The organism is Curtobacterium sp. 1310, from assembly GCF_017834105.1.
Taxonomy (GTDB): domain Bacteria; phylum Actinomycetota; class Actinomycetes; order Actinomycetales; family Microbacteriaceae; genus Curtobacterium.
This window is the reverse complement of the sequence record NZ_JAFICY010000001.1, coordinates 1-230,686: the sequence shown is the minus strand read 5'-3', so window position 1 is coordinate 230,686 and position 230,686 is coordinate 1. Positions and strand designations below refer to the sequence as shown.

The following is a 230,686-nucleotide window of genomic DNA, read 5'->3' as shown; positions in this document are numbered from 1 at the left end:
GTACCAGGCACGGCCGGGGGCGATGAGCGCGATCATCGCCACGATGTAGACGACGGCGGCGACGGCGCTCAGCGTGTAGGCGAACGGTGCGAAGGAGAACTTCTCGATGATCTGGACGACGCTGCGCCCGGTCGCCGCGAGGGCGAGGATGCCGTACACGGCGATGAGGACGCGGCCGATGCCGGTCGCGAGGGAGGATCTGTTCGCCACGGCGACGAGTCTACCGACGACGGGTGACGCGCGCGGACGAGCGGGCACCGGCGACGACGGCGGGCTCAGTTCAGCGCGAACCAGATCTGGTACATGCGGTAGACCATCACCGCGACGGTGAACGCTCCGGCACCGAGCACGACCGTGCTCCACTTCGTCCGGTCGATCAGGGCCCACAGGATCGCTGCCGGCGGCACGAGCAGCACCGACACGGCGTACACCCCGAACTCGAGCGCGTTGCCCTGCGGCGGACTGCCGACGGCGGGGAGGACGAGCGAGACCACGCCCTGCGCCAGGAGCAGCAGCTCGATGAGGGCGAGGGACCCGACGGTGTAGTCGTTGGGCTTCCAGCCGAGGAACCCGACGACCACGGCGAACAGCCCGGCGACCACGGCCACCGCCAGCTGCACCCACATGAACCACTCGATCACGCGCGCGCTCCGTCCGTCGTCGTCCCGACGGTCGCCGGGGCCGGGAAGTTGGTGATGACCCGCAACCGACCGCGCCGCACCGAGACGAGGCCGACCAGCCGGTCGTCGTCCTGCGCGACCGCAGCGACCGGTCCGTCGTGGTCGGGGTGCTCGACCGCGACCCGCTTGCCGTCCGTGAGGTCCTTCGCCGCGGCTGCGTCGAGCGTGACGACGTCGAACAGTCGACGCGCGACGTCCGCCGGGCGTGCCAGGGCCGCCGCGACGTCGACCGATTCGTCCTCGAGGTCCACCGCGTCCGCGACGGCGAAGGGGCCGACGGCGGTGCGGCGGAGCGCCGTGAGGTGGGCGCCGGTGCCGAGGGCCGCCCCGACGTCACGCGCGAGCGCCCGGACGTAGGTGCCCGAGGAGCAGTCGACCACGACGTCGAGGTCCACGACGGGGACCGCTGCACCGTCGACGGTGACGGTGTGGTCGTCGCGGCCGGTGACCTCGAAGCGGGACACCGTGACGGTGCGGGAGCGCAGCACGACCTCCTCGCCCTTCCGGGCGAGGTCGTAGGCCCGTCGCCCGTCGACCTTGATCGCACTGACCGTCGAGGGCACCTGGTCGATCACCCCGCGCTGCGCGGCGACCGCACGCTCGATGGCGTCGTCGGACACGTCGGCGTCCGTGACCCCGACGGCTGACGTCGGCGTGCCGTCCGCGTCGTCCGAGTCCGTCCCGACGCCCAGTCGGATCGTCGCCGTGTAGGTCTTCCCGAGTCCGACCAGGTGCGTGAGGAGCCGGGTGGACGGTCCGGCGCCGAGCAGCAGCAGACCGGTCGCCATCGGGTCGAGGGTGCCCGCGTGGCCGATCTTCTTCAGGCCGAGGCGCCGACGTGCGATCGACACCACCCGGTGACTGGAGATGCCCTGCGGCTTGTCGACGAGGAGGATGCCGTCAGGCGGGGTAGCGAGCACCGGACGAGGGTACCAGCGACGTGCGTCAGCCCGACCTGCCCGGTGTGGTCAGCAGGCGTCGTTCCACTCGCGACGGGGGTGGTCCGGGTCCGTCACGTCGAGCACGGCCGAGGCGGCGATCTTGACGTCCGCGCGACGCTCGAGGCGGCCGTCCTCCTGCTCCACCCACAGCGACCAGCGCCAGAGCCCCCGCGGACCCGGTGCGAGCAGTCCCTGCCCGTGCACGACGAGCACGCCCTCCCCCGCCCCGGTCGTGCGGAACGGCGTCACGACGTCGGCGCGGAGGACGTCGAGGTCGGCGGACGGCGCAGCGGCAGCCATCGCGGACACCCCCTGCTGCTGGAAGGCCCCGACGAGCGCCGCGGCGACCCGTTCGAGGTCGGTGCCGTCCTGCCCGTCGATGCCGACGACGGTCCGGTTCGTCCCGACCTGCGCGATCACCTCGCTCGCGATCGCGGCCATCGTGTCGGTCTCCTGCGGTGCCCAGCGTGCCATGCACCCACCGTAGGCTGTCGTGGTGAACGCGAGCGGAGCCTCCCGACCGGCTGTGGAGAACCCGACGGACCGGAGCCGTCCCGACATCGCGTCCCCGCTGGTGGCCTGGTTCCGCGCCGAGGCCCGCGACCTGCCGTGGCGGCGGCCGGGGTTCCCCGCCTGGGGCACGCTGGTGAGCGAGATCATGCTGCAGCAGACGCAGGTCGCGCGGGTCGTCCCCCGTCTGGAGGCGTGGCTCACCCGGTGGCCGACGCCTGCGGACCTCGCGGCGTCACCCCCCGGCGACGCGGTCCGCGCGTGGGACCGGCTCGGCTACCCGAGACGGGCGCTCGCACTGCACGCGGCGGCGACCGTGATCGCCGAGCAGCACGACAACGTGGTCCCGCGCGACGTCGACGCGCTCCTCGCCCTGCCCGGCATCGGTGACTACACCGCCCGCGCCGTGGCGGTGTTCGCGTACGGCGACCGGCACCCCGTGGTCGACGTGAACGTCCGCCGTGTGCTCGCGCGTGCGGTCCTCGGCGAGGGCGAGCCCGGACCGGCGAACGCGAAGCGGGACCTGCCGCTCATGGACTCGGTGCTCCCCGAGGACCGCGACACCGCAGCGGCCACGAACGCCGCGGTGATGGAGCTCGGCGCGCTCGTCTGCACCGCCCGTTCCCCCGCGTGCGACGCGTGCCCGATCGCCGACCGGTGTGCCTGGCGGGCTGCCGGGTACCCGGAGCACGACGGGCCACGGGCGCCGAAGCAGGCGCGCTTCGCCGGCAGCGACCGCCAGGTGCGCGGTCTGGTGATGGCCGAGCTGCGGGCCAGCGACGTGCCCGTCACGCGCGACGAGGTCGACCTGGTGTGGCCGGACGCCGAGCAGCGAGCCCGGGCGCTCGCGTCCCTGCTGCGCGACGGACTCGTGACCGGCGACGACGCGTCCGGGTACCGACTGCCCGACGCTTGACGGCCGTCGGGCCCGCCGCCTGACGCCCCCGTCCGCCCCGTGGCCGCCCGTCGCACTACGACGGCCGCCGGACGGGGTGTCCGGCGGCCGTCGTGGTGCTGCGGCAGGTCAGGCGCGCTCGTCGCGCTCCTCGTCCTCGTCCTCGTCGTGCTTGTACGGGTCGGCATCACCGGCGTACTGTGCGCCGGCCGACGCGGCGCGCACCTGCGCGTCACGCTGCTGCGCCTGGACGAGCAGGTCCTCCATGTGCGCCGACGTCTCGGGCAGGGCGTCCGCGATGAACTCCAGCGACGGGGTGAGCCGCGCCGTGATGTTCTTGCCGACCTCGCTGCGGAGCATCCCGGTCGCGGCCTTGAGCGCGGCGGCCGAGTCGGCACGCTCCTCGTCGGTGCCGTAGACCGTGTAGAACACCGACGCGTGCTGCAGGTCGCCCGTCACGCGGACGTCGGTGATCGTGACGAATCCGAGGCGCGGGTCGCGCAGCCCCTTGTCGAGCCGCCGTGCGACGACTTCCTTGATGCGGTCCGCCATCTTGCGAGCGCGCTGCGGATCGGCCATGGGTGCCTCCTGGGGCAGGGAATCTACTGGTGGAACGGGACGGACCCCGCCCCTCCCGAGGGAGGAGCGGGGTCCAGGATAGCCAGGCGTCAGTCGCGCGGCTTCTCGACGAGCTCGGTGGTCTCGATCTCGTCGCCGATCTGGATGTCGTTGTACTTGCCCAGACCGATACCGGCCTCGAAGTCCGTGCGGACCTCGGTGACGTCGTCCTTGAAGCGACGCAGCGACTCGATGGCCAGGCCGTCGGCGAGCACCACACCGTCACGGATGACGCGCGCCTTGGCGTTGCGCGTGATCGTGCCGGAGCGGACGATGACACCGGCGATGTTGCCGAACTTCGAGGAGCGGAACACCTCGCGGATCTCGGCGACACCCGACTGGACCTCTTCGTACTCGGGCTTGAGCATGCCCTTGAGGGACTGCTCGATGTCCTCGAGTGCGTTGTAGATGACCGAGTAGAAGCGCACGTCGATGCCTTCGCGCGCCGCACGCTCGCGGGCCTTGACGTCCGGGCGGACGTTGAAGCCGACGACGATCGCGTTGTCGATCGTGGCCAGGTCGATGTCCGACTCCGTGATCGCACCCACACCGCGGTGCAGGATGCGGAGCTGGACGCTGTCGTCGACCTCGATGTCCAGGAGCGACTGCTCGAGTGCCTCGACGGCACCGGAGACGTCACCCTTGATGATGAGGTTGAGCGAGTCGACCTTGCCCTCCTCGAGAGCACGGGTGAAGTCCTCGAGCGAGATGCGCTTGCGGGCCTTGGCCAGCTGGGCGTTGCGCTCGGCCGCTTCACGCTTCTCGGCGATCTGGCGGGCCGTGCGGTCCTCCTCCGTGACCAGGAAGGTGTCACCGGCGCGCGGCACCGACGACAGACCCTGCACCTGGACCGGACGGCTCGGCGTCGCGGCCTTGACCGCCACACCGTTCTCGTCCGTCATGGCACGGACGCGACCGTAGGCCGTGCCCGCCACGATGGCGTCGCCGACGTGCAGCGTGCCGGACTGGATGAGCACCGTCGCGACGGAACCGCGACCCTTGTCGAGGCGGGCCTCGATCGCGACACCGCGGGCGTCCTTGTCGGGGTTCGCACGCAGGTCGAGACCGGCGTCCGCCGTGAGCAGCACCGCGTCGAGCAGGTCCTGGATGCCGACGTTGTTGCGCGCCGACACGTCGACGAACATGACGTCGCCGCCGTACTCCTCGGCCACCAGGTTGTACTCGGTGAGCTGCTGCCGGACCTTCGCCGGGTTCGCGCCCTCCTTGTCGATCTTGTTCACCGCGACCACGATCGGCACGTTGGCCGACTGCGCGTGGTTCAGCGCCTCGATCGTCTGGGGCATGATGCCGTCGTCCGCCGCGACCACGAGGATCGCGATGTCCGTCACCTGCGCACCACGGGCACGCATGGCGGTGAAGGCCTCGTGACCCGGGGTGTCGATGAACGTGATCGGACGCTCGATGCCCTCGTGCTCGGTGACGATCTGGTACGCACCGATGTGCTGCGTGATGCCGCCGGCCTCGCCCTCGACCACCTTCGAGTTGCGGATGGCGTCGAGGAGTCGGGTCTTGCCGTGGTCGACGTGACCCATGACGGTGACGACCGGGGGACGCTGCTGCAGGACGGAGTCGTCCTCGTCGGCGTACTCGGCGTCGATGTCGATGTCGAAGCCCTCGAGGAGCTCGCGGTCCTCGTCCTCCGGCGACACGATCTGGATCTTGTAGCCGAGCTCCTCGCCGAGGACCTCGAACGTGGCCTCGTCCAGCGACTCGGTCGCCGTGGCCATCTCACCGAGGTGGAACAGCACGGTCACCAGGTTGCCGGGCATGGCGTCGATCTTGTCCGCGAAGTCCGAGATGCTCGCACCGCGACGGAGTCGCACGACCGTGTTGCCGTCGCCACGAGGGACCTGCACACCGCCGAGCGACGGCGCCTGCCGCATCTCGTACTCGGCGCGCTTCGTCCGCTTCGACTTGCGGGCACGGCTCTTGCCGCCACCGCGACCGAACGCACCGGCGGTACCACCACCGGGGCCACGACCGCGGCCACCGCCACCGGCGGGACGCGGACCGCTGAACGCCGGGCGCGGGAAGCCGCCACCGGCACCACCGGCACCACCCGGACGACCACCGGGGCCGCCACGACCGCCGCCCTGGCCCGGGCGCTGCCCGAAGCCGGGGGCACGGTTCGCCTGACCGGGGCCACCCGGTCGCGGTGCGCCCGGACGGGGCACGCCGGGACGCGGCGGGGCCGGACGCGGGATGCCGTTGCCGCCACCGGCACCGCCGGCGGGACGCTGACCCATGCCCTGGTTGGACGAGTACGGGTTGTTGCCGGGACGCGGCGGGCGCGAGCCCATGCCCTGGCTGGACGCGTAGGGGTTGTTGCCCGGGCGTGCGCCGGGCTTCGGACCGCCGGGCTTGGGACCGGCTGCGGAGCCGGGCTTCGGCGCACCGCCCGGCTTGACGGCGTCGCTCTTCGGAGCGCTCGCGTCGTCGCCGGACTGCTCACCCGACGCTGCCTGCTCGGCAGCGGCGGCCTTCTCGGCAGCCGCGGCCTTCTGTGCAGCCTCGGCCTCGGCCTGGCGCTGCGCGACCGACTTCGGCGCGGCGGGCGTCGGGGTCTCGGCGACGGGCGCCTCGACCTCGGGCTCGGCCTTCGGCGCGGGAGCCGGACGCGCCGGACCCGGACGGGGACCGCCGGGCTTCGGGGCGCCGGACCGCGGGGCAGCGGCCTTCGCGGGAGCGCTCGGGCTCGCCGAGGCCGCAGGCTTCGACGCCGTCGAGGCGCCGTCCGCCTGCAGCGCAGCACGGAGCTTGCGCGCGACGGGGGGTTCCACACTGGAGCTGGGGCCCTTGACGAACTCGCCGAGTTCCTTGAGCTTCTCCATTGCGGTCTTGCTGTCGACACCGAGTTCGGATGCGATCTCGTGTACGCGTGGTTTTGCCACTGTTCTCCTTCACGGGTCCCACCCCGCGAAGGGGGCAGGACTCACTGGATGACGGGTCTCACTTCGAGCCGCTCATCAGTTGTCCATAAGCCGTTCAGCCTGTTCTGTCGTGTCCCGGTGACGCGCCTGCTCTTCGGCGCTGAGCGCCTCGAGGTAGTCACGTACCGCTGACGTGTCCGGTTCACGGTCGAGCCGGAGCGCGCGGCGGTAGGCCCTGCGCTTGACGGCCTGATCGTGTGCTTCGACGGTCGGGGTGAGCCAGGCTCCCCGCCCCGGCATGACTGCCTTCGGGTCCGCCACGACGCGACCGTCGCTCAGGGCGACGACACGGAGGAGGGAGGACCGGGGAGCACGACGACGACTGCCGATGCATGTTCTGACGGGAACCACCATACTCCTTGCCTCCGACCACCGCGATCCGGCGCGCCCGGACGGGCCACGCCACCAGCGAAACGGTGCCGGGCGACGAGCGTCGCCCGACACGGTCGTGTCCTACTCGTCGCCGTCCAGTATGGAGTCCGGCTGGATGTCGATGCGCGCACCGGTCAGCTTCGCGGCGAGACGGGCGTTCTGCCCTTCCTTCCCGATCGCGAGCGACAGCTGGTAGTCCGGCACCAGGGCACGGACCGCCTTCGTCGACGCGTCGAGCACGAACGCGCTCGTGACCTTCGCGGGCGACAGTGCGCTCGCGACGAACGAGGCCAGGTCGGACGAGTAGTCGACGATGTCGATCTTCTCCGCACCGAGCTCGGTCGTCACGGCGCGGACGCGCGCACCGAGCTCGCCGATGCAGGCGCCCTTCGCGTTGACGCCCGGCTCGTTCGCCTTCACCGCGAGCTTGGTGCGGTGCCCGGACTCACGCGCGATCGACGTGATCTCGACCACGCCCGACGCGATCTCGGGGACCTCGAGCGCGAAGAGCTTCCGGACCAGGCCCGGGTGGGTGCGCGAGACCGTGATCTGCGGGCCCTTGGCACCGCGGCCGACGCTCGTGACGTAGACGCGGATGCGGTTGCCGTGCTTGTACTCCTCGCCCGGCACCTGCTCCTCGGGCGGCAGGATCGCCTCGACCGTGCCGAGGTCGACGTGCACCATCTTCGGGTTCGGACCCTGCTGGATCACGCCCGCGACGATGTCGCCCTCCTTGCCACGGAACTGGCCGAGGATCTTGTCGTCGCCGATGTCGCGCAGACGCTGGTTGATGACCTGCTTCGCGGCGAAGGCGGCGATGCGGCCGAAGTCGCTCGGCTGGTCGACGGCCTCGCCGACGACGGTGCCGTCCTCGTCGCGCTCCGGCAAGTAGACGGAGACCTCGCCGGACTTGCGGTCGAGCTCGACACGGGTCTGGGCGTCGACGGGCTCGTCGTTCTCCGCGCGGTGCTTCTGGTACGCCGTCAGGATGGCGGATTCGATGATGCGGACGAGTTCGTCGAACGGGATCTCCCGCTCGCGCTCCATGAGTCGCAGGACTGCGAGGTCGATCTTCACCGAGGTGCCTCCGTGTTCAGCTGAGTCGCTCCTGCGGGTGGAACTGCGCAGAAGTCGGCTACAAGCGTACCCCAGAACCACGAGACGGACCGGAGGCGCGGTGCCGGTCGACACCGCGCCTCCGGTCCGTGGAGGGGTTGCGATCAGATCGCGCGGAGCGCCTCGAGCAGCTCGGCCACCGGGACGTCCCGACGCTCGCCCGAGCGGCGGTCCCAGAGCTCGACCACACCGTCGGCGGCGTTCCGCCCGGCGACGACGACGACCGGGACACCGAGCAGCTCGGCGTCGCGGAGCTTCACGCCCGGGGAGACCTTCGGACGGTCGTCGTACACGACGTCGTACCGCTCGCCCTCGAGGCTGTCGATGAGCGACGCAGCGAGGTCGTACGCGACCTGGTCCTTGCCCGTCGCCACGACGTGGACGTCGAACGGCGCGACCTCCTTCGGCCAGGCCAGGCCCTTCTCGTCGTTGTGCGCCTCGGCCAGGATCGCCATGATGCGCGTCACGCCGATGCCGTACGACCCCATGGTGACCGTCGCGAGCTTGCCGTTCTCGTCCTGCACCTTGAGGTCGAGCGCCTCGGCGTACTTGCGGCCGAGCTGGAAGACGTGACCGATCTCCATGCCGCGGGCGGTCTCGAGCGGGCCGGAGCCGTCCGGAGCGGGGTCGCCCGCACGGACGTCGGACACCTCGGCGACGCCGTCCGCGGCGAAGTCGCGACCCATCACGAGGCCGGAGACGTGGACGCCGCGCTCGTTCGCGCCGGTGATCCAGCTCGTCCCCTCGACCACGCGCGGGTCGACGAGGTAGCGGATGCCCGACGGGCTCGCGGAGCCGAGCACCTGCGGGCCGATGTAGCCCTTCACGAAGACGCCCGGGTGCTTCCGGAAGTCGTCGTCGCCGGCAGCCTCGACCTCGGCCGGTGCGAAGGCGACCTCGGCGCGCTTCAGGTCGACCTCGCGGTCACCGGGCAGTCCGACCACGACGACCTCGCGGGTGCCGTCGAGGTGGGTCAGCGCCAGCACGACGTTCTTCAGCGTGTCGGCAGCGGTCCACGGTGCGCCGTCACGCGGGGCGACCTCGTTCGCGTGGGCGACGAGCGTGTCGATCGTCGGCGTGTCGGCAGCGGGCAGGAGCACGGGCTCGGGCTGCCCCGCGATCGGCAGGGCGTCGGGGACGGGCGTGTTGTACGCCTCGACGTTCGCCGCGTAGCCGCCGGCGCTGCGGACGAAGGTGTCCTCGCCGACGCCGATCGGGTGCAGGAACTCCTCGGACTTCGAGCCGCCCATCGCGCCGGCATCGGCCGCGACGATGACGTACTCGAGGCCCAGGCGGGCGAAGATCTTCTCGTAGGCGTCGCGCATCACCTGGTAGCTGCGGTCGAGCCCCTCGTCGGTGAGGTCGAACGAGTACGCGTCCTTCATCGTGAACTCGCGGCCGCGCAGCAGACCGGCGCGCGGGCGGGCCTCGTCGCGGTACTTGTCCTGGATCTGGAACAGCGTGACGGGCAGGTCCTTGTACGAGCCGTACAGGTCCTTCACGAGGAGCGCGAACATCTCCTCGTGCGTCGGCGCGAGCAGGTAGTCGGAGCCCTTGCGGTCCTGCAGGCGGAACATGCCGTCGCCGTACTCGGTCCAGCGGTCCGTCGCCTCGTAGGGCTCGCGGGGCAGCAGCGCCGGCAGCAGGACCTCCTGCGCACCGGCGGCCACCATCTCCTCGCGGATGATGTCCTCGATCTTGCGCCGCACCCGCAGGCCGAGCGGGAGCCACGCGAAGATGCCCGGGGACTGACGACGGACGTACCCGGCGCGGACGAGCAGCTTGTGGCTCGTCACCTCGGCGTCGGAGGGGTCGTCGCGGAGCGTGCGGAGGAAGAGATGGGAGAGCCGTGTGACCACGGACGCAAGCCTAGCGGCGCGCGTCCGACGACGGCGGCTCAGGTCGTCGTGACGACCTGCGGGGTCCCGGTGGCGGCGTCCGGACCCATCTCGTCGGCGATGCGGTTCGCCTCCGCGATCAGCGTCTGCACGATCTCCCGCTCCGGGACGGTCTTGACGACCTGCCCCTTCACGAAGATCTGTCCCTTGCCGTTGCCGGAGGCCACGCCGAGGTCCGCCTCGCGCGCCTCGCCCGGGCCGTTCACGACGCAGCCCATCACGGCGACGCGCAGGGGCACGGTCATGCCCTCGAGGCCCTTCGTCACGTCGTTGGCCAGCTGGTAGACGTCGACCTGTGCACGGCCGCAGCTCGGGCAGGAGACGATCTCGAGCTTGCGCTCACGCAGGTTGAGCGACTGCAGGATCTGCAGGCCGACCTTGACCTCCTGTGCAGGGGGCGCGGACAGCGAGACGCGGATGGTGTCGCCGATGCCCTCGGCGAGCAGGATGCCGAACGCGGTGGCGCTCTTGATCGTGCCCTGGAACTCCGGCCCGGCCTCGGTGACACCGAGGTGCAGCGGCCAGTCCCCCGCGGCGGCGAGCTGACGGTACGCCTTCACCATGACGATCGGGTCGTTGTGCTTGACCGAGATCTTGAAGTCGTGGAAGTCGTGCTCCTCGAAGAGCGATGCCTCCCACACGGCGGACTCGACGAGCGCCTCGGGCGTGGCCTTGCCGTACTTCTGCAGCAGGCTCGGTTCGAGCGACCCGGCGTTGACACCGATGCGCAGCGACACCCCGGCATCCTTCGCGGCCCGGGCGATCGCACCGACCTGGTCGTCGAACTTCCGGATGTTGCCCGGGTTCACGCGGACGGCGGCGCACCCGGCGTCGATGGCCTGGAAGACGTACTTCGGCTGGAAGTGGATGTCGGCGATGACCGGGATCTGCGACTTCTTGGCGATGATCGGCAGTGCGTCGGCGTCGTCCTGGCTCGGGACGGCGACGCGGACGATGTCGCAGCCGGACGCCGTGAGCTCGGCGATCTGCTGCAGCGTCGCGTTGATGTTCGTCGTCGGCGTCGTCGTCATCGACTGCACGGAGACCGGGGCGTCACCGCCCACGAGGACCTTCCCCACCCGGATCTGCCGCGACTTCCGACGCGGGCTCAGGGTTTCGGGGACTTTCGGCAGACCGAGGTTCACTGCTGGCACGGGTGTGACTCTACGCGCTCCCGGTGACGTCACACCTGGTCGGTGACCAGGTCCGCCCCGCGGTCCACGACCGTGATGAGCGGCCCGTACAGCCGCATGAGCGCGAGGGCACGCTCGTGGTCCTCGTCGCTCGCGCCGGCGCACGCGTCGGCGACGACCGTGACGGTCGCTCCCGCGTCCGCCGCAGCCAGCGCGGTGGACACGACGCAGCAGTCGGTGGACACCCCGGTGAGCACGAGGTGCGGGTGCTCGCCGACGACGGCCCGGAGGCCCGCTCCCCACTTGCCGAACGTCGGCTCGGTGACGACGGGGTCGCCGTGGGCCGTCGCCGCAGCCGAGAAGGGGGCGGTCAGGTCGTACAGGGGGTCGGTGTCGGGCACGAGCGCGAACGACCACTCGCGGTAGTAGGGCACCCACGCGCCCTGCGGGCGCTCGGGCGCGACGAACCGGGTGAACACGGTGCGCCCGGCGAACCGCGGGAGCAGCCGTCGCGTCCCGGCAGCGGCGTCGTCGTACCGCGGTGTCGCCCACGGGCTGTCGCCGGTGAAGACCTCCTGCAGGTCGATCGCGACGAGCCAGGCGTCGGTCGGGACCGTGACGCTCATGCGTCGTGCTCCTGTCGGCGGATCGTCCCCCGCGCCGCGAGCAGCGTGCCGGCGAAGCCGACGACCAGGGCGACGAGGACCCCGAGGTTCGCGTACGCCCAGGCACCCTCGCGGCCGCCGAGGCCGAACGGTCCCAGCAGGTACCCCTGCCAGTTGAGCCACGCGGGCACACCGTACGTGTTCGTGACGAGTCCCCAGCCGAGCACCGTCCCGAGCACGACGAGGGCGATCGCGGCCCAGCGCACGTCCCCGTAGCGACCGCGCACGTCGTCGAGCTCGCCGTCGGCGTAGGCCCGACGCCGCAACACCACGTCGGCGACGAACACCCCGGCCCACGCGGCGATCGGGACGCCGAGCGTGACGAGGAACGCCTGGAACGGCGAGATGAAGTCCTTCGCGAAGAAGACGACGTACACGGCGCCGGCGACCATGAACACGCCGTCGACGCCCGCCGCGACCGGCCGCGGGATCCGCACGCCGGCGCTGAGCAGCGCCAGGCCCGACGAGTAGATGTCGAGCACGGCACCGCCGACGAGTCCGAGGATCGCCACGAGGGCGAACGGCACGAGGAACCAGACCGGCAGGATCGTCGTCAGCGCGCCGATCGGGTCCGCGCCGATCGCGGCGTTCAGGTCCTCCGACGAGCCGGCGAGCAGGACGCCGACGACGACGAGGACCGCGGGCGCCAGGGCGCCGCCGAACGTCGTCCACCAGACCACGCCGCCCGTCGAGGACGTCCGCGGGAGGTACCGCGAGTAGTCCGCCGCCGCGTTGACCCAGCCGAGGCCGAAGCCCGTCATCACGAGCACCAGCGCGCCGATGACGTTCTGCGCGCTGCCCGCCGGCAGGGCGCCGAGGGTGCCGAGGTCGATCGAGGGCACCGCGAGGACCACGTACACGACGGTGAGCACGGCGGTCACGACGGTGATGACGGTCTGCAGCCGCATGATCACGTCGAAGCCCGCGATCCCGGCCCCGACCACCAGGGCCGCCACGACGACGAGGGCGACGAGCTTCGTCACCACACCGTCGTCCCAGCCGAGCTCACGGAACACCGTCGAGGTGGCGAGCACCGCGAGCGACGCCAGTGCGGTCTCCCACCCGACCGTCAGGACCCAGCTGAGGAACGACGGCAGCCGGTTCCCCCGCACGCCGAAGGCCGCGCGGCTCAGCACCATCGTCGGAGCCGACCCCCGCTTGCCCGCGATCGCCACGATGCCGCACAGCAGGAACGAGAAGGCCACCCCGACGACGGACACGATCGTGGCCTGCGCCAGGGAGATGCCGAAGCCGAGGACGAACGAACCGTAGCTCAGCCCGAGCACCGACACGTTGGCGGCGAACCACGGCCAGAACAGCCCGCGCGGGCGCCCCTTCCGGTCGGACTCGGCGATGACGTCGATGCCCTGGCGCTCGACGGCGCGGACCTCTGGCGCGGTGCTCATGCGCCGAGCGTAGTGGGCAGCGCGACCCGCGTGCGCGAGCGGCCGCGCTACCCGAACAGGTTCACGGGACGCACGATGTCGGCGTAGATGAGCAGCGCGCTCATCCCGGCCAGCAGCACCACGACGACCATCGTCAGCGGCATCGACTTCGCCAGGTCGATCGCGCCCGGGTCCGGCTTGCCGACGAGCAGGTACGCACGGCGCTTCACGGCCTCCCACAGCGCACCGGCGATGTGCCCGCCGTCGAGCGGCAGGAGCGGCACCATGTTCAGCACGAACAGGCCGATGTTGAGCGAGGCGAGCAGCCCGAGGATCGTGTACGCCTTGTCGACCACCGGCACGCCGCTCATCGACGAGACCTCGCCGATCGCCCGACCGACGCCGACGACCGACACCGGGCTGTCCTGCGACCGCTCCTGCGCGCCGAAGGCCGCGTTCCAGACGGCGACCAGACGCTGCGGGAGGTCGATGATGAGGTGCGCCGACGCGGCGATCTGCGCCCCGGTCGCGGGCAGCACCGCCGCCGGCGACTGCCGGACCAGCGACTGCCCGATGCTGACACCGACCACGCCCACGCGCTGGGTCTTCGTCGAGCCGTCCGCGTCCTTCGCGACCGTGCCCTGCTCGGTGACGACGTCGCGGGTCGCGAGCTGCGGCGTGACCTCGAGCGTCCGCCGCTGGCCGTCACGCTCCACGACGACGCTGACGCTCTCCCCTGCCGACCGCTGGAACACCCGGGACACCTCGGCGATCGTCGGGTCCTGCTGCCCGTCCACCGCGAGCACGACGTCGCCGTCGCGGATGCCCGCCTGCTTCGCGGGCGATTCGGCATCCCCGGCGGTGCAGGTCGTCGCGCTGCTCGTCGGCAGCACGCAGTCGACGCGCGACGTGAAGGTGGTGGTCGGCGCGCCGAACCCGCACAGCAGCACGCCGAACAGCACGATGCCGATCACCAGGTTCATGGCGGGCCCCGCGACCATGACGATGATCCGCTTCCACGGCGTCAGCCGGTAGAACGCGCGGGAGTCGTCGCCGCCGGAGTCGGCGATCTGCTCCGCGCTGGCCTGGCGGGCGTCCTGCACGAACGCGCCGTACATGCCGGTGTTCGTGATCGCGTTCGGCCGGCCCGATGCACGCGGCTTGAGCATGCCGACCATGGAGATGTACCCGCCGAGCAGGATCGGTCGGATGCCGTACTCGGTCTCCCCCCGTCGGAAGGACCAGATCGCCTTGCCGAAGCCGAGGGAGTACTGCGTGACCTTCACCCCGAAGAGCTTCGCGAACGACAGGTGTCCGAGTTCGTGGAGTCCGATCGAGACCAGCAGGCCGACGATGAAGACGACCACGCCGAGGACGAAGAGGAGCACGGATTCGACGGTCACCGTCAGAGGGTACGGGACCCTTCCCATGACGGAGCCGAACGCGCCCTGAGAGGTCTGCCGTGCCTCCCGGCCGGCCTGGAGGCACGGATCACCGTGGGCGCACCCGTCGCGCGACCGCGCGGCGGGCTCGCGACGCCCGGGTGCGTCAGCGGGCCAGCAGGCGGTCCGCCGTCACGCGCGCCCAGCGCTCCGCCGCCAGGACGCCGTCGAGGGAGGACTCCCCCGCGGTGTGCTCGTCGACGACGCGACGGACGGTGTCGACGATGTCGAGGAAGCCGATCGCACCCGCGTGGAACGCGGCGACCGCCTGCTCGTTCGCCGCGTTGAAGACCGCCGGGAAGGTCCCACCCAGCACGCCCACGTGCTTGGCCAGGTCGACGGCGCCGAACGCCTCGGCGTCGAGCGGTTCGAACGTCCAGGTGCTCGCGGTCGTCCAGTCCAGCGGGACCCCGACGCCGGGCACCCGGTCCGGCCAGGCGAGGCCGAGCGCGATGGGCAGCCGCATGTCCGGCGGTGAGGCCTGGGCGATCGTCGACCCGTCGACGAACTCGACCATCGAGTGCACGATCGACTGGGCGTGCACGGTGACGTCGATGCGGTCGTAGGGCACGCCGAACAGCAGGTGCGCCTCGATGACCTCGAGCCCCTTGTTCACCAGCGTGGCGGAGTTCGTCGTCACCACCAGGCCCATGTCCCACGTCGGATGCGCGAGGGCCTCGGCCGGGGTGACGTCGCGCAGGCTCTCCCGTGAGCGTCCGCGGAACGGTCCGCCGCTGGCCGTGAGCACCAGGCGGCGGACCTCCGCGTCGGAACCGGAGCGCAGCGCCTGCGCGATCGCGGAGTGCTCGCTGTCGACGGGCACGATCTGCCCGGGACGGGCGGCGGCCTGCACGAGCGCACCGCCGACGATCAGGCTCTCCTTGTTCGCCAGGGCGAGCGTCGCACCGGACTCCAGCGCGGCGAGCGTCGGACCCAGGCCGACGGAACCCGTGATGCCGTTGAGCACGACGTCCGCCTCGACGCTCCGGACGAGGCGTTCGGCGTCGGCCGCGCCGAAGGCGGTGTCACGGACGTGGAACCGCTCGGCCTGTTCGGCGACGAGGGCACGGTTCGTGCCGGCGGTCAGGCCGACGACCTCGAAGCGGTCGGGGTTCCGGGCGACGACGTCGAGGGCCTGGGTGCCGATCGAGCCCGTGCTGCCGAGGACGACGATGCGACGCCTGGTCGGCACGGGTCAGCCCTTGGCGAGGACGTCGACGACGAAGACGAGGGAAGCGTCCTTCGGGATGCCCGAGCCCTCGGGCGGGTTCGAGCCGTAGGCGTCCTCGGGCGTGGTCACGATGAGGACCTGGGACCCGACCTTCTGCCCGACGAGCCCGGTGACGAAGCCCTTGATGAGCGAGCCCTCGGAGACGGTGAAGGTGGTCGGAGCACCCTTCGACCACGAGGAGTCGAACTCCTTGCCGTCCGCCAGGGTCACGCCCTTGTACTGCACGAGCGCGGTGTCACCGTTCTCGATCGTCGCGCCGTCGCCCTGCTTGAGGACCTCGACCTCGGTCTTCGACGGGGCCGTCGCACCGGACGGGATCGTGATCTCCGGCTCGCCGCTCGCCTTGTCCTCGACCGTGGGCAGCGACGGGTCCTGCGTCTGCGGCGTGCCCGTCGCCTTCGTCGGGGTCTGCGCGACGACGTCCGCCACGACGACGATCTCGCCGCCGGTGTTGAAGCCGAGCGCCGACGACTCACCGACCACCGCGACGCGGTCCCCGACCTTCGTGCAGGCGAGCAGCGCGCCGAAGCCGGTCCCGCCGACGGAGAGCACCTGCGGGTTCCCCTGGTCGAACCCGACCGCGCCGAGCTTCGAGGCGTCCGAGGCCTTGTAGACGGCGTACGACACCTGGGCGAACTCGCCGCTCTTGAGCGCCTTGCCCGAGCCCTGCACCACCGTGGTGGCCTGCGGGGTCTCCGCGCTGAGGCCCTTGTCGAAGGTGACCTTCGGCGCCTCCGACCCGGCGACCGCGCCGGTGACCGCGATGCGCTTCGACGCCGAGCCCGACTCCGGGCACGACGAGATGGGCGTCGCCGTGGCGCTGGCGGACGCGCTGGGCGAGGCCGAGGCGTCACCCGAGCCGTTCCCGGAGCAGGCGGCGAGTCCGAGCACGACGGCTGGGACGATGGCGATCGGGAGCAGGCGGAGACGCTTCACGAGGCCCTATCCTGCCGCACGCACCTTGGTGGCGGGCGTGTGGTGGACGGGGAACGCCACCGAGCGCGCGATGAAGCACAGGCGGTTCGCCTCGGCGTGGGCTGCCTCGGCGTCCGCGACGCGGTCGGCCTCGAGCACGGTGACGACGGGGCGCAGGGTCACCTCGGTGACCTCGCCGGTGCCGTCGCGGTGCACGTCGAGCGAGGCCGTCGCCGTGTCCTCGTAGCCGACCACGGTGAAGCCCCGCTGCACGGCGACGTACAGGTAGCTCATCATGTGGCACTGGGCGAGGGCGCCGAGCAGCATCTCCTCGGGGTTCCACCGGTCGCGGTCGCCGCGGAACGCGGGGTCCGCCGAGCCGGCGATGGCGTGCTTGCCCGGCGCCGTGACGTCGTGGTCGCGGCCGTAGTCGCGGTAACCGCTCGTCCCGGTGCCGCGGTCACCCGTCCAGCGGACGGAGACCTCGTACGTGTGGTCGGTCACGGTGCGCTCCTTCGGGCGTGCTGCTGGGTGCTGGACGTGGCGCCTGCCGGCCCCTCGCTACGATGACGGCATGACGGTGAGCCACGACGTCCGCACAGACCGCCATCCTCTCACCGCCGAGGGCTCCGTCGAGCTCGCGGTGCTGGACCGGAACGGCTTCGACGAGAGCCGGCACGTCGGTGCCGGCGTCGTCGTCGCGGCCGACGGGACCGTGCTCGACGCCGTCGGCGACGTGACGGCGAGCGTGTACCCCCGCTCCACGATGAAGCCCTTCCAGGCCCTCGCCGTCCGTCGCGCCGGCGCGGTCTTCAGCGACGACGAGCTCGTGCTCACGACGGCGAGTCACGCCGGCACCGCTGCGCACCAGGCCCTCGCGCTGCACATGCTCGAGTCCTTCGACCACGTCGAGTCCGACCTGGGCTGCCCGCCCGACCTGCCGTTCGACCGGGCCACCGCCCGCACCATGGACGGCCCGCGGCGCCTGGCGATGAACTGCTCGGGCAAGCACGCCGGGATGCTCGCCGCGTGCCGGGTGAACGGCTGGGACGAGGCGACCTACCTCGACGTGGCGCACCCGCTGCAGCAGCGGGTCCGGGAGACCGTGGAGGCGTACACCGGCGAGACCGTCGACGTCGTCGGCACGGACGGCTGCGGCGCGCCCGTGTTCCCGCTCACCCTGCAGGGGCTCGCCCGTGGGTTCGCGGGTGTCGTCGCCCGTTCGGACTCGGACACCGCGGCACTCGTGGACGCCGTGCTCGACCACCCGTGGGCGATCGACGGTGTGGGTCGGGCGAACACGGTGACGATCGAACGACTCCGGGTGCTCGCGAAGTTCGGTGCCGAGGGCGTGATGGTGATGGGGCTCCCCGGTGGAGCGGCGGTCGCGGTCAAGACGCTCGACGGGTCGCAGCGTGCCGGGACGCTCGCGGCGCTCACGCTGCTCGAGCGGAACGGCATGGTGGACGCCGCGGGCGTCGCCGACGTGCTGGCCGCCACCGGCGAGCAGGTGCTCGGTGGCGGCGTGCCGGTCGGTGCCGTGCGCGCGGGGGCCGGACTGCGCTGACCGCCGGCTGCCCGACACGGCACGGTCACCCTGCGACGAGCTCGTCGACGGGATCCCCGGCCAGCAGCGGGAGCACGGGCTCGAAGGACGGCGCCACGCCGTCCCCGTCGCCGTCGCCGTCGTTCCACAGCCGGCACCCGTGCCGCGTGACCTCGATGACGCGGTCCCGTCGACGCGGGAGCAGGTGGACGCCGGGGACGAGCACCACGGTCGCCTGCACCCTGCCGAGACCGTCGTGGCGCACGGCGACCGCGGTCCCCGTCGGTGTCGGACGCACGCCGGGCGGCGCTCCGGACTGCGGACCCGCATCGGAGACGATCCGCACGCCGGCGTCCGCGCTCCCCGCCGCACCGGCTGTCCCGTCGATGGCGGACGCGGCGAGCTGGGCGCCGAGCGCATCGAACACCGCCCGCGCGAACGCCCCGGTGCCGACGACGACGACGTGGGACGGCGACCCGGGGTCGGCGCGGATCCGCTCGGCTCGACCGTCGGGTCCTCGTCCGAGCACCAGCCCCTCGACGACGGCGCCGCCGACGCCGACGCCGGAAGCGTGCGGGTCCGGGGTCCACGACGACGCCCCGACGGCGTCGCTCAGCGCGTCGTCTCCGCACACTGCTGGTGCGGCGACTGCTGGTCCGGCGACTGCTGATCCGGAGACTGCTGGTCCGGAGACGGCATCCGTCGGCATGGTCACGACGACCGCGGGCGGAGGATCGGCACCGGTGCCCCGGACCGTCAGGGCGTCGAGCACCGCGCAACTCGCTGCGGCGACGAGCAGCACCGTCCTGGCGACCACCGGGAGGTCGCCGACGACCCCGACGAGCAGCAGCACCACGGCCGAACCGACCAGGCAGCAGCGGGCGACGAGCGGGGACACGGACCGAGACTGACAGCCCCGCGCGTCCGGGTTCGGGCGCACGGGGCTGCTGGTGGAGACCGGGTCGCGGTCGCTGCCCTGTGGAGGAACGGCCGGCTGGCGGTCAGGGCTACTGCACGAGGAAGAACTGCTCCCCGATGTCGACCCGTGCACCGCGCTCCACGCGGTAGCGACGCCCGGCTTCACAGCGGCGGATGCTCCCGTCGATGTGCCGGATCACCGTGCCGTTGCCCGAGTGCCGGTCGGACACCCAGAGGTCGTCGCCGTCACGCCCGAGCTCGAGGTGCGTCTTGGACACCGACTTGCCGGGGTCGTGCACCGTGAGCAGGTCGTCGAACCGCTCGCCCGGCTGCGGTCGAGGCAGCCGGCCCAGCAGGCCCGTACCGTGCACCGCCGTGCGCTCCCCGGTGCTGAAGTGCAGCACGAACGGCGCGTCCGAGGTGGTCTTGACGACGATCCGCGTCTCCTCGACGTCCTCGTCGGGGTCGAGGTCGCCGCTCGACGGCACCGTCGTGGACCCGACGGGCGGGAGGACCGGGCCGGTCGCCCCCGGGATCGGGAGCAGCGGCGCGGCACGCGGGACCGGCGGCAGGTCGGGACCGCCGGCGCCCTGCGCCGAGGACGGCAGGGTCGGCGAAGCGGGAGCAGGCGGGACCGGTCCTCCGTCGTGTGCGCTCCGGTGCCCGCCGGGCGCGGCCCCCTCGTCGTCGGCGAGGTGGCGGCCCGGCCCCGCAGCGGGCTCGTTCGACCGGTCCTCGTGCGCCTGGTCCGCGTCGGGCCGCTCGGCGTCGGGACGTCCAGCGTCGGGCTGTCCGGCGTCGGGCTGTCCGGCGTCGGGCTGTCCGGCATCGTGCTGTCCGGCGTCGGACGCCGCGCCGTCGCGGTGCTCGGTGCCGGACCCGGCGTCCTCGGGGACATCCGCTTGCGACGCGTGGTCCGTGGAGCCCCGCTCGGCGCCGCCGTCCGCGGAACCGGGGTCCGAGGGCTCGTGGTCCACACGGATCTCGTCGTCGGCCGCCCAGTCCGGCCGCGCCAGGGGCAGCGGCACGACGGGCCCGGTGAAGGCAGCCGTCACGGTCGGACGGACGGCGCCGCACTCCGCGCAGAAGATGTCATCGGGTTCGAGGGCGTGGCCGCACACCGGGCAGGTGGCCGGACCGTTCCCCGGAGCGATCAGGGGCGTCGGTGCCGGACGACGGTCGACCAGTGGCTCCACGACGGCGGTGTCGCCGGCACGGGGACGTTCGTCGGCGGACGGCTCATCGATCTGGTCCTCGACCGGCGGCTCGGCTGCCGCGCCTCCGCGGCCCACCCACCACGACGGTCGCGACGGAGCTGCCGTCGGCTGCTGTGCGACGGGCGGCGCCCACACCGGGGCCGTCGGCGGCGCCTCGGGCCCAGCGGACGGTGCCTCGGGCACGGGGGACGGCGTCCCGGAGCCGGACAGGTCCCCCGGGGCCGGCGCGAGACGGGTTCGTTCGGTGTCGGCCTCGTCGTCGGCGGAGGACCCCGTCGGGGACGACGGGTACGCGTCGGGATCGAGGGGCGGCTCCGGCTCCGGCTCCGACGCCCCGGACCGCTCGTCCGTGCGGTGCTGCTCGTGCGTCCACCGGTCGTCCCCGACGCGGTCCGACCGACCCGGATCGACGCCTTCGGGGCGCAGCCACGACGGATCGTCAGCCGGAGCTGCGGGAACGGCCGGGACCACAGGAGCGGACGGTGCGGTGGGGCGAGCGTCCCCGGTCGCGCCGGAGCGCTGCCGGTCCTCGCCGATGAGCCACGCACGGGTCGCGGGGTCGAGCGTCGCCTCGGGCAGCCAGGCCTCGGCGGCGGGATCGGGACGGCGGCCGTGCTGGTCGGGTTGCCGGAGCGGTGGCGGCGGGGTGTCGTCGACGGGCGCAGCCGGCGCGGGCCGACGGTTCGCCGAGACGTTCACCGACCGCCCGCACTCACCGCAGAAGATCGCCCCGTCGGGCAGCATCGAGCCGCAGTGTTCGCATCTGATCACGGTTCGCCTCTGTCCTCACTCGGCCGTCCACGACGCTCGCCGGCCTCCGGCCCATCGTAGTCACCGGCCCCGGGACGCCCCTGGTCGTGGCGATCGGTGCCGGACGGACGCACCGTACCGCTCGGCCTCCGCCGAGTCGCCGGACGGCGTCGACCCCACCACCCGGCGGAGCGGAGGGACCGCAGCGACACGGCCGCCCGCCAGCGCTGGCGCCGCGTGCGGTCATCGGCCAGGCTCGCGATGGCCTCGTCCGTCGCTGACCACATCCGGTCCGCGGTCGCTGCGTCGACCGCCCCGGGTCCGAACACGCTGCGGTCCGCCAGCGCGGCGAGTCCGGTCCCGCCGCGGCCGGGCGCGCCGGCGACCACCTCGCGCCGCGTCGCTGCGCTCGGCACCTCGTGCCCGCGGTCGACCAGCGCGTCCCGGTACTCCTCCCAGGCTCCGGTGACCCGGGCACGCGGTGTCGGGGCGCGGCGTCGTCGACGTCGGCGCAGCCGTTTGCGCAGCAGCACCACCGCGAAGGGCAGGAGGACGAGCGCGAGGAACCCGAGGGTCGCGAGCACCCACGGCAGGGCTGCGAGCAGCACCTGCAGCCACAGCGGCGGGACGGGCGGTGTCTCGCGGTCGCTCTGCGGCGGGGCCTGCTGGTCCTGGTCCTGCTGCTCGACGGGCGGCGGTGGGACGACGGTCTCCGGGCGCGTGACGGGTTGCGGCGTCTGGTCCTGCTCGTCCGGGATCTCGCGGAGGACGGGGTTCGGGTCGAGGGTGACCCACCCCCACTGCGCGGTGTCCACCTCGACCCGCGCGGTCACGTCCGACCCGCGCAGGGTCGTGGCCCCGCCCGACGGACCGGCTGCCGCCGAACCCGGATCCGACGAGGACCTCCGGACGTCGCCGCCCGGGGTGAACCCCATCACCACCCGCGACGGGAACCCGATCTGCCGGGCCATCAGCGCGGCGGCGACCGCGTACTGCTCCTGGTCCCCGATCATGACCGGCGCGGTGAGGAGCTCCTGGATCCGGTCAGCGCCGTGCCCGGACCGGCTGGCCCGGTCGTCGCCGACGCCGTGGCTGACGTACCCGGTGCTGGTGAGCCACCGGACGGCCGCGACGAGCTCCTCGCCGGGCGTCCGTGCGTCCGCGGTCGTCGACTCGACCCGCTCCCGCACCGCGTCCGGCACCCCGGTCGGCGACGGCACGTCGGCGGTCCCGGGACGCGCCGACGCGAGCTGCTCGTCGTCCGGCTGGTCGGGCAGCACGGCCTCGAGGTCGTAGCGCGTGTCCGTCCCCACCCCGCCGACCACCGCACCGGTCGACGTCGCGCGGTCGTAGAAGAAGGACCGGCGATCCTGCTCGGCGTCGGCCCCGCGGAACGTCACCGACTCCAGGTCGCCGACGGTGGGCAACCACACGCCACGGTAGGCGGCGACGTCCACCCCGACGCGCACGTCGCTGCCGCGCACGTCGCCCACGTCCACGGTCGTGGGGACCCGTTCGAAGGTGCCGGAGGCCGAGGACCCGTCGTCGCCACCCACACGGAAGACGACACCGTCGTACGTGTCGAGGGTCGCGATGCGCACGAACCCGCCCTGCGGCAGCCCGGTGACGCGCAGCTGCGGTGCGTCGGCAGCACCTGGTTCCTCGTACGACCGGAACGCGCTGAGCGGGCTCACCTCGTCCCGCGGGTCGAACGGTCGCACGACGTCGGTGCGCGCGACGCTCCGGCCGACCGTCGGCGGGGCGACCGACCCGAGACCGGTCGCGACGACCGCAGCGGCCAGGACCGTCCCGGTGCCGACGAGCGCCGGACGCGCGACGGACCGCCACACCGGCACACGGGCGCCGACGGTCGTCGCCACGGCGACGGCCCGGCGCGCGTGCCGGACCGTGAGCGCCCACACGAGCGCGATCCCGCCGAGGCCGACGGCGGTCGCGACCGACAGGTCCAGACGGCTCGGACCGACCACGACGCCCGCCGCGAAGAGGACGAGCGCCGGGATGCTCGCGGTCTCCGGCCGGGAGGCACGGACCGCCACGGTCACGGCCGTCACCGTGGCGACGAGGGTCGTCACGAAGTACGGGACGAGCAGCGACTCGTAGGACCCGACCGGCAGGCTGACGGTGACCAGCCGCTTCCAGTCGAGCGCGACGCCGGCGAAGAGGTCGACGAGTCCGGGTCCGGTCGGCAGCAGCCCCGCCGACTCCCCCGGGACCGCGGCGGGCACCCCGGTCACGGTGAAGACGGCCACGGTGAGGACACCGACGACCGCCGCCGGCAGCCGACCCAGTGCACCGGTCAGCGCGACCGCGGTGCCCGCGACCACGGCGGTGACGCCGGCGGTCACCATCGACCCGTCCCGGTGGACCGGCCACCAGGCGGTGCTCGCCACGGCGAGCAGGAGCCAGACGACCAGGGTGCCGCCGACCGAGCGGACCGGGGCGCGCCGGCGAGCCGCTCGGCGCGTGGCGCGGCGGCCCCTGGTCGGGCGGTCGAGCGGGGGTGCGGCACTCACGCGGCGGCCGCCGTCCGGTGCAACGCCTGGCGGAGGTCCTCGAGGTAGCCGATGGTCAGGACGGTGAGCCCTGCCACCCGGAGCACCCGGGGCTGGGCCTCCGGTTCGCAGGTGACGGCGACGACCTCGACCCCGACGGGGAGGCGCGTGGCGGCGAGCCGGAGCGCGGGGAGCCCGACCGTGGACCCGATGACCAGGAACGCGACGGAGATGCCGGCCGTGTCGTTCCCGACGATCCGGGCGACCTCCGCGACGGGCAGGCACGCGTCGGACAGCCCGACGGTCGCGAACTCGTCGAGCAGGCGGGTCGGCGTGACGGTGGCGAGCCGGTGCACCGCGTAGGACGGCCGCTTCGCGTACTCCGACGTGCGCTCGGACACCACGACCGAGACGTCCCGTCCGTCGCGGACCGCACGGGCCCCGAGTGACGCGGCGGCGCTCACCGCCAGCTCGAACTCGTCGTCGTCCGCGAACTCGGCCCGACGGCTCGCGAGGGCGACGACCAGGTGCGAGCGTCGGGTGTCCTCGAACTGCCGCACCATGAGCGCGCCGGACTTCGCGGTCGACTTCCAGTGGACCGTGCGCGGGTCGTCGCCCGGGACGTACTCGCGGACGGCGTGGAAGGCGATGTCCGCCGGGGAGAGGTCGGTCGTGGCCTGCCCCTCGAGGTCGCGGACGAGTCCCGTGCTCGTCGACGGGATCGCGATCGTCCGCGGGTGGACGATGACCTGTTCGCGGGCGGTCCACACGACCTCGCGCCGCACCAGCCCCACCGGGTCGGCCCGGACGCCGGTGACCGGTCCGACGTCGAGCACCCCGCGCCGGACCGTCGGCACGGGTACCTGTTCCTCGAACACGCCACCCGGGGCGACGGTCGGCACGGCGACGTCCACGAGTCCGTCGCCGACCGGCAGCTCCACCGTGGTCGGGACCGACGGCAACCGGGCCGGGTTCTCCGCGGTGACCACGACGCCGGCGTCGTCGCCGACCGCCACACGGTGCTGCGGCAGACGCATCCGGACCACGAGCCGGGTCCGCCCGACGAGGGCGACGGCGGCCACGACGGCGAGCACCGCCCCGGCGAAGCCCACGACGACGACCTCGCGCAGACCGAAGCGGTACCCCACGGCGAAGGCGACGACCGTGACGACGGCGACCGTCCAGCCCAGACCGGTGACCACCGCGGCGACCTCGCCCCACAGACGCCGCACGGTCCTCCAGGCCGTCGCCCACGCCTTCGCGACCCCGACGACGGCGTCGGCGGCGACGCCCTCGCGGTCACCGACGAGCCGGGTGCGCACGTTCGTGAGCCCGGCGACCGTCGTCGTCCGCTCGGCGGCGACGAAGCCGCGACGGGACCTCGTGCTGCCGCGTCGCGTCCTGGTGCTGCCGGGACGGCGGTCGGTCACGACGCCGCTCGGTCGGCGGGCGGCGGGGTCTCGACGAGGAGCTGCGCCACGACGCTGGTGGCGCTGACCCCGTCGAACTCCGCCTCGGCGTCGAGCACCAGGCGGTGTGCCAGCACCGGGACGGCCAGGGCCTTGACGTCGTCCGGCGTGACGTAGTGGCGGCCCTGCACGGCGGCGTACACGCGTGCGGCACGGATCAGCCCCATGGCACCGCGGACGCTGACGCCGAGTCGGACCTCGCTCGCGGCGCGGGTCGCGTCGACCAGGCGTGCCACGTAGTCGGCGATCGTCGGGTCGACGTGGACCGTGCGGGCGAGTGCGGCCATCTCGGTCACGGTCGCTGCGGGGACGACGCTCGGCAGCGGCACCGAGGCGGACGGCGCCGACGACGTCTCGAGGATCCGCACGGTGGCCGCGTGGTCCGGGTAGCCGATCGAGGTGCGCACGAGGAACCGGTCCAGCTGGGCCTCGGGCAGGCGGTACGTGCCGGCCTGCTCGATCGGGTTCTGCGTGGCGATGACCATGAACGGGGCGGCCAGGCGGTGGTTCACACCGTCGACGGTCACCGTCGACTCCTCCATCGCCTCGAGGAGCGCGGACTGCGTCTTCGGGCTGGCCCGGTTGATCTCGTCGGCGAGGACGACGTTGGCGAACACCGGCCCGCGGTGGAAGTCGAACTCCTGCGTGCGCTGGTCGTAGACGCTGATGCCGGTGATGTCGCCGGGCAGCAGGTCGGGGGTGAACTGGATCCGGTTGGTCGACCCCTGCACGCTCTGTGCCATCGCACGGGCGAGGCTCGTCTTGCCGGTGCCGGGGACGTCCTCGAGGAGCAGGTGTCCCTCGCTGAGCATGGTCGTCACGGCGAGGCGGATGACGAACGTCTTCCCGAGGAGCACCTGCTCGACGTTGGTCACGATCCGTCCGGCGACGTCGGCGAACCAGGCGGCCTGCTCGGGGGTCATGCTCATGCGGTGGGGTCCTCGTTCTGGTGGTGGGATCGCTGCCGGGTCGTGACCCTAGCCTGCGGAGGAGGTACTCGGGTCGGTGCCGGACGGCGGGTCGGACGCGCCGGCGTCCGGAGTGGTGACGGCGCTGCGTGCACCGACCGGGTCCTGCTGGCCCTGCACCGTGGCCTTGACCCGGATCGAGGAGTACCCGTCGGGAACCGGGTCGCTCGTGGTCCACGGCGCGCCCGTGGCCGGGTTCGTGTCGGAGCAGACCACGGCAAGGGTGCAGTACGAGATCTCGTAGTCATCCGGCTTCGGCAGCAGACGGCCGTTGTTGTCCGGCGGGTTGATCACCGGCGCCTGCCCGACGACCGCGCTGACCACGGTCGCCCGCGTGGTGAACGCGGTGGCGGTCGCCGGGGCGCTCGACGCGCAGTACTGTCCGTCGGTCGCGCACGCGGTGAACACCACGCTCGTCTCGAGCCCGTAGCCTGCCCCCGCCCCGAGCGACGCCGACCCGCTGAAGCGCACGCGGGGACCGCCGCCCACCGAGTAGTAGAGGTAGGGCGTGGACGCCTGCGCGGTGGCGCGGAGGCCGACCGCCCCGTCGGCGTCGGGCCCACCGGCCGGTTCGACCGTGCCCGTCGGGGCGTCGGGCGTCTGGTAGCCCTGCACGCTGGCCGGCTGCGACGCCGTGCAGAAGAGCCCGTTGTCGGCGAGGGCGACGTAGCGGTACTGACTCGTGATGCGGTCGTTCGCGGACGAACCGTTCCAGACCTTCTCGGCTCCGGCGGTCGAGCACCCGGACGGGATCGGGGTGGACGCCGCGTACTTCGCGATGCGCCAACCGGGGGTCCCGCCGGCCCAGTCGGCCTCGGACGCGCTGAGGGCGACCGCGGTCGTCGATCCGTCCGGCTGTCCCGTGGCCGACAGCTCCGGCGTGCCGGGGGCACCGACGGCCGAGCCGGTGGCCGACGCGTCGTTCCACTGCACCGGGCTGCCGTCGCGGTCGGCGGCGTTCCGGGCAGAGACCCGCACCGTGTACTCGGCGCCGCTCTGCGCGCCCGGGAAGGAGGTGCTCGTCGCGGTCCCGACGTTCTTCGTCGCCGACAGTCCCGGCCCCTGGACGGACACGACGTAGTTCGAGACGGACGATCCGCCGTTCGGCGTCGCGACACGGTCCCACGCGACGTCGAGCTGGTCCGGCGTCGCGCTGCTCGGCGTGACGCGCACGCCCTTCGGCGCTGCCGGGACGAAGTCGGCGCTCATCGGCGCGGACTGCGGCGAGGGCTCCGAGTCGCCGACGGCGTTCCGAGCGACGACGGAGAAACGGTACGACGCGGACGGGTCGATGCCCGTCAGGGTGCAGACCGTCGCGGTGCCGCAGTCCTTCGCGACGCCGTTCGTCCCCTGGACCCGGTAACCGGTGATCGGTGCGTTGTTCGCCTGCGGGGTGGCCCACGTCAGCGTCAGCTGGCCACCCTGGAACGTGCCGGTCCGGGTGGGCGCGCCCGGCGCGTCGGGAGCGTCCTGGACGGCGATGGTCACGTCGCCCCAGACGTACCGCGACGGGTCGTCCGTCGCGTCGGCGACCTGGTACTGCAGGTGCGCGTCGACGGGTTGGGCACGGTCGCCGACGGTGACCTGGAGCCGGGACCGGTCGGCACTGGGCGTCACGCTCACACCGGCGGGGAGACCGCCCGAGAGTCCGCGGATGGCGACGACCCGCAGCCGCTGGTCGGGGAACGGGTTCGTCGCCTGGTCGTTCGACAGGACGTCGATGGTCGCGGTCGTGCCACGCTCGACGACCGCCCGGTCCGCCCCGGGCTGCACGAGCGGCCTGGTCGAACCGACGATGCCGACCCGAACCACCCCGGCGCGACCGGCGTTCGCGTCGTCCGACACCCCGATGCCGATCGAGGCCGTCGTGTCCTTCCGGGCGTCCTCCGCCACCGAGATCCGGAGCTGCTGGCCCTGCACGGTCGCGGTGGTGCCGGCGCCCGGGCGGCTGACCACCGAGTACCGGAGCTCCCGGAGGTCGTCCGGGTACGGGTAGTCCGTCAGCTTCGTCAGGTCGAGGGTGCGGGAGTCACCGGGCTGCAGGTCGATCGACGACCCGGTGAACGCCGGCGGCTGGTTCGACCGGGGTGTCACCTTGATCGGGAGCACGAGCGTCGCGACGCGGCCCTTGCCGCCGTTCGCGCTCGACCCGTCGGTGACCTCGAACGAGATCGACGCGTTGCCGTAGTACAGCTTCGAGGACGTGAACTGCAGCGTGGACCGGTCGACGACGAGGTCCTGCCCGTTCGCGTGCGTCGCCTTGACGGTCCCGCGATCGGTGATCTGCGCGGTCCGTCCGTTGGCCGTGACCACGTAGCGGTCGAGCGGGATGCGCACGGTGGCCTCGCTCTTCACGGTCACCGCGCCCACGCTGCGGTCCACCTGCGGCAGGGCGTCGTCGAACCCGGGCACGTGGACGAACCCGTAGGCGACGACGTCGGGGTGGTCGCTCCGGGTGACGGAGAACGGCACGACCTGTGACGCGTCCGTCAACCGGATCTCGATCCGACGGTCGCTCGTGACCCGGGCGGTGTCGCCGTAGCCGTCGACCACCCCGACCTCGAGGCGGGAGGTCGACCCCTCGGCGAAGAAGACGTTCTGCAGGACGTCGACGGTGACGCTCTCGCGACGCAGGATGTCCTGCAGGTCGAGCGTGGTGTCCTCGACCTCGGGACGGAGCGGCGGGGCGTCGCGGTCGACCGTCACCGTCAGGAACGCGGTGCTGGAACCGCCGCTCTCGTTCGTGACGGTGTAGAGCACCGCGAAGTCGCCCTCGGTCGCCGAACGCGGTGGCGTGACCCGGACCTGGCTGCGGTGGAGCACCTCGGCGGTGACCCCCGGGGCGGTCGGCTCGGCCGCGGTGACGGACAGCTGCCCGCCCTCCGGGTCGGAGTCGTTCTGCAGCACGCGCACGGTCACGGACCCACCGGGGCGGATGGTGACGTGGTCGGCCTGGGCGACGGGGTTCGATGCCTGCTCCGCACGGGGGCTGATGCCGACCCGGACCGTGCCGGTCGCGCGGGCACCCAGCGCGTCGACCACCGTGTAGGTGAACTCGTCGGTCCCGGCGGAGTAGTCCCCGGCGTCGTAGGTCAGCGCATCGGCGGTGACGTCGCTGACCGAGCCCTTCTCGGGGTTGTCGCCGACCCCCACGAGCTGCACGGAGTCGCCGTCCGGATCGGTGCCGTTCAACGGCACGGTGATGCGCACCGCCTGCCCCGCGACCGCGCGCGCCGTCACGGTCTTCGGCACCGGCGGGTTGTTCGTCGCGGCGTCACGCTCGCGCACCGAGATCGAGACGGACGCGTCCGCGTACTGCCCGTCCGGACCGTGGACGCGGTAGACCGCGGTGTGGTTGCCGGGTGTGTCCGGGGCGAGGTACCGGAGCCGGTCGCCGGACACGAAGAGCAGCCCGCCGTCACCGGGCACGTTCTGCACGAGCTGCGGGTCGAGCGTCAGCGGCTCGCCCTCCGGCTGGGTGTCGTTCGCCAGCACGTCGATCTCGGCGACGTCGCCGACCCGCACCGTGGCGGAGTCGGACTGCGCGACCGGCGGCTGGATGCGGTCCGGTCGCGGGATCTCGACGACGGTGATCGTCCCGGTGGCGCTGGCCAGACCGTTCGACTCCGTGTACGCGAAGGTCACCGGTGCGTCGAGCGGCGCGGTCAGGGTGACCCGCACGACGTGCTGGTCGAGGATGCTCGCCTCGACCCCGCTACCGCGGCCGGGGCCGTCGAGCGCCGTGACCATGAGCACACCGCCGGCCGGATCGGTGTCCGTCGCGGTGACGTCGGTGTCCTTCGTCGAGAGGGTGGTCACGAACACCGTCTTCGGCGTCGTGATCGGTGGCGTCGAGGCGTCGGGCGGAGCGAGCACGGAGACGCGCACGACGCCGCTCACGGTCTTCGTGCCGTCCGTGACGGTGTACTCGAGCTGGTGGTCCCCCGCTCCGGCCCCCTGGACGCGGAACGTGCCCGCGTCGTAGGACGGGGTGACCGTCAGGCCGCTCGACGAGGAGACGCTGGTGAGCGTGACGGCGCCGTTGCCCCCGCGGACGTGGTCGAGCGGCGTCACCGTGAACGCCTTGCCCGCGTAGCCCTGCACGGCGAACGCGTCGGCGCGCAGCGGCACGCTCCCCTGGGCGGCGACACGCACGGTCATCGATCCGCGGCCGGGGTCGCGGCCGTCGCTCACGACGAGCTGGACGCTGCGGTCACCGGTGCGACCGCTCGCGTTGCGGAAGTCGAGCAGCCCGTCCGGTGTCGTGGAGACGCGGTCGCCGTCCGCCGAGGCGGACTCCAGGTAGACCGGGTCGCCGTCGGGATCGACCCAGTCCGACAGCACGTCGGTGACGACGTGCCCGTTCTGCACGACGTCCGCCGAGGTGCTCCGGACCTGCCGCGGTGGCTCGTTCTCGGACTCGGGGCGGACGGTCACCCGGACGGTCGCGCTGGCCGACCCGCCGTTGCCGTCGGTGATCGTGTACGGGAACGACAGCGTGCCGCTGGCCTCCGCCGTGAGCGAGACCTGGAGCCGCTGGCCGTCACCGACGACGGCGACGCTGCCCTGGCCGTCGGGGACGTCGCCGACCTCGCTGATGACGAGTGGGTCGCCGTTGGGGTCGTAGTCGTTGAGGAGCACGGGCAGGCTGGTCGTGCGACCCGGTCGTGCGCCGAGGTCGTCGTCCACCGCCACGGGCGGCTTCTGCTCCTTGTCCACCTGCGGGTCGTCGTCCGACACCCGTTCCTGCTGCCGCTCGTCGTCCTGGTCGACCAGGTCGGCCCAGTTGTCGATGAGCTGTCCACTGCGGCCGATGGCCCACGACCGCCCACTGCGCGGGTCGTTCGCCACGACGGTGTCGCCGTTGTGCACGATCTGCAGGTCGTCGGCGTCGGCGGTCTGCGCGAGCCGCTGGAGGCCGGTGCCCCGACACGAGTCCATCGCCTGTCCGCCCGCCCACGCGGCGTAGGTGCAGGAGCCGACGACGGTCGGTCGTGCCGCTCGACCCGACACCCGGAGCGCGGTCCGGTCCACCTGACCGGAGGCGGAGACGCGCACCAGCCCGGCCGTACCGGCGACGAGGACCGTGGACGAGGAGTCCGAGGACCGCTGCAGCGCGGGCGATCCACCGACGCGGTCGCCGAGGTCGACGCTGTCCCCGTCGACCGAGAGCTGCCCCGAGGTGCGGTCGAGCACGGCGACGTGGTCCCCGAAGGACGCCACCTGGAACTCGTGGCTGCGGTCGAACCGGACCTCCCACCGCCGCTCGACGGTCAGCTCGGTGCCGACGTCGACGAGGGAGGCGCGGCCGGTGCGCGGCGAGTACACCGCGACCCGCTCGTCGGAGGCGTCGAGGACGGCGTCGGCGCCGAGGCTCAGGTCGGCCTTCGTGGACGCGTCGAAGTCGGACAGCTCGGCCGCCGGGGTCGCCCAGAGCTCGCCCGTGTCGCCGTTCCCGACCACCGCGGTGTCCCCCGCGAAGAAGACCTGCGGCGAGCCCGCCGGCAGCGTCACGGCATCGCCCACGGTGGCGTCGGCGACGTCGACCTTCGCGACGGTGCCCTTCGTGCCGTCCACGCTGTACACCTCGGAGCCGCGCTGCACGACCGAGAGGTCGTCGCTCGGGGTGTCGACGGCGGTGTTGAGCTCGAGCACGCCGGTGTTCGCGCGCCCGACGGCGCCGTACTCCGCCGACGGCACCCAGACGGTGCCGTCCCCCAGGTCGACCCGTTGGGTGTGGTACCCCGTGGACACCACCGCGGCGGTCGCGACGACGGCGCCGACGAGGATCGACGCGCAGGCCGTCACCGCCGCGGAACGGTGCTCGGCGAGGAACGCCCGGATCACCCGGCGCTCCCGATCGTGCCGCACTGTTCGGGACTCGCGGCCCCCGTCCTGCCGTCCCGGTTCACCGCGACCGTGATGCACTGCTCGGTACCGGGGTCCCCGGACACGACGAAGGTGGTGCCGGTCTGCTGGCTCGTCGCGCCGGCCGACGTGATGACGTAGGTGTCCCCGGCACGGAGCCCGGGATCGTCCCAGCTGAAGGACACCGAGTCGCCTCCCCCGCGTGCGGTCACGTCGCGAACCGTCGGGACGGACCCCGTGCCGGCGCGCGTCACGAGCAGGACGCTCACCACGGCGAGGGCCGCGACCACGACGACACCGGCCGCGCCGGCGACCACGAGGGTCGAGCGCTTCCGGCGACGCGCGATCGTCGCCGACCCGGTGCGGTGCACGGTGCCGACGCTCTGGACGCCGACCGACGTCCCGCCCTGCACCGCCCGCCGTGTCCGTCGGCGGGCCGCCACACGCGAGGGTGCCTGCAGTTCCCGCACGACGGTCCGGTCGCCCTCCGACGACGGGGTGGCCACCGCCCACGACTCGACCGCCACGTCGGCCGGGGTCTGCGGGATCCCGAGCTCCGCCTCGACCTGTTGGAGCCCGCGGACGAACTCCATCACGGTGGCGGGACGAGCAGCCGCACGACGGGCCATCGCCGTCGCGAGCAGCCGTTCGAGCGACGGGGGCACGTCGGTCCGGCCGGTCGAACCCACGCCGCCCTTGTCGATCCGGTCCATCAGGTCTGCCGCCGAGTTCCTGCCGCCCGGGACCTCGAACGGAGAGCGCCCCGCGAGCAGCGAGTACACCGTCGCTGCGAGCGAGTAGACCTCGGACTGGACGGAGCCGCGGGACTCGTCCCCCAGCACCTCGGGCGCGGACCACGGGATGGACATGCCCACCGGCTCGTCGGGGTCGGCGCTGCCGATGGTCGCGGCGATGCCGAAGTCGGAGAGGACGGGGCTGCCGTACGCGGTGCGCAGGATGTTCGAGGGCTTCACGTCTCGGTGCAGCACGCCCTCGCGGTGGGCCGTCTCGAGCGCGGAGCCGATGCGGACACCGACGGCCAGGACCTCGGACACGGGGAGCGGCTCGCGTCGGTAGCGCTGGCTGAGCGACGACGAGCACAGCTCCATGACGAGGTAGGGACGGCCGTCGGCCGCGATGCTCGCCTGGAACACCGTGAGGATCGCGGGGTGCGTGCTGAGCCGCGCCATCAGGTTCGCCTCGGCCTGGAACATCTGCCGCACGCGCTCGTCCACGACCTCGTCGAGGAGCACCTTCACCGCCACCTGCCGGCGTGGCATGTCCTGCTCGTAGAGGAAGACGTCGGCGAAGCCCCCGGAGCCGAGGACGTGGACGGGGGTGAACCCGGCGATCACCGGCGGGTCGGACGGCAGGCGTCGAGCCATCAGCGTCGTTCCCTTCCCCGGCCCGCGGCCGGCCCTTCCGTTCGTCGCGGCCAGGCCATTCTACGAAGGGCGATCCGACAGCCGGCGGCCGCGGGCGTCCCTGTGGAGGACGGCCATCCCCCACTTCGGGGGTGGTCGTACGGGTGCGACGCTCAGTGGCGCGGCAGGGTGTCCTCGACGTCGGAGTCCTCCGGTGCGGCGTCGACCTGCACGACCACCACGGTGACGTTGTCACGACCGCCGGCGACCACCGCGTCCCCGACCAGACGTTCCGCCAGTGCCTGTGCCGCGGGCACCCGGGCCGCGATCCGGGCGATGCCGACGTCGCCGAGCTCCTTGGTGAGGCCGTCGGAGCAGACGATGTAACGGTCCCCCGCGCGGAGCGGCAGCGTCCACCAGTCGGGCTCCGGGGGCTCGCCGAAGCCGACTGCCCGCGTGATGACGTTGCTGTCGGGGTGCTGCTCGGCGTCCTCGGCCCGGAGCAGCCCGGCGTCGACCATCTCCTGCACGACCGAGTGGTCGATCGTCACCCGACGGAGCGCGCCGGACTCGATCCGGTAGGTGCGGGAGTCGCCGACGTTGAAGACCAGCGCTGCCGGCTGCCCGTGGGACGCGACGAGTGCGACCCCGGTCACGGTCGTGCCGGCGCCGAGGGCGTTGCCACCGGCAGCGCGCTCGATGTCGGCGGTCGCGAGCAGCAGCGCGCGCTGGATGTCCTGACGGCTGGTGAAGGCACCGGTGGTGACCTGGTCGAGCCGACGGACGACCGCGTCGCTCGCCCGGTCACCCGCGAGGTGTCCGCCCATGCCGTCGGCGACCACGAAGAAGGGTGCGCCGACGAGGTAGCTGTCCTCGTTGTGGTCGCGACGGCGACCGACGTCGGTCGCCGCTCCCCACGAGAGCGTCAGGGGTGTGCCGGCAGCGCCGGGGACGTCGATGGCGTGCTCGGTGGCAGCTCGGCCGAGTTCGGTCACGGTTTCAGGGTCGCTCTCTGGGAGTGGAGGGGCGTGCCGGACGGTGGGTCCGTCACGGGGCCGGCGGGAACGGTGGGAGGCCGTCGTCCGGTCCGGCCCGGAGGTGCGGCGACAGGACCTCGATGACGTTGCCGTCACCGATCTCGACGAGCGTACCCGTCAGGACGACGATCGATGCACCCGCCGTCATCCGGAACGGCGCGGCGCCGGGAGGGCGGACGACGGTCCCGTTCGTCGACCGCAGGTCCGCGACGACGGCGGCCTCGCCCTCGGCGTGCAGCAGCACGTGCGACGACGACACCTGGCCGCTCGGCGACGGGACGGTCACCAGGACCGGCCCGCCGTCGACGACGACGCGCGGCGCGGCGGGCCGACGACCCACCACCAGGGGCCGGTCGAGGCGGACCACCCGGCCGCCGACGCGGACCGACGGGGTCCTACGGACGAGCGGCCCGTCCTCGGCACGTGGTGCTCCCGCTCCGGGCGGCACCACCGGCAGTGGACCACCGGGACGAGCACGCAGGACCGTGTCCTCGTCGGACGGTCCGGCCCCCGGTCGCGCACCGCGCCCGGGCCGGACGACCGTGTCGCCGTAGGGGTCGCCGTACGGATCGTCGTCGAGGGCACCGTCGGCGGCCGCAGCGGCGGCGCCGAGGGCACGGAGGCCGGCGCTCCCCGTGCGGGACGGGTCACGACCTGCGTCGGTCGGCGACGGTCGGGCACCGGGGCGCGCACGGATGACCGTGTCGTCGTCCTCGCGCACCGGTTCCCGCACCATGGTCATCCCACCGTAGACGATCCGGTCGACCCCGTGGGAGTGCCCCACGCCGGTCCGTGGCCGGACCGGACCGCGCGCAGGATCAACCACCCGAACGGGTCGTCCGGTCGGGAGTCGAGGGCGTGCCGGGCGCGGACCTCCGCACGGGCGGACGACCCGAGCGCCCAGGCACACCAGGCGCCCAGCGACAGCGCACCGGCCGCCCCCACCGCGACGTCGCCGCCCGGGGCTCCGTCCGCACGCCAGGTCCGCCATGCCGAGGCACATCGGTCGCCGGCCAGCCGGAGTCGCGCGCGGTCCGGCTCCGGACCCGAGCCGCCGAGCGCGGGCGGCGTCGGATCGTGGAACGGGTCGAACGGCACGACCGTCCGGGGGTCCGGCCGGTCACGCGCGGCCAGGAAGCCGACCAGCGCGAAGCGGGTCGCGAGGGCGCCGCACGCCGTCGCGACCGCGACCGCCTGCGGTCGGGCGAGCGCTTCCGCGGCGCTGCCTCCACCGGTCGCCGCCGGCGGCGCCACGAGGGCGACGCAGGCGGCACGCAGCGTGACCGCGGCGGCGATCTCGCGCGGGTAGCGCACCAGGGTGGGTGGGAGTCCGTGTCTCGTCGAGGTCATGCACGAGATCGTGACGGGAGGAGCGCCTCCAGACCGGCGAGCCCCGACCTGTTTGTGGACGGCCGCGGCTGTCCGGGCGGTTGTGCAGGAGCGAGCGCTGCTCCGCCGTCAGACCCGCGCGGGCTCGAGGCTCTCCGCGACCAGGTCCCAGCCGTCGTCGGTCCGCTCCACCACGACGCCGTGCTCGCCCGCCCACCGCAGGAGCGAGGCCGGGTCGCCGACGTCCGCACCGGTCCGTGCGAGCAGCGCGGTCAGTCGACCCTTCGCCGTCTTGTTCCAGTGGTTGAGCGCTCGACGTCGTCCGCCGCCGTCGACACTGACCACCCGCAGGACGACCGCGTCGTCCAGGGGTCCGAGCGATCGGTAGCCCTCGGAGCGCAGGTCGAGCACGAGACCACCGGTCCGAGCGCCGAGCACGTCGCTGGACGGTCCCGGCCAGTGCTTCGCGAGCCGGAGCGCACCGAGCCTCGAGTCGTGCGAGAGCCGGTACGCCGGGATGTGGTCGCCCGCACCGATCGGTCCGAACATCGCGGACTGGACCAGCACGTGGTCCGTCCACCAGCGACGTGTGGCGTCGTCCGCGCCCGTGGCGTCGAGCGGGTCGTAGAGCACGCCCGTGTAGCGCTCGACCGCCGGCAGAGTCGGCGCGGTGTCGAGCTCGAGATTGCGGAGGCGCTCGGCGACCGACTTCGGTCCGAGCTTGAGGGCCGTCCGTGCCGTGGACTCCTCGGAACTGACGGAGCGGGCCGCGGTGATCACCGCGGCCCGCTCGTCGGCCAGTTCCGGGAAGGACAGCGCACCCAGGTCGAGGGTGCGTGCCGTGTCCCCGCCCTCCCGCTTCGTCTCGGACGGCGGGAGGAGGACGGTCAGTCCGGTCAGGACGCCAGCGCGGCCTGCCGCGCCACGATCGTGACCGTGTCGTGCTCGACCGACAGGAAGCCGTCCTCGGCGTCCGCCGTCACCGTCGAGCCGTCGGCCCGGGTGATGCGGACCTGGCCCTGCGCGAGGGTGGCGAGCAGCGGCTCGTGCCCCGCGAGGATGCCGATCTGGCCCTCCGTCGTGCGTGCCACGACCATGGTGGCGTCGCCCGTCCAGACCTCACGGTCCGCCGAGACGACGCTCACGGTGAGTGCCGCCATGTCAGCGGTTCTCCTTCTGGATCTGCGCCCACTTCTCTTCGACGTCGTTGATGCCACCGACGTTGAAGAAGGCCTGCGTCGCCACGTGGTCGAACTCGCCGTCGGCGATCGCGCGGAAGGACTCGATCGTGTCCTTGAGCGGGACCGTCGAACCCTCGACACCCGTGAACTTCTTGGCCATGTAGGTGTTCTGCGAGAGGAACTGCTGGATGCGACGAGCGCGCTCCACCGTGATCTTGTCCTCTTCGGAGAGCTCGTCGACACCGAGGATCGCGATGATCTCCTGCAGCTCCTTGTTCTTCTGCAGGATCTGCTTGACGCGCGTCGCCGTCTCGTAGTGGTCGGCACCCAGGTACCGGGGGTCCATGATCCGCGACGTGGAGGTCAGCGGGTCGATGGCCGGGTACAGACCCTGCGACGCGATCTCACGCGAGAGCTCGGTCGTGGCGTCGAGGTGCGCGAACGTGGTCGCCGGAGCCGGGTCGGTGTAGTCGTCGGCCGGCACGTAGATCGCCTGCAGCGAGGTGATCGAGTGACCACGCGTCGAGGTGATGCGCTCCTGGAGCACACCCATCTCGTCGGCGAGGTTCGGCTGGTAGCCCACCGCGGACGGCATGCGACCGAGCAGCGTCGAGACCTCGGAGCCGGCCTGCGTGAACCGGAAGATGTTGTCGATGAAGAGGAGCACGTCCTGCTTCTGGACGTCGCGGAAGTACTCCGCCATCGTCAGCGCCGACAGGGCCACGCGCAGACGCGTTCCCGGCGGCTCGTCCATCTGGCCGAACACGAGGGCGGTCTTGTCGAAGACACCCGCCTCTTCCATCTCGCCGATGAGGTCGTTGCCCTCACGGGTGCGCTCGCCGACACCGGCGAACACCGACACACCACCGTGGTCCTGCGCGACGCGCTGGATCATCTCCTGGATGAGGACCGTCTTGCCGACGCCCGCACCACCGAAGAGGCCGATCTTGCCACCCTGCACGTACGGCGTGAGGAGGTCGATCGACTTGATACCGGTCTCGAACATGGTGGTCTTCGACTCGAGCTGGTCGAAGGCCGGGGCCTTGCGGTGGATCGGCCAGCGCTCGGTGATCTCGAGCTTCTCGTCGGTGTTGAGCACGTTGCCCAGCACGTCGAAGACCTTGCCCTTGGTGACGTCGCCGACGGGGACCGAGATCGGGGCGCCCGAGTCACGGACCTCCTGACCACGGACCAGGCCGTCGGTCGGCTTCAGCGAGATGGCGCGGATCAGGTCGTCGCCGAGGTGCTGCGCGACCTCGAGGCCGATCTCCTGCGACGAGTCACCGATGGTGATGGTCGTGTACAGGAGGTTGTACATCTCCGGGATGGCGTCGTGCGGGAACTCGATGTCGACGACGGGACCCGTGACACGGGCGATCCGGCCGACACCGGGCGCCGACGACGTCTCGACCGCGGTGGTGGCGGTGTCGGTCATGGCTGGTGCCTTCCTGAGGGGTTCTGTCCGCGAGCTTCGCGGACCACTACTTCTTCTTCGACGAGAGGGCGTCGGCGCCGCCGACGATCTCGGAGATCTGCTGGGTGATCTCGGCCTGACGCGCGTTGTTCGCGAGACGGGTGAACTCGCTGATGAGCGAGTCGGCGTTGTCACTGGCGGACTTCATGGCCTTCTGCCGGGCGGCGTGCTCGGAAGCGGCCGACTGCAGCATGGCGTTGAAGATGCGGCTCTCGATGTAGACCGGGAGCAGCGCGTCGAGGACGGCGTCCGCATCGGGCTCGAACTCGTAGAGCGGCAGGGGCTCACCGTTCGACGGCTCCTCCACACCCTCGACGACCTCGAGCGGGAGCAGGCGCACGACCTGCGGCTCCTGGGTCGCGAGGCTGATGAACCGGTTGAAGACGATGTGGATCTCGTCCACGCCGCCCTCCGCCGTGTCCTGGAGGAACTTCGACACGACCGCGTCGCCGATCTCCTTCGCCGTCGAGAACTCCGGCTGGTCCGTCCCGCCGATCCACTGCCGCTCGGACGGGCGCTCGCGGAACGCGAAGTACCCGACCGACTTGCGACCGACGAGGTAGAACACGACGTCCTTGCCCTCGCTGCGGAGCAGGGAGGCGAGCTCCTCGCCCTGCTTGAGGACGTTCGAGCTGAACGCGCCGTTCAGGCCGCGGTCCGAGGTGAACAGCACCACGGCTGCGCGGGTCGACGACTCGGGCTCGGTGGTCAGCACGTGGTCGACGTTCGAGAACGTCGCCACGGCCGACACGGCCCGCGTCACGGCCCGCGAGTACGGACCGGACGCGGCCATGCGCGCCTGTGCCTTCTGGATCCGCGACGCCGAGATCAGCTCCATCGCGCGGGTGACCTTCTTCGTGGTCTTCGCCGACTTGATGCGCTGGCGGTAGACCCGGACCTGTGCCGCCATCTAGCGACGACCCTTGACGATCTGCTCCTGGTCGACGTCCTCGGCCTGGGCCGCGTCGAACGACTCCGAGCCGAGCGTCTTGCCGTCGCTCGTCTGGAAGCCCTTCGTGAAGGCGTCGATCTCGCGGTCCATCGCGGCGACGGTCTCGTCGCTGAGCTGGTTCGTCTCACGCAGGGTGGTCAGGACGTCGGAGTTGCGACGCAGGTGCTCGAGCAGCTCGGCCTCGAAGCGGAGCACGTCGGGGACGGGCACCTCGTCGAGCTTGCCGTTCGTGCCGGCCCAGATCGAGACGACCTGCTCCTCGACCGGGTACGGCGAGTACTGCGGCTGCTTGAGGAGCTCCGTCAGGCGCGCACCACGGTCCAGCTGGCGACGCGACGCCTGGTCGAGGTCGGACGCGAACATCGCGAACGCCTCGAGCGAGCGGTACTGCGCGAGCTCGAGCTTGAGCGTGCCGGAGACCTTCTTGATCGACTTGACCTGGGCGTCACCACCCACGCGGGACACCGAGATGCCCACGTCGACGGCCGGACGCTGGTTCGCGTTGAACAGGTCCGACTGCAGGAAGATCTGGCCGTCGGTGATCGAGATCACGTTGGTCGGGATGTAGGCCGAGACGTCGTTCGCCTTGGTCTCGATGATCGGGAGACCCGTCATCGAACCGGCACCGAGGTCGTCGGACAGCTTCGCGCAACGCTCCAGCAGGCGGGAGTGCAGGTAGAAGACGTCACCCGGGTAGGCCTCACGGCCCGGCGGACGACGCAGGAGGAGCGACACCGCACGGTAGGCCTCGGCCTGCTTCGACAGGTCGTCGAAGATGATCAGGACGTGCTTGCCGCCGTACATCCAGTGCTGGCCGATGGCCGAACCGGTGTAGGGGGCGAGGTACTTGAAGCCGGCCGGGTCGGAGGCCGGGGCGGCGACGATGGTGGTGTACTCCATCGCACCGGCGTCCTCGAGCGCACCCTTGACGGAGGCGATCGTGGAGCCCTTCTGGCCGATGGCGACGTAGATGCAGCGGACCTGCTTGTCCTCGTCGCCCGACTCCCAGTTGGCCTTCTGGTTGATGATCGTGTCGATCGCGATGGCCGTCTTGCCGGTCTGGCGGTCACCGATGATCAGCTGACGCTGACCGCGGCCGACGGGGATCATCGCGTCGATGGCCTTGATGCCGGTCTGCAGCGGCTCGTGGACCGACTTGCGGGACATGACGCCCGGGGCCTGGAGCTCGAGGGCACGGCGACCCTCGGCCTGGATCTCGCCGAGACCGTCGATCGGGTTGCCGAGCGGGTCGACCACGCGGCCGAGGAAGCCGTCGCCGACGGGAGCCGAGAGGACCTCGCCGGTGCGGGTGACCTCCTGGCCCTCCTCGATGCCGCCGAACTCGCCGAGCACGATGGCGCCGATCTCGTCCTCGTCGAGGTTCTGCGCGAGACCGAGGGTCCCGTCCTCGAAGCGGATGAGCTCGTTCGCCATGACGCCGGGCAGGCCCTCGACGTGCGCGATGCCGTCGCCCGCGTCGGTGACGTGCCCGACCTCGGCCGTGGAGGCCTTCGTCGGCTCGTAGTTCGAGACGAAGTCCTTCAGGGCATCACGGATCTCATCGGGGCTGATGGTGATGTCTGCCATGGGATTTTCCTTGTTGGTTTCCGGGGCCCTGCGGCTCCGAGAGGGTGATGCTGCCCGTTGAGGGACAGTTCCCGTTGTGGACTTGGAGGGGTCGGCTTCGACGGTACGCTCAGCCGGCCAGCTGGAGCCGGAGCTCCGACAGGCGCGTGGACACCGTGCCGTCGATGACGTCGCCACCGACCTGCACGCGCATCCCGCCGACGACCGCGGGGTCGACGACCTGGTTGACGCTGATGTCCTTGCCGTACCGCTCGCTGATGCCGCGGGCGACGCGAGCCGCCTGACCGTCCGAGAGCGGGGCCGCGGTGGTCACCGTGGCGACGAGCTTGCCGGCCTGGTCGGCCACGATGCGCGAGGCATCGCGGACGATCTCACCGATGCGGCGGCCGCGCGGCTGCTGCACGAGGTGCTCCAGGATCGCGGTGGTCTGCGCCGAGACCTTCGAACCGACGAGCCGCTGGACGAGCGCAGCCTTCTCCGACGGGCTGCCGAGCTTCGTGCCCAGTGCCAGCTCGAGCGCCGCGTCCGAGCGGACGGCGGTCTCGAAGGAGAACAGCTCGGCCTCGATCGACGTCTCCGACGATGCGGTTCCGGCGACGGCGCGGATGCCCGCGTCCTCGACACCCGCGAGCAGGTCCGACGGCGAGGACCAGCGCGAGCCGGCCACCGCGGTCAGCACCGCACGCGTCGCCTCGGACTGACCGGCGAAGACGCGGTCGATGAGGACCTTCTTGCCGACGACGTCCGCGGTCGGGTCCGCCAGCAGTCCGAGCAGCTGGGACGAACCGGCGATCGCACGCCCGGTGGAGAGGATCTCGATGCCCGTGGCGAGGTCGACCGACCCGCCGAGGTCAGCGAGGACCGCCCGCGTGGACGAGAGTGCGGACCGCGTGGCGCTCCGCATGCTCAGCGCTCCCCGGCCGGCTGGCCCTGGGACGCCTCGAGGTCGGCGATGAAGCGGTCGACGACCGCAGCCGACTTCGCGTCGTCCCGCAGGGACTCACCGATCACACCGGAGGCGAGGTCGAGGGCGAGGGTGCCCACCTCGCTCCGCAGCGACTGGAGCGCGCTCTGCCGCTCGGCCTCGATCTGCGCCTGGGCGTTGGCGGTGATGCGTGCTGCATCTGCCTGCGCCTGCTCGCGGACCTCGTTGCCGATCGCGGTCGCGTCGGCACGGGCCTGCTCGCGGATGCGCGAGGCCTCGGCACGCGCGTCGGCGAGCTGCTTGTTGTACTCGTCGAGTGCAGCGGCGGCCTGCTCCTGAGCGGCCTCCGCCTTCTTGATGCCACCCTCGATGGCCTCGGTGCGCTCATCGAGCATCTTCGTGATGCGCGGCGTCACGACGCGCCACATCACGAGGAAGATGATGACGAAGGCCACCGCGGACCACACGATGTCGTACACCGGTGGGATCAGCGGATTGTGGGTCTCCTCCGCCGCGATGATGAGTGCAGTCTGCATCGAGAAGCCTTAGTTGGTGAAGATGAAGTACGTCGCGATACCGATGAAGGCCAGGGCCTCCGTGAAGGCGATACCGATGTACATGAGGGTCGTCAGACGGCCCTGGAGCTCGGGCTGGCGAGCGACGGACTCGATCGTCTTGCCGACGACGATGCCGACGCCGATGGCCGGACCGATCGCAGCGAGGCCGTAGCCAACCGTCGCGATGTTGCCGTTGATCTCCGCGAGAACGGTCGTTGCGTCCACGTGTTTTCCTTTCGAGTGCGGCCCGACGGATGTCGTGCCGTATGGGGGTCAGAAGGGGTCGGTCAGTGCTCGTCAGCCAGCGCGAGCTGGATGTACACAGCGGTCAGCAGCATGAAGACGTACGCCTGCAGCAGCGCGACGAGGATCTCGAAGAAGCTGAACGCGATGCCGAACGCCAGGGTCCCGATGCCGAAGAGCTTGAAGAGGCTCTCGGCGTCGAAGAAGAAGAACCAGGTGGCCGAGAAGAAGAGCACCAGGAGGAGGTGACCCACGACCATGTTCATGAGCAGTCGCAGCGTCAGCGTCACCGGACGGAGCACGAAGGTCGAGACGAGCTCGATCGGCGTCACGATGATGTAGAGCGGCCACGGGACACCGGGCGGGAAGAGCGCGTTGCGGAGGAACGTGCCCGGGTGCTTGCGGAGGCCCGCGTAGATGAACGCGACGTACGCGACGATCGCCAGGATCATCGGCATCGCGATGCGGCTCGTACCGGCGATGTTCATGAACGGGATGAGACCCGTCAGGTTCATGAACAGGACACCGAAGAACACCGTGGCCAGGAGCGGCAGGAAGCGCTTGCCGTCCTTCTCACCGAGGTTGTCGAAGGTGTTGCGGCGGACGACGTCGAACGCGTACTCGATGAAGGCCTGTCCGCGGTTCGGGACGAGCTTCAGGGCACGGGTCCCGACGAACGCGAAGACGAGCAGCACGGCCACCGCGAACAAGCGGATGAGGACGATGCGGTCCATCTCGATCGGGGTCCCGGCGAAGAAGATCGGGTCCGGGAAGAACTCGTTGATCGACGGACCATGGAATTCGGCGGCCTTGCTGCTCCCCGCCGCCACGGTGTTGGCCGCGGCGGTGAGGGACAGGGGAAGAGCGTGGGATAGCAGCGCTGTCTCCTGTGTCGGCGCGCGCACACACGGCACGCGATGGTGGACTTTGTGGAGGCTCGTCCGCTCCGAGCGAGGCTCCGGACGCGGACTTCGAGAAGCCTATCAGGTGCGAGAGGCTTCTCGGGCTCTCAGGGCCGTGGGGTGTCGTTCCCAGGATCGACCGCGTCGCCGGGCAGGTGCACCCCGATCGGGATGCGGGCCTTGGCGACCGCCACCACGTCGATCACGAGCGACCCGACGACGCCCGCGATGATCACCACGGCGAGCACCGGGAAGTCCACCCAGGCGCGGTCGCGCAGTGCGAGCAGGACCACCAGGAAGAGCACGAACTTCAGGATCCACGTCCCCATCACGATCCCGAAGAAGGCGCCCGAGATCATCTGCCCCTTCGACACCCGGAGGGCGACGAGCACCGAGACCGCGGTGAGCCCGAGGAACACCACGCTCAGCACCGCGCCGAGCAGGCCACCGGCGAGTCCCGGCGTCCCGGCGACGACGAGCCCGACGACTCCCCCGACGACGGCCAGGCCGACGGCGAGGAGGGCCGCCCAGAGGAGGATCCGGCGGAACACCGGCCGGACGTGGTCGAGGGCGTTCGGTGCGGTCACGAGGGGTCTCCAGGGATCGTTCGGTCGTTGGCGGCGCGGTCGAGCGGGTCGAGGCTGGCGTCGACGACGGTGTTCGAGCGGGTGGCGGCCTGCGCGGCGAACTCCGCGCGCTTCCGGCCGAGCGGGGCGAAGGTGGCGATCGCGCACACGGTGAAGCCGATCGCGACGACCGTGACCACCCAGTACCACTCGACGAAGAGGAACAGCAGGCACCCGACGGCGACGGTGGCCGTCCACGCGTAGAAGATCAGCACGGCGTGGAAGTGGGAGTGCCCCATGTCGAGCAGACGGTGGTGCAGGTGCTTCCGGTCGGCCGAGAACGGCGACTTGCCCGCGCTGAGCCGACGGGTGACGGCGAGCCCGAAGTCGAGGATCGGCACGATCAGGATCGCGAAGGGCAGCAGGATCGGGATGAACGCCGGCAGCAGGGCCTGGCGTGTCGAGATGACCGCGGGGTCGATGTTGCCCGTCACGGACACGGCGCTCGTGGCCATCAGGAACCCGACGAGCAGCGCGCCGGCGTCGCCCATGAAGAGCTTCGCCGGGTGCCAGTTGAGGACGAGGAACCCCGTGCAGGCACCGACGAGCACCGCCGTGAGCAACGAGGGCAGGTTGAAGAAGAACTCCGTCTGCACGACCACGCGGTTGATGAAGAACGTGTAGAGGAAGAACACGCCGCCGGCGATGATCGCGACCCCGGCGACGAGGCCGTCCAGACCGTCGATGAAGTTGACGGCGTTCATCACGAGCACGACGGCGAGCACGGTGAAGATCAGGCTCATGTAGGACGACCCGACCCCGAGCGTGTTGCCGATCGGCAGCGACACGATCGCCACGCCCTGCCAGGCCAGGATCCCCGCGGCGATGATCTGCCCGGCGAGCTTCGTCATCCAGTCGAGGTCCCAGATGTCGTCGGCGACACCGAGCACCACGATGATCGTCGCACCCGCGAGCACCGCGATCACGCGCCCGGGTTCCGAGAACACGAGCCGGAAGTAGTCGGTCCCCGCGATGGAGGGGAAGAGGAACCAGGCCGCCAGCAGCGACACGATCACGCCGAGGTACATCGCGATCCCGCCGAGCCGCGGTGTGGGCGTGCGGTGCACGTCGCGCTCGCGGACCTTCGGGTACCAGCCGTAGCGCAGGCCGAGCTTCCACACGGCCCAGCTGCAGACGAAGCTCACCACGGCCGCGATGGCCCCGGCGAGCAGGTAGTACTTCACGTGACGAGGTCGGCTCCGACGACCCGGACGATGTCCTCGTCGGCGATCACCCCGTGTCGGACGATCGTCAGCTTCCCGCCGGTCGAGAGGCCGGTCGCGTCGACGATGGTCGACCCGGTCGAGGCGGCGAAGCCGTCGTGCACCGCGAGCGGTCCCCCGTCGAGGTAGACCGACACGCTGTCGCCGAGCATCGACTCGGCCCGGTCCACGTCCATCGCGGCAGGGTCACCGGTCGAGTTCGCGGAGGAGACCGCGAGCGGTCCGACCTCCTGCAGCAGCTCGAGGGCGATGCGCGAGTCCGGCATGCGGAGCGCGACGGTGCCCCGGGTCTCCCCCAGGTCCCAGTCCAGCGACGGTTGCGCGCGCAGGATGACGGTGAGCCCGCCGGGCCAGAACTCGTCGACCAGGTCGCGGACCTGCTGCGGGATCTCGGTCGCCAACGCCTCGAGCGTCGGCGGTCCGGGGATCAGCACCGGGGGCGGCGACTGGCGGGTGCGGCCCTTGGCGTCGAGCAGGCGCTGGACGGCGGTCGCGCTGAAGGCGTCCGCCGCGACGCCGTAGACGGTGTCGGTCGGGACGACGACGAGTTCTCCCCGGCCGAGGGCGGCACGTGCGAGCCGCATCCCGGTCAGGAGCCCGTCGGGGTCGGTGCAGTCGTATCGGGAGGCCATGACTCGACGATGATAGTGCGACACAATGGACGGCATCGTGAACGAGACGCCCGCGCCCCGACTCCTGTTCCTCTTCGACATGGACGACGTGCTCGTCCGGTACGACTGGCGGGTCCGGATGGCGGCCCTCGGCGAGTACACCGGGCACTCCTTCGAGGAGCTCCGCCGACGCTGGTGGGACTGCGGCCACGAGTCCCGTGCCGAGGCCGGGCACTTCCCCGACGGGGACGCCTACCTCGCCGCCTTCGCCGAGGCGATGGGGTGCGCGGTGCCCGAGGCGGACTGGGCGCGCATCCGCGGCGCGGCGATGACCGAGCTGCCCGAGCGCATCGAGGCCGTCCGGATCGCGTCCGAGCACGGCCGTGTCGGCCTGCTCACGAACAACGGTCCGCTCGCGGGCCGGTGGATCGGGAGGTGGGCACCGTCGTTGCCGCCGCTCTTCGGCGAGTACCTGGACACGACGAGCAACTTCGGCGCGCGCAAGCCCGAGCCCGAGGTGTTCGAACGGGCGCTCGCGCACCACGGTGTGCCCGCCGAGCGCGCGTTCTTCGCCGACGACATGCCGGTCAACGTCGAGGCGGCCCGCGTCCTCGGCATCCACGCGGTCCTGGTCGAGGAGCACACCGACCTGCGCAGAGCGGTTCGCGCCTTCGTCGCAGCCCAGCAGCGGGTCGCCACCGCCTGACCCGTCACGTCCGCGACACGCGACGGGCGCGGTTCCTCGCAGCACAGTACCGCTGCGCAGATCCGCCGAGGTCGCGTCGTGCGGGGACCCGGACGACGGCCGGGAGGCCCGGAGCCACCCCGCCTAGCGGGTGGCGGTGGTCGTGCGGTCGCGCCCCGTCAGGTCGACGTGCGTCTCCGGGGACCGGAACCCCCGCCGTGCGAGCACGTCGCGCACGCCGGCGCCCTGCTGCTCGGCGTGCTCGATGACGAGGAGCCCTCCCGGGACGAGGAGCCGCCATGCGGTGTCGGTGAGTGCCCGGACGGCGTCGAGCCCGTCGGGTCCCCCGTACAGCGCGAGCGCCGGGTCGTGGTCGCGGACCTCGGGGTCGACGGGCACCATGTCGTCGGGGACGTACGGCGGGTTCGAGACGACGACCGAGACCGTGCCGTCGAGCTCCGGGAGCGCGTCGGCGAGGTCGCCCTCGACCAGTCGGACGGTGCCGCCGTGCGCGTCGATGTTGCGCCGGGTCCAGGGCAGTGCCTCGGGTGACCGCTCGACCGCGTAGACGACGGCGTTCGGCACCTCGGTGTCCATCGCGACGGCGATCGCTCCGCTGCCGGAGCCGAGGTCGACCGCCACCGGCTCGGGCACCGCGGTCGCACGCAGTGCGTCGATGCCGAACTGCACGACGCCCTCGGTCTCCGGGCGCGGGACGAAGACGCCCGGCCCGACGGACAGCGTCAGCGCCCGGAAGTGCGCCTCGCCCGTGATGTGCTGCAGCGGCTCGCGGGTGGTGCGACGTGCGACGGCGTACCGGAAGCGCTCGACGTGCTCCGCCGAGATGGCGCCGCCCGTCAGGGCACGGGCCTGCACGGCACCCCGCGACGTGTCGGTCGCCCAGGCGAGCAGGAGTTCGGCGTCGACGCGCGGGGTCGGGACACCGTGCGCGACGAGCGCAGCGGTCGCCTCGTCGAGGAGGCGATCCGCTGCGGACGTGGGTCGGCTGTCGGAGGTGATCCGTGCCTCCAGACCGGGCCTAGGCGTCCTGGTCGCCGATGGCGGCCAGGCGTGCCTCTTCGTCCGCCTGGATGGCGGACCGGACGACGGGCTCGAGCGCACCGTTCATCACGCGGTCCAGGTCGTACGCCTTGTACCCGGTGCGGTGGTCCGCGATGCGGTTCTCCGGGAAGTTGTACGTGCGGATGCGCTCCGAACGGTCCATGCCGCGGATCTGCGACTTGCGTGCGTCCGAGGCGATGGCGTCGAGCTCCTCCTGCTGTCGCGCGAGGATGCGGGCACGCAGGACGCGCATGCCGGCCTCACGGTTCTGCAGCTGGGACTTCTCGTTCTGCATCGCCACCGTGATGCCCGTGGGCAGGTGGGTGATGCGGACGGCGGAGTCGGTCGTGTTGACCGACTGCCCGCCGGGGCCGGACGACCGGTAGACGTCGATCTTGAGGTCGTTCTGGTTGATCTGGACCTCCTCGGGCTCGTCCACCTCGGGGAACACCAGCACGCCGGTGGTCGAGGTGTGGATGCGGCCCTGCGACTCGGTCGCCGGAACGCGCTGCACCCGGTGCACACCGCCCTCGTACTTCAGGTGCGCCCAGACGCCCTGGGACGGGTCGGTCGCGTTCGACTTGATCGCGACCTGCACGTCCTTGTAGCCGCCGAGGTCGCTCTCGGTCCGCTCGAGGAGCTCGACCTTCCAGCCCTTCGTCTCGGCGTAGTGCGAGTACATGCGGAGGAGGTCGGCCGCGAAGAGCGCCGACTCCTCACCACCCTCACCGCCCTTGATCTCCATGATGACGTCGCGGCCGTCGTCCGGGTCCCGCGGGATGAGCAGCCGGCGGAGACGCTCCTGGCGCTCCGACAGCTGCTCCTGGAGCGCCGGGACCTCGTCCGCGAACGCCTCGTCCTCGCGGGCGAGCTCCTGGGCGGCGGCGAGGTCGTCCCCCGCCGCCTGCCAGGCCTCGTACGCGGCCTTGATCTGGTTGAGCTCGGCGTACCGCCGGTTCACCTTCTTCGCGCGGGCCGCATCGGCGTGGAGCGCGGGGTCCGACAGCTGCTGCGTCAGGTCCTCGTGTTCCGCCAGCAGCCCGGCCACCGACTCGAACACGCGTTACTCCTGGTGGCCGTCGTGGCGACCGCCGGTCGTGGGGACCGACTTCTGCACCTGGACCAGGAACTCGACGTTCGACTGCGTCTCCTTGAGGTTGCGGAGGACGACGTCGAGCGCCTGCTGCGGGTCGAGCCCGGCGAGGGCACGGCGCAGGCGCCACGTGATCTTGACCTCGTCGGCGGAGAGCAGCTGCTCCTCGCGCCGGGTGCCGGAGGCGTTGATGTCGACGGCCGGGAAGATCCGCTTGTCGGCGAGGTGCCGGTTGAGGCGGAGCTCCATGTTGCCGGTGCCCTTGAACTCCTCGAAGATGACCTCGTCCATCTTGGAGCCGGTCTCGACGAGCGCGGTGGCGAGGATGGTCAGCGAGCCGCCGTCCTCGATGTTGCGCGCAGCGCCGAAGAAGCGCTTCGGCGGGTACAGGGCCGCCGAGTCGACGCCACCGGAGAGCACGCGGCCGGAGGCCGGCGTCGCCAGGTTGTAGGCGCGGCCGAGACGGGTGATCGAGTCGAGGAGCACGACGACGTCGTGGCCCAGCTCGACCAGCCGCTTCGCACGTTCGATGGCGAGCTCGGCGACCGTGGTGTGGTCCTCCGCCGGACGGTCGAAGGTCGAGGCGATGACCTCGCCCTTCACCGAGCGCTGCATGTCGGTGACCTCTTCGGGCCGCTCGTCCACGAGCACGACCATGAGGTGCGCCTCGGGGTTGTTCTTGGCGATCGCGTTGGCGATGGCCTGCAGCACGACGGTCTTGCCGGCCTTGGGCGGCGAGACGATGAGGCCGCGCTGACCCTTGCCGATCGGTGCGACCAGGTCGATGATGCGCGTGCTGAGCTTCGCCGGCTCGGTCTCGAGGCGGAGGCGCTCGTTCGGGTACAGCGGGGTCAGGTCGTGGAACTCGACACGGGCCGCTGCCTCGTCCGCGGTCTGGCCGTTGACCGAGTCCACCTTGACGAGCGCGTTGTACTTCTGGCGCGCCTGCTGCTCGTTGTCGCGCGGCTGCTTGATCGCACCGACGATCGCGTCGCCCTTGCGCAGGTGGTACTTCTTCACCTGGCCGAGGGACACGTAGACGTCGCTCGGTCCCGGCAGGTAGCCGGTCGTGCGGACGAACGCGTAGTTGTCGAGGACGTCGAGGATGCCCGCGATCGGGATGAGGACGTCGTCCTCGGTGATCTCCGGCTCGAACTCGTCGTTCTGACCGCCGCGGCCGCGCTTGCGGTCACGCTGACGACGACCGCGGCCGGCCTCGGCCTCGTCGGCGTGCTGCTGCTGCTGGGCGTTCTGCTGCTGGCCGTTCTGCTTCTGCTGGCCGTTCTGCTTCGGCTGACGGTCGTCCTGCTTCGCGTCGCCGGACTTCTGCTCGTCCTGCTTGCCGTTCTGCTTCTGCTGCTGACCGTTCTGCTGGCCGGCGTTCGCCTGGCCGCCGTTCTGCTGGCCGCCCTGCTGGTCACCGCTCTGCTGTTCGGTGCCCTCGGCGTTCTGCCCGCGGCCACGGCCGCGACCACGGCTGCGACGTCCGCGGCGCGAACCGCCCTCGCCCTGCTGGTCGGCCTGGTCGCCCTGGTCCGTCGCCGAGGTCGGCTGCGCGCCGGTCGCCTCGTCGGTCTCGGGGGCAGCGGCCTGCTCGGCGCCGTCCCGCTGCTGGCCGCCGTCCTGCTGGCCGGCGTCCTGGTTCCCGCGGCGGCCGCGGCGGCGACCGGACTGCGCGGCCTCCTCCGCGTCCTTCTCGGCACGGACCTGGTCGAGCCCCGCGAGCAGGTCCTCGGTGCCGGTGTGCCCGTGGTTCGTGTGCTCCGCGGCCGAGGTCTGCGCGGTGTTCACCGTGCCGGCCGAGGAGGCGCGGCGCGAGCGGCGACCGCGGGGCTCCGGAGCCGACTCCGTCTGGTCGGCTGCGGCGTCGTCGGCGGCCGGCGAGGTCGCCGGTGCGGCCAGCGTCGGCTGCTCGGCGGGGGTCTCCTGCGCCGCGGGTGCGGCCTCCGCGGCGGCGGGTGCCTCGTCGGCCGGCGTCTCGGCAGCGGGGGCGGCGTCGTCGGTCGCGGGGCGCTTGTCCTCGATCGACGCGATGAGGTCGCCCTTGCGGAGCTTCGAGAGCCCCGTGATGCCGAGCGAGGAGGCGATGCGCTGGAGCTCCGGGAGACGGAGCGCGCGCAGGTCGCTGGGGATCTCCACCGGGGTGGAGTCGTTGACGTTCGTCAAGGTCGGTGTTTCCTTTCGAACCGCAGAACGCGGAGAGTTTCCACCGTCCCGGCGCATGGGTGCGCTGCGACCGCCGTTCAGACGACGGACCGGGATTCGGTGATCTGAAAGAGAGTGCCCCCGCGCACCGGACCCTGCGCCAGCGCCGACGGATCCGGTTCGGATCGGTCTGTGCGCCTACGCTGGATCGGCTTCGAGCGCCGAGTGCGGCACCACTGTAGCACCACCGAGGTCCACGGCCAGCATGAGCGCCCGCCAGTCGGACTGCGCGTGTCGCGCCACCAGGTCGGCCGCGGTGAGGCGCTGTGCCGGGTCGCTGCCCAGCACGAGCAGGCTCGGCCCGGCGCCGGAGACCACCGCGGCGAGCCCGTGCTGCCGCAGCAGACCGATCAGTGCATCGGTCTCCGGCATGGCGCTCGCACGGTACGACTGGTGCAGCCGGTCCTCGGTCGCGGCGAGCAGCAGCTCCGGGCTCTGGATGAGGGCGGCGACGAGCAGCGCCGAGCGCGACACGTTGAACGCGGCGTCCTCGTGCGGCACGCTCGCGGGCTGCAGGGACCGCGCGAGCTTCGTCGAGAGCGTCGACGTCGGCACGAAGACCACCGGCGAGACGCCTCGGTGCACCAGCAGGCGCTTGACCGCGGGACCCTCGGCGGTCATCCACGCGATCGTCAGACCACCGAAGAGCGCCGGAGCGACGTTGTCGGGGTGGCCCTCCATCTCGGTGGCCAGGGTGAGCAGGGTCGACGCGTCGAGGTCGACGACCCCTTCGAGCAGGCCGCGGGCCGCCATCAGCCCGGCGACGATGGCGGCGGCCGACGAGCCCATGCCGCGGCCGTGCGCGATCGCGTTCACGGCGTGCAGCTCGAGTCCGGGCTGCTCCACACCGGCGTGCTCGAGGCCACGACGGACGGCCTGCACCACGAGGTTCGACTCGTCGGTGGCGACCTCACCGGCACCGACGCCCTCGACGATCACGGTCGCGCCGGGCTCCGGGCGGACGCGGACGACCACCTCGTCGTAGACCGACAGCGCCAGCCCGAGCGAGTCGAAGCCCGGGCCGAGGTTCGCGGAGGTCGCCGGGACCCGCACACGGACCGCCCGTCCGGCCGGTACAGCGCTGCGGGCGTTCACGCCCTCCCCCGGTCCGGACGAGCGGTCGACGCTCACGCGGAGCCGACCAGTCCGAGCACCTCGGCGACCGACTTCGTGTCGACCGGGACGCTCGTCGGTGCGACCTCGCCGCCGTCCTCCGTGCGGAGGGCCCACTGCGGGTCCTTCAGGCCGTGGCCGGTCACCGTGATGACGACCTTCGCGCCCTGCGGCACGACACCGGCGTCCGCACGCTCGAGCAGCCCGGCGACGCCGATGGCCGACGCGGGCTCGACGAAGACCCCGACCTCGGCGGACAGGATGCGGTGCGCGGCGAGGATGCCCTCGTCGGTGATCGCACCGAAGTAGCCGTCGGTCTCGTCACGCGCCTCGAGCGCGTACTGCCACGACGCCGGGTTGCCGATGCGGATGGCGGAGGCGATGGTGTCCGGGTGGCGGACGACCTCGCCCGAGACGATCGGGGCGGAGCCGGCGGCCTGGAAGCCGAACATGCGCGGCATCCGCGTCGAGCGGCCCGCGGCGACGTCCTCGCGGTAGCCGCGGGAGTACGCGGTGTAGTTGCCCGCGTTGCCGACCGGCAGGAAGTGGAAGTCCGGGGCGTCGCCCAGCACGTCGACGACCTCGAACGCGGCGGTCTTCTGCCCCTCGATGCGGTCGTTGTTCACCGAGTTGACCAGGTGCACCGGGTAGTTGGCGGCGAGGTCGCGCGCGATGTCGAGGCAGTCGTCGAAGTTGCCCTGCACCTGCAGCAGCTGGGCGTCGTGCGCGACGGCCTGGCTGAGCTTGCCCATCGCGATCTTGCCCTCGGGCACGAGCACCGCGGCGGTGATGCCCGCGTGCGTGGCGTAGGCGGCCGCCGAGGCGCTGGTGTTGCCGGTCGACGCGCAGATGACGGCCTTCGCGCCGTGCTCGACGGCCTTCGAGATCGCCATCGTCATGCCGCGGTCCTTGAACGACCCGGTCGGGTTCATGCCCTCGAACTTGACGTACACGTCCGCGCCGGTGCGCTCCGACAGGCGTCGGGCCGGGATGAGCGGCGTGCCGCCCTCGCCGAGGGTGACGACGGGCGTCGCCTCGGTGACGTCGAGACGGTCGGCGTACTCGCGCAGGACTCCCTGCCACTGGTGGGCCATCAGGCTCTCCTTGTTCGGTGTTGTGCAGTCGGGTTGCTGACGGTGCGGGGCTAGGCCCCGACCACCCGCAGGACGCTGGTGATCTCGACGACGACGTCCTCGCCCCGGAGCGCGACGACCGTGGCGGCCAGGTCGGACTCGCGGGCGAGGTGCGTGCCGATGACGAGGTTCGCGGTGCCGGCCGTGCCGTCGCCCGGGTCGGTCGCGGCGGACTGCTCGACGGTCTCGACGCTCACGCCGTGCTTCGCCAGGACGCCGGCGACCGTGGACAGCACGCCGGGGGCGTCGGCCACGTGCAGCGTGATCTGGTAGCGGGTGCGGACCGTGCCGATCGGGAAGACCGGCAGGGCCGACTGGGTCGACTCCGCGATGCCGGGGCCGCCGATGACGTGACGACGGGCGGCGGACACCAGGTCGCCGAGCACGGCCGACGCGGTCTCGACGCCACCGGCACCGGCGCCGTAGAACATCAGGTCGCCGGCGGCCTCGGCCTCGACGAACACGGCGTTCTTCGCCCCGTGCACACTGGCGAGCGGGTGCGACTCCGGCACGAGCGCCGGGTAGACACGGGCGCTGACGCCCTCGACGCCGTCCTCGTCGGTCAGGCGCTCGGCGGTCGCCAGGATCTTCACGACGTAGCCGGCCTTCCGCGCGGCGCGGACCTGCTCGATCGTGACGGCGGTGATGCCCTCGCGGTGCACGGCGGCCAGGGGCACGGAGGTGTGGAACGCGAGCGAGGCCAGGATGGCGGCCTTCTGCGCGGCGTCGTAGCCCTCGACGTCGGCGGTCGGGTCGGCCTCGGCGTACCCGAGCTCCGTGGCGGTCGCGAGGGCCGCCTCGAAGGTCGAGCCCTCACGGTCCATCAGGTCGAGGATGAAGTTCGTCGTGCCGTTGACGATGCCCATGATCCGCTCGATGCGGTCGCCCGCGAGCGAGTCGTGCAGCGGCCGGATGATCGGGATCGCGCCGGCGACCGCGGCCTCGTAGTAGAGCTGTGCGCCGACCTGCTCCGCCGCGGCGAAGAGCTCGGGGCCGTGCGTGGCGAGGAGCGCCTTGTTGCCGGTGACGACGTCCGCACCGGACTGCAGCGCCTGGAGCACCAGCGTGCGCGCGGGCTCGATGCCGCCGATCAGCTCGACGACGATGTCCGCGCCGAGGATGAGCGACTGCGCGTCCGTCGTGAAGAGCTCCTTCGGCAGGTCCACGTCGCGCGGAGCGTCGAGGTCCCGCACCGCGATGCCGACGAGCTCGAGTCCGGCACCCGCGCGCGAGGCCAGCTCGTCGCCGTGCTCGAGGAGCAGGCGCGCCACCTGGGAACCGACGGAGCCGGCTCCGAGCAGCGCGACGCGGACGTTGCGGTATTCGATCATGTGGTGCGCATTCCTGTGGGGCGGGCGGCAGCCCGGTCGGGTCGGGGTCAGCGGCGTCAGCCGGCGACGACCCCCGTGTCGCGGGCGAGCAGGTCGTCGATCGACTCGCCACGGACGAGGATACGGGCTGCGCCGTCCGCGACCGCGACGACCGGCGGACGGCCCACGTGGTTGTAGTTGCTGGCGAGGGACCAGCAGTAGGCACCGGTCGCCGCGACGGCGAGCAGGTCACCGCGGTGCACGTCGCCCGGCAGGTACTCGTCGTTCACGACGATGTCGCCCGACTCGCAGTGCTTGCCGACGACCCGGGTCAGCACCGCCGGGGCGTCCGAGCTGCGGGCGAGCCGGGCCGTGTAGTCGGCGCCGTACAGCGCCGGACGGGCGTTGTCGCTCATGCCGCCGTCGACCGACACGTAGGTGCGAGTAGCCGAGGAGCCGTCCTCGGTCTCCAGCGAGACGGGCTTGACGGTGCCGACGCGGTACAGCGTGGTGCCGGCCGGGCCGACGATGTAGCGACCGGGCTCGACGGCGATCTCCGGGACGGGGATGCCCCGCTCGGTGCAGGCGTCGGCGACGATCGTGGCGAGGGCCTCGGCGACGTCCTCGGGCGCGAACGCCTCGTCGGCCTCGGTGTAGTCGATGCCCCACCCGCCGCCGAGGTTCAGCTCCGGGACCGGACCCGTCGCCACGAGTTCGGCGTGCACGTCCATCAGTCGCCGAGCTGCCTCACGGAACCCGGACTCGTCGAAGATCTGGGACCCGATGTGCGAGTGGAGCCCGACGAAGGCGAGCGACGGCTCTGCCCGGACCGCCGCCGCGGCGGCGACGGCCTCGCTCAGGGGGATGCCGAACTTCTGGTCCTCACGCGCCGTGGCGAGGTACTCGTGCGTCGAGGCGTGCACGCCGCTGTTGATCCGGATGCGCACGCGCTGGACCGTGCCGGCGTCGGCGGCGGCACGCGCGACGCGGCCGATCTCCTCGTGGCTGTCGAGGACGATCGTGCCGAGGCCGACCTCGACCGCGCGGGCGATCTCGGCGTCCGACTTGTCGTTGCCGTGGAAGCCGAGCAGCGCGGGGTCCGCTCCCCCGGCCAGCGCGACGGCGAGCTCACCGGCGGTGCACACGTCCAACCGCAGTCCGGCCTCGGTCATCCACGCGGCGACCTGGGTCGTGAAGAACGCCTTGGCGGCGTAGTACACGTGGGCCCGCGTGCCGATGCGGGCGAACGCCTCGGTGAAGGCCGTGCGGACCCGCGCCGCGCGTGCCTGGACGTCCCGCTCGTCGACGACGTAGAGCGGGGAACCGAACCGGGCGACCAGGTCCGACGCCGCGATGCCGCCGACGGCGAGCTCACCGTCGTCCGTCCGCGTGGCCGAGGCCGGCCAGATCCGCGCGGTCAGCGCGGAGGCGTCGGCGGGGAACCGCAGCCGCGGCGGGGCAAGGGGGTTGGCGCTCACGGGACCCGATCCTACCGAGCCACCACGGGCCTCCAGGCCGGTGTTACGCCCGTCGACCGCGGTGGTGACGCGCCGGGATCGACGGCGTCAGCCGCAGGCGCCGACCGTGCGCAGGCCCTGCTCGGTCAGCGGCAGCGAGTCGGCGGTGACCCGGACGGTGGCCTCGGCGGAGGTCACGTCGACGGACCGGACCCGGAGCTGCTCGGGCAGGAACTGCGCCGTGCAGACCTGCACCGGGACGCCCGTGACGCCGGGGATGCGGTCGACCTTCAGCCCGAGGTCCGAGTTCGTGATGCGGACGCTCTGCGGGGTGATCGTGACGCCACGGCCGTCCTGCTGCGCCACCACGTCGCCGGTGGCCGCGTAGCCGATGTCGTACCCGAGCACCGCGGTCGAACCGGACAGCTCGACGCCGCCGTCGACGAGCCGGAGCCGCTCGAACAGCGGGCTGTACTTGGCCAGGTCCTGCACGCTCGTCGCGGCGAGGGTGACGTGGCCGTCGACGTCGTGCACGTCGCCCTTGCCGTCCACCGGGACGTCGCGAGCGGTGACGTCGGCGGCCAGCGGGACCCCGTCGACGGTCAGCCGGTCCGAGGTGATGTCGACCCGGTCGAGCGTGCCGGCGAGCAGCTGCGGGACGACGATGCCCTCGGCGTGTGCGGTGACCTCGCCGGTGGCGCCCTCCGGGAGGGACTGCTCGACCTGGTCGGCGATGATCCGGTCGACGACGCCCCGGAGCACGAACTCCGCGACGACGACGAGCGCGGCGAGCACGAGCACCAGGACGACGAGGACGACGGGCCAGCGACGGCGCTTCCGGGAGGGCTCGGTGGCGACGGACATGCGTCCCACCCTGCCAGGTGCTCCCCGCAGCCGGCCTGGAGGCGCGGTGTGCGCCCGGTGTGCGCGCTGCGGCGGGCGGGGCGGCGGGGCGCGGCGGCCGGCGGGGCGAGGCGCGGCGGGGCGAGGCGCGGCGGGGCGCGGCGGGGCGAGGCGCGCCGAGGCGGGGCGGGGCGGGGCGCGGTGCGCGGCGCGACGCGGCGCACCGCCCGACGCGGCGCGACGTGCTCGCGCACAAGCAGAAGCACGTCGCGCCACGTGATCACGTGGCGCGACGTGCTTCCGGTTGTGCGGACGCGTGCTGGGCGCGCCGGCGACGAACCATTGAAACGACATCGAACCAGGCGGATCGCCTGGTTCGATGTCGAGAACGTGGTTCGACGCGACGCGACGCGACGCGACGCCGCGCGCCGCGCTACATGCGCTCGGGCGCACTCACCCCGAGGAGGCCGAGGCCGTTGCGGACGACCTGCCCGGTCGCGTCGTTCAGCCACAGGCGCGTGCGGTGCAGGTCCGACACGGCCTCGTCGCCGAGCGGCGTCACCCGGCAGGAGTCGTACCAGCGGTGGTACAGCCCGGCGAGCTGCTCGATGTACCGCGCGATGCGGTGCGGCTCGCGGAGCTCCGCGGCCTGGCGCACCACGCGCGGGTACTCGGCGAGGGCTCCGAGGAGGGCGCTCTCCGTCTCGTGCGTGAGCAGGGACGCGTCGAACGCGGAGCGGTCCACGCCCGAGGCCGCAGCGTTGCGGGCGACCGACTGCGTGCGGGCGTGGGCGTACTGCACGTAGAAGACCGGGTTGTCGTTGGTGCGCTTGGTGAGCAGGTCGAGGTCGATGTCGATCGAGGTGTCGCTCGCGAACCGCACGAGGGCGTAGCGACCGGCGTCGACACCCACGGCGTCGACGAGGTCCTCCATCGACACGATCGTGCCGTTGCGCTTCGACATGCGGAAGGGCTGGCCGTCCTTGAGCAGGTTCACCATCTGGCCGATGAGGATCTCGAGGTTCTTGCCGGGCTCGTCACCGAACGCCGCGCACATCGCCATCATGCGACCGACGTAGCCGTGGTGGTCCGCGCCGAGCATGATGAGGTTGCGCTCGAACCCGCGCTCGCGCTTGTCGAGGTAGTACGCCAGGTCGCCCGCGATGTACGCCGGCTGCCCGTCGGACTTGATCACGACGCGGTCGCGGTCGTCGCCGAAGTCGGTCGTGCGGAGCCAGAGCGCACCCTCGGCCTCGTACATCTTGCCGAGGGACTGCAGCCGCTCGATGGCCCGCTCGACGGCCTTCGACTCGTGCAGCGAGTTCTCGTGGAAGTAGACGTCGAAGTCCACGCCGAAGTCGTGCAGCGAGGACTTGATGTCGGCGAACATGAACTCGACGCCCTCGCGGCGGAACAGCTCCTGCGCCTCGTCGCGCGGCAGGTCGCGCACGTCGGTGCCGGCGGGCAGCGTCGCGATGACCCGCGCGGCGATGTCGCCGATGTAGGCACCGCCGTAGCCGTCCTCCGGCGTGGGCTCCCCCAGCGCCGAGGCGACGAGCGACCGGGCGAAGCGGTCGATCTGTGCGCCGTGGTCGTTGAAGTAGTACTCACGGGTGACGAGGCCGCCCTGCGCCTCGAACACGCGGGCGAGCGAGTCACCGACGGCGGCCCAGCGCACACCGCCCATGTGGATCGGACCGGTCGGGTTCGCGGACACGAACTCGAGGTCGATGGACACGCCCTCGTACAGGTCGCCGTGTCCGAACGCGTCGGCCTGGTCGACGATCGTGCGGGCGATCTCACCGGCGGCGGCGGCCTCGAGCGTGATGTTGATGAAGCCGGGGCCGGCGACGTCGACGGACGCGACGCCGTCGAGCTCGGTCAGCTCGCCGGCGATCTCGGTCGCGAGCTCGCGCGGGTTCGTACCGAGGCGCTTCGCGAGCTGCATCGCCGCGTTCGAGGCCCAGTCGCCGTGCGCACGGTTCTTCGGCCGCTCGAGGGCCACGTGGGACTCCCCGATCGTCACGGTGTCGGACGCGCCTCGTCGCTCGACGATCCCGGTCAGGATCGACAGGTACGCGGCGGAGAGTTCGGCAGGAGTCACGAGGGTCGAGTCTACCGGGACGCCCAGGTGCCTCGCGGGCCGGTGCCGGACGGCGTGCAGCATCATGGCTGGATGACCTCCCGCAGCCGTGTCCGGGCGATCACCGTCGCCCTGCTCTCCGTGTCCGCCGCCGTCGCCCTGGCCGCCTGCACGGGCGGGTCCGACGACGCGGCCCCGAGCGCGAGCGCCACCCCGATCGGCACCGCCGTGCGGCAGACGTGCGCCGAGCTGCTGCCCACGAGCGTCCTCGCCGTCTACGGCAAGACCTTCGAACAGGACACGACCTGGACGCCCGCGAAGGGCACGCCGGCCGCGACGATCGCCCGCCAGCGCGGCCGGGTCTGCCACCTCGTCGCCACCGACGACCCGTCGACGACGATCACGCTCGCCGTGGCGCACCTGCCTGAGAAGTCGCTCACGACGCTCAAGGACGCCCTCTACGAGCGCGGTGGGTCCGTCCCGACCTACCGCGTCGAGGGCTACTACGCGCTGGACGACGGCGTCGGCCGCGCGGACGCCTTCCCGGATCCGTACTGGGTCACCACCGAGTCGACGCTGTACACCGAGCCCGGCGGGGCGCAGCCCGTCGTGGACGCGGTGCGCTCCGTGCTGCTGCCGTCCGCGTCGGCCAGCCCGGCGGGCTGACGGCACCGCAGCCGGACGGGAGGCACGGTGCGGGCCCGTGCCGCGCCTCCCGTCCGACGGCGGTCGCGACACGGACGCGACACGCGCTGTCGGGACCGGCTCGCGTTACCTGCTACGGTTGATCTCACCCACGAGCCCCCATAGCTCAGGGGATAGAGCACTGCCCTCCGGAGGCAGGGGCGGAGGTTCGAATCCTCCTGGGGGCACATCGAGCCCCCGGCGTCAGCGCCGGGGGCTCTCCTCGTGCACGGGGTGCGTCGCCCGGTCCGGGGCCACCCGTTCCGCCTCGGGGTGCACCTCGTCCCAGAGCGCGTCGAGCGACAGTCGGACGACGCTCGCGACCGCGGCGATCGTGGCGAAGGACGGCGTCGCGATGCGACCGGTCTCGATCTTCCGCAGGGTCTCGGGCGACACGCCCGCATCGAGGGCGACGTCGAGGATCGAGCGCTCGCCCCGAGCACGACGGAGCAGTGCGCCGAGCCGGCGACCGCGTTCCAGCTCGGCGGGGCTCAGCGGGAGTCGGACCATGGCGCCGATACTAGTACCGGCCAGACAATACCGGTACGATCATCGGCATGATCGAGATCCTCTCTCCAGCCGAGGTCGACCGGGCCCGCCGCACCGGCGCCCTCGTCGGCACGATCCTGCAGACCCTCCGGGAGCGGACGACGGTCGGCACGAACCTGCTCGAGGTGGACGGGTGGACCCGGACGATGATCGAGGACGCCGGCGCGGTCTCCTGCTACGTCGACTACGCCCCCTCGTTCGGTCGTGGCCCCTTCGGCCACCACGTCTGCACCGCGGTGAACGACGCGGTGCTCCACGGCCTGCCGCACGACCGCGAGCTCGCCGACGGCGACCTGCTCACCCTGGACCTCGCGGTGACCCTGGACGGGATCGCCGCCGACGCGGCGATCAGCTTCGTCGTCGGGCGCGCCGACCCGGCGGACACCGCCCTGATCGACGCCACCGAACGGGCGCTGGCCGCCGGCATCGCCGCCGCGGGCCCCGGCGTCCGGACCGGGGACGTGTCGCACGCCATCGGCGAGGTCCTCACCGCCGCGGGCTACGCCGTGAACACCGAGTTCGGCGGGCACGGCATCGGCTCGACGATGCACCAGGACCCGCACGTGGCGAACACGGGTCGGCCGGGGCGCGGCTACACCCTGCGACCGGGGCTGCTCCTCGCGCTCGAGCCCTGGGTGATGGCGGACACGGACGAGCTCGTCACCGGTCCCGACGGGTGGACGCTGCGGAGCGCGACGGGGGCGAGGACCGCGCACACCGAGCACACCGTCGCGATCACCGAGGACGGCGTCGAGGTGCTCACCCGTCCCGGCAGCTGACGCGGTCGAGGTCGGCCACTGCGCCTCCACGTCAGCGTCTCCGCGCCTCCACGTCAGCGCGAGGCTGAAGCGGTCAGCGCGAGGCTGAAGCGGTCGCCGCGGGCTCAGGCGTGCGTGAGCGCGATGAGCGCGACGTTCATGGTGCTGTAGGCGCCCTCGGAGCGCGTGGCCTGTCGGACCCGGCCCCGGAGGACCTCGTAGCGGCCGTCCTGCTCACGGACGAAGCCGATGACACCGCTCGCCGGTGTCGAGACGCGGTGGTAGCCGTCCTCCAGTGGGACGACCTCGGTGCTCGTCGTACGCTCCATCGCTTTCCCCTTCCGCTCGTCGTCGAACGATGGCCTCCACCATACCCCGGTCCGGGGTACAAGTCCTCCACATGACGGGCGTCGCCGGGGGTCGTCCGAGGATCCACCCGCTGTGTGCGTGCCCTGGATAGCATCGGGGCGACGGCGCCCGTGCGGGGGCCGTCGGGGGCGCAACGTGGGCTCCCGGACGACGGATGGAGGACGGATGCGAGCGGCTCACCACGGATCGCGCACCGACGATGGATCGGCCCCTCGGGCGCTCGGTCGGCACCGCGAAGGCCCCCACGCGGCCGTCCGCGGCGCCCGCTCGGCGATCACACGCGCCGTGGGTCGGATCGGTGCCGTGCTCCTCGCGGCCGGACTCGTGATCACGCCCACCGCAGCAGCCCACGCGACGGACCCGGTCGACCTGGGCGGCGCCTACGTGGTCGACGAGGCCGGTGCCCTCAGCAGCGGTCAGCGGACCCAGGTCGAACGGGCGGTCCAGGACCTCTACGAGCGGACGCAGACGCAGCTCTACGTGGTCTACGTGCCGACCTTCACGAACCCGACCGACCACGCCGCCTGGGGTGACGCCCTGATGGAGCGCAACCAGATCGACTCCGACGCGATCGTGCTCTCCGTGGCGGTCGACGACCGGATCGCCGACATCCAGCAGACGAACGCGACCGCACTGTCGAGCAGCGACGTCGAGTCCGCCTACCAGCAGGACGCCGTCCCGCAGCTGCGGGACGGCGACTGGGCGGGCGCCGCCGTCGCCCTCGCGGACGGACTCGTCTCCTCGCAGGCCCCGCCGGACCTCACCTGGCTGTGGGTCCTGCTGCTCGTGGTCGTCGTCGGTGCGGTCGTCGCCGTCCTGGTGATCCGCACCCGCAACAAGCGACGCACCGCCGAGGCCGCACGAGCGCAGGAGGCGTCCCTCGCCGGGCTCGAGCGCAAGGCGGGCGCGGCGCTGGTCACCATCGACGACGAGCTCCGGACGGCCGAGCAGGAGGTCGGCTTCGCCACGGCACAGTTCGGCGAGGACGCGGCGAAGCCCTTCGCCGAGGCCGTCGCGACCGCGAAGCGGAACGTGCGGCAGGCGTTCTCCTACCAGCAGCAGCTCGACGACGAGGTACCGGACTCCCCGCAGCAGCGCGCGCAGTGGGCGAACCAGATCGTCGCCATCTGCGAGCAGGCCCACGCGTCCATCGACGAGCAGACCGAGGCCTTCGACCACCTGCGGTCCCTCGAGGACGGGGTCGAGGACGCCGCGACCGCCCTCGCCTCCGCGGTCGCGGCAGCCCCGGTCGAGCTCGACGCCGCCCGCCGCGCGCTCGACCGGGTGCGCGGGTCGTACGGCGGCCGGACCCTGGCGACGGTCTCCGACAACGTCGACCAGGCCGACCAGGTCCTCGGCTACGCGACGGAGCGGTCGCAGGCGGCGACCGCGGCCATCGCGTCCGGGGACAAGGGCGAGGCGGTCATCGCCGTGCGCGACGCCCAGCACGCGCTCGCACAGGTGCAGCAGCTGACCGCGAGTGCGACCGGCGCCGAGCGCACCTTCGCCGAGGCGACCGCCCGGGTCCAGGCGATGCGCGCGGACATCGAGGGAGACGTCGCCGCAGCCCGTTCGATGCGGTCCGGCGACCCGGCCCTCGCGGCCGCGGTGACCCGTGCCGGCACCGTCCTCCGCCAGGGCTCCGACCCGCGCGACCCGATCGCCGCCGTCGACGCGCTGACGAAGGCGAACACCGAGATCGACGCCGCACTGGCCGCCGCGCGCGGTGCACAGGAACAGCAGCAGCGGGCACGCCGCGCCCTCGACGACGCCCTGCGCGACGCCCGGGCCCGGATCAGCCAGGCGCGCGACTTCATCTCGCTCCGCCGGGGAGCCGTCGGCACGACGGCCCGGACGCGCCTGTCCGAGGCCGAGCGCGCGCTCGACGACGCGGTCGACCTCGCCACGAGCGACCCCGCCCGCGCCCTCGGGGCTGCACGCGCCGCCGAGCAGTACGCCGCCGCGGCGATGGACGCGGCGAACGACGACATGGGCGGATGGCCCGGGCAGGGCGGCGGCGGCAACGGCGCACAGCTCGGGGGCCTCGTGACCGGGATCGTGCTCGGCGGCCTCCTCGGCGGACGCGGCGGCAGCTACGGGGGCGGCTCCTTCGGCGGTGGGGGCTTCGGCGGCGGCGGGGGCTTCAGCGGCGGCGGGGGCTTCGGCGGAGGCGGGGGCTTCGGCGGAGGCGGCGGCGGGGGCGGCGGGGGCTTCTCCGGCGGCGGCCGCTTCTGACAGCCGACACCACCCCCTCGGGACACACGACCACCAGGACCAGCAGCACCACGAGAGACCTTCCACGAAAGGGAACACAATGGCAAAGCAGACGATTCTCGGCCGGATCTCCTCGCTCATCCGGGCGAACGTGAACCAGCTCATCGACGACGCCGAGGACCCGCAGAAGATGCTGGACCAGCTCGTCCGCGACTACACGAACAACATCGCCGACGCGAAGACGGCGATCGCGCAGACGATCGGCAACCTCCGCCTGCTCGAGCAGGACCACGAGGAGGACAAGCGCGCGGCGACCGAGTGGGGTCAGAAGGCCGCCAACGCCTCGGCCGCCGCCGACAAGTACCGCGCCGAGGGCAAGACCGCGGACGCGGACAAGTTCGACAACCTCGCGAAGATCGCGATCGGCAAGCAGATCGCGGCCGAGCAGGAGGTCAAGGACAACGAGGGCCCGCTCGCCACGCAGAACGAGCAGGTCGAGAAGCTCAAGTCCGGGCTGGCCGGCATGGAGCAGAAGCTCGAACAGCTCAAGGCCAAGCGCGACTCGCTCGTCGCCCGGCAGAAGACCGCCGAGGCGCAGTCCAAGGTCAACGACGCCATCGGCAACATCGACATCACCGATCCGACGAGCGACCTCAACCGCTTCGAGGAGAAGGTCCGCCGCGAGGAGGCGAAGGTCCTCGGGCAGCAGGAACTGCAGTCGTCGAGCCTGGACGCGCAGTTCGAGAGCCTGGAGGACGTGGGTCGCGACGCCGAGGTCGAGGCACGTCTCGCCGCGCTGAAGAACGGCGGGTCCGCGGGTATCTGACGCGGAACTGCGGACGGCGCCGGACCCTGCTGCCAGACTGAGACGATGCAGTTCCTCGTCGTCGGTCAGTGGCAGGGTTCGGCGTCGTCGCGCGCGATGCGCCTCGGCGACGGAGCACAGGCCATCGCAGCCGATCTCCCCCGCGCCGCCACGACCGTCGTCGACGTGCCGGCCGGCGCGGGCGACCGGCTCGAGACCGCCGTCGCCCGGTACACGTCGGTCCGTGTCGTGGCCGACCGCGTCGCCGAGGAGACCGGCGTCTCGAGCGAACCCGTCCTGGTGGTCGGTGGTGACGGGTCGAGCGTGCTCGGCGCCTCCGTGCTCGTGCGTCCGGACACCGCGTTCGTGCGCATCGCCGGATCGAGCGGCTACCGGTCGCTGAACCGCGCACAACCCGTCGCAGCCGAGACCGCCGTCCTGCGCCTGCTCGTCGACCGCCCGGAGGACCTCTTCCCCGACCTGCCGGTCCTGGACCCGGGCAGGGTCGTGCTCGCCGGGGTCCGCGGAGTCGAGGACGCCGAGATCGCCGCCCTCGACCGGGTCGGGATCACCCACCTCGACGTGGACGCGGCGACGCCGGACGCGATCGCGGCCGCGGTCGGGTCCACCGGTGCCGAGCGCGTCTTCGTCCACGTCGACCTCGACGTGCTCGACCCGGCCGAGGTGGACGGACTGCTCGAGCCGGTGCCCTTCGGGCTCGACGCCTCCGGTCTGGTCGAGCGCATCCAGGCCGCGACGCGGGGACGGCGACTCGTCGGGGCCGCGCTGACCGGCTTCGCACCGGTGGATCCCGACCGAGCGGTCGACGACCTGGGCGTGATCCTGCGTGCGGTCGGTGCCCTGACGACCGCGTCCCGCACCGCCTGACCAAGGCTGACCGGTCCTCCGGATCCGCGCCGCGCCGCACACGGCCGACGCCCCGCCGCTCCGCGTAGGTTCGGGAGCATGACGGACTACGACCTCATCGTGATCGGCGCCGGCGCAGTCGGCGAGAACGTGGCGGACTACGCCCACAAGCGCGGCCTGTCGGTCGCCGTGGTCGAGGCCGAACTGGTCGGCGGTGAGTGCTCCTACTGGGCGTGCATGCCGTCGAAGGCGCTCCTCCGCAGCGGCCACGCGGTCGCGGCTGCGAAGCGCGTCGACGGTGCCGCGCAGGCGGTCACCGGGCACGTGGACGCCGCGAAGGTGCTCGCGCGCCGCAACTCCTTCACCTCCGACTACCAGGACGACAGCCAGGTGGCCTGGCTCGAGTCCGCCGACATCGCCCTGATCCGCGGCCACGCCCGCATCACCGGCGAGAAGACCATCGAGGTCGGCGGCGAGACGCACACCGCACGCGCGGCCGTCGCCGTCGTGACCGGTTCGCTGCACCAGCTGCCGGACGTCCCCGGTCTCGCGGACGCGCAGCCGTGGGGCACCCGCGAGGGCACCAGCGCCCAGCAGGTCCCGGAGAGCCTGCTCGTCATCGGCGGCGGCGTCGCCGGCTCCGAGCTCGCGACCGCGTGGGCCTCCCTCGGGTCGAAGGTCACCCTGGTCGCCCGGCACGGGCTGCTCGGCGGCATGGAGCCGTTCGCCGGTGAGCTCGTCGCCGACGCGATGCGGGAGCTCGGTATCGACGTCCGCACCGGTGTCAGCCCGACGCGGGTCGACCGCGACGAGCACGGCCTGGTCACCACGACGCTCGACGACGGCACCACGGTCGTGACGAGCGAGGTCCTCGCGGCGACGGGTCGGAAGGCGCACACCGCCGACCTCGGCCTCGAGTCCGTGGGGCTCACCCCGGGCGACTGGCTGCAGGTCGACGACACGATGCTCGTGCAGGGCACCGACTGGCTCTACGCCGTCGGCGACGTCAACCACCGCGCACTCCTCACCCACCAGGGCAAGTACCAGGCACGCGCCGCCGGCGAGGCCATCGCCGCACGGGCGCAGGGCCGCCCGGTGCACGCGGAGCCCTGGGGCGCCCACGTCGCGACCGCCGACCACGCAGCAGTCCCGCAGGTCACGTTCACCGACCCCGAGGTGGCGAGCATCGGCCTGACCGAGGCCGCGGCACGCGAGCAGGGCATCGACGTCCGCGCGGTCGAGTACGACCTCGGTGCGATCGCCGGTTCGGCGCTGCAGGCCGACGGCTACACCGGCCGTGCGAAGATGGTCGTCGACGAGTCCCGCGGCGTCGTCGTCGGCGTGACCTTCGTCGGACAGGACGTCGCCGAGATGCTCCACGCGGCGACGGTCGCGGTCGTCGGCGAGGTCCCCGTCGACCGGCTCTGGCACGCGGTCCCGGCGTACCCGACGATGAACGAGGTCTGGCTCCGCCTGCTCGAGACCTACGGCCGACCGGAGTAGGGGTGCGCAACCCGCTCCTCGACTCCCCGATCTCGCGCGCCGGTTGGGTGTTCGCCACCGCGGTCGGACTGGCCGTCGGGGTGCCCTTCTCGACCGGGCGGATCCGGGTCGAGGACGGGTTGATCGTGTGCACGGGGCTGCCGCGCTGGGCGTTCCGGCGCGGCGGCACGTGCGTCGGGTCGGTGTACCTGACGCGGGACAACGACGGCCCGCGCGTGCTGCGGCACGAGCGGGTGCACGTGACGCAGTGGCGTCGCTACGGCATGCTCATGCCGCTGCTCTACGCCCTCGCGGGGCGCGACGCCGCCCGCAACCGCTTCGAGGTGGAGGCCGGACTCGAGGACGGCGGCTACCGCTGACCCGGTGACCCACCACCGGACGGGAGGCGCACGGCGGGTCCGCCCCGTGCCTCCCGTCCGTCAGGCGGCCCGTTCCGAGCCACCGAGCGGGCCGGATCCGTCACCCTCGCCGCCTGCACCGACAGATCACGCCCGCTCGACGAACGCGAGCGGCACGTCCTGCCCGCTCGGGGCAGGCAGCACCCGCGCCGAGCCGTCGGCGGTCAGGCGACGCGCCGGCGCGGCACCACCAGGGGTGTCCCGGTCTCCGGGTCGGGCACGACCACGCAGGGCAGTCCGAAGACGTCCTCCACCAGCTCCGAGGTCAGCACCGCGGCCGGCGTGCCCTGTGCCACGATCGCCCCGTCGCGCATCGCCACGAGGTGCGTCGCGTACCGGGCGGCCTGGTTCAGGTCGTGGAGCACCGCCACGACGGTGCGGCCCGCAGCGTGCAGTGCCGAGGCGAGCTCGAGCACGTCGTACTGGTGCGCGATGTCGAGGAACGTCGTCGGCTCGTCGAGCAGGACGATGTCGGTCTCCTGCGCCAGCACCATCGCGATCCACACGCGCTGCCGCTGCCCACCCGAGAGCTCACCGACGCTCCGGTCGGCGAGCGACACGGTGTCGGTCTGCTCCAGTGCGGCCTGCACGGCGGTGCGGTCGGAGCCGGACGACGGGTGCAGCAGGTCCTGGTGCGGGAAGCGGCCGCGGGACACGAGGTCCCGGACGGTGATGCCCTCGGGTGCGACGGGCGTCTGGGGCAGCATGCCGACCCGACGGGCGACGGCTTTCGGGCGGAGCGAGTCGATCGGGGTGCCGTCGAGGAACACCGTGCCGGCGCTCGGCCGGAGGGTGCGGGCGAACGCCTTCAACAGGGTCGACTTGCCGCAGGCGTTCGGACCGACGATCACGGTGAGCTCCCCGTCGGGCACGTCGACGTCGAGCGACGACACCACGGTCCGGTCGTCGTACGCCAGGGTCAGCCCGCGCGCCCCCAAGGCCGTCGTCGGGACGGGACCACCGGCTCGCCCGGACGGCGCCGGGGAGGACGCTGCCGTGTTCAGTGCTCGGCCTTGCCGTGCCGCCAGTACCCCATGAACGCGACCTGCCGACGGTCGAGTCCGACGCCGCGCACGAGGTGTCGGCGGAGCTCCTTCACGCAACCGGCCTCGCCCGCGATCCAGGCGTACACCGGTCGCTCGTCGAGCGCGGCCGGCACGTCCCAGAGCACCTGCTCGTCGACGTCCACGTCGGCCAGGTCCACGGCGCCGCGCACCGGCTCCGCCACCGAGGCGGCCCCGGTCGTGACCGCGGCGGCCCAGGCGTGCACCTGGTCCGTCATCCGGACCCCGTGCGAGGCACCGTTGCGGGCGATCCACCGCACCTCGACACCGGCGGGTGCGGTGACCGGCAGCCGGTCGGCGTCGGTCGGGACCTCGATGAAGACGTGTCCGACGGTCGCCACGTCGAGTGCCTCGAGGATGGCGCAGATCGCGGGAGCGGCGGTCTCGTCCCCGGCGAGCAGGATCCGGGTCGCGCTCCCCGGCGCGAACTCGGCGGCGCCGCTCGGCAGCTCGGCGGGCGAGGACGGCACGGCCGGACCGACGACGCGGAGCTCGTCCCCGACACGGCACGCCGACACCCACCGCGAGGCCGGTCCGGTGTCCCCGTGCGCCACGAAGTCGATGTCGAGCTCGCGGGCGTCCGGACGGAAGGACCGGACGGTGTAGGTGCGCAGCGGGTTCCGCTCGGCGTCGGGCAGTGCGCGCCACGCGCCGTACCAGTCGTCACCGTCGGGCAGGTCGGTGAACCCGTGTCCGGGGATCGGCAGGACGACCTTGATCCGCTGGTCGAGCCCGACCGCGGAGAAGTCCGCGAGCGCGTCACCGGTGAGCGTCACCCGGACGAACGACGGGGTGAGCGCCGACACGGCCGCGACGCGGACGGAGAAGACTCGGTACCGGGCTGCCACGAGGTACGAGTATGGCATGCCTTACCTAAGGCTTCCAGGGTGCAACGGGGTACCCGACGGGGTGCGAGGATCGGACCCGTGCACGAACCCGACGACGAATTCTCGGACCTGGCCGCGCTGGCGGCTGCGAGCGGCGTGACGGAGCCGCTCCGCGCCTCCCGGCAGGTGGTCCGGACCGACGACGGACGCGAGACCGCGGCGATCCGCTGGGACACGGCGGACGGCCGGGAGGCACGGATCACCTACCTGCACGGGCTCGGCATCGACGCGCACAGCTTCGACCAGACCGCGATCGCGGTCGGGCAACCGGCGGTCGCCCTCGACCTGCCCGGGCACGGCCGGTCGTCCTGGCGGGACGACGCCGACTACGGCGCGAGCGCGACGGCTCCGCAGGTGCTGGCCGCGCTCGACGCCCTCGGGGTCCCGCCGGGCGTGGTCGTCGGCCACTCGCTCGGTGCCATCCTCGCCGCCCGCCTGGCCGCGACCTCACCCGAGCGTGTCACCGGCCTGGTGCTCGTGGACATGTCCCCGGACTTCGCGCAGCGCGCCGTCGACCGCATCGCCCGGGCGCTGGAGGACGAGACGCCGTTCGCATCGCTCGACGAGGTCGTCGACCGCGCCGTCGAGGCCCGCGTCGGGGACGACCGCGCGGTGCTCCTCCGCGAGGCCCGGCACACCACCCGGCTCGGCGAGGACGGCCGGCTCGTCCGCCGGCACCACTTCCCCCACCTGCCCTCGGGCCGGACGGCGTCGGTGGGGCGGTTCGCCGACGCGTGGCCCGACCTCGAGGCCCTCGCCGTGCCGGTGCTGCTCGTCCGGGGTGACCGCGGGTACGTCTCGCCGAAGCTGCACGCCGGCTTCACCGAGCGGCTCCCGGACGCCGAGGTCGTGACGGTGACGGCACGGCACGCGGTGCAGAACCAGGCCCCCCTCGAACTGGCGTCGGCGATCCGGGCATGGGGAGCACGGCACCGGTTGTTGCACGAGGTCCAACAACCGTCATCCGGCCCCGAACGCCGGTAACCTCGTGCGAGCGCGCCGCGACGACCGTCGCCCCACGCGCCCGGAAGGAACCCACAACCCATGAGTCCGCTCCTCCCCCGCCGCGGTGGCCGTGCAGCACGCGTCGCCCTGGCCGCCACCGCGGTCGCCGTCGCCTCGGCCCTGACGCTCACCGCCTGCTCGGGCTCCGACAGCAGCAGCGGTGGCGACGACGCCACCGTGCGCGTCGGCCTCGTGCTCGAGCCCACGAGCCTCGACATCCGCACGCAGTCCGGTGCCGCGCTCGACCAGGTGCTCATCGACAACGTGTACCAGGGCCTGGTGGGCCGGACGGCGGACGGGGAGATCCGCGACGTGCTGGCGTCGAAGCACGAGGTCTCGTCGGACGGGAAGACGTACACGTTCACCCTCCGCGACGGCACGACCTTCCAGGACGGCAAGCCCGTCACGGCCGCCGACGTCGTCTGGTCGCTGCAGCAGGCGAAGGACAACGCGTCCTACGTGGACTCCGCCAAGCTGGCGGGCGTCTCGTCGATCAGCTCCCCGTCGGACGGGGTCGTCGAGCTGCAGCTCGAGGCGCCGGACTCCGATCTGCTCTTCAACCTGACCGGCCGCGCCGGACTCGTGCTCGAGCAGGCCGCGACGAACGACCTCTCCGACAGCGCCAACGGCACCGGACCGTACGAGGTGTCGGCGTGGAAGCAGGGCGACTCGCTCACCTTCAGCCGGAACGACGACTACTGGGGCACCGAGCCGAAGGTCGCGAAGATCGTGTTCCGGTACATCACCGACCCGTCGACCGCCGTCAACGCGATGGCCAACGGCGACCTCGACGTGCTGAACCCCGTCGACGGCACCCTGCAGGGCCAGCTGCAGGGCAACCCGGACATCGAGCTGCACCGCGGGAAGACGACCGACAAGTACACGCTCGCCTTCAACGACGCCCAGGCGCCCTTCACCGACGAGCGGGTGCGCCGGGCGATCCGGCAGGCGATCGACCCGAAGGCGCTCATCAAGGCCATCGGCGGCACGGGCGTCGAGCAGGGCGGACCGATCCCCGAGCTCGACCCCGGGTACGAGGACCTGACCGACATCGACGCGTACGACCCCGACAACGCGAAGAAGCTGCTGGCCGAGGCGGGGAAGACCGACCTGGACCTGACCCTCACCTACGCCAACGTCTACCCGGCGACGATCGGTGACGTGCTGAAGTCGCAGCTCGCCGACGTGGGCATCACCCTGAAGGTGGAGCGGGTCGACTTCGCGACGTGGCTCGACCAGGTCTTCACGAAGAAGGACTTCCAGCTCTCGGTGGTCGACCACGTCGAGGCCCGCGACTTCGGCAACTGGGCGAACCCGGACTACTACTTCGGGTACGACAACCGCGAGGTGCAGCGGCTCTACGCGGAGTCGATCGCCGCGACCTCGCAGACCGAGAAGGAACAGGCGCTCCGCAAGGCTGCGCGCATCGTCAGCGAGGACGCCGCCGGCGAGTGGCTGTACACCGCGACGGAGATCACGGCCGTGCGCAAGGGCGTGACCGGGTTCCCGGTCGACGGCGGCAACTCGCGGCTCGACCTGGCCGGACTGGCCGTCCGGTGACCACTGCCCTGCCGGTCGCCGGGCGCAGGTCCGGCGACACGGTCCGGCCGGTCGCCGGGCGCCCGTCCGGCGCTGCGCTCCGGGCTCGCGCCGCCGCCCCCGTAGCATCGGACGCGTGACCCGGTTCCTCGTCGGGCGACTGCTGCTGCTCGTCGTCGGCCTGCTCGTGGCGAGCATCATCGTGTTCGCCACGCTGCGCGTGCTGCCCGGCGACGTCGCGCAGATCGTCGCCGGCACCCAGTCGACGCCGGCCCAGGTCGAGCAGCTCCGGCAGCAGCTCGGCCTCGACCGGCCGGTCGTCGTGCAGTACCTCGACTGGATCGGCGGTGTGCTCCGCGGTGACCTCGGCCGGTCGCTCGTGACGAACGGCGCCGTCGGTCCGGAGATCGCGCAGAAGCTCGCCGTCACGCTGCCGCTCGCGGGGATGTCGCTCGTGGCCGCCCTCGTGCTCGGCGTCCCGCTCGGGGTGCTCGCCGCGGTGCTGCGCCGTCGGGCCGGCGGTGCGGTGATCGGCTTCGTCGCACAGGCGGTCGCGGCGGTCCCCGTGGTCTGGGCCGGCATGCTCCTCATCGCGCTGTTCGCCGTCACGCTGCACTGGCTGCCGACGCAGGGCTTCCCGCTCGACGGGTGGGACGAACCCGGTCGCGCGTTCTCGTCGCTCGTGCTCCCCGCGCTCACCATCGGCGCCGTCGAGGGTGCCGTGATCCTGCGGTTCACCCGCTCCGCCACGCTCACGGTCCTGGACGCCGACCACGTCCGGACCGCGGCGGCGATCGGCCTGACCCGGACGCGGGCGCTCCTGCGGCACGGCCTGCCGTCGGTGGCGCTCACCGTGCTGGCCGTCCTCGGCGTGCAGATCGCCGGCCTGCTGGTGGGGGCCGTCGTCGTCGAGCAGCTCTTCTCGCTCCCGGGGGTCGGACGGATGCTCGTGACCGACGTCGGACGACGCGACGTCACGAAGGTGCAGTCGGAACTCCTCGTGCTCACGAGCCTGGTGCTGGTCGTCGGCTTCGCCGTCGACGTCGTGCACCGTGCGCTCGACCCCCGGCAGCGGGAGGTGGGCGAGTGATCCGCCGTCTGCTCGCCCGACCCACGGGGTGCTTCGCCGTCGTCGTGCTGACGCTCCTCGTCGTGCTCGCCGCGGTGTCCCTCGTGTGGACGCCCCAGGACCCGTTCCGCGCCGACCCCTTCCGGCAGTGGGCGGCACCGAGCCCCGCGCACTGGTTCGGCACCGACGCCGCAGGGCGGGACATCGCGAGCTACCTGCTCGCCGGTACCCGGACGACCGTGCTCGTCGCGGTCGGCTCCGGCGTCGTCGCGAGCCTGGTCGGCATCGTCCTGACGGCGATCGGCTCGCTGACCACGAGGTGGGTCCGCGAGGGCACCGCCGTCCTCCTCGACATCCTCGTCGCGTTCCCCACGCTGCTGACCGCCATGCTCCTGACGGCGGTGTTCGGGGGGTCGCTCGGCGTCGTGGTGGTGAGCGTCGGGCTGTCGTTCGGCGTGACGATCGCCCGCGTCGCGCGTGGTGAGATCCGCCGCATCGCCCGGAGCGACTACGTCGTCGCCGCACGGGCCTCCGGCGTCGGGCCCCTCGGCGTGCTCACCCGCCACCTGGTGCCGAACGCGGCGCCGCTGTTCACCGTGCAGCTCTCGCTCGCGATGGCGACGGCGGTCCTCGCCGAGGCCGGCCTCTCCTACCTCGGCTACGGCGCGGGGTCGGACACGGCGTCGTGGGGCAACCTGCTCGCCGACCTGCAGACGTACATCGGCGTGCACCCGTGGAGCGCGACCTGGCCGGGCGCCGCGATCGCCCTCGTCGTCGCCGCACTCTCGCTGCTCGGCGACGCGGTGCGCGACGCGACCGACCCGCGCCTGACCACCGGCGACCGAGCGGCCACCGGCACGCCGGCTGCAACGGGCACCCCGACCGACGACGACCCGGCCCCCGGCGAGCCGACCGACGACGACCCGGCCACCGACGCCCCGGGCGCAGACCGACGCGCACCGGACGCCACCACGACGACCCCGGGGGTGACGGCGTGAGCGACCACCGGACCGGACGCGACGGTCTCGAGGTGACCGGACTGACGGTCCGCATCGCGGGGCGGACGGTGCTCGACGACGTGACGTTCACCGTGCCTCCCGGCCGACGCGTCGGCGTGATCGGCGCGTCCGGATCCGGCAAGTCGATGACCTCGCTCGCCCTGATGGGCCTCGAACCGACGGGGGCCGAGGTGACCGGGAGCATCCGCCTCGACGGCACCGAGCTCGTGGGGATGCGCGATCGGGACCGGGCGCGCCACCGCGGATCCGGCATCGGCATGGTGTTCCAGGAGCCCGCGACCGCCCTGGACCCGCTCCGCCGGGTCGGTGCGCAGGTGGCGGAACCGCTGCGACTGCACCGTGGGCTGGACCGCCGTGCGGCCGCCACCGCCGCGGTCGCACTCGCCGACGCCGTCGGACTGCCCGACCCCGCCGCGCTGCTCCGCCAGTACCCGCACCAGCTGTCCGGTGGGCAGCGGCAGCGCATCTGCATCGCGATGGCGATGGCCGGCTCCCCCGCCTACCTCGTCGCCGACGAGCCGACGACCGCGCTCGACGTCACCACCGAGGCCCGGATCCTCGAGCTCTTCGAACGGCTCTCGACCGAGCGCGGGACCGGCATGCTCTTCGTGACGCACGACCTCGCGGTGCTCGCCCGCATCGCCGACACCGCCGTCGTCCTCGATCACGGCCGCGTGGTCGAGCAGGCATCGGTGCGGTCGCTGCTCGACGCCCCGCAGCACCCGGCGACGGCGGCCCTCGTCGACGCCGCCCGCGCCACCGCCCGCCGCACCGGAGGCCCCGCATGACCGACGCGCTGCACGCCAGCGGCCTCCACCGCACGTACCGCCTGCCACGCCGTGGCCCCTTCGAACCCGGGCCGGTGCGGACCGCCGTCGACGGGGTCGACCTGACGGTCGCCTCCGGGGCGCGGCTCGGCATCGTCGGTGAGTCCGGTTCCGGCAAGTCGACGCTGGTGCGGCTGCTCGCCGGCCTGGAGGCACCCACCGCGGGCTCCGTGACGGCCGGCGGTCGTCCCGTGGTCGCGTCGGCCTCCGCGGCCGCGATGCGCTGGTTCCGTCGCGAGACCGGGGTGGTGTTCCAGGACCCGTACGCGTCCCTCGACCCGCGGATGCGCGTCGGCGCGATCGTCGCCGAGCCGCTCCGTGCGCTGCAGCTACCGGGTGACCACCGCGCGCTCGTGGCCTCGGTCCTGGAGCGCGTCGACCTGCCCGCCGACGCCGCCGACCGGTACCCGCACGAGTTCTCCGGCGGGCAGCGGCAGCGCATCGCGATCGCCCGTGCGGTGGTGCACTCCCCGCGGATCCTGTTCGGGGACGAGCCGATGAGCGCCCTCGACGTGGTCGTCCGCGCCCGGGTGATCGACCTGTTCCGCTCGCTCGCCGACGACCTCGGGCTGACGCTCGTGCTCGTGTCGCACGACATCGGCGTGGTGCAGCGGCTGTGCGACACCGTGGCGGTGCTCTCCGAGGGGCGGATCGTGGAGCAGGGGCCGGTGTCGCTGCTCGACGACCCGCGCCACCCGGTGACGCGGGCACTGGTGGCCGCGGCGCCGACGCTGCCGTAGGGGCGCGGCGGTCGGCGTCGGCGGTCGGCGTCGTCGGCGGTCATCGTCGGCGGTCGGCGTCGGTGGGGGTCGGTCGGCGGGCGTCGCGCGGGCGGAGTGGGCGATGCGACACTTCCGCTGTCGTACGACGACCACGGTGTCGCTCGGCCCGACAGCCGCGACCGGGCTCCGGTCAGGACGACAGATGCGCTGTCGTACGACGACCACGATGTCGCGCCATCCTCCCGAGCCGCGACATCGCACGCGTCGATCGACGTGCGCATCGTCGCAGTCGCGACGCGCCGACGCCGGTGACCAGTCCGCGTCAGCCCGGCGTCACCACGTCGCCGGGTGCCGCCGCTGCCACCGCAGCCGCCGCTCGAGCTGCGCCCCGATGGCGAGCAGCACGCGCTCCCCGCCCGGCCGTCCGATGAGTTGCACACCCATCGGTAGGCCCGCCCCGTCCGGGTGGTCGTCGTCCGTCACCCCGACCGGCAGCGTGATCGCGGGCAGCCCCGACACGTTCGCCATCGAGGTCCAGGGCGAGTAGGCGCACTGCCGCCGGAAGTCCTCCTCGGGGTCGTCCCCGTACCAGCCGATCGGCCGCGGGGTCAGCGCCAGCGTCGGGGTGAGCACGGCGTCGTACGGCGCGAACGTCCGGATCAGCCCGGCCGAGAACGCGTCGAGCGTCGTCATCGCGTCGAGCACCTGCGTCGCGGTCAGCGCACGTCCGCGCTCCACCAGCCACGACACCAGCGGGGTGAGCGCGGACAGATCGATGCCGGGCACGCGGGGCAGCCCCGCAGCGCCGGACTCCCACGCCACCCGGAACGCCTCGGCGTACGGCAGCCGGGGCATCGCGACGTCCTCGACCCCGTGCCCGACCTCGCCGAGCACCCGCACGGCGGTGTCGACCGCTGCCCGGGCGGCAGGGTCGACCACGACGTCGACGGTGTCGTCCCACGGCGAACCGTCGAGCACGCCGACCACGAACCGCCCCTCGCCGCGCACCGCAGCGGCGGTGAAGGGCCCGTCCCCGACGTCGGGCGTGACCAGCGCGTACGGCGAGGGCTCGGGCAGCCCGGTCGGTGCGACCAGGGCGTCGAGGAGCATCCCGGCGTCGGCGACGTTCCGCGTGATCGGCCCGGCGACGCTCAGCCCGCCGAGGCCGGACCGACCGGGCATCGACGGGACCCGGCCGCGGCTCGGCTTCAGTCCGACGAGACCGGTCGCGGCGGCGGGGATGCGCACCGATCCCCCGCCGTCCGTCCCCACGGCCGCGGGCACGAGTCCGGCGGCGACGGCCACGGCGGTGCCGCTCGACGATCCTCCGGGCGCCCGCGTGGTGTCGTACGGGTTCCGGGTGGTACCGATGCGGGTCTCCGACGACGACGACATGCCGAACTCCGGTGAGGTCGTCTTGCCGAGGCTCACCGTCCCCGCTGCGGCGAGCGCCGCCACCAGGGGGTGGTCGGCGGTCGCGGGTGTCACCGGCAGCGCGGCGGAGCCGTGCCGGGTGGGCACACCGGCGCGGTCGTACAGGTCCTTGTCGGCGGTGGGCAGGCCCCAGAGCGGCCGGGAGGTCGGGAGGAGCGTCCCCAGTCGCGCCGCGTGCTCGCGTGCGGTGTCGGCGGTGACGGCCACGAACGCCCCGAGGGACGGGTCGAGCCGCTCGATGCGGGCGAGGTAGTGCTCGGTCACCTCGAGCGCGGTCGCGTCCCCCCGGCGGATCCAGTCCCAGAGTTCCTGCGCCGAGAGGTGGTGGAGTTCGAACACGGTCCCCGAGCCTAGGCCTGCAGGTGCACGGCGAGCACGTCCCGCACCGTCGTCCAGTCGTGCGGCCCGTAGCGGTCGTTCGCGACGTGGTGGAGCTCGGCCTCGCCGCTGAACATGCTGACGAAGTACTGCATCCCCTGCCAGGCGGGGAACGGCTCCGCGTCGTCGGCCCGCGAGAGCCGTCGTCCGACGCGTGCCATCGCGGAGAGCGTCCCGGAGGTCCCGGCCCACTGCGTGCGGAACCGGGTGCCGGTGAGCCGCGAGAGGGTGTCGGCGACGCGCCGGGCGGTGACCCGGTCGCCGGCGACCTCGACGACCCGCGGTGCGTCGGGGTCGAGGGCGACGCGCGCGGTGACCCAGGCGGTGTCGTCCTTCGTGGTGAAGTCGAGCACCTGGTCCGGGGACGACCAGTACAGGACGGTGTGACGGTCGAACAGGATCATCGGGGCCTGTCCGGTGAGCATGTCGGTGAACGCGCCGTTCAGCACGGAGGTCGCCCGGATCGGTGCGGCGTCCAGTGTCGCGGCGAACTCGCGACGCAGCTCGAAGTTCCGGTTCGTCCCGGGGGTGATCGCGCGGTAGTCGGCCGAGTAGTCCGACGGGACGAACCGCGGGACGTCGGCGTCGACCGCCGCGGCGAGCAGCGCGGTCTGTGCGTCGACGACCACGGAGCGGGTGCCGCTCACCGCCGAGACGACGACGTCGACCCCGGCGAGCGCCGTCACGAGTCCGTCGTGGTCGTCGTAGGCGGCGCTGACGACGGAGACACGGTCGGACCGTGCGGTGAGCCGGTCGGCCGCGGGCCCGGTGGCCGAGCGGCTCAGTGCTCGGATCCGGACGTCGGGGTCGGCCGCGAGGAGCGCGTCGACGATGCGGGAGCCGAGGTCCCCGGTGGCGCCGGCGACGAGGACGGTGGTGCTGGTCATGCACCCGACGCTACGCACGGGCGTCCGGCCCCGTCCGTCACCTGCATCCTTCGGTGGAACTCCCGGTGGTGCATCCCTCCGCCGGTCGTCCCGACGAACGGTCCTCCCTAGCGTCGGTGTCATGACGAACACGACCGAAGTCCGGCCCGGAGCCGGCACCGCTGCACCCCGTGCGACGGGGGTCCGGGGTGTGGTGTCCCGGCACCCGCTCGCCTCCTTCGCCACCCTGGCGCTCGGCCTCAGCTGGCTCGCGTGGGTGCCCTACATCCTGAGCCCGCACGGCCTGGGCGTGTGGGACCTGCACTTCCCGGAGTTCCTCGGCACGGCCCAGTTCACCGGGATCCTGCCCGGCGCGCTCCTCGGCCCGCTCGGCGGTGCGTTCGTGGTGACCGCCCTCGCCGACGGCCGTCCGGGCCTGCGGCGCTGGGTCGGTCGGCTCTGGCGGTGGCGGGTCTCCTGGTACTGGTACGCACTGGCACTGGTCGGCGTCCCGGCGCTCATCGTCCTGACGGGTCTGCCGTTCTCCGGCGGGAACGTCCAGGCGCCGACCGCCCTCGCCCTGCTCGCCCTCGTGCCGGGTCTCGTGGTGCAGCTGTTCACCACCGGCCTGTCGGAGGAGCCCGGCTGGCGCGACTTCGCCCTCCCCCGACTGCAGGACCGCTTCGGACCGCTCGGCGCCGCCGCGGTGCTCGGTCCGCTGTGGGCGCTGTGGCACATGCCGCTGTACCTGTCGGACTGGGGCGGGTGGCCGGACGCGCACTGGTCGGAGCCGGTGGTCTTCGCGCTCTTCACGATCACGTTCAACGTCGTGATGACGTGGGTGTTCAACCGCACCGGCGAGAGCCTGCCGATCGCACTGCTGCTGCACGTCGGCGTGAACAACACGATCTCCACCCTGTGGGCGGACATGTACCCAGGGATGACCGCGGGCACGATGATGCACGGGCTCACGATCGTCTCGACGGTGGCCGCCGCCGTCCTGCTGGTCGCCACCCGGGGCCGGCTCGGGTACGACCGCCGGCCGGGAGGCACGGACCACCTCCCCGCGTCGACCTCCGCCCGCCTCGTAGGATCGAACGATGGCACCCGCTGAAGCGAGTGCGGCTCGCGTCGCCGCCGACCCCCGCACCGCGCGGGAGGTCAACGGCGACCGTCGCCTGCGCCGCACCGACGTCCTGGTCGCGGTCGCCACCGCCGTCGTCTCGCTCGCGCTGCTGCTCGGGCTGCCGCCGCTGGATGCAGCCGATCCGGACACGCTGGGTCGACCGCTCACGTCCCCGGCTGTCGGGAGCCTGCCGTGGATCGTCCTGCTGCTGGGACTCCTCGGGCAGTCCGCGGCGCTGCTGGCCGCACGCCGGGTGCCGCGCGCGGTGCTCGTCGCCGGCGCCGCGGTCCCGGTGGTGGTGGCCGGTCTCATTCCCGGCGGCAGTGACCTGTTCGGCCTGACGGCGCTTCCCGTCGTCGTCGCCGTCGTCCTCGCCGCCGTGCGGGCGCCGCTCGTCCGGCTGTGGCCGGCGCTCGTCGCCGCCGCGGTCCTCGTGACGCTCGGCACCGCCTGGCACTGGGTCGTCCTGAGCGGACTCGACCGGAGTCGACCGTTCCTCCTCGCGCTCGGAGAAGCATTGCCCCAGGGTGTCACGCAGGCCATCGGGGCCGTCGGGCTCCCGCTCGTCGTGGCGCTCGTGGTGCGGTCCCGGCGCGAGGTCCGGGCCGCGAGGGACGCCGAGGTCGCCGCCCGGACCGCGGAGGCCTCCGCCGCGGTCCGCGAGCAGGACGCCCGGGTCGACGCAGCCGTGTCCCGCGAACGAGCGGCCATGGCGCGGGAGCTGCACGACATCGCGGCCCACCACCTGTCCGGGATCGCCCTCATGTCGGCCGTCATCGACCGGCAGATCGACACCGACCCGACCGCGGCGCACGAGGGCGTCCGTCAGGTGCGGGAGCAGAGCACCGCGGTGCTCGAGGACCTCCGTCGCCTGGTCGGCCTGCTGCGGGACGACGCCCCCGCGGAACGTGCCGTCGAGACCGTCGCGGGCATCGTGGACCTGGTCGAGCGTGCCCGGTACCGGTCGGACGTGCGGCTCGAGGTCCTCCGCGGTGCGCACGAGGTCGCCGAGGGCGTCGGGCCCCTGGCGCAGCTCGCGGCCTACCGCACCGCGCAGGAGGCACTGGCGAACGCCGCCCTGCACGCACCCGGCGCCGTCGTCACGGTCACGCTCGACGACCGTGCAGTCGACCACCTGGAGCTGACCGTCGAGAACGCCGCACCCGCGGTGTCCGCGCCGAGCGCGGACGCTCCCGCTGGACCGGGCGAGCCGACCCCGGAGGGTCCGGGAGCAGGCGGCAACGGACTGCGCGGGATGCGTGAGCGGGCGGACCTGGTGGGGGCGCGCCTCCAGACCGGGACCACACCGGACGGCGGCTGGGTCGTGACGCTGCGACTCGGACGCGAGACGCCCGAGGTGACCCGGTGATCCGGGTCCTGGTGGCGGACGACCAGCCGCTCGTCCGGGCGGGGGTGTCGGCGCTCCTGGCGGCCGAACCGGACGTCGAGGTGGTCGGCGTGGCGGCGGACGGCGGCGAGGCCCTCACGCTCGCACGGAGCACGCGGCCGGACGTGGCGGTGCTCGACATCCGGATGCCGGTCCGGAACGGCATCGAGGTGGCGCGGGAGCTCTGCGCTCCTGACGCGGACCCGGCGGTGCCGGTGCTGGTGCTGACGACCTTCGACCTCGACGACCTGGTGTTCGGTGCGCTCGAGGCGGGGGCGTCCGGGTTCCTGCTCAAGGACGCGGAGCCGGACGTCATCGTCGGTGCGGTGCGGCAGGTCGCCGCCGGGAACGGCACGATCGACCAGAGCCTGACGCGGCGGGTGCTGCGGGAGTTCGTGTCGCGGCGGAGCCTGCAGCCGGTGACGGGCGACCGGGCCTCGGAGCTGCTGACCGCGCGGGAGCGGGACGTGCTGCTGCTCCTCGCGCAGGGGATGTCGAACGAGGAGATCGCCGAGGCACTCGTCGTCGAGGTCTCCACGGTGAAGTCGCACCTGGCGCGGATGCTGCCGAAGCTCGGGGTGCGCTCGCGCCTGCAGGCGGTGGTCTGGGCGTACCAGAACCGCGTCGTGGCCGTCCCCGAGGGCTAGGGGGCGGTCACCGCCGTCCGGTGCCCGACGCCCCGTGCAGGGCCGACAGCACGGAGGACCGGACCGCGGCACCGCCGTCGCGGGCCGGGTCGACCAGGACCGCGCGCATCCCCGCGGCACGTGCCCCGGCGACGTCACGCTGCGGGTCGTCGCCGACGAACAGGCACGCGGCGGCCGGCACGCCGAGCTCGTCGGCGACCCGCTCGAACGCGCGTCGGTCCGGCTTGGCCACCCCGATCCGCTCCGACGTGCACACGACGTCGACGAGGTCCGACAGCCCCGTGGCGGCGAGCTTGTCGCGCTGCTGCTCCTCGGTCCCGTTCGTCAGGACACCGACGGGCCGGTCGGCGTCGCGGACCGCGCGCAGGAGCGGAGCACTCCCGGGGAACGGACGCCAGGCGCCCCGGTACGCGGCGAGGTAGCGGCCGAACAGGAGGTCGAGCTCGTGCGGGTCGTGCGGTGGCCGGAGCCCGGCGAGGGGCAGGACCTCGACGAGCCGGGCTCGACGCTGCTCGGCGAAGTCGACCTCCCCGCGTCGCCACCGCTCGAAGTGCCGTTCCTCCGCCTCGGCCCACGCGGCCCGCAGGCGGTCGGTCGCGGCGACACCGAGCGCGCCGAGGAGGTCGTCGACGGCTCGCGCCGCTGCTCCCGCGTGGTCGAACAGGGTGCCGTCGAGGTCGAACACCACGGCACGGACGTCGAGGGTCATCCCCGCACCGCGTCGACGACCCGTCCGACCGCGGCCGCGACGGCCCGCTCGCGCACGGTGGTGTCCTCGTGCTCGGACTCGTGGACGAACGCCGTCGCCCCGCGGGCCGCGCCGCAGAAGTCCACGACGCCGTGCTCGAGCTGCGTCCGCAGTGCCTGCTCGTACCCGTGCCGCTCGTAGACCCCGGCGTCGTCCCCGGCGATCGGCAGCAGGTGCACCGTCAGTCGGCCGAGCCGACGGTCGATGCGCCCGTCCTCGCCGACGCCGAAGGCCCACCCGTTCACGAACACCCGGTCGAGCCAGCCCTTGAGCAGCGCGGGCACCGACCACCACCACACCGGGAACACGAGCACGAGGTGGTCGATCCCGTCGAGGCGCGCCTGTTCGGCCGCGACGTCGGGCGCCGGGTCGGTCCCCGTCCGGTAGGTGTGCCGGTCGGCGGCGGTGAACCGGGGGTCGAAGCCCTCGGCGGCGAGGTCGGCGACCGTGACGGGTCCTGCGCCGGCGGCGTCGAGCGCCGCCTCGAGGCGGTGGGCGACGGCGAGCGTCAGCGAGTCGGGGTCCGGGTGGGCGGTCACGATGAGCGTCGACACGGCTCGATCCTGCCAGCAGCGGGTGCACGGACGCCCCACCGGACGGGAGGCGCGGTGCGGGCCGGCACCGCGCCTCCCGTCCCGGCCGTGGGACGATTGCCGGATGACCGCCACGCTCGTCGCCAAGGACCTCGCCGGCGGGTACGCCGCCCGTACGCTCTTCGAGGGCCTCGACCTCACCGTCGCCCCGGGTGACGTGATCGGCCTGGTCGGTGTGAACGGGGCGGGCAAGTCCACGCTCCTCCGCCTCCTCGCCGGCGTCGACGAGCCCCTCGCCGGGACGGTGTCGACGAACCCGCCGGACGCCTTCGTCGGCTGGCTCCCCCAGGAGCACGAGCGCATCACCGGAGAGTCGGTCGCGGCGTACGTCGCCCGGCGCACGGGCTGCGCCGACGCCACGGCCGACATGGACCGTGCTGCCGAGGCCCTGGGCGACCCGGACGGCGGCGACGCAGCGGCCGACCGGTACTCCACCGCGCTGGAACGCTGGCTGGCGTCCGGTGCCGCCGACCTCGAGGAGCGGCTGCCCGTCGTGCTCGCCGAGCTCGGGCTGGAGGCGACCCCGGACGGCTCCGGCGTCGGCCCGGACTCGCTGATGACCGCGCTGTCCGGCGGACAGGCCGCCCGGGTCGGGCTGGCCGCCCTGCTGCTCTCCCGCTTCGACGTCGTGCTGCTCGACGAGCCGACGAACGACCTCGACCTGGACGGGCTCGACCGACTCGAGCAGTTCGTCCGGGGGCTGCGCGGCGGTGCCGTCATGGTCAGCCACGACCGCGAGTTCCTCGCCCGATCGGTGACCGCCGTGCTCGAGCTCGACCTGGCGCAGTCGTCGCACCGGCTGTTCGGCGGCGGCTACGAGGCGTACCTCGAGGAACGCGAGATCGCCCGGCAGCACAAGCGCGACGCGTACGACGAGTACGCCGCGACGAAGGCCGACCTGGTCTCACGCGCACGGACGCAGCGCGAGTGGTCGAGCCAGGGCGTGCGGAACGCGATGAAGAAGAACCCCGACAACGACAAGATCCGCCGCCGGGCGGCGAGCGAGTCGAGCGAGAAGCAGGCGCAGAAGGTCCGGCAGATGGAGTCGCGCATCGCCCGGCTCGACGAGGTCGAGGAGCCCCGCAAGGAGTGGCAGCTCGCCTTCACCATCGGCAGTGCCCCGCGGTCCTCGGCCGTCGTCGCCACGCTGTCCGACGCCGTCTACGAGCAGGGCGACTTCACCCTCGGGCCGGTGTCGCTGCAGGTCTCCGGTGGCGACCGGATCGGCATCACCGGCCCGAACGGCGCCGGCAAGTCGACCCTGCTCCGCGCCCTGCTCGGCCGGACGGCGCCGACGAGCGGGTCGGCGTCGCTGGGCTCCAGCGTCGCGATCGGCGAGGTCGACCAGGCCCGCGCGGCGTTCACGGGCGAGCAGCCCCTCGCCGCGGCGTTCGAGGAGCTCGTCCCCGAGATGACCACCGCCGACGTCCGGACCCTGCTCGCCAAGTTCGGGCTGAAGGCGGAGCACGTCGGTCGCCCGTCCGCTGCGCTCTCACCCGGTGAGCGGACTCGTGCCGGCCTCGCGCTGCTGCAGGCCCGCGGCGTGAACGTGCTCGTGCTCGACGAGCCGACGAACCACCTCGACCTGGCTGCGATCGAACAGCTCGAGCAGGCCCTGGAGTCCTACGACGGCACCCTGCTGCTCGTCACGCACGACCGGCGGATGCTCGACACCGTCCGACTGGACCGGCGCTGGCGGGTCGAGGCGGGTCGCGTCACCGAGGTGTGACGGGACGGCGGGGAGGCCCGTGGTGGACCCGTCGAGCGTCTCCTGAGACACGCTCACGGCCGCGATCTGGTGAACTGGGTGCGGGAGGGGACACATGCGACGCAGGACCTGGGGCATCACGATCGCCGCGGTGGCGGCAGCGACGCTGGCCGCGGTGGGGATCGGCGCGGCCGTGCAGCAGCCGGGACCGGCGGCCACGACCGCCACACGGGCGACGTCGGTGCCGACCCGGACGGCCACCCCGACGCCGACACCGAGGCCGACGCTGCCCGCGATCCCGGCTGCCGCGTCCGACGCCGAGCTCGCGGCACTCCCCCTGGCGTTCCACGACGCCGTCGTCCCGGAACTCCTCGACGGCAGCACCGTCCGACCGGACAACCAGTGGCAGATCGCCACCCCGAAGCAGCGCCTCGTCGCGCTCTACGCCGCCCCCTCGGCGGATGCGCGCCCGGTCGCCACACTCGCCTCGACGGTCTCCACGATCGAGACGCCCGCAGCGACCGCCGTCTGGGGCCGGTCGGACGGGGAGGACGGCGGCATGGTCCTCGTGTCGACCCCCGCCCGGAACCGCACGCCCGGCGACGGCGGCGACCCGACCGCGCCGAGCGCCACCTTCGCGTGGGCGCGTGCGTCGGACTTCTCGATCGCGTCGGTCGACCGGATGGTCCGCGTGGACGTCGCCGCGTCGACGGTGTCCGTCGTGCACCAGGACGACTCGGTGTCGGCGTCGGAGCCCGCCCGCCTGGGGACCCCGGACGACCCCACACCCACCGCGACCGCGACGTACGTCGAAGCCGCCTACGTCGATGCGCGCGTGACCTACACGCAGGGCAACCCGATCATCCTGACCGGGGCGCACTCGTCACGCATCCCGCAGTACGGCGGCAACGCGGCCCTCACCGCCCTGCACTACTACCCGGACCCGAACGGCAGCTCGCACGGGTGCGTCCGGATCTCCGCGGCGATGACGAAGACGCTGGCAGAGCTGCCGGTCGGGACCGCGATCTGGTTCACCTGACGTCGGTCACCGGTCGGTGGCGAGCCCCAGGCGCTCCACGACGTCGGCGCTCTCCTCGTCGGGCGAGCGCTCGGCCGACACCGTCAGGTGCGCCTCGTCCGGCTGCGGCGGCTCGAGCGTCGCGAGCTGCGAGGCGAACAACGACGTCGGCATGAAGTGCCCGGCCCGTGCGGACATCCGCTGCTCGACGAGGGCGGGGTCGCCGGCGACGTGCACGAACACCACGCCGGGCGCCCGGAGCACGTCGCGGTAGGAGCGCTTCAGCGCCGAGCAGGTGACGACCCCGGGAGCGTCGTCGGCCAGGTGCGACCGGATCCACTCCGCGATCGTCCCGAGCCACGGCCAGCGGTCCTCGTCCGTGAGCGGGGTGCCCTCCTCCATCTTCGCGACGTTGGCGGGCGGGTGCATGTCGTCGCCCTCCGCGAACTCCCACCCGAGCCGCGCTGCGACCGTCGCGGCGAGCGTCGACTTGCCGGAGCCGGAGACCCCCATCACCACGAGGACGCGCGGCTCGGTGCCGTCGGTGCCGACCGGAGCGTCGTCGGTCGCCGCCATCAGAAGAACACCCCCGCGATGAGCACGCCGACCAGACCGATGACCGAGATGAGGCACTCGAGCACCGTCCACGTCTTGAACGTCTGCCCGACCGTGGTGCCGAGGTAGCCCTTGACGAGCCAGAAGCCCGCATCGTTGACGTGCGACAGGAACACCGACCCGGCGCCGATCGCCAGCACGAGCAACGAGGTCTCCGGCGTGGACAGGTCGGCTGCGATCGGCGCCATGATGCCGGCGGCGGTGACGGTCGCGACGGTGGCGGAACCGGTGGCGACGCGGACGAGGGCGGACACCACCCACGCGACGAGCAGGACCGAGATGCCGGACTCCTGCACCGCGTCGGCGATCACCCCGCCGATGCCGGTGTCGATGAGCACCTGCTTGAAGCCACCGCCCGCGCCGACGATGAGCAGCACGCCGGCGACCGGGGGCAGCGCGTCCTCGAGGGACTTCGCCACGGCGCTCCGGTCCATGCCGCCGCCGATCGCGAAGAAGACCATGGCGAAGACGGTGGCGATCCCGATGGCGATCATCGGGGTACCGAGGAAGTCGAGCAGCGACACCCAGCCGCCCGCGGCGTCGGGGGCGACCGCCTCGCGGACCGCCTGGGCGAGCATGAGCACGACCGGCAGCAGGATGCCGACGAGCGCGACGGCGAACGACGGGCTGCGCGGTTCGCTGATGACGCGGGTGAAGTCGCTCTTGCCGTTCGGCAGGGACGCGGTGTCCTTCGTGGCGGGGCCGCGACGTGCCTCCCGGCCGGCGTGCGCGGGGTCCGACGGCCCCGAGCCACCGCTGCCGGACGTGCCGGAACCGCGCGAGCCGAACATGTCCGGTGCGGGGATGTCGACCCAGCGGGCCGCGAAGCGCGCGAAGACGGGACCGGCCAGCACGATCACCGGGATCGCCAGGACGATGCCGAACGCGAGCGTCGTGCCGAGGTTCGCGCCGACCGTCGAGACCGCGACGAGCGGCCCGGGGTGCGGCGGCACGAAGGCGTGCATGGTGGAGAGGCCGACCAGGGCGGGCACCGCGATCTTCATGATCGGGACACCGCTGCGCTTCGCGACCAGCACGATGATCGGGATGAGGAGCACCAGGCCGACCTCGAAGAACATCGGGAGGCCGATCAGCGCGCCGATGAGCGCCATCGTCCACGGCAGCGCAGCCTTCGACGAGCGACGGACGAGGGTGTCGACCACGCGGTCGGCGGCCCCGGAGTCGACGAGCATCCGACCGAACATCGACCCGAGACCGACCAGGATGCCGACGCTCGTCATCGTCGACCCGAAGCCGGTGCCGAAGCTCGTGACCGTCTTGTCGGGCGCCAGACCCGCACCGATCCCGACCCCGAGCGCGCCGATCGTCAGCGCGACGAACGGGTGCACCTTGAGCCAGGTGATCAGCACGATGATGACCACGATGCCGAGCAGCGCCGCGACGATGAGCTGACCGATCGGACCGGACGGGTCGACGGTCTGCGTGCCGCCACCCTCCGCGGCCAGGACCGTGAGGCCGTGCACCGCGTCGGCCGCCGCGGTTCCTCCGGTGGGTGCGTGAGGCATCTGTGCCCCTTCCTGGAGCCGCTGCCTCGCGGCTCCGTCGCCTTCGTGTGCGTGTGCGTGTCGTACGCTCCGGACGGCCGCTCGGCGCGGCCGCCCCCGGGTGTCCGATCGGGCACCCCAATAATCTGATAAATCAGACTGTACAGCGATCTGCCGCGCGGCATCCGCCGTCCGGCGCATTCTGCCGCTTCGATGGAGTCCGCGTCACAGGGACGGGACCGTCACGCGCCGTCCGTCCCGCAGAGCACGACCGGAGGAACGATGACCACCGCCCGCGGCCTCCATGCCCACGTGCTCGAGACCCTCGGCCAGCGCATCGTCGACGGGGTGCTGCCCGCCGGCACCGTCGTCCGACCGGAGCTCGTCGCATCCGAGTCCGGCGTCTCCCGCTCCGTCGTGCGCGAGGCCCTGCGCGTCCTGCAGTCCCTCGGCCTGGTCGAGCCCCGGCAGCGGGTCGGCACGCAGGTGCTCCCCGTGTCGTCGTGGGAGCTCCTGGCGCCGACCGTCATCCGGTGGCGCGGCGCCTCGCCCGCGTACTTCGTGCAGCAGCGGGAGCTGCTCGAGCTCCGTCTCGGGGTCGAACCCGTCGCAGCGGCCCTCGTCGCGGGGAACGCCGGAGCGTCCGACGACACCGGGCTGACCGGCGACACCGGCTCGCCCGGTCAGGCGCTCCTGCTCGCGGCGCGGGACATGCTCGACGCCTGGGGTCGGGAGGACAGTCGCGCCTACCTCGAGGCCGACGTCCGCTTCCACCGCGCACTCCTGACCGGGTCGGGCAACGCCGTGTTCACGCACTTCGCCGGCACCGTCGAGGCACTCCTGCGGACCCGGACGTCGGAGTCGCGGGACACCATCTCCCGCTGGACCCGCGACGCCGCGGTCCGGCACGAGGCGGTGGCGCTCGCCGTGGTCGCCGGGGACGCCGCCGCTGCCGGCGAGGCGGCCACGGCGCTGCTGCGCGTGACCCGTGACGAGTTCATCGCCGAGGCGCCGAGCGCCTGATGCCCGGCGTACCGGGCGGAACCGGGCGGAACCGGGCGTACCTGACGTACCTGACGTACCGGGCGTACCTGGCGGAACCGGGCGTACCTGGCAGAACCGGGCGTACCCGACGTTCCCAGAGCACCAGGGACGCCCGGAACGACCAGCCATCGCACACGTCATGGGAAGGATCGGGCAGCCGGGAGGCTCGCGGCGACCCCGCCACGCGCCTCCCGCCCGGCGCCGCCCGACACCGAAGGGCCCGCACCCGTGCAGGACGCCGCAGGATGCTCGAGACGCCGACCGGGTGGCGAGACGCCGCGATCCGGGCGGCGTCTCGCGCACGTCGAGGGCGCTCCGCGCCGACGCCGGCGTCTCGCGCACGTCGGACACCGCCACGAGGGCGCAGCCTCGGAGCGCTCGCGTCAGCGCCCGGCGCGCGCGAACAACCGTGGGCCGCGCAGGCGCAGCCGCATCGTGACGGTGCCGAGCCAGCGGTCGTACTTGTAGCCGACCTTGCCCATGCGGCCGACCTCCTCGAAGCCGAGTCGCTCGTGCAGCCGGATCGAGGCCTCGGCCTGCCGGTCGGCGATCACGGCGATGACCTCGCGGACGCCGGCGGCACGGCACTCCGCGAGCAGCGCCTCCATGAGAGCCCGTCCGAGACCCTTCCCGCCCGACGCGGCACCGAGGTAGATCGAGTCCTCGACCACGTGGTTCGACCGGTCGCGGGGGTTCCAGGGGTCGACCAGGGCGTAGCCGAGGATCTGCCCCGAGGGGTTCTCGGCGACGAGGAACGGCAGCCCGCGCCGGCGCACCTCGTCGTAGCGCTGCTTCCAGCGGGCGAAGGTGAACGCCGACGGGTCGAAGGTCACCGACGAGTTCCGGACGTAGTGCGTGTGGATCTCGCGCACGTCCGGCAGGTCCCGCGGTTCAGCGGCCCGGATCGTGTACGAGAACGTCGCCTCGGCGGGCACGGGCGCACGCAGGTGTCGCGGCAGGACACGACGGCGCTGGTATTCCTCCTCGAGCACGGTCCGAGCCTACGGGCTGCGATGCGCCCGGGGCCATCGCACCACGAGGGGTGTCAGGCGGGGAGCGTCCAGTCGACCGGGTCGGCACCCTGCTCGCGGAGGAGCGCGTCGACCTGCGAGAACGGCCGGCTGCCGAAGAACCCGCGGGAGGCGCTGAGCGGGGACGGGTGCGCCGACGCCACGACCGGGGTGTCGCCGAGCAACGGGCGGACCGACGCGGCCTGGGCGCCCCACAGGACGGCGACGAGGGGCTTCCCCCGCTCGACGAGCGCACGGACGGCCTGGTCGGTGACGGCCTCCCAGCCCTTGCCGCGGTGGCTGCCGGCGGCACCGGCCTCGACGGTCAGCACCCGGTTGAGCAGGAGCACGCCCTGCTCCGACCACGCCCGCAGGTCGCCGTGCGGCGGGGGCGTCACCCCGAGGTCGTCGTGCAGTTCGCGGTAGATGTTCGCCAGGCTGCGCGGGACCGGTCGCACGTGCGGGTCGACGGCGAAGGACAGTCCGATCGGGTGTCCGGGTGTCGGGTAGGGGTCCTGGCCGACGACGAGCACCTTCACGTCGTCGAACGGCTGCGTGAAGGCACGCAGCACGACGTCACCGGCCGGCAGGTAGTGCCGACCCGCGGCGACCTCGTCGCGGAGCCAGTCGCCCATCCGGTGCACGTCGGCCTCGACCGGTGCGAGGGCCTCGGCCCACCCGGGGTCGACGAGGTCGCGCAGCGGGTGCGGGCGCACGGAGGTCAGGCGCCCATGGTCGCGACGGAGACGGACTCGTCGCCGGCGACCACGCGCCAGACGCTGCCCGTCCCGCGGACCTCGAGCGCACCCTCGCCGACGACCAGCGCGGTGTCCTCGTCGATCGCGAGCCCGGCCGTGACGAACTCCGCCTCGGCCGCCGCGACGAGTCGGGCCAGCGTGCCGGCCTGCACGGCGTGCACGTCGATCGTCAGGTCGACCAGCCCGAGCCCCTCGCGGAGCTCGACCTCGTCGAGGCCCTCGGACGACTCCTGCGGGCAGACCTCGACGCCGCCGATGCGCCACCCGCCCACGAGCGCCCGGTCTGCGGCGACCATCGCGCCGGCGGAGTAGCCGAGGTACGGCAGCCCGTCGGAGACGAGGAGCCGGATCTGGTCGACGATGGGCTGGATCGCGTCGAGGTACGCCGGGGTGACCCCGCCGCCGATCACGAGCGCGTCCACGTCGCTCAGGACCGTCGTTGCGAAGACCTCGCCCGCGCCGACCTCGGTCACCAGGACCTCGGCCTGTCGGGCGCCACCGAGGACCTCGGCGATGTCGGCGGTCGACGACGGGGCGGCACCGGACGGGCCGGCCACGGAGAGCAGGGCGATCCGGGGCACACTCCGACCGACGGCGGCGGAACGCGCGGCGGCCTCGGCCAGGAACGGGGCGGCGACGTCGGCCGCGACGAGGGGCCCCCCGCCGACGAGGTGGATGCTCACGACTCGGCCGTCACCGGGGCGAGGGCGCTCCACGGGAAGGTGATCCACCCGTCGACACGACGCCACACGTGGTCGGGCTCGAGCACGGTGCCGGGCTTCGAGTACAGGCAGGCGCTCCGCACGTCGGCGCCGGCGTTCCGGATGATGTCGACCACCAGGCGCAGGGTGCGGCCGGAGTCGGAGACGTCGTCGACCACGAGGACGCGCTTGCCCGCCAGGCTCGGCGCGTCGAGGGCGGGCGAGAGGATGACCGGCTCGTCGAGACGCTGCTCGACGTCGGTGTAGAACTCGACGTTGATCGAGCCGCACTCCTTGGTGCCGAGCGCGTACGCCACGGCGCCCGCGATGATGAGCCCGCCGCGCGCGACCGCCACGACGACCTCGGGCTCGAAGCCGGACGACAGGACGTCCTTGGCGAGCAGCCGCGCCGCGTCACCGAACTCCAGCCAACCGAGCACCTCGGGCCCGCTCGTCACGGTCACGGTCGAGGGAGCCTGCGCGGCTTGCCCGGGTTCGCTGCTGATCGGCATCCGCCCACGGTACCGGCAGGGAGCCACCCGCCGCGACCCGCGCCCGGACACCGCGCGCGCCGGGACCAGCGCACGGGCCCGCGACCCGCGCCCGGACACCGCGCGCGCCGGCACCGGCACACGGCCCGCCAGCGCGCGTGCCCGGACGGGCGGCGCGCCCGGTGTCAGCTCCGGGGCGTCAACGGCCCGCGGGCGAGCTTGTGCTGTGCCGACTGCGCGACCGGTCGCACCGTCACCAGGTCGAGGTTGACGTGCGCCGGCAGCTCGACCGCGTGCACGACGGCTTCGGCGACGTCCTCGGCGACGAGCGGCCCCGGCACGTCGGTGTACACCGCCTCGGCCTTCTCGCGGTCGCCCCGGAAGCGCGTCAGGGCGAACTCGTCGGTCTTGACGAGCCCGGGCGCGATCTCGACCACGCGCAGCGGCTCGCCGTTCAGCTCGAGCCGCAGGGCGCCGACCAGGGCGTGCTCGGCGAACTTGGCGGCGTTGTACCCGCCGCCGTTCTCGTAGGCCACGTGTCCCGCGGTGCTCGTCACGGTCACGATGTCCGCGACCCCGGCCGTGGCCGCACGGCGCCGGAGCTGCGGCAGCAGGGCGGCGGTGACCCGCTTCGTGCCGATGACGTTCACCTCGAACATGGCGCGCCAGTCCTCCACGTCGGACTCCTCGACGCTCGCCGACCCGAGTGCTCCGCCGGCGTTGTTCACGAGCACGTCCGCGCCGCCGGCCTCGTCCACCCGGGCGGCGAGCGCCGCGACGGCGTCGGCGTCGGTGACGTCCGCGACCAGGAACGACGCCCCGGTCTCCGCGGCGAGCGCCTCGAGCCGGTCCTGACGACGGGCGACGGCGAGCACCTGCCAGCCGCGCTCGCGGAACAGCCGGACGGTGGCGGCACCGATGCCGGAGCTCGCCCCCGTGACGACGGCGAGCCGCTCGGTGGTGTCGGGTCGACCGGTGTCGGGACGTGCTGCCATGGCTTCCTCCAGTGGGTGTCGGCACCACCGTACCGACCCGTCGAGGTCACGATCCGGTAACGTGACCGGCCATGACGACGGACGCCGCTCCCCCCGCGCCCTCGGCTCCGGCGACGCCGCTCGAGCCGGGCCGGCCGCCGCGACGCATCCCGATGTGGGACACGGCTCGGTTCGTCGCCGTCACGCTCGTCGTGATCGGTCACGCGATCCAGCGGCAGACGGCCGGCAGCGAGCACGCCCTCGCGCTCTACACCTTCATCTACGCGTTCCACATGCCCGCGTTCGGCGTCATCAGCGGGTACTTCTCGTCGGCGGCGACCCCGACCGCAGAGCGGATGCGGCGGACCTTCACGGACATCGTGGTGCCGTACATCGTCATGCAGACGATCTGGACGGTGGTGCAGGCGATCGTCGAGGGCGGCAAGGAGTTCAACCCGACGAAGCCGACCTGGACGCTGTGGTTCCTGCTCGCGCTGGGGATCTTCCGGCTGATCCTGCCCTACCTGGCGATCCTGCGGTGGCCGCTCGTCTGGGCCGTGGTGCTCAGCGTCGGCGTCGGGTACCTCGACAACGTCGACTCGACGTTCTCCCTGGGACGCGCGATCAGCCTGCTGCCGTTCTTCCTGCTCGGGTGGCAGGTCAAGCAGTGGGGGGTGTTCGACCGCTGGTACGAGGCCCCCCGCCGGGTCGTGGTCCGTCTCCGCGCGGCCGCGGTCGTCGTCTTCGCGGTGTGGGCGGCCGCGTGCGTGCTGTTCATCCCGCAGTTCAAGGGCTTCGACCTGCACCACTGGTTCTTCTACGACGACTCGTACTCCGGGCTCGGCGAGGACGCCTGGTGGGCCGGCGGTGTCCGCCTCGGCCTGGTGCTGCTCGCCACCGTGCTGACGGCGTCGTTCCTGCTGCTCGTGCCCCGCAGGACGGTCTGGCTCACCCGGTTCGGCGCCGCGACCATGTACGTCTACCTGCTGCACACGTTCGTGCTCTACCCGATCCGTGAGTCCGGCGTCCTGGCCGGGGAGCACTCGGCGTGGCCGTACGTGCTGCTCATGGTCGCCGTGGCGTGCGCGGTGAGCCTGTTCCTCGCGCAACCGTTCGTGCGGCGCGGCATGCGCTGGCTGCTCGAGCCGAACGTCGACTGGCTGTTCCGCCGGGAGCCCGTCGAGCGCTGACCGTTCAGCGGGCGAGTGCCCGGAGCGCGACCACGACCTCGACGAGGAAGTCGTCGACCTCGTCGCAGTCGTACCCGGACTTCATCCGGGTCCGACGGAAGCGCGACGACGCGACGTCCTCCGGGGTCACCGTCCGTGCGCCGGCCAGCCGTCCCGTCGCCGGACGGCCGCCCTGCTCGGCGGCGGCGAACGTCGCCCGCACACGGTCCAGCAGGTCGTCCACGTCGTCCTGCGAGTACCTGTTCCGGAACACCGTCGGCTGGAACTTCCTGTCCGCCACGTCCTGAGCGCGCACGACGCCCCCTCTCGTCCCGTCCGATCCTGCCAGGCGGGGCCGACGCGTCCGGCCGGGAGGCACGGCGCACCGCAGCGCGCCGCTCCCGTCCCTCGGCTGGTCGCGTCGGCTCCACGGACGCGCGCCGCGCACGCGCGTTACGTTGCGAGGCGGCCCCGCTGGTGCCCGCCCCGCCACCTGCGTAGCGTGACGGACGTCGCGACGACGCCCCGGGCCTCCCGGTCGTCCGCGGCGACGCCATGACGGACCGAACCCGACAGGAGCCCCGATGAGCACGAACGACGCAGCCGCCTGGCGGTTCGAGACGACGCAGGTCCACGCCGGCGCGCAGCCGGACCCGACCACCGGCGCACGGGCCACGCCGATTTACAGGACGACGTCGTACGTGTTCGAGAACTCGGACCACGCCCGCGACCTGTTCGCGCTGGCGCAACCGGGCAACATCTACTCGCGGATCATGAACCCGACGAACGACGTCGTCGAGCAGCGCATCGCCGCGCTCGAGGGCGGTACGGGCGCGCTGCTGGTGTCGAGCGGTCAGGCGGCCGAGACGTACGCCGTGCTGAACATCGCGGGGGCCGGTGACCACATCGTCTCGTCGTCGTCGATCTACGGCGGCACGTACAACCTGTTCAAGTACACGCTCGCGAAGCTCGGCATCGAGACGACGTTCGTCGAGGACCAGGACGACCTCGAGGAGTGGCGTCGCGCCGTCCGCCCCAACACGAAGCTCTTCTTCGCCGAGACGATCGGCAACCCGCGGATCAACGTGCTCGACATCGCGGGCGTCAGCAGCGTCGCGCACGAGTCCGGCCTGCCGCTCATCGTCGACAACACGATCGCGACGCCGTTCCTCATCCGGCCGTTCGAGCACGGTGCCGACATCGTGGTGCACTCGGCGACCAAGTTCCTCGGCGGCCACGGCACCGTCATCGGCGGCGTGATCGTCGACGGCGGACGGTTCGCCTGGTCGGAGCACGCCGACCGCTTCCCGGAGTTCAACTCCCCCGACCCCTCGTACCACGGCGCGGTGTTCGCGCAGGCGGTCGGCAACGAGCTCGCCTACGTCGTGAAGGCCCGGGTGCAGCTGCTCCGCGACCTCGGCGCGTCGAACTCGGCGGACACGGCGTTCGCGCTGCTCCAGGGCATCGAGACGCTGTCGCTGCGCATGGAGCGGCACGTGGCGAACGCCCAGGAGATCGCGGAGTGGCTCGACCGGCACCCGGAGGTGGCCTCCGTGTCGTACGCCGGGCTGCCGACGTCGCCCTGGTACGCGGCGGCGAACCGGTACGCGCCGCGCGGTGTCGGTGCCGTGCTGTCGTTCGAGCTCAAGGGCGGGGTGCCGGCCGGCAAGGCGTTCGTCGACGAGCTGCGGCTGTTCTCGCACCTGGCGAACATCGGCGACGTGCGCTCCCTCGTCATCCACCCGGCGTCGACGACGCACTCGCAGCTCACGCCCGAGCAGCAGCTCACCACCGGGGTCACCCCCGGCCTGGTGCGGCTCTCGGTCGGCATCGAGAACGTCGAGGACCTCCGTGCGGACCTCGAGGCGGGGCTCGCGGCGGCGCGGGCCGTCTCGCAGGAGGGCCAGCGGGCGTAGCGCCCCGTCCCGTCCCGTCCCGTCCCGCTCGCAGAACGCAACCTCGGCGGCTCCGCGCAACGCTGTACCGCTGCGCGGAGCCGCCGAGGTTGCGTGTCGCGGACCGGAGCACGCGCCGGTGACGCGCCGGGCATGACGTAACACGGCGGAGGTGGGGCGTGCCTCCCGGCAGACTGGACACGATGGACTGGCAGACGATCCCCGAGGACTCGGTCCCGTCCACCCTCGTGCCCGGGACCGAGCTCGGGACGCTCGGCAAGCCGCCCGTGACCGGCGCCTGGCGTCCCGGCGACCACCCCGGCTCCCGGCGGTTCGCCGCGCTCGGCGAGCAGTGGGTGCGCGGCGGACGGATCCCGTCGGTGCGGGTGGCCTACGAGACGTGGGGCGAGCTGGACGCCGCGCGCAGCAACGCGGTGCTGCTCCTGCACGCCATGACGGGCGACTCGCACGTCACCGGTCCGGCCGGACCCGGGCACCGTACGGCGGGCTGGTGGGGCGACGTCGTCGGACCGGGCCTGGCGATCGACACCGACCGGTGGTTCGTCGTCGCCCCGAACATGCTGGGCGGGTGCCAGGGAACGACCGGCCCGTCCTCGGTCGCGCCGGACGGCGTCGAGTGGGGGTCGCGCTTCCCGTTCGTGACCGCGCGCGACCAGGTCGCGGTCCAGGTGCAGCTCGCCGACGCGCTCGGCATCGACGTCTTCGCCGCCGTCGTCGGCGGCTCGATGGGCGGCATGCACGCGCTCGAGTTCGCGGTGGCGCACCCCTCCCGGGTCGCCCGGCTCGCGGTCCTGGCGTCGACCGCCCAGACCACGGCGGACCAGATCGCCGCGAACTCGCTGCAGCGTGCCGCGATCCAGACCGACCCCGCGTACGCCGGTGGTGACTACTTCGAGGCGGCGGTCGGCGAGGGACCGCACCGCGGGCTGTCGCTCGCGCGGCGGATGGCGCTGATGACCTACCGCGCGCCGGACGAGCTCAACGGGCGGTTCGCGCGGTCGTGGCAGAGCGACGTCTCCCCGCTCGGCGACGACGGCCGGTTCTCGGTCGAGAGCTACCTCGACTTCCACGGCAACCGGTTCACCCGGCGGTTCGACGCCTCGTCGTACGTCGCGCTCACGCACGCGATGGACTCGCACGACGTCGGGGCCGGGCGCGGCGGGGTGACGGCGGCGCTCGCGGCGGTGACCGCCAGGACGCTGGTCGTCGGGGTGTCGAGCGACCGCCTGTTCCCGCTCGAGGACCAGCACCGGATCGCGGCGGGGATCCCCGACACACTGGACGGGGGCCGGGCCGCGGTGCTCGACAGCGAGTTCGGACACGACGGCTTCCTCATCGAGCACGAGGCGGTCGGGGCGCACCTGCGACGGCTGCTCGACTGAACGGCCCGGTACGGGCGCGGTACGGGCGCGGCGCGCCCGGCGCACCCGCGGACCGATCTGTCCACGTCCGCGTGCCGAACACCCCACAACGGGTGGGCCGCGTGGAATGATGGCGACGGGTACCCCGCCCGCGGGGTCCGGCGAACCACCGGACCCGACCGAACCGACGTCACCACCAGGACACCGATGGACTTCATCGCACAGGAACGCGACCGCTTGCTGCGGTCGACGACCCGTGTCGTCGGCATCACCTGCGCCCTGGTCTCCGTCGTCGGCATCGTCAGCTCACTCGCGGTCCCGCTGGTGCCCCTGCTCGGCGCGCTCGCCTGCATCGCGGTGCTCATCGCGGCGCTGCTCGTCTTCGGCACGAACGGGTCGGTGTGGTGGACCGCCCTCGCACTCGCCTCGGGCCTCGGTGCCCTCGCGCTCCTGCTGCTCGGTGCCGACCCCGACGTGCGGCCCGTCGTCGCCAGCGCCGTCGTGCCGCTGGCGGCCGGGTCGTTGTCCGCCCCGCTGATGGCGCAGCGCGGCGCGCCGGTCGGGCTCGCGATGACGATCGTCACCGGAGTCGCGGCCGTGGGCGCCGTCGTCTGGGCATCGGGCGGTCCGCTCTCCGGCCCGACCGCCGGTGTGGTGCTCGGCTGGGTGCTCGTCGCCGTGGTCTCGGTGTGGATCGCGCGCAGCATCCCCCGCGTCGCCCGGCGCATCCAGAGCATCGGCACGGCGCACCGCGCGGAACGGCAGGCGAGCGAGACCGAGGCGCAGCGACGCCAGGGCGCCCGACTGCTGCACGACACCGTGCTCGCCACCCTCACGCTCCTGGCCCACTCCGGGGTCGGCGTGTCCGAGCAGGCGATGCGCGAGCAGGCCGCCGAGGACGCCAGGCTCCTCCGGCACCTGCGACTCGGCGCGACCCCGCAGCCCCAGCAGTCCGGCGACTACTCGCTCACCCGCGTCGAGGAGTCGCCGCTCGGCCAGACCCTCGAGTCCGTCAAGCAGCGCTTCGGCCGGATGGGGCTCGAGGTCAGCTGGCACGGCACCGGTCAGGTCCTGCTGCCGTCGAACGTGCTCGACGCGTTCCTGCTGGCCCTCGGCGAGTGCCTCGAGAACGTCCGGCGCCACGCCGGCGTCGGCGAGGCGCACGTCACGATCGTCCACGACCAGGAGACCGTCCGCGCGATGGTGACCGACGCCGGTGTCGGCTTCGACCTCGACGCGGTGAGCGCGGAGCGCCTCGGCTACAAGGAGAGCGTCGTCAACCGCCTCCGCGAGGTCGGTGGCGACGCCAAGCTCTTCTCCGCCCCGGGATCGGGCACCACCGTCGTCCTGGAGGCTCCCCGATGACCCGCGTCCCCGAGGACACCATCAACCGCGGGCTCCCGGGCGAGACCGTGCAGCCGGCACCGCGCACCCGTCGCGAAGCGCGCGAGCGCTACCGGGGCAGCGAGCGACGGCAGGCCCGCGGGCTCCCCTCGACCTCGACGGGTGCCCGTTCGCTCCGGCAGGCCGCCAAGCCCGGTGCGTCGCTCGGAGCCGGCTACCTCGGCCTCGGCGCCGCGGTCCTCACCGCGATCGAGGCCGTCGCCGGCATCGTCTTCTTCCTGGTCCGGCTGCCGGACTACGCGAACCCGTGGCTGCCCGCCGGCGCCTGGGCGCTGTACCTGGTCGCGGCGATCGGCGTCGGCCTCAGCCTGATGACCTACGGCGAGCGGCTCACCGGCACCGCGTTCGCGCTGATCTGCGCCGTCCTGGCGTGCGTCGTGACACTCGACTTCGTCGGGATCCTCCCCGAGCACGACATCGCGCACACCGCCAGCGCCTCGGTCGCCGCCGGCTTCGCCCTGCTCCCGGTGGCGACGCTCCGGCCCGCGCGCGAGGTCGCCGCCGCCATCGCGGTGCTCGGTCTCGGGTTCGCCGTGATGGCGGCCGTGTCGACGCCGATCACCCCGGCGACCCTGCCGGGCATCGTCTCGCTGCTGGCGCTCGTGGTGGTCCCGCCGTCGATCGCACTGTTCGTGGTGCACCGCTTCCGCCAGCTCGTGCAGCGCGAGCTGGACCGGGTGCTCGTGCAGAGCAACGTCCAGGCGCCGCAGTTCGCCGTCGGGATGCTCGCGTCGGACGAGCTCGCCCGGCTCGACCTGGCCGCCGAGAAGCTCCTCGACGCCGTCGCGAACGGCTCGGACCCGCTGCCGCTCTCGGACGCCTCGGCCTCCGTCGCCGCGTCGCTGGCGACGGAGCTGCGCCTGCACCTCATCGAGGGACGCCGCGAGACGTGGCTGTACCACGCGATCACGGAGTCCGACCACCTCGGGCGCGCCGTCAGCGTGGCCGATCCGCAGTCCCTCGCCGGGCACCTCGGCCCCGCCCAGCGGGACGGCCTGCTGCAGGCCCTGTGGCAGATGGTCGGCGACGGTCGCCCCGCACAGCCGGGTGCCCCCGTCGTCTCGGTCACGCTCGGTCCGATCGGCTCCGACGGGCACCCGGTGTCCGACGAGCGCATGGACGTCCCGATCGTGTTCGAGTCGCGCGGGACCCCGCGCCGACGCCTCGGCCCGACCGCATGGAGCGCCCTGCAGCGCATCGGCCCGTACACCGAGTCGTTCCGCGACGGCGTGCTCCGCGTCGTCTCGCACTGCGTCGTCGATCGACACCCGTCGATGTAGACGGGCGCGAACTGCCGGACACCCGGCCGACATCCCCAGCCCGGACGGTCCCGACACCTAGGATCGGCGTGCACCGCCTTCGAGAAAGGACGCCTGATGGCGACTCCAGAGCAACCGATCCGACTCGCACTGGTCGACGACCACCGGATGCTGCTCGGCGCGCTCACGGAGTGGATCCGCAGCGCCGCCGACGACATCACGCTCGTCGCCGCCGTCACGACCTGGCCGGAGCTCCTGACGAGCCCGGCGTTCCCGGTCGACGTGGTGCTGCTCGACCTCGACCTCAAGGACTCGATCCCGGTCTCGCTGAAGATCTCGACGCTCAAGACCGCCGGCGTGAAGACCGTCGTGATGAGCACGTACTCGGAGCCGAACGTCGTCCGCGAGGCCCTCGGCTCCGGCGCTCTCGGCTACCTCGTGAAGAGCGAGGACGCCGACATGATCGTCGAGGCGATCCGTGCCGCGCAGCGCGGCGAGCAGTACGTCTCCGCCGAGCTCGACCTGGCGATCAACAGCGGCGACGTCGGCGGCGTGCCGAAGCTCAGCGCGCAGGAGCGCCGCGTGATGGCGCTGTACGGCGGTGGCGAGCCCGTCAAGAGCGTCGCCTACCAGCTCGGCATCTCCGAGGAGACCGCGAAGAGCTACCTCAAGCGCATCCGCGAGAAGTACCGCGTCGCGGGCTTCGACGTCGGCACGAAGGTCGCGCTGCGGAAGCGTGCGATCACCGACGGCATCATCGTGCAGGACGGCAGCCCGGTCGGGCTGTAGTCGCTCCACACGACGGACGGGAGGCCCGTGGCGACACCGCCACGGGCCTCCCGTCCGTCGTGTGGGTGCGTCGACTCCGGTCAGACCGTCGGCACCGGCGCGGTGATCGGCCCGGTCGACGGCGACGACGACCGCAGGGCGGAGCGGCGATCCGTCCGCCGTTCGACGCCGTAGCTGACCATCGTCACGAGCAGACCGAGCAGCGCGAGGACGATACCGAGCCACGCGGGGGCCAGGAACCCGAACCCGGCTGCGATGACCGCTCCACCGAGCGCCGCGCCGAGCGAGTTGCCGATGTTGAACGCCGAGTGGTTCAGCGCCGCCGCGATGGTCCGAGCGTCGCCGGCGACGTCCATCAGGCGAGACTGCACCGCCGGCGGGATCGCCGACGAGGTCGCTCCGAGCAGGAACGCGCCGAGGAACACCCCCCAGACCCACTGGGCGGTGAAGACGGTCACGAGCAGGGCGCCGATGAGCGCGAGCATCCCGATGTAGATCGTCCGCTTGACGCTGTGGTCCGCCAGGTGCCCACCGAGGACCCCGCCGACGACCATGCCGAGGCCGACCACGACGAGCACGAGCGGCACCGCGGACTCGGGCAGCCCGGTGACGTTCTGCACGAGCGGCGAGATGTACGAGTAGACGGCGAAGAACCCGCCGAAGCCCACCGCACCGAGCCCCATCACGATCCAGAGCTGCGGCGACCGGAAGGCCCGGAGCTCCCGTCCGACGGTCGCGTGCTCGTCGGCGGCGCTCCGCGGGACGAAGGCCGCGACGGCCAGGAACGTCAGGGCGAAGAGCAGCGAGACGACGCCGTACGCGATGCGCCAGCCGGCGTTCTGCCCGATCCAGGTGATGGCGGGCACGCCGACGACGTTCGCGATCGACAGGCCGAGCATCACCATCGCGATGCCCTTGCCGCGCTTGCCCGGCCCCATGATCTCGCCCGCGACGATCGACGCGATGCCGAAGTACGCACCGTGCGGCAGGCCGGCGACGAAGCGTGCGACGAGCACGAGCCCGAAGTTCGGCAGCACCGCACTCGCGACCGTGGCGACCACGAAACCGACGAGGAGCACGAGGATCAGGCCCTTGCGCGGGAACGTGGCGGAGATCGCCGCGATCGTCGGCGCACCCACCACGACCCCCAGTGCGTAGGCGCTGACGAGCCAGCCGGCGTGCGCGACCCCGGCGGCGGGGTCGGCCGCGTACTGCGCGGGGAGCAGGGCTTCGGCGATGTTCGGCAGCAGGCCCATCGCGACGAACTCGGTCGACCCGATGGCGAAGCCACCGAGGGCGAGGGCGATGAGGGCGAACGCGCGCTGCGTCGGCGTGGTGAGCGTCATGCGACCTGTCTGGATCGGGGGGACGGGGGCGGGAGGACGGAGCCGCGTCCCGGCTCGCTCGCCGGGACATCGACCGGATCGCCACGCCGCACGGCATGCACACGGTCCCGTTCCCGCCGGCACGCGCACGACGGCGGTACGGCGGTCAGACGGCGACGGGGTCGGTCCGTGTTCGGCGTCGAACGGTCCGAGCGCAAGTGCAGCGGCCCGGTCCCAGCAGTGTAGACCGCTCCAAACAGCCGACGGAAGACGACGGGCCGAATCGATTCGACATCAGCCGGACACGCCACTGGGGAGCGAGACCGGCTCCCGCCGGACGAGCCGGCGAGACAGGCGCCGTCGGTGCTCGACGGACCTCAGGCCGCGCGGCGCTCCTCGCGCGCCCCGGCCGACGCCAGCTCGGGCAGCTCGTCGCGGTGCACCCACCCGGACCCGCACTCGGTGCAGCTCGCCCAGGCGTCACCGGTCTGCTCGTCACCGTCGATGACGACCGTCTGCAGGTCGCAGTCGGGGCACCAGCCGTCGTGCATCATCACGCGCTCCTCGTCGTCGTCCGGGTCGTCCCGAGCCACCGGTGCGGCTCGATGCGCACCATGAGACACCCGACCACCGACATCCCGGGGCAGGCGCCTGGCGTGTCCCGCACCTCCCAGCCGGCGTACGATCAGGCCATGGGGTGGTGGATCGTGACCGGCGTCGTCGTGCTCGCTGCAGTCGGGCTGTGGCTGTGGATGCACCACCTCACGGACCTCGGCTCACGCTCGCGGCAGTACGACGGCAGTGATCCCGAGATCGCCGAGGCACTCCGCCAGGCGGAGCGGGACCGCAACAACGGCCGCATGTACCCCTGAGGGCGATCACCCCTGTCTGCCACCAGCACCCCGAGATCGCCGCAACATTTCACCATTGCAAACAGGGATTTTGTGCAGCACCCCCTCCTGATCGCGCTCTTCCATGATCGTGAAGCGGTTCAGACTTCGCGCTGGGACCCAGCCGAGAGGAGCTATAGCGCTCTGGCTACGGGACGACTGGATTTCAATGATGAAAGGTCGGAAGCACTTGCCTCGCCGTGCACTGAACGGTAGAAAATGATGAGATCTGACCAGAGGCGAGACGACAGTACATGGCGCGCACCCCACTTCATGCATACCTAACGAGACCAGGCGAAGCCCTGAGCTCCGCCGTGAGACTCGCGAGCCTTAAACTGACCGCGTCTGCGAACGACAAATTCAAGCTGCCGCTCTACACCTATTCACGCGAGCCCCAGCAGCAGTGGTGGCTACCTTACCTCGGACTGTCCAACACATCGCCACACCCCGAACGCGACGACGAAGCCAAGGCAGGAAGCGTAGTCGACCGCTGCACCGCGCCTGACCTTCATGCGGACACCGGGGGGCGCTCTGTTCTAGGCGCGATCGCCATCGCAGAAGTTGCAAAGCCCGGCGCAAATGGCCGCAGAAGGCAATACGTCATATTCTGCTTCGGGACAGTAACGCATTTGATCAACAAAAGCACGATTGTCCCGGATTTTGGCCTGCTACTGGTCGAGCACTTCGGCTCGCCTGCGGGTATCGTTTCCGCCGATACTCTCGACCCGACCAACATTCGACGGCAGCGAAACCTCCTGCCAACCGAAAGCACTCTCGCTTACGTCGATCCAGAAGTGCAGGAGAGAATCCTGCGAAGGTTGACCAGCCGTGTCTCTGACCAATTTCCCGGGCTGCCGATCCGCGCGACCGGCGCTGCGAGCGTACAGTTCAGCTCGACAGCCCCCGCCACAAAGCTCGAATCCATCGCGGAACACTTGTTCAGGAGCTATCAGAGTGCGGCAAAAGAACCGCGTCCTGACAATGGCGTTCAAATAGTACGCGACCTCAAGCTGGAGCGAGCAGCCGATCGAGCCCTCCTCGCGGAAGTTCGACAAAGCACTCGCTTCTCCGTTCAAGTTCCGGCCATCGGAGGAAGCACCGACGGGAATAGCGTCGCCGACACCAGCGGAGAGTGGCACTCCACCTCGGATCCACTGGACTTCACCTCCTTTGTCGATGAGGCTGAATTGCGATCGAGGAGCAACAGGGCCGTAGAAGTGCTGAAAAGTGTTGAATTGCCGATTCGCACCTCCTCTGGCTATCGGACGCGTAGGCGCCTTTATGACTGCCTGAACGGCACTCTTCAAGTTGAAGGCGAGACGCTAGCGCTAGCGGATGGGTCTTGGTATCGAATCCAAAAGGATCTTTTGAACGACGCCGGCCGCGAATCCAGAGATCGTCAGCTCATCGATAATCGCTACCCTTTGCGATCGGCGCGCGACTATCAGGAAGCCGATTACAACATGAACATGGCGACTCGGGTTGGCGGAATTTGCCTTGACCGCAAATCGATCGCCTCTGGCTCATCTGGAATCGAGCCCTGTGATGTCATTTGGATGGATCGGGACGAGCTCGTACTCACTCATGTGAAAAAAGGGTTCGATTCGAGTGAATTGAGCCATCTCTTCTATCAAGGCCAAGTGGCTGCACTCGCCCTGACACGGGACGCGGGGGCGAGAGCGAAGCTTCAACTTCTCATCGAGAAAGTAGTAGCTTCTAAAACGCTTGGCCTCCCGAAGGTGAAGGCTTCGGACGCATTCGAGCGAGACAACACTTTGCGCCCCGAAGAGAGCCGACGGCGAAAGTTAGTAGGTGCGGACCTTTCGAGCAAGATTGAGCGCCGTATTACGGATCGTCGAATTCGAGTCGATTACTTGATCCTCTCGCGCAGAGACCGTACGCGACAAGAATTGAGTCAACTACCCCTCTTCAGCCAAATCAGCTTCGCGAGAACCTCGCGGCTGTTCTCATTGATGGGTGTGCCGACAACCCTCCGCATCGTGGGGGATCGGAGGGAGTGACGGCGGCACAGTCACTCGCCGAGCGCCGCCTCGAGCCGCTCGAGCTTGCCGTCGATCTCCCCCGTGTGCCCGGGGCGGACGTCGGCCTTGAGCACGAGGGACACCCGGGTGCCGTACGCACCGACGGCCTCGGTGGCGCGCTTGACGACGTCCATGACCTCGTCCCACTCCCCCTCGACCTCGGTGAACATCGACGAGGTGCGGTTCGGCAGACCGGACTCGCGGACGACGCGCACCGCTGCGGCGACCGCGTCGTGCACGGACCCGTCCGACGATGCCGAGGGACCACCGGACGGAGCAACGGAGAACGCGACGATCATGCGTCCATCCTGCCCCGGTCGACTCCCCCGCGCACCGGCGGCTCGGACACCCGCACCGACGAAGGCTCCGGCGAGCGCCGCGCGAGCCGCACCAGCACGACGACCGCCCACACCAGCACGGCGACCTCGAGGACGTTCCGCACGGTGAGCACGAACACCATCCAGGTGTGCACCGCGAGGAGCTCGTCGTAGAACCCCGGGTAGATCACCTGCGTCAGCAGCGCCAGGGGCAGCACCCCGATCGCGACCGGCAGGAAGCGCCGCGCGCTCGGGTACCCGGCGACGAGCCCCCAGACGACGGGCACGGCGTACCACCCGACGTACTGCGGCGACCCGACCTTGTTCACCGCGATCAGCACCGCGACGAACAGCAGCGCGAGGACCGGTGCCACCTCGGTGCGACGGGCGCCCCGCCGGACCGCGAGCAGCGCGAGGACCACGCCGCCGATGACGAGCACGGCCATCAGCGGCGTCGACAGCGCGGCCGCTGCGTGGGTGCCAGCTCCGGACACCTCGAACGTCAGGATCTCGCGGTCGTAGTAGACGGCCGCTCCGGGGGCCCCGAGCGCTGCCGCCCACATGAAGGGTGTCGCGAGCGGGGCCTCGATCTGCAGCGCCCGGTCGCTCTGCTCGGTCACGAAGGACAACAGGTACGGCGCTCCGCCGTAGAGCACGTCGACGAGCACGATCAGCCCGGTCACGACGAGTGCCCCGGTCACGACGGCACTCCGGTGTCCCCGACGCAGCAGCACCAGCACGCCCACCAACGCAGCCGGCCACACCTTCGTCCAGGCCGCTGCGGTGAAGAGCGCCGACGCGACCACCGGACGGGTCACGACGAAGGCGACGCCGACGAGGGCGATCGCGGTGGCCACGGTGTCGATCCGGCCGAGTGCGATGGGTCCGAGCGCGAGCAGGAACACGAGCCACCACCAGACGACCCGCACGCCGAACGCACGGAACCGCCAGAGGAAGGCACAGGCGACGGCGTCGAGCAGCACCATGAGCGCGAGCCAGCCGGTCGCGATCGCCGCGGTGCCGCCGAGGGCCGCAGCGGCCATCGGCACGAGCGCGAAGACCGGGTACACCCAGTCGGAGTCGACCCCGACCCACGAGTGGTCGATCCGCCCGACCTCGATCCACCGTCGGTAGGTGATGGTGACGTCACCCAGCGGCAGGTTCGGCGCGGTCGTGGCGAGCCACCAGAGCACAGCGTGCACCACGACGACGACCACGGCGAGCGAGACGCCCTCGACCCACCGGAACCGCTGCTGCACCGTGCGAGCGTAGCGGGCCGCTCCACAGGCTCTCCTGAGGAGGACGTGTCACCGTTCCCGGGTGAGCACCGACCCGCGCCAGCGTCCCACCACCCGCAAGCCCCTCGTCTGGGCGGGGATCGTCCTGCTCGTCGCGGTGCTCGCCGTCGTCGGCGTCGCCGTCGGCACGAACGTGTACACGTCGAGCGAGAACGCGAAGGCGTCGGCGGCGCCCTCGGTCGCCGCGAGCCGCGCCCCGTCCACGCTCGACACGGCCGACCTGTCCGGCAGCTGGACCGTGGGCGGCGACTCCGAGGCCGGGTACCGCGTGCACGAGGTCCTCAACGGCTCCGACGTCACCGTGACCGGGCGCACGGACAGCGTCACCGGTTCGGCGCGGGTCGACGGCACGACGATCACCGAGGCGACCGTCACGGTGCAGGTCGCCGACATCGCCACGGACTCCGCGCAGCGCGACTCGTACTTCCGCGACTCCGCCCTCGACGTCTCGGCCTTCCCGCAGGCGACCTTCACGCTCACCGGACCGATCACCGACGCCGTCCCGAGCGGCTCGGGCACGACCGAGGTCCGGGCCGACGGGGAGCTCACGCTGCACGGCGTGACGAAGCCGGTCCGCGCCGACCTGCAGATCGGGCTCGACGGCGACGGTGTCGCGGTGTCCGGCACGGTCCCGATCACCTTCTCGGACTTCGGCGTGCAGGCCCCCGACCTCGGCTTCGTGAAGGTCGACGACGCGGGCGCCGTCGAGTTCCTCGTGCACGCCACGCCCGCGTCCTGACGCGTCGGTCGAACGCGACCCGGCCCGGTCACGCGACCCCACGTCCCGACGCGCCCCACCACCGGCCGGGAGGCACGCCGGCAGCCGGCCCCGCGCCTCCCGGCCGGCAGCGGGTCACGTCTCCGACACTGCACGCGTCGATCGACACGCGTCACGTCGGACTGTGCGCCCGCATCGGATGCGAACGCATCCTGCGACACCGCACGCCTCGATCGACGAGCGCGATGTCGCACGCCGGCCCGCCCACGCCCGGCGCCCGCGCCCGCGCCTGCCCGGCCGCGCGCCCTACCCCCGCGCGTCGCCGTCGACGACCAGGTCCCGGACCACGCCGCTCAGCTGCTCGATCAGGGCCGTCATCGTGAACGGACCACCACGCGACGCCCGCCGGGCCGCCACGCCGTGCACGACCGCGGCGGTCGCGGCCAGGTGCGCGAGGTCCGACGGGGACAGCGACGCACCGAACGCCTCCGCAGCGCCCTGCCGTGCGGCGACGAGCGCCCCGAGCACCCCGCCGAGCACGTCCCCCGCGCCGGCCGCCGCGAGCCACGGCGTGGCCGACGACGCCACGAGCCGGACCGACCCGTCCGGTGTCGCCACGTGCGTGTCCGAGCCCTTGAGGAGGACGACGCTGCCGGTCCGTTCCGCCGCGCGCACCGCAGCCGTCGCCGGATCACGCTCGACGGCCTCGCGTGAGGTCTCGAGCACCGGGGCGAGCTCCCCCGCGTGCGGCGTCAGCACCGCCAGCGGTCCGAGGTCGACCAGCGGGATCGCCCCGGCGTCGACGACCACCGGCACGGCGTCGTCCGAGGCGTGCCGGAACGCGTCAGCGGTGGACGGGTCGAGCTCGTCGAGCGAGTCCGCGGAGATCCCGGAGCCGACGAGCCACGCCTGCACGCGACCGACACCCGAGACGACCTCCGGACGGCGGGCGAGCACGTGGTCGGTGGCACGGTCCGGTCCGACGTAGCGGACCATCCCGACGCCGGTGTGCACCGCTGCGTCGACGCCCATCACCGCCGCCCCCGGGTACCGGTCGGAGCCGGCCGCGACGCCGAGCACACCCCGGCGGTACTTGGTCGACTCGCCGTGCGGAGCGGTGGTCCAGGCAGCGGCGTCGGTCGGGGCGAAGGGGGCGAAGTCGTTCACGACCGCCACGTTACGGTGGAGCGCATGAGCCTGTTCCTGCCCGGTCGCGTGGTGGTCTTCGACTACGGCGAGGTGATCAGCCGGACACCGCACGGCGCGTGGGACGCCCTCGTCGCGATGACCGGCGTACCCGCGGACGAGCTGCTGCCGGTGTACCAGGAGCTGCGACACGACCTCGACCGGGGCGACCTCACGGTGCTCGAGTACTGGCGCGCGATCGCGGCGCGGACCGGCCGGCGGTGGAGCCTCACCGAGATCCACCGCTTCTGGGCGGTCGACTTCACGGGCTGGTTCGAGGTGGACCCCGAGGCGCTGGCGATCGTCGAGGAGCTGCACGCCGCCGGGACCCGGCTCGCCCTGCTGTCCAACGCCGGGCGCGACTTCGGCGACCCGTACCGCTGGTCGCCGATGGGCTCGGTGTTCGAGACGGTCGTGGTCAGTGCCGAGGAGCACGTCCTCAAGCCGGACGCATCCGTCTACCGCACGACGTGCGAGCGCCTGGGAATCACGCCCGAGCAGATGGTGTTCGTCGACAACAGGGCCGAGAACGCCGCCGGTGCAGACGCGATCGGGGCGGTCGGCCACCACTTCACGTCGCCGGCCGGACTGCGGACCTTCCTGCAGGACCTGGCGGCACGGACCGACGAAGGAGCACCCGCGTGACGCACGCCCTGTTCGAACCGATCACCATCCGCGACCTGACCGTCCGCAACCGACTCTGGGTCTCCCCGATGTGCCAGTACTCGGTCGAGCAGCAGGACGGCGTCCCGACCCCGTGGCACCTCGTGCACCTCGGCGGGTTCGCCAAGGGCGGCGCGGGCGCCGTCGTCGTCGAGGCCGCCGGCGTCGTGCCCGAGGGTCGGATCAGCCCGCAGGACGTCGGCCTGTGGAACGACGAGCAGCGCGACGCCTTCCGGCCGATCGTCGACTTCCTGCACGCGCAGGGCGCCGCCGCCGGCATCCAGCTCGCACACGCCGGGCGCAAGGCATCGACCCACCGCCCCTGGTCCGAGGCCTCGGGCAGCGTGCCGGAGGCCGAGGGCGGCTGGGCGACGGTCGCTCCGTCGGCCGTGGCCTTCGACGGCTACGCGGTGCCGCGCGAGCTCGAGACCGAGGACATCCGCGTCGTGGCGCTCGCGTTCGCCGCGGCCGCCCGCCGCGCGGTCGAGGCCGGCTTCGACCTGGTCGAGCTGCACGCGGCGCACGGGTACCTCCTCCACCAGTTCCTCTCGCCGCTGAGCAACCACCGCACCGACGCCTACGGCGGCTCGCTCGAGAACCGCGCCCGCGCCCTGCTCGAGACGATCGACGCCGTCCGCGCCGAGGTCGGCGAGGGCTTCCCCGTGGTCGTCCGCTTCTCGGCCACCGACTGGGTCGACGGCGGACTCACGGTGGAGGACACCGTGCAGGTCGCCAGCTGGGCTGCCGAGCACGGCGCCGACCTGGCCGACGTCTCCACCGGCGGCAACGTCGCGAAGGCCCCGATCCCGGTCGGGCCCGGCTACCAGGTGCCCTTCGCGGAGACGGTCAAGCGCGAGGCCGGCATCGGCACCATCGCCGTCGGCATGATCTCCACCGCCTTCCAGGCCGAGCAGGTCGTCGCCACCGGCCAGGCCGACGTCGTCATGGTCGGCCGCGAGTTCCTCCGCGACCCGTCCTTCGCCCTGCGCGCCGCCGCCGAGCTCGGCGTGGCGATCGACTACGAGCCGCAGCAGTACCACCGCGCGCGCGTCACGGCGTAGGCCGGCGCACCCAGCGCACCGCGCGCCTCACGACCGGTCACCGACACCGGCCGGGGGCGCGCGGCGTGCGGGCCGGGAGGCACGGCGCGCTCCCTGTACGTCCTCTCGGCTCCGACGCTGCGCACCCGCTACCATGACTCTCACTGTGGACGATCCTCCGAATTCCGTTTCGCCTTCCCACTCATCCGGCGCTCACTCGGTGAGCAGCCCCGCTTCCCGTGCGTCGGGAGGTGGAGAATGAGTCCCCTCGACATCGTCATGCTGGTCGGCGGCATCCTGCTGACCCTCGGTACCGGTGTCTTCGTCGCCTCGGAGTTCGCGCTCGTGAACCTCGACCGCGCCGAGGTCGAGGCCCGGCGCGACCGCGGCGAGTCCGGCCTGGCACCGGTGATCGCAGCGCTGAAGGTCACGTCGACGCACCTGTCGAGCGCGCAGCTCGGCATCACGCTGACGACCCTGCTGACCGGCTACCTGCTCGAACCCTCGATCGCGACGCTGCTCGAGGCGCCGTTCCTCGCGATGCAGCTGCCCGAGGCACTCGTCGAGACCGTCGGCTCGATCGTGGCGCTCGTCATCGCGACGCTGCTGTCGATGATCCTCGGCGAGCTCGTGCCGAAGAACTTCGCGCTCGCGCTGCCGCTCCAGACCGCGCGGCTCGTCGTGCCGCTGCAGGTCGCCTTCACCACCGTGTTCAAGCCCGCGGTCGCCCTGCTCAACGGCACCGCGAACGCCGTCCTCCGGTCGATGGGCATCGAGCCCCAGGAGGAGCTGTCCGGTGCCCGCAGCGCCGAGGAGCTCAGCTCGCTCCTCCGCCGCTCGGCGTCGGAGGGCTCGCTCGAGCAGGACACCGCGACGCTGCTCCAGCGCACCATCGCGTTCTCCGAGCTCGACGCGAGCGACGTGATGACCCCGCGACCGCGACTGTCGACCATCCGGGTCTCGGAGTCGGCGGAGGACGTCATCGCGCTCGCGCGCCGCACCGGCTTCAGCCGCTTCCCCGTGATCGAGGAGGACGCGGACGACGTCGTCGGCATCGTGCACGTGAAGCAGGCCGTCGCCGTCCCGCGCGAGAAGCGCCCCGAGGTACCGGTCGGCGCACTGATGACCGAGGCCGAGCGCGTCCCCGAGACCATGCCCGGCGACACCCTGCTCGCCGAGGTCCGGAGCCGCGGCTACCAGATGGTGATCGTCGTCGACGAGTACGGCGGCACCGCCGGTGTCGTCACGCTCGAGGACCTCGTCGAGGAGATCGTCGGCGAGGTGTCCGACGAGCACGACCGCGCACGCATCGACGTCGTGCGCTCCCGGAACTGGTTGACCTTCCCAGGACTCCTGCGTCCCGACGAGCTCGAGGACCGCGCCGGCGTGACGGTCCCCGAGGACGGTCCGTACGAGACCGTGGGCGGGTTCATCATGTCCTCCCTCGGACGCCTGCCCGCCGTCGGTGACGAGGTCGCGCTCGACGACGGCGTCTTCCGCGTCGAGCGGTTGGACGGTCGCCGTGTCGACCGCGTCCGCTGGACCCCGACGCACCCCGATCCCGTCCCGACCACCGGCAGCACCGCGACCGCGCAGCGCCCGGCCACCGGGATCATCATCCCCGCCACGAAGGAGGGCTCCCGATGAGCGCCGCGTCCGTCCACGACGGCATGGTCGTCCTCGCCGCCGGTGAGTCCGCGTCGAGCGGCTCCGACTGGTGGGGCATCTTCTGGCTCGTCGTCCTGCTGCTCGGCAACGCGTACTTCGTCGCCGCCGAGTTCGCCGTGATCTCCGCCCGCCGCTCGCAGATCGAGCCGCGCGCCGAGGCCGGGTCGAAGGCGGCCCAGACGACGCTCGCCGCGATGGAGCACGCCACGCGCATGCTCGCCACCACGCAGCTCGGCATCACGGTCTGCTCGCTCCTCATCCTCAACGTGTCCGAGCCGGCCATCCACCACCTGCTCGAGGTCCCGCTCGGACTGACCGGCTGGAGCGTCGAGGTGATCGGCACCGTGGCGTTCGTCTTCACGCTGCTGCTCGTGTCCTTCCTGCACGTCGTGTTCGGCGAGATGGTGCCGAAGAACATCTCGTTCTCGATGCCCGACCGGGCCGCACTGCTGCTCGTCCCGACGCTCTGGTACATCGGCCACGCCCTGCACTGGGTGATCGTCGGCCTGAACGAGACCGCGAACGCCGTGCTCCGTCTGTTCAAGGTCGAGCCGAAGGACGAGGCCGTCAGCGCGTTCACCGTGGAGGAGGTCCAGACGATCGTCGAGCAGTCCCGCCGCGAGGGCACCCTGACGGACGACGGCAAGCTCGCGATGGCGTTCGAGTTCACGGAGAAGAAGGTCAAGGACGTCGCGGTGCCGATGTCCGACCTGGTCACCCTCCCCGAGGACGCCACGCCCGAGGACGTCGAGCGCGCGGTCGCCCAGCGTGGCTTCTCGCGGTACGTGCTCGTCGGCGACGACGGCGACCCGACGGGCTACGTGCACGTCAAGGACGTCATCGACCTGCGTCCGGACGAGTTCGACGTGCCGGTGCCCCCGAAGCGGATCCGGCAGCTCATCTCCCTGTACACGGACATGGACCTCGAGGACGCCCTCGCGACCATGCGTGCGGCGGGCCGTCACGTGGCGCGGGCGTTCGACGCCGAGGGGCGCACGATCGGTGTGCTGTTCCTCGAGGACATCCTCGAGGAACTGGTGGGCACCGTCGAGGACGCGACCCGGCGACGCTGACCGCACCGGACGACGGACGGGAGGCGCGGTGCCAGCTGGCACCGCGCCTCCCGTCCGTCTGTCGGTCCTGGTCGAGACTCGGCCAGGCGGACACGTTCGGGGCGGTGGGACCGCGAAACTGTCCGTGGAACCGAGTCTCGCGCCGACGGCGGCCCGCCGACGGCCGCGCCCCGCGCCGCTACCAGCTCACGGGGAGCGGCTTGCCCTCCTCGTAGCCGGCGGCCGACTGGATGCCGACGAGCGCCCGCTCGGCGAACTCGGTCAACGAGGACGCGCCCGCGTACGTCGCCGAGCTGCGGATGCCGGTGGTGATCATGTCGAGCAGGTCCTCGACGCTCGGCCGCTCCGGGTCGAGGTAGATCGTCGACGACGAGATGCCCTCGGCGAAGAGCGCCTTGCGGGCCCGCTCGTACGGGTCGAGGCGCTCGAAGCGCTCCCGCACGGCCTTCGCCGACGCCATGCCCCAGCTCTCCTTGTAGGCCTTGCCCGCGGCGTCGCGACGGAGCACGCCCGGCGCCTCGAGCGTGCCGGCGAACCACGAACCGATCATGACGGCGGAGGCTCCGGCGGCCAGCGCGAGTGCCACGTCGCGCGGGTAGCGGACGCCGCCGTCGGCCCAGACGTGTGCGCCGAGCGACCGGGCGGCCGCGGCGGTCTCGAGCACGGCGGAGAACTGCGGGCGACCGACGGCCGTCATCATGCGCGTGGTGCACATCGCGCCCGGTCCGACGCCGACCTTGATGATCGTCGCACCGGCGTCGACGAGGTGCGCGACGGCGTCGGCGGTGACGACGTTGCCGGCGACGATCGGCAGGCCGAGACCCAGCGCCGAGACCGTGCGGAGCGCGCGGAGCATGCCCTCCTGGTGGCCGTGCGCGGTGTCGAGCACGAGCACGTCGACCCCGGCGGCGGCCAGGGCCTTCGCCTTCGCGGCGACGTCGCCGTTGATGCCGACCGCGGCGGCGACCCGCAGGCGACCGTCCCCGTCGACGGCGGGCGTGTAGATGTCGGAGCGGATCGCGCTGGTCTGGCTCGTGGTGCCGACGACCCTGCCGTGCCGGACCACGGGCGCGAAGTCGACCTCGGCGGCGGAGAGCACGTCGTACACGTGCCGCGGGGTACCGGCGTCGTCGGCGTCGATGGCCGTCGAGGGTCCGTGCAGCAGGTCACCGATCGTCGCGTCCGCACCCGCGGTGCCGAGCCGGGCGGCGGGCACGCAGCCGAGGTACTCCCCCGCGCCGTCGCGAACCACGACCCCGCGACCTGCCACCGGCAGCAGCTGCTCGAGCGCCTCGGCGACGGTGGTGTCGGCGCGCATGTCGTAGGCGGTGTCGAAGTCGACCGGCTGCGCCTTGACCCAGCGGATCGCGGCGTCGAGGTCCTGCAGGTGCATGTCCTGCGGCAGCACACCGAGCCCACCGCGGCGGGCGAGGGTCGCGGCGAGCCGCGGGCCGGTCACCGAGTTCATGTTCGCGCTGACGATCGGGATCGTGGCGCCCGTGCCGTCGTTCGTGGCGAGGTCCACGTCGAAGCGGCTCGTCACCCCGGACCGACTCGGCACGAGGAAGACGTCGGAGTAGGTCAGGTCGTGCGTCGGCCGCGTCTCGTAGAACCTCATGGGTGCCACTGTACGGCTCCGCAGCCGCGCGGACGCGCGTGCGGGAGGTCTCCCCGGCGCACCGTCGACGCCGGAGCGGGACCCCTGCTGCGCGACACCCGTCGTCGGGTCCACCGGTCCGGTGGGCGGCCCCCGTCCCGACACGCGCGAGCACGGCCGGGAGGCGCGGCGCGCGTCCGACGGTCACCGAACGGTCGGCGCGGAACGGTTAGGCTGGCGGCCAGTGCGGAGCAGGGTTGCCCCGCACGACACACACGAGCATCTATCGACGGAGAGTGGGCGATCGGCTGTGTCGAGCCATCTGACGGGTACGGACGAGACCGCGGGCGAATTCGGGGCGAACGAGTGGCTGGTCGACGAGCTCTACGAGCAGTTCGTCGCCGACAAGGAGTCCGTCGACAAGTCGTGGTGGCCCGTGCTCGAGAGCTACCACCGCTCGCAGACCGGGGGCGACTCCGCCGCCGGCTCGGCGCCCAGCGCACCCGCCCCCGCGCAGTCCTCGTCGCAGTCGACCACGCAGCAGCCCGCCACGGGTGACGCCCCGGGCGAGGCGAAGCCCGCCGGTCCGATCCAGGCGAAGACGACCTCGCGCCAGCCCACCCCGCAGCCGATCCCGGCCGAGGCCAACGACGAGGCCGACGACCACGAGGAGACCCACGAGGACGTGGCGACCCCGCTCCGGGGCATGGCGAAGACGCTGGCCTCGAACATGGACGCCTCGCTCACGGTCCCGACCGCGACCAGCGTCCGGACGATCCCGGCGAAGCTGATGATCGACAACCGCATCGTCGTCAACAACCACCTTCGCCGGGCCCGGGGCGGCAAGATCTCCTTCACTCACCTGATCGGGTGGGCGATGGTGCAGGCGCTCAAGGACTTCCCGAGCCAGAACGTGTTCTACGAGGAGCGCGACGGCAAGCCCTTCGTGGTGGAGCCCGCGCACGTGAACCTCGGCATCGCGATCGACGTCCCGAAGAAGGACGGCACCCGCTCGCTCCTCGTCCCGAGCATCAAGCGCGCCGAGACCCTCACCTTCGGCCAGTTCCTCGCCGCGTACGAGGACCTCGTCAAGCGCGCCCGCGACAACAAGCTCACGCCGGCCGACTTCCAGGGCACGACGATCTCGCTCACCAACCCGGGCGGCATCGGCACCGTGCACTCGGTCCCGCGCCTGACGAAGGGCCAGGGCTCGATCATCGGCGCCGGTGCGCTCGAGTACCCGGCGCAGTTCCAGGGCTCCGCGACGAAGACCCTGGTCGAGCTCGGCGTCGGCAAGACGATCACGCTGACGAGCACCTACGACCACCGGGTCATCCAGGGCGCCGGCTCGGGCGAGTACCTCAAGAAGGTGCACGAGCGACTCATCGGCGAGCACGGGTTCTACGAGGGCATCTTCTCGGCGCTGCGCATCCCCTACAAGCCCATCCAGTGGGCGAACGACATCAACGTCGACCTGGCCCACCGCGTCAACAAGACGTCGCGCGTGCAGGAGCTCATCAACAGCTTCCGCGTGCGCGGGCACCTGATGGCCGACATCGACCCGCTCGAGTACCGGCAGCGCACCCACCCCGACCTCGAGCTCGAGAACCACGGGCTGACGTTCTGGGACCTCGACCGCGAGTTCGTCACGGGCGGCCTCGCCGGCACCACGACGGCACCCCTGCGCGACGTGCTCGGCATCCTGCGCGACGCCTACTGCCGCACCGTCGGTGTCGAGTACATGCACATCCAGGACCCGGAACAGCGCCGCTGGGTGCAGGGCCACATCGAGGTGCCGTACTCGAAGCCGTCGAAGGACGAGCAGCTCCGTGTCCTCGGCAAGCTCAACGAGGCCGAGGCGTTCGAGACCTTCCTGCAGACGAAGTACGTCGGCCAGAAGCGCTTCTCGCTCGAGGGCGGCGAGTCGACCATCGCGTTCCTCGACACCCTCATCCAGCACGCGGCGGGCGCCGGCCTCGACGAGGTCGCCATCGGCATGGCCCACCGCGGCCGCCTCAACGTGCTGACGAACATCGCCGGCAAGACCTACGGGCAGATCTTCCGCGAGTTCGAGGGGTCGTCGCTCCCGGGTTCCGTGTCCGGTCAGGGCTCCGGTGACGTGAAGTACCACGTCGGCACCGAGGGCGTCTTCCGCGCGTCGGACGGCTCGAGCATCCCCGTCACGATCGCCGCGAACCCGTCACACCTCGAGGCCGTCGACGGCGTGCTCGAGGGCATCGTGCGCGCCAAGCAGGACCGCACCCCGCCCGGCACCTTCGGCGTGCTGCCGGTGCTCGTGCACGGCGACGCGGCCATGGCCGGCCAGGGCGTCGTCGTCGAGACGCTGCAGATGTCGCAGCTCCGCGGCTACCGCACGGGTGGCACGGTGCACCTCGTCATCAACAACCAGGTCGGGTTCACCACGCCCCCGGAGTCCGCGCGCAGCTCGGTGTACTCCACCGACGTGGCGAAGACGATCCAGGCGCCGATCTTCCACGTCAACGGGGACGACCCCGAGGCCGTGGCCCGCGTCGCCGAGCTCGCCTTCGCGTACCGCGAGGAGTTCCACCGCGACGTCGTGATCGACCTGGTCTGCTACCGCCGCCGCGGCCACAACGAGGGCGACGACCCCTCGATGACCCAGCCGCTCATGTACAACCTCATCGAGGCGAAGCGCTCCGTCCGCACCCTGTACACCGAGGCCCTCGTCGGTCGCGGCGACATCACGCAGGAGGAGTACGACGAGGCGCACCGCGACTTCCAGGACCGCCTCGAGCGCGCCTTCGCCGAGACCCACGAGGCGCAGACCGGCACGATGCCCGTCATCACGACGGACGACGACGGCGCCGTGGACGGTCTCGAGCGTCCGACGGCCCAGCGTGACGACGCCGAGGTCGAGGTGCACGAGACGGCGATCTCCGAGGAACTCGTCCGGGCCATCGGCGACGCGCACAGCAACCCGCCCGCCGGCTTCTCGATCCACCCGAAGCTGCAGCAGCTCCTCACGAAGCGCACCGAGATGACCCGCTCCGGCGGCATCGACTGGGCGATGGCGGAACTCATGGCGATCGGGTCGGTGCTGGTCGAGGGCAAGCCCGTCCGGCTCGCCGGCCAGGACGCCCGACGCGGCACCTTCGTGCAGCGCCAGGCGGTCTTCCACGACCGGGTGAACGGGCAGGAGTGGCTGCCGCTCGCCAACGTCGCCGAGGACCAGGCCCGCCTGTACATCTACGACTCGCTGCTCAGCGAGTACGCGGCGATGGCGTTCGAGTACGGCTACTCGGTCGAACGTCCCGAGGCCCTCGTGCTGTGGGAGGCGCAGTTCGGCGACTTCGCGAACGGCGCGCAGACCGTCATCGACGAGTTCATCTCGTCCGCCGAGCAGAAGTGGGGACAGCGCTCCGGTCTGGTGCTCCTGCTCCCCCACGGCTACGAGGGTCAGGGGCCGGACCACTCCTCGGCGCGCATCGAGCGGTACCTGCAGCTCTGCGCCGAGGACAACATGATCGTCGCGCGTCCCTCGACGCCGGCGTCGTGGTTCCACCTGCTCCGTCGCCAGGCGTGGGAGCGCCCGCAGAAGCCGCTCGTCGTCTTCACGCCGAAGGCCATGCTCCGCCTCCGCCAGGCGACGAGCCCGGTCGAGGCCTTCACGAACGGCTCCTTCCACGAGGTGCTCGACGACGACCGCGTGACCGACAGGGCCACGGTGCGCCGCGTCGTGCTGCACTCCGGCAAGGTGCACCACGACCTCCGCGCCGAGCTCGACAAGTCCGGCGCGACCGACGTCGCCCTCGTCCGGTTGGAGCAGCTCGCGCCGCTCCCCCTCGACGAGCTGCTCCGGGTGCTCGCGGGCTACCCGCAGGCCGAGGTCGTCTGGGCCCAGGAGGAGCCGGAGAACCAGGGCGCCTGGCCGTTCGTGTGCATGAACCTGTCCCCGCACCTCGACGGCCGTCCGCTCTCCGTGGCCTCGCGCCCGGCGAGTGCCGCACCGGCGACGGGCTCGTCGAAGCGTTCCGCGGGTGAGGCCGCCGACGTCGTCCGCAAGGCACTCGGCTGATCCGCCGCGCCCCCTGACGAACGATGCGCCCCGTGGAGACGGGGCGCATCGTTCGTCAGGGCGCGCATCTCCCGGGCACGCAGACGCACCGACGGCGGCAACAGCAGCGGCGGCCGCACGCGGCACGCAGCAGCACCGACGTGCAGCGCCAGGGGCTGCCCGACGCTACTTCAGCTTCGTGTAGCGGACCCCGGCCTCGTGGTACCCGCGCTTCTGGTAGAACCGGTGCGCGCTGTCCGTCGCGGCGGCCGACACGGCGCTCAGCCGGTGCGCCCCCTGCTCACTCGCCCACGTCTCGAACGTGTCGATGAGCGCGGAACCGGTCCCGAGCCTCCGGGCCGACGGGTCGACCACCAGCAGCAGGAGCTGCGCGGTGGGCTCGTCGCTCGCGTACGACCACGTGACCTGCGCACCCGCCACGGCGACCGCTCGGCCGTCGTCGCCACGGACCAGCCACGTGCGGTGTCCGGCCTCGGGCACGAGCCGTTCCAGCCGTGCACGCATCGCGGACTCGTCAACGACGTGCCCGAGCAGACGGACGAGGGCGGTGACGTCGGCGACGTCCGTGTCGGACCAGGTGGTGATCGACTCGGCGGTGAGGGTCATGGGGCGACCCTACCCAGCGCCGGCGACGTGTGACGACCGCGGACGGTCGCGCCTAGTGCGTCGCCTGCTCCACGCGGATGCGCGCGAGGATCTCGGTCCGGAGCTGGTCCGGCGCGGTCTCGGCGCAGGCGCGCTTCACCGTCTCCATGAGGACGACGCCCACGCGGTGCTCGCTCGTGCAGTCCTCGCAGGACTCCATGTGCTCGCGGATGTCCGCGGCGTCCTCGCGGCAGAGCTCGTCGTGCAGGAACTCCTCGAGCTCGGCCTTGGCCTTCGAGCAGTCGCAGCCGCTCATCGTGCGTCCTTCCCGTCGGTGCGACCAGCGGCCGCAGTCGTCTTCCGGCCCCGCCCGCGCATCGTCGCCGTCGACGCTGCGTCCGGGACGATGCCGGTCTCGCGTGCGTGGTCCGCCAGGAGCCCGCGGAGGAGCCGGCGTCCACGGTGGAGACGGCTCATGACCGTCCCCACGGGGGTCTTCATGATGTCGGCGATCTCCTGGTAGGAGAAGCCCTCGACGTCCGCGAAGTACACGGCCATCCGGAAGTCCTCGGGGATCGACTGGAGCGCGTCCTTCACGGCCGAGGACGGCAGGTGGTCGATCGCGTCGGCCTCGGCGGAACGCGCTGAGACGGACTGCGTGACGCTCTCGGCGCCGCCGAGCTGCCAGTCCTCGAGCTCGTCGATCGTGCCCTGGTACGGGTTCCGCTGGTTCTTGCGGTACGTGTTGATGAACGTGTTCGTGAGGATCCGGTAGAGCCACGCCTTGAGGTTCGTGCCCTGACGGAACTGCCGGAACGCCGCGTACGCCTTGACGAAGGTCTCCTGCACCAGGTCCGACGCGTCGGCCGGGTTGCGGGTCATCCGCATCGCGGCGCCGTAGAGCTGGTCCATGAACGGGAGCGCCTGGTCCTCGAACAGGGAGCGCAGTTCGGCCTCGGACACGGTCTTCTCGTCCGCCGGTTCGGCCTCGGGCTCGAGGGCGTCCGCTTCCTCGGACACCGCGTCGAGCTGCGCCTCGGTCTCCTCGACCAGGTCGTGCGGTGCTGCCTGCGGTTCGTCGGTCGTCATCACGGACGAGTCTAGGCCGAGCCCGCCGAGCGAGCCGTCGATCGTCGTCCGCACGGTCGGCAGTGCCGTCCGTGACCGTTCGAGTGTCGCTGTCGCCAATGGTCCTCCCGCGGTGTTCAGTACCCTGGTGAACCGATGGCCCAGTCGACGCATTCCCAGCAGCCCGATCCCTGGATCGCACCCCTCGCCCGCGGACCCCTGCGCGGCGACGTCGCCCTGCCCGGCTCGAAGTCGCTGACGAACCGGGAGCTGGTCCTCGCGGCGCTGGCCGACGGCCCCTCGACCATCCGGCTCCCCCTGCACTCGCGCGACTCCGCCCTGATGGTCGCCGCGCTCCGGCAGCTCGGCGTCGGGATCGACGAGGTCGTCCCCGCGGACGGCACGGCTCCGAACCCGTACGGGCCGGACCTCCGGATCACACCCGCGCCGATGCACGGCGACGTCGCCGTCGACTGCGGGCTGGCCGGCACCGTGATGCGCTTCCTGCCGCCGCTCGCCGCGCTGGCGACCGGCCCCGTGACGGTCGACGGCGACCCGTACGCGCGGAGGCGACCGATGGGCGCGATCATCCGCGCCCTCGCCGACCTCGGGGTCGACGTGACGGACGACGGCGACGGCGCGATGCCGTTCTCGTTCACCGGCACCGGAGCGGTCCGAGGCGGCCGTCTCGAGATCGACGCGTCGGCATCGTCGCAGTTCGTGTCCGGGCTGCTGCTCTCGGCGCCCCGCTTCGACGAGGGCCTGCACCTCACCCACGTCGGCGAGCGGCTGCCGAGCCTGCCGCACATCGACATGACCGTCGCGGCGCTCCGTGCCCGCGGTGTCCGCGTGGACCAGCCGACCGTCGGCGAGTGGGTGGTGCACCCGGGCCCGATCGCGGCGCGCGACGTCGTCATCGAGCCCGACCTGTCGAACGCCGCGCCGTTCGCGGCGGCTGCGCTCGTCGCGGGCGGCACGGTCCGGATCCGCACCTGGCCGACCGACACGACGCAGGTCGGTGCCGACCTCGAGACGCTCCTGCCCCTGTGGGGCGCGACCGTCACGCGGGACGGCGACGACCTCGTCTTCGACGGCGGTGTCGGGGTGGCGGGTGGAGCCTCCCTGCCGGGTGTGACGCTCGACCTGTCCCGCGGCGGCGAACTCGCACCGGCGCTCGTCGCGCTGTCGGCCCTGGCCGACGGGCCGAGCGAGATCACCGGGATCGGCCACCTGCGTGGCCACGAGACGGACCGCCTCGCCGCGCTCGCGGCGGACGTGAACCGGTCGGGAGGCTCGGTGCAGGAACTCGACGACGGCCTGCGGATCACGCCCGCCCGCCTCCACGGCGGTGGCTGGGCCGCGTACGACGACCACCGGATGGCGACCGCGGGCGCCCTCGTCGGTCTCGTCGTCGACGGCGTCGCCGTCGACGACGTCGGCTGCACGGCGAAGACGCTGCCGCAGTTCCCCGAGCTCTGGGCGGACCTGGTGGCGACCGGTGCGGACCAGGCTGCGGGCCACCGGGACGGGAGCGTGACGCCGTGAGCTGGTGGGACGACGTCGACGGGGACGACACCGACGAGGACGAGCCGTACGGACAGTACGAGTCGAAGGTGCGGATCCGGCCGAACCCGAAGGGCAACCGGCCCCGCACGAAGACCCGTCCGAACTACGACGACGCCCCGACCGGCTGGGTGACGAACGTCGACCGCGGGCGCTTCGGCGTGCTGGTGTCGGCCGGCCAGGACGACGAGCGGGTGATCACGGCGACGAAGGCCCGGGAGCTCGGCAAGAAGTCGGTCGTGACCGGCGACCGCGTGTCGCTCGCCGGGGACGTCTCGGGCGACGCCGGTTCGCTCGCGCGGATCGTCAAGGTCGCCGAGCGGTCGACCCTGCTCCGACGGAGCGCGGACGACAGCGACGAGGTCGAGCGCGTGATCGTCGCGAACGCCGACCAGATGCTGATCGTCGTCGCGGCGGCAGACCCCGAGCCGCGGCCGCGACTCATCGACCGGTACCTCGTCGCGGCGTTCGACGCCGGCCTGGACCCGGTGCTCTGCATCACGAAGACCGACCTGGCCGACCCGGCACCGTTCCTGGCGCACTTCGCCTGCCTGGACCTCCGGATCGTCACGAGCCGGTCGGACGACGTGCCGTTCGACGCCCTGCACGAGGTGCTCGACGACACGGTGACCGTCACGGTCGGGCACTCCGGCGTCGGCAAGTCGACGCTCGTGAACGCCATCACCGGCTCGACCCGCGCGACCGGCGTGGTCAACGCGGTCACCGGTCGCGGGCGGCACACCTCGTCGTCCTCGATCGCGCTGCGCGTCCGTGACGGTGGGTGGATCATCGACACCCCCGGCGTCCGGTCGTTCGGGCTCGGGCACGTGCAGCCGGAGAACGTCTTCCGGGCCTTCGCGGCGCACGCCGTCCCGGTGCGCGAGCCCGCCGACGGCATCCCGCTCGCACAGGCGCACGACTGGGAGATCGTCGACCGCGTGCACGACGGGGAGCTCGGGGCGACCGGCGTCGAGCGGCTCGACTCCTTCCGCGCCCTGCTCACCGGCATGGGTGCGGACGACCCCGGCGCGGACTGACCCGAGGCGGGGGTCGTCCCGCGCGTGGGGACCGTCGCGTGCGTGGTGACCGTCGCGTGCGGCGCGGGTGTACCGTTGCCCCTCGTGCCCGAAGTTGCAGAACACAACACAGCCAGACCCGAACCGGTCCACCACGGTGACCACGCGGCGGAGCACCCGTCGCGAGCCGACCGCCCCACGGCGGCGATGGCGGCGGTCCTGCACCCCGAACACCTCGGACGGTCGCTGCGGTCCTTCGGGTCGCACATCCTCGTGCCGCTGTTCCTGGCGGTCGGGATGAGCCTCGCCTACCTCGGCGCGTTCCACGCCCCGACCCCGCACGAGCTCCCGGTCGGGATCGTCGGCCAGGGCCCGGAGGCCCAGGTGTTCGCCCAGACCGTCACCGACGGCTCCGACGGCCGGCTGGTCGCGCACGTCGTCGACTCGCCGGCCGAGGCCGAACGGCAGGTCCGGGACCGCGACCTCGCCGCCGTGTACGCCCCGGGGACGGACGGCGCCGTGCTCTACGTCTCCACGGCCGCGAGCGAGACCACCGCGACCGCAGCCCAGAAGGTCTTCCTGCCGATCGCGTACGAGCAGCACCTGCCGTTCACCGTGCACGACGTCGTGCCCACCGGTGACGAGGACCCGACCGGCCAGGGACTCTTCTTCCTGCTCGTCGGCCTGAGCGTCGGCGGGTACGCCTCGGCGATCGCCGTCGCCGCGGCGGCCGCGAAGCTCCGCGCGCTCTGGACGGTCGTCGTCGGCGCCGTCACCGCCGGGGTCGTCGCCGGCATCGGTGTCCTGGTCGCCGGACCGCTGTACGGCGTCATCCCGGACCACCGCTGGCAGGTCTTCCTGTTCGCGTGGCTCTACGACGCCGTCATCGTCGCCCTCGGCGTCGGGATGCACCCGCTGCTCGGGCGGTGGACCACCCCGATCCTGACGATGCTCTTCGTGATGCTCAACTTCACGAGCTCCGGCGGGATCTTCCAGCCGTCGTTCCAGCCCGGCTTCTTCGCGGCGCTCAACACGTTCTGGAGCGGCGCGGCCTGGCTCGGCGCCGCGCAGGACCTCGTGTACTTCCCCGGAGCGTCGCTGACCCGGTCGGTGGTCGTGCTCGTGCTGTGGCTGGTCGTCGCGGTGCTGCTCGGTGTCCTCGTGCACGGGCTCGCCGCACACCGGACCCGCATCGCCCGCGAGCGCGCGGTGTCGCGCTACGAGGAGGAGCAGGTCGTCGCGGCCTAGGGCGCTAGCCTGACCTCCGTGGACCTCAGCGCCGACCTGGACTTCGCCCGCTCCCTCGCCGACACCGCCGACGCGATCAGCCTCGAGCGGTTCCGCGCCGCCGACCTGCACGTCACGACGAAGGCCGACAGCACGCACGTCACCGACGCCGACCAGGCGGTCGAGCGTGCCCTGCGCGAGCGCCTGGCGGCCGAGCGCCCGGACGACGCGTTCCTGGGCGAGGAGACGACGGCGGACACCGGCGCCGATGCCCTGAGCGAGGGGCACCGGCAGTGGGTGGTCGACCCGATCGACGGCACCGCGAACTACCTGCGGGGAGTGCCGGTCTGGGCGACCCTCATCGCCCTCGCCGTCGACGGCCGCCCGGTGCTCGGCGTCGTCAGCGCCCCGGCGCTCGGCAAGCGCTGGTGGGCCGCGGAGGGGCTCGGCGCGCACTCGACCGACGGACCCCTGCGGGTCTCCGGCGTCACGGCGCTGTCCGAGGCGAGCCTCAGCTACAACAGCATCCAGCAGTGGGACGAGGACGACCGGCTCGACGCCCTCGTCACCCTGTCCCGCAAGGTCTGGCGCACCCGGGCGTACGGCGACATGTGGTCGTACATGCTCGTCGCCGAGGGGGTCCTCGACGTCGCGGGCGAACCCGACCTCAAGCCGTGGGACATCGCGGCCCTCGTGCCGATCGTCGAGGAGGCGGGCGGCCGCTTCACCTCGCTCGACGGCGACCCGGGCCCGTGGCACGGCAGCGCCCTCGCCACGAACGGGCACGTGCACGACGCCGTCGTGGACGTCATCCGGCGTCCGTAGCCCCTGGTCGTCCCGACAGGGGCGGCACCGGGGCAGGGCGGGCGCTGCGCCGCGGTGTACCCCGCTTGTCCCCTGCGCGCGGCCCCGCCGACGGTGCCGGACCCCCGGACGGGGGCAGGGACCCCCCGGACTGGGGCCAGGCGAGTCGGACACTCTGCTGACGAGCACTTCGGTGGCGTCCGATGGGCGGGTTATCGTGCTCACGACTGATCGGACGCACCGGGTTCCCTAGACCCGGACCGTGTCGGGTCCGTCGTCCATTACTCGTCCGAAAACCCTGACCCGAGGGGTGGTCCAGACGATGACTTCATCGTTCCCAGGCGGAACCGAGTGCACCCTCACTCGTCGTCCGCGTCATCTCACCGACAGCCCTGGTGTGCGCTCCTTCGCCGCCTCGCGTCCGTCCGTCGCCACGGTCCCTGCCCGTGACGCCGACCGGATCCCGTCCGTCGCCGTGGTCTCCCGCCGCGCTGCCGACCGGACGCCCACCGCAGTCTCCGTCCCCGGACCCGGAGGCCGGTGAGTCATGGCACTCACCGGTCGCCGTCTCGAGGTCGACCGGATCGCGACCCTCGCTGTACTCCCTCGTGAGTCCGCGATGGTCGTCGTCGGCGACCCTGGTTCCGGGCGCAGCAGCGTCCTCGACGCGGTCGCTGACCGCGTCTCCCTCCCCGTCGTGCGGGTCGGTGTCAACGGGAGCGAGTCCCGCTGGCCCCTGGCCGGCGTGACCTCCCTGTTCACCGCACTCGACGATCCGCGGGCGACCGCCCACATCGCGCACCTGCTGCAGGCCGGTGGCGCGACGAGCGGGCTCGCCGCCGCGCACGACTTCCTCGAGGCCGTGCAGACCCTGACCCTGCCGCCGACGGTCGTCCTGATCGACGACCTCGACCGGATGGACCGCGAGAGCCAGGAGCTCATCGCGTTCCTGGCGGGTCGGCTCGCCGGCACGGCACTGCGCCTGGTCGCAACGGTCCGGACCGTGCCGTCGGACGGGCCGCTCACGGCCCTCCCCGTGCTGCGGCTCGAGCCGCTGGCCGCCGACGTGTCCCTCGCGCTGGCCCGGTCGATGGCACCGGAGGGCGCGAACGACGGCGTCCTCGCGATCCTCGCCGATGCGACGGGCGGCAACCCCGGTGCGCTCCGCGAGCAGTTCGACATGCTCTCGACCGCCCAGCTGACCGGCACCGAGCCGCTCGTGCTGCCGTTGCGCCCGACCGCCACGACCGAGGCCATCGCGGCGCTGACCCTCGACGTGGTCGAGGGTGCCGCCGACACCGACACCGACACCGACGACGCGGGACGTGGTCTGGACGTCCTCGCCCGGCTGTCCCTCGTGCCGGTCGCCAGGACGACCGGATGGGACCGCGACGCCGTCGACGACCTCGCCGACGCCGGGCTCGTCGTCGTGCGCGGCCAGACCGTCACGGTCCGCGACCCGCTGCTGCGGTCGGCGCTGTACTGGCGGATGTCCGCACGCACCCGGCGCACGCTGCACCGTGAGCTCGCCGTGGCGAGCGCCGAGGCGGACGAGCGCGCCGCCGCGTGGCACCGGAGCTTCGTCGACGACGTCCCCGACGTGGTCGCGCTGCTCGACGCCGCCGCGGGCTACGTCGCCGACGGGGCACCGCACGCCGCGGTCGCCCTGGCCGAGCGTGCCCTGCACGTCGGCTCGGGCGGTGAGGACGAGCGGACGGCACTGCTCGCCGTCACCGAGGCGCTGTTCGCACAGCGTCAGCTCGGGCTCGCCGCGCGCTACCTCACCGCGATGCGCCCGTTCCGGCGCGGGTCGGACGAGGTCCGGCGCCTGCGGGTCCTGTACTCCGTGCAGTACCTGCGCGGCGAGACCGTGCACGCGGACGAGCTCCTCGTGCCCGTGGACGCGGAGGCACCCGAAGCCCCCGCGACCGCCGGGCTCCTGGCGATGGTCGCGAGCTTCCGGGCGGAGACGTGGGACCTCGAGCAGGCCCGCGACCTGCTCGCCCGGGTCGAGCAGCTCGGTCCGGTGATCACCCCGCACACCGCGGAGATCGCCGGCGCCGTGCAGTGCCTCGTCGCTGCGCTCGACGGTTCGCTGCCCGCCGACACGGAGCTCTACGACGGACTCTCGACGGCGCGGCTGATGGCGATGTCCGAACCGGCACTCCTGCTCGTGGCACACGCGCTGAGCCTCGCCGAGCGGTACCGGAGCGCACGTCGCGTCTTCGCGCTCGTCGTCGCCCGCGGGCAGGACACCGAGGCCGTGTGGGTCGAGGGAGCCCGCTACCTGTCCGCCGAGAACGAGCTGCGCTCCGGCAACTTCCGGCAGGCCCTCCGCGCGATCGACGCCTGGGAGGCCGGGAGCGCCCTGTCCGCGCAACGGCTCCGCGAGCCGTCGCGGGCGGTCGCGGTCGCGTGGCGCCACTTCGCCGAGGGTCGTTCGCTCGAGGCGCTCGAGGTGGTGGACCGGTGCCTGGCGCTCCGCTCCACGGTGCTGCTCTGGGGCACCACGGCCCGGCTGCACGCACTCCGCGGGCGTGTGCTGCTGCTCGACGGTCGTGTCGACGAGGCGGTGACCGCCCTCGAGGCGGCGGACGCCGTCGGCCGGTCGCTGCGCAACCCGACCGTGCTGCGGCACCTCGGCGACCTGGTCGAGGGCTACGTGCGCCTCGGCCGGATCGACGACGCCCGGAACGCGACGGCCCGGCTCGCGGCCGACCACCACGCCCGGCCGTCCCGCTGGGGCGCGCTCGTGCTGGCCCGCAGCCTGGCGCTCGTCGCCGACGACGCCACCCGTGAGTCGGCGCGTCGTCGAGCCCTCGAGCTGTTCCAGCCGCACGACTCGCAGTACGAGCGCGCTCGCACCTTCGCCGCCCTGACGGCGGTGGGCACGGACGCCGAGCGGCCCCGCCTCGGCGCCGCCGCCGCGGCCGCGTACGAGGCGGCCGGTCTGCGACGACCGCTGGCGACGCCCGCGCCGACGGCGGTCATGCCGGCCTTCGGCGTGCCGACGTCGCTGCGGTCCGGACCGGTGCTGTCCGCCCCGGTCCCCGGGTCACCGCGGAGCGCCCCGGACGCGTCGGTGGTGCTCACCCAGCTGACCGCGGAGGAGCGCGCCGTGGTGCAGAAGGTGACCGAGGGCTACCGCAACCGCGAGATCGCCTCGTCGCTGTTCATGTCCCAGCGCACCGTGGAGCTGCGCCTGACGCAGATCTACCGGAAGGTCGGTGCGCGCTCGCGCTCGCACCTCGTCGCGCTGCTCACCTGATCGCGCGACCCGCGGACGCAGGGCGACCGCTCGACGGACGGGAGGCCCGGTACCAGCTGGTACCGGGCCTCCCGTCCGTCACGCCCGACGTCGGACCGCGAGCCGGCTTGCGGGAGTCCGCACCGACGACACGTCGGGTCGCACCGCTCGCGCGGTGAACCGCAAGAGCCGCTGCGCGGTGTTGTCCCGGCGGACCCGCCGGGCGAGGCTCGTGGTGCACCGACCGTCGTGCCCTTCCCGGAAGGGCCCGTCCGCGGATCACGACCGTCCGGTACCCGAACCGCCGACCCTCCCGGTCCGCCCCCGCCTGATCCGCGGGTGGATCGGCCGGGCGACGGACCCGGACCCGCGGCAGACCCGGCGGCGGTCGGTGCCGCTCCCCGGCACCGGGCCGGTCCACCACCCGAACGGACACCGTATGTGCGGCATCATCGCGGCGCGCGTCAGCGACGACGTGACCCCCTTCCTGCTCGACGGTCTCGAACGGCTGGAGTACCGGGGGTACGACTCCGTCGGCGTCGCGGTGCGGACCGCCGCCGGTCGGATCGCCACGGTCCGGTCGGTGTCCCGCGTCGCGGACCTGCGGGCGGACCTCGCTGCACGGGCGGCCGCAGTACCGGCAGAGGACGCCTCGACCGGGCTCGGCATCGGGCACACCCGCTGGGCGACCTGCGGGACGGTGCGCGAGGAGAACGCGCACCCGCACGCCGACTGCTCCGGCCGGATCAGCGTCGTGCACAACGGGACCGTCGAGAACGCGGGACGGTTGCGGGCGACGCTCGAGCAGCAGGGGCACGTGTTCCGGTCCGAGGTCGACTCCGAGGTCATCGGGCACCTGGTCGAGCGTGCACTCCGCGTCGATCCCGACCTCGTGCTCGCGGTGCAGATCGCGACCGCGCAACTGCGGGGCTCCTGGGCGATCGTCGTGCTCGACGCCCGGGACGGCCGCATGGTCGCCGCCGCGAACCGGTCGCCCCTCGTCGTCGCACGCTCGGCACGGGGTGACTTCGTCGCGAGCGACGTCGGCACCATCGCCCGGTGGTGCGAGACCTTCGTGCCGCTCCGGGACGGCGACGTCGTCGAGCTCGGCGAGGCGTGGAGCTGGTCGTCGGAGGGCATCGCCGTGCCCGTGCCCTTCCCCACCCCGTCCCCGTTCGCCACGACCGCGCTCGACGTCGACCTCGGCGACCACCCGGACCACACGGCCAAGGAGATCGCCGAACAGCCCCGGGTCGTCGCCGACCTGCTCGAGCGCGTCCGGCAGCGCACGGCGGACGGCAGCACCTGGACGGGGCTCGGGCTGCCGGCGTTCGATCGGCTCGCCGTGGTGGCCTGCGGGACGTCGCTGCACGCCGGCCAGGTCGTCGCCGGCACCGCGCGCACCCTCGGCGGCGTGCCCACCGACATCGTCGTCGCGAGCGAGGTGGACCACGCCGTCCTCGGTCGCGGCACCCTCGTCGTCGCCATCAGCCAGTCCGGGGAGACCGCGGACGTCCTCCGGGCGCTCGACCGGCTCGACGACCGGTACCCGGTCCTGGCGCTGACGGACGACGTGCACTCGTCCCTCGCCCGCCGAGCCGACGCGGTGCTCGCCTGCCACACCGGCCCCGAGGTCGGGCTCGCCGCGACGAAGACCTTCACGGCGCAGGTGGTCGTCGGCGTGACCGCGGTCCTGTCGGCACTGGTCGCCTCGGGCCGGCTCGAGCCGACCCGCGCCGCAGCCCTGGTCGACGAGCTCTCCGGACTGCCCGAGCGGATGGCGGCCGCCGCCGCGGTCGCAGCCGAGCGCATCCCGCTCCTGGCCGCGACGGTCCGGGACGCGCCCGGGTTCCTGTTCGTCGGCCTCGGGCCCGGGCTGCCCTACGCAGCCGAGGGTGCGCTGAAGGTGGAGGAGCTCGCCTACCGGTGGGCACGGTCCTGCCCCGTCGGTGAGCTCAAGCACGGTCCGCTCGCGCTCGTCGACGACGGCACCCCGGTCGTGGTGGTCGACCACGGGGACCCGCGCATCGCCTCCGCCGTCGCCGAGGTCCGGGCCCGCGGCGGCCTCGTCGTCACGATCGGCGGTGCGGGCTCCGACGTACCGGCGATCGCCGACCGCGCGGAGGCCACCGGCCTGGCCTGGGGACGGTCGCTCGCACCCTGGGGTCCGGTCGAGGCGGTCGTGCCCCTGCAGATGCTGGCGCGTGAACTCGCGCTGCAGCTCGGTTGCGCGGTGGACAAGCCCCGCGCCGCCGCGAGGTCGGTGACGGTCGAGTAGCCAGGCACGTGCAGCGCAACCGGGTGACGGTGTTCCTCGTCGTCCTGACCGGCCTCGCGGTCGTCGCGACGGTCGTCGTGGTGGTGCTCGTCGTCGTGGACGCCGTCCACTGACCCGACGGCCCGCGCGGTCAGCGTCCTCTGGGTGGGTGCTGCCATCCTGGCGTCTTGACCGCAGCAGCCCCGCCCCTCGTGTTCGTCGCCGTCCTGGTCGGCGCCGTCCTGCCCGTCGTGCCCCTGGTCGGCCGGGTCGCCCGGATCGCGGCCACCATCGTGCACGAGGTCGGCCACTGCGTCGTCGTGGTGCCGTTCGGCGGACGCATCGACCGGATCGACCTGCACGCCGACGGCTCCGGCGAGGCCTGGGTCCGACTCGGGCGCGTGCCGGCGGCGATCCGCTGGCTGGTCCGGGTCCTCAACCTCTTCGCCGGGTACAGCGCGCCGCTCTGGGCCGGGGTGCTGCTCGTCTCCGGGGTGCTCCAGGGGTCGCGGTGGCTCCCCGTGGTGGTGCTCGCCGTCGTCGGCCTGGTGGCCCTGGCGTTCGTGCGGAACTGGTTCGGCCTGCTCGTCGTGCTCGGCTTCGACGCGCTCGCGCTGTGGGTGGCGGTCCGGCCGTCGGAGGCCACCGTGCTCGTCGTCGCCGCGGTCGGCACCGCGTTCGTGGTGGACGGTCTGCGGTCCCTCGTGCACGTCGCCCGCTGGCTGCTGACCGGCGCCCGGGTGCAGACGGACTTCCACATCGCCGCCGCCGAGATGCGGGTGCCGGCCGTGCTGTGGTTCGTGTTCTTCGTGGCGGTGAACGGTGTGGCGGTGTGGCTCGCCCGGGAGCCGCTCCTCGCCACGTGGGACACCGTCGCCGCCGGGGTGCGCGCACTGTTCTGACCCGGGCCCGAGGTGTCGGCGGGCCGGCGTCGGCAGCCCGGCCGCGCTCCTGCGACATCGCACGCGTCGATCGACCGGTGCGATGTCGAACGATGCACACGCACACGATGCCGGCGCACGAACCGACGTCCCACGCGTCGATCGACACGCGTCTCGTCGCGTACACGTACCCGTCCGCCGTGCCACGATCGTCGGATGCGCCCCGCCGATGCCCTCGCCGCGCTCACCGACGCGCCGTCGCCCGACCGCGAGCGGTTCGTCGGGTTCGTCCGCAGCACCGGGGACGCTGCACTCGACCGGTCCCTCGGCACGGAGCACCTGACGGCGTCGTGCTTCGTGTTCTCGCCCGACCGGTCCCGCGTCCTGCTCTGCCTGCACCGCAAGGGCCGGTTCTGGGTGCAGTTCGGCGGACACCTCGAGCCGCAGGACGCCGACCTGGCCGGGGCGGCTCGGCGCGAGGCCCGCGAGGAGTCCGGCATCGTCGGTCTCGAGCTCGACGACGGCGTCGTGGCCGACCTGGACCGCCACGACCTGCACGGCGGCTTCTCCTGCGCGGCGCACTGGGACGTCGGCTTCGTCGCCACGGCGGACCCATCCACCCGGACGACGGTGAGCCACGAGAGCGAGGACGTCCGGTGGTTCCCGGTCGACAGGCTCCCGGATCCGACCGCCCCGGGACTCCCCCGACGCCTCGCCGCACTGCTCGCCGGAGCAGACACAGACACAGACACAGACACAGACGCAGACGTGAGCACGGCCGCTCCCGCTCGGGGTGGCACCGCCGGCCCGTAACCCGACGCCGCAATGCCCCACCGGCCCGTCCGGCCTGCGAGAGTACCCGCACGACGGACACGCCAGGAGGACCCCATGTCGAACGACGGCCACGGCTTCGCCACCGAGCAGGTGCACGGCGGGTTCCTGCCCGACACCGCACACGGAGCGCGGGTCCCCGCGATCCACATGACCTCGGGCTTCCTCTTCGACGACTTCGAGCAGGCCCGCGAGCGCTTCGCCGGTGCCGACGACGGGTACACCTACACACGGCTGGGCAACCCGACGAACGCCGACGTCGAGCGCCGCGTCGCACTGCTCGAACGGAGCGCCGAGGCGATCCTCGTCGGCAGCGGCCAGGCGGCGGTGACGGTGGCGCTCCTCGGGCTCCTGCAGGCGGGCGACCACGTCGTGAGCGCCCGGAGCATCTACGAGGGCACGAAGGGCCTGCTCCTGCAGAACCTGGCGCGCCTCGGCATCGAGGTCGACTTCGTCGCGGACCAGCGCGACCTCGACGCGTGGGCCCGCGCGGTCCGACCGAACACGAAGCTCTTCTTCGCCGAGACGATCCCCAACCCGAAGAACGACGTCCTCGACATCGCCGGGGTCGCCGACACCGCACACCGGGCGGGTGTACCGCTCGTCGTGGACAACACCCTGGCGACGCCGTACCTGGTGCGCCCGGTCGAGCACGGCGCCGACGTCGTGGTGCACTCCGCGTCGAAGTTCCTCTCCGGGCACGGTGCCGGCCTCGGCGGGCTCGTCGTCGACGGCGGGACCTTCGACTGGGGCCGCACGCCGGAACGCTTCTCCCACCTCACGACGCCGGACCGCGCCCTCGGCGGGCAGAGCTACGTCGAGCGCCACGGCAGCCGGGCCTTCGCGGTGTACGCGCGTGACGTCGTCGCGTCACGGATCGGTCCGACGCCGTCGCCCTTCAACGCCTTCCTGCTGCGTCAGGGCATCGAGACGCTGTCGCTCCGCGTCGAGCGCCACGTCGCGAACGCGCTGGCCGTCGCGTCCTTCCTGGAGCGCCAGCCGGAGGTGACGAGCGTCGACCACGCGGGGCTCGCCTCCAGTCCGTACCACGACCTCGCCCAGCGCTACCTGCCCCGTGGGGCCGGCTCGGTCTTCGCCTTCACGCTCGCCGGTGGCGAGCCGGCCGCCCGCGCCTTCATCGACGCGGTGCAGCTCATCAGTCGGATGACCCACCTGGGTGACGTGCGCTCGCTCGTGCTGCACCCCGCGACCACCACGCACGCCGGCCGCACCGCGGCCGAGCGGGCCGAGCTCGGCATCGGCGACGGCCTGGTCCGGCTGTCCGTCGGCATCGAGGACGTCACCGACCTGCTCGCCGACGTGGAGCGCGGCCTGGCGGCGGTCCGTGCGGCCACCGGACGGGACGGCGACGGCCGGGAGGCCCGCCCCGCCCCCGCCACGGAGGTCGCGGCCCTCGCACGCGCCGTCCCGCAGGCCCACCTCGTCGGGCAGGAGGTCTGACGGTGGGCGACCTGCAGCACTTCGGGTACTTCTTCTCGCGGGGGTTCGGCCCGCAGGCCTGGGGACGGTCCGACTGGGACTGGGGCCACGACTGGACGAAGCCCGACCTGTACCAGCAGTCCGTCCGGGCGCTCGAGCAGGCGGGGATGGACCTCGTGATCGCCGAGGACGCGATCTCCCTCGGCAGTCCGGCGACCCTCGACCTGCGGATCCGGCAGGCGTACGGCGGTCCGAAGCACGACCCGCTGCTGCTCGCGCCGTACCTGTTCGCGGTGACGCAGCACATCGGCATCGCACCGACGGTGAACGCCGGCATCACACCGCCGTACCTCGCCGCGCGGCAGGCCGCGACACTCGCGCACCTGTCCTCGGACCGCTTCGGGCTGAACGTCGTGACCGACACCGGCAGCGCCCGGCACGTCGGTGCGGCACCGCTCCCGCACGACGCCGCGTACGACCGCGCCGAGGAGTGGATCACGCTGCTCCGACGGCTCTGGCACTCGTGGAGCGACGGCTACGTCGGGGACCCGACGGACTGGCACTTCGCCGACGGCGACGCACTCGACGCGTTCCACCACGAGGGCGCGTACTTCACCGCCGACGGCCCGCTCAACGCGCTCCCGCTCGACGCTGACCCGGTCGTGGTCTCCCCCGGCGGATCCGGACGCGGGCTCGGGTTCGCCGGGACGCACTCGGACGTGCAGCTCGCACTCGCACCGTTGACGGCCGAGGCGGTCCGTGCGTACCGGTCCCGGGTGCTGACCGCCGCGGCCGACGCCGGGCGCAGCGCGGACGACCTGCGGGTGCTGTTCGTGCTCAAGCCGGTCCTGGTGCCCTCGGTCGAGGACGCCGAGCGGGTCGTCGCCGCGTCACGACACCCGTCGGATGCCGATCTCCGGGCCGCCGCCGTCGCGTGGTCGAGCGACTCCGAGACGGATCTGCTCGCCCTCGACCTGGACGCACCGATCCCGGACGGGACCTTCGGCGACCACGTGTCCGCGGGCACGGTCCGTGGGCTGGTCGGGGACACGCCGGACGCGCCCCTCCGGGAACTCCTGACCCGGAAGGCCCGGCTCGGGCGGATCAGCGCGCGCGAGGGGTTCGTCGGGACGGCCGAGGAGTTCGCGGACTTCGTGGAGGAGCTCGGGGCGGACGCGGACAACGACGGGTTCATCCTGTCCGGCGACCTGCACCCGGCGCAGGTGTACCGGCTGACGGGCGACCTCGTGCCCGCACTGCGCCGCCGGGGGCTGCTGCGCCGAGAGTACGGCGACGGCGGCCTGCGGGCGAACCTGTTCGACTTCTGACCCGGCCCTACCGCGTGGTCCTACTGCTTCTTGTCGGACTGCTTCTTGTCGGACTGCTTCTTGTCGGACTTCTTCTTGTCGGACTTCTTCTTGTCCTTCTTCTTGCCGGACTTCTTCTTCTTGTCCTTCTTCTTCTTGTCGGACTGCTTCTCGTCCTTGTCCTTGGTCTTCGTGCCCTCGTCCTGCTCGCCGGGCTGTTCCGCCGGGAAGTCGTCGTCGACCACCGTGCGCGAGGCGCGGACACCGGAGGGCGCGATCCCGTCGACCGGCTCGACCACGACGGACGTGCCGGTGTCCGAGAGCACGTCGACCTGCTGTTCCTCGGCCACGGGTGCCAGGGCGTCCTCGACCCGCTCCACCACGAGCTCCGCCCCGTCCTCGGCGAGCCGCAGGAGCGCCTGGGCAGCACGGACCCGCGTGGTGGTCCTCCGTGCGAGCACGTCGGCCCGGGCTCCCTCGAGGAACCCACGCAGCGCCAGCTCCACCGCCGAGCGGCCGCGTGGCGCCGACCGATCGAGGCGGTCGAACTCGCCGGCGATGCCCGCGACGTCGTCCTCGACGTGCTCGTCGCGCACCGACGTCACCAGCGCGGCCACCGCCGACGCTGCCCGTTCGACCGCGGCCGAGCGTTGGTCGAGCACGACGAGCATCTCGAACACGGTGCCGTACGACACCGTCTCGAGGCGCACCGGCTCGGCACCACGACCGCGGACGACGAGCCGTGACCCGGGCGTCGGCAGCCAGGCGACGACGGCGGCGACGGTCGCGACGGACCCCACGATCCGCTCGTACTCCGCCAGTCCCAGACGGTCCTGCTCGCGCAGACGGACTCGGATCGCGATCTCCTGCACCACGTGCTGCCCTCCCGGTCGGGTCGACGCAGGACCAGCCCCGCGCTCGCTCCGGACAGTAGTCCGGGACCCAGGGGGAACGACGAACGCCCCGGCGCCGTCCTGGGGGACGACGACGGGGCGTTCGGGTGGCGATCTCGGTTCGATCAGCGCGACAGCGGCTCGACGGCACGGCGTTGGTGGAGATGGGGGGAATCGAACCCCCGTCCATCGCTGCGGTTCGACGTCTTCTACGGGCGTATCCGGATGAGTCGTTCTGCTCGGCCCCGTCCTTTGCTACCGGCTTCTAGGACGACGGGCCCAGTCTCAGTGCAAGTCCCGCACGGCCCTGAGGCGCAACCGTGCAGCAAGTCCTCTGGATGACGCCGGAACTCAGGTTAGAAGACGATCACCTGGCCGACGGACTTCATGTGCTGGGCTGCTTACGCAGCGAGAGCGAAGTCAGTGCGCTTGGAATTGGCACTTGTTGTTTTCCACGGATCGTTCACGAGATGACCGTGGGTCCTCGGCCCGCTTCCCGTCGGCACACAGGCAATGTCGAAACCGATCATCCCCGTACGGGCCGTGACGTGCGAGCCGCTGTCACGCTGTTGAGTTGCCAATGCTCCCCGTGAGGAGCGGACCCCAGCCTAGCGGGGTGTGCTGGACGACGCCACCGACGTTCGCCGAGGGCTCACCCCGCCGCGCTCACTCGCCGAGGCGGTTGCGCGAGCGCATGGCGCGCTCGGCCTCGCGCTTGTCGGTCTTCTCGCGCAGGGCCTGACGCTTGTCGAACTCGCGCTTGCCCTTGGCGACCGCGATCTCGACCTTCGCGCGGCCGTCGTGGAAGTAGATCTTCATCGGCACGAGCGTGTACCCGCCCTGCGCGGTCTTGTGCGAGATCTTCACGATCTGCTGCTTGTGCAGGAGGAGCTTGCGCTTCCGCCGCGGCGCGTGGTTGTTCCACGTCCCCTCGGTGTACTCGGGGATGTGCACGGAGTCGAGCCAGGCCTCGCCACCGTCGATGAACGCGTAGCCGTCGACGAGTGAGGCCCGCCCCTCGCGGAGGGACTTCACCTCGGTACCCGAGAGCACCATGCCCGCCTCGTACGTGTCCTCGATCAGGTAGTCGTGGCGCGCGCGACGGTTGGTCGCCACGATCTTCTCGCCGCGTTCCTTCGCCATGGTGACTCCCTTCGTGACCGGGCACGAACCCCGGTGCTGCTGCGCAGCCCTACAGCCTAGTGAACACGACGACCGCGGCGCACCTTCCCGGCGCGCCGCGGTGCGCCGGCGACCCGAGGCTCGTGCAGGCGGACACGTTCTTGGCAGGACCACCGCGAAGATGTCCGCCACGGCGAGCCTCGCGCCGGACGATCTACCGCCGCCCGGGCCGGGTCAGACGCGCAGGTACCGGCGGATCGCGATGAGCGCCGAGACCCCGGCCAGGAGCACGCCGATCACGATCACCGCGGGCACGACCACGGCCGCGTCGCTCATGCCGATGAAGGCGGTGCCGGAGAACCGCTGCGCCAGGTAGTTCCGGACGAAGAACCAGACCACCGCGGTGATCGCGCCACCGGCGAGCACCGCTCCGATCGCGGCGGCGATCACCCCCTCGAGCACGAAGGGTGTCTGGATGAACCGGTTCGACGCCCCGACCAGGCGCATGATGCCGAGCTCGCGTCGCCTGCTGAACGCCGAGAGTCGGATGGTGGTCGCGATGAGCAGTACGGCCGCCACGAGCATCAGCGACGCGATGCCGATCGCCGTGTACGACGATGCGTTGAGCAGGTTGAAGATCGGCTGCAGGTACCCGCGCTGGTCGACGACGCTCTGCACGCCGGCGACCTTCGACAGGCTCTCGACGAGCACGTCCGCCTGCGACGGGTTCTTCAGGTTCACCCAGAAGGTCTCGTTGAGGTACTCCGGCTTCACGAACTCGGTCGCGGGCGAGTCCTTGAACTGCTCCTTGAACCGCGTGAACGCCTGGTCCTGGTCCTCGTAGTACGTCTTCTCGATGTACGGCTTCAGGGTGGACGAGTCGAGCTGCGCCTGGACCTGCTCGCGCTGGTCCTCGGTCGCCTTGGCGCCGGTGCAGTTGCCGGTGGTGTCGGTGTCGGTGCACAGGTACACCGCGACCTGCGCCCGGTCGTACCAGTACCCCTTCATCTGGTTGATCTGCATCTGCAGCAGGATCGCCGTGCCCACGAAGGTGAGCGAGATGAAGGTCACCAGGACGACCGAGACCACCATCGACGCGTTGCGCCGCAGGCCCGAGCCGACCTCGGACATGACGAGCCCGAGCCTCATCGGATGAGCCCCGGGATCGTCTGGATGCCGGTCGTGTTCGAGACGCCGGAGCCGCGCTGGATCGGCAGCGCCTGCGTCTGGTACCCGCCGGACTGCTCGTCGCGCAGGACGGTGCCGTTCGAGAGCTCGATGACCCGGCGCTGCATCTGGTTCACGATGCTGGCGTCGTGCGTCGCCATGAGCACGGTGGTGCCTCCCTGGTTGATGCGTTCGAGGAGCGCCATGATGCCCGCCGAGGTGGTCGGGTCGAGGTTGCCGGTGGGCTCGTCGGCCAGCAGGATCGCCGGCTTGTTGACGACCGCACGGGCGATCGCGACGCGCTGCTGCTCACCACCGGAGAGCTCGTGCGGCATCCGGGTGGCCTTGCCGGCCAGGCCGACGAGCTTGAGCACGTCGGTGACGGCCTCGCTGATGAAGCCCTTGCTCTTGCCGATCACCTGGAGCGAGAACGCGACGTTGTCGAAGACGTTCTTGTTCGGCAGGAGCCGGAAGTCCTGGAAGACCACACCGAGGTTGCGGCGGAAGTACGGGACCTTGCGCGACGACAGCGCGCCGAGGCGCTGGCCGAGCACGTGGATCTGCCCGCGGGTCGGCTTCTCCTCCTTGAGCACGAGGCGGAGGAAGCTCGACTTGCCGGAGCCGGACGCGCCGACGAGGAAGACGAACTCACCCTTGAGGATCTCGAGGGAGAGGTCGTCGAGCGCGGGACTCGGGTTGCCCGAGTAGACCTTGGTGACCTGGTCGAATTTGATCATGACCGGATCAGGCTAGGTCGGGTGGGCCGGAAGTCAACCGAGGCGCGCGGCTCGACTCCCCCGCGAGCTCGCTCAGGAATCGTCGCCCTGCTTGCGCCAGCGGATGCCCGCGTTGATGAAGCCGTCCAGGTCCCCGTCGAACACCGACGACGGGTTGTTGACCTCGTGCTCGCTCCGGAGGTCCTTGACCATCTGGTACGGCGCGAGGACGTACGAGCGGATCTGGTCACCCCAGCTCGCCGTGATGTTGCCGGCGAGCTCCTTCTTCTTCGCGTTCTCCTCCTCCTTCTTCAGGAGCAGCAGGCGCGACTGCAGCACGCGCATGGCGGCTGCGCGGTTCTGGATCTGCGACTTCTCGTTCTGCATGGACACGACGGTGCCGGTCGGCAGGTGGGTCAGGCGGACGGCGGAGTCCGTGGTGTTGACCGACTGGCCACCGGGGCCGGAGGACCGGAACACGTCGACCCGGATGTCGTTCTCCGGGATGTCGATGACCGCGGTCTCCGGCATGAGCGGGATGACCTCGACCGCGGCGAACGAGGTCTGGCGCTTGCCCGCGGCACCGAACGGCGACATGCGGACGAGGCGGTGCGTGCCGGCCTCGACCGAGAGCGTGCCGAAGGCGTACGGCGCGTCGACCTCGAACGTCGCGGACTTGATGCCCGCTTCCTCCGCGTAGGAGGTGTCCATGACGGTGGTCTTGAAGCCGTGCTGCTCGGCGTAGCGCAGGTACATGCGGAGGAGCATCTCGGCGAAGTCCGCCGCATCGACACCGCCGGCACCGGCGCGGATCGTGATCACCGCGGGGCGCTCGTCGTACTCGCCGTCGAGGAGGGTCTGCACCTCGAGGTCGCCCATGGTCTTCTGGATGGCCTTGAGCTCGTCCTGCGCCTCGGCCGCGGAGTCGGCGTCGTCGGCCTCGTTCGCCATCTCGACGAGGACCTCGAGGTCGTCGATGCGCTGCTCGGTGTCGGTCATCTTCCGGAGCTCGGCCTGCTTGTGCGAGAGCGCGCTCGTCACCTGCTGCGCGTGCTCGACGTCGTCCCACAGGTCCTGGGCACCCGCCTGCTCGCTCAGTTCGGCGATCTCGCGCTGGAGCCGGTCGACGTCGACGACCGAGCGGATGTTGCCGAAGGTCTCGCGGAGGGCGGACAGCTGCTCGGTGAAGTCAAGTTCGACCATGGTCACCGATCCTACCGGTGCCCACCGGCCGGGAGGCTCGCCGCACTCCGCCGTGTGGGCTCGCGTCCGGCAGGTGGCCGCTGTGGAGGGCCGTGGGGACCTGGTCGCTCAGCGTCCGAGCAGAGGCGTCCGGGACGCCAGGCCGGCTGCACCGGCCCGGGCGACCGCGTCGGGCAGCGCGGCGAGGAAGGCGTCGACGTCGGCCTCGGTCGAGGTGTGCCCGAGCGTGATGCGCAGGGCGCCGCGGGCCTCGTCCTCGGACAGGCCCATGCCGAGCAGCACGTGCGACGCCTCGGGGACGCCGGCCTGGCAGGCGGACCCGGTCGACACGGCGACCCCGGCCGCGTCGAGCAGGAACAGCAGCGAGTCGCCCTCGCACCCGGGGAAGGTGAAGTGGGCGTTGCCGGGGAGCCGGTCGACCGGGTCGCCCATGAGCACGGCGCTCGGGACGCGCTCCAGGACCCCCGCGACGAGCCGGTCGCGCAGGGCCGACGCGTCGTGCAGCCCGGCGTCGGCGGCGACCCCGAAGGCCGCCGCCGCCGGGGCGTCCTGCGTCCCGCTGCGGACCTGTCGCTGCTGGCCACCGCCGTGGATGAGCGGCTCGACCGTCGCACGGCGCCCGAGGACCAGCGCGCCGATCCCGACCGGCCCACCGATCTTGTGCGCCGACACGCTGAGCGCGTCGAGGCCGGAGGCCGCGAACGACACCGGGACCTGCCCGTACGCCGCGACGGCGTCGCTGTGCACCGGCACACCGGCGGCGTGCGCCAGCTCGACGATGCGGTCGACCGGCTGCAGGGTCCCGACCTCGTTGTTCGCCCACAGGAACGTGACCAGGGCGACGTCCGAGGCGTCGGCGAGCCGTGCCTCCAGGCCGACGAGGTCGACGCGACCCTGCGCGTCCAGCGGGACCACGTCGACGACGGCGCCCTCGTGGCGCTCGAGCCACTCAACCGTGTCGACGGTGGCGTGGTGCTCGCCCGCCGGCACGACGATGCGCGGCCGCGGACGGTCCTGCTGCCGCGCCCAGTACAGCCCCTTGACCGCGAGGTTGATGCTCTCGGTGCCGCCGGAGGTGAAGACGACCTCGACCGGCTCCGCGTCGAGCGACCGGGCGACCGCGGCGCGACCGTCCTCGAGCAGCATCTTCGCGCGCTGGCCGGCGCTGTGGATCGACGACGGGTTGCCCACCGTGGCCAGGGCCCGGGTGAACGCGGCGAGCGCCGCGGGCAGGATGGGCGTCGTCGCCGCGTGGTCGAGGTAGACCGGCATGACTGCGCCCCTTCCGTGTGCGTTCACAGGATACCTCCGGCCCCTCGTACCCTGGTCGTCATGCACCGCACCGCGATCGACGAGACCCCCGGCTTCCGCCTCGGTGACGGCGTGCCCCGCTTCTCGGTGCGTTCCGCCTCCGCGACCGCGGTGACCCTCGTGGTCGTCGACGCCGACGGTGTCGAGACCCGCCACGTCCTGTCGCGGACCGACGGCACCGACCGGTGGGCGGCGGAGACGCCGGACGTGCGGCCGGGCGATCGGTACCACCTGCTCGTCGACGGTCCGGACGGACCCCGCCACGCGTTCGACCCCGCGCGACCGCTGCTCGACCCGTACGCGCGTGGCATCGTCCCCGCGGCGACGGCCGCTGGGAGCGGCGGCCCACGGTGGACGAGCGTCGTGGTCGACGATGCCTTCGACTGGGGCGGTGTGCCGAAGCCCGACGTCCCCCTGGACCGGACCGTCGTGTACGAGGCGAACGTCCGCACGCTCACCGCTGCGAACCCCGACGTCCCCGAGCACCTGCGCGGGACGTACGCCGGCGTCGCGCACCCGAGCACCATCGCCCACCTGCGCCGCATCGGCGTGACGACCCTCGAGCTGCTGCCCGTGCACGCGTTCGACACCGAGGCGTGGCTCCGGGACGCCGGTCGCGAGAACGCGTGGGGCTACAACACCCTCGGGTTCTTCGCACCGCACGCGGCCCACGCCTCGTCGGACGCCCGTGCCGCGGGTGCCTCCGCGGTGCTCCGCGAGTTCAAGGGCATGGTGCGACTCCTGCACGAGGCGGGCATCCAGGTGCTGCTCGACGTCGTCTACAACCACACCGCCGAGGAGGGCACCGGCGGACCCACCACCTCGCTGCGCGGCATCGACGGGGCGGGGCGGTACCGCTGGACCGAGGACGGTGCGTCGTACTACGACACCACCGGCTGCGGGAACACGCTCGACACCTCGGTCGAGGCCACCGCGGACATGGTCGTCGAGAGCCTGCGCTACTGGGCGCGCGAGGTGCAGGTCGACGGGTTCCGGTTCGACCTGATGGCGGCGCTCGCCCGCGACGAGCACCACGTGTTCGACCCGGCGCACCCGTTGCTCGAGCGCATCCGGCAGCACCCGGACCTGCAGGACGTGCTCGTCGTCGCCGAGCCGTGGGACGTCGGTCCCGACGGGTGGCGCACGGGGGCGTTCGGCCCCGGCACGAGCGAGTGGAACGACGGGTTCCGGAACACCGTCCGCCAGTTCTGGCTGACCGACGTCGCCGAGGAACGCCGGAACGGCACCCCGCAGGCGGGCATCGGTCGGCTCGCCGAGGCGCTCACCGGGTCCCGCGGCACCTTCGGCCAGGAGCGCGGCCCCCTCGCGAGCGTCAACTTCGTCACGGCCCACGACGGCTTCACGCTGCTCGACCTCGTCTCGCACGACCGCAAGCACAACGAGGCGAACGGCGAGGACGGGCGGGACGGGTCCGACGACAACCGCTCGTTCAACCACGGGATCGAGGGCGACACGGCCGACCGCGGGGTGCGTGCCGCCCGGGGCCGGTCGATGCGGAACCTCGTCGGCACCCTGATGCTCTCGGCGGGCATCCCGATGCTGACCGCCGGCGACGAGCGCAGCAGGACGCAGCACGGCAACAACAACGCCTACGTCGTGTCCGACGACCTGACCGCCGTCGACTGGTCGGACGACGAGGACGCCGAGGCGATGACCGAGGCGGTCGCGGCGCTCACGCGGCTGCGCGCAGCGCACCCGGCGCTCCGGCCGACGCGCTTCGGGGTCGAGGGGCGGGAGACGCCCGGAGCGTCGCGCATGGCGTGGTACGGACCGGACGGGCAGCCGATGACCCCCGAGGGGTGGGACCAACCCATCCACCGGGTCGTGCAGTACTTCGCCGAGTCGACCCCGGAGCACGAGCCGTTCGACCGGGTGCTCGTGGTCGTGCACGGCAGCGGGCGGACGCGGGACCTGACGCTGCCGGCGCGCCAGGACGTGCTCGGGTACCGGTTGGCCTGGTCGAGCGAGAAGCACCGCGACCACGAGCGGCTCCGGCCGGGCGGGCAGGTCTTCACCGCGTACGGCCCCGGCATCCACGTCTTCGAGGTGGCGTAGGGGGGTCGTGGCCCTCCGCGCGCCCGTCCGGGGAAGGAACGGGCGACGGAGCCCGCACGTGCGCGTCCTGCACAGGCCGGGTGACGCGCCCGACACTGCACAGGGAACGCGTTCCGGGGAACGCGAGCGCTCCGGCCGGGTAGCGTCGCCTCCGTGGCCACCGCAGATCGACCCCGCCGACCGAAGATCGGACGCATCCCGATCACCCAGCTCGCGCCGACGACCCCGAACGGGTTCCCGGGCAAGGCGTTCGACGGCGAGGTGATCACGTTCGGCGCGACCGTCTTCCGCGAGGGCCACGGGGTCATCGGCGCCGACCTCGTGCTCGAACGCCCGGACGGCGGCACACGCACCGTGCCGATGCTGCTCGGCGCCCCCGGCACGGACCGCTACGAGGCCACCGTGCAGGTCGACCACGTCGGCGTCTGGACGTGGCACGTCGAGTCGTTCTCCGACGACTGGGCGACGTGGCTGCACGCCGCCCGGCTCAAGATCGCCGCCGGTGTCGACACCGAGGCGACGCTCCTCGACGGCGCCGTCCTGCTCGACCGACTCGCCGCCGAGACCGACTCCAGCGCCGCCGTCCGCGCGGCCGAGCAGCTGCGGGACACCGACCTCGAGCCGACCGAGCGCCTCGCGGCCGTCGACGACCCGCGCATCACGGGTGAGGTCGAGGACTCCCCGCTGACCTCGCTCCGGACGCACTCCCCCACGCAGCTCCTCGACGTCGAGCGGCAGCGCGCGGGCGTCGGCGCCTGGTACGAGTTCTTCCCCCGCAGCGAAGGGGCGAAGAAGAACGCCGACGGCTCGTGGAGGAGCGGCGACTTCCGCACCGCGGCCCGCCGGCTCCCGGCCGTCGCGCGCATGGGCTTCGACGTGGTCTACCTCCCGCCGATCCACCCGATCGGCACCACGGCGCGCAAGGGCCCGAACAACACGCTCACCCCGGGACCGCACGACCCGGGCAGCCCGTGGGCGATCGGTGGTCCCGAGGGTGGGCACGACGCGATCCACCCCGACCTCGGCACCGAGGACGACTTCCGCGTCTTCGTCGAGACGGCGAAGAACAGCGGGATGGAGGTCGCGCTCGACTTCGCACTCCAGTGCTCCCCCGACCACCCGTGGGTGGACCAGCACCCCGAGTGGTTCACGGTCCGGGCGGACGGGTCGATCGCCACGGCCGAGAACCCGCCGAAGCGGTACCAGGACATCTACCCGATCCAGTTCGACAGCGACCCCGAGGGCATCGTCACCGAGGTCCTGCGGGTCCTCGAGCACTGGATCGCGTTCGGGATCCGCATCTTCCGCGTCGACAACCCGCACACCAAGCCGCTCTGGTTCTGGGAACGCGTCATCCGCGAGGTCCGCGACCAGCACCCGGACACGGTGTTCCTCGCCGAGGCCTTCACCCGCCCGGCGATGATGCGCGCCCTGGCCGAGGCCGGGTTCCAGCAGTCGTACACGTACTTCACGTGGCGGAACACGAAGGAGGAGATCGAGGACTACTTCTCCGAGCTCAGCCACGAGACGAGCGCCTACCTGCGCCCGAACCTCTTCGTGAACACCCCCGACATCCTCACCGAGTACCTGCAGTTCGGCGGTCGCGCCGGTTACAAGGTGCGCGCCGCGCTCGCCGCGACCGGGGCGCCGACCTGGGGCATGTACGCCGGGTACGAGCTCTTCGAGGACGTCGCACGCCCGGGGTCCGAGGAGAACATCGACAACGAGAAGTACGAGTACAAGCCGCGCGACTTCGCCCTGGCCGAGGCCGAGGGCGCGAGCCTCGCGCCGTACGTCACGATGCTCAACCGCTTCCGTCAGGCCCACCCCGCGCTGCGTCAGCTCCGGAACCTGCACGTCCACGACGCCGAGGACCCGGCGATCGTCGTCTACTCGAAGCACCTGCCCGCCGAGTTCATCCGGTCGGGCCGCGCGGACACGGTGATCGTCGTCGCGAACGTCGACCCGCACTCGGCGCGCGAGACCACCGTGCACCTCGACCTCGCCGCGCTCGGGCTGCCGAACGAGCAGCCGTTCGTCGTCCGCGACGTCGTCACCGGGCAGCGCTGGGAGTGGGGTTCGTCCAACTACGTCCGCCTCGACGCCTTCCAGGAGCCCGTGCACCTGCTCGTCGTGGAGGGACCCGTCCGATGACCGACAGCGACCCGAAGGGGACCCCGCCGATGGGCTCCGACCGTCCCACCCCCGCCACCCCGGACCGAGGCCAGGGGCCGAGCGTCCCGCCGGTGCCGCCCCCGCCGCCGCCCGTGACCCGCTCCCGTGCCCCGGGCGTGGTCCCGCCGGCCGACCGACCGGCCCCCCGGTACGAGCCACGGGTCTCGGCACCGCACGAGGACCTCCCCGGCGCCGCGCCCGTGGCGAAGGAGACGCCGGACCGCGGGGTCCCGGAGTCGGCGACCCTCGCCGGCGCAGCTCGTGACGGCTCCCCGGCACCGACCGGCCTGGAGCCCACGGACCCGACCGGTCTGTCGGCGGACGGCGCGGACGCACCGCTCTCCGAGGGTGGACGCTCGGCGGCACCGGGAGCGACGGCGACCGCGGCGGACCTCGTCCCAGCACCCGAGTCCGCAGCACCACAGCCCGCGGCACCGCAGCACGCAGCACCGCAGCACGCAGCGCCCGCCGGCGGCTCCGACGTCGCCCCGACCTCGGGAGCGGCTCCCCGGCCGGCGCCGGTCGAGGACTGGCTCCGCCAGCAGGTGGCCGAGGGCCGTTGGTCCCAGCCGCACGACGTGCTCGGTCCGCACCCGGTGGACGGGGGCACGAGCGTGCGCGTCGTCCGGCACCTCGCGACGGCCGTCCGCATCGTGCGCCCCGACGGCGACGACGTCGAACTGACCCACGAGGGCGACGGTCTCTGGGCGGGCGCCACGACCGGCACGCTCGGTCGGTACCGCGTCGAGGCCGACTACGACCTCGACGAGTCCACCGACGCCGACGACGCGACGTGGACCACCGACGACGCCTACCGCTTCGCGCCGACCATCGGCGAGCTCGACCTCCACCTGTTCGGCGAGGGCCGTGACGAGCAGCTCTGGCAGCACCTCGGCGCGCACGTCCGCACCGTCGACGGCGTCGACGGCGTCGCGTTCACCGTGTGGGCACCCCGCGCCACCGCCGTCCGCGTGATCGGGGACTTCGAGGGGTGGGAGGGCCGCACCACCGCGATGCGTCGCCTGAACGACCTCGGCGTGTGGGAGCTCTTCTGGCCCGGCGCCCTCGTCGGGCAGCGGTACAAGTTCCAGATCCTCACCGACTCCGGCTGGGTCGAGCGAGCGGACCCGTTCGCCCGACGCACCGAGGTCCCGCCGCTGACCGCCTCGGTCGTCACCGCCTCCGACCACACGTGGTCCGACGGCGACACCGCCTGGATGGCGCGTCGAGCGCAGACGACGACCCACGATGCGCCGATGAGCGTCTACGAGGTGCACCTCGGATCGTGGCGCCCCGGGCTCTCCTACCGCGAGGCCGCCGATGCGCTCATCGGCCACGTGCAGCACCTCGGGTTCACCCACGTCGAGTTCCTGCCGCTCGCCGAGCACCCGTTCGGTGGCTCGTGGGGCTACCAGGTCACCGGGTACTACGCTCCGACCGCGCGCTTCGGCACGCCGGACGACCTGCGCTACCTGATCGACCGCCTGCACAGCGCCGGCATCGGCGTGATCATGGACTGGGTACCGGGACACTTCCCGAAGGACGAGTGGGCACTCGCGAAGTTCGACGGCTACGCGCTGTTCGAGCACCCGGATCCGCGTCGCGGTGAGCAGCTCGACTGGGGCACCTTCGTGTTCGACTTCGGGCACCCGCAGGTCCGCAACTTCCTGGTGGCGAACGCGCTCTACTGGTTCGAGGAGTTCCACATCGACGGCCTGCGGGTCGACGCCGTGGCCTCGATGCTGTACCTCGACTACTCCCGCACCGAGTGGCTGCCGAACATCCACGGCGGTCGCGAGAACCTCGAGGCGATCTCGTTCCTGCAGGAGACGAACGCCACGGCCTACAAGCGCTACCCCGGCATCGTGATGACCGCCGAGGAGAGCACCTCGTGGCCCGGTGTCACCCAGCCGACGAGCGCCGGCGGGCTCGGCTTCGGCCAGAAGTGGAACATGGGCTGGATGCACGATTCGCTGCAGTACATCGAGCGTGACCCGGCGTACCGCGCGTACCACCACGACGAGATCACGTTCTCGCTGGTCTACGCCTTCAGTGAGCAGTTCACCCTTCCGATCAGCCACGACGAGGTCGTGCACGGGAAGGGCTCGCTCTACGGGAAGATGCCCGGCGACGAGTGGCAGAAGCTCGCGAACGTCCGGGCGTACCTCGCGTTCATGTGGGCGCACCCCGGCAAGCAACTGCTCTTCATGGGCCAGGAGTTCGCCCAGCCGTCGGAGTGGTCCGAGGCCCGGGGGCTGGACTGGTGGCTCCTCGACGATCCGGGACACCTCGGCGTGCAGGACCTCGTGGCGTCGCTGAACCGCGTCTACAAGGAGACCCCGGCGCTGTGGACGCACGACTCCTCGCCCGAGGGCTTCGAGTGGATCGAGGGCGGCGACGCGCCGCACTCGACGCTCGGGTTCCTCCGCAAGGACGGCGACGACCGCCTCGCGGTCTTCGTGAACTTCTCCGGGGTACCCGTCGAGCGCCGGTTCGGGCTGCCCGCTGCGGGCACCTGGCACGAGGTGCTCAACACCGACGCCACGGAGTACGGCGGGTCCGGTGTCGGCAACATGGGTTCGGTCACGGCCGACGAGACGCCGTGGGCCGGCCGCCCGGCCTCGGCCCACCTGGTGGTCCCGCCGCTGGGTGCGGTCTGGCTGCGACTGGCCGACTGACCCCGCCGCCGCGCGGACGCGACCACGGGACGGACGGGAGGCCCGGTGCCAGCTGGCACCGGGCCTCCCGTCCGTCGTCCGCCCGTGTCGTCCGCCCGTGTCGTCCGCGGTGCACGCCGCGCGAGACGCCCCCGAACACAGGAGACGCCCCCGTTCCCGGGGGCGTCTCGTGGTTCCTGCGGCGTCTCGCACTGACGCCGGCGTCTCGCACCGGCCGACGGTGGTGCGTCGATCAGTACAGTGCGCTCGCCAGACGTCGCCGTGCCGCGGCCACACGCGGGTCGTCCACCCCGATCAGCTCGAAGTACTCGACGAGCCGGACGCGCAGCGTCTCACGGTCCGCACCGAACACCGTCGGGACCAGGTCGAGCAGCCGCCCGAAGGCGTCCTCGACGTGCCCTCCGCTGACGTCCAGGTCGGCGACGGCCATCTGTGCCTCGACGTCCTGCGGCGCCGCGGCCGCGGCACTGCGGAGCTCGTCGGCCGTGCGACCGTTCAACCGGTCGAGCAACGAGACCTGCGCGAGCCCGGCGACGGCCATCTGGTCGTTCGGGTCCTGCGCGATCGCGGTCTTGTACTCCTGCACGGCGGCGGCGTAGTCGCCCCGCTCGATGGCGTCGTACGCCGCCTGGTGGTGCGGCGGCAGCGGCTCGGGAGCGGGCTCGCCCTGGGGCTCCGTCTCGGCAGCGCCGTCGACGGTGACCCGACCGGTCACGCCGTTCTGCTCGGCAGCGGCGACGACCTGCTCGAAGACGTCGCGCACCTGCGCCTCGGGCAGCGCGCCGACGAAGAGTCCGAGCGGCCGACCACCGATCACGGCGGCGACGGTCGGGATCGACTGCGCCTGGAACGCCTGCACGAGCTGCGGGTTGGTGTCCGCGTCGACCTTGGCGAGCACCACGCGACCGTCGTACTCCGCGGTCAGCTGCTCGAGGATCGGCGAGAGCTGCTTGCACGGCCCGCACCACTCCGCCCAGATGTCGACGATCACCGGGACGACGGACGAGAGCTGCAGGACGTCCTGGAAGCTCTGGTCGGTGACGTCGATGACGAGCGACGGGACGGTCAGGTCGGCGTCGGGACCGGCACCGGTCGCCGGGACGCCGCCCGGCACGGCACCGGCGCCGGCGCCGCCGGTGCCCGCGGCTGCGCCCGGGCCTCCGGTGGGAGCACCCGCTTGCTGCGTCGGCCGCTGAGCGCGGTCGACGAGGGACGACAGGTCGACGGCTCCGCGGAGACCGGACGGGGTCGGGGGGACGTTGGTCATTGCACCTCACTCGCTGCGGTCAGGCCCTGCGTGAACCCGAGCAGGACCACCTTCTCATCACTGCCGACCGGCGGCACGGAGAACAGCAGCTGGACGCTGTACGTCGCGCTGATCCCCTTCGTGCTCGAGTCGACGCCGGAGAGGGCCTTGACCGCCCCCTCGGTGTTGACCTCGGCGCCGGCCGCGGTCGGGGTCACCTTCTCGACCTCGTCGAGCGAGGCCGACACGAGCGCACCCGCGCCGTCCGTGGCGATCGCCACGGCGCCGTCGTCGGGCACCTCGGACGAGTACTCGATCTTCGCGGTGTCCGGCAGCGACTCGGCCTTCTTGTCCTTGTACGCCTTGCCGATCGTCGAGCGCAGACCGTCGCCGTCGGAGGCGAAGAGCGAGGCGGAGTCGCTGTCGGAGTCCTTCGCCAGCACGTCGCCGTACGCGGCCGCGATGTCGTCGGGCGCGATGCGCAGGAGCTTCGTGTCCCCGGCGAGCCGTGCCGCACCGATCGACGTCGGCGCCAGGCTCGGGATCTCCGCAGCGGCCTCGAGCGACACGTCGTAAGCGACCTTGTAGTCGTCGCGCGCGCTGTCCTGCACCAGGGTGAGGGCCTGCGGAGCGGTCTTCGCGGAGCAGTCCTCGGCGACGACCGTGAAGATCGTGCGCGGCCAGCTGTCGGTCTGCTGCGGGAGTGCCACGCAGACCTGACCGGCCGAGATCGCGGGCGGCGTCTCGACGTCGGTGTCCTTCTCGCGGATCGCGTAGTTCGCCTTGCGGAAGTCGAGGGCGGCCCCGGTGAAGCGGGTCTCGAGCAGCGTCGCGTCACGGTCGGCATCGGCCTTCGACGCGACCTCGGCGACCCGCTCGACGATCCGGCGGATCTGCTGCTCGGTCGCAGCGGTCGGTTCGGTCGAGTCCGCGGCGCCGGTGGCCGAGGCGGTCGGCGTCGGGGTGGCGCCGGAGCCACCGCCCTGCGGCCAGTAGTCCGACGAGCAGCCCGCGAGACCGAGCGCCCCCACGAGCACGATCGGCACGGCCACCAGGGAACGACGGCCACGACGACCGCGGACCGGCACCTGTGCCCCCGCGGCGGCTGCACGACGCGACGCCCGCACGCGCGGCGGACGCGACCCACCGCTGCGGCGACGCGGACCACGACCACGACGCTGGTGCAGGAACGCCCAGACCAGCAGCGCGACGCCACCGACCAGGAAGAGTCCGCCCGCGACGAGGAGCGGACCGACGGAGGGCGTCGCGGTGTCCCGCGGCCAGGTCACCGACACGTCGGTCGGCGCGGCGTCGGACCCGTCGGCGAGCACCACGACCGACACGTCGGCGGGCAACCGGACGGTGAACCGTCCCGCACCGTCCCACTCCTGGTACCAGAGGTCGCTGCCCTTCGGGTCCGGCACGGAGTCGGCCGATCCCGTCGTGCGGCCGACCAGGCGGTCCTGCTCGGCGTCGAAGCGCAGGGTGGTGTGCTTCGCGTCACCGATCCACGCGTCGACGTCGGCGGTCCTGCCGTAGGCCGCGAACACCGTCCCGGAACCCGAGACGTCGATGCGCTGGTACCCGGGGTTCGCGTTGAGCGTCGACCCCGGGATCACGGTCACCGGGGCCGAGGCCGTGCTCGAGGACTCTGCGACGAGCGACGAGGGTGGCGCGAACACGGTGCGCTGCCCGACCGCGAGACCGACGAGCAGCAGACCGATGACGAAACTGACGATCGCCAGGACGAATCGCACGGATCTTCTCCCTACCGCGCCGGGGGTGGGGGGATCGGCGCGCGAATCAGCGCTCCAGGATAGCGAGGCACCCTGGACATCGCATCCCCCACCGCTGTCCACGGGCTCAGTCGGCGCCGGTGGGCCGCCACTAGACTCGTCCGCGGGCCAAGGGCTGGCCCTCCGCCGACCCCCAGGAGCAACACGTGGCGAACGACGAGGCCGAGTTCGGGACCGAGCTGCGCGGGTACCGCCGCGACGAGGTGGACCGCTCGGTGAACGAGCTCCGCCGCGAACTCATCAAGTCGAACACCGACCGCGCCGAGGCCGCCAAGGAGATCCGTCTCCTGCAGGCGCGTGTCGCGGACCTGCAGGGCGAGCTCGACGAGGCCGGCACCCCGACCTACAGCGGGCTCGGCACCCGCCTCGAGTCCACCCTGCGCGTGGCCGAGGAGCAGTCGACACGGCTCATCAGCCAGGCGGACATCGACGCCCAGCGGCTCCGCGCATCGAGTCGGCACGAGGCCGAGCGTCTGCTCCGCGAAGCACGGCAGGAGGCGTCGGAGACCCTCGAGGACGCCCGCTCCCGTGCGACCGACGAGCTCACCCGCGCCCGGGCCGAGTCGTCCGACACGATCGAGCGTGCCCGTGCCGAGGCCGGCCTGCTGACCCAGGACGCCCGCAACGAGGCCGCCGCCGTCCGGGGTGCAGCCGTCACCGAGGCCGCCGAGGTCCGCTCGGTCGCCATCCGCGAGACCGATGCCCTGCGTGCCCGTGTCGAGCGCGAGGTCGCCGAGCTGCGCGAGGACGCGCAGCGCGCGGCCGAGGACGCCCGTCGCGCCGCTGCCGACCTCGACCGTGAGACCGAGCACCGACGCAGTGTGTTCGAGGCCGACCACGCCCGGCGCACCGCGGACCTCGACCGCGAGGAGACCACGCGGCGCGCCGCCCTCGAGCGCGAGGTCGCCGAGGGCCGCGCTGCCTGGCAGCGCGAGCGCGACGAGCAGCGCCGAGCGCACGAGCTCGCGCTCGAGACCGGCCGGGCCGAGCTCGAGTCCGAGGTCGAGCGCGGCCGGGCCGCACTCGAGGCGGAGACCAGCGACCGTCGTCGTGAGCTCGACGCCGAACTCGGTGCCGCCCGCGCACGCTGGGAGCGCGAGGCAGCCGAGGCCCGCACCGCCCTCGACCAGGAGCTCGAGGCCGCCCGTGCGCAGCTCCGTGTCGACGAGGAGCAGACCCGGGCCGAGAACGCACGCCTGGTGGAGGAGACCGCTGCCCGCATCGCCGCGGAACTCGAGGAGCACCGCGCCCGCCTCGAACGCGAGCGCGCCGAGGCCGACGCCGCCGCCGAGCGCGCCGCTCGCGAGCACGCCGACGAGCTCGCTGCGCGCCGCGAGCGGGAGCACGCCGAGGTCGACACCGAGATCGCCGACCGCCGCACGGCCGAGCTCTCCGACCTCGAGGCCGAGCGCACGGCGCTGCAGCAGGAGGTCGACACGGTGCGCGCCGACCTGCAGCAGGAACGCGACGAGGTCCGCACGGCGATCGCCCGAGAACGCGACGAGGCCCGCGCGGCGCTCGAGTCCGAGCTCGCCGCCCGCCGTGACGACGCCGAGCAGGACTACCTGCAGAAGCACCAGGAGACGGTGGCCGAGACGCAGAAGTACCTCGACGAGGCCAACCTGCAGCTCGCCGAGGCGACCCGCCGCGCGTCCGAGGCGCGGGAGCGCGCCGAGCGGCTGCAGCAGGAGGCCGACGACCTCGAGCGTACGAGCACCGCGCAGGCACAGGAACGTGCACGCACCATCGTCAGCGACGCCCAGGAGCGAGTCCACCGGATGATCGCGGAGGCCGAGGAACGGTCGGCCGCGGCGATCGCCGAGTCCGAGGACCGGCTCGCCGCCATCCGCACCGAGCGCGACGCCGTCGCCGGGTACCTGGAGAACCTGCGCGGCGTGCTCACGCACGCCACCGGGCTCCTCGACGAGTCCCCCGTGGCGGCCGGCCGGCCGGCGGACGACGAGGCCCTCGACGAGGACGCCACCGCCCGCTGAGGACGGCATCCGCGACCCGGCCCGGAGGCGCACCGCGCGCCTCCGGGCCGGGTCGCGTCCCCCCGCGCCAGCCGTAACGCTCGCCGCTCACCCGGGACGGTCGGCTCGCGGGGCATGGTCGCCGTCCGGCCCTGACCGGTCGGTGGCGTCAGCCCGGTCGCGACGCCGACCGTGTGGTCAGTCGTCGAGGTGCGTCGGCAGCGGCGCGCTGCCCGGGACCACGAGGTCCGCGACGGCGTCGAGGACCGTGCGGACGTACCGTTCCCCGACCCACAGGTGCTTCGCGCCCGCGACGGGGACGACCCGCACGTTCGGTGCGACGGCGAAGCGGCGGACCGCGTCCTCCGGCTGCAGGAAGTCGTCGTGCTCCGGGACCAGCGCGACGACCGGGACGTCCACGTCCGCCCAGCGTCGGAGCTCGTCGTCCGAGGTCCGGTGCAGCGGGGGCGACAGCAGCACCACGCCGGCGACGTTCCCCGCGGCGACGTGTTCGAGGCCGTGCTTGAGGACGACCTCGGTGCCGAACGACCAGCCGAGGAGCCACGGGGTCGGCAGTCCGCGTGCGACGGTCTCCTGCACGGCGGCGCGGAGGTCGAAGCCCTCGGACTCACCGTCACCGAAGACGCCCTCGGACGTGCCCCGTGGCGAGGTCACCGACCGGAAGTTGAACCGCAGCACCGCGATGTCGGCCAGCGCGGGCAGGCGCGAGGCAGCCTTCTTCAGCACGTGGCTGTCCATGAACCCGTGCGCGGTCGGCAGCGGGTGGAGCGTCACGAGCGTGCCCCGCGCAGGCCGGTCGAGCGGCTCGGCGAGCTCGCCGACGAGGGTGAGGTGGTCGTCCGTCACCAGTTCGATGTCGGTACGTCGGGCGGGGAGCTCGGTGTTCGAGCGGATCTCGGTGCTCATGCGATGCTCCAGCAGTGGTTGTGCCAGTGTCGGCGGGACGCCAGGTCGGCGTCGTCCCCGAGCACACCGTCCGCGCGCCAGACCACCACGTGCGCGACACCCGGCAGCACGGCCATGCCGCAGCCCGGACAGACGTACTCCTTCTGTGCGGACGCCGCGGACACCGGTTGCACGGTGAAGGTACGACCGCGACGGACCTCGGTCCGCCTCCACGAACTCATGAGGCGGTCGAGACCGGTCTCGTCCTCGGTCGGCTCGGGACCACGACCACGGGGTCGCCGCGGTCGGTTGCTGCGCGGCACCCCGGAACTGCCGATCAGTACCAGTTGTAGGACTGGCTGTGGCCCCACGCGCCGCAGGGGGTGCCGTAGACGCCGGAGATGTAGTTGAGACCCCAGGTGATCTGCGTCGCGGGGTTCGTCTGCCAGTCCGCACCGGCCGTGGCCATCTTGCTGCCGGGCAGCGCCTGCGGGATGCCGTAGGCACCGCTCGGGTTGTACGCGTTGACGCGCCAACCCGACTCCTTGTTCCACAGCGACACGAGGCAGTTGAACTGCTCGCTCCCCCAGCCGCGTGCGGCGACCATCTGCTGGGCGATCTCCTGCGCGCTGCCCGGGTTCGGCGTCGCGGCCGTCGCCGCGAGCGTGTTCGACGGCGTGACGGCCGTGCTCTTCGCTGCCGGGTCGGCCTGGTCGTTGGTGGCTTCGGCCGGCTTCTCCTCGACCTTGGGCTTCGGCAGCGTGACGCCGTAGCCGTCGCGCGTCACGTCGAACGCGGCGTACGTGCCGTGTGCCGTGAACTGCTGCGGCTCCACGGGCGCCTTGACGAGCACCGGAGCGACGACGGCGGCCTGGGCGACGTCGGGCTGCATCGGGTTGAACAGCGAGCCGCCGACGAAGCCGAAGACGGCGAAGAACGACAGCGTCGGGATGGTCGCGCGTCCGCGCATGAACGAGTTGAGGGTCCGGGCGGCCTTCGGCTTCGCCGGTGCGGCGACCGCGCGTCGCTGCTGGACGATGCGCGGGTCGGCAGCACCGGTCGGTGCGATCGGTCCGCGGACGAGGACCGGAGCGGTCGCCGGTGCGGCGGACGTCGCGACCGGGGTCGGCGCCGTCACGGGTGCGCCCAGCGGTGTCGACGGCAGCGCTGCCGTCTCGACCCGCGGGGTCTCGTGGAGGACCGAGTGCCCCGTCGTGCGGAGTCGGTCGCGTGCCGCGCGGCGCTCACCGACGACCGGACGGTCGAGGTGCTCGCGGGTACCGCGGTCGGAGCTGAGGTCTGCCGTGTGCCTGCCCATGAGTGGGTCCAGGATAACGGAACGGTCACGGGAAGAGAAGCACCGGTGTCCCGCGCGTCGTCAGCGGACGGCGAGCATGACCTCGACGACCGCGTCGAGCAGCGCGTCCACCTGCGCCTCGCGGTAGCCGCCGTGCTTCGGGCGGAACACCACCGACCGGACCTCGGTCAGGCTGAGCGGCTTGCCGTCGCGGAAGTAGCCCGCCAGCCGCTCCGCGAAGACGTCGACGTCCTTCGGGTGGTAGCCGGTGCCGAGCGGGCTGGTGCGTGCGAACCGCTGCCCGGTGGGACGCTCGAGTCGCGCGACGACGTCCGACGCCTTGGCGCGGGCCTCGGCGTACCAGGCCTTCTGACCCGTCTCGGCGATCTCGCGCTCCCGCTCGCGAGCGGCGAAGGCGTCCTCGAGGCGCTCGAGCGCGGCGTCGACGTGTGCCGTGGAGTAGCCGCCCTTGCGCATGGAGAAGGCGGTCCTGCGGATCTTCGCCGCCTCGATGCCGGGAGCGGTGTCGCCCGCGGTGTACGCACGACGGGCGTCCTCGAGGAACCGCTCGACCTCGTCGACGTCGTACCCGAGGGACTTGCGGTCTGCGGAGGGGAAGGTCGTGGCCACGGCGACATTCTGCCAGCACCGGACCATGGCGCCACCTGGACGCGCGGTCCGACAGGGCGTCGGGCGCTCAGGTCAGTGGACGACCACCAGGAACAACACGTAGGCCACGGCCGCCGACGGCAGGATGCTGTCGATGCGGTCGAGCAGCCCACCGTGCCCGGGCAGGAACGACGAGATGTCCTTGATGCCGAGGTCGCGCTTGATCATCGACTCGGTCAGGTCGCCGAGCGTGGCGGAGCCCGAGATGAGGACACCGAGGACGATGCCGGTCCACCAGGGCAGACCGAGCATGAGCCAGGTCACCACGATGCCGACCAGGATGCTCGCGGCGACCGATCCCGCGAAGCCCTCCCAGGTCTTCTTCGGGCTGATCCGCGGCGCCATCGGGTGCTTGCCGAGGTTGAGCCCGGTGGCGTACGCACCCGTGTCGACGGCGACGACCACCAGGATGAAGGCGATCACCCACAGCTCACCGCGGGGCTGGGCCGAGAGCAGCACGATGCACGCACCGAGCAGGGTGATGTAGGCCTGCACGAACAGGCCGTTCGTCAGGTCGCGGGCGACGTGACCGGCCGGCGGCTTCTCCCGCGCGATCGCGACCTCGACGAGCCGCCAGACCGCGATGAGGACGATGCCGCCGAGGATCGCGAACAGCGCCGCGACCTGCCCTCCGAGGAACGCTGCCGGGACCATGACGACGGCCGCGGCCACGCTCGGGATGCGCGGCACGTCGCGCCCGGCGAACCGCATCGCACTCGCGAGCTCGTAGACGGCCACCCCGAGCAGGAAGGCCGCGACGACCATGAACGCCGGCTTCCAGATGAGGAGCGACCCCAGCATGACGACCGCGAACGCCAGGGCGATGGCGATCGCGGCCGGCAGGTTGCGGCCGGTGCGGGCGGTCAGTGCCTCGTTGCGCGCGCCGAAGTCCGCCTTGCGCTGCTTGAGCTGCGCCTCGAAGTCGGCGCGCGCCGCACGGGCACGGGCATCGAAGTCCTGTCGCAGCCCCTTCTTCGTGGTCGGGGCTGCTCCGGTCGGGCGCGGTTCTGTGGGGCGGTCGCCGCCCGGCTCGGGGAGACGCATCAGACCTCGAGGAGTTCGGCTTCCTTCTTCTTCAGCGCGTCGTCGATCTGGTCGACGTGCTTCTTCGTCAGGGCCTCGAGGTCCTTGTCGCCCCGGGCGATCTCGTCGTCGGAGATCTCACCCTTCAGCGCGTCGAGGTCGTCCTTCGCGCGGCGACGGATGTTCCGGATGACGACCTTGTGGTCCTCACCCTTGCCACGCACGAGCTTCACGAACTCCTTGCGGCGGTCCTGCGTGAGCTCAGGGATCGTCACGCGGACGATCTCGCCGTCGTTCGACGGGCTGGCGCCGAGGTTCGGGAACGTCGCGATCGCGCGTTCGATCTCCTTGAGGGCCGACTTGTCGTACGGCGTGACGATGAGCGTGCGTGCCTCGGGCGTCTGGAGCGACGCGAGCTGCGCGAGCGGCGTCGGGGTGCCGTAGTAGTCGACCGGGATCTTCTGGAAGAGGGCGGCGTTGATGCGTCCGGTACGGACGGTCGCGAAGTCGTCCTTGGCGACGTCGACGGCCTTCGCCATCTTCTCGGTGGCTTCGGTCAGGACATCACTGATCACGGTGGTTCTCCTTCGGTACTGCGTCGAGTCTAGTCAGCGTGCGGGTCAGTTGCTGACGACCGTGCCGATGCGCTCCCCGCGGATGGCGGCCGCGACGTTGCCCTCGCCCTCCATGCCGAAGACGTGCATCGGCATGCCGTTGTCCATGCAGAGCGAGAACGCCGTCGCGTCGACGACCTTCAGGCCCTGCAGCAGGGCGTCCTGGTACGTGACGTGGTGCAGCTTCTCGGCGGTGGCGTCCTTCTTCGGGTCGGCGGTGTACACACCGTCCACGCCGTTCTTGGCCACGAGGACCTCGTGCGCGTCGATCTCGAGCGCACGCTGGGCGGCGACCGTGTCGGTCGAGAAGTACGGCAGGCCCGCACCGGCACCGAAGATCACGATGCGCCCCTTCTCGAGGTGCCGCTCGGCGCGCCGCGGGATGTACGGCTCTGCGACCTGGGTCATGCTGATCGCGGACTGCACCCGGGTCGCCGCTCCGGCCTGCTCCAGGAAGTCCTGGAGCGCGAGCGCGTTCATCACGGTGCCGAGCATGCCCATGTAGTCGGCACGACCGCGGTCCATGCCGCGCTGCGAGAGCTCGGCACCGCGGAAGAAGTTGCCGCCGCCGACCACGATGGCCACCTCGACGTCCTGCGCGGCCTGCGCGATCTCCTTGGCGATGGTGCTGATGACGTCCGGGTTCACCCCGAGGGACCCCGCCCCGAACGCCTCCCCCGACAGCTTCAGCAGGACCCGGCGGCGTCCGGTCTTCTCGTTCGTCATGTGGCGCACCCTTCGTCGAATGTCTCGTGGGAATCTACCCGGCCGCAGCCGGTCCGGCGGAGGAGGTCGTGCCTCCCGGCCGGCTCCGCGCGTGTCGCAGCGCGCAGAAAACGGGGCCCGGAACCGATGTGGTTCCGAGCCCCGTCACGGGTTCGTTACGCGCCGACCTTGACGCGGGCGAAGCCCTGGATCGTCAGACCGGCGTTCTCGGCGGCCTTCGCGACGGACAGCTTGTTGTCCTTCGCGTAGTCCTGCTCGAGGAGCGCGACCTGCTTGCGGTACGCGTTGAGGCGACCCTCGACGATCTTCGGCAGGGCGGCCTCCGGCTTGCCCTCCTCGCGCGTGATCGCCTCGACGGTCGCGCGCTCCTTCTCGATGGCCTCGGCCGGGATCTCGTCGCGGGTCAGGTACGTCGGGTTCGCGAACGCGACGTGCTGGGCGATCGACCGCGCCTCGGCGGCGTCGGAGCCCGCGTAGGCGATGACGACGGCGATCTGCGGCGGCAGGTCCTGGCTGGTCTTGTGCAGGTAGACCTCGAAGGCGTCGCCCTCGACACGGACGACGGTGCGCAGCGCGAGCTTCTCACCCAGCGCGGCGGCGGCCTCGTCGATCGTCTCGGCGACGGTCTTGCCGTCGAGCGGCGCGGCGTTGCCGGCCTCGACGTCGGACGCACCGGCGGCGGCGACCGCGGCCACGACCTTGTCGGCGAGGGTGGTGAACTTCTCGTTCTTCGCGACGAAGTCGGTCTCGCTCGCGAGCTCGACGACGGTGGCGGCGCCACCCTCGGTCGTCGCGACGACGACACCCTCGGAGGTCGCACGGTCGTCGCGCTTGGCGACGGCCTTCGCGCCCTTGATGCGGAGCAGCTCGACGGCCTTGTCGTAGTCGCCGTCGGCCTCGACGAGCGCGTTCTTCGCGTCCATCATGCCGGCCCCGAGGTCCTCACGGAGCTTCTTCACGTCAGCAAGGCTGTAGTTGGCCATTGACTGGAGTCCTTTCTGGACTGGTGTTGTGGAGAGAGAGGGAAGGGGCGCCGAGCCGACCGGCCCGGCGCCCCCGGTGACTACTCGGCCGAGGTGGCTTCGGCGTTCTTGGCCTCGTCGGCGATCGGCTCGCCGATCTCCTTCGCGGCGACCTGCGCGTCGGCGTCGTTCTCCTCGACGGGAGCCTCGGCTGCGGGGGCGGCCTCGGCTGCCGGAGCGGCCTGCGCGCCACCCTGCTCACCGGAGAGGAGCTCCTGCTCCCACTCGGCCAGCGGCTCGGCCGTCTCCTCGTCGCCGCCGTTGTGGCGGGTCTTCAGGCCCTCGGCCGCGGCGTCGGCGACGATGCGGGTCAGGAGACCGACGGAGCGGATCGCGTCGTCGTTGCCCGGGATCGGGTAGGTGATCTCGTCGGGGTCGCAGTTGGTGTCGAGGATGCCGATGACCGGGATCCCGAGCTTCTGCGCCTCGTCGATCGCGAGGTGCTCCTTCTTGGTGTCGACGACCCAGAGCGCGCTCGGGGTCCGCGTGAGGTTGCGGATACCACCGAGGGTCTTGTGGAGCTTGTCCAGCTCGCGCTTCTTGATGAGGAGCTCCTTCTTGGTGAAGCCCTTCGTCGTGTCGTCGAAGTCGATCTCCTCGAGCTCCTTCATGCGCGCGAGGCGCTTGGAGACCGTCTGGAAGTTCGTGAGCAGACCGCCGAGCCAACGCTGGTTGACGTACGGCTGGCCGACGCGGGTCGCCTGCTCGGCGATGGAGCCCTGCGCCTGCTTCTTGGTGCCCACGAAGAGGATCGTGCCACCGTGCGCGACCGTCTCCTTGACGAAGTCGTACGCGCGGTCGATGTAGGCCAGCGACTGCTGCAGGTCGATGATGTGGATGCCCGAGCGCTCCGCGAGGATGAAGCGCTTCACCTTCGGGTTCCACCGACGGGTCTGGTGTCCGAAGTGGACGCCGCTGTCGAGCAGCTGGCGGATGGTGACGACGGCCATGCCGTCCCTCCTTGTTCTCGGCACACGACTGTTCGGCCGTGCGCACGGTTGCGGTTGTGTCGGTCGCGACCGGTGGCCGTGACCCCTGGCGCCCTGTCCGCGCGGCCGCCCGCTCGTGAGAGCAGGACCGGTGGCCGCGGAACGTGTCGTGGCGAGAGCACTGCTGTTGGACGAGCACTGCTGTTGCACGAGCACTGTGGACGCGCGAAGTCAGCGCGCCGGAGCGCGCTGCGGTCGCAATGTTAGCAGGTCCGGACGCCCAGGCCGTCGCCGGACACGACGGAGCCCGGACACGACCGCGCCCGGTACGACGGCGCCCGGACACGACCGTGCCCGGGACACGACCGTGCCCGGGACACGACGGAGCCGGGACGCACGGGAGGCGCGGTGCGGGTCCGACCCGCACCGCGCCTCCCGTCAGGTGGTGACGCCGGTGGACGCTACTTCGCCGACACCGTGTCGCCCTCTGCCGTGATGCCCATTTCCTCGAGGGAGCGGCCCTTCGTCTCCGGGATCTTCGCGATGACGAAGAACAGCGAGAGCAGGGCGAACAGGGCGTAGATGCCGTAGGTCACCGTCAGGTTGAAGCCGGAGAGCACCGGGAACGAGATCGTGACCACGAAGTTCGCGATCCAGTTGGCGGCCGAGCCGACACCGAGCGCGGTCGCGCGGATGCGGTTCGGGAACATCTCGCCGAGCAGGACCCACATGAGCGGACCCCAGGTGGCGCCGAAGGAGACCACGAACAGGTTCGCGAAGATCAGCGCGATGATGCCCCAGGAGCCGGGCAGGCTCGGCGCGCCGTCCACGATCGTGGCCTGCGAGAACGCGATCGCGACCATCGTGAGCGAGACGAACATGCCCGACGAGCCCGCCACGAGCAGCGGCTTCCGGCCGAGCTTGTCCACGGTGAAGATCGCGATGAACGTGACGGCGACGTTGACGATCGACGTGATCGTCGAGATGAGGAACGAGTCGCTCTCCTTGAACCCGACCGCCTGCCAGAGGGTCGTCGAGTAGTAGAAGATCACGTTGATGCCGACGAACTGCTGCAGCACGGCGAGGATGATGCCGACCCAGACGATGGGCTGCAGGCCGAAGCGGTTGCCCCGGATGGAGCCCTTCTTCTCGTTGGCCTCCTTCTTGATGCCGTCCTGGATCTCCTCCAGGCTCGTGTTCACGGTGTCACGCGGGACGATCTTGCCCATGACCTCGCGGGCGTCGTCGGCACGGCCCTTCGAGAGCAGGAAGCGCGGGGACTCCGGCAGGGTGATCGCGAGCACGCCGTAGACGACGGACGGCACGACACCGACGAGGAACATCCAGCGCCAGGCGGCGAGGCCGAGGACCTGCTCCGAGGCGCCACCGGCGGTCACCGCGAAGAGCTGGTCGGAGAGCAGGGCGGCGAAGATGCCGAGCGTGATGGCGAGCTGCTGGAAGGACGCCAGTCGGCCGCGGATCGCCTTCGGGGAGACCTCGGAGATGTACGCGGGGGCGATCACCGACGCGGTACCGATGCCGAGGCCACCGACGAGACGCCAGATGACGAGGTCCCAGGTCGCGAACGCGAAGGCCGAGCCGATCGAGCTGACGAAGAACAGCACCGCTGCCCAGAACATGACGCGCGTCCGGCCCCAGCGGTCGGCCAGGCGACCGGCGAAGTAGGCACCGAAGGCACAGCCGATGAGCGCGGAGGCGACCGCGAAGCCGCTGGCGGCCTCGGACAGGCCGAACTCGCCCTTGATCGCGTCGACGGCTCCGTTGATGACGGAGGAGTCGAATCCGAAGAGGAAGCCGCCGACTGCCGCCGCGATGGCGAACAGGGTGACCTTCCCCTTGAACGCACGGTCCTCGCCGTGCTGGGTGGACGTGTTCGACACGGTGCTCCAGGTTCTTGCCGCCGTGCTGGGTGGCGCACGGTGCCCCGGCGGTCGGCTGGTTCGCCGTCCGAGCGGCGTTGCGTGTTCCGGAGCGGCCCCGACTGTACTCGCTGGCGGCTCGCGGGGCACATCGGGGCGCGGCGGCGCGGCGGCGCGGCGGCGCGGCGGGGCATGCGGGGTTGGACGCGTTCTGGGGTCGCCGTGGATCGCACGGGTTCGCCGACGTTGCACGCGTCGATCGACGCGTGTCGTGTCGCAGCCGGCACCGCGAGAGGACGTGGTGTGGCGCGGCGCCGTCCGACAGCCGTCCCTGCACAGCCCTGGAGGCAGCGGGCACCGTCCCCAGATCGGCCCGCCGCCGCCCGTGCCCGGGCGCGTCTCGACGACCCTCGTCACATGAGACGGTCACCGCTCCTCCCTCGGCCCGGGCGGCCGGGTGGGCTCCTCGTCCTCGCGGTCGCACTCCCGGTCGCACTCGCGGGTCCGCTCGTGGTCGCGCTCGCGAGTGCGCTCCTGTCGGGGCACCCGGCGACGTCCGACGAGGCTGGCCGCTCGGCCGGAACGATCGTGGCGAGCGAGGACGTCGCTCCGGCGCCGTGGGTCTGGCCGACGGGCACGCGCGAGGTGGTCCGACCGTTCGAGGCACCCGCGGACGACTACGCGCCCGGTCACCGCGGCATCGACCTGGCTACGTCCGTCGGTACCCCTGCGGTCGCGGTGGCGGACGGCACGGTGTCGTTCGCCGGGCAGGTCGCCGGCAGGGGCGTCGTGACCATCGACCACGGGGAGGGCCTCGTGAGCACGCTGGACTCCGTCGAACCCTCGGTGGCGACGGGCGACGCCGTCCAGCAGGGGATGGTGGTCGGTGCCGTCACGGTCGGACACTGTCCCGCCGCCGATCCGTGCCTGCACCTCGGCGCACGGGTCGAGGGTCGCTACGTCGATCCACTGCGGTTCCTGTCGCCGGCTGCCTGGCCGGTCCTGCTCCCGGAGTCGGCGTGGCCGGGGTGACGTGCCGGAGGCCGCGAGGCCGCGAGGCCGTGCGGCGGAACGGCGTCGGGACTCCCGCCCGGCCGTTCGCCGTCAAGCGCGGGGGTGCGCCGTTCGGTAGACCTCCCGGAGCCGGGCGGACGAGACGTGCGTGTAGATCTGCGTCGTCCCGAGGCTCGCGTGCCCGAGGAGCTCCTGCACGGCCCGGAGGTCCGCTCCCCCGTCGAGCAGGTGCGTCGCCGCGGTGTGCCGGAAGGTGTGCGGCCCGCTCGGACCCGCGCCCGGCAGGTCTCCGAGCGCTCGAGCGACCACCCGGTACACGCTGCGGACCCCGAGTCGGCCACCCCGGTCGCCGAGGAAGAGCGCGGGCCCGCCGGAGCGCTGCACCTGCTGCTCGGAGGGGACCGGCTGCGGGGAGGTGTCCGACTGCCGGGCGGGGGCCGGTGACCGCTCGGCAGCGCGCGCAGCGAGGACCGGGCGACCCCGTCCGAGCCAGGCCTCGAGCGCGTCCCTTGCGGGCACGCCGAACGGCACCACCCGTTCCTTGCCGCCCTTGCCGAGCACTCGCACGGTCAGGCGGTCTCGGTCGACGTCCTCGACGTCGATGCCGACGAGCTCGCTCACCCGGATCGCCGCGGCGTAGAGCAGTTCGACGACCGCCAGGTCGCGGAGCGCAGCAGGGTCGTCCGTGTCCGCCCGAGCCGCGAGTCCGTCGAGCACCGTCCGGACCTGGTCGGTCGACACGACGCGCGGCAGGTGTCCCGCCCCCTTGGGCGCGCGCAGCCGGGCGCCGGGGTCGGTGTCGAGCAGACCGGTCTCGCTGGCCCAGCGGGTGAACACCCGCACCGACGACGACCGGCGCGCGATCGTGGACCGGGCGAGCCCGCGTCGGTCCGCTTCCCACAGCCAGTCGCGGAGCACCTCGAGACCGAGGTCCGCGGTGGCGGCGATCCCCCGCTCGTCGGCGAACTGCACCAGCTGGTCGAGGTCGTTCGCGTAGGCACGGACGGTCTGGTCGCTCAGACCCCGGGCGCCACGGACGTGGTCGAGGAACGACTCCACCGCCGCCACGAGTCGCCCGTCCGTCTGCTCCGCCACGGGCCCCAGGGTAAGCGTCCGGCGCCGTCACGACCTGGTCCACCCGCCGACGGTGTGCGTGACGAGCCCCTGCAGTTCGGCCAGCGCGAGCGCGTCCGCCACCGCACCCGCCGACATGCCCGAGCGCACGGCGATCTCCTGCTCGCCGAGCGCCCGCCGTCCCAATGCGTCCAGGACCCGGACCACCTCGGGGTCCTGCCGACCACCGATCGGCTCGTCGGCGCACGTCGGCCCACCGTCCCTCGACGGGTGTCCTCGCCCGGATCCGCGTCGTCCGACGACGGCCTCGACGGGGTCGCCCGGACCCACGACGATCTGAGCACGCCCCTGCGCCACGAGACGGTGGCACCCGACCGACGCCGACGACGAGAACGCCCCCGGGACGGCGAACACGGGTCGGCCGAGCTGCGCAGCGTGGTGCGCCGTGTTCAACGCGCCCGAGCGGGCCCCGGCCTCGACCACGACGGTCGCCGCACCCAGCGCCGCGATCAGTCGGTTCCGTGCGAGGAACCGCCACCGTGTCGGCCGGGTACCCGGCGGGGACTCGGCCAGCAGGCTGCCCTGCCGTGCGACGTTCCGCAGCAGTTCGACGTTGCCCGTCGGGTAGAGCTGGTCGATCCCGCCGGCCAGGACCGCCACCGTCGGCGTGCCCGCCGCGACCGCGACCCGGTGCGCGGTCGCGTCGATGCCGTAGGCCCCACCGCTCACCACCGTGCACCCGGCGTCGGCGGCGGCCGAGGCGATCTCCGCGGTCGCCTCGGCCCCTGCGACGGTGTTCGCCCGCGAACCGACGACGGCCAGGGCAGGACCGGAGGCCCGACGCCCCGACCGCGTCCAGAGCACGACGGGCGCGTGCGGCCCGAGGTCGTCGACGCCGGTGGGCCACCCGGCCGTGCCCGGCACGACGAGCCGCGCACCGACCGCGCGCGCCGCCTCGAGCGTCGTCAGGACGTCGACCCGGGCGAGCCGTGGGCGCCAGCGCTCGAGGGCGATCCGCAGCGTGCGGGCGAAGGGTGCCGGGGACTCAGCCCCCGGGACACCCCGGTCGATGCAGGAGTCGAGCAGGCCAACGGGTCCGTCGTCGCACGCCGACCGGACGAGCGCGAACGAGCGCTCGGCCCCGAGTCCCTGGACGAGCATCCCCGCCACCGCGTCCCCCGGCTCCACGACGGCCGACCACGCCACGCGCGCCGCTGCCTCCACCGGGTCCACCGCGTCGGCCACAGCCCGACCGAGGAGCACCGCGACCGTCTCGAGCAGGTCGGGCGCCCCGGTCACAGCGCACTCCGGAGGGCGAGGGCCTCGCGCACGTGCCGTTCGCCCGGCCGGTCGTCCCCCTGCAGGTCCGCGAGCGTCCAGGCGAGGCGCATCGTCCGGTCCCAGCCGCGCATCGTCAGCGTGCCGAGGTCGAGCGCCTGGTCGAGCGCCGTCGTCGCCCGCCGGTCCACCCGCCCGGGGCCGCGGAGCCACGCCCCCGACACCTCGGCGTTCCGGGTCCACCCCGTACCGACGAGCCTGGTGCGCATCGCGTGGCGTGCCGCCTCGACGGTCGCTCGAGCCTGCGCCGTGCTGGGCGTCGTGCCGTCCTCACCGCGGATCAGGCCGGTGGTCACCCGCGGCACGCGCACCCGGATGTCGATGCGGTCGAGCAACGGTCCGGACATGCGGCCGAGGTACCGGCGGACGGTGGCCGGCGCGCACTCGCACGGTTGCCGCATCGAGCCGGCGTTGCCGCACGGACACGGGTTCGCCGCGAGTACGACCTGACAGCGTGCGGGGAACTCGGCGGCCCCGGCGGCCCGGTGCACCGTGATCCGTCCGGACTCCAGGGGCTGTCGCAGTGCGTCGAGCACCGCGCGCGGGAACTCCGGGGCCTCGTCGAGGAACAGCACGCCCTGTGTCGCACGCGAGACGGCGCCCGGTCGGACCGTGCCGGAGCCGCCACCGATGAGGGACACCGCGGACGCCGAGTGGTGCGGGGCCTCCCACGGAGGTCTCGTGGTCCACGATGCGACCCCGTGCCCGGCGACCGACCGGACCGCCGCGACCTCGAGCGCCGCGTCGTCGTCGAGGTCCGGCAGCAGACCCGGCAGCCGTTCCGCGAGCATCGTCTTGCCGGCGCCCGGCGGTCCCACGAGCAGGGCGTGGTGTCCGCCGGCGGCCGCCGCGACGAGGGCACGGACGCCGGTGGGGTTGCCCACGACCTCGGCCAGCTCGGCGACGGGTGATCGCTCGGGGAGGACCGGCGGTGCGGCGACCGGGTCGACCTCGACCGGCGGGAGGAGCGCCCCGGCGTCGATCGCGGCGGCACGGAGCGAGTCCACGGCGCGGACGTCCACACCGCGCACGAACCGGGCCTCCTCGGCGTTCCCCGTGGGGAGCACCACCCGCTCGGCTCCGGCGTCCCGTGCCGCGAGCAGCATCGGCACGACCCCGGGTACGGGCCGGAGTCGCCCGTCGAGCCCGAGCTCCCCGATGTACACGACCCGTTCGCTCACACGGGGCGCGACGTCCGCGCCGGCGAGCACCGCCATGGCGATCGCCAGGTCGAAGCCCGATCCGCGCTTCGGGATCGCCGCCGGCGTCAGGTTGACCGTGATCCGCCGGGCCGGCAGGGGCGCCCCGGCGTTCGCCGCTGCGGCCCGGACCCGCTCTCGGGCCTCGCCCAACGAGGTGTCCGGCAGTCCGATGATGCTGAAGGCGGGCAGCTGGCTCGTCAGGTGCGCCTCGACCTCGATCCGCCGTCCGGTCACGCCGAGCAGGGCGACCGCGGCGGACCGACCGATGCCGGTCACAGGATCCCCGTGAGGTGCTCGATGCCGTGCCGGTCACCGGCCACGTGCACCGCCAGCGCATCGAGACGGACCGCCGGGGCGTGCATGTCGGGATGCGCCGCGAACCACATCGGCACCAGCCGTCGGAGGCGCGCGGTCTTCGCCGTGGTGATCGCCTCGAACGGGTGCCCGGTCGCCGTGCCCGCTCGCGTCTTGACCTCGATGAACACGAGTGTCCGCCCGTGCCAGGCGACCACGTCGACCTCGCCGCGTGCGCACCGCCAGTTCCGTTCCACCAATCGGTACCCGCGCGCCGTGAGCCATTCCACCGCGCGGTCCTCGCCGTACTGCCCCAGTGTTCGTCGTTCCATGTCGTTGCCTCCACCGACGACGATGCGGCAATGCAACCGGCGCCGTCGGTCGGATGGCGGAACTGTGGATGAGCACTCGTGATGGAAATGTTGTGCAGGAATGACGAGACCCCGGATGTCGTCAGGACATCCGGGGTCTCGTGAGGTCGTGCGTCAGTGCGCGGCTGCGTACGCTTCCTGCACCTGGGTCGAGATACGGCCGCGGCTCGAGACCTCGTAACCGTTCTCCTTCGCCCAGTCGCGGATCTTCGCGAGTTCCTCGGAGTTCCCGCGCTTGGGTGCGGACTTCGGCGCGGAACCACTGCTGCCACCGGAACGACGACCGGAGACCTTCCGTGCCGCTGCGACGTAGTCCGAGATCGCTTCGCGGAACTTGTCCACGTTGTCGTCGGACAGGTCGATCTCGTAGTTCGAACCGTCGAACGCGAATTCCACGGTGCGGCCTTCGCCGGCGGCGATGGGCGAATCGTCGAGGTCGTCGACGAGCTGGACGGTGACCTTCTGTGCCATGTCGTGCTCCTGGGTCGAGGGGTGGTGATCCCCGTGACGGTGGGTCACGGGAAAAGCTTCACCACCACCGTAGCGCGACAATTGCGGAAATGTCGTCGGAAGAAGCCCGAGTCGCAATTCCAGTAAAGCTGTGGATCACTCGTCGAGTGCGAGTTCCTTGGGCAGTTCGAGTTCCCGCGACGTGAGTTCCTCGACGTTCACGTCCTTGAACGTGAGGACACGCACGGACTTCACGAACCGGTCGGAACGGTAGACGTCCCACACCCACACGTCGTTCATCGTGAGCTCGAAGTAGAAGTCGTGCTCGGTGTCACGGCGGACGAGGTCGACCTCGTTCGCCAGGTAGAACCGCCGCTCGGTCTCGACCACGTACCGGAACTGCGACACGACGTCGCGGTACTCGCGGTACAGGGCAAGTTCGACCTCGCGGTCGTAGTCGTCGAATTCGTCGTCATCCATCGCCCGCACAGTCTACGGCGAGCCGACCGACGATGGACGACGGGGTGGGTCAGCCGGTGACGGCCAGCTCGTCGAACCCGTCCAGGGCGACGCTCGACGCCTGGTGCAGCCAGCTCTTCCGGTGCAGCGCGTGCGCCCCGACGGACCGGATCCCGTCGTAGTGCGCCGTGGACCCGTACCCCTTGTTCGACGCCCACCCGTAGTGCGGAGCCCCCTCGTGCGCAGCGACCATCAGGGCGTCGCGCTCGACCTTCGCCACCACGGACGCTGCGGCGACGGAGGCGCAGTCGCGGTCCGCCTTCACGCGCACCACGACGTCGAGCGGCCGGGCGGACGGGACCAGTGCTGTGGGGACGGCACGGGACAACCAGTCGAACGAGCCGTCCAGCACCACGACGGCGTCGTCGAGGCACAGCCCGTCGTCGACGAGCGCGCCGAGCGCCGCCGCACCGGCCTGGCCGAGCGCGGGGACGATCCCCTGCTGGTCGACCACGTCCGCCGTCGCCATGCCCACGGCGGTCCGTGCCCACCGTCGGACGACGGGCTCGAGCTCGGTGCGCCGAGCGGCTGACAGCAGTTTCGAGTCGGCGAGCCCCTGGGGCACGCGTCCGATGTCGATCGTCACCGCCGCGACCCCGACGGCCACCGGACCGGCGATCGCCCCACGGCCGACCTCGTCCATGCCGATCACGGTCACGCGACCGGAGCCGAGCAGCTTCTTCTCGACCCGGAGCGATGGCCGGACCGGGGTCACCGGTCCTTCTCCTCCACACCCGCGAACACGTCGGGGTAGTCGTCGAGCCACGTCCAGCGGCTCGTGGGCCACGAGATGACGAACGCCCTGCCGGTGACGTCCGACAGCGGCACGAAGCCCTTCGACGGGGTGTCGCGGTTGTAGCGCGAGTCCTTCGAGTCGTTGCGGTTGTCGCCCATCACCCAGATCGTGCCCTCGGGGACGGTCACCGAGAACGGGTCGGCCGACGCCGGGGCGCCGCTCGGCAGCAGCGTGTACGGCTCCTTGATGGGCACGCCGTTCACGGACATCTGCCCGAGGTCGTTGCAGCACGTGACCTTGTCCCCCGGCAGGCCGATGACCCGCTTGATGAGGTGGTCGTCGCTGTCGCCGGTCCCGAGACCGACCTGGGTGAGGAGCCAGTCGATCGCCTTCGCCGGCTGCGTGGTCGGCGCGACGCCCGGCACGTTCGTGCCGGTCAACCAACCGCCCGGGTCCTTGAAGACCACGACGTCACCGCGCTTGAGCGACACCACGTCCGGCACGAGCTCGTTGACGATCACCCGGTCGTTCACCTGCAGGGTGTTCTCCATCGACTCCGACGGGATGTAGAACGACCGGATCAGGAACGTCTTGACGAGGAACGAGACGAGCAGTGCCGCGAGGAAGATGATGACGAGGTCCCGCAGGAACGTCAGGACGCCGTTGCCCTTGTGCTCAGCCCGTGGGCGGCGTCCCGATCCTTCGGTGGTGTCCGTCATGTCCGCTCTCGTTCACATGCACGCTCGACCAGCGTGCCGACCCACACCCGCACTCGTCGGACGTGGAAGACCCTGCGCTCCGTGGAGCGCGCACAACGGGAAAGCCCCCCGTCGATGCACAACCGTACATCGGCGGGGGGCGTCCAGTGGAACCCGGCTCGCGGGCCCTCACTGTGAAGGCGATCAGGCGTCGCGCTTCTCCTTGATCTTGCGGCGGGCCGCCTTGCCGCGGAGCTCGCGCAGGTAGTAGAGCTTCGCGCGACGGACGTCACCGCGGGTGACGACCTCGATGTGGTCGATGATCGGCGAGTGCACCGGGAACCAGCGCTCGACGCCGACCTGGAAGCTCACCTTGCGGACCTTGAAGGTCTCGCCGAGGCCGTGGCCCTGGCGGGCGATGACGACACCCTGGAACACCTGGACACGCGAGCGCGTGCCTTCGATGATGTTGACGTGCACCTTGATGGTGTCGCCGGGGCGGAAGTCCGGGACGTCGGTGCGCAGGGACGCTGCGTCGACGTGGTCGAGGAGCTGCATGTTCGTTCACTCTCTGCGGACGCGCACGGGTCGCCGCGGATCGGTGTGTGGAAAGAAGTGTGCGTGCCCGGAATCGGCGACTCCCCCGTGGCAGAGTCCAGCCAGGGCACAGCGGTCCATCATGCCACAGGGAAGCCCGCTCGCAAAACGACCAGGATGGACGCATGATCGAACTCCGCACCCCCGCCGAGCTGGAGGGCCTGCGCGCCGCCGGACGGTTCGTCGCCGACGTCCTCGACGAGCTGCTCGAGACCGTCGACGTGGGCGTGAACCTGCTCGACCTCGACCGCGTGGCCGCTCGGATGATCGCCGACCGTGGCGCCGTGAGCTGCTACGTCGACTACCACCCCTCGTTCGGCAACTCCCCCTTCGGCCGGAACCTGTGCACGTCGGTGAACGACGCGGCTCTGCACGGCCTGCCGTACGACCGCGTGCTCGTCGACGGCGACCTCGTCAGCCTGGACTTCGCCGCGAGCGTCGACGGCTGGGTGGCGGACTCCGCCGTCACGGTGCAGGTGGGCACGGCCCGCGACGAGGACCAGCGACTCGTCGGGACGGTCGAGCGCGCGCTGCTGGCCGGCATCGAGCAGTTCCGACCGGGCAACAAGCTCGGCGACGTCTCCTACGCCATCGGCAGGGTGGCGAAGGACGCCGGCTACAGCGTCAACACGCAGTTCGGTGGGCACGGCGTCGGCCGCACGATGCACGGTGACCCGCACGTGCCGAACGACGGCCGCCCCGGCCGCGGCCTGAAGCTCCGCACGGGCCTCGTGGTCGCGATCGAGCCGTGGCTCATGCAGGGCACCGACGAACTCGTGCAGGACGAGGACGGCTGGACGCTGAAGAGCGTCGACGGATCCCGTGCCGCGCACGTCGAGCACACCGTGGCGGTCACCGACGACGGTCCCGAGGTGCTCACCCTGCGACGCGCCCAGCGCACCGAGGCGACCGCCTGACGGCCGGGAGGCGCGGCGCGACCCCGCCCCGCGCCTCCCGTCCGTCCATCCATCCATCCGTCGGGACGCGGGCGCCCTCGTCGCGCGACCTGCCGCTCACGATCCAGCCCGGCGGCACGTCGCGCGACCGGAACGTGCGCCGGCGGCACGTCGTGCGACCGGAACGGCGCGGAGCACCACTGCCGGAGGCGCCGGCACCGCGGCGATGCGGCCGGCGCTACGCGTCGGGCAGCAGGTCCGGGCGGACGCGACGGGTCCGCTCCACCTGCTGCTCGTGCCGCCAGGCGGCGACGCGCGCGTGGTGCCCGCTGAGCAGGACGTCAGGCACCTCGAGGTCCCGCCAGAGGGCCGGCTTCGTGTACGACGGGTACTCGAGCAGGCCGTCCTCGTGGGACTCCTCGACGAGTGACTCCGGGTTGCCGACGACCCCGGGGACGAGACGGCCGACCGCCTCGATCATCGCCATGGCCGCGACCTCGCCGCCGTTCAGCACGTAGTCACCGAGCGAGAGCTCGACGACCGAGCACCGCTCGGCCGCCCACGCGAAGACGCGGGCATCGATGCCCTCGTACCGCCCGCAGGCGAACACGAGGTGGTCGTGCTCGGACGCGAGCGACCGGGCGATCGACTGACGGAAGGGGGTGCCGGCCGGCGTCGGGACGACGAGCGTCGACGAACCGTCCTCGCGCAGGATCGACGAGAGCGCCTGCGCCCACGGCTCGGGCTTCATCACCATGCCCGCGCCACCGCCGTACGGGGTGTCGTCGACCGTGCGGTGCCGGTCGGTCGTCCAGTGCCGCAGGTCGTGCACGTGCACGTCGAGCAGCCCGTCCGAGCGGGCCTTGCCGAGCAGCGAGACGTCGAGGACGGAGAAGAACTCCGGGAAGATCGTGACGATGTCGATGCGCACGATCAGCCCTCGCGGTCGGTCGGTGTGACCGTCTCGGGCCGCGAGGTGTCCTCGGGGTCCTCGAACAGTCCCGTCGGGGGCGTCACCGTGACGGTCCCGGCCGTGATGTCGACCGTCGGCACGATGGCCGAGACGAACGGCACCAGGACCTCGCCGCGGGAGGGGGTGTCGATCGCGAGCAGGTCCTGCGCGGGCAGGTGGTCGACGCGGGCGACCGTGCCGACCTCGACGCCGTCGCGGAGCACGCGCAAGCCGACCAGCTGGTGGTCGTACCAGGCGTCGTCCTCACCGGTCTCGGCGTCGGCGTCCTGCTCGACCCAGAGGATCGCCCGCGCGAGGGACTCAGCGGCAGTGCGGTCCGCGACGCCCTCGAAGAAGGCGACCGGGTGGCCGTTGTACCAGCGGAGCTCGTCGATGGTCAGGGTCTTGCCCGACCACGGCGAGTCCGAGGGGACCTGGAGCGTGAACTCCGCCCCCGGCGTGAACCGACGATCCGGGTCGTCGGTGTAGAGCTCGAGCTTGATGCCGCCCTTGAGCCCGTGCGCCTTCGTGATGCGACCCACCCGGAGTTGGGTCGTCTCCCTAGGAATCGGTGTCGACCACGTCGACCCGCACCCGCTTGCCGTCGGCGAGAGCCGAGACGAGGGTGCGGAGCGCCTTTGCGGTCCGTCCGGCGCGACCGATCACGCGACCGAGGTCCTCGGGGTGCACACGCACCTCGAGGACCTCGCCACGCGCAGAGGTGGAACTGGCGACGCGGACGTCGTCCGGGTGATCGACGATCCCCTTGACGAGGTGCGTCAGCGCAGAGTCGAGCAAGGAATCAGGCCTCGGTCGTCTCTGCGGCGTCGTCGGCCGACTCGGCCGGAGCGGCGGCGGGGGCCGTCTTCTCCGACTTCGGCTTCAGGACGGCCTTCTTGGCGGTGTCCGCGACGAAGGCCTGCTTCGGCTCGGCGACCTTGACGGTGGACTCGGTGTTGCCCTCGCCCTTGAACTTGCCCCAGTCGCCGGTGAGCTTGAGGAGCGCCGCGACCTGCTCGGTCGGCTGCGCGCCGACGCCGAGCCAGTAGAGCGCACGCTCGGACTCGATCTTGATGACCGAGGGCTCCTCGGTCGGGTGGTACTGACCGATCTCCTCGATCACACGACCGTCGCGCTTGGTGCGCGAGTCGGCGACGACGATGCGGTAGTAGGGCGCACGGATCTTGCCGAGACGCTTGAGACGGATCTTGACAGCCACAATTACTCCTGTTGCGTGTTGTTGTGGTTGAACCGGAACCGCGGGCGTGGGGGCACGCGCGGTGGAAGCTCGAAGGAAGTCGCGACCTGCTGGATAGAGGGTCGAGCAGACGCGATTCGACCGTTCATTCTTGCAGGTTTCCGCCGGAGAAGCGAGCCGGGACGCGCCGTGGCCGCCGGGTCGTCACGGTGCGAGGGCGCGCACGGCCTCGATCGCCTCGCTCGTGGCACGGACCGCGTCGACGCTCCTGGCGTCCCGGGCACCGCCGACGACGGCGTACGGCACCCCCGCGGCAGCCAGGCCCGGTGCGAGCCCTCCCCCTGCGACGGCGCCCCCCGACGCGTCCTCGGCCTCGTCGCCCTCGACCGCGGGTGCACGTTCCTGCCCGGCGCACACGACGACGTGGTCGGCCGGTACCGCGGTCTCCCGCCCGTCCTCGTCCCGGATCCAGAGCGTCCCGGGCTCGATGCGCAGGTACTCCTGCACCCCGCCGACCATCCGCACCCCGGCGTCGCGCAGTCGTCCGACCGCCACCCAGCGCGAGGTGATGCCGATCCCCTGGCCGAACTTCCCGGACCGACGGAGCACCGTGACGTCGGCGCCGGGGCGGAGCGTCCGTGCCACCGCGGGAAGCCGTTGCGGGACGTCGCCGACCAGGTCGTCGGCGACGGTGACGTCCCAGCGCGCCGCGAACTCCGCCGCGCGCACCGCCTCGTCGGGCGACTCGACCAGGAAGGCCGCCGTGTCGACCCCGATGCCGCCGCCGCCGACCACCGCGACGGTGCCGGGCGGGACCCCGTCGCGCAGGGCGTCCTCGTAGGACACCACGTGGGGCAGCTCGGCGCCCGGGACGTCCAGCACGCGGGGCACGACCCCTGCCGCGAGCACCACGGCGTCGCTGTCGAGCAGGTCGGCGACGGTGGCGGCACGGCCGGTGTGCACGGTCGCCCCGCGGTCGTCGAGCTCGGCGCGCGCCGCCCGGACGGTCGCGGCGTAGTCCTCCTTGCCGGGGATCGCCGCGGCCAGGGCGAACTGCCCGCCGAGGGCGTCGGTCGCCTCCCACAGCGTCACGGCGTGCCCGCGCCGTGCGGCGTCCACCGCGGCGGCCAGCCCGGCCGGGCCACCGCCGACCACGTCGACGCGCTTCGGCTCGACGGTCGGCCGGAGCGGCATGGTCAGCTCGCGGCCGGCGCGGGGGTTCACGAGGCAGGACACGGGCCGTCCGACGATGGAGTGGTCGAGGCACGCCTGGTTGCAGCCGATGCAGGTGTTCACCAGGTCGAAGCGGCCGTCGAGCGACCGGCGGACGATGTCCGGGTCCGCGAGGAACGGACGGGCGAGCGCGACGGCGTCGACCTGCCCGCCGCGGAGCACCGCCTCGCCGTCGCGCAGGTCGGTCATCCGGTTCGACGCGATCACCTGCACCTCGGGGTGCGCGGACCCGCGGACCACGCCCGCGACCCGCTCGGCGTACGCCAGCCACGCGCCGTGCGGCACCGCTGCCTGCACGGTCGGCGTGCGCGACTCGTGCCAACCGATGCCGACCGAGATGCCGTCGAGGCCCAGCGGCAGCAGGTCGTGCACGAGCGCGTCGACCTCGGCGTCCGTCGTCGACCCGGGCATGAGGTCGGCACCGGACAGCCGGATCGTGACGGCCAGGTCGGGCACGGCGGTGCGGACGGCCCGGACGACCTCGACCGCGAAGCGGCGGCGTCGCTCGGCGTCCCCACCCCAGTCGTCGTCGCGGAGGTTCGTCAGCGGCGACTGGAACTGGTTGACCAGGTAGCCCTCGGACGCCATGATCTCGACGCCGTCGAAGCCGATCGCCGCGGCAGACCGGGCGGCGGCGGCGAAGTCGTCGATCGTCCGGCGGACCTCGGCGTCGGTGAGCGCGACCGGCTGGACCCCGCGCGCCGCCGCCCACGGCAGCGCCGACGGAGCCACCACGCGCTGAGGTCGGCCGTACCGGTCGACCAGGCCGTTCGCGAGGGCGTACCGGCCGGCGTGGAAGAGCTGGGCGAGCACGGCTCCGCCCTCGTCGTGCACGGCCGCGACGGCGACCCGGAACCGTTCGTCCGCGCCCCCGGTGCCGAACACCGCGAAGTCCGGACCACCACGGGCCTCGTCGCTGATCCCGATCCCGCCGGTGACGATGCAGCCGACGCCGCCCGCCGCGCGCTCGCGGTAGAACGCGGCCATCGCGGCACCGCCGTCGTCGAGGACCTCGAGCCCGGTGTGCATCGACCCCATCACCACCCGGTTCCGCAGGTGGAGCGGTCCGAGGTCCCAGGACGAGGAGAGGACTGCGAGGTCGGGCACGGCAACGCTGCTCATGGCGACCACTCTGCCGGACGACGTGCCCGGGACCGAACTCCTTGTGCCGACCCTCCAAGCCGACGGGCAGGATGGCCCCATGGACATCCGCTTCACCGAGTCCCGCCCGTCGACCCTCGGCGTCGAGTGGGAGCTCCCGCTGGTCGACCGCGGCACCGGCGACCTCGCGCCCCGTGCCCCCGCCGTGCTCTCCGCCGTGCAGGAGCGCCTCGGCGATCCCGACCGGGTGACCGAGGAACTCCTCACGAACACCGTCGAGGTGGTCACGGGGGTGCACGACACCGTCGGTGGGGCGACGAGCGAGCTCGCGGGCATCATCGGCGAGGTGATCGACGCCGCCGAACCGCTCGACGCGCAGGTGATGTGCTCCGGCACCCACCCGTTCGCGCAGTGGGACCAGCAGGAGATCACGGCGGACAGCGAGCACTACACCACGCTGATCGACCGCACGCGCTGGTGGGGTCGGCAGATGCTCATCTGGGGCGTGCACGTGCACGTGGGGATCGACGACCGCGACAAGGCGGTCCCGATCATGAACGCGATGCTCGCGTACGTCCCGCACCTGCAGGCGTTCACCGCGTCGAGTCCGTTCTGGGGCGGGACCGACACCGGGTACGCCTCGAACCGCGCCCTCATGTTCCAGCAGCTCCCCACCGGCGGCCTGCCGCCGGGCATCGACGACTGGACCGGCTTCGAGACCGTCGTCGACGACCTGACGAAGACCGGTGTGATCGACGGGTTCAAGGACCTGCGCTGGGACATCCGCCCGTCGCCGGGGTGGGGGACGCTCGAGAACCGCGTCTCCGACGGCATCTCGACCCTCCACGAGGTCGGCGCCGTGACCGCGTTCGTCCAGTGCCTCGTCACCGCGCTCTCGGACCGCCTCGACCGCGGCGAGACGCTGCCGTCGATGCAGCCGTGGTTCATCCGCGAGAACAAGTGGCGCGCGGCCCGATACGGCATGGAGGCCGAGATCATCACCGACGCCGCCGGCCACGAGCGCCTGGTCACCGACGAGGTCCACGACCTGGTCCAGCGGCTCGACCCGATCGCCGACCGTCTGGGCTGCCAGCAGGAGCTGCACCACCTGGACACGATGATCGCCGACGGCGCGTCGTACCAGCGGCAGCTGCGGGTGGCGCAGGAGAACGGCGGGGACCTCCGCGCGGTGGTCCGCCACCTGGTGACGGAGCTGCGGGAGTCGCTCTAGACGACACCACGGAACGGACGGGAGGCCCGGTACCAGCTGGTACCGGGCCTCCCGTCCGTCATGGGTCGCGTCTAGCGGCCGAGGAACTTCTGCAGGCTGGCCAGCTCTTCCTCGGTGGGCGCCTTGCCGCCCTTCGGACCGCCGAGTCCGAGACCGGACCCGGTGGGTGCCTGCTGCTGCGGCTGCGCCGCCGCACCCGACGCGAGCGCCGCGCGCTTGGCGGGGTTGCCGACCTTCTTCTTCTTGGCGCCGCCCTGCTGCTGCTTCTTCTTGCCGCCGTGCATGCCCGGGATCGGCCCCATGCCCGGCATCTGCGGCACGCCACCACGGGCGACGGTGCGCATCATCTTCGCTGCCTGCTCGAAGCGGTTGACGAGCGCGTTGACCTCGGTCACCGTGGTGCCGGAACCCTTCGCGATGCGGAGTCGACGCGAGCCGTTGAGGAGCTTCGGGAGCTCGCGCTCCTGCTTCGTCATCGACTGGATGATCGCCTCGGTCCGGACGATCTCGCTCTCGTCGAAGTTGTCGAGCGCCTCGCGCATGCCCTTGGCGCCCGGGAGCATGCCGAGCATGCCCTTGATCGAGCCGGCCTTGCGGAGCTGCTGCATCTGCGCGAGGAAGTCGTTCAGCGTGAACGAGTCGGTCGCGATCTTCTCGGCGACCTTGCGCGCCTCGTCCTCGTCGAACGCGGACTGCGCCTGCTCGATGAGCGACAGGATGTCGCCGAGGTCGAGGATGCGGCTCGCCATGCGGTCCGGGTGGAACGGCTCGAAGTCGTCGAGCCCCTCGCCCGTGGACGCGAACATGATCGGGCGGCCGGTGACGCTGGCGACCGACAGGGCCGCACCACCGCGGGCGTCGCCGTCGAGCTTGGACAGGACGACACCGGTGAAGTCGACGCCCTCCTGGAAGGCGCGAGCGGTCGCGACGGCGTCCTGACCGATCATCGCGTCGATGACGAACAGGACCTCGTCCGGGTCGACGGCCTTGCGGATGTTCGCCGCCTGCTTCATGAGCTCGGCGTCGACACCGAGTCGACCGGCGGTGTCCACGATGACGGTGTCGTACTGCTGGTCGACCGCGGCCTTGATCGCGTTCTTCGCGACCTTGACCGGGTCGCCGACGCCGTTGCCGGGCTCAGGAGCGAACACGTGCACGCCGGCCTGCTCGCCCACGACCTGGAGCTGCTGCACGGCGTTGGGACGCTGGAGGTCCGCCGCGACGAGCATCGGCGTGTGGCCGTCCTTCTTGAGCCACTTGCCGAGCTTGCCCGCGAGCGTCGTCTTGCCGGCGCCCTGGAGGCCCGCGAGCATGATCACGGTCGGCGGTCGCTTCGCGAACTCGAGTCGGCGCTGCTGGCCGCCGAGGATGCCGACGAGTTCCTCGTTGACGATCTGGACGACCTGCTGCGCGGGGTTGAGCGCCTTGTTGACCTCGTCCGAGAGCGCACGTTCCCGCACCGAGGCGGTGAAGGCCTTGACGACCTCGAGCGCGACGTCCGCGTCGAGCAGGGCCCGGCGGATCTCGCGGACGGTGCCGTCGACGTCGGACGGGGACAGACGACCCTTGCTCCGCAGGTTGCGGAAGGTCTCGGTCAGCCGATCGGAGAGTGAGCCGAATTGTGCCATGGTCCGACGATTCTACAGGGCCACCTCCGACCGCCCCGGACCGCCCACCGCCCGGTTGTTGGACTGCGTCCAGGAACCGGGGTAGCGTGCTCGACGTGCCCCAGCTCGAGATCATCCGCTGGCCCGGGCTCCTCGACTACGAGGAGGGCCTCGCCGTCCAGCGGTCGTTCCACGCCGACGTCGTCGCCGGCCGCTCCCCCGGCGTCGTCGTGCTCTGCGAGCACCCGAGCGTCTACACGGCCGGGCGCCGCACCGAACCCGCTGACCTGCCGACCGACGGGTCCCCGGTCGTCGACGTCGACCGGGGCGGACGCATCACGTGGCACGGGCCGGGGCAGCTCGTGGCCTACCCGATCGTCCGGCTCGCCGACCCGCTCGACGTCGTCGCGTGGGTCCGCGACCTCGAGCAGGTCGTCCTCGACGCGGCGGCCTCGGTCGGGGTCACCGCCGAACGGGTCGACGGGCGCAGCGGTGTCTGGGTACCCCGACCGGGCGGCGGCCCGCACGACAAGGTGGGCGCGATCGGCCTGCACGTCGCCGAGCACGTCTCGAGCCACGGCATCGCGGTCAACTGCGACAACGACCTCGCCCCCTACGGCGCGATCGTCCCGTGCGGCATCGCCGACGCGGGCGTCACCACCCTCAGCCGCGCGACCGGCCGCCACGTCACGGTCGACGAGGTCGCCGCCCTCGTCGGGCCGCGGATCCAGCAGGCGGTCGACGGCATGCACGCCGGTCACCGCATCAGCAGCACCACGCGACAGGAGGTCGCCGCATGACCCTCGCCCCCGACGGCCGCCGCATGCTCCGGGTCGAGGCCCGCAACGCCGCGACACCCATCGAGACGAAGCCCGCCTGGATCAAGACCCGCGCGACGCAGGGCCCGGAGTTCCGGGACCTCTCCGCACTGGTCCGGGACAAGCAGCTGCACACCGTCTGCCAGGAGGCCGGCTGCCCGAACATCTTCGAGTGCTGGGAGGACCGGGAGGCCACCTTCCTGATCGGCGGCTCGCAGTGCACCCGGCGCTGCGACTTCTGCCAGATCGACACCGGCAAGCCGAGCCCGCTCGACCGGGGCGAACCCCGGCGTGTGGCGGACTCGGTCGTGTCGATGGGCCTCAAGTACGCGACCGTGACCGGGGTCGCCCGCGACGACCTCGACGACGGCGGCGCCTGGCTCTACGCGGAGACCATCCGACAGGTCCACGAGCACTCCCCCGGCACCGGCGTCGAGATCCTCGTGCCGGACTTCAACGGCCGCCCCGACCAGCTCGGTCAGGTGTTCGACGCCCGCCCGGAGGTCTTCGCGCACAACGTCGAGACGGTCCCCCGGATCTTCAAGCGCATCCGCCCCGCGTTCCGCTTCGAGCGCTCGCTCGACGTCCTCACGCAGGGCCGCGACGCGGGCCTGGTGACGAAGTCGAACCTCATCCTCGGCATGGGCGAGGAACGGCACGAGGTCGTCGACGCACTCGAGCAGCTGCACGAGGCGGGTACCGACATCATCACGCTGACGCAGTACCTCCGTCCGTCGCCGCGGCACCTGCCCGTCGCGCGGTGGGTGACGCCGGAGGAGTTCGTCGACCTGCGCGAGATCGCCGAGGACATCGGCTTCGCGGGTGTGCTCGCCGGTCCGCTCGTGCGCTCGTCCTACCGGGCGGGCCGGCTGTGGGCGCGCGCCACCGTTGCGCGCGGGGGCACGGTGCCGCCGCACCTCGCCCACCTGCTCGAGGCGACCCCGGGTCGCCAGGCCGTGTAGCGCCGATCCGGCGACCGACGGACGGACGGGAGGCCCGGTACCAGCTGGTACCGGGCCTCCCGTCCGTCCGTGGTCACGTCCGACGTGACCGGCCGACGCTACGCGCGACCGCGGATGCTCCGGAGGAGCCAGCCGATGACCGCCAGCAGGATGAGCACGATGCCCACCCAGAGCAGGAACTTCAGCGCACCGACGAAGATGCCGCTGAAGAGCAGGACGAGGCCGACGATGATCGCGATGATCAGCAGTGCGGGCATGAGGGTCTCCAATCCCTGGAACGAGACCGAGCGGACGCCCGGGCCGAAGCGGACACTACTCGCGAGCCGGCGACGCCGTTCCCCGAGCACGGAGCCCGGCAGCTGCCCCCGGTCGGGGATCCGGCCCCGGGCGGTCCGCGTCGCGGTCCACCGCACGGCTCCGCAGGAACACCACCGCCAGGATCGGCAGCAGGACGATCTGCCCCCAGATCCCGATGGTCTGCGCCTCGTCCGCCCAGGTCCGGGCGGAGACACCCACGGCCTTCAGCGCGAACGAGTGGAACCACCCGACGAAGAGCAGCAGGTTCGCGGTCACGTAGGCCACCACCCACCCGAGGCGGATCCGCACGACGGCGAAGAACGGCGTCAACCAGAGCACGTACTGCAGCGAGTCGACCTTGTTCGTGACGAGGTACGCACACAGCAGCGCCGCGCTCGTCTCGATCCAGGGCATGCGGCCGCGCCGGAGCCCGATGACCAGACCGACGGCGAGCACGGCCAGCACGGCCACGGCGGTCGCCGCCGTCGAGAGCAGGTTGAGTCGGAGCTGGACCTCCGGGCTGCTCTGCGCGGACCACGGCTGCAGCGCCCAGTACCAGACCGACAGGGTGCTCGGGTCGATGTCCCGGGTGCCCTGGAAGCGGATCACGGAGAACCACGACGTGGCGTTGACGAGCACGAACGGCAGGTTCGCGGCGAGGACCACGCCGAGCGCGCCGGCCACCGCCCCGGCGGCACGACGGACCCGGTCCGGCCAGGACGGCCCGGCGTCCACGAGGAGTGCGAGGACGAACGGTGCCACGAACGCGAGCGGGTACAGCTTGAACGCTCCGCCGAGTCCGAACAGCGCGCCCACCACGACGGCACGCCACACGGGCGCACGTCCGGCCGGCCACCGCACCGCGGCGAAGACGCCCGCGGTCGTGCACACCACGGTGAGCAGGTCCCAGTTGTAGAGCGCGTAGAGGAACAGCGGCGGTGTCGCGGCGAAGATCCACGCGCGCCGGCCGGCCATCCGGGCGAGGAGGACGGTCACGACCACCACCACCGGCACGAACGTGAGCGCCGTCACCACGAGGAACCCGCGGCTGGACCCGACCGGCAGGGCGCTGAGCCAGGCCCACAGGCCGGTGAGGGTCGGGTACTCGAGCGTGCCGGGCGGCAGGCCGCGGGTGGTCAGCGGCCCGACGTAGGGGAACACGTGCGATGCGAGGTCGCGGATGCCCCAGAGGCTCAGGGTGTCGCCGAGGCAGGCGTGTCGTGTCACGTACGCCAGGTCGAGACCCTCGCCCGCGCACTGCAGCTTCTGGAACAGGCTCCCGACGGTCAGGCCGACGGCGACCACGCACATCACGACGAGCTCGACGGCGGCGACCCCGCTGGCCGGACGGACGCTGCTGCTGCCGGCGATCGCGCGCGTGTTCACGCGCTCGGCGTGGGCGTCCGCTGCGGCTCCGGCGCTCCGTGCACCACCGACACCTCGTCGTCGCGGTCCACCGCCCGGCTGCGCAGGAACACGACCGCCAGGATCGGGAGCAGGACGATCTGCGCCCAGACACCGATCGACATCGCCTCGTCCGCGTAGGTCCGCACGGTGGTCCCGATCGCCTGCAGGTAGATGTGCCGGAACCACCCGGCGAAGAGCAGCGTGTTCGCGGCCAGGTAGGCGATCACCCAACCGCTGCGGATCCGGACGAACACGAAGAACGGCGCGAGCCAGAGCGCGTACTGCAGCGAGTCCACCTTGTTCGCGACCAGGTAGGCGCAGAGGAGCGCCGCGCTGGTCTCGATCCAGGGCATGCGACCGCGACGGACCCCGAGGACGAACCCGGTGACCAGCACCGCGAGCAGTGCCACCGCCGTCGCTCCGGTCGCCAGCAGGTTCAGCGTGTGCTGGAACGCGGGCGAGTCCTCGGCCGACCACGGCTGGAAGGCGTAGTACCAGACCGAGAGCGTCGCCCCGTCGATGTTCCGGATGCCCTGGTAGCGGATCACGGAGAACCACGACTCGGCGTTGATGAGCACGAACGGCAGGTTGGCCACGAGGACCACGCCCACCGAGCCCACCACCGCACCGAGGGCACGGCGCACGCGATCGCCCCACGACGCGGTCGCGTCGACGAGCAGGGCGAGGACGAACGGCGCGACGAAGACGAGCGGGTACAGCTTGAAGGCACCGCCGAGACCGAACAGCGCACCGACGACGACGGCCCGCCACACCAGCGACCGCCCGGCCGGCCACCAGACCGCCACCGCGATCGCGACGACCGTGCACATCACCGGGAGCAGGTCCCAGTTGTAGAGCGCGTAGAGGAAGAGCGGCGGCGTGGCCGCGAAGAACCACGCCCGGCGTCCGGCGACGCGGGCCAGCGCCACGACGGTGACGACGACCACGGGCACGAAGGTCAGCGCGGTGACCACGAGGAACCCGTGCAGCGAGCTCACCGGCAGCGCGCTCAGCCACGCCCAGATCCCGCTGAGCGTCGGGTACTCGAGGCTCCCCGGCGGCAGCCCGTTCGCGCCGAGCGGCTGCACGTACGGGAACACGTGCGACGCGAGCTCGCGACTGGAGAACAGGCTCACGGTGTCCGCGAAGCAGGCCTTGCGGGTGGCGGTCACGAAGTCGACCCCGGGGGCGGCACACTGCAGCTTGTGCAGCAGGCTGCCGATCGTCAGCCCGACCGCGACCACGCACATCACGACGACCTCGAGCACCGAGACGGTGGCCGGCGGTCGGGTCCCTCGCCCGCCGGTCGTGGACGGCGCGGTCGCGGACGACACCACGGCGCTCAACCGACCAGGTTCTGGACGAAGACGTGCGGGGTGAAGCCGGTGAGGTCGTTGATGCCCTCACCCTGCCCGATGAGCTTGATGGGGATGCCGGTCTTCTCCTGCACGCTGAGCACGAAGCCGGCCTTGGCCGATCCGTCGAGCTTGGTGATGACGAGTCCGGTGACGCCGGCACCCTCGATGAAGGCCTGCGCCTGGGCGAGACCGTTCTGCCCGGTGGTGGCGTCCAGGACGAGCAGCACCTCGGCGATCTCGGTCTGCTTCTCGACGACGCGCTTGATCTTGCCGAGCTCGTCCATCAGGCCGGCCTTGGTGTGCAGTCGGCCGGCGGTGTCGATCACGACGATCTCGGTACCGTCGCGCATGGCCTTCTCGACCGTCTGGTAGGCCACCGAGGCCGGGTCCTGGCCGGGCTGCGCCGGTCGGACGACCTCGACCCCGGCGCGCTGCGCCCACGTCGCGACCTGCTCGACCGCCGCCGCGCGGAACGTGTCCGCCGCGCCGACCACGACCGTGCGGTCGTAGGTCTTGAGGAACTTCGCGAACTTGCCGATCGTCGTGGTCTTGCCGACGCCGTTGACGCCGACGACGAGCACGACCGCCGGGCGGTTGCTGAGCTTGAGGGTCGTGTCGAGCTTCGACAGGCGCTCCTCGAGCACCTCGCGGAGCATGCGCTGCAGGTCGGCGGGGTCCGTCGTGCCGTACCGGTCGACGCGGGCGTGGAGGTCCTCGATGACCTCGTCCGCGATGTCGGGGCCGAAATCCGCACCGATCAACGCGGTCTCGAGATCGTCCCACGTGGTCTCGTCGATGGTCTTCCGCTGGAACAGGCCGCGCAGACGGGTGGACAGTGACCAGGAACTCGCCATGCTCCCAGCTTAGGGCGCGACCAGTGGGCGCTGCGCCCGGTATCCTCGGTTCCTGAAGGGGAGTACTCCCGCGCGGCGCACCCGTCAGTACGGTCTGGGACGATCCAGACCCGGGACGCCGGTCGTGTCCGACCAGTCGGTCGACACGGCGGAGGAGACCTTCAGGCATCGGCGTACCCGCTCCGCGGGACGCCCCGAACCTGAAGGACATCCATTGGACGTTCCCCTCTTCGTCTGGCTCCTCACCATCGCGGGCATCCTCGCGCTGCTGGTGTTCGACTTCTACTCGCACGTGCGGACCCCGCACGTTCCGCACATCAAGGAGTCCGCGTTCTGGTCGGCGTTCTACGTCGGGCTCGCGATCCTGTTCGGTGTCGGGATCCTGGTCTTCGGCGGCGGTCAGGCCGGTGGCGAGTACTTCGCCGGCTGGTTGACCGAGAAGGCCCTGTCGGTCGACAACCTGTTCGTCTTCCTCATCATCATGTCGAGCTTCGCGGTGCCGAAGGAGTTCCAGCAGAAGGTCCTGCTGGTCGGCGTCGCGATCGCCCTCGTCGCCCGAGGCGTCTTCATCGCCCTCGGCGTCACGATCATCGAGAACTTCTCGTGGGTCTTCTACCTGTTCGGCGCGCTGCTGTTCTGGCTCGCCTGGTCGCAGGCGAAGGGCGGCGGGCACGACGAGACCGAGGGCGACTCGAAGCTCATCCGTGTCCTGCGTCGCATCATCCCGACCACGGACGACTACCACGGTGACAAGCTCACGGCCCGTGTCGACGGCAAGCGCCTGTTCACCCCGATGCTGCTCGTCATGGTCGCGATCGGCCTCACCGACGTGCTGTTCGCCCTGGACTCGATCCCCGCGATCTTCGGTCTGACGCAGGACGCGTTCATCGTGTTCACCGCCAACGCGTTCTCCCTGCTGGGTCTGCGTCAGCTGTACTTCCTCATCGCGGGGCTGCTCGAGCGCCTCATCTACCTCGGTCAGGGCCTGGCCGTCATCCTCGCCTTCATCGGCGTCAAGCTCGTCTTCCACGCCATGCACGTCAACGAGCTGCCCTTCATCAACGGCGGCGAGCACATCGAGTGGGCCCCGGAGATCCCGATCTGGTTCTCGCTGAGCTTCATCGCGCTGACGATCGCGGTGGCCACGGCCGCCTCGCTCATCGTCTCGAAGAAGCGCCAGGAGCGCGGCCTGACCCCGACGGGCGAGCCGAAGGAGGCCGTGGAGGCCGACGCGAAGTAGTCGCGACCACGTGGCGGACGGGAGGCGCGGTGCCGGCTGGCACCGCGCCTCCCGTCCGTCTCCGCACCCCGAGACTCGCTCCAGCGGACGGTTTCGCGGTGTCCCCGTCACGAACGTGCCCGCCGAGCCGAGTCTCGCCGTGCGGCCGCAAGCGCGCCAGCGCGGCGCGGGCGCGCTACGCGACGGCCGCGTCCGCGGGCTCGCGCCGCTGCACGCGCTGGCCGACCACGGCGGACACGCCGTCCTGCCGCATCGAGACGCCGTACAGCGCGTCGGCGATCTCCATCGTGCGCTTCTGGTGCGTGATCACGATGAGCTGCGACGACTCCCGCAGTCGCTCGAACACGGTGAGCAGCCGCCCGAGGTTGGCGTCGTCGAGCGCCGCCTCGACCTCGTCCATGATGTAGAACGGCGACGGCCTGGCGGTGAAGATCGCCACGAGCAGGGCCACCGCCGCGAGCGAGCGTTCACCGCCCGACAGGAGCGTCAACCGGTCGATCTTCTTGCCCGCGGGCTTCACCTGGACGTCGAGCCCCGTCGCGAGCATGTCGTCGGGGTCGGTCAGCGTGATCGATCCCGTGCCGCCCGGGAACAGGATCGGGAAGATCACGTCGAACGCGGCCTTCGTGTCGTTGTACGCCGCCTCGAAGATCGTCTGCATCTTCGTGTCGAGCTCCTCGATGATGGTGAGGAGGTCGGTCCGGGTCTTCTGCAGGTCGTCGAGCTGCTCCGCGAGGAAGGCGTGCCGCTGCTCGAGCGCCTGGAACTCCTCGAGCGCGAGGGGGTTCACCTTGCCGAGCCGGCCGAGGTCGCGCTCCGCCGCCGCGAGCCGCTGCTCCTGCTCCGCGCGGACGTACGGCACCGTCTCGACGTCGGCGGGGTCGACCTCGTCGGTGGTGTCGAGCTCGGGCAGCGCCGGACCGCCGGGCAGTGTCGACTCGGCGTCGACGAGCCCGGGCAGGTCGGCGTCGACATCGGCGTCGACATCGGCGACGGCGGTCGTGGCGGCGTCGCCATCGGGAGCGTCCGCATCGGGCGCCGCTGCGGCCTCCGCCGCCGCCCGTGCCCGGTCGGCCTCGCGGTGGCGACGCGCGAGCACCCGTGGGTCGACCAGGACGTCCACCGGCACCGGCACGTCCGGCCCGTACTCCGCGACGAGCACGGCCTCGTTCAGCCCGAGGTCGCTCTGCGCGCGGTCGAGCACGCCGGACACGTGCAGCTTCTTCTCGTAGATCTCCATCTCGAGCGAGTGCACGCCGTCGGTGATGGTCTGCAGCCGCTCGCGGAGCTCGCGCTCCTCGTTGCGGACGACCTGCAGCTCGGTGTTCCGCTTCGTGCGCTCGGCCTCCTCGGTCGCGAGCTGCACCCGGGCCTCGGCGAGCGACCGGTCGACCGCGCCGAGCACGCCCGGCAGGTCGGCGAGCACCCCCTCGGCGACGGCGATCTGTCCGCGCCGGATCACCGCGAGCCGCGCTGCCTCCTCCGCAGCCGCACGCTCCGCCTCGAGCTGCCGCTGCAGACCGGCCGCACGGTTCCGCTCCGACCGGGCCCGCTCCCGCACGGTCTCCACCTGGATGCGCTGCTCGATCTCCGCGGCCCGCGCGGACTCGACGGCGTCCTGCAGCGCCGGGCGCCCGGACGCGTCGACGACGGGTCGCGGTCGCTCCTCGAACCCCCGCAGCGCGTCCTCGGACCCGGCCAGCGCGGCGTCGACCGCCTCGACCGCACCGTCCGTCTCGCCCAGGGCGGCGAGCAGACGTTCCACCTCGGCCGCGGCGTTCTCCGCCCCGGCGCGGACCGCGGCACTGGAGCGGTCGTAGTCGGCGACCGCCGCGGTGTGCGCGCGCAGCGCGCGATCGGCCTCGTCGGCACGGCGGCGCACGTCCTCGACCTCCTGGCGAGCGGCCTGGAGGCCCGTGGCCGCGTCCGCCGCGTCCGCCGCGACCGCGTCACGGCGGGCCTGCGCGTCGTCGCGTTCCGCCACGAGCTCGATGCGGGAGACCGTGCGCGCGCCACCGCCGGTCACCCGGACGGTGCGGACGAGGTCACCCGACCGCGTGACGACCGTCGCGTGCGGGGCGGCGGCGAGCACGGCCTCCAGGTCGACGTCGTCCGCCACCGCGACCAGCGTCGCACGGAGCACCGCGGTGATCGCGGTCGGCCCCTGCACCACGTCGAGGGCGGGACGCACGCCCGGCGGCAGCGACGCGGGGAGCCCCGGCCCGTCGAGCTCCGCGTCCGCGACGACGACGTCCACGCGGCCGAGGTCGGCGCCGCGGGCGTGGGCGACCGTGGCGAGGGCGGTGCCGCGGTCGGTGGCGAGGACCGCGTCGGCGAGCCCGTCCAGCGCTGTGGCGATCGAGGCCTCGAACCCGGGCTCGACCGTCAGCGCGTCGGCGAGGCGACCGAGCACGCCGTCGCGCCGGGCGTCGATCACCGCCTGCGACCCGTCCCGGACGTCGATCGACATGCCGAGGGCCGCGACCCGGGCGTCGAGTGCGTCGCGCTCGCGTTCCAGGGCGTGGAGCCGGTCGCGCAGGGTCTCGCGCGCCGTCTGCGCTGCCTCGAGCCGCTGCCGCGCCGTGTCGTGCGCGGCGGCGAGTGCGTCCGCGTCCACCCCGGCGGATGGGTCGTCCCCGATGTCGTGCAGGGCCGCGGCGGCACGCGCCGATCGGTCCTCGGCCTCGGCCAGTGCCCGGGCCCGCCGTTCGCGGTCCGCGACGACGGAGGCGCGGCGCGACCGCTGCACGTCCACGGCGTTGCGGAGGCGCTGGGCCTCGAGGTCGTGCTGCGAGACGAGCGCGGCCTGCGCGGCGATCTGCTCGTCGAGGGCGTCCAGGCGGGCCCGCGCCTGCTCGACGGCCGCCGCCGCTGCCCCGGACCCGGCTGCCATCTCGGTGGCACGGGCCTCGAGCCGGTCCGCCTCGGCACGGACGCCCTGCACCCGCTCCGGCGCGATCGTGGGGCCCTGCTGCGGCGCGTCGGCCTGCTGGGCGAGGAACATCAGGCGCTGGTTCGCCAGGCTCGACAGCCCGCGGAGCCGCTCCTGCACGCTCTCCAGCCGGTGCACGACGGTCCGGGCGCGGTCGACGGCGTCACCGACCATGCTCTGCTCGACCTGCTGCTGCCGGGCACGGGTCTGGTCGAGGCGCTCCTGCAGGACGATGCGCTCGGACTTCCGGCCCGTCTCGACCTCCTGGTGCTCGTGGAGCTCACGGCGCAGCCGGACGACCTCGTCGGCCAGGAGGCGGGCCTTGGCGTCGCGGGCCACCGCGGCGACGGACTGCGCCTTGCGCGCGACCTCGGCCTGCCGACCGAGCGGCTTCAGCTGCCGACGGATCTCCCCCGCGAGGTCGGACAACCGCGTCAGGTTCGTCTGCATGGCGTCGAGCTTGCGGAGCGTCTTCTCCTTGCGACGCCGGTGCTTGAGGATCCCGGCGGCCTCCTCGATGAAGCCGCGGCGGTCCTCCGGGGTGGCGTGCAGCACCTTGTCGAGCTGGCCCTGCCCGACGATCACGTGCATCTCGCGACCGAGCCCGGTGTCGCTCAGGAGTTCCTGCACGTCGAGCAGCCGACAGTTCTCGCCGTTGATGGCGTACTCGCTGCCACCGTTCCGGAAGAGCGTGCGGGCGATCGTCACCTCGGAGTACTCGATCGGCAGCAGGCCGTCGGTGTTGTCGATGGTCAGGAGCACCTGCGCGCGACCGAGCGGACCGCGCGTCGAGGTGCCTGCGAAGATGACGTCCTCCATCTTGCCGCCGCGGAGGGTCTTCGCGCCCTGCTCCCCCATCACCCAGGCGAGGGCGTCCACCACGTTCGACTTGCCCGAGCCGTTCGGGCCGACGATGCAGGTGACGCCGGGCTCGAACGCGAACGTCGTCGGCTGCGCGAAGGACTTGAACCCCTTGATGGTCAGGCTCTTCAAGTACATGCGGGTCTCCGGGTGCTCGGTTGCGCGTCAGGCTAACGCCTGCGTCGGCGCTGAGCGGGTTGGCACACGGGGCACCGGTGGCTCGACCGGTTCATGAAGGCCTCGCGCACGATGGTCGTGCCGCAGCGCGGGCACGGCTTCCCCTGCTGCCCGTACACCGCGAGACGCTGCGAGAAGTACCCGGACTGCCCGTTCACGTTGACGTACTGCGCGTCGAAGCTCGTCCCGCCGTCCTCGAGGGCACGGGCGAGCACGGTGCGGACCTCGGCCAGGAGCCGGTGCAGGTCGGCCCGCGGCAGGCGGTCGGCCGGACGGTCGAAGTGCAGCTGCGCGGCCCAGAGCGACTCGTCGGCGTAGATGTTGCCGATGCCGCTCACCACGCCCTGGTCGAGCAGGACGCGCTTGATGCCGCTGGAACGCTTCCGCGCCATCGCGACGAAGCGGTCGTCGTCGAACGCGGGGTCGAGCGGGTCCCGGGCGATGTGCGACACCTGGGTCGGGATGCTCCTCCGCCACGGCGCGTCGGGGTCGTGGGCGTCGACCGCACCGGCGGACCCGGCCGGGGCCCCGTCGACGGTCGGCACCATCGCGTCGATCGCCATCGACCCGAAGGTCCGCTGATCGACGAACTCCAGCGCGACCGGCTGCTCGGGACGGCCGTCGCGGTCGGTCCCCGTCGGTTGCACGTCGATCAGGATGCGGCGGTGCCTCGCGGCCGGTCGGTCGCGGCCGAGCAGGACCTGACCGGACATCCCCAGGTGGGTGACGAGTGCCTCGGGTCGGTCGCCGTCGCGCTCGGGGACGAGGGGGAACCACATGAACTTGCCACGACGCACGGCCGCGGCGATCGTGCGGTCGGTCAGGCGTTCGGCGAAGTCCTCGGCCGGGCCGTCGTGCCGGGTGAGTGCGCGGTCGTCGACCACGTCGACGTGCAGCACGCGGGCGCCGCTGACGGCGGGTTCGAGGCCGGCGCGGACGACCTCGACCTCGGGGAGTTCGGGCACGCGGTCAGGCCGCCCGGCCGGAGAGCCGCGTCCACGCCTCGAGCGCGGCGGCCATCTCGGCGGTCTTCTTGCTGGTGCCGGACCCCGTCGACACGTCCTCGCCCTGCAGCACGACCGTCGCGTGGAAGGTCTTGTCGTGGTCGGGGCCCTCTTCGGTCACCCGGTAGGCCGGGTTGCCGAGGGACAGGCTCGCGGCGAGCTCCTGCAGGCTCGTCTTCGGGTCCATGGCGGCGCCGAAGCGGTCCGGGTCGACGAGCAGCGGCTCGACCAGTCGCAGCACCAGGTCCGTCGCGGCGTCGGGGCCCGCGGACAGGAACGTCGCACCGATGACGGCCTCGACCGTGTCGGCCAGGATCGACGCCTTGCCCCGGCCGCCGGTCTGCTCCTCGCCCTTGCCGAGGCGCAGGTAGGAGCCGAGCCCGATCATGCGGGCGATCTCGGCCAGGGCGACCGTCGAGACGAGGCTGGCGCGCCGCTTGGCGAGCTCACCTTCGTCGAGGTCGGGGAACGACCGGAAGAGCTTCACGGTCACGGCCTGGCCGAGGATGGAGTCCCCGAGGAACTCGAGGCGCTCGTTGTGCTTGATGCCCCCGTGCTCGTACGCGTACGAGCGGTGCGTGAGGGCGAGCTGGAGCAGCTCGGCGTCGATCTGGACGTCGAGGATGCCCTGCAGACGAACGACGTCCGGCCCCACGGGGCGGGACCCCGTGGCGCCGGACGTCGCTGTCATGTGGTCCGGTCCGATCAGACGTCGGCGACCTTGCGGCCCTTGTACTCCATGTACAGGGCGGTGCCGGCCGAGTCCTCGACGACCTTCGCGCGGTGCGGGAGGCTGTAGGTGACCTTGCCGTTCTCGATCGTCTTCACGAGCTGGACCGGCGCGGCCTTCCACTGCGAACGACGGGCGTGCGTGTTGGCACGGGACTGCTTGCGCTTGGGAACGGCCATGGTGGTTCTCTTTCGGTTGGTCGGTGGTCAGGGTCGAGGTGCGTCAGGCCGTGCGGCCGTCGCCCTCGGGGCTCTGGGTGGGGGTGCTGTCGTCGGCGTCGGTGCTGTCGGCGTCGGTGCTGTCCGCGTCGGCGCCCCGGAAGCCGCTCAGCGCGGCCCAACGCGGGTCGACGACCTCGCGCGGGGTGACCTCGCCGAGGTCGGCCAGCCGCTCACCCGTGACGGGGTCGAGGCCGGGGCAGTCCGGCCGGCAGACCGGCTGGAACGGCAGCGCCAGCACTACCGCATCTCGAACGACCGGTTCACAATCCACGTGGTCATCGTGAACGAAGAAGTCGAAATCCTCCGAGACATCGTACGCGAACAGCTCGGCGAAGTCGACTTCGACCGGTTCGCTGATGTCGATGAGGCAGCGCGAGCACTCCCCCGTGGCCTCGGCCGAGGCGTGTCCGGAGACCAGGACACCCTCGTGCAGGCCCTCGAGCTTCACGTCGAGCTGCAGCGTGGCGCCTTCGCGCACGGCGATGACGCCGGCGCCCATCGCGTCCGGCACCTCGACGTCGAGCGAGTGCTCGCGCATCTCGCCCGGCCGGTGCGCGAGGTCGCGCACGCGCAGGGCGAAGGGGCTGTTCACGGGGGAAGACACGATCGACGAGTCTACCGCGATCTCCTGCGGACGTCGAGGACGCCCGGGACGCGGCGTGTCAGCGCCCGAGGTGCTCGGCCAGCGCGTCCGCGACGACGACGGGCACGTAGGGCGTCACGTCGCCCCCGAGCGTCGCGACCTGGCGGATGAGGGAGCTCGACACGTGCGCCCGCGACGCCTCGGGCAGCAGGAAGACCGTCTCGACGTCGGCCAGGTGCCGGTTCATGATGGCCATCGGTGTCTCGTACGCGACGTCCTCGCCCGAGCGCACACCCTTCACGAGCACACCCGCACCCACCTGTCGGCAGTAGTCGACCAGCAGGCCGGAGGTCCACTCCCCGACCCGGACGCTGTCCGGTGCCCCGGTCTCGACGAGGGACTGCTCGATCAACCGCACCCGGTCGGCGGCGGCGAACATCGCGGGCTGCTTGTCCGGGTTGTGGACGACGAGCACGTGCACCTCGTCGAACAGCCGCGCGGCACGCCCGATGACGTCGAGGTGCCCGAGGGTCACGGGGTCGAAGGAGCCGGGGACGACGGCGATCTGGGCCATGTCCGTCACGCTACCTGCCGACGGCGTCAGTTCTTCCCGAGGAACGCGGCGTCCGACTCGTCGAGCCGCCGTGCCAGGGCTTCGCGCAGGGCGGGGTGCTCCCGCAGCTCGGGGTCGGGCTCGAGCACGCGTTCGGCCTCTCCCCGGGCGTCGACGATGAGGTCGGCGTGCTCGACGACGCGGAGCAGGTTCAGCGACGACCGGCCGCCGGACTGCCGCTCGCCGAGCACGTCGCCCTCGCGCCGGAGCTCCAGGTCGACGCGGGCGAGCTCGAAGCCGTCGTCGGACGCCGCCACCGCGTCGACGCGCTCGCGTGCGGTCGTCTCGGCCTCGGCCGTCGTCACGAGCAGGCACACCCCGGCGTACTGCCCACGACCGATGCGACCGCGCAGCTGGTGGAGCTGAGAGACCCCGAAGCGGTCGGCGTCGAGCACCGCCATCATCGACGCGTTCGGCACGTCCACGCCGACCTCGATCACGGTCGTCGCGACGAGCACGTCGACGTCGCCGGCCGCGAAGGACGTCATGACGCGGTCCTTCTCGTCCGCGGTCATCCGCCCGTGCAGGACCTCGATCCGTCGGTCCTGCAGGACCGGCATGGCCCGCATCCGCTCGGCCGTCGCGAGCACCGTCGCCGGCGCGCGCTTCGGCGCGTCGTCCTCTGCGGGCTCGGGGCCGCCGTCGTCCTCGGCGTGGGCGTCGTCGATCGCCGGGCAGACCACGAAGGCCTGCCGCCCGTCGGCGAGCTCCTCGGCCATCCGGGTCCAGATGCGCCCCTTCCACCCGGGGTGCTCGGCCAGCCCGACGGCGAAGGTCTCGACCCCGGCACGGCCCGACGGCAGCCCGGTGATGGTGGACACGTCGAGGTCGCCGAACACCGTCATCGCGACGGTGCGCGGGATCGGCGTCGCGGTGAGGACGAGCACGTGGGGTGGGGTCGCGCCCTTCGTCCGCAGGGCCTCTCGCTGCTCGACGCCGAACCGGTGCTGCTCGTCGACCACGACCAGACCGAGCTCCGCGAAGTCGACCCGGTCGCCCAGCAGCGCGTGCGTGCCGACGATGAGCCGTGAGCTGCCGGACGCCGCCGCGAGCAGTGCCCGGCGCCGTTCGTCCGTCGACTGCGAGCCCGTCAGGATGACCGGCCGGAGCTCGGCCGCCAGGTCGGGCCCGAGGAACTTCACGATCGACCGGAGGTGCTGCGCCGCGAGCACCTCGGTCGGGGCGATGAGGGCCGACTGCCCACCGGACTCGGCGACCGTCAGCATCGCCCGGATCGCGACCAGGGTCTTGCCGGAGCCCACCTCGCCCTGCACCAGCCGGTGCATCGGCCAGTCCCCCGCCAGGTCGTGCGCGATCTCGGCCCCCACCGCCTGCTGGTCGTCGGTCAGGGTGAACGGCAGCGAGGCGTCGAAACGCTCGAGGGTCCCGCCGGGCGCCGCCCGACGCGGGGTGGCAGCGGTCGCCCGGGCAGCGATGCGCCGCTGCACGAGGGCGGTCTGCAGCACGAACGCCTCGCGGTAGCGCAGCGCGTCCTGCGCGCGCTTGAAGTCGGCGACCTTCTCCGGACGGTGCAGGAGCTCCAGTGCTCGGCGGAACGGCACCAGGCCGAGTCGCGTTCGCGCGGGTGCCGGGATCGGGTCGGGCACGTCGGGCAGGGTGTCGAGGACGACGGAGATCGCCTTCGCGATCTGCCACGAGGTCAGCGACGCCGTCGCCGGGTAGATCGGGATGGGCTGCCGTGACCAGCGGATCGCCTCTTCGTCCTCGGGGTCCGCCGTCGCGCGGGGGTCGTCGCGGTCGAACAGCTCGTAGTCCGGGTGGGCGAGCTGCCGCGCACCCCGGTAGTCGCCGACCTTGCCGGCGAAGATCCCACGGGCACCGGGCACGAGGTCCTTCGTGCGCCACCCCTGGTTGAAGAAGGTGAGCGTGAGCAGGCCCTTGCCGTCACCGATCTTCGCTTCGAGGATCGAGCCGCGTCGAGCGCGCATGGTCCGTTCGCGCACGTCGATGACCTCGGCCACGATCGTGACCGACTCGCCGATCGCGAGCGAGTCGAGCGCGGTCAGGGCGCCGCGCTCCGCGTACCGCCGGGGTGCGTGCTCGAGGAACTCACCGACGGTGCGGTACCCGAAGGCCTTCTCGATCGCCTTCGCCGTCCGTCCGCCGAGGACCCCGCCCAGCCGGGCGTCGAGGGGCGCGGGGCCGAGGTCGGGCCGCACCGGCGGCGCCTCGGTGTCGGGGGTGTCGGAGGTGACCACGCGACCACGGTACCGGGCCGGTCCGACGCACCGCGCGCCTCCCGTCCGGCCTGTGGAAGCCGTGCACGCCGCTACGGTGGCTGCATGACCCGCATCATCGCCGGCGCCGCCGGTTCCACGACGCTCCGGGTGCCGAAGTCCGGCACCCGGCCGACGAGCGACCGCGTGCGCGAGGCCCTGTTCTCGTCGCTCGGCGCGCGCGGGCTCGTGGAGGGCACCTCGGTCGCGGACCTCTACGCCGGGACGGGCGCGCTCGGGCTCGAGGCGGCGTCCCGCGGGGCGGCGGAGGTCGTGCTCGTCGACCGCGCGTCCGCTGCCGCGCAGGCGTGCCGGGCGAACGCGAAGGCCGTGCAGCAGCGGGTGCCGGGGGTGCGGATCGACGTGCAGCCGCAGCCGGCGCTCGGCTACCTGCGGAGCACGGTGCGGACCTTCGACCTCGTCTTCGTCGACCCGCCGTACGAGGTCGCCGAGCAGGAGATCGCGGACGTGCTCGAGGCACTCGTGCCGCGCCTGACGGCGGGCGCGGTGGTCGTCGTCGAGCGGAGCAAGCGGTCGCCGGAGCCGACGTGGCCGGCCGGGTTGGAGCCCTTCAGCAAGCGCAGCTACGGCGAGACCGTGGCGTGGGAGGCCGTCACCCCGGCCTGACGCGGGGCGTGCGGACGCGGGCGGTCGGACACGGGCGGCCGGGAGGCCCGGCGCGGCTCCGACGGTCAGCCCGCGGCGCCGTCCCAGTCGGCGTACGGGTCCCACCCGGTCGTCGGGACCGGCTCGCCTCCGCGCACCAGGTCCGCGCCGCCGCGGGCGACGACCGCGCCGATGCGCCGGAAGCCGCCCGGCAGCGCCACGCCGGGCGGGAAGGTGGCGAGCAGGCCGTGGTCCTCGCCGCCGTGCAGTGCGAGGTCGTCGGCGCCCGCGACACCGTCGGCATCGAGGTCGAGCGTCACCCGGCTGGCCCGGGCGAGCCGCCCGGCGTCGATCGCCAGCCCGTCGGACAGGTCGAGCATCGCGGTCGCCCCGGCCGTGGCCGCGAGCGGACCGTCGGCGATCGGCGGGACCGGGCGTCGCTGCCGGTCCACGTCGGGGTCGGTGTCCGCGCCGCTCGCGACGGTCGCCGACCGCGAGGGCTCTCCGTGCGCGTCGACGCCGTCGCGGAACAGCCGCGCGAGGCCACGAGCGGCGCGGCCGAGCTCCCCCGAGACCGCGAGGACGTCGCCGGGACGTGCACTCGAGCGGAGCACCGGCGCTCGCCCACCGAGGTCGCCGAACGCCGTCACCGAGACCGTGAACACGGCCGAGGTGGACAGGTCCCCGCCGACCACGCCGCAGCCCGGGGAGAGCGCGTCCACGGCAGCCCGCACCCCGTCCGCGAAGGACTCGAGCACCGCGACGGGAGTCTCCTGCGGCGCGGCCAGGGCGATCACGAGTCCGCTCGGCGTCGCGCCCATCGCTGCGACGTCGGACAGGTTCGTCGCTGCCGCCTTCCACCCGACGTCCGCCGGCGACGACCACGCCCACCGGAAGTCGGGCCCGTGCACCATCATGTCCGTCGTGACGACGAACCGGCCGTCCGGGGCCGCGACGACGGCGCAGTCGTCACCGGGACCGACGTCCGGTGCACCCGCCGGCAGTCGACGGACGATCCGGTCCAGCACGGCGAGCTCCCCCAGCTGTCCCACCGTCGGTCCGGTCCAGGCGTCGTCCATCTCGTCCACGTCCGCAACGGTAGCCTGGACGTCGATGGACACCGTGCGCCGACCCTTCCGCTGGACCGCGATCGCGGGTGTCGCCGTGGCACTCGCCGCCGGGCTGACCGGGTGCACGAACGCCGTGTCGATGGCACCCGCTCCGTCCGCCGACACCGCCGCGTGCGCAGCCGTGCAGGTCCGCCTCCCCACGACCGTCGGGAACGACCTGCCGTTGCGGAACACGAACGCGCAGTCGACGGCCGCGTGGGGCGACCCGGCCGCAGCGCTCTACCACTGCGGCGTCGCGGTGCCGACGGTGTCCGACCTGCCGTGCTTCAGCAAGGGCGGCGTCGACTGGATCCGCGACGACCGCGGGGCGCAGGTCGTCTACACGACCTTCGGCCGGTCCCCGGCGGTGCAGGTCGTCATCGACTCGACGAAGACCACCGACCAGGTCGTGCAGGACCTGTCCGACGTCGTGTCGACGCTGCCGGAGGACGGGCACCGCTGCCTCGACCCCTCGGACGTCCAGGGCTGACGACCGCGTGCGTCGTGCACGGCCTGCTGCACGCGACGCCGGACGTCAGCGGACGGCGACCCGTCCCAGCTCGATGAGCTCGGCGACGAGTTCGCCGTAGGACATCCCGGACGCCGCCCAGCAGCGCGGGTACATCGACAGCGGCGTGAACCCCGGCATGGTGTTGACCTCGTTCACGACGAAGCCGTCGTCGGTCAGGAAGCAGTCCACGCGCGCGAGACCCGCACCGCCGATCGCCTCGAACGCCCGTGCACCGATCGACCGGATCGCGTCGGTCTCGTCGGCGGTCAGGGGCGCGGGGCAGAGGAGCGCCTCGTCGCCGCCCAGGTACTTCGACGCGAAGTCGTAGAAACCGTCCTCCGCCACGACGATCTCGCCCGGCAGGCTCGTGCGCGGGACACCGTCGCGGCCCTCGAGCACCGCGACCTCGACCTCGCGCCCGACGACGCGCGGTTCGACGATCACCTTCGCGTCGTGCTCGAACGCCAGGTCCATCGCGGCCGCGAGCTGCGACGGCTCGTCGACCCGGGACACGCCCATGCTCGACCCGGCGCGGGCCGGCTTCACGAAGAGCGGCCACCCGTGCACCGCGACGGCCTCGGCGACGCCGTCGGGGTCGGCCGACCACTGCCGGCGGAGCACGGTCGTCCAGGGCGCGACCCGCAGCCCGGCGTGCTCGAGCACGGCCTTCGCGGTGTGCTTGTCCATCGCCAGGGCGCTCGCGAGGACGCCGTCGCCGACGTACGGCAGCCCGGCGACCTCGAGGAGCCCCTGGACCGTGCCGTCCTCACCGAACGGACCGTGCAGGATCGGGAACGCCACGTCGACCGCGATCGTCGTGACCGAGCCGTCCGGGTGCGACACGACCAGCTCGTTCGTGGCCGGCGACGTGGGGAACGCCACACGGGTGCCGTTGTCCGGCACGACGGGGAGCGCACCGTCCCGGAGCGCCCACCGTGCCGGGTCGTCGGACTGCAGGGTGAAGGCGCCCTCCTTCGTGATGCCGATCGGCACGACCGCGTAGATCGAGCGATCGACGACGTCCATGATCCCGCCGGCGGTCACGCAGCTGATCTCGTGCTCGCTGGACCGGCCGCCGAACAGCACGGCGACGGTCGTGGGAGCGGGAGCGATCGTGGGCATGGCAGTCCCCTTGGTGGTCGGGACCGGACCGGTCACTCGCCCTGCGGCTCGTCGGTCTCGGTGAGGTGCGGCGCGATGTTGCGCGGGTCGAGCCTACCGGCGAGGACCTCGGCCACCTGGCCGACGATGGGCATGTCGACGCCGTTCGCCGCCGCCAGTTCGAGGATCGGGGCCACCGATGCCAGGCCCTCCGCGGTCTGGTTCATCTGGCGCACGACCTCGTCGAAGCGGTACCCCTGACCGAGCAGGCGGCCGGCCGTGTTGTTCCGCGACAGCGGGGACTGGCAGGTCGCGATCAGGTCGCCGAGGCCGGCGAGCCCGGACAGGGTCGACGGCTGGGCACCGAGCGACACCGCGAAGTCGGTCATCTCGGCGAGCCCGCGGGTGATGATCGACGCCTTGGTGTTCTCGCCGTAGCCGACGCCGTCGACGATGCCGATCGCGACCGCGATGAGGTTCTTCAGCACGCCGCCGAACTCCGTGCCGATGACGTCGGTGTTCGTGAACGAGCGGAAGTACGGGTTCGTGGCGACCGCGGCCACCGCGGTCGCCGTCTCGAGCGACGTCGACGACACGACCGCGGCGGTCGGCTGCCGACGGGCGATCTCGAGCGCCAGGTTCGGTCCGCTCGCGACCGCGATCCGGTCGCGATCGATGCCGAGACCCTCGTGCAGGACCTCGCTCATCCGCAGGCCCGTGGCCTTCTCGACGCCCTTCATCAGGCTCACGACGGGGACGCCCTCGGGCAGCAGCGGCGCGATCGCGGACAGGTTCGACCGGAGCGTCTGCGACGGCACCGACACGTACACCTGCTCGGCGCCGTCGAGCACCGCGGACAGCGACGTCGACGCGGTCAGCGTGCGCGGCAGGTTGATGCCCGGCAGGTAGTCGGAGTTCCGCTTCGTCTCGGTGATCTCCCGTGCGACCTCGGGCCGACGTGCCCAGACGACGGTGTCGGCACCGCCCTCGGCCAGCACCTTCGCGAAGGTGGTCCCCCAGCTGCCCGCACCGATGACGGCGACGCGCGGCTTGTCGGTGGACTGCATGACCACGCGGATGGCTGCGGTGTCGACGGCGCCTGGGGCTGCCACGGCGGGGTCCGGGTGGTCGTCGTGCGGGCGCAGGCCCGAGCGGTCGTCAGTCAAACTTCCCGGTCTCCTTCTGGTCGTTGGCGGCCGGGTCCCACCGGGTCGCCGGTGCCTGCTCGCCACGGAGCTCCTCGAGCAGCTCGGTGATCCGGCGCATGAGCAGGTCGGTCGCCGCCAGCAGGGTCTTCTGGTCGAGCGGCTTCCCGCGGTACGCCGACAGGTCGACCGGGTCGCCGACGATCACGTCGACGCGCGACGGCGGGAACAGCCGGAGCTTCTTCGCGTACCGGCCCATGATCCGCTGCGTGCCCCAGTGGGCCATCGGGATGAGCGGGACGTCGTTCTCGAGCGCGATCCGCACCGCGCCGGTCTTGCCGCGCATGGGCCACAGGTCGGGGTCACGGGTGAGCGTGCCCTCGGGGTAGACGATGATCGCTCCACCCTGCTCGATGACGGACCTGCCGCCGCCGAGCGGGTCGTTCAGGCGCGTGCGGCCGGAACGCTCGACCGGGATCTGCCCCATGCCGGCCATGAGCTTGCCGACGACCGGCACCCGGAAGATCGACGCCTTCGCGAGGAACCGCGGCGCACGGCGGGACAGCCAGACGGCGGTGCCGACCACGAGCGGGTCGATGTTCGTGAAGTGGTTCGGGGCCAGCACGAAGGCGCCGCCCTCCGGCAGGCGCTTCGGTCCGTGCCAGTGGTAGCGGGCGGTGAACCGGAAGACCGGGATCACCACGGACGCCGTGATGCGGAAGGCGGTGTTCAGCTCGCCGCGCCGCCACCGGCGCCCCGGGTTCGGGAGGCCCGTGGTGACGTCGGAGGCGGACGCACGCCGTGCCTCCAGGCCGTCACCCGCGCCGCTCGCCGTGCCGTCGCCGCCCGTCGTGCCCTCCACGCGCCTAGCCCGCGAAGTCGAAGTCGGCGCCGAGCTTGCGCAGCTTCGGGATGAAGTGCTCGTACCCGCGGCTGATGATGCCGACGTTCGTGATGTGCGACTCGCCCTCGGCCGTCAGGGCCGCGATGAGGTGGCTGAAGCCGCCGCGCAGGTCGGGGACGCGGACGTTCGCGGCGTGCAGCGTCGTCGGGCCGGTGATGACCGCGGCCTGCTCGAACGGGCGGCGGGCGACACGGCGGTCGTGCCCGGGCAGCCCCTCCTTGTGCACGACGATGTCGGCACCCATCTCGTTCAGGGCGTCGGTGAAGCCGAAGCGGTTCTCGTACACGGTCTCGTGCACGATGCTCGTGCCCTCGGCCTGGGTCAGCGCGACGACGAGCGGCTGCTGCCAGTCCGTCATGAAGCCGGGGTGGACGTCGGTCTCGACGACGACCGGGCGCAGGGTCTCGCGCTCGCGGTAGAAGCGGATGCCGTCCTCCTGGATGTCGAACCCGCCACCCACCTTGCGGAAGACGTTGAGGAACGTCATGAGGTCCTGCTGGTCGGCACCCTCGACGAAGATGTCGCCGTTGGTGGCGAGCGCGGCGGAGGCCCAGCTCGCGGCCTCGTTGCGGTCGTTGATCGCGCGGTGCGTGTACCCGCGCAGCGACTCGACGCCCTCGATGAAGATCGTGCGGCTCGGCTCGACCGTGACGATCGCGCCCATCTTCTGCAGGATCGCGATGAGGTCCATGATCTCGGGCTCGATCGCCGCGTTGCGGAGCTCGGTGACGCCCTCGGCCAGGACCGACGAGAGCAGGACCTGCTCGGTCGCCCCGACGCTCGGGTACGGCAGTTCGATCTTCGCACCCTTGAGACCGTCCGGGGCCGTGAGGTGGATGCCGTTGAGCTGCTTGTCGACCACGGCACCCATCGCGCGCAGGGCGTCGAGGTGGAAGTCGATCGGACGGTCGCCGATGCGGCAGCCGCCGAGGTCGGGGATGAAGGCCTCGCCGAGCTTGTGCAGCAGCGGACCGCAGAACAGGATCGGGATGCGGCTCGAGCCGGCGTGGGCGTCGATCTCGGCGAAGTGGGCCGACTCGACGTTCGCCGGGTCGAGGATGAGCTCGCCTCGTGCAGGGTCCGTGATCCGCACACCGTGCACCTCGAGCAGGCCGCGGACGACCTTCACGTCGGAGATGTCCGGCACGTCCTTGAGGATCGACGGGGTGTCGCCGAGCAGCGAGGCGACCATCGCCTTGGTCGCGAGGTTCTTCGCGCCGCGGACCTCGATGCGCCCCACGAGCGGCTTGCCGCCCCGGATGACGATCTCGTCCGACTTGAGGCCGACGCGGGCCCCTGCTGCTGCTGCGTCCTGTACGAGGGAGTTCACTACTTCACCGGCAATGTCTTCGGCCGCCATCGGGAGCGGCGGGATTCGAACTCCGTGATCGAGGACTCGTCACGGAGGGTGAGCCCGATGTCGTCGAGCCCTTCCATCAACCGCCAACGAGTGTAGGCGTCGATCTCGAAGGGCACGTCCACCGCGCCGAGCGACACGCGCTGCGCGACCAGGTCGACGGTCGCCTCGATGCCCGGGTTCGCCGCGATCTCGGCCCAGAGTGCCTCGACTTCCGGTTCGGTCACGATCGCGGTGACCAGGCCCTGCTTGCCCGCGTTGCCCTTGAAGATGTCCGCGAAACGACTCGACACCACCACGCGGAAGCCGAAGTCGCGGAGCGCCCAGACCGCGTGCTCGCGGCTCGAGCCGGTCCCGAAGTCCGGGCCGGCGACCAGCACCTGCGCCCCCTGGTAGACGGGCTGGTTCAGCACGAAGTCGGGGTCCTGGCGCCACCCGGCGAACAGGGCGTCCTCGAAGCCGGTCTTCGTGACGCGCTTGAGGTAGACCGCGGGGATGATCTGGTCGGTGTCGACGTTCGAGCGCTGCAGCGGCGCGGCGATCCCGGTGACGGTGGTGATCTTGTCCATCAGTTGGCTCCTTCAGCGGTCGCTGCCGTCGCGGCGGTGTCGTCGGTGACCGTCGCGATCGCGTCGTCGGTCTCCAGGTCCCACGGGCTCGACAGCGTGCCCCGGACCGCGGTGGCGGCGGCGACGAGCGGCGAGACCAGGTGCGTGCGGCCGCCCTTGCCCTGCCGCCCCTCGAAGTTGCGGTTCGAGGTGCTCGCGCACCGCTCCCCCGGTGCGAGCTGGTCGGGGTTCATGCCGAGGCACATCGAGCAGCCGGCGAACCGCCACTCCGCGCCGAAGTCGGTGAAGACCCGGTCCAGCCCCTCGGCCTCGGCCTCGAGCCGGACCCGGGCGGACCCCGGCACGACCATGACCCGCACGCCGTCCGCCTTCTTCCGTCCCCGGATGACCGACGCGAAGGCCCGGAGGTCCTCGATGCGCGAGTTCGTGCAGGACCCCATGAAGACCGCATCGACCGCGATGTCCTTCATCGGTGTGCCGGCCTCGAGGTCCATGTACTCGAGTGCACGCTGCGCGGCGGCCTGGTCGTTCGGGTCGCTGTAGCCCGCGGGGTCCGGGACCGTCTCGGACAGCGACACGCCCTGGCCGGGGTTCGTGCCCCACGTGACGAAGGGCTCGAGCTCGTCCGCGTCGATGAAGACCTCGGCGTCGAAGACGGCGTCGTCGTCGGTCGCCAGCGTGTCCCAGTACGCGACGGCGTCGTCCCAGTCCTGACCGGTCGGCGCGTGGTCGCGGCCCTGCACGTAGTCGTAGGTGGTCTGGTCGGGGGCGACCATGCCGGCGCGGGCACCGGCCTCGATCGACATGTTGCAGATCGTCATGCGCCCCTCCATCGAGAGCGAGCGGATCGCCGAGCCGCGGTACTCCAGCACGTAGCCCTGCCCGCCGCCGGTGCCGATCTTCGCGATCACGGCGAGGATGATGTCCTTCGCCGTGACGCCGGGGCGCAGGGTGCCCTCGACCGTGATCGCCATCGTCCTGAACGGCTTCAGCGGCAGGGTCTGGGTGGCGAGGACGTGCTCGACCTCGCTCGTGCCGATGCCGAACGCCATCGCGCCGAACGCACCGTGGGTCGACGTGTGCGAATCGCCGCACACGACGGTGATGCCGGGCGTCGTCAGGCCGAGCTGCGGGCCGACCACGTGGACGATGCCCTGCTCCTTGTCACCGAGGGAGTGCAGACGGACGCCGAACTCCTCGCAGTTGCGACGCAGGGTCTCGATCTGCGTGCGGCTCGTCGGGTCGGCGATGGGCCGGTCGATCGCGAGGGTCGGGGTGTTGTGGTCCTCGGTCGCGATGGTCAGGTCGAGGCGACGCACCGGGCGGCCGGCCTGGCGGAGGCCGTCGAAGGCCTGCGGGCTCGTGACCTCGTGCACGAGGTGGAGGTCGATGTAGAGGAGGTCCGGGCTCCCGTCCTCGCCCTTGACCACGACGTGGTCGTCCCACACCTTCTCGGCGAGCGTCTTTCCCATCGGCCCGGCCCTTCCTCATCGACGTTGCGGTACCGCTCTCGCGGCTCGGTCCGGCGAGTCTAGCAGGTTGGTATACCAACGCGGGCCGGGACGGACGGGAGGCGCGGTGCGGCGCCGCCACGCGCCTCCCGTCCGGCCGTGGTGCGGTCCGGACGAGGCGACCCGCGTCGGCGACACCCGTCGCGGTGGGAAGATGGTGACGACATGACGACACCTGCGCACTCGACCCGGACCACCAACCTCGAGGGCGCAGCCCGCGCCGCGATCGCCGGCGGCGCACCGCTCGCGCTGCTCATCGCCCTGGGGATGCCGGGATACGCGGCGTTCGCGATGTTCGCCGGGTTCACGGCGATCTTCGGCGCGACCGAGCCGTACCGCCAGCGTGCCGTCACGACCGGCGTCGCCGGTGCGCTCCAGGCGGCGTGCATGCTCGCGGGCATCGGCGTCGCGTTGCTCGGGCACCCGCTGTGGCTGCAGGCGGTCGGGCTCGTGGTGGTGCTCGTCGTCGCCGTGTGCACGCTCACGGCGCTGCAGACGATCCCCGCGCAGCCGATCTTCCCGGTCTTCGCGTTCGTCGTCTCCTCGCTCGTCCCGCTGCGGCCCGCCGACCTGCCGACGGTCCTGCTGATCATCGTCGGCTCGGTCGCGTGGGCGTGGCTCGTGGCGATGTCGGGCGCGGTGCTCCGTCGACTCCTGCACCCGCGGGCACCGCACCGCTTCCGGCCGCTGGCGGCACGCAAGCACCGCACGCTCGACGTCCTGCGCACGCCGGCGCTGCGGGAGACCGTCGCCCTCAACGTCGTCGGCTCCGTCGTGGCCGGAGCGGTCGCCGTCACGATCCCCGGGCTCGGACACCCGTACTGGGCGGTGATCGCTGTGGTGTCGACGCTGCCCGCGCTCCGGCAGCGGCACACGCTGCGTCGCGCCTGGCAGCGGGTGGTCGGCACCGTCGGGGGCACGGTCGTGGCCGTGGGGATCCTGCTGCTCGAGCCGAGCGTCTGGTGGATCGTCGTGATCGCCGTCGTCGGGCAGTTCTTCGCGGAGATCTTCGTCGCGCGGCACTACGCCGTGACCCTGCTGTTCCTCACGCCGCTCGCGCTCGCCGTGTCGTGGCTGAGCCTGCCCGAGGCGCCGGAGCTCCTCGCGCTCGACCGCATCGCGCAGACGCTGCTCGGTGCGCTCGTGAGCGTCGCGCTCCTGGTGGTCGGGCGGTTCGTCGAGCGTCGACGAGGCCGGCCGCTCGGCGCGACGAGCGCGATCCGCACCGTCTGACGCGGCGTCGGCGCGGCGCCGACGCTGCGCGCCGGTGCCGCGCAGCGCCGGTGCCGCGCGCCCTGTCGCGAGCACGTCGCGCCGCGGGAACACGTGGCGCGACGTGCCCCGGGTCGTGCGGGCGCAGGACGCACCAGCGAGCGCGCGCCGGACGGGAGGCGCGTGGTCAGCCCGCACCGCGCCTCCCGACCGCAACCGGGTCGCCTGTCGCGCGCACAGCCGCCAGCACGTCGCGCCGCGGGAACACGTGGCGCGACGTGCCCCGGGTCGTGCAGGCGCAGGACGCGCAAGCGGGCGCGCGTCAGTCGCGCGGGGCGACGTTCCAGGAGTCGATGACGGGGCGGCCGTGCTCGTAGCCGAGCGAGCTCACGGTGGCGGTGCCGAGCTTGAGCACGGCTCCGTCCTGCGGCGCGAGGCGGATCCAGGCGGCACCGAGCGCGCGGAGCACGTGTCCGTGCGCGACCACGATCGCGTCGTCGCCCTCGGCGAGGACCGGACGGACGCGGTTCAGGACCCGCTCGACGCGGACCCGGACCTCGGCGGCGTTCTCACCCGGGGTGTCGCCGGCAGGGACCCCGTCGGTCCAGAGGTCCCACGGGCCGTGCCGCTTGACCTTGATCTGCGGGGTGGTCAGGCCCTCGTACGCGCCGTAGTCCCACTCGTACAGGTCCTCGTCGAGCTCGGGGTCGACGCCGACGAGCGCAGCGGTGTCCCGCGCGCGCTGCAGCGGGCTCGAGAGCGCGAGCGCGAAGGTGCGGTCGGCGAGGTACCGGCCGGCGCGCTTCGCCTGCTCGATGCCCTCGTCGGTGAGCGGGATGTCGGTGCGGCCGGTGTGCTGACCGCTCTTCGACCACTCCGTCTCTCCGTGGCGGACGAGGACGAGTTCGCCGGGGCGTTCCGAGGTCATGTGTTCCTTCCGATGAGCAGGCCGAGCGCGGCTGCGCCGACCGAGACGACGAGCATCCCGAGGCCGTTCAGGACGGCGGTCCGGGTCTTGCCGGATCGGAGGAGCTGCACGGTCTCGACGCTCGCCGTCGAGAACGTCGTGTACCCGCCCATCATGCCCGTCCCGAGCACGGCGACCACCGAGGGGCCGAGGGCGCCGGTCTCCCCGAGCCCGGTGACGAGCCCGAGCACGAGCGATCCCGTGACGTTGATGACGAGCGTGCCGAGCGGGAAGCGTCCGAGCGCGGTGCCGTCCACCCGGGCCTTGACGGTGCCGTCGAGCCAGCAGCGCAGCGCAGCGCCGACCCCGCCGCCGAGGGAGACCAGCAGGAGTCCGAGCAGGGTCACCGGGCACCCCCGCTCCGAGCGCCCCGGGAGCGCCGGGCGCCGGCGACCCACGCTCCCGCTGCCGCGGCGGCCAGCCCGAGCACCACCGACAGCAGCGCGTACCCGGTGCCGGCGCCCCACCGCCCGACGTCGAGCAGCCGGGCGGTGTCGTCGGCGAGGGTCGAGTAGGTCGTGAAACCACCGAGGACGCCCGTGCCGACGAACAGGCGGAGCGCCCGACGTCGGCCGAGGTCCGGACCCGCGTGCGCGAGTGCCTCCAGGAGCACCCCGAGGCAGAACGCTCCGACGACGTTGATGCCGAGGATCGTCCAGCTGATGCCGTCCACCGCGGGGAACGCTGCGGCGAGCGCAGCCCGCACCCCGGTGCCGATCGCACCGCCGAGCGCGACGAGTCCGAGGTACCGCCAGCGACGGTGCGGGGGCCGGTCGGTCGTGCGGGTGTCCACGGACGTCAGTCCACCAGGGCGGCCACACCCTCGACCTCGACGAGCTGGTCGTCGTAGCCGAGGACGGTCACCCCCGTCAGCGTGCTGGGCACGTCGTGGTCCCCCATCGCGGCCCGGACGACCTCCCACGCGGCGACGAGGTCGGCCCGGTCGGACGACGCCACGAGCACGCGGGTGTGCAGGAGGTCGCCGAGTCCGGCGCCGGCCGCGGCGAGCGCCGTCTCGAGGTTGGCCATGCACCGAGCGGCCTGGGCACGGTGGTCCCCCACGGCGACGGTGCGACCCTGCTCGTCGAGCGGGCAGGCCCCGGCGAGGAACACCAGTCGGGCACCGGCAGGCGCGGTGGCGGCGTACGCGTACTCCGCCGCGGAGCTGAGTCGGTCGGAGCGGATGAGCTGCACGGCGCTGGTCACCCTGCCAGCCTGCCACGACCGGACCCGCGGGAGCGTGCCCGCCGCCCGCGGGACCGGCCCGGAGCCGCCCGTGTGAGCGGATCCTCAGCGTGCGACGGGGTTCGCCGTGCGGCCGGCGCGGATGAGCGAGTCGGTCTGCGCCGACAGGTCGACCATCTGCAGGGTGTTCCGCAGCTGCAGCCGGTTGAGGCACGAGTGCTCGAAGTCCGGCACGCGGAGGTCGATCGGCCGCGCCCGTCCCGCCGCGGTGTCGTCCACGCAGGAGCCGACGAGCCGCCAGAAGACCCTGCTCGGCAGGACTCCGTCGTCGTCGAGGATCGCCGCGAGGTACCGGAGCACCCCGTCGAACACGTCGGTGAAGACGCCGAGCGCCGCCTCGTCGTCGTCCACGGGGTGCACGATCCGCTCGATCCCGGCGGGCACCGGGACGTCCCCGACGACCACGACCTCCTCCCCGATGTCCTTCATGAACACGCGGGACACCGCACCGTCGCGCAGCACGAGCACGAGGTTCTCGCCGTGCGGCATGAACAGCAGCTGGTGCTCGGTGAGGCAGTGCACGACGGGGCGGAGGTACGCGTGAAGGTACCGCTCGACCCACGACGCGGCGTCGAGCCCCGACTCCGCGACGAGCGCAGCAGCCACCGACCGCCCCCTCGCGTCCCGGTGGAGCAGCGCCGCCATGGTGATCGGCCGCTCCCCCGGCAGCAGGCGCGGCACCGGGCTCTCCCGCCAGAGCGCCGCGAGCATCTTCCGCTGCGGTGCACCCTGCTGCGCGGACACGGCCCCGATCCGGTGCCAGACGTCCCCCGTGTACCCGATCGCCGCGTGCTCGCGGAGCACCCCGAAGCCGGCGTCGGCCAGGACCGGATCGGACCCCACGAGGTCGGCCACCCAGTCGTTCACCGCGGGCGCGGTCCGCATGTACGCCGGTGACATTCCCCGCAGGAAGCCCATGTTCTGCACGGCGAGCGCCGTCTTCACGTACGACCGCTCCGGCCGGGAACGGTTGAACGCGGTGCGGATCGACTGCTGCGGCTGGTGGTCGTCCGGCCCCTCGCCGAGGTCGACGAGGTCCTGCCGCCCGAGGTCCGGGGCGAACGTCACCGCGATCCGGTGCTGCCACTGCCAGGGGTGCACCGGGAACCACGTGTACTCCGCGGGGTCGAGCCCGCGTCGGTCGAGCACCTCGTGGAAGCGCGCGACCGTCGACGCGTCGAGCTCGGCGTCCCAGTGATGGTGCTCGGACCGGTCCGCGGCGAGCGCCAGGTGCGTGTGCTCACGACGGGCTGCGAGCCACCGGTACCGGAAGCGCCCGCCGGACTCGGGGGCGAACGCGCGGTACTCGTCGAGCCCGAACCCGATCCGCCCGTTCGCGGCGACGAACGCCGGGTGCCCCTCGGTCATCGCGGCCTCGGCGTCCTGGAACCCCGCGACCACGTCGCCGTCCGACCGGCCGCGGGCGAGCTGCGCGGCGGAGGGGCCGCCGCGCCGGTGCTTCGCCGCGGCGCTGGCGAGCGTCGAGGCGATCTCCTCCAGGTACGTCCCGAGGAGGGCGTCGGGGATCCCGAGCTGCTCGTGCAGCGCGAGCACGAGGTCCTGTGCATCGAGCGGCGCCGGGACGCCCGCGCGGCTGCGGGTGAGCGAGGCCTCGTCGACGACCCAGTGCTCGAGCGTGTGCACCCGCGCGCGGAAGCGGTAGGTCGAGTCCCCGGCGTCGAGCACCCAGCCCGCACCGTCGGGCCGTGGGGCGACCAACCGTTCGTGCGTGAACTCCGCGATCGCCTTGGCGACGAGGTGCCGCTCGGCCGGCTCGAGGTGCTCCGGCCGCAGGTGCGCGGCGGGTCCGTCGTCGTCGGGCGTGCCGATCCGGCCGGTGTCCAGGACCGACAGCAGCGCGCGCTTGCCGTCGACGTCGACCTCGCGCAGGACACGGAACCCGACCTCGGCGTTCTTCCGCTGCACCGCCGTGTTGCGCACGTCCGGCTCGACGACGACCCGCTGCGCGCCGAGGGCGTCGCGGCAGTGCTCGACCACCGCTCGCATCACGGCACGTGTCAGCCCGTGGACACGTCCCTCGTCGGGCGGCGGAGCGACGAGCAGGTGCATGCCGACGTCGCCCGGTTCCGCGTCCCACACGTCGGTGAGCAGCACGGCCGCCGGGTCGTAGGTCTCCGCGTACGCGACGGGCTCGCCCTCCCACCGGAGCACCCACCCCGCCTGCGCCGGGTCCTCCTGCACCGAACGGAGGTACGTGCGGACCGCGTCGGTGTCGTGGTCGGACATCGCCCACCACGAGGACGCCGGGGCGGCGAGCCACGCCTGCACGACGGCGGCGTCGCGGTCCGGGACCACCGGGTGGACGGACGGGAGGCCCGTGGTCGCGTCCGCCCGTGCGGCGACGGTCGCCAGGGCGCTCACGACGCGGCCCCGGCGGTCGCGGTCCGACGGGCTGCCGCGGCTGCGGCGCTCGCCGGGGCGTCGGCGACGGGACCGGCCGCAGCGTCCGGCCCGGTGCCGGCCGCAGCGGCCGCTCCGGTGTCGGCAGCAGCGTCCGGAACCGGCCGTCCACCGGGCAGGCCGAACTCCTGGAAGGCGATCCGCTCCTCCAGGCCGTACACGGACCGCCCCGTGACGGAGCGGATGATCGAGGCGTTCCGCCACGCCCCCATCCCGAGGTCGGGGGCGGTCAGACCGTGCGTGTGCTCCTCGGCGTTCTGCACCCAGATCCGTCCGCCGAGGGTGTCGACGTGCAGGTCGCGTGCGACGGCGAACCGACCGCGGTCGTCGCGGCGGACGAGGTGCTCGACCGGGGCGAGGAAGTCCGGGGTCCGCGGTCGGTACCCGGTCGCGAGGACGAGCCGGGCGACCTCGTGCACCGCCTCGGTGCCGAGCTGCGCGTGTCGGAGGGTCAGTCGGAAGCGGTCCCGCTCGGGCAGCCACGCAGCCGCGACGACGCTGGTGTCGGTCCGGAGCGTCGTCGGGACCGGCCCGCGGGCGCTGATCCGGTAGAGCGTGTCGTAGACCTCGTCCACCAGGTCGGCGCTGATGCCCTTGTACAGCCCCCGCTGCTCGCGACCGAGCCGGTCTCGCACCTCGCCGGGCAGGGCGTGGAAGTGGTCGGTGTACTCCGGGCTCGTCATCTCGAGCGTGAGCTTGGTGTCCTCCATCGGGAAGAACCGGGGCGATCGGGTGATCCAGTCGAGGCGGTAGCCGCCGTCGCGGATGCCCTCGAGCAGGTCGCGGTAGACCTCGGCCGCGGACTGCCCGCTCCCGACCACGGCGATCGAGTCGGCGCTCCGGAGCGCGTCACGCGCCGGCAGGTACCCCGCGGAGTGCACGACCGGTCCGTCGAGGTCGCGGAGCGCCTCGGGCACCGCGGGTTCCGTGCCGATGCCGAGCACGACGTGCCGGGCGACGTACCGCTCGGACCCGCTCGGGGTCTCGGCGTGCACGGTGAACAGGTCGGTGTCCTCGTCGTGCTCGACGGCGACGACCCGACGGCCCCAGCGCAGCGTGTCGAGCCGTTCGGCGGCCCAGCGGCAGTAGGCGTCGTACTCCACGCGCAGGGGGTGGAAGTCCTCGCGGATGAAGAAGGGGTAGAGCCGCCCGGTCTCCTTGAGCCAGGCGAGGAACGAGAACGGCGACGTCGGGTCCGCCATGGTCACGAGGTCGGCCAGGAACGGGACCTGGATGGTGGCGTCGTCGAGCATCATGCCGTGGTGCCAGGCGAAGCCGTCGGCCTGGTCGAGGAACACGGCGTCGAGGTCGTCGATCGGGTCGGTCAGGCAGGCGAGCCCGAGGTTGAACGGGCCGATCCCGATCCCGACCAGGTCGAGGACGCGGCCGGCACCGTCGCCGGTGTCGCTGGTCCTGGTGCCGGTGTCGCTGGTCCTGGTGCTGGTGGCGCTGGTGCTGGTGGTGCTGGTGCTGGTGGTCACCGGGTTGCTCCCGTCGTCGTGCCGGCCGTGCTGGGGACGCCGCTGGCGTGCAGGCGCGCCGCGGTGTCGACCACGTGGTCGAGCGCCGCGACGACCTGCGTCGTGCTCGTGGTGGGGTTGAGCAGGGTGAGCTTGCTGCACGGACGGCCGTCGATCACGGTCTTCGCGACGAGCACCCGCCCCTCGGCGAGCAGGGCCGCGCGCAGCGGCGCGACGAGTGCGTCGGCCTCGGCGTCCGACACCCCGTCCGGCTGCCAGCGGAAGAGCACCGTGCTCAGCTGCGTCGGCGCGACGAGCACCAGGTCCGGGTGTGCCGCGACGTGCTCGTGCACCCGCTCCGTGACGTCGAGCACCGCGTCGAAGGCCCGTCCGATCGCCTCGGCGCCGCTCGCCCGGAGGGTCGCCCAGAGCTTGAGGGCGTCGAACCGCCGGGTGGTCTGCAGGGACTTGTCGACCTGGTTCGGCTCGTCGGCGTCCTCGGGGTTGAGGTAGTCCGCGTGCCACGAGGCCCGGCGGAGGTCCTCCGGGTCCCGCACGAGCAGCGCGCTCGACGACACCGGCTGGAAGAACGACTTGTGGAAGTCCGCGGTGACGCTCCGCGCTCGTCCGATGCCGGCGAGCAGGTGTCGGCGGGTCGGGGACACGAGCAGGCCACAGCCGTACGCGGCGTCGACGTGCAACCAGACGTCCTCGAGGTCGCAGACGTCGGCGATCGCCTCGAGCGGGTCGATGCAGCCGCGGTCGGTCGTGCCCGCGGTCGCGACGACGGCCGCGGGCGTCCGGCCCTCGCGCCGGGCGTCGGCGATCGCGTGTGCGAGGGCGTCCGGTCGCATCCGGCCGGCTGCGTCGGCGGCGACGTCGACCACGGCACGTTCCGGCAGGCCGAGCAGCATCGCGGACTTCCGGACGCTGAAGTGGCTCGACGCGGTGGCGAATACGACGAGGTCGTCGAGTGCCGGCGAGCGGTGCGCACGGTCTCCCGCGCGGAGCGGTGCGGTCGCGGCCTGGCGCGCCAGGAGCAGGGCGTGCAGGTTCGACTGGGTCCCACCCGAGGTGAAGACCCCGTCCCCCGTCGGGAAGCCGATCGCGTCCGTGACCCACCGGACCGTCCGACGTTCGATCTCGGTGCCGATCCGCGACTGGTCCCAGGTGTCGACCGACGGGTTGACCGCCGCGAGGACCGCCTCGGCAGCGACCGCGGGCACCGCCACCGGACAGTTGAGGTGCGCGAGGTACCCGGGGTCGTGGAACCAGACGGCCTCCGCGGTGAAGAGGTCGTCGACCTCGGCGACGGCGGCCTCCGCCGACCCGAGCGGTCGGTCGAGGTCGACCGCCGCGACACGCTGCCGGAGGACGGCGGCGGGCGTGTCGGTGGTCGGCGCGGTGACGGCCGCGAGTCGGTCGGCGGTCCGGTCGACCGCGCCCCGGACGACCCTGCGGTACCGGTCGGAGCGGTCGGACGTGAGGAGTTCGAGCAATGGCGTGGAGCTGTTCACGTTAGGTAAGGCTAACCTCACTCCTCCGCGGAACGGAAGCCACACCCGGGGGAAGACCGGTCGTTCTGTCGCGCTCGGCCCGCCCCGGCCTGCCCCGGTACGCTCACCGGGTGACCTGCCCTCCGTCCGCCGCCGACGCCGACGCGGACGCGACCGCCGATGCAGTCGCGACCGTCGACGCCGTCGCGACCGTCGCCGTCATCGGCGCGGGGCAGGCCGGGCTGTCGGTCGCGCACCACCTGCGCCGACGCGGGTTCCGCGCCGTGTCCGGCGCCGGGGACCGCGGCGGGCCGGCCGGCAGGACCGTCGTCGTGCTCGACGCGAACCAGCGGCCAGGAGGCGCGTGGCAGCACCGGTGGGCGTCGCTGCGGATGGCCACGGTGAACGGCATCCACGACCTGCCCGGCACGCCGCTCCCTCCCGTCGACCCTGCGGAGGAGGCCCGCACCGCGGTCCCCCGCTACTTCGCCGACCACGAGGCGCGCGAGGCCCTCCCGGTGCTGCGGCCCGTCCGCGTGCGGTCGGTGACCCCGGTCGACGACCGCCCCGACGGGGCACTCCGTCTCGACACGGACCACGGCTCGTGGCTGGTGCGCGCCGTGGTGAACGCCACCGGCACGTGGGACACCCCGGTGGTCCCGGACGTGCCGGGTGCCGCGTCCTTCCTCGGCGAGCAGCTGCACAGTCGCGACTTCGTCGACGCCGAGCACTTCCGCGGCAGGCGCGTGGCCGTCGTCGGCGGCGGGATCTCCGCGGTGCAGCTGCTCGGGGAGATCAGCCTCGTCACCTCGACCGTCTGGTACACCCGGCGCGAACCGGTGTTCCTGCCGGGCGGCTTCGTCCACGAGGTCGACGGCGTCGACGTGGAACGACGCGTGGCCGCCGACGTCCGGGCCGGTCGACCGCCGGCGAGCATCGTGTCGTACACCGGACTGATCTGGACCGGCGCGCTGCGTGACGCCGCTCGGCGCGGTGTGCTCGAGCGGCGGCCGATGTTCACGCGGGTCCGACCGCACGGCGTCGTGGAGGCCGACGGCACCGACACCTCGGTGGACGTCCTGCTCTGGGCGACCGGGTACCGCGCGGACCTCGACCACCTGGTGCCGATGCACCTGCGCGGCCCGCTCGGCGGCGTCCCGGTCGCCGGTACGCAGGTGACCGACGAGCCGCGCGTGCACCTCGTCGGGTACGGCCCGTCGCAGTCGACCGTCGGGGCGAACCGCGCGGGCCGGGCCGCCGCCCGCGACCTGGACCGCTGGCTCGACACCCACGAGGGCACCCGCGGGGACGGTCGACCGCCGAGTGCTGACGTCGAGGGCTGACCGCCGGACCCCGGACCCCGGACCCGATCAGCGTCTCGCCGAACGGTGCCGCCGAGCAGCCTCAGGCCACCGGGACCGGTGGGAGCTCGCGGTCGGTCTCGGCGACGCGGGTGGCCTTCGCCGCGAGGCCCTGCAGCGGCCCCTCGAGCAGCACCCTGTCGGCGACGTGGCGGAGCGCGAGCCCGAGCCGGGTCCGGGGGTAGGCGAACCGGACGATCCCGCGCGGGATGCCCTGCACGTCGTCCACGAGCGGTCGCATCCAGTCGTCGAACGCCGCGAGCGCACGGTCGAGGTCCGCACGGTCCGAGGAGCGACCCGTGACCGATGCGGCGAGCACGTACCCGCTGGTGAGGGCGAGCGACGCGCCTCCTCCGCCCATGGGCGTGACGCACCACGCCGCGTCGCCGACGAGGGCCACGCGGCCCCGTCGCCAGACGGGCATCCGCACCTGGGTGAGCCGGTCGACGTAGACGTCGTCCGACGTGGCGAAGCCGTCGAGCACACGGCGCGACTGCCACCCGGCGTCGGCGAACCGTTCCTCGAGCCCCGCCTGCACCCCCGTGCGCTCGGCGCCGGTCACCCCGTCGTCGTCGCCGGCCCAGGCCAGGATCGCGCGGGTCGTGTCGTACGGGTCGGGGCGCAGGTGCACCTGGCGTCCACCGACGGCGTTGTACCAGCGCCACCGTCGGTCGTCGGAGTCCGTCCGAGGGATCGTCCCGAACGCCATCGTGACGCCCAGGTCCCGCTCGGCGACGTCGCCCGGGTGGTCGAACACCAGCGCCCGGGTGGTCGACCGGACACCCTCGGCGACCACGAGCAGGTCCGCCCGGAGCGTCCGACCTGAGGTCGTCGTGACGGCGACGTGTCCGGGCGCGGTGTCGTCGACGTCGGTGATCCGCTCACCGAAGACGAAGGGCACCTCGTCGGGCAGCGCGTCGCGGACCGTGCGGGCCAGGTCGCCCCGGAGCACCTCGAGCTCGGCGGTCGCGCCGTCCGGCCCCTCGGGCAGGGTCGCGGTCACCCGTCCCTCGGTGTCGACCAGGACGGTCCCGGTCTCGGTGGTGTTCGCGGCACGGACCGCATCCGTCAGCCCCATCCGCTCGAGCACCTGCTTCGCGACGCCGCGGACGTCGACGTTCTGCCCACCGTCACGGAAGGCCGGAGCGCGTTCGACGACGGTGACGTCCCAACCGGTGTGCCGGAGCCACCAGGCGGCGGACAGACCTGCGATGCTCGCTCCCGAGATCACTGCGTGTGGTGCGGACATGTCCTGCTCCTCGTGTGCTGCGCGGTCGGCTGGGACCGACCGCTCGTGCTTTACAGTGAAGCGACTTGACTGTGGAGGAACCTGGATGCCCGACATCGACCCGCTCACGACGGACTGGCAGGACGACGAGGTCGCCGTCATGCACCACCTCCGGGACTGGGCCGTGGCGTTCGAGGAGCTCGACCGGCACCTCGGCGTGTGGATGGGGATGTCGACGACGGATGCGAACGCCCTCGGTCAGGTGCTGTGGGCCGAGCAGGCGGGCGAGCCGCTCTCCCCCGCGCAGCTCGCCCGGCAGATCGGCATGACGTCGGGTGCGACCTCGGTGCTCGTCGACCGGCTCGAGACGGCAGGGCACGTGACCCGCCACCGCGAGAGCACGGACCGCCGGCGGGTGACCCTGCGCGCGACCGCCGCGGCGCGGGCTGCGAACGAGGCGTTCCTCGCGCTCGCCGGGCGCGAGATCGCCGGCGCCCTCCGCGAGAGCGACCCCACCGAGCTCCGGGCCGCACTGCGGTTCCTCGCGCGGATGACGACGGCCGCGACCGCGGCGAACACGCGCCTCGCGGCGCGTCGGAGCGGTGGTTCGACCACCGCGACCGCCCACTGATCGACGGGCGGCGCCTCGCCGGGAGCAACGGGCTCCGCATCCCCGAGAGCACCGCCTCGCCGCGAACGACGAGAACCCCTCCGGGCCGGAGCTCGGAGGGGTTCTCGGGTGTGGTGACCCCAGCGGGATTCGAACCCGCGTTACCGCCGTGAGAGGGCGACGTACTAGGCCGCTATACGATGGGGCCGCACGCCCCGCTCGAGAGCGGGACACACTCGTTGTCGGACTCGGAGGCTAGCCACCTGTGGTGACCCCAGCGGGATTCGAACCCGCGTTACCGCCGTGAGAGGGCGACGTACTAGGCCGCTATACGATGGGGCCGTTCCGACAACCCGATAAGTATGGCACAACGCGCGCACGCTGCCAAAACGGGGCGTGTCGCCCGGGTGTGCCGCGCCTCCGGGCGGATCCGCAGTGTCTCAGATCGTGAGCGACTCGCCGGGCCGGAGCACGACGAGTTCCCCGTCCCCGAGCGCCTCGCGCTGCCGGTCGGTGTGCATGGCGAAGCCGATCTCGGACAGCGTCGCCTCGTGCACCGGGTAGGCGCGCCGCGGACCGACCGCGGCGATCCAGTCCATCATCTCCTCGACCTTGAGCCACGGTGCGCCGACCGGAGCAGCGAGGACCTCGACGGGGACGCCGGGCACCGTGTACGCGTCCCCGGGGTGGAAGAGACGACCGTCCACCAGCACCCCGGTGTTGTCGACGAGGGGCACCGAGGAGTGGATGCGCTGGTGCCGGGCGCCGTGCAGGTCGAGCGTGAAGGGGCCGACCTCGCGGTGGTCACCGTCGCCGACCACCTCGACCGTGATGCCCGCGTCGGCGAGCGCCGCGGCCACGCCCGACGGCCCGAGGACCACCGCGTCCGGATTCCGGTCGAGGATCCCGTGCAGCTGCTCGGGGGTGCCGTGGTCCGGGTGCTCGTGCGTCACGACGACGGCCACGACCCCGGTCACGTCGACCGGGCGGGTGAACCCGCCGGGGTCCAGGACGAGCCGTGCCCCGTCCTTCGTGACGACCTGGCACGCGTGCTCGAGCTTGGTGACCTCCATGCGGGCGACCCTACGCGCGTGGCTGCGGGGTTCCGCACGGGTCCCGCCACGGTCCTGGCACGCCGTTGTCGGACGTCGATGCGTGCCCGTAGCGTCCGGGACATGGCCACCACCACCGCCGTCGCCCTGCCCGGACCCCGGCGCGTCGTGCACGTCGACCTCGATGCCGCGCTGCCGGAGCTCGTCGCCGACGGGACCGGTACGGAGGCCCTCGTCGTCGGACGCCGCGACGGGTACCCCGTCTGCACGGCCGGGCTGACGCTGACGGCCGACCCGTCCGACGCCGCGCGGGTGCTGCGGGCGCTCGCCGCATCGTCGTCCGTGACCACCCCGACCGCGCCGGCCCCCGTGCACGACGACGACCTGCCGTCGGTCTCCGTCGTCGTGTCCACCGTGGTCGACCGCGTCGAGGGCCTCGGTCGGTTGCTCGACGCCCTCGAGCGCCACGACCACCCGGAGCACGAGGTCATCGTGGTCGACAACCGTGTCCGGGTCCCGGAGGACGACCCGCTGCCGGCCCTGCTCGCGGGACGCCGTGTCCGACTCGTCGAGGAACGGCGCCCCGGGCTGTCCGCCGGGCGGAACGCGGGGGTCGCTGCGGCACGTGGCGAGGTCGTGGCGTTCACCGACGACGACGTGCAGGTCGACCCGCGCTGGCTCCGTGCCCTCGGCGAGCGCTTCGTCCGGGAGCCGGAGCTCGACGCCGTCGTCGGCGTGGTCCTGCCGACCGAGCTCGCGACGCCCGCGCAGGTCTGGTACGAGGCGTACTACGGCGGCTTCAGCGGCGAGCGCTCCTTCGAGCCGGTGACCATCGTCCCCGAGGACGTGCCCGGCGCGATGCGCTTCGCCCGCGTGGCCGCGGTGCGACCGGACGGCTCGGTCCGGCGACGGTTCGCGGTGTACGGCATCGGTGCGTACGGCGCCGGCGCGAACATGGCGTTCCGCCGGACACTGCTCGAGTCGGTCGGTGGGTTCGACCCGACCCTCGGCGCCGGGTCCCCCGCACGCGGCGGCGAGGACCTGGCGATGTTCGTCGAGACCCTCTGGCGCGGCGGACGCATCGGCTTCGAACCCCGCGCCGTCGTGCACCACCGGCACCGCCGGACCGTCGCGGAGCTGCACGCGCAGCTGCACGGCAACGGCGTCGGGTTCGCCGCCCTGCTCTGCGCACTCGTGGCCCGGGACCGACGACACGTCGCCGTCCTCGCTCGGCTCGTCCCCCTCGCAGCGACGGCGAAGGCCCGGGTCGCGGCAGCGGCCCTGTTCCGCGGCCGTGGCGCCGACCACCGACCGGCCGCGGACCCGACCCTCCCGGCTCCGGCGAGCACACCGGTGCCACGGTCGCTGGCGTACCACGAGCTCCGGGGATTCCCCTCGGGACCGTCCGCATGGCTCCGCAGTCGTCGACGCTGGCGCGCCGTCGGGGCGGGACGTCCCCTCGCCGGGTGACCGGAGGCGCGGCGCCACGCGTGACCGTAGGATCGGTCACGTCCCGACGACTGCGTCGGGCGCGAGGAGGGCGCATGCTGCTGGGTACCGACACCGAGCGCCGTGACGTCCCGGCGGACGACGCCACGGGTCCAGCGCCGGTGCTGCACCTCGTCGCACCGAGCGCGACGGACACCGCCACGTGCGCGTGCGGCCACCAGCGGGAGGCGCACGAGCACTACCGACGAGGCTCGGACTGCGCGCTCTGCGACTGCCCGCGCTTCCGTCGCCGGGGCTGACCGCCGCGCTCGAGCGGTAGCGCGTGCGGGAAACCGCTGCATCCCCGCAGCCGCCCCGGCGGTTCCTTGTCGGGCTCCGGGGCCGGAGTTAGCGTCGCTCGCATGCCCACCCCCACCGCGGAGCTCGCCTGCGTCGTCCTCGCACACGAGGACGCGACCCAGGTCCGCCGACTCCTCGAGGCGCTGGACCCCTGCCCCGTCTTCCTGCACTGCGACGTCCGCACTCCGGCCGCCGTGCACGACGCGATGACCGACGGGCTCCCGTCGCGCGTCCACCTGCTCGACCGCCGGCGCACCGGATGGGCGCGGTGGGAGAACGCAGCAGCGGAGCTCGCCGGGTACCGCGCCGCGCTCGCCGGGACGGATGCGAGCCACATCGCCGTCCTGACGGGCAGCGACTACCCGCTCGCCACCGCCGACGAGGTGCGCGCGGTGCTCGGGCGCCACCCCGGTCGTTCGTTCCTCGTCACCCACCCGCTCCCGCACCCGGACTGGCGCGGCGGGGGCTGGTCGCGGTTCCGCTACCGCCACTGGGCGTGGCGCAAGCACATGCTGCGGCTGCCGGTGCCGCGTCGGCTGCCGCGTGGGGTCGTCCTGACCGGTGGGTCCCAGGTGAAGCTGATCAGTCGCGAGCACGCGCAGGCCGTGGTCGACGTCGTGGACGCCCGCCCGGACCTCGTGCGCTTCTGGCGCCGCGTGTGGATCGCCGACGAGTCGCTCGTGGCCTCGATCCTGAACTCCCCCGCACTCGTCCCGGGGTTCGCCGACGAGCACCTCGAGCACCCGCTCTGGTACATCGGGTGGGACGGTACCCGGATGAAGAGCCCGCCGTGGCTCGGGACGCCGGACGCCGGACGCCTGCTGGAGCACTGGACCGGTCCGGACGACCAGCCGCCGTACCTGTTCGCGCGGAAGTTCTCCACGAGCCGCAGCGCCGACCTGCTCGACCTCGTCGACGCGGCGGTCGGCCTGCGGGCGCACCGTCCCGCCGGGGCCACCGCGCCGTGAGCGTCCCGTCCGACACCGGGAGTGCGACGCGGACGACGACGGTGCGGCGCGCCGGGCGGCACGTCGCCCGTACCCGCGACACCACGAGCAGCCCCGGCAGCACCGCCGGCACGGACACCGGCAGCACCGACACCGGCAGCACCGCCGTCCGCACGGGTGCCTCGGCGCTCTTCGGCCGGGGCATGCTCTACGTGGTCGTCTGGTCCATGCAGCTGGTCGTCAGCTCGCTCGTCTCCCCCGTCCTCGCGCACCTGCTGCCGCCGTCCGAGTTCGGCGTGCTCGCGTCCGCCATCGCGCTCTTCCAGGCGCTCGGCGTCCTCGCCGTGGCCGGACTCGACCAGGCGGCGGTGCTGCAACGCGCCGAGGACGGCGACGACCGTCGGGCCCGCGGGCTCGTCCCGGTCGGTGCGGTCCTCGCGACCCTCGTCACGCTCGCGGCGCTGGGGTCGCTGCCGGCGTGGGGTGACGCGGCCGGCTTCGTCGGCCAGCACCCGCTCCTCCTGGTCGCGGTGCTCTGGACGCTGCCCGCGGCGGTCGTGCAGACGTCGCTGGCGCTCCTCGTGGCGCAGGACCGGATCCGCGTCTTCGCGGTCACCAGTCTGCTGTCGTCGGTGGGCGGCTCGGTCATCGGCCTCGGCCTCCTCGTGCTCGTGCACGCCGACGCGACCACCTACGCCTGGGGCGGCGTGGTCGCGCAGGGCGTGGCGATGGTGATCGGCGTCGTCGCCGTCCGCCCGCGCCTGCGGGGGCTGGTCGACCACGCGACGACGGCACGCGCCTTCCGGCTCGGCGTGCCGATCGCGCTGGGCAACCTGTCCTACTTCGTCCTGAACGCCGGGGACCGCATCGTCGTGCAGCGCCTCCTCGGACCCGACGAGGTGGCCCGCTACCAGATCGCCTACGTCGTCGGTTCGGCGGTCGTCCTGCTCCTGACCTTCACGAACAGCGCGTGGGCGCCGCACTTCGCCGCGCTCCGCGACGCCGCCGCACGACGGCGCCTCGCGATGCACGCGCGTGACGAGCTGTACCTGCTCCTCGCGCCGGTGCTCCTCGCCGTGACCCTCGTGTCGCCGGTCGCGCTCCCGGTGCTGGCACCGCCCTCGTACCGGGTCGAGGAGCTGTCGGTCGTGGTGTTCGTCGTCGCCCTGACGGCCTTCCCGGTCGTCGCGAGCGGCGCCACCGGACGACTGCTCGTCGTGGAGCGCCGCGGTGTCGCCGTCGGGGTGATCGCCGCCACCGCCGCCGCCGTGAACGTCGGCGCGAACCTGCTGCTCGTCCCACCGCTCGGCATCGCCGGCGCCGCGCTGTCCACGGTGCTGTCGTACGCGCTGCTCGCCGTGCTGCAGCAGGCCGCGCTGCGGGACCGGAGGCTGTGGCGTGGACCCGCCCGCCGGGTCCCCCTCGTCGTGGTGCCGGCCGTGCTCCTGGCTGCGGCCTCCCTGCTCGCCCCGCAGGACGCCGTCTGGGACGTCGTGCGCATCGTCGGCGTCGTCGCCTGCCTGCCCTGGTTCCTGCAGCGGCTCCGGGCGGCCCGCGGCGACTCGCGCTGACCTGCACCCGCGCGCACCGACGCCCGCCCGGGCAGCACGCGCGAGGCCCCCGGTACCCACGCGGGGTACCGGGGGCCTTGCATCTGCCGGGGTCAGACCGCGACGGGCTCCGGAGCCGGCGCCGTCGCCCGCACCACGACGGCGCCGAACGTCCGCCCGACCGCGTACCCGGTCACCGTGGCGACGACGCTCGTCACGATCGCGAGCGCACGGACACCACCACCACGGCCGACCGTCCCGAGCTCGCGCAGGAGCGCCCTCGGCAGCACCCGGGTCAGGTAGGTGCCCTCGCTCGAGAGCGAGTCCCGCGCACCGACCCGTCGGCTCAGGATGGCCTTCGAGATCCCCTCGTAGTAACTGCGACGACGGACGTACCGCATCGACACCCGGTCGGCCGACACGCGGTGCGAGACGTTCGACCGCGGCTCGTAGCGGATCCGGGCCGTCGGGCGCATCTGGGCGATCCGGATGCAGAGCTCGGTCTCCTCGCAGCCCAGCGGCTGGTTGCCGACCCGACCGATGCCGGACCGGAACCCGCCCGCGGCGAGCAGGACGTCCCGCCGGAACGCCATGCTCGACCCGATCACGTTCCGGACGTCGCCGGCCTCGGTCGGCAGCCCGGTGTAGCTGCAGCCGACGATCCAGAGCAGCTCGTCCGGGAACGGTCCGGCGCCGGTGGTGTCCGGCCACGACGGGGTCGCGCGGCCGCCGACCCCGACGACGTCGGGCAGCTCGAGGGACTCGACGAGGTGCATCAGCCAGTCCGGGTCCGCCGCGGCGTCGTCGTCGAGGAAGGCCACGACGTCGGACGCGGCGAGTGCCACGCCCGTGTTCCGGGCGCCGGACAGGCCGCGCTCCTCGGCGTTCGGGACGACCCGCAGCTCGGGCCACCTGGCCGCGGCGCGGAGCAGCAGCTCGGGCTCGTGGTCGATCACGACGACGACCTCGGTGGCCTCGGGCTGCCGCTTCGCCGACTCCACGGCTGCCTGCAGGTCGCCCCAGCGCTGCTGGGTGTAGGCGCAGATGACGACCGCGACCGTGGGCAGGCTCACGCGGCTTCCTCGTCGAGGACGGCCACCGGCTCCGCAACGGCGCGGGCGCGCACCGGCGTCGGCGCGAGACGGGCGCGGGCGGCGACCTCGCCGGCGCGACGACGCTCGTGCATGATCGAGGTGAGGACGCGGATGCCGTCGCTCACGGCGTTGAGGTTGCTCGTGCCGTGCACGCGGAGCTTCTCGTGGCTCGGGACCTCGGTGATCGCGAAGCCGGCGGCGGACCACCGGCAGGTCAGGATCGTCTCGATCTCGAAGCCGTCACCCCACCGCATCGATCCGTCGGCGGGCTGCGGGAGCGTCGAGGACAGCAGACCGACCGTCGGCAGCGTGTCCGCCCAGAACGCGTTGTAGCCGTAGCAGAGGTCCGTGTACCGCGCACCGAGCAGCAGGTTCGAGATGATGTTGAGCCCCTTGTTGCCGAGGCCCCGGATCACCGTGATGTCGTCGCTGCCGCCGCCGGGCGCGTACCGGGACCCCTTGGCGACGTCGGCACCGGCGACGAGGGCGTCGACGAAGCGCGGGATCTCGGCGGCGTCCGCGGAGCAGTCCGCGTCGAACATGACGACGACGTCGCCGGTGACCGCCTCGAAGCCGCAGGCCAGTGCGTTGCCCTTGCCCTTCCGGGTCTGCTGCACGACCGTGATCGACGGCATCAGGCGCCGCGCGGTCGCGACGGTGTCGTCGACCGAGTTCCCGTCGACGAGGATCACCTCGTGCACGGGCGGCAGCATCGGCAGGATGATCTCGAGGTTGCGCGCCTCGTTGCGTGCGGGGATGACGACCGAGACACGGGGGTCTCGGGGTCGGACGGTGGTGCTCATGGTGCTCCTGTCGGGTTCAGGCTGCGTGGGTCGTGTCCCGTCGGTCCGGCGCTGGGTGGGCGCCGGTGGGACGTGTGGGGATGGTCCGTGGGGCGGGTGGGGTGCTCTCACCGCGGGGACGGGGGTACGCCGTTCCCGCGGCGGTCCCACCTTCGTCCGCGCCGTGGTCACCGGTCAACGCGGCGCGGGGTGCGTTGCGGCAGCCGCGACCGCGCGTACGGAATCCCGCAAGCGGGCGCGGATCGTGCGGGCACGGCGGCCGGGAGGCACGTGCTGACGCTCCGACGCACCGCCCGACGCGCCACGTGGCGACCGGGAGGGGCGGGACGGGTGGACCGTTCGTCCGACGTCCCGCACGTCGTCGCGTCGCGGCGCGGGGTGCGGCCGCGCGACGGTCGCTGCGGTCCGGTACCGGGCCGGGCCGCAGCCCGCGGTGCGGGCGCACGGCGCGCCTCCCGGTCGGCACGCGGTCGGACCGCGTGCCGGATCAGGAGGTCCGGCGGGCGGCAGCCGAGCGGGCGCGCACCGTGTGACGGGACCGCGCGTAGCGACCGACACCCCGCAGCACGGCGCGGAGCTCGACGCCGCGCACCGCGGCGACCTCGCGGTCGAAGGCGCTGTCACCCGCTGCGGGGACGGTGTCGGAGCGCGCCGGCCCACCGGCGACGTCCGCCGCGGGGACTGCCGCCCCGGCGAGCAGGTGCCGGACCGCGCCGGGCGCGCGGACCAGCGCCATCCCGAGCGTCCGTGGCCGGAGGGCGGTCTTCGTCAGCCACGCCCCGAGCCCGGTGCCGTACCCGACCGCCTGGGTGCGGAGTGCGGCGACGTCGGCGCGGTGCCGGTGCCAGACCAGGGCGGAGGGCTCGACCGCGAGGGCCGCGCCGGAGAGCACCACGCGGGCGAAGACGTCGATGTCCTCGCCGCCGCCCGTGGCGGTGCCGACGCCGAGCGCCTCGTCGAAGCCCCCGAGCGCGAGCACCGCGTCACGGCGCATCGCGAAGTTCGCCCCGGTGCCGTAGTCGCCCACCGAGAACGGGAAGAGCGGCCGGTCCGCCGGCGGGGCGGTGAGCCGGAACACCCGCGGGGTGAGGTTCCGCGACCAGGTCACCCGTTCGTCGAACCAGCGCTGGGCCGGCGTGCGGAGCTCGCCGCTCGCCACGAGCCCGCTGACGCACACGACGTCCTCCCCGCGGGCGAAGCCGGACGCGAGGGCACGGAGCCACCCGCGGTCGACCACCACGTCGTCGTCGGTGAACGCGACGACCTCGCCGCGGGCGGCGCGGACACCGGCGTTCCGGGCGCTGGACAGCCCGGGCGTCGGCTCGAGCACGTACCGGATGCGCGGGTCGGTGCCGGGCGCGGTGACGAGTCGACGGGTGGCGTCGTCGGACGGCGCGTTGTCGACCACGACGACCTCCAGGTCGGGGTGGTCGAGCGCGAGGACCGACCGCAGGGCGTCGGCGAGCTGGTCGGCGCGGTCGCGGGTGCAGAGCACGACGGTCGTGCTCGGGAGCCGCACCGGCACGGGCGGGTGCTCGGCCGGGGGCAGCGCGTCGACGGCCGCGCGGAGCTCGGAGGCGTCGACCGCCCCGTCGGTGACGGGCAGGTCGACGAAGCCCCGGGGCGACGTGCCCGCACGGACGAGGAGCCGCGCCGTCCGGTGGCCGGCGGCGTCCGCCAGCGGGATCGCGACGTCGCCGTCGGGGACCTCGTGCGCGTCGACGGCGCCGACCCAGACCGCACCCGGCCAGGTGGGCGGCTCGGGGCTCGCCATCGTGCGCTCGAGCACGAGGCGGGACGACGACGGTCGCGGCGGCGTGGAGGTCATGGGACCACCGTCGTCGGCCCCGGCGGTGGCGTCAACGCGGCCGCGGGGAGCCTGCGGTTCCCCCGCAGGAGCGGACGCGACCGTGCGTGATGCCGCAATGCCGCAGGGCACCCGCACAACACCGTCGGCACCCTCGTCGGTGGCGGTCGACGATGGTCGACTTGCCTCGACAGCCGGCACCCGACCCGAAGGAACGCCCGATGCCCCTCACCACCGCGGTGGTCACCCCGTGACCGCGACGGCGCCCACGCGGGTGGAACTCCGCCGGGCGCACCGGGTGCACCGGTCCCCGCTGCCGGCGGTCGCTGCCGCGGTGCTGGCGTTCGCGGCGACGGCGGTGCTGCTCACCGGGACGACCGGTCCGGTGCAGACCGCCGTGGTCCTGACGGCGCTCCTCGTCGTGCCCGGGACGGCCGTCGTCCGGCCCCTCCGCCTGACCGAGCCGGTGAGCCGGGCGGCGCTCGTCCTCGTCGCCGGTGCCGCGGTCGACACCGTCGTCGCCCTCGCCATGGTCTGGACCCAGCGCTGGGCCCCCGTCCCGGCGGCGGGCCTCGTCCTCGTCGTCAGCGGCTGGGCGGCGCTGGCGCACGGGGTCGTCACGGCCCGGTCGTCCGACCGGGCGTCGGTGCAGCACGCCGTCCGCTCCGCCTGGGCAGCACGCCGCGACGGTACGGTCGTCCGGCTCGCGGTCGGCGGCGGCGTGCTCGTCACGGGGGTCGCGCTCTGGGTCGTCGGCACGGCGCAGACCACCAGAGGGGCGCTCGGCGAGTGGGGCCTGCTCACCGCCGTCCCCCCGGTGTGGTGGGTCGGTGCCGGTGCGGTCCTCGCGGTGACCGTCGTCGCGCTGGTCGACCGTCGGTTCCCGGCCGCGCTCGGCACCGCCACCGCCGCCGTGCTCGTCGTGGTCGTGTACGGCACGGCGAACCTCGCGGCTGCCGAGCCCCGACCGCCCTGGGTCTTCAAGCACATCGCCGTCACCGCGTACATCCAGCAGCACGGCTCGGTCGACCCGGCGATCGACATCTACAACCGCTGGCCGGGCTTCTTCGCGGTGAGCGCCTTCCTCGGTTCCGTCACGGGGACCACGGACGCCGCCGCGCCGGTCCGCTTCGTGGAGGTCGCGTTCGCCCTGCTCGACGGTGCCCTCGTCCTCGGCATCGCCCGGGCGCTCGGGCTCCGGGGCCGCTGGGCGGTCACGGCCGCCGTGGTCTTCAGCGCCGCGAACTGGGTCGGTCAGGACTACTACTCACCGCAGGCGTTCGCCTTCGCGCTCTTCCTCGCCGTCGTGCTCGTCGTGCTCACCACGCTGCGCAGCACCCCGAACGCGCTCGGGCGCGGGATCGTCGGTGTCGTCTCCCGGCTGCTCCGGGCCCGCCGGGCACCGATCGTGCCGACCGGTGGGACCGTCGCGGCCGTCGACCCCGGTACCGCCGCCACCCGCACCGCGACCGTCACCGCAGTGGTCCTGGTCGTGCTCCTCCAGGCGGTGATCACGGCGTCACACCAGCTCACGCCGTACGTGCTCGTCGCCGCGTTCGTCCCGCTCGTCGTGATCGGGGTCGTCCGACCCTGGTGGACCGCGCTGCCCGTCGTCGCCGCACCGCTGCTGTACCTCCTGCCGAACCTCGACTACGTGCAGGAGAAGTTCGGCCTGACCACCGGGTTCGACCCGGTGAGCAACGCCACGGCCGCCTCGACGTCCATCGCGATCCCGTCGCTCGCGACCACCCTGCAGAGCCGCGGGGTGCTCGCCCTCACCGCCCTGGTCGCGGTCGTCGCCCTGGTCGGCATCGTGCGGACGGTGCGTGCCGGTCACGGCCACCGGGCACTGCTCGTGCTCTGGCTCGCCGCGTGCCCGGTCGTGCTCGTCCTCGGGCAGAGCTACGGGGGTGAGGGCAGGTTCCGCGTCGTGCTCTTCTCGGCGCCCTTCCTGGCGATCGCCGCCGTCCACGCGCTGCACGGGCGTCGGCTCCGTCTCCTGCTCACCGGCGCACTGGTCGGCGTGACGACGCTGCTCTTCGTCGCGACGACGTTCCAGGCCGAGCAGGCGAACCGGACGCCGGCCGGCGAGGTCCTGGCGGCGCGGTGGCTGGACGGCCGCTTCACGGCGGACGACACCCTGACGACCGTCGGCGGCTTCCCTGCCGTCATCGGCGCCGGGTACCCCGCCTACCTGCAGCGCTGGGGCCAGGTGCAGTCGCTGGGCGACCTCACGCAGTGGTACCCGGACGGCATCACGCCGGCCGACCTCGACGAGTCGCTCGCGGACCGGGCGCACGGCGGGGACGCGTGGCTGGTGTTCTCCGACGCCGAACGCGCGGACGTGGTCGCCCGCGGCACCGCGACGGGCGCGGAGGTCGACGCCCTCGAACGTTCGGCAGCGGATCGCGGGACGCTGCGCTACGACCGCGACGGTGTCCGGATCTACGAGGTCGCCCGTGCGGCGTGAGCCCGCGACGCCCGAACCGGGCCCCACACGGCGCGACGTGCTGCGCCGCGGTGCGGTCGTCGCGGGACTCGTCGGCGCCGCGGCGCTGACCGGCACCGTGGCCGTCGTCCTGCCGACGGCGATCCGCCGGGCCGACCGTGCCGTGCCCGCGGAGATGCCCTCGGGGACGGTCGAGTCGGGCGGGGTCCGCTGGGTCCCGTACCTCGCCGAGGACTTCGACCGCGACGCCGCCCACGGCGACCTGCTCGCGGTCTACCCGGCGATGGCCGAGTACCGCGGGTTCCGCGACACCTCGGGCAAGGGGATCTACCACCCGGACGAGGTCGTCTCGGTCCACGACTCGACGCTCGACTTCCACCTGCGGACCGAGGACGGTCAGCCACTCGTCGCGGCCGTGCTGCCCGCGGGCTACCGGTCGTACACGCACCAGCGCGTCTCGATCCGCTACCGGGCCGGTGATGCCCCCGGCTACAAGTTCGTGATGCTCCTCTGGCCGCTGTCGGGCGACTGGAACGAGGGCGAGATCGACTGGCCGGAGGGCGACCTGGGCGGCGACGTCCGCCCGGTGTCGGCGGTGCCGGGCAGCTTCGACGCCGCGGACCGCACCATGCGGTTCCTGCCGGAGGACGCTCCGACGGTGCCGGGCGGCCAGCAGGACTGGCACGTCGCCACCGTCGAGTGGACCGCCGACGTCGTGCGCTTCTGGTGGGACGGTGCACTGGTCGCCTCGACGACGGGCGCCGTGCCGAGGGTGCCGATGCGCGTCACCCTGCAGGCCGAGACCGCGATCGGCGACGCCCGCGTGCCGGCGGGGTCCGACGGGCACGTGCTCGTCGACTGGGTCGTGGCGTACCGCGCGGCCGACTGACGCCGAGCGGGCTCCTGCCCGGACGCCGACCACGACGGACCGACCGTCGACACCTCCGGGACACCGGCGCTCCTCGGTGCCGGCGTCCGGTGTCGTTCCGGGCGTTCCGCGTCCGTTCGCGCGCCCGGTGTCGATTCGGGCGTTCCGTGTCGATCCGGGCGTGTCTCCTCGTACGAGGCGCCCGGGAACGGGAAAAGCCCCCGGGATCTCCCGGGGGCTTTTCCTTCGAGCTGGGGTACCTGGACTCGAACCAAGAACGACGGTACCAGAAACCGCTGTGTTGCCAATTACACCATACCCCAAAAGGCCTGCTGGCCTTCCGTTCCCCGTTGTCCGGGGCACGATCAACTACTGTACAGCATCCCGGAGGTCCTCGAGACCACCCACCAGGTCCCGGTGCACCGCGGCTGCCGTCGACGCCCCGTGACCGGCTGCCACGACGAGCTGCTCGGGACCCGGCGGGGTGACGTCCCCGACGGCGTACAGCCCGGGCACCCGGGTCCGACCGACGCGGTCCACGCGGAGGAGCCCTTCGGCGTCCCGGTCCGCCGGCGCGTCGAGCCAGTCGAGGTCGGCGTGCCACTGGGGTCGCACGAACGCTCCGGTGTGCGGCCGCACGTCGCCGTCCGCCAGGCGGACACCGGTGAGGCCGTCCCGACCGCCCTCGAGGTCGGCCACGGGCCGTTCGTCGACCGTCACGCCCGCCGCCGACAGTCGCGCACGGCCGGCATCGTCCAGCACCGCGGCACCGTTCGTGTAGACCACCAGGTCGTCGGTCCACGAACCGACGAGCAACGCGCGGTCCACCACGTCGGGCGTCTCGCACAGGAACGCGAGGGGTTGCCCTGCGTGCTCGTACCCGTCGCACTCGACGCAGCTGTGCACCGACGTGCCGTAGAGGGCTCGCAGGGACGGCAGTGCCGGGAACTCCTCCCGGAGCCCGGTCGCGACCACGACGGCCCTCACGCGGGCCCGCAGCTCGGCCCCGCGGGAGGAACCGTGCACCGACCAGCCGTCACCCTCGCGGGACACGTGGTCGACGACCGACTGCACGACGGTCGCCTCCGGGTAGGACTCGACCTCGACCCGGCCGAGCTTCCGGAGCTCGAGCGGCGAGATCCCGTCGCGCGTGACGAAGCCGTGCGAACGGAGTGTGGCAGCGTTGCGCGGTCGGTTCGCGTCGACGAGCAGCACCGTCCGCCGAGCGCGGACCAGGTTGAGCGCAGCGCTCAGCCCGGCCGGACCGGCACCGATGACCGCGACGTCGACGGACAGGACGTCGCCGTCCCGCGCACCCGGAGTCGTCACCACGACGGTGTCAGCGGTCCGCGAGTCGGCGGAGACGGGTGAGTGTGGACTCCTTGCCGAGGATCTCCATGGACTCGAACAGCGGCGGGCTGATCCGGCGCCCGGACACGGCGACGCGGAGCGGTCCGAACGCCACGCGCGGCTTGAGGCCCATGCCGTCGATGAGGGACGACCGCAGGGCTGCTTCGATCGACCCGGTCGTCCAGTCCTCGACGCCCTCGAGCGCGGTGACCCCGGCGTGGAGCACGTCCCCGGCGTCGTCCTTCAGCGTGGCGCGGGCGTCGTCCTCGACCACGAGCTCGTCGTCGGTCGTGAACAGGAAGCCGAGCATCGCCGGAGCCTCGCCGAGGAGCTGCATGCGCTCCTGGACCAGCGGGGCCGCCGCCGCCAGCACCCGCTCCTGCTCGGCGGTCGGCGGCACCGACACGAAGTCCGTCAGGTACGGCAGCAGGCGTCCGCGGAAGTCGTCGGCGTCGAGCAGACGGATGTGGTCACCGTTGATCGCCTCGGCCTTCTTGTGGTCGAAGCGGGCGGGGTTCGGGTTCACGTCGACGACGTCGAACGCGGCGACCATCTCGTCCGACGAGAAGACGTCGCGGTCCGGGCCGATCGACCAGCCGAGCAGCGCGAGGTAGTTGAGGAGCCCCTCCGGCACCATGCCGGCGGAACGGTGGTGGAACAGGTTCGACTCGGGGTCGCGCTTCGAGAGCTTCTTGTTGCCCTCCCCCATGACGTACGGCAGGTGACCGAAACGCGGGACGACGTCGGTGATGCCGACCTCGACGAGCGCCTCGTACAGCGCGATCTGCCGCGGGGTCGACGACAGCAGGTCCTCACCGCGCAGCACGTGGGTGATCCCCATCAGGGCATCGTCGACCGGGTTCGTGAACGTGTACAGCGGCTTGCCGTTGGGGCGGACCACCACGAAGTCCGGGAAGGTGCCCTGCTTGAAGGTGATCTCGCCGCGCACCAGGTCGTCGAAGCTGAGGTCGCGGTCGGGCACACGGAGCCGCAGCGCCGGCTGCCGCCCCTCGTCGCGGAACGCCTGGCGCTCGGCCTCGGTCAGGTCGCGCTCGTGGTTGTCGTACCCCTGCTTCGGGTCGCGACCGGCGGCCGTGTTCCGGGCCTCCATCTCCTCCGGTGTCACGTACGACTCGTAGACGTGGCCGGACGCACGCAGCTTCGCGATGACGTCCTCGTACACGTCCGAGCGCTCGGACTGGCGGTACGGACCGTGCGGACCGCCCACCTCGACGCCCTCGTCCCAGTCGAGCCGGAGCCACCGGAGCGCGTCGAGGATCTGCTCGTAGGACTCCTCGCTGTCCCGAGCGGCGTCGGTGTCCTCGATGCGGAACACGAGCTTGCCGCCGGTGTGGCGCGCGTAGGCCCAGTTGAACAGGGCCGTCCGGATGAGCCCCACGTGCGGGGTCCCGGTCGGGCTCGGGCAGAAACGGACTCGGACGTCGGAGCCGGTGGCAGTGGTGAACGGTGCAGTCATGACCACACGATCCTACCGGCGCGCCACGCTACCCGACCTGCGGTGGCGGTGTGCGGGTCGGCCCGTTAACGCAGGAAACCCCTGACCGATCACGGTCAGGGGTTTCCTGGTGTTGCTGAAGTTGAGTCCGGCGGCGTCCTACTCTCCCACAAGGTCCCCCTTGCAGTACCATCGGCGCTGAGAGGC

203 protein-coding genes, 4 tRNA genes, 1 other RNA gene and 1 pseudogene (1 of these 209 cut by a window edge) are annotated in these 230,686 nt (G+C 72.5%); 68 read left to right on the top strand and 141 right to left on the bottom strand.

The genetic code is table 11. From position 1 onward, the window contains the following. From JOD95_RS01045 to JOD95_RS01030, 4 genes are all read right to left on the bottom strand, one after another. Positions 1 to 210, bottom strand: partial view of a hypothetical protein gene (locus JOD95_RS01045; RefSeq protein ID WP_066654565.1) — the beginning only. Its footprint begins 231 nt before the window's first position; the window shows 210 of its 441 coding nt (coding positions 1–210); the start codon lies at positions 208 to 210; the stop codon falls past the left edge of the window. 65 nt (positions 211 to 275) lie between these two features. Next, a complete protein-coding gene (locus JOD95_RS01040; protein ID WP_209682430.1) occupies positions 276 to 641 on the bottom strand; it encodes a hypothetical protein in 366 nt (121 codons plus the stop codon). Beyond that, positions 638 to 1,600 (bottom strand): tRNA pseudouridine(55) synthase TruB, encoded by a 963-nt coding sequence (gene truB / locus JOD95_RS01035; protein WP_209682427.1) that lies wholly within the window; start codon positions 1,598 to 1,600, stop codon positions 638 to 640. Before truB ends, JOD95_RS01040 begins: the two co-directional genes overlap by 4 nt. Positions 1,601 to 1,648: 48 nt before the next feature. Further along, positions 1,649 to 2,095 (bottom strand): hypothetical protein, encoded by a 447-nt coding sequence (locus JOD95_RS01030; RefSeq protein WP_144411305.1) that lies wholly within the window; start codon positions 2,093 to 2,095, stop codon positions 1,649 to 1,651. A gap of 52 nt (positions 2,096 to 2,147) precedes the next feature. Here JOD95_RS01030 and JOD95_RS01025 point away from each other — a divergent pair, with 52 nt between their 5' ends. Then, on the top strand, positions 2,148 to 3,047 hold the full coding sequence (locus tag JOD95_RS01025) for an A/G-specific adenine glycosylase (protein ID WP_374109580.1): 900 nt from the start codon (positions 2,148 to 2,150) through the stop codon (positions 3,045 to 3,047). 108 nt (positions 3,048 to 3,155) lie between these two features. On the opposite strand, the gene rbfA is transcribed toward JOD95_RS01025, so the two are convergent. The 12 genes from rbfA to JOD95_RS00965 form a co-directional block, all read right to left on the bottom strand. Next, a complete protein-coding gene (rbfA, locus tag JOD95_RS01020; protein WP_209682424.1) occupies positions 3,156 to 3,605 on the bottom strand; it encodes a 30S ribosome-binding factor RbfA in 450 nt (149 codons plus the stop codon). Positions 3,606 to 3,694: 89 nt separating this feature from the next. Next, positions 3,695 to 6,556, bottom strand: a complete 2,862-nt coding sequence (gene infB, locus JOD95_RS01015; protein WP_066654580.1) for a translation initiation factor IF-2 — start codon at positions 6,554 to 6,556, stop codon at positions 3,695 to 3,697. Between the two features lie 75 nt (positions 6,557 to 6,631). After that, positions 6,632 to 6,949, bottom strand: a complete 318-nt coding sequence (locus JOD95_RS01010) for a YlxR family protein (RefSeq protein WP_082687788.1) — start codon at positions 6,947 to 6,949, stop codon at positions 6,632 to 6,634. Between the two features lie 99 nt (positions 6,950 to 7,048). Continuing rightward, positions 7,049 to 8,044 (bottom strand): transcription termination factor NusA, encoded by a 996-nt coding sequence (gene nusA / locus JOD95_RS01005; RefSeq protein WP_209682421.1) that lies wholly within the window; start codon positions 8,042 to 8,044, stop codon positions 7,049 to 7,051. Positions 8,045 to 8,187: 143 nt separating this feature from the next. Beyond that, positions 8,188 to 9,942: a proline--tRNA ligase gene (locus JOD95_RS01000; protein ID WP_209682419.1), complete on the bottom strand. Its 1,755-nt coding sequence runs from the start codon at positions 9,940 to 9,942 to the stop codon at positions 8,188 to 8,190. A 38-nt stretch (positions 9,943 to 9,980) separates the two neighbouring features. Continuing rightward, positions 9,981 to 11,114 carry a flavodoxin-dependent (E)-4-hydroxy-3-methylbut-2-enyl-diphosphate synthase gene (gene ispG / locus JOD95_RS00995; RefSeq protein ID WP_126892096.1) on the bottom strand — a complete coding sequence of 378 codons (1,134 nt, stop codon included), beginning with the start codon at positions 11,112 to 11,114 and terminating at the stop codon, positions 9,981 to 9,983. A 50-nt stretch (positions 11,115 to 11,164) separates the two neighbouring features. Then, positions 11,165 to 11,740 (bottom strand): cysteine hydrolase family protein, encoded by a 576-nt coding sequence (locus tag JOD95_RS00990; RefSeq protein WP_209682417.1) that lies wholly within the window; start codon positions 11,738 to 11,740, stop codon positions 11,165 to 11,167. Further along, positions 11,737 to 13,185 (bottom strand): cytosine permease, encoded by a 1,449-nt coding sequence (locus JOD95_RS00985; RefSeq protein ID WP_209682415.1) that lies wholly within the window; start codon positions 13,183 to 13,185, stop codon positions 11,737 to 11,739. Before JOD95_RS00985 ends, JOD95_RS00990 begins: the two co-directional genes overlap by 4 nt. A gap of 47 nt (positions 13,186 to 13,232) precedes the next feature. Then, complete coding sequence (locus JOD95_RS00980; protein ID WP_307810338.1) at positions 13,233 to 14,567, bottom strand: site-2 protease family protein; 1,335 nt, start codon at positions 14,565 to 14,567, stop codon at positions 13,233 to 13,235. Between the two features lie 145 nt (positions 14,568 to 14,712). Continuing rightward, complete coding sequence (gene dxr / locus JOD95_RS00975; protein ID WP_066654590.1) at positions 14,713 to 15,798, bottom strand: 1-deoxy-D-xylulose-5-phosphate reductoisomerase; 1,086 nt, start codon at positions 15,796 to 15,798, stop codon at positions 14,713 to 14,715. Between the two features lie 3 nt (positions 15,799 to 15,801). Beyond that, positions 15,802 to 16,773: an FKBP-type peptidyl-prolyl cis-trans isomerase gene (locus JOD95_RS16785; protein WP_066654591.1), complete on the bottom strand. Its 972-nt coding sequence runs from the start codon at positions 16,771 to 16,773 to the stop codon at positions 15,802 to 15,804. A gap of 6 nt (positions 16,774 to 16,779) precedes the next feature. Continuing rightward, a complete protein-coding gene (locus JOD95_RS00965) occupies positions 16,780 to 17,256 on the bottom strand; it encodes an OsmC family protein (RefSeq protein ID WP_209682411.1) in 477 nt (158 codons plus the stop codon). 70 nt (positions 17,257 to 17,326) lie between these two features. On the opposite strand from JOD95_RS00965, the gene JOD95_RS00960 reads away from it, so the two are divergent. Further along, positions 17,327 to 18,319: an asparaginase gene (locus tag JOD95_RS00960; protein WP_209682408.1), complete on the top strand. Its 993-nt coding sequence runs from the start codon at positions 17,327 to 17,329 to the stop codon at positions 18,317 to 18,319. A gap of 25 nt (positions 18,320 to 18,344) precedes the next feature. Here JOD95_RS00960 and JOD95_RS00955 read toward each other — a convergent pair whose 3' ends face one another. The 22 genes from JOD95_RS00955 to JOD95_RS00850 all read right to left on the bottom strand — a co-directional run bounded on the left by JOD95_RS00955 (position 18,345) and on the right by JOD95_RS00850 (position 46,033). Then, a complete protein-coding gene (locus tag JOD95_RS00955) occupies positions 18,345 to 19,196 on the bottom strand; it encodes a hypothetical protein (protein ID WP_209682406.1) in 852 nt (283 codons plus the stop codon). 109 nt (positions 19,197 to 19,305) lie between these two features. Further along, complete coding sequence (locus JOD95_RS16780; protein ID WP_209682403.1) at positions 19,306 to 21,204, bottom strand: zinc-ribbon domain-containing protein; 1,899 nt, start codon at positions 21,202 to 21,204, stop codon at positions 19,306 to 19,308. Further along, complete coding sequence (locus JOD95_RS00945; RefSeq protein WP_209682401.1) at positions 21,201 to 23,717, bottom strand: transglutaminase domain-containing protein; 2,517 nt, start codon at positions 23,715 to 23,717, stop codon at positions 21,201 to 21,203. Before JOD95_RS00945 ends, JOD95_RS16780 begins: the two co-directional genes overlap by 4 nt. Beyond that, positions 23,714 to 25,126 carry a DUF58 domain-containing protein gene (locus tag JOD95_RS00940; protein ID WP_209682399.1) on the bottom strand — a complete coding sequence of 471 codons (1,413 nt, stop codon included), beginning with the start codon at positions 25,124 to 25,126 and terminating at the stop codon, positions 23,714 to 23,716. Before JOD95_RS00940 ends, JOD95_RS00945 begins: the two co-directional genes overlap by 4 nt. Then, entirely contained in the window at positions 25,123 to 26,094 is a 972-nt protein-coding gene (locus JOD95_RS00935; protein ID WP_066654604.1) for a MoxR family ATPase, read from the bottom strand. The genes JOD95_RS00940 and JOD95_RS00935 overlap by 4 nt, the downstream gene beginning before the upstream one ends. A gap of 48 nt (positions 26,095 to 26,142) precedes the next feature. Next, positions 26,143 to 31,980, bottom strand: coding sequence for an Ig-like domain-containing protein (locus JOD95_RS00930; RefSeq protein ID WP_209682397.1), 5,838 nt, complete (start codon positions 31,978 to 31,980; stop codon positions 26,143 to 26,145). Next, positions 31,977 to 33,386, bottom strand: coding sequence for a serine/threonine-protein kinase (locus JOD95_RS00925; RefSeq protein ID WP_209682395.1), 1,410 nt, complete (start codon positions 33,384 to 33,386; stop codon positions 31,977 to 31,979). The genes JOD95_RS00930 and JOD95_RS00925 overlap by 4 nt, the downstream gene beginning before the upstream one ends. A 152-nt stretch (positions 33,387 to 33,538) precedes the next feature. Beyond that, a complete protein-coding gene (locus JOD95_RS00920) occupies positions 33,539 to 34,360 on the bottom strand; it encodes a PP2C family serine/threonine-protein phosphatase (RefSeq protein ID WP_209682393.1) in 822 nt (273 codons plus the stop codon). 52 nt (positions 34,361 to 34,412) lie between these two features. Next, the gene (locus JOD95_RS00915; RefSeq protein ID WP_144411307.1) at positions 34,413 to 35,138 is read right to left on the bottom strand and encodes an FHA domain-containing protein; all 726 of its coding nucleotides are present in this window, start codon (positions 35,136 to 35,138) and stop codon (positions 34,413 to 34,415) included. Between the two features lie 2 nt (positions 35,139 to 35,140). Then, the gene (locus JOD95_RS00910; RefSeq protein WP_209682390.1) at positions 35,141 to 35,752 is read right to left on the bottom strand and encodes a hypothetical protein; all 612 of its coding nucleotides are present in this window, start codon (positions 35,750 to 35,752) and stop codon (positions 35,141 to 35,143) included. Positions 35,753 to 35,860: 108 nt separating this feature from the next. Continuing rightward, positions 35,861 to 36,622, bottom strand: a complete 762-nt coding sequence (locus JOD95_RS00905) for a YaaA family protein (RefSeq protein ID WP_066654616.1) — start codon at positions 36,620 to 36,622, stop codon at positions 35,861 to 35,863. 5 nt (positions 36,623 to 36,627) lie between these two features. After that, a complete protein-coding gene (locus JOD95_RS00900) occupies positions 36,628 to 36,891 on the bottom strand; it encodes a F0F1 ATP synthase subunit epsilon (RefSeq protein ID WP_058729238.1) in 264 nt (87 codons plus the stop codon). A 1-nt stretch (position 36,892) separates the two neighbouring features. Further along, on the bottom strand, positions 36,893 to 38,347 hold the full coding sequence (gene atpD, locus JOD95_RS00895; protein WP_066654617.1) for a F0F1 ATP synthase subunit beta: 1,455 nt from the start codon (positions 38,345 to 38,347) through the stop codon (positions 36,893 to 36,895). A 46-nt stretch (positions 38,348 to 38,393) separates the two neighbouring features. Continuing rightward, positions 38,394 to 39,296, bottom strand: a complete 903-nt coding sequence (locus JOD95_RS00890) for a F0F1 ATP synthase subunit gamma (RefSeq protein ID WP_069710758.1) — start codon at positions 39,294 to 39,296, stop codon at positions 38,394 to 38,396. Continuing rightward, positions 39,297 to 40,925 (bottom strand): F0F1 ATP synthase subunit alpha, encoded by a 1,629-nt coding sequence (atpA, locus tag JOD95_RS00885; protein ID WP_066654625.1) that lies wholly within the window; start codon positions 40,923 to 40,925, stop codon positions 39,297 to 39,299. 109 nt (positions 40,926 to 41,034) lie between these two features. Beyond that, a complete protein-coding gene (locus tag JOD95_RS00880; protein WP_066654626.1) occupies positions 41,035 to 41,829 on the bottom strand; it encodes a F0F1 ATP synthase subunit delta in 795 nt (264 codons plus the stop codon). Between the two features lie 2 nt (positions 41,830 to 41,831). Further along, on the bottom strand, positions 41,832 to 42,386 hold the full coding sequence (locus tag JOD95_RS00875) for a F0F1 ATP synthase subunit B (protein WP_066654628.1): 555 nt from the start codon (positions 42,384 to 42,386) through the stop codon (positions 41,832 to 41,834). Positions 42,387 to 42,395: 9 nt separating this feature from the next. Next, positions 42,396 to 42,632, bottom strand: coding sequence for an ATP synthase F0 subunit C (atpE, locus tag JOD95_RS00870; RefSeq protein ID WP_027465781.1), 237 nt, complete (start codon positions 42,630 to 42,632; stop codon positions 42,396 to 42,398). A gap of 62 nt (positions 42,633 to 42,694) precedes the next feature. Then, positions 42,695 to 43,480, bottom strand: a complete 786-nt coding sequence (gene atpB / locus JOD95_RS00865; RefSeq protein ID WP_144411309.1) for a F0F1 ATP synthase subunit A — start codon at positions 43,478 to 43,480, stop codon at positions 42,695 to 42,697. Between the two features lie 179 nt (positions 43,481 to 43,659). Continuing rightward, on the bottom strand, positions 43,660 to 44,139 hold the full coding sequence (locus tag JOD95_RS00860) for a hypothetical protein (RefSeq protein WP_081984896.1): 480 nt from the start codon (positions 44,137 to 44,139) through the stop codon (positions 43,660 to 43,662). Further along, on the bottom strand, positions 44,136 to 45,362 hold the full coding sequence (locus tag JOD95_RS00855; protein WP_066654629.1) for an MraY family glycosyltransferase: 1,227 nt from the start codon (positions 45,360 to 45,362) through the stop codon (positions 44,136 to 44,138). The genes JOD95_RS00860 and JOD95_RS00855 overlap by 4 nt, the downstream gene beginning before the upstream one ends. Then, positions 45,359 to 46,033, bottom strand: a complete 675-nt coding sequence (locus JOD95_RS00850; RefSeq protein WP_066654631.1) for an L-threonylcarbamoyladenylate synthase — start codon at positions 46,031 to 46,033, stop codon at positions 45,359 to 45,361. The genes JOD95_RS00855 and JOD95_RS00850 overlap by 4 nt, the downstream gene beginning before the upstream one ends. Positions 46,034 to 46,070: 37 nt before the next feature. On the opposite strand from JOD95_RS00850, the gene JOD95_RS00845 reads away from it, so the two are divergent. After that, the gene (locus JOD95_RS00845) at positions 46,071 to 46,718 is read left to right on the top strand and encodes an HAD family phosphatase (protein ID WP_307810337.1); all 648 of its coding nucleotides are present in this window, start codon (positions 46,071 to 46,073) and stop codon (positions 46,716 to 46,718) included. A 123-nt stretch (positions 46,719 to 46,841) separates the two neighbouring features. Here the strand turns inward: JOD95_RS00845 and prmC are convergent, their stop codons facing one another. The 9 genes from prmC to argS all read right to left on the bottom strand — a co-directional run bounded on the left by prmC (position 46,842) and on the right by argS (position 59,017). Then, positions 46,842 to 47,717 (bottom strand): peptide chain release factor N(5)-glutamine methyltransferase, encoded by an 876-nt coding sequence (prmC, locus tag JOD95_RS00840; RefSeq protein ID WP_307810367.1) that lies wholly within the window; start codon positions 47,715 to 47,717, stop codon positions 46,842 to 46,844. Between the two features lie 19 nt (positions 47,718 to 47,736). After that, positions 47,737 to 48,819, bottom strand: coding sequence for a peptide chain release factor 1 (gene prfA, locus JOD95_RS00835; protein ID WP_066654635.1), 1,083 nt, complete (start codon positions 48,817 to 48,819; stop codon positions 47,737 to 47,739). 3 nt (positions 48,820 to 48,822) lie between these two features. Further along, entirely contained in the window at positions 48,823 to 51,018 is a 2,196-nt protein-coding gene (gene rho, locus JOD95_RS00830) for a transcription termination factor Rho (RefSeq protein WP_245171051.1), read from the bottom strand. Positions 51,019 to 51,195: 177 nt separating this feature from the next. Continuing rightward, the gene (gene thrB / locus JOD95_RS00825) at positions 51,196 to 52,152 is read right to left on the bottom strand and encodes a homoserine kinase (protein ID WP_066658327.1); all 957 of its coding nucleotides are present in this window, start codon (positions 52,150 to 52,152) and stop codon (positions 51,196 to 51,198) included. A gap of 32 nt (positions 52,153 to 52,184) precedes the next feature. Beyond that, complete coding sequence (gene thrC, locus JOD95_RS00820) at positions 52,185 to 53,264, bottom strand: threonine synthase (RefSeq protein ID WP_066654638.1); 1,080 nt, start codon at positions 53,262 to 53,264, stop codon at positions 52,185 to 52,187. A gap of 50 nt (positions 53,265 to 53,314) precedes the next feature. Continuing rightward, a complete protein-coding gene (locus tag JOD95_RS00815) occupies positions 53,315 to 54,634 on the bottom strand; it encodes a homoserine dehydrogenase (protein WP_209682380.1) in 1,320 nt (439 codons plus the stop codon). Positions 54,635 to 54,690: 56 nt separating this feature from the next. Next, positions 54,691 to 56,091, bottom strand: a complete 1,401-nt coding sequence (gene lysA, locus JOD95_RS00810; protein ID WP_209682379.1) for a diaminopimelate decarboxylase — start codon at positions 56,089 to 56,091, stop codon at positions 54,691 to 54,693. An 87-nt stretch (positions 56,092 to 56,178) separates the two neighbouring features. Beyond that, positions 56,179 to 56,934 (bottom strand): LmeA family phospholipid-binding protein, encoded by a 756-nt coding sequence (locus JOD95_RS00805; protein WP_209682376.1) that lies wholly within the window; start codon positions 56,932 to 56,934, stop codon positions 56,179 to 56,181. 412 nt (positions 56,935 to 57,346) lie between these two features. Further along, positions 57,347 to 59,017, bottom strand: coding sequence for an arginine--tRNA ligase (gene argS / locus JOD95_RS00800; RefSeq protein ID WP_209682373.1), 1,671 nt, complete (start codon positions 59,015 to 59,017; stop codon positions 57,347 to 57,349). A 72-nt stretch (positions 59,018 to 59,089) separates the two neighbouring features. Between argS and JOD95_RS00795 the strand changes: the two genes are divergently transcribed. Together JOD95_RS00795 and JOD95_RS00790 are read left to right on the top strand one after the other, a co-directional pair. Next, the gene (locus JOD95_RS00795; RefSeq protein WP_209682369.1) at positions 59,090 to 59,662 is read left to right on the top strand and encodes a hypothetical protein; all 573 of its coding nucleotides are present in this window, start codon (positions 59,090 to 59,092) and stop codon (positions 59,660 to 59,662) included. Between the two features lie 134 nt (positions 59,663 to 59,796). Beyond that, positions 59,797 to 59,868: transfer RNA gene (locus JOD95_RS00790), tRNA-Arg, on the top strand. Between the two features lie 16 nt (positions 59,869 to 59,884). On the opposite strand, the gene JOD95_RS00785 is transcribed toward JOD95_RS00790, so the two are convergent. Next, a complete protein-coding gene (locus tag JOD95_RS00785; protein WP_209682366.1) occupies positions 59,885 to 60,190 on the bottom strand; it encodes a helix-turn-helix domain-containing protein in 306 nt (101 codons plus the stop codon). Between the two features lie 47 nt (positions 60,191 to 60,237). Between JOD95_RS00785 and map (JOD95_RS00780) the strand changes: the two genes are divergently transcribed. Then, positions 60,238 to 61,008, top strand: a complete 771-nt coding sequence (gene map / locus JOD95_RS00780; RefSeq protein ID WP_209682364.1) for a type I methionyl aminopeptidase — start codon at positions 60,238 to 60,240, stop codon at positions 61,006 to 61,008. A 104-nt stretch (positions 61,009 to 61,112) separates the two neighbouring features. On the opposite strand, the gene JOD95_RS00775 is transcribed toward map (JOD95_RS00780), so the two are convergent. Continuing rightward, the gene (locus tag JOD95_RS00775; RefSeq protein ID WP_058729997.1) at positions 61,113 to 61,316 is read right to left on the bottom strand and encodes a hypothetical protein; all 204 of its coding nucleotides are present in this window, start codon (positions 61,314 to 61,316) and stop codon (positions 61,113 to 61,115) included. 343 nt (positions 61,317 to 61,659) lie between these two features. Here JOD95_RS00775 and JOD95_RS00770 point away from each other — a divergent pair, with 343 nt between their 5' ends. From JOD95_RS00770 to JOD95_RS00750, 5 genes are all read left to right on the top strand, one after another. After that, complete coding sequence (locus JOD95_RS00770) at positions 61,660 to 63,591, top strand: YgcG family protein (protein WP_209682361.1); 1,932 nt, start codon at positions 61,660 to 61,662, stop codon at positions 63,589 to 63,591. Positions 63,592 to 63,670: 79 nt separating this feature from the next. Beyond that, positions 63,671 to 64,396 carry a PspA/IM30 family protein gene (locus JOD95_RS00765; RefSeq protein ID WP_066654658.1) on the top strand — a complete coding sequence of 242 codons (726 nt, stop codon included), beginning with the start codon at positions 63,671 to 63,673 and terminating at the stop codon, positions 64,394 to 64,396. A 45-nt stretch (positions 64,397 to 64,441) separates the two neighbouring features. Beyond that, positions 64,442 to 65,263: an arginase family protein gene (locus tag JOD95_RS00760; RefSeq protein ID WP_209682358.1), complete on the top strand. Its 822-nt coding sequence runs from the start codon at positions 64,442 to 64,444 to the stop codon at positions 65,261 to 65,263. Positions 65,264 to 65,341: 78 nt separating this feature from the next. Continuing rightward, positions 65,342 to 66,745, top strand: coding sequence for an NAD(P)/FAD-dependent oxidoreductase (locus tag JOD95_RS00755; RefSeq protein ID WP_209682355.1), 1,404 nt, complete (start codon positions 65,342 to 65,344; stop codon positions 66,743 to 66,745). 2 nt (positions 66,746 to 66,747) lie between these two features. Beyond that, a complete protein-coding gene (locus JOD95_RS00750; RefSeq protein WP_209682353.1) occupies positions 66,748 to 67,104 on the top strand; it encodes a Fe-S oxidoreductase in 357 nt (118 codons plus the stop codon). Between the two features lie 203 nt (positions 67,105 to 67,307). On the opposite strand, the gene JOD95_RS00745 is transcribed toward JOD95_RS00750, so the two are convergent. Both JOD95_RS00745 and JOD95_RS00740 read right to left on the bottom strand, forming a co-directional pair. Beyond that, the gene (locus tag JOD95_RS00745; RefSeq protein WP_066658332.1) at positions 67,308 to 68,081 is read right to left on the bottom strand and encodes an ABC transporter ATP-binding protein; all 774 of its coding nucleotides are present in this window, start codon (positions 68,079 to 68,081) and stop codon (positions 67,308 to 67,310) included. Positions 68,082 to 68,143: 62 nt separating this feature from the next. Beyond that, complete coding sequence (locus JOD95_RS00740) at positions 68,144 to 69,073, bottom strand: siderophore-interacting protein (protein WP_209682350.1); 930 nt, start codon at positions 69,071 to 69,073, stop codon at positions 68,144 to 68,146. A gap of 60 nt (positions 69,074 to 69,133) precedes the next feature. On the opposite strand from JOD95_RS00740, the gene JOD95_RS00735 reads away from it, so the two are divergent. The 6 genes from JOD95_RS00735 to JOD95_RS00710 all read left to right on the top strand — a co-directional run bounded on the left by JOD95_RS00735 (position 69,134) and on the right by JOD95_RS00710 (position 75,293). After that, entirely contained in the window at positions 69,134 to 70,078 is a 945-nt protein-coding gene (locus JOD95_RS00735; RefSeq protein WP_066654666.1) for an alpha/beta fold hydrolase, read from the top strand. A 60-nt stretch (positions 70,079 to 70,138) separates the two neighbouring features. Further along, positions 70,139 to 71,659, top strand: a complete 1,521-nt coding sequence (locus JOD95_RS00730) for an ABC transporter substrate-binding protein (RefSeq protein WP_209682347.1) — start codon at positions 70,139 to 70,141, stop codon at positions 71,657 to 71,659. Positions 71,660 to 71,774: 115 nt separating this feature from the next. Next, positions 71,775 to 72,728 (top strand): ABC transporter permease, encoded by a 954-nt coding sequence (locus JOD95_RS00725; protein WP_066654670.1) that lies wholly within the window; start codon positions 71,775 to 71,777, stop codon positions 72,726 to 72,728. Next, positions 72,725 to 73,705, top strand: a complete 981-nt coding sequence (locus JOD95_RS00720) for an ABC transporter permease (RefSeq protein WP_271826016.1) — start codon at positions 72,725 to 72,727, stop codon at positions 73,703 to 73,705. The genes JOD95_RS00725 and JOD95_RS00720 overlap by 4 nt, the downstream gene beginning before the upstream one ends. Next, on the top strand, positions 73,702 to 74,514 hold the full coding sequence (locus JOD95_RS00715) for an ABC transporter ATP-binding protein (RefSeq protein WP_209682344.1): 813 nt from the start codon (positions 73,702 to 73,704) through the stop codon (positions 74,512 to 74,514). The genes JOD95_RS00720 and JOD95_RS00715 overlap by 4 nt, the downstream gene beginning before the upstream one ends. Continuing rightward, a complete protein-coding gene (locus tag JOD95_RS00710) occupies positions 74,511 to 75,293 on the top strand; it encodes an ABC transporter ATP-binding protein (RefSeq protein WP_209682341.1) in 783 nt (260 codons plus the stop codon). Before JOD95_RS00715 ends, JOD95_RS00710 begins: the two co-directional genes overlap by 4 nt. Before the next feature lie 315 nt (positions 75,294 to 75,608). Here the strand turns inward: JOD95_RS00710 and JOD95_RS00705 are convergent, their stop codons facing one another. Further along, positions 75,609 to 77,048, bottom strand: a complete 1,440-nt coding sequence (locus JOD95_RS00705; RefSeq protein ID WP_209682339.1) for an amidase — start codon at positions 77,046 to 77,048, stop codon at positions 75,609 to 75,611. 11 nt (positions 77,049 to 77,059) lie between these two features. Continuing rightward, positions 77,060 to 77,974, bottom strand: coding sequence for an NmrA family NAD(P)-binding protein (locus JOD95_RS00700; protein ID WP_209682336.1), 915 nt, complete (start codon positions 77,972 to 77,974; stop codon positions 77,060 to 77,062). A gap of 121 nt (positions 77,975 to 78,095) precedes the next feature. On the opposite strand from JOD95_RS00700, the gene JOD95_RS00695 reads away from it, so the two are divergent. From JOD95_RS00695 to JOD95_RS00685, 3 genes are read left to right on the top strand one after another with little or no spacing between them, the layout of a single operon-like run. Then, positions 78,096 to 79,067 (top strand): CPBP family intramembrane glutamic endopeptidase, encoded by a 972-nt coding sequence (locus JOD95_RS00695; protein ID WP_209682333.1) that lies wholly within the window; start codon positions 78,096 to 78,098, stop codon positions 79,065 to 79,067. Beyond that, positions 79,054 to 80,448 carry a sensor histidine kinase gene (locus JOD95_RS00690; protein WP_209682330.1) on the top strand — a complete coding sequence of 465 codons (1,395 nt, stop codon included), beginning with the start codon at positions 79,054 to 79,056 and terminating at the stop codon, positions 80,446 to 80,448. Before JOD95_RS00695 ends, JOD95_RS00690 begins: the two co-directional genes overlap by 14 nt. Beyond that, the gene (locus JOD95_RS00685) at positions 80,445 to 81,113 is read left to right on the top strand and encodes a response regulator transcription factor (RefSeq protein WP_066654682.1); all 669 of its coding nucleotides are present in this window, start codon (positions 80,445 to 80,447) and stop codon (positions 81,111 to 81,113) included. The genes JOD95_RS00690 and JOD95_RS00685 overlap by 4 nt, the downstream gene beginning before the upstream one ends. Before the next feature lie 7 nt (positions 81,114 to 81,120). Here JOD95_RS00685 and JOD95_RS00680 read toward each other — a convergent pair whose 3' ends face one another. Together JOD95_RS00680 and JOD95_RS00675 are read right to left on the bottom strand one after the other, a co-directional pair. Further along, a complete protein-coding gene (locus tag JOD95_RS00680) occupies positions 81,121 to 81,822 on the bottom strand; it encodes an HAD family hydrolase (protein WP_209682327.1) in 702 nt (233 codons plus the stop codon). Beyond that, a complete protein-coding gene (locus JOD95_RS00675) occupies positions 81,819 to 82,415 on the bottom strand; it encodes an NAD(P)H-dependent oxidoreductase (protein ID WP_209682324.1) in 597 nt (198 codons plus the stop codon). Before JOD95_RS00675 ends, JOD95_RS00680 begins: the two co-directional genes overlap by 4 nt. A 103-nt stretch (positions 82,416 to 82,518) precedes the next feature. Here JOD95_RS00675 and JOD95_RS00670 point away from each other — a divergent pair, with 103 nt between their 5' ends. Continuing rightward, a complete protein-coding gene (locus tag JOD95_RS00670; RefSeq protein WP_209682322.1) occupies positions 82,519 to 84,183 on the top strand; it encodes an ABC-F family ATP-binding cassette domain-containing protein in 1,665 nt (554 codons plus the stop codon). A gap of 94 nt (positions 84,184 to 84,277) precedes the next feature. Continuing rightward, positions 84,278 to 85,201: a L,D-transpeptidase gene (locus tag JOD95_RS00665; protein WP_209682320.1), complete on the top strand. Its 924-nt coding sequence runs from the start codon at positions 84,278 to 84,280 to the stop codon at positions 85,199 to 85,201. Between the two features lie 6 nt (positions 85,202 to 85,207). Here the strand turns inward: JOD95_RS00665 and JOD95_RS00660 are convergent, their stop codons facing one another. Beyond that, positions 85,208 to 85,756, bottom strand: a complete 549-nt coding sequence (locus tag JOD95_RS00660) for a gluconokinase (protein WP_209682317.1) — start codon at positions 85,754 to 85,756, stop codon at positions 85,208 to 85,210. Continuing rightward, positions 85,756 to 87,321, bottom strand: coding sequence for a GntP family permease (locus JOD95_RS00655; RefSeq protein ID WP_245171048.1), 1,566 nt, complete (start codon positions 87,319 to 87,321; stop codon positions 85,756 to 85,758). The genes JOD95_RS00660 and JOD95_RS00655 overlap by 1 nt, the downstream gene beginning before the upstream one ends. A 261-nt stretch (positions 87,322 to 87,582) precedes the next feature. On the opposite strand from JOD95_RS00655, the gene JOD95_RS00650 reads away from it, so the two are divergent. Next, entirely contained in the window at positions 87,583 to 88,323 is a 741-nt protein-coding gene (locus JOD95_RS00650) for a FadR/GntR family transcriptional regulator (protein WP_209682313.1), read from the top strand. Between the two features lie 404 nt (positions 88,324 to 88,727). On the opposite strand, the gene JOD95_RS00645 is transcribed toward JOD95_RS00650, so the two are convergent. The 5 genes from JOD95_RS00645 to JOD95_RS00625 form a co-directional block, all read right to left on the bottom strand. Continuing rightward, positions 88,728 to 89,336, bottom strand: a complete 609-nt coding sequence (locus JOD95_RS00645; protein ID WP_209682310.1) for a GNAT family N-acetyltransferase — start codon at positions 89,334 to 89,336, stop codon at positions 88,728 to 88,730. A gap of 53 nt (positions 89,337 to 89,389) precedes the next feature. Continuing rightward, the gene (locus JOD95_RS00640; protein ID WP_209682308.1) at positions 89,390 to 90,070 is read right to left on the bottom strand and encodes a uracil-DNA glycosylase; all 681 of its coding nucleotides are present in this window, start codon (positions 90,068 to 90,070) and stop codon (positions 89,390 to 89,392) included. A 5-nt stretch (positions 90,071 to 90,075) separates the two neighbouring features. After that, positions 90,076 to 90,795, bottom strand: a complete 720-nt coding sequence (locus tag JOD95_RS00635) for a Type 1 glutamine amidotransferase-like domain-containing protein (RefSeq protein WP_209682306.1) — start codon at positions 90,793 to 90,795, stop codon at positions 90,076 to 90,078. Next, complete coding sequence (locus tag JOD95_RS00630; protein ID WP_235426338.1) at positions 90,792 to 91,325, bottom strand: phosphoribosyltransferase; 534 nt, start codon at positions 91,323 to 91,325, stop codon at positions 90,792 to 90,794. The genes JOD95_RS00635 and JOD95_RS00630 overlap by 4 nt, the downstream gene beginning before the upstream one ends. A gap of 164 nt (positions 91,326 to 91,489) precedes the next feature. Then, positions 91,490 to 92,299, bottom strand: coding sequence for an SDR family oxidoreductase (locus JOD95_RS00625; protein ID WP_209682304.1), 810 nt, complete (start codon positions 92,297 to 92,299; stop codon positions 91,490 to 91,492). A gap of 71 nt (positions 92,300 to 92,370) precedes the next feature. Here JOD95_RS00625 and JOD95_RS00620 point away from each other — a divergent pair, with 71 nt between their 5' ends. After that, a complete protein-coding gene (locus tag JOD95_RS00620; RefSeq protein ID WP_209682302.1) occupies positions 92,371 to 93,468 on the top strand; it encodes an acyltransferase family protein in 1,098 nt (365 codons plus the stop codon). A gap of 13 nt (positions 93,469 to 93,481) precedes the next feature. Here the strand turns inward: JOD95_RS00620 and JOD95_RS00615 are convergent. Further along, positions 93,482 to 93,598: pseudogene (locus tag JOD95_RS00615) on the bottom strand (DivIVA domain-containing protein); the annotation flags it as partial. 433 nt (positions 93,599 to 94,031) lie between these two features. Here JOD95_RS00615 and JOD95_RS00610 point away from each other — a divergent pair. The 5 genes from JOD95_RS00610 (at position 94,032) to JOD95_RS00590 (ending at position 100,176) form a co-directional block, all read left to right on the top strand. Beyond that, a complete protein-coding gene (locus JOD95_RS00610; protein WP_066654715.1) occupies positions 94,032 to 95,363 on the top strand; it encodes a bifunctional o-acetylhomoserine/o-acetylserine sulfhydrylase in 1,332 nt (443 codons plus the stop codon). A gap of 182 nt (positions 95,364 to 95,545) precedes the next feature. Beyond that, positions 95,546 to 96,745 (top strand): homoserine O-acetyltransferase, encoded by a 1,200-nt coding sequence (locus JOD95_RS00605; RefSeq protein ID WP_209682300.1) that lies wholly within the window; start codon positions 95,546 to 95,548, stop codon positions 96,743 to 96,745. A gap of 186 nt (positions 96,746 to 96,931) precedes the next feature. Next, positions 96,932 to 98,089, top strand: coding sequence for a sensor histidine kinase (locus JOD95_RS00600; RefSeq protein WP_209682299.1), 1,158 nt, complete (start codon positions 96,932 to 96,934; stop codon positions 98,087 to 98,089). Beyond that, positions 98,086 to 99,408, top strand: coding sequence for a hypothetical protein (locus tag JOD95_RS00595; protein WP_066654722.1), 1,323 nt, complete (start codon positions 98,086 to 98,088; stop codon positions 99,406 to 99,408). The genes JOD95_RS00600 and JOD95_RS00595 overlap by 4 nt, the downstream gene beginning before the upstream one ends. A 96-nt stretch (positions 99,409 to 99,504) precedes the next feature. Continuing rightward, entirely contained in the window at positions 99,505 to 100,176 is a 672-nt protein-coding gene (locus tag JOD95_RS00590; RefSeq protein WP_066654724.1) for a response regulator transcription factor, read from the top strand. An 80-nt stretch (positions 100,177 to 100,256) separates the two neighbouring features. Here the strand turns inward: JOD95_RS00590 and JOD95_RS00585 are convergent, their stop codons facing one another. Next, complete coding sequence (locus JOD95_RS00585; RefSeq protein WP_066654725.1) at positions 100,257 to 101,522, bottom strand: MFS transporter; 1,266 nt, start codon at positions 101,520 to 101,522, stop codon at positions 100,257 to 100,259. 356 nt (positions 101,523 to 101,878) lie between these two features. Beyond that, on the bottom strand, positions 101,879 to 102,094 hold the full coding sequence (locus tag JOD95_RS00580) for a hypothetical protein (RefSeq protein ID WP_066654728.1): 216 nt from the start codon (positions 102,092 to 102,094) through the stop codon (positions 101,879 to 101,881). Positions 102,095 to 102,193: 99 nt separating this feature from the next. Here JOD95_RS00580 and JOD95_RS00575 point away from each other — a divergent pair, with 99 nt between their 5' ends. Beyond that, on the top strand, positions 102,194 to 102,373 hold the full coding sequence (locus tag JOD95_RS00575) for a hypothetical protein (protein ID WP_209682297.1): 180 nt from the start codon (positions 102,194 to 102,196) through the stop codon (positions 102,371 to 102,373). Between the two features lie 332 nt (positions 102,374 to 102,705). Continuing rightward, positions 102,706 to 104,412 (top strand): DUF6119 family protein, encoded by a 1,707-nt coding sequence (locus JOD95_RS00570; protein WP_209682295.1) that lies wholly within the window; start codon positions 102,706 to 102,708, stop codon positions 104,410 to 104,412. A gap of 11 nt (positions 104,413 to 104,423) precedes the next feature. Here the strand turns inward: JOD95_RS00570 and JOD95_RS00565 are convergent, their stop codons facing one another. Continuing rightward, positions 104,424 to 104,732: a thiamine-binding protein gene (locus JOD95_RS00565; RefSeq protein WP_209682293.1), complete on the bottom strand. Its 309-nt coding sequence runs from the start codon at positions 104,730 to 104,732 to the stop codon at positions 104,424 to 104,426. Continuing rightward, positions 104,729 to 106,009 (bottom strand): glycosyltransferase 87 family protein, encoded by a 1,281-nt coding sequence (locus JOD95_RS00560; protein ID WP_209682290.1) that lies wholly within the window; start codon positions 106,007 to 106,009, stop codon positions 104,729 to 104,731. Before JOD95_RS00560 ends, JOD95_RS00565 begins: the two co-directional genes overlap by 4 nt. A gap of 61 nt (positions 106,010 to 106,070) precedes the next feature. Here JOD95_RS00560 and JOD95_RS00555 point away from each other — a divergent pair, with 61 nt between their 5' ends. Beyond that, a complete protein-coding gene (locus tag JOD95_RS00555) occupies positions 106,071 to 106,787 on the top strand; it encodes a YceI family protein (protein WP_251155091.1) in 717 nt (238 codons plus the stop codon). A 285-nt stretch (positions 106,788 to 107,072) separates the two neighbouring features. On the opposite strand, the gene JOD95_RS00550 is transcribed toward JOD95_RS00555, so the two are convergent. Then, positions 107,073 to 107,933 carry an ADP/ATP-dependent (S)-NAD(P)H-hydrate dehydratase gene (locus JOD95_RS00550; protein ID WP_209682287.1) on the bottom strand — a complete coding sequence of 287 codons (861 nt, stop codon included), beginning with the start codon at positions 107,931 to 107,933 and terminating at the stop codon, positions 107,073 to 107,075. Between the two features lie 24 nt (positions 107,934 to 107,957). Between JOD95_RS00550 and JOD95_RS00545 the strand changes: the two genes are divergently transcribed. The 4 genes from JOD95_RS00545 (at position 107,958) to JOD95_RS00530 (ending at position 112,395) form a co-directional block, all read left to right on the top strand. Then, positions 107,958 to 108,596, top strand: coding sequence for an HAD family phosphatase (locus tag JOD95_RS00545; protein WP_066654754.1), 639 nt, complete (start codon positions 107,958 to 107,960; stop codon positions 108,594 to 108,596). Next, a complete protein-coding gene (locus tag JOD95_RS00540; protein ID WP_066654756.1) occupies positions 108,593 to 109,675 on the top strand; it encodes an NADH:flavin oxidoreductase/NADH oxidase in 1,083 nt (360 codons plus the stop codon). Before JOD95_RS00545 ends, JOD95_RS00540 begins: the two co-directional genes overlap by 4 nt. 237 nt (positions 109,676 to 109,912) lie before the next feature. After that, complete coding sequence (locus JOD95_RS00535) at positions 109,913 to 111,301, top strand: hemolysin family protein (protein ID WP_209682284.1); 1,389 nt, start codon at positions 109,913 to 109,915, stop codon at positions 111,299 to 111,301. Between the two features lie 23 nt (positions 111,302 to 111,324). Then, entirely contained in the window at positions 111,325 to 112,395 is a 1,071-nt protein-coding gene (locus JOD95_RS00530; RefSeq protein WP_066658342.1) for a hemolysin family protein, read from the top strand. Between the two features lie 178 nt (positions 112,396 to 112,573). On the opposite strand, the gene JOD95_RS00525 is transcribed toward JOD95_RS00530, so the two are convergent. Continuing rightward, positions 112,574 to 114,013 carry a GuaB1 family IMP dehydrogenase-related protein gene (locus tag JOD95_RS00525; protein WP_209682282.1) on the bottom strand — a complete coding sequence of 480 codons (1,440 nt, stop codon included), beginning with the start codon at positions 114,011 to 114,013 and terminating at the stop codon, positions 112,574 to 112,576. Positions 114,014 to 114,302: 289 nt separating this feature from the next. Between JOD95_RS00525 and JOD95_RS00520 the strand changes: the two genes are divergently transcribed. Continuing rightward, positions 114,303 to 118,049: a multifunctional oxoglutarate decarboxylase/oxoglutarate dehydrogenase thiamine pyrophosphate-binding subunit/dihydrolipoyllysine-residue succinyltransferase subunit gene (locus JOD95_RS00520; protein WP_209682279.1), complete on the top strand. Its 3,747-nt coding sequence runs from the start codon at positions 114,303 to 114,305 to the stop codon at positions 118,047 to 118,049. A 165-nt stretch (positions 118,050 to 118,214) separates the two neighbouring features. On the opposite strand, the gene JOD95_RS00515 is transcribed toward JOD95_RS00520, so the two are convergent. The 3 genes from JOD95_RS00515 to JOD95_RS00505 are packed head-to-tail and all read right to left on the bottom strand — an operon-like array spanning position 118,215 to position 119,723. Further along, on the bottom strand, positions 118,215 to 118,655 hold the full coding sequence (locus tag JOD95_RS00515) for a GNAT family N-acetyltransferase (protein ID WP_066654762.1): 441 nt from the start codon (positions 118,653 to 118,655) through the stop codon (positions 118,215 to 118,217). Positions 118,656 to 118,707: 52 nt separating this feature from the next. After that, the gene (locus JOD95_RS00510) at positions 118,708 to 118,950 is read right to left on the bottom strand and encodes a zf-HC2 domain-containing protein (protein WP_066654764.1); all 243 of its coding nucleotides are present in this window, start codon (positions 118,948 to 118,950) and stop codon (positions 118,708 to 118,710) included. After that, positions 118,947 to 119,723 (bottom strand): sigma-70 family RNA polymerase sigma factor, encoded by a 777-nt coding sequence (locus JOD95_RS00505; protein WP_066658348.1) that lies wholly within the window; start codon positions 119,721 to 119,723, stop codon positions 118,947 to 118,949. The genes JOD95_RS00510 and JOD95_RS00505 overlap by 4 nt, the downstream gene beginning before the upstream one ends. Positions 119,724 to 119,858: 135 nt before the next feature. On the opposite strand from JOD95_RS00505, the gene aroA reads away from it, so the two are divergent. The 10 genes from aroA to JOD95_RS00455 all read left to right on the top strand — a co-directional run bounded on the left by aroA (position 119,859) and on the right by JOD95_RS00455 (position 134,296). Beyond that, positions 119,859 to 121,247 (top strand): 3-phosphoshikimate 1-carboxyvinyltransferase, encoded by a 1,389-nt coding sequence (gene aroA / locus JOD95_RS00500; protein ID WP_066654766.1) that lies wholly within the window; start codon positions 119,859 to 119,861, stop codon positions 121,245 to 121,247. Further along, positions 121,244 to 122,302, top strand: a complete 1,059-nt coding sequence (rsgA, locus tag JOD95_RS00495) for a ribosome small subunit-dependent GTPase A (RefSeq protein WP_209682276.1) — start codon at positions 121,244 to 121,246, stop codon at positions 122,300 to 122,302. The genes aroA and rsgA overlap by 4 nt, the downstream gene beginning before the upstream one ends. A gap of 84 nt (positions 122,303 to 122,386) precedes the next feature. Continuing rightward, complete coding sequence (locus JOD95_RS00490) at positions 122,387 to 123,529, top strand: hypothetical protein (protein ID WP_209682273.1); 1,143 nt, start codon at positions 122,387 to 122,389, stop codon at positions 123,527 to 123,529. 18 nt (positions 123,530 to 123,547) lie between these two features. Next, positions 123,548 to 124,333, top strand: a complete 786-nt coding sequence (locus JOD95_RS00485) for an inositol monophosphatase family protein (RefSeq protein WP_209682271.1) — start codon at positions 123,548 to 123,550, stop codon at positions 124,331 to 124,333. A 526-nt stretch (positions 124,334 to 124,859) separates the two neighbouring features. After that, the gene (locus JOD95_RS00480) at positions 124,860 to 127,580 is read left to right on the top strand and encodes a LuxR family transcriptional regulator (RefSeq protein ID WP_209682268.1); all 2,721 of its coding nucleotides are present in this window, start codon (positions 124,860 to 124,862) and stop codon (positions 127,578 to 127,580) included. Between the two features lie 418 nt (positions 127,581 to 127,998). Beyond that, complete coding sequence (gene glmS / locus JOD95_RS00475; RefSeq protein ID WP_209682266.1) at positions 127,999 to 129,837, top strand: glutamine--fructose-6-phosphate transaminase (isomerizing); 1,839 nt, start codon at positions 127,999 to 128,001, stop codon at positions 129,835 to 129,837. A 167-nt stretch (positions 129,838 to 130,004) separates the two neighbouring features. Then, positions 130,005 to 130,718, top strand: a complete 714-nt coding sequence (locus JOD95_RS00470; protein WP_209682263.1) for a M50 family metallopeptidase — start codon at positions 130,005 to 130,007, stop codon at positions 130,716 to 130,718. A gap of 195 nt (positions 130,719 to 130,913) precedes the next feature. Further along, complete coding sequence (locus JOD95_RS00465; protein WP_209682260.1) at positions 130,914 to 131,510, top strand: NUDIX hydrolase; 597 nt, start codon at positions 130,914 to 130,916, stop codon at positions 131,508 to 131,510. Between the two features lie 75 nt (positions 131,511 to 131,585). Next, positions 131,586 to 132,989 carry an O-acetylhomoserine aminocarboxypropyltransferase/cysteine synthase family protein gene (locus tag JOD95_RS00460; RefSeq protein WP_209682256.1) on the top strand — a complete coding sequence of 468 codons (1,404 nt, stop codon included), beginning with the start codon at positions 131,586 to 131,588 and terminating at the stop codon, positions 132,987 to 132,989. 2 nt (positions 132,990 to 132,991) lie between these two features. Continuing rightward, positions 132,992 to 134,296 carry an LLM class flavin-dependent oxidoreductase gene (locus JOD95_RS00455; RefSeq protein WP_209682254.1) on the top strand — a complete coding sequence of 435 codons (1,305 nt, stop codon included), beginning with the start codon at positions 132,992 to 132,994 and terminating at the stop codon, positions 134,294 to 134,296. A 20-nt stretch (positions 134,297 to 134,316) separates the two neighbouring features. On the opposite strand, the gene JOD95_RS00450 is transcribed toward JOD95_RS00455, so the two are convergent. The 7 genes from JOD95_RS00450 to JOD95_RS00420 all read right to left on the bottom strand — a co-directional run bounded on the left by JOD95_RS00450 (position 134,317) and on the right by JOD95_RS00420 (position 140,648). Further along, positions 134,317 to 135,150, bottom strand: coding sequence for a hypothetical protein (locus JOD95_RS00450; RefSeq protein ID WP_209682251.1), 834 nt, complete (start codon positions 135,148 to 135,150; stop codon positions 134,317 to 134,319). Positions 135,151 to 135,324: 174 nt separating this feature from the next. Then, positions 135,325 to 135,702, bottom strand: a transfer-messenger RNA (tmRNA) gene (gene ssrA / locus JOD95_RS00445). A 132-nt stretch (positions 135,703 to 135,834) separates the two neighbouring features. Then, the gene (gene smpB, locus JOD95_RS00440) at positions 135,835 to 136,311 is read right to left on the bottom strand and encodes an SsrA-binding protein SmpB (RefSeq protein WP_066654782.1); all 477 of its coding nucleotides are present in this window, start codon (positions 136,309 to 136,311) and stop codon (positions 135,835 to 135,837) included. Positions 136,312 to 136,524: 213 nt separating this feature from the next. Continuing rightward, entirely contained in the window at positions 136,525 to 137,439 is a 915-nt protein-coding gene (gene ftsX / locus JOD95_RS00435) for a permease-like cell division protein FtsX (protein WP_209682249.1), read from the bottom strand. Beyond that, complete coding sequence (gene ftsE / locus JOD95_RS00430) at positions 137,436 to 138,194, bottom strand: cell division ATP-binding protein FtsE (protein ID WP_066654786.1); 759 nt, start codon at positions 138,192 to 138,194, stop codon at positions 137,436 to 137,438. Before ftsE ends, ftsX begins: the two co-directional genes overlap by 4 nt. A gap of 72 nt (positions 138,195 to 138,266) precedes the next feature. Further along, positions 138,267 to 139,376 carry a peptide chain release factor 2 gene (gene prfB / locus JOD95_RS00425; protein WP_066654787.1) on the bottom strand — a complete coding sequence of 370 codons (1,110 nt, stop codon included), beginning with the start codon at positions 139,374 to 139,376 and terminating at the stop codon, positions 138,267 to 138,269. 108 nt (positions 139,377 to 139,484) lie between these two features. Further along, positions 139,485 to 140,648 carry a cysteine desulfurase family protein gene (locus JOD95_RS00420; protein ID WP_066654788.1) on the bottom strand — a complete coding sequence of 388 codons (1,164 nt, stop codon included), beginning with the start codon at positions 140,646 to 140,648 and terminating at the stop codon, positions 139,485 to 139,487. A 60-nt stretch (positions 140,649 to 140,708) separates the two neighbouring features. On the opposite strand from JOD95_RS00420, the gene JOD95_RS00415 reads away from it, so the two are divergent. The 3 genes from JOD95_RS00415 (at position 140,709) to glgB (ending at position 147,616) form a co-directional block, all read left to right on the top strand. After that, entirely contained in the window at positions 140,709 to 142,763 is a 2,055-nt protein-coding gene (locus JOD95_RS00415; protein WP_209682246.1) for a glycogen-debranching protein, read from the top strand. A 153-nt stretch (positions 142,764 to 142,916) separates the two neighbouring features. Beyond that, on the top strand, positions 142,917 to 144,917 hold the full coding sequence (locus JOD95_RS00410; protein WP_209682244.1) for an alpha-1,4-glucan--maltose-1-phosphate maltosyltransferase: 2,001 nt from the start codon (positions 142,917 to 142,919) through the stop codon (positions 144,915 to 144,917). Continuing rightward, on the top strand, positions 144,914 to 147,616 hold the full coding sequence (gene glgB / locus JOD95_RS00405; protein ID WP_245171043.1) for a 1,4-alpha-glucan branching protein GlgB: 2,703 nt from the start codon (positions 144,914 to 144,916) through the stop codon (positions 147,614 to 147,616). Before JOD95_RS00410 ends, glgB begins: the two co-directional genes overlap by 4 nt. A gap of 232 nt (positions 147,617 to 147,848) precedes the next feature. Here the strand turns inward: glgB and JOD95_RS00400 are convergent, their stop codons facing one another. Both JOD95_RS00400 and JOD95_RS00395 read right to left on the bottom strand, forming a co-directional pair. Continuing rightward, positions 147,849 to 148,883, bottom strand: a complete 1,035-nt coding sequence (locus JOD95_RS00400; protein ID WP_209682242.1) for a tetratricopeptide repeat protein — start codon at positions 148,881 to 148,883, stop codon at positions 147,849 to 147,851. Next, positions 148,880 to 150,619, bottom strand: a complete 1,740-nt coding sequence (locus JOD95_RS00395) for a hypothetical protein (RefSeq protein ID WP_066654797.1) — start codon at positions 150,617 to 150,619, stop codon at positions 148,880 to 148,882. Before JOD95_RS00395 ends, JOD95_RS00400 begins: the two co-directional genes overlap by 4 nt. Positions 150,620 to 150,804: 185 nt before the next feature. Between JOD95_RS00395 and JOD95_RS00390 the strand changes: the two genes are divergently transcribed. Continuing rightward, positions 150,805 to 152,652 carry a hypothetical protein gene (locus JOD95_RS00390; RefSeq protein ID WP_066654799.1) on the top strand — a complete coding sequence of 616 codons (1,848 nt, stop codon included), beginning with the start codon at positions 150,805 to 150,807 and terminating at the stop codon, positions 152,650 to 152,652. A 177-nt stretch (positions 152,653 to 152,829) separates the two neighbouring features. Here the strand turns inward: JOD95_RS00390 and JOD95_RS00385 are convergent, their stop codons facing one another. From JOD95_RS00385 to JOD95_RS00340, 10 genes are all read right to left on the bottom strand, one after another. After that, complete coding sequence (locus JOD95_RS00385; RefSeq protein ID WP_209682241.1) at positions 152,830 to 153,558, bottom strand: alpha/beta hydrolase; 729 nt, start codon at positions 153,556 to 153,558, stop codon at positions 152,830 to 152,832. Next, complete coding sequence (locus JOD95_RS00380) at positions 153,555 to 153,860, bottom strand: hypothetical protein (RefSeq protein WP_374191713.1); 306 nt, start codon at positions 153,858 to 153,860, stop codon at positions 153,555 to 153,557. Before JOD95_RS00380 ends, JOD95_RS00385 begins: the two co-directional genes overlap by 4 nt. Positions 153,861 to 153,874: 14 nt before the next feature. Beyond that, complete coding sequence (locus JOD95_RS16100) at positions 153,875 to 154,855, bottom strand: transglycosylase SLT domain-containing protein (RefSeq protein ID WP_245171041.1); 981 nt, start codon at positions 154,853 to 154,855, stop codon at positions 153,875 to 153,877. A 60-nt stretch (positions 154,856 to 154,915) separates the two neighbouring features. Further along, the gene (locus JOD95_RS00370; protein ID WP_200884098.1) at positions 154,916 to 155,464 is read right to left on the bottom strand and encodes a DivIVA domain-containing protein; all 549 of its coding nucleotides are present in this window, start codon (positions 155,462 to 155,464) and stop codon (positions 154,916 to 154,918) included. A 72-nt stretch (positions 155,465 to 155,536) separates the two neighbouring features. Next, positions 155,537 to 156,547 carry a phosphatidate cytidylyltransferase gene (locus JOD95_RS00365; protein WP_209682237.1) on the bottom strand — a complete coding sequence of 337 codons (1,011 nt, stop codon included), beginning with the start codon at positions 156,545 to 156,547 and terminating at the stop codon, positions 155,537 to 155,539. Beyond that, positions 156,547 to 157,101 (bottom strand): ribosome recycling factor, encoded by a 555-nt coding sequence (gene frr, locus JOD95_RS00360; RefSeq protein ID WP_066654807.1) that lies wholly within the window; start codon positions 157,099 to 157,101, stop codon positions 156,547 to 156,549. The genes JOD95_RS00365 and frr overlap by 1 nt, the downstream gene beginning before the upstream one ends. A 45-nt stretch (positions 157,102 to 157,146) precedes the next feature. Continuing rightward, positions 157,147 to 157,866 carry a UMP kinase gene (gene pyrH / locus JOD95_RS00355; RefSeq protein WP_058729969.1) on the bottom strand — a complete coding sequence of 240 codons (720 nt, stop codon included), beginning with the start codon at positions 157,864 to 157,866 and terminating at the stop codon, positions 157,147 to 157,149. A 155-nt stretch (positions 157,867 to 158,021) separates the two neighbouring features. After that, positions 158,022 to 158,849, bottom strand: a complete 828-nt coding sequence (gene tsf, locus JOD95_RS00350) for a translation elongation factor Ts (protein ID WP_066654809.1) — start codon at positions 158,847 to 158,849, stop codon at positions 158,022 to 158,024. Between the two features lie 80 nt (positions 158,850 to 158,929). After that, positions 158,930 to 159,838, bottom strand: a complete 909-nt coding sequence (rpsB, locus tag JOD95_RS00345) for a 30S ribosomal protein S2 (RefSeq protein ID WP_066654811.1) — start codon at positions 159,836 to 159,838, stop codon at positions 158,930 to 158,932. Positions 159,839 to 160,278: 440 nt separating this feature from the next. Beyond that, positions 160,279 to 161,718 (bottom strand): sugar porter family MFS transporter, encoded by a 1,440-nt coding sequence (locus JOD95_RS00340; RefSeq protein ID WP_066654813.1) that lies wholly within the window; start codon positions 161,716 to 161,718, stop codon positions 160,279 to 160,281. A gap of 396 nt (positions 161,719 to 162,114) precedes the next feature. On the opposite strand from JOD95_RS00340, the gene JOD95_RS00335 reads away from it, so the two are divergent. Then, positions 162,115 to 162,729 (top strand): M23 family metallopeptidase, encoded by a 615-nt coding sequence (locus JOD95_RS00335; protein WP_209682235.1) that lies wholly within the window; start codon positions 162,115 to 162,117, stop codon positions 162,727 to 162,729. 72 nt (positions 162,730 to 162,801) lie between these two features. Here JOD95_RS00335 and JOD95_RS00330 read toward each other — a convergent pair whose 3' ends face one another. From JOD95_RS00330 to rplS, 9 genes are all read right to left on the bottom strand, one after another. Next, complete coding sequence (locus JOD95_RS00330; protein WP_209682232.1) at positions 162,802 to 163,806, bottom strand: tyrosine recombinase XerC; 1,005 nt, start codon at positions 163,804 to 163,806, stop codon at positions 162,802 to 162,804. Between the two features lie 27 nt (positions 163,807 to 163,833). Next, on the bottom strand, positions 163,834 to 165,084 hold the full coding sequence (gene dprA, locus JOD95_RS00325) for a DNA-processing protein DprA (RefSeq protein WP_209682229.1): 1,251 nt from the start codon (positions 165,082 to 165,084) through the stop codon (positions 163,834 to 163,836). Further along, a complete protein-coding gene (locus JOD95_RS00320) occupies positions 165,081 to 166,601 on the bottom strand; it encodes a YifB family Mg chelatase-like AAA ATPase (RefSeq protein WP_209682227.1) in 1,521 nt (506 codons plus the stop codon). The genes dprA and JOD95_RS00320 overlap by 4 nt, the downstream gene beginning before the upstream one ends. After that, positions 166,598 to 166,951 (bottom strand): YraN family protein, encoded by a 354-nt coding sequence (locus JOD95_RS00315; RefSeq protein ID WP_209682224.1) that lies wholly within the window; start codon positions 166,949 to 166,951, stop codon positions 166,598 to 166,600. Before JOD95_RS00315 ends, JOD95_RS00320 begins: the two co-directional genes overlap by 4 nt. A 153-nt stretch (positions 166,952 to 167,104) precedes the next feature. Continuing rightward, positions 167,105 to 167,461: an Lsr2 family protein gene (locus tag JOD95_RS00310; RefSeq protein ID WP_066654821.1), complete on the bottom strand. Its 357-nt coding sequence runs from the start codon at positions 167,459 to 167,461 to the stop codon at positions 167,105 to 167,107. A 135-nt stretch (positions 167,462 to 167,596) separates the two neighbouring features. Continuing rightward, complete coding sequence (locus JOD95_RS00305; RefSeq protein ID WP_058730091.1) at positions 167,597 to 167,920, bottom strand: DUF2469 family protein; 324 nt, start codon at positions 167,918 to 167,920, stop codon at positions 167,597 to 167,599. A gap of 49 nt (positions 167,921 to 167,969) precedes the next feature. Beyond that, entirely contained in the window at positions 167,970 to 168,674 is a 705-nt protein-coding gene (locus JOD95_RS00300; protein WP_066654823.1) for a ribonuclease HII, read from the bottom strand. Further along, complete coding sequence (gene lepB, locus JOD95_RS00295) at positions 168,671 to 169,414, bottom strand: signal peptidase I (RefSeq protein WP_066654826.1); 744 nt, start codon at positions 169,412 to 169,414, stop codon at positions 168,671 to 168,673. Before lepB ends, JOD95_RS00300 begins: the two co-directional genes overlap by 4 nt. 183 nt (positions 169,415 to 169,597) lie before the next feature. Next, positions 169,598 to 169,951 (bottom strand): 50S ribosomal protein L19, encoded by a 354-nt coding sequence (gene rplS / locus JOD95_RS00290; RefSeq protein ID WP_058730094.1) that lies wholly within the window; start codon positions 169,949 to 169,951, stop codon positions 169,598 to 169,600. Positions 169,952 to 170,115: 164 nt separating this feature from the next. Between rplS and map (JOD95_RS00285) the strand changes: the two genes are divergently transcribed. Further along, entirely contained in the window at positions 170,116 to 170,907 is a 792-nt protein-coding gene (gene map / locus JOD95_RS00285; RefSeq protein WP_066654828.1) for a type I methionyl aminopeptidase, read from the top strand. Between the two features lie 217 nt (positions 170,908 to 171,124). Here the strand turns inward: map (JOD95_RS00285) and trmD are convergent, their stop codons facing one another. The 5 genes from trmD to JOD95_RS00260 all read right to left on the bottom strand — a co-directional run bounded on the left by trmD (position 171,125) and on the right by JOD95_RS00260 (position 175,391). Beyond that, positions 171,125 to 171,817: a tRNA (guanosine(37)-N1)-methyltransferase TrmD gene (trmD, locus tag JOD95_RS00280; RefSeq protein ID WP_066654831.1), complete on the bottom strand. Its 693-nt coding sequence runs from the start codon at positions 171,815 to 171,817 to the stop codon at positions 171,125 to 171,127. 2 nt (positions 171,818 to 171,819) lie between these two features. Further along, positions 171,820 to 172,380 (bottom strand): ribosome maturation factor RimM, encoded by a 561-nt coding sequence (gene rimM, locus JOD95_RS00275; protein WP_307810335.1) that lies wholly within the window; start codon positions 172,378 to 172,380, stop codon positions 171,820 to 171,822. A gap of 19 nt (positions 172,381 to 172,399) precedes the next feature. Beyond that, positions 172,400 to 172,636 (bottom strand): RNA-binding protein, encoded by a 237-nt coding sequence (locus JOD95_RS00270; protein ID WP_058730104.1) that lies wholly within the window; start codon positions 172,634 to 172,636, stop codon positions 172,400 to 172,402. A gap of 4 nt (positions 172,637 to 172,640) precedes the next feature. Further along, complete coding sequence (gene rpsP, locus JOD95_RS00265; RefSeq protein ID WP_066654835.1) at positions 172,641 to 173,057, bottom strand: 30S ribosomal protein S16; 417 nt, start codon at positions 173,055 to 173,057, stop codon at positions 172,641 to 172,643. A gap of 183 nt (positions 173,058 to 173,240) precedes the next feature. Further along, positions 173,241 to 175,391 (bottom strand): FAD-dependent oxidoreductase, encoded by a 2,151-nt coding sequence (locus JOD95_RS00260; RefSeq protein ID WP_209682221.1) that lies wholly within the window; start codon positions 175,389 to 175,391, stop codon positions 173,241 to 173,243. A gap of 79 nt (positions 175,392 to 175,470) precedes the next feature. Between JOD95_RS00260 and JOD95_RS00255 the strand changes: the two genes are divergently transcribed. Then, positions 175,471 to 176,601: a glutamate--cysteine ligase gene (locus JOD95_RS00255; protein ID WP_209682218.1), complete on the top strand. Its 1,131-nt coding sequence runs from the start codon at positions 175,471 to 175,473 to the stop codon at positions 176,599 to 176,601. A 71-nt stretch (positions 176,602 to 176,672) separates the two neighbouring features. Here JOD95_RS00255 and ffh read toward each other — a convergent pair whose 3' ends face one another. Next, entirely contained in the window at positions 176,673 to 178,229 is a 1,557-nt protein-coding gene (ffh, locus tag JOD95_RS00250; protein WP_066654840.1) for a signal recognition particle protein, read from the bottom strand. 95 nt (positions 178,230 to 178,324) lie between these two features. On the opposite strand from ffh, the gene lipB reads away from it, so the two are divergent. Together lipB and lipA are read left to right on the top strand one after the other, a co-directional pair. Continuing rightward, positions 178,325 to 179,008, top strand: coding sequence for a lipoyl(octanoyl) transferase LipB (gene lipB, locus JOD95_RS00245; RefSeq protein ID WP_374191712.1), 684 nt, complete (start codon positions 178,325 to 178,327; stop codon positions 179,006 to 179,008). Beyond that, entirely contained in the window at positions 179,005 to 179,988 is a 984-nt protein-coding gene (gene lipA, locus JOD95_RS00240) for a lipoyl synthase (RefSeq protein ID WP_209682212.1), read from the top strand. Before lipB ends, lipA begins: the two co-directional genes overlap by 4 nt. Positions 179,989 to 180,086: 98 nt before the next feature. Here the strand turns inward: lipA and JOD95_RS00235 are convergent, their stop codons facing one another. From JOD95_RS00235 to ftsY, 4 genes are read right to left on the bottom strand one after another with little or no spacing between them, the layout of a single operon-like run. Next, positions 180,087 to 180,245, bottom strand: a complete 159-nt coding sequence (locus JOD95_RS00235) for a DUF4175 domain-containing protein (RefSeq protein ID WP_137767577.1) — start codon at positions 180,243 to 180,245, stop codon at positions 180,087 to 180,089. A 55-nt stretch (positions 180,246 to 180,300) separates the two neighbouring features. Next, the gene (locus JOD95_RS00230) at positions 180,301 to 181,671 is read right to left on the bottom strand and encodes a hypothetical protein (RefSeq protein WP_209682210.1); all 1,371 of its coding nucleotides are present in this window, start codon (positions 181,669 to 181,671) and stop codon (positions 180,301 to 180,303) included. Then, on the bottom strand, positions 181,668 to 183,038 hold the full coding sequence (locus JOD95_RS00225) for a hypothetical protein (protein WP_209682207.1): 1,371 nt from the start codon (positions 183,036 to 183,038) through the stop codon (positions 181,668 to 181,670). The genes JOD95_RS00230 and JOD95_RS00225 overlap by 4 nt, the downstream gene beginning before the upstream one ends. Continuing rightward, on the bottom strand, positions 183,035 to 183,904 hold the full coding sequence (gene ftsY / locus JOD95_RS00220; protein ID WP_058748735.1) for a signal recognition particle-docking protein FtsY: 870 nt from the start codon (positions 183,902 to 183,904) through the stop codon (positions 183,035 to 183,037). The genes JOD95_RS00225 and ftsY overlap by 4 nt, the downstream gene beginning before the upstream one ends. Positions 183,905 to 184,118: 214 nt before the next feature. Here ftsY and JOD95_RS00215 point away from each other — a divergent pair, with 214 nt between their 5' ends. Further along, complete coding sequence (locus JOD95_RS00215) at positions 184,119 to 185,144, top strand: TerC family protein (RefSeq protein WP_066654849.1); 1,026 nt, start codon at positions 184,119 to 184,121, stop codon at positions 185,142 to 185,144. 175 nt (positions 185,145 to 185,319) lie between these two features. Here the strand turns inward: JOD95_RS00215 and JOD95_RS00210 are convergent, their stop codons facing one another. The 7 genes from JOD95_RS00210 to JOD95_RS00180 all read right to left on the bottom strand — a co-directional run bounded on the left by JOD95_RS00210 (position 185,320) and on the right by JOD95_RS00180 (position 194,445). Beyond that, complete coding sequence (locus JOD95_RS00210) at positions 185,320 to 189,075, bottom strand: chromosome segregation SMC family protein (protein ID WP_209682205.1); 3,756 nt, start codon at positions 189,073 to 189,075, stop codon at positions 185,320 to 185,322. A 32-nt stretch (positions 189,076 to 189,107) separates the two neighbouring features. Next, positions 189,108 to 190,079 (bottom strand): bifunctional DNA-formamidopyrimidine glycosylase/DNA-(apurinic or apyrimidinic site) lyase, encoded by a 972-nt coding sequence (gene mutM, locus JOD95_RS00205; protein ID WP_209682193.1) that lies wholly within the window; start codon positions 190,077 to 190,079, stop codon positions 189,108 to 189,110. Positions 190,080 to 190,083: 4 nt separating this feature from the next. Then, the gene (rnc, locus tag JOD95_RS00200) at positions 190,084 to 190,809 is read right to left on the bottom strand and encodes a ribonuclease III (RefSeq protein ID WP_066654858.1); all 726 of its coding nucleotides are present in this window, start codon (positions 190,807 to 190,809) and stop codon (positions 190,084 to 190,086) included. A 14-nt stretch (positions 190,810 to 190,823) separates the two neighbouring features. Next, positions 190,824 to 191,027, bottom strand: a complete 204-nt coding sequence (gene rpmF, locus JOD95_RS00195) for a 50S ribosomal protein L32 (RefSeq protein WP_058728177.1) — start codon at positions 191,025 to 191,027, stop codon at positions 190,824 to 190,826. A 43-nt stretch (positions 191,028 to 191,070) separates the two neighbouring features. Beyond that, positions 191,071 to 191,661, bottom strand: a complete 591-nt coding sequence (locus JOD95_RS00190; protein WP_066654860.1) for a DUF177 domain-containing protein — start codon at positions 191,659 to 191,661, stop codon at positions 191,071 to 191,073. Positions 191,662 to 191,731: 70 nt separating this feature from the next. Next, on the bottom strand, positions 191,732 to 192,226 hold the full coding sequence (gene coaD / locus JOD95_RS00185; protein WP_066654861.1) for a pantetheine-phosphate adenylyltransferase: 495 nt from the start codon (positions 192,224 to 192,226) through the stop codon (positions 191,732 to 191,734). Positions 192,227 to 192,252: 26 nt separating this feature from the next. Further along, positions 192,253 to 194,445 (bottom strand): ATP-dependent DNA helicase RecG, encoded by a 2,193-nt coding sequence (locus tag JOD95_RS00180; RefSeq protein ID WP_209683306.1) that lies wholly within the window; start codon positions 194,443 to 194,445, stop codon positions 192,253 to 192,255. A gap of 123 nt (positions 194,446 to 194,568) precedes the next feature. On the opposite strand from JOD95_RS00180, the gene JOD95_RS00175 reads away from it, so the two are divergent. Further along, positions 194,569 to 195,129: an RsmD family RNA methyltransferase gene (locus JOD95_RS00175; RefSeq protein WP_066654862.1), complete on the top strand. Its 561-nt coding sequence runs from the start codon at positions 194,569 to 194,571 to the stop codon at positions 195,127 to 195,129. Positions 195,130 to 195,194: 65 nt separating this feature from the next. On the opposite strand, the gene thiL is transcribed toward JOD95_RS00175, so the two are convergent. After that, positions 195,195 to 196,187, bottom strand: a complete 993-nt coding sequence (thiL, locus tag JOD95_RS00170; protein WP_066658369.1) for a thiamine-phosphate kinase — start codon at positions 196,185 to 196,187, stop codon at positions 195,195 to 195,197. Between the two features lie 34 nt (positions 196,188 to 196,221). Between thiL and JOD95_RS00165 the strand changes: the two genes are divergently transcribed. Further along, positions 196,222 to 196,707 carry a DUF3515 family protein gene (locus JOD95_RS00165; protein ID WP_209682191.1) on the top strand — a complete coding sequence of 162 codons (486 nt, stop codon included), beginning with the start codon at positions 196,222 to 196,224 and terminating at the stop codon, positions 196,705 to 196,707. 45 nt (positions 196,708 to 196,752) lie between these two features. Here JOD95_RS00165 and JOD95_RS00160 read toward each other — a convergent pair whose 3' ends face one another. The 6 genes from JOD95_RS00160 to leuC all read right to left on the bottom strand — a co-directional run bounded on the left by JOD95_RS00160 (position 196,753) and on the right by leuC (position 203,276). After that, positions 196,753 to 197,850: a D-alanine--D-alanine ligase family protein gene (locus JOD95_RS00160; protein WP_209682189.1), complete on the bottom strand. Its 1,098-nt coding sequence runs from the start codon at positions 197,848 to 197,850 to the stop codon at positions 196,753 to 196,755. Positions 197,851 to 197,882: 32 nt separating this feature from the next. After that, entirely contained in the window at positions 197,883 to 198,896 is a 1,014-nt protein-coding gene (locus JOD95_RS00155; protein WP_066658371.1) for an NAD(P)H-dependent glycerol-3-phosphate dehydrogenase, read from the bottom strand. 91 nt (positions 198,897 to 198,987) lie between these two features. Beyond that, positions 198,988 to 199,836, bottom strand: coding sequence for a 1-acyl-sn-glycerol-3-phosphate acyltransferase (locus JOD95_RS00150; RefSeq protein ID WP_235426341.1), 849 nt, complete (start codon positions 199,834 to 199,836; stop codon positions 198,988 to 198,990). 4 nt (positions 199,837 to 199,840) lie between these two features. Next, positions 199,841 to 201,208 (bottom strand): UDP-N-acetylglucosamine 1-carboxyvinyltransferase, encoded by a 1,368-nt coding sequence (gene murA / locus JOD95_RS00145; protein WP_066654865.1) that lies wholly within the window; start codon positions 201,206 to 201,208, stop codon positions 199,841 to 199,843. Then, positions 201,208 to 201,804 (bottom strand): 3-isopropylmalate dehydratase small subunit, encoded by a 597-nt coding sequence (gene leuD / locus JOD95_RS00140; protein WP_066654867.1) that lies wholly within the window; start codon positions 201,802 to 201,804, stop codon positions 201,208 to 201,210. Before leuD ends, murA begins: the two co-directional genes overlap by 1 nt. Beyond that, positions 201,804 to 203,276, bottom strand: coding sequence for a 3-isopropylmalate dehydratase large subunit (gene leuC, locus JOD95_RS00135; protein WP_209682188.1), 1,473 nt, complete (start codon positions 203,274 to 203,276; stop codon positions 201,804 to 201,806). Before leuC ends, leuD begins: the two co-directional genes overlap by 1 nt. Positions 203,277 to 203,480: 204 nt before the next feature. Between leuC and JOD95_RS00130 the strand changes: the two genes are divergently transcribed. Then, positions 203,481 to 204,548: an FUSC family protein gene (locus JOD95_RS00130; protein WP_066654869.1), complete on the top strand. Its 1,068-nt coding sequence runs from the start codon at positions 203,481 to 203,483 to the stop codon at positions 204,546 to 204,548. A 301-nt stretch (positions 204,549 to 204,849) separates the two neighbouring features. On the opposite strand, the gene JOD95_RS00125 is transcribed toward JOD95_RS00130, so the two are convergent. The 7 genes from JOD95_RS00125 to JOD95_RS00095 all read right to left on the bottom strand — a co-directional run bounded on the left by JOD95_RS00125 (position 204,850) and on the right by JOD95_RS00095 (position 212,137). Further along, positions 204,850 to 205,455 carry a histidine phosphatase family protein gene (locus JOD95_RS00125; RefSeq protein ID WP_066654871.1) on the bottom strand — a complete coding sequence of 202 codons (606 nt, stop codon included), beginning with the start codon at positions 205,453 to 205,455 and terminating at the stop codon, positions 204,850 to 204,852. Beyond that, positions 205,452 to 205,841 (bottom strand): fluoride efflux transporter CrcB, encoded by a 390-nt coding sequence (crcB, locus tag JOD95_RS00120; RefSeq protein WP_209682187.1) that lies wholly within the window; start codon positions 205,839 to 205,841, stop codon positions 205,452 to 205,454. Before crcB ends, JOD95_RS00125 begins: the two co-directional genes overlap by 4 nt. Beyond that, positions 205,838 to 206,287: a CrcB family protein gene (locus JOD95_RS00115; RefSeq protein WP_209682185.1), complete on the bottom strand. Its 450-nt coding sequence runs from the start codon at positions 206,285 to 206,287 to the stop codon at positions 205,838 to 205,840. Before JOD95_RS00115 ends, crcB begins: the two co-directional genes overlap by 4 nt. Before the next feature lie 5 nt (positions 206,288 to 206,292). Continuing rightward, a complete protein-coding gene (locus JOD95_RS00110) occupies positions 206,293 to 206,700 on the bottom strand; it encodes a RidA family protein (RefSeq protein WP_209682183.1) in 408 nt (135 codons plus the stop codon). Positions 206,701 to 206,784: 84 nt separating this feature from the next. Next, positions 206,785 to 209,121, bottom strand: coding sequence for a GNAT family N-acetyltransferase (locus JOD95_RS00105; protein ID WP_307810334.1), 2,337 nt, complete (start codon positions 209,119 to 209,121; stop codon positions 206,785 to 206,787). Continuing rightward, the gene (locus tag JOD95_RS00100; protein ID WP_209682181.1) at positions 209,118 to 210,641 is read right to left on the bottom strand and encodes a SidA/IucD/PvdA family monooxygenase; all 1,524 of its coding nucleotides are present in this window, start codon (positions 210,639 to 210,641) and stop codon (positions 209,118 to 209,120) included. Before JOD95_RS00100 ends, JOD95_RS00105 begins: the two co-directional genes overlap by 4 nt. Continuing rightward, positions 210,638 to 212,137, bottom strand: a complete 1,500-nt coding sequence (locus JOD95_RS00095) for an aspartate aminotransferase family protein (RefSeq protein ID WP_251155128.1) — start codon at positions 212,135 to 212,137, stop codon at positions 210,638 to 210,640. The genes JOD95_RS00100 and JOD95_RS00095 overlap by 4 nt, the downstream gene beginning before the upstream one ends. Before the next feature lie 200 nt (positions 212,138 to 212,337). Here JOD95_RS00095 and JOD95_RS00090 point away from each other — a divergent pair, with 200 nt between their 5' ends. Then, positions 212,338 to 213,459 carry an NAD(P)-binding domain-containing protein gene (locus tag JOD95_RS00090; RefSeq protein ID WP_374191718.1) on the top strand — a complete coding sequence of 374 codons (1,122 nt, stop codon included), beginning with the start codon at positions 212,338 to 212,340 and terminating at the stop codon, positions 213,457 to 213,459. A 61-nt stretch (positions 213,460 to 213,520) separates the two neighbouring features. On the opposite strand, the gene JOD95_RS00085 is transcribed toward JOD95_RS00090, so the two are convergent. Beyond that, complete coding sequence (locus JOD95_RS00085; protein ID WP_209682177.1) at positions 213,521 to 214,726, bottom strand: FAD-dependent monooxygenase; 1,206 nt, start codon at positions 214,724 to 214,726, stop codon at positions 213,521 to 213,523. 85 nt (positions 214,727 to 214,811) lie between these two features. Here JOD95_RS00085 and JOD95_RS00080 point away from each other — a divergent pair, with 85 nt between their 5' ends. Continuing rightward, positions 214,812 to 215,336, top strand: a complete 525-nt coding sequence (locus JOD95_RS00080; protein WP_209682175.1) for a MarR family winged helix-turn-helix transcriptional regulator — start codon at positions 214,812 to 214,814, stop codon at positions 215,334 to 215,336. 111 nt (positions 215,337 to 215,447) lie between these two features. On the opposite strand, the gene JOD95_RS00075 is transcribed toward JOD95_RS00080, so the two are convergent. The 3 genes from JOD95_RS00075 to JOD95_RS00065 form a co-directional block, all read right to left on the bottom strand. After that, positions 215,448 to 215,523: transfer RNA gene (locus JOD95_RS00075), tRNA-Glu, on the bottom strand. A 58-nt stretch (positions 215,524 to 215,581) separates the two neighbouring features. Then, a tRNA-Glu gene (locus JOD95_RS00070) sits at positions 215,582 to 215,657 on the bottom strand. Positions 215,658 to 215,755: 98 nt separating this feature from the next. Continuing rightward, positions 215,756 to 216,388 (bottom strand): MBL fold metallo-hydrolase, encoded by a 633-nt coding sequence (locus JOD95_RS00065; protein WP_066654883.1) that lies wholly within the window; start codon positions 216,386 to 216,388, stop codon positions 215,756 to 215,758. Positions 216,389 to 216,490: 102 nt separating this feature from the next. Here JOD95_RS00065 and JOD95_RS00060 point away from each other — a divergent pair, with 102 nt between their 5' ends. From JOD95_RS00060 to JOD95_RS00045, 4 genes are all read left to right on the top strand, one after another. Then, positions 216,491 to 217,837 carry a glycosyltransferase gene (locus tag JOD95_RS00060; protein ID WP_209682172.1) on the top strand — a complete coding sequence of 449 codons (1,347 nt, stop codon included), beginning with the start codon at positions 216,491 to 216,493 and terminating at the stop codon, positions 217,835 to 217,837. Positions 217,838 to 217,911: 74 nt separating this feature from the next. Next, a complete protein-coding gene (locus JOD95_RS00055; protein WP_209682169.1) occupies positions 217,912 to 218,115 on the top strand; it encodes a hypothetical protein in 204 nt (67 codons plus the stop codon). Positions 218,116 to 218,217: 102 nt separating this feature from the next. After that, complete coding sequence (locus JOD95_RS00050) at positions 218,218 to 219,123, top strand: beta-1,6-N-acetylglucosaminyltransferase (protein ID WP_209682167.1); 906 nt, start codon at positions 218,218 to 218,220, stop codon at positions 219,121 to 219,123. Next, on the top strand, positions 219,120 to 220,673 hold the full coding sequence (locus JOD95_RS00045; RefSeq protein ID WP_066654890.1) for a lipopolysaccharide biosynthesis protein: 1,554 nt from the start codon (positions 219,120 to 219,122) through the stop codon (positions 220,671 to 220,673). Before JOD95_RS00050 ends, JOD95_RS00045 begins: the two co-directional genes overlap by 4 nt. A gap of 92 nt (positions 220,674 to 220,765) precedes the next feature. Here JOD95_RS00045 and JOD95_RS00040 read toward each other — a convergent pair whose 3' ends face one another. The 3 genes from JOD95_RS00040 to JOD95_RS00030 all read right to left on the bottom strand — a co-directional run bounded on the left by JOD95_RS00040 (position 220,766) and on the right by JOD95_RS00030 (position 224,377). Next, a complete protein-coding gene (locus JOD95_RS00040; RefSeq protein WP_081984928.1) occupies positions 220,766 to 221,725 on the bottom strand; it encodes a glycosyltransferase family 2 protein in 960 nt (319 codons plus the stop codon). Continuing rightward, on the bottom strand, positions 221,722 to 222,549 hold the full coding sequence (locus JOD95_RS00035; protein ID WP_066654892.1) for a glycosyltransferase family 2 protein: 828 nt from the start codon (positions 222,547 to 222,549) through the stop codon (positions 221,722 to 221,724). Before JOD95_RS00035 ends, JOD95_RS00040 begins: the two co-directional genes overlap by 4 nt. Before the next feature lie 487 nt (positions 222,550 to 223,036). After that, positions 223,037 to 224,377, bottom strand: coding sequence for a glycosyltransferase family 2 protein (locus JOD95_RS00030; protein WP_066654894.1), 1,341 nt, complete (start codon positions 224,375 to 224,377; stop codon positions 223,037 to 223,039). A gap of 229 nt (positions 224,378 to 224,606) precedes the next feature. Here JOD95_RS00030 and JOD95_RS00025 point away from each other — a divergent pair, with 229 nt between their 5' ends. Together JOD95_RS00025 and JOD95_RS00020 are read left to right on the top strand one after the other, a co-directional pair. Continuing rightward, on the top strand, positions 224,607 to 226,826 hold the full coding sequence (locus JOD95_RS00025; RefSeq protein ID WP_066654896.1) for a hypothetical protein: 2,220 nt from the start codon (positions 224,607 to 224,609) through the stop codon (positions 226,824 to 226,826). After that, complete coding sequence (locus tag JOD95_RS00020; protein ID WP_066654898.1) at positions 226,816 to 227,694, top strand: glycoside hydrolase family 16 protein; 879 nt, start codon at positions 226,816 to 226,818, stop codon at positions 227,692 to 227,694. The genes JOD95_RS00025 and JOD95_RS00020 overlap by 11 nt, the downstream gene beginning before the upstream one ends. 230 nt (positions 227,695 to 227,924) lie before the next feature. On the opposite strand, the gene JOD95_RS00015 is transcribed toward JOD95_RS00020, so the two are convergent. The 3 genes from JOD95_RS00015 to gltX form a co-directional block, all read right to left on the bottom strand. Continuing rightward, a tRNA-Gln gene (locus tag JOD95_RS00015) sits at positions 227,925 to 227,996 on the bottom strand. A gap of 46 nt (positions 227,997 to 228,042) precedes the next feature. Next, entirely contained in the window at positions 228,043 to 229,002 is a 960-nt protein-coding gene (locus JOD95_RS00010; RefSeq protein ID WP_144411319.1) for an NAD(P)/FAD-dependent oxidoreductase, read from the bottom strand. Between the two features lie 10 nt (positions 229,003 to 229,012). Beyond that, positions 229,013 to 230,500 (bottom strand): glutamate--tRNA ligase, encoded by a 1,488-nt coding sequence (gene gltX / locus JOD95_RS00005; protein ID WP_066658382.1) that lies wholly within the window; start codon positions 230,498 to 230,500, stop codon positions 229,013 to 229,015. Positions 230,501 to 230,686: the final 186 nt, after the last annotated feature.

Bases quoted from the DNA above. Each gene is read 5' to 3' on its own strand.
- JOD95_RS01030 (WP_144411305.1), bottom strand. From the start codon at position 2,095: ATGGCACGCTGGGCACCGCAGGAGACCGACACGATGGCCGCGATCGCG.
- rbfA (WP_209682424.1), bottom strand. From the start codon at position 3,605: ATGGCCGATCCGCAGCGCGCTCGCAAGATGGCGGACCGCATCAAGGAA.
- JOD95_RS01010 (WP_082687788.1), bottom strand. From the start codon at position 6,949: ATGGTGGTTCCCGTCAGAACATGCATCGGCAGTCGTCGTCGTGCTCCC.
- JOD95_RS00990 (WP_209682417.1), bottom strand. From the start codon at position 11,740: ATGAGCGTCACGGTCCCGACCGACGCCTGGCTCGTCGCGATCGACCTG.
- JOD95_RS00985 (WP_209682415.1), bottom strand. From the start codon at position 13,185: ATGAGCACCGCGCCAGAGGTCCGCGCCGTCGAGCGCCAGGGCATCGAC.
- JOD95_RS00960 (WP_209682408.1), top strand. From the start codon at position 17,327: ATGACGGTGAGCCACGACGTCCGCACAGACCGCCATCCTCTCACCGCC.
- JOD95_RS00935 (WP_066654604.1), bottom strand. From the start codon at position 26,094: ATGAGCATGACCCCCGAGCAGGCCGCCTGGTTCGCCGACGTCGCCGGA.
- JOD95_RS00925 (WP_209682395.1), bottom strand. From the start codon at position 33,386: ATGGCTCGACGCCTGCCGTCCGACCCGCCGGTGATCGCCGGGTTCACC.
- JOD95_RS00915 (WP_144411307.1), bottom strand. From the start codon at position 35,138: ATGGTGCGGGAACCGGTGCGCGAGGACGACGACACGGTCATCCGTGCG.
- JOD95_RS00910 (WP_209682390.1), bottom strand. From the start codon at position 35,752: ATGACCTCGACGAGACACGGACTCCCACCCACCCTGGTGCGCTACCCG.
- JOD95_RS00900 (WP_058729238.1), bottom strand. From the start codon at position 36,891: ATGGCGGCACTCACCGTGAGCGTCGTCTCGGCGGACCGTGAGGTCTGG.
- atpD (WP_066654617.1), bottom strand. From the start codon at position 38,347: ATGACCGACACCGCCACCACCGCGGTCGAGACGTCGTCGGCGCCCGGT.
- JOD95_RS00890 (WP_069710758.1), bottom strand. From the start codon at position 39,296: ATGGCGGCACAGGTCCGGGTCTACCGCCAGCGCATCAAGTCGGCGAAG.
- atpA (WP_066654625.1), bottom strand. From the start codon at position 40,925: ATGGCAGACATCACCATCAGCCCCGATGAGATCCGTGATGCCCTGAAG.
- JOD95_RS00880 (WP_066654626.1), bottom strand. From the start codon at position 41,829: ATGCGGAGCGCCACGCGGTCCGCACTCTCGTCCACGCGGGCGGTCCTC.
- JOD95_RS00875 (WP_066654628.1), bottom strand. From the start codon at position 42,386: ATGCAGACTGCACTCATCATCGCGGCGGAGGAGACCCACAATCCGCTG.
- JOD95_RS00850 (WP_066654631.1), bottom strand. From the start codon at position 46,033: ATGGCCTCCCGATACGACTGCACCGACCCCGACGGGCTCCTGACCGGG.
- thrC (WP_066654638.1), bottom strand. From the start codon at position 53,264: ATGGCCCACCAGTGGCAGGGAGTCCTGCGCGAGTACGCCGACCGTCTC.
- JOD95_RS00815 (WP_209682380.1), bottom strand. From the start codon at position 54,634: ATGATCGAATACCGCAACGTCCGCGTCGCGCTGCTCGGAGCCGGCTCC.
- JOD95_RS00805 (WP_209682376.1), bottom strand. From the start codon at position 56,934: ATGTCCGTCGCCACCGAGCCCTCCCGGAAGCGCCGTCGCTGGCCCGTC.
- JOD95_RS00795 (WP_209682369.1), top strand. From the start codon at position 59,090: ATGACCTCCCGCAGCCGTGTCCGGGCGATCACCGTCGCCCTGCTCTCC.
- JOD95_RS00785 (WP_209682366.1), bottom strand. From the start codon at position 60,190: ATGGTCCGACTCCCGCTGAGCCCCGCCGAGCTGGAACGCGGTCGCCGG.
- map (WP_209682364.1), top strand. From the start codon at position 60,238: ATGATCGAGATCCTCTCTCCAGCCGAGGTCGACCGGGCCCGCCGCACC.
- JOD95_RS00775 (WP_058729997.1), bottom strand. From the start codon at position 61,316: ATGGAGCGTACGACGAGCACCGAGGTCGTCCCACTGGAGGACGGCTAC.
- JOD95_RS00765 (WP_066654658.1), top strand. From the start codon at position 63,671: ATGGCAAAGCAGACGATTCTCGGCCGGATCTCCTCGCTCATCCGGGCG.
- JOD95_RS00760 (WP_209682358.1), top strand. From the start codon at position 64,442: ATGCAGTTCCTCGTCGTCGGTCAGTGGCAGGGTTCGGCGTCGTCGCGC.
- JOD95_RS00755 (WP_209682355.1), top strand. From the start codon at position 65,342: ATGACGGACTACGACCTCATCGTGATCGGCGCCGGCGCAGTCGGCGAG.
- JOD95_RS00740 (WP_209682350.1), bottom strand. From the start codon at position 69,073: ATGCCATACTCGTACCTCGTGGCAGCCCGGTACCGAGTCTTCTCCGTC.
- JOD95_RS00730 (WP_209682347.1), top strand. From the start codon at position 70,139: ATGAGTCCGCTCCTCCCCCGCCGCGGTGGCCGTGCAGCACGCGTCGCC.
- JOD95_RS00710 (WP_209682341.1), top strand. From the start codon at position 74,511: ATGACCGACGCGCTGCACGCCAGCGGCCTCCACCGCACGTACCGCCTG.
- JOD95_RS00700 (WP_209682336.1), bottom strand. From the start codon at position 77,974: ATGACCAGCACCACCGTCCTCGTCGCCGGCGCCACCGGGGACCTCGGC.
- JOD95_RS00695 (WP_209682333.1), top strand. From the start codon at position 78,096: ATGACGAACACGACCGAAGTCCGGCCCGGAGCCGGCACCGCTGCACCC.
- JOD95_RS00690 (WP_209682330.1), top strand. From the start codon at position 79,054: ATGGCACCCGCTGAAGCGAGTGCGGCTCGCGTCGCCGCCGACCCCCGC.
- JOD95_RS00680 (WP_209682327.1), bottom strand. From the start codon at position 81,822: ATGACCCTCGACGTCCGTGCCGTGGTGTTCGACCTCGACGGCACCCTG.
- JOD95_RS00670 (WP_209682322.1), top strand. From the start codon at position 82,519: ATGACCGCCACGCTCGTCGCCAAGGACCTCGCCGGCGGGTACGCCGCC.
- JOD95_RS00665 (WP_209682320.1), top strand. From the start codon at position 84,278: ATGCGACGCAGGACCTGGGGCATCACGATCGCCGCGGTGGCGGCAGCG.
- JOD95_RS00660 (WP_209682317.1), bottom strand. From the start codon at position 85,756: ATGGCGGCGACCGACGACGCTCCGGTCGGCACCGACGGCACCGAGCCG.
- JOD95_RS00655 (WP_245171048.1), bottom strand. From the start codon at position 87,321: ATGCCTCACGCACCCACCGGAGGAACCGCGGCGGCCGACGCGGTGCAC.
- JOD95_RS00650 (WP_209682313.1), top strand. From the start codon at position 87,583: ATGACCACCGCCCGCGGCCTCCATGCCCACGTGCTCGAGACCCTCGGC.
- JOD95_RS00630 (WP_235426338.1), bottom strand. From the start codon at position 91,325: ATGCCGATCAGCAGCGAACCCGGGCAAGCCGCGCAGGCTCCCTCGACC.
- JOD95_RS00625 (WP_209682304.1), bottom strand. From the start codon at position 92,299: ATGGCAGCACGTCCCGACACCGGTCGACCCGACACCACCGAGCGGCTC.
- JOD95_RS00620 (WP_209682302.1), top strand. From the start codon at position 92,371: ATGACGACGGACGCCGCTCCCCCCGCGCCCTCGGCTCCGGCGACGCCG.
- JOD95_RS00610 (WP_066654715.1), top strand. From the start codon at position 94,032: ATGAGCACGAACGACGCAGCCGCCTGGCGGTTCGAGACGACGCAGGTC.
- JOD95_RS00605 (WP_209682300.1), top strand. From the start codon at position 95,546: ATGGACTGGCAGACGATCCCCGAGGACTCGGTCCCGTCCACCCTCGTG.
- JOD95_RS00600 (WP_209682299.1), top strand. From the start codon at position 96,932: ATGGACTTCATCGCACAGGAACGCGACCGCTTGCTGCGGTCGACGACC.
- JOD95_RS00595 (WP_066654722.1), top strand. From the start codon at position 98,086: ATGACCCGCGTCCCCGAGGACACCATCAACCGCGGGCTCCCGGGCGAG.
- JOD95_RS00590 (WP_066654724.1), top strand. From the start codon at position 99,505: ATGGCGACTCCAGAGCAACCGATCCGACTCGCACTGGTCGACGACCAC.
- JOD95_RS00585 (WP_066654725.1), bottom strand. From the start codon at position 101,522: ATGACGCTCACCACGCCGACGCAGCGCGCGTTCGCCCTCATCGCCCTC.
- JOD95_RS00575 (WP_209682297.1), top strand. From the start codon at position 102,194: ATGGGGTGGTGGATCGTGACCGGCGTCGTCGTGCTCGCTGCAGTCGGG.
- JOD95_RS00565 (WP_209682293.1), bottom strand. From the start codon at position 104,732: ATGATCGTCGCGTTCTCCGTTGCTCCGTCCGGTGGTCCCTCGGCATCG.
- JOD95_RS00545 (WP_066654754.1), top strand. From the start codon at position 107,958: ATGAGCCTGTTCCTGCCCGGTCGCGTGGTGGTCTTCGACTACGGCGAG.
- JOD95_RS00535 (WP_209682284.1), top strand. From the start codon at position 109,913: ATGAGTCCCCTCGACATCGTCATGCTGGTCGGCGGCATCCTGCTGACC.
- JOD95_RS00530 (WP_066658342.1), top strand. From the start codon at position 111,325: ATGGTCGTCCTCGCCGCCGGTGAGTCCGCGTCGAGCGGCTCCGACTGG.
- JOD95_RS00525 (WP_209682282.1), bottom strand. From the start codon at position 114,013: ATGAGGTTCTACGAGACGCGGCCGACGCACGACCTGACCTACTCCGAC.
- JOD95_RS00515 (WP_066654762.1), bottom strand. From the start codon at position 118,655: ATGACCCTCACCGCCGAGTCGATCACCACCTGGTCCGACACGGACGTC.
- JOD95_RS00510 (WP_066654764.1), bottom strand. From the start codon at position 118,950: ATGAGCGGCTGCGACTGCTCGAAGGCCAAGGCCGAGCTCGAGGAGTTC.
- JOD95_RS00505 (WP_066658348.1), bottom strand. From the start codon at position 119,723: ATGACGACCGACGAACCGCAGGCAGCACCGCACGACCTGGTCGAGGAG.
- aroA (WP_066654766.1), top strand. From the start codon at position 119,859: ATGGCCCAGTCGACGCATTCCCAGCAGCCCGATCCCTGGATCGCACCC.
- JOD95_RS00480 (WP_209682268.1), top strand. From the start codon at position 124,860: ATGGCACTCACCGGTCGCCGTCTCGAGGTCGACCGGATCGCGACCCTC.
- glmS (WP_209682266.1), top strand. From the start codon at position 127,999: ATGTGCGGCATCATCGCGGCGCGCGTCAGCGACGACGTGACCCCCTTC.
- JOD95_RS00465 (WP_209682260.1), top strand. From the start codon at position 130,914: ATGCGCCCCGCCGATGCCCTCGCCGCGCTCACCGACGCGCCGTCGCCC.
- JOD95_RS00460 (WP_209682256.1), top strand. From the start codon at position 131,586: ATGTCGAACGACGGCCACGGCTTCGCCACCGAGCAGGTGCACGGCGGG.
- smpB (WP_066654782.1), bottom strand. From the start codon at position 136,311: ATGGCGAAGGAACGCGGCGAGAAGATCGTGGCGACCAACCGTCGCGCG.
- ftsX (WP_209682249.1), bottom strand. From the start codon at position 137,439: ATGAGGCTCGGGCTCGTCATGTCCGAGGTCGGCTCGGGCCTGCGGCGC.
- ftsE (WP_066654786.1), bottom strand. From the start codon at position 138,194: ATGATCAAATTCGACCAGGTCACCAAGGTCTACTCGGGCAACCCGAGT.
- prfB (WP_066654787.1), bottom strand. From the start codon at position 139,376: ATGGTCGAACTTGACTTCACCGAGCAGCTGTCCGCCCTCCGCGAGACC.
- JOD95_RS00420 (WP_066654788.1), bottom strand. From the start codon at position 140,648: ATGCCGGTCTACCTCGACCACGCGGCGACGACGCCCATCCTGCCCGCG.
- JOD95_RS00415 (WP_209682246.1), top strand. From the start codon at position 140,709: ATGCACCGCACCGCGATCGACGAGACCCCCGGCTTCCGCCTCGGTGAC.
- glgB (WP_245171043.1), top strand. From the start codon at position 144,914: ATGACCGACAGCGACCCGAAGGGGACCCCGCCGATGGGCTCCGACCGT.
- JOD95_RS00400 (WP_209682242.1), bottom strand. From the start codon at position 148,883: ATGACCAACGTCCCCCCGACCCCGTCCGGTCTCCGCGGAGCCGTCGAC.
- JOD95_RS00385 (WP_209682241.1), bottom strand. From the start codon at position 153,558: ATGAGCACCGAGATCCGCTCGAACACCGAGCTCCCCGCCCGACGTACC.
- JOD95_RS16100 (WP_245171041.1), bottom strand. From the start codon at position 154,855: ATGGGCAGGCACACGGCAGACCTCAGCTCCGACCGCGGTACCCGCGAG.
- JOD95_RS00365 (WP_209682237.1), bottom strand. From the start codon at position 156,547: ATGCGTCTCCCCGAGCCGGGCGGCGACCGCCCCACAGAACCGCGCCCG.
- pyrH (WP_058729969.1), bottom strand. From the start codon at position 157,866: ATGACGAACGAGAAGACCGGACGCCGCCGGGTCCTGCTGAAGCTGTCG.
- tsf (WP_066654809.1), bottom strand. From the start codon at position 158,849: ATGGCCAACTACAGCCTTGCTGACGTGAAGAAGCTCCGTGAGGACCTC.
- rpsB (WP_066654811.1), bottom strand. From the start codon at position 159,838: ATGGCCGTCGTCACCATCCGCCAGCTGCTCGACAGCGGCGTCCACTTC.
- JOD95_RS00335 (WP_209682235.1), top strand. From the start codon at position 162,115: ATGAGACGGTCACCGCTCCTCCCTCGGCCCGGGCGGCCGGGTGGGCTC.
- JOD95_RS00315 (WP_209682224.1), bottom strand. From the start codon at position 166,951: ATGGAACGACGAACACTGGGGCAGTACGGCGAGGACCGCGCGGTGGAA.
- JOD95_RS00310 (WP_066654821.1), bottom strand. From the start codon at position 167,461: ATGGCACAGAAGGTCACCGTCCAGCTCGTCGACGACCTCGACGATTCG.
- JOD95_RS00305 (WP_058730091.1), bottom strand. From the start codon at position 167,920: ATGGATGACGACGAATTCGACGACTACGACCGCGAGGTCGAACTTGCC.
- lepB (WP_066654826.1), bottom strand. From the start codon at position 169,414: ATGACGGACACCACCGAAGGATCGGGACGCCGCCCACGGGCTGAGCAC.
- rplS (WP_058730094.1), bottom strand. From the start codon at position 169,951: ATGCAGCTCCTCGACCACGTCGACGCAGCGTCCCTGCGCACCGACGTC.
- map (WP_066654828.1), top strand. From the start codon at position 170,116: ATGATCGAACTCCGCACCCCCGCCGAGCTGGAGGGCCTGCGCGCCGCC.
- JOD95_RS00260 (WP_209682221.1), bottom strand. From the start codon at position 175,391: ATGAGCAGCGTTGCCGTGCCCGACCTCGCAGTCCTCTCCTCGTCCTGG.
- JOD95_RS00255 (WP_209682218.1), top strand. From the start codon at position 175,471: ATGGACATCCGCTTCACCGAGTCCCGCCCGTCGACCCTCGGCGTCGAG.
- ffh (WP_066654840.1), bottom strand. From the start codon at position 178,229: ATGGCACAATTCGGCTCACTCTCCGATCGGCTGACCGAGACCTTCCGC.
- lipA (WP_209682212.1), top strand. From the start codon at position 179,005: ATGACCCTCGCCCCCGACGGCCGCCGCATGCTCCGGGTCGAGGCCCGC.
- JOD95_RS00235 (WP_137767577.1), bottom strand. From the start codon at position 180,245: ATGCCCGCACTGCTGATCATCGCGATCATCGTCGGCCTCGTCCTGCTC.
- ftsY (WP_058748735.1), bottom strand. From the start codon at position 183,904: ATGGCGAGTTCCTGGTCACTGTCCACCCGTCTGCGCGGCCTGTTCCAG.
- JOD95_RS00210 (WP_209682205.1), bottom strand. From the start codon at position 189,075: ATGTACTTGAAGAGCCTGACCATCAAGGGGTTCAAGTCCTTCGCGCAG.
- rnc (WP_066654858.1), bottom strand. From the start codon at position 190,809: ATGACAGCGACGTCCGGCGCCACGGGGTCCCGCCCCGTGGGGCCGGAC.
- rpmF (WP_058728177.1), bottom strand. From the start codon at position 191,027: ATGGCCGTTCCCAAGCGCAAGCAGTCCCGTGCCAACACGCACGCCCGT.
- coaD (WP_066654861.1), bottom strand. From the start codon at position 192,226: ATGGCCCAGATCGCCGTCGTCCCCGGCTCCTTCGACCCCGTGACCCTC.
- JOD95_RS00175 (WP_066654862.1), top strand. From the start codon at position 194,569: ATGACCCGCATCATCGCCGGCGCCGCCGGTTCCACGACGCTCCGGGTG.
- thiL (WP_066658369.1), bottom strand. From the start codon at position 196,187: ATGGACGACGCCTGGACCGGACCGACGGTGGGACAGCTGGGGGAGCTC.
- JOD95_RS00165 (WP_209682191.1), top strand. From the start codon at position 196,222: ATGGACACCGTGCGCCGACCCTTCCGCTGGACCGCGATCGCGGGTGTC.
- JOD95_RS00160 (WP_209682189.1), bottom strand. From the start codon at position 197,850: ATGCCCACGATCGCTCCCGCTCCCACGACCGTCGCCGTGCTGTTCGGC.
- JOD95_RS00155 (WP_066658371.1), bottom strand. From the start codon at position 198,896: ATGCAGTCCACCGACAAGCCGCGCGTCGCCGTCATCGGTGCGGGCAGC.
- leuD (WP_066654867.1), bottom strand. From the start codon at position 201,804: ATGGACAAGATCACCACCGTCACCGGGATCGCCGCGCCGCTGCAGCGC.
- leuC (WP_209682188.1), bottom strand. From the start codon at position 203,276: ATGGGAAAGACGCTCGCCGAGAAGGTGTGGGACGACCACGTCGTGGTC.
- JOD95_RS00130 (WP_066654869.1), top strand. From the start codon at position 203,481: ATGACGACACCTGCGCACTCGACCCGGACCACCAACCTCGAGGGCGCA.
- JOD95_RS00125 (WP_066654871.1), bottom strand. From the start codon at position 205,455: ATGACCTCGGAACGCCCCGGCGAACTCGTCCTCGTCCGCCACGGAGAG.
- JOD95_RS00085 (WP_209682177.1), bottom strand. From the start codon at position 214,726: ATGTCCGCACCACACGCAGTGATCTCGGGAGCGAGCATCGCAGGTCTG.
- JOD95_RS00080 (WP_209682175.1), top strand. From the start codon at position 214,812: ATGCCCGACATCGACCCGCTCACGACGGACTGGCAGGACGACGAGGTC.
- JOD95_RS00065 (WP_066654883.1), bottom strand. From the start codon at position 216,388: ATGGAGGTCACCAAGCTCGAGCACGCGTGCCAGGTCGTCACGAAGGAC.
- JOD95_RS00060 (WP_209682172.1), top strand. From the start codon at position 216,491: ATGGCCACCACCACCGCCGTCGCCCTGCCCGGACCCCGGCGCGTCGTG.
- JOD95_RS00055 (WP_209682169.1), top strand. From the start codon at position 217,912: ATGCTGCTGGGTACCGACACCGAGCGCCGTGACGTCCCGGCGGACGAC.
- JOD95_RS00050 (WP_209682167.1), top strand. From the start codon at position 218,218: ATGCCCACCCCCACCGCGGAGCTCGCCTGCGTCGTCCTCGCACACGAG.
- JOD95_RS00035 (WP_066654892.1), bottom strand. From the start codon at position 222,549: ATGAGCACCACCGTCCGACCCCGAGACCCCCGTGTCTCGGTCGTCATC.
- JOD95_RS00030 (WP_066654894.1), bottom strand. From the start codon at position 224,377: ATGACCTCCACGCCGCCGCGACCGTCGTCGTCCCGCCTCGTGCTCGAG.
- gltX (WP_066658382.1), bottom strand. From the start codon at position 230,500: ATGACTGCACCGTTCACCACTGCCACCGGCTCCGACGTCCGAGTCCGT.